199 protein-coding genes, 2 tRNA genes, 2 pseudogenes and 1 riboswitch (2 of these 204 running past the window's edge) are annotated in these 230686 nt (G+C 62.8%); of the genes and pseudogenes, 94 read left to right on the top strand and 109 right to left on the bottom strand.

Annotated elements, in window-relative coordinates; translation table 11 throughout:
* The 7 genes from ACQKRQ_RS14315 to ACQKRQ_RS14345 form a co-directional block, all read left to right on the top strand.
* Positions 1-355, top strand: partial view of a DUF1810 domain-containing protein gene (locus ACQKRQ_RS14315; RefSeq protein WP_427477685.1) — the 3' portion only. Its footprint begins 65 nt before the window's first position; only the last 355 of its 420 coding nucleotides appear in the window; its start codon lies beyond the left edge, outside the window; its stop codon occupies positions 353-355.
* Between the two features lie 198 nt (positions 356-553).
* A complete protein-coding gene (locus ACQKRQ_RS14320) occupies positions 554-1948 on the top strand; it encodes a short-chain fatty acid transporter (protein WP_427477687.1) in 1395 nt (464 codons plus the stop codon).
* Positions 1949-2316: 368 nt separating this feature from the next.
* Positions 2317-2511: a hypothetical protein gene (locus ACQKRQ_RS14325; RefSeq protein ID WP_132374561.1), complete on the top strand. Its 195-nt coding sequence runs from the start codon at positions 2317-2319 to the stop codon at positions 2509-2511.
* 106 nt (positions 2512-2617) lie between these two features.
* Complete coding sequence (locus tag ACQKRQ_RS14330) at positions 2618-3154, top strand: hemerythrin domain-containing protein (protein ID WP_427477689.1); 537 nt, start codon at positions 2618-2620, stop codon at positions 3152-3154.
* Between the two features lie 319 nt (positions 3155-3473).
* Complete coding sequence (locus ACQKRQ_RS14335; RefSeq protein WP_427477691.1) at positions 3474-3878, top strand: GFA family protein; 405 nt, start codon at positions 3474-3476, stop codon at positions 3876-3878.
* Positions 3879-4151: 273 nt separating this feature from the next.
* On the top strand, positions 4152-4664 hold the full coding sequence (locus ACQKRQ_RS14340) for a low affinity iron permease family protein (protein WP_427477692.1): 513 nt from the start codon (positions 4152-4154) through the stop codon (positions 4662-4664).
* A gap of 149 nt (positions 4665-4813) precedes the next feature.
* Positions 4814-5065: a hypothetical protein gene (locus tag ACQKRQ_RS14345; RefSeq protein WP_427477694.1), complete on the top strand. Its 252-nt coding sequence runs from the start codon at positions 4814-4816 to the stop codon at positions 5063-5065.
* 147 nt (positions 5066-5212) lie between these two features.
* Here ACQKRQ_RS14345 and ACQKRQ_RS14350 read toward each other — a convergent pair whose 3' ends face one another.
* Together ACQKRQ_RS14350 and ACQKRQ_RS14355 are read right to left on the bottom strand one after the other, a co-directional pair.
* Complete coding sequence (locus ACQKRQ_RS14350) at positions 5213-5446, bottom strand: hypothetical protein (protein ID WP_427477696.1); 234 nt, start codon at positions 5444-5446, stop codon at positions 5213-5215.
* Positions 5447-5820: 374 nt separating this feature from the next.
* On the bottom strand, positions 5821-6012 hold the full coding sequence (locus ACQKRQ_RS14355) for a hypothetical protein (RefSeq protein ID WP_427477698.1): 192 nt from the start codon (positions 6010-6012) through the stop codon (positions 5821-5823).
* On the opposite strand from ACQKRQ_RS14355, the gene ACQKRQ_RS14360 reads away from it, so the two are divergent.
* The gene (locus ACQKRQ_RS14360) at positions 6011-6238 is read left to right on the top strand and encodes a hypothetical protein (RefSeq protein ID WP_427477700.1); all 228 of its coding nucleotides are present in this window, start codon (positions 6011-6013) and stop codon (positions 6236-6238) included. The two genes, ACQKRQ_RS14355 and ACQKRQ_RS14360, sit on opposite strands and share 2 nt — an antisense overlap.
* Before the next feature lie 158 nt (positions 6239-6396).
* Here ACQKRQ_RS14360 and ACQKRQ_RS14365 read toward each other — a convergent pair whose 3' ends face one another.
* Positions 6397-6987, bottom strand: coding sequence for a TMEM165/GDT1 family protein (locus tag ACQKRQ_RS14365; RefSeq protein WP_132374566.1), 591 nt, complete (start codon positions 6985-6987; stop codon positions 6397-6399).
* A gap of 9 nt (positions 6988-6996) precedes the next feature.
* A riboswitch (yybP-ykoY riboswitch) is annotated at positions 6997-7179 on the bottom strand.
* 532 nt (positions 7180-7711) lie between these two features.
* Between ACQKRQ_RS14365 and ACQKRQ_RS14370 the strand changes: the two genes are divergently transcribed.
* Positions 7712-9901, top strand: a complete 2190-nt coding sequence (locus ACQKRQ_RS14370; protein ID WP_427477702.1) for a TonB-dependent receptor — start codon at positions 7712-7714, stop codon at positions 9899-9901.
* A gap of 238 nt (positions 9902-10139) precedes the next feature.
* Here the strand turns inward: ACQKRQ_RS14370 and andR are convergent, their stop codons facing one another.
* Complete coding sequence (gene andR / locus ACQKRQ_RS14375; protein WP_427477703.1) at positions 10140-11105, bottom strand: anthranilate 1,2-dioxygenase regulatory protein AndR; 966 nt, start codon at positions 11103-11105, stop codon at positions 10140-10142.
* A gap of 203 nt (positions 11106-11308) precedes the next feature.
* Between andR and andAc the strand changes: the two genes are divergently transcribed.
* Genes andAc through ACQKRQ_RS14395 form a run of 4 tightly spaced genes read left to right on the top strand, consistent with a single transcriptional unit; the run spans position 11309 to position 14653 of the window.
* On the top strand, positions 11309-12580 hold the full coding sequence (andAc, locus tag ACQKRQ_RS14380; RefSeq protein WP_427478337.1) for an anthranilate 1,2-dioxygenase large subunit AndAc: 1272 nt from the start codon (positions 11309-11311) through the stop codon (positions 12578-12580).
* 18 nt (positions 12581-12598) lie between these two features.
* Positions 12599-13075: an anthranilate 1,2-dioxygenase small subunit AndAd gene (andAd, locus tag ACQKRQ_RS14385; protein WP_427477705.1), complete on the top strand. Its 477-nt coding sequence runs from the start codon at positions 12599-12601 to the stop codon at positions 13073-13075.
* A 12-nt stretch (positions 13076-13087) separates the two neighbouring features.
* Complete coding sequence (gene andAb / locus ACQKRQ_RS14390) at positions 13088-13417, top strand: anthranilate 1,2-dioxygenase ferredoxin subunit AndAb (RefSeq protein WP_408282472.1); 330 nt, start codon at positions 13088-13090, stop codon at positions 13415-13417.
* A gap of 27 nt (positions 13418-13444) precedes the next feature.
* Positions 13445-14653, top strand: a complete 1209-nt coding sequence (locus ACQKRQ_RS14395; protein ID WP_427477707.1) for an NAD(P)/FAD-dependent oxidoreductase — start codon at positions 13445-13447, stop codon at positions 14651-14653.
* 268 nt (positions 14654-14921) lie between these two features.
* On the opposite strand, the gene ACQKRQ_RS14400 is transcribed toward ACQKRQ_RS14395, so the two are convergent.
* The 3 genes from ACQKRQ_RS14400 to ACQKRQ_RS14410 are packed head-to-tail and all read right to left on the bottom strand — an operon-like array spanning position 14922 to position 16023.
* Positions 14922-15311, bottom strand: a complete 390-nt coding sequence (locus ACQKRQ_RS14400; protein WP_427478339.1) for a CDGSH iron-sulfur domain-containing protein — start codon at positions 15309-15311, stop codon at positions 14922-14924.
* A complete protein-coding gene (locus ACQKRQ_RS14405; protein WP_427477709.1) occupies positions 15211-15459 on the bottom strand; it encodes a CDGSH iron-sulfur domain-containing protein in 249 nt (82 codons plus the stop codon). Before ACQKRQ_RS14405 ends, ACQKRQ_RS14400 begins: the two co-directional genes overlap by 101 nt.
* Positions 15460-15504: 45 nt before the next feature.
* A complete protein-coding gene (locus tag ACQKRQ_RS14410; RefSeq protein WP_427477710.1) occupies positions 15505-16023 on the bottom strand; it encodes a flavin reductase family protein in 519 nt (172 codons plus the stop codon).
* 192 nt (positions 16024-16215) lie between these two features.
* Between ACQKRQ_RS14410 and ACQKRQ_RS14415 the strand changes: the two genes are divergently transcribed.
* Both ACQKRQ_RS14415 and ACQKRQ_RS14420 read left to right on the top strand, forming a co-directional pair.
* Positions 16216-17229 (top strand): LysR substrate-binding domain-containing protein, encoded by a 1014-nt coding sequence (locus ACQKRQ_RS14415; RefSeq protein ID WP_427477712.1) that lies wholly within the window; start codon positions 16216-16218, stop codon positions 17227-17229.
* Positions 17230-17584: 355 nt separating this feature from the next.
* Positions 17585-18664: a porin gene (locus tag ACQKRQ_RS14420; RefSeq protein WP_427477713.1), complete on the top strand. Its 1080-nt coding sequence runs from the start codon at positions 17585-17587 to the stop codon at positions 18662-18664.
* Positions 18665-18747: 83 nt separating this feature from the next.
* On the opposite strand, the gene ACQKRQ_RS14425 is transcribed toward ACQKRQ_RS14420, so the two are convergent.
* Positions 18748-19122 (bottom strand): cupin domain-containing protein, encoded by a 375-nt coding sequence (locus tag ACQKRQ_RS14425; protein ID WP_427477715.1) that lies wholly within the window; start codon positions 19120-19122, stop codon positions 18748-18750.
* A gap of 129 nt (positions 19123-19251) precedes the next feature.
* A complete protein-coding gene (locus tag ACQKRQ_RS14430; RefSeq protein ID WP_427477717.1) occupies positions 19252-20481 on the bottom strand; it encodes an MFS transporter in 1230 nt (409 codons plus the stop codon).
* Positions 20482-20849: 368 nt separating this feature from the next.
* Here ACQKRQ_RS14430 and ACQKRQ_RS14435 point away from each other — a divergent pair, with 368 nt between their 5' ends.
* Positions 20850-23309 carry a putative bifunctional diguanylate cyclase/phosphodiesterase gene (locus tag ACQKRQ_RS14435; RefSeq protein ID WP_427477719.1) on the top strand — a complete coding sequence of 820 codons (2460 nt, stop codon included), beginning with the start codon at positions 20850-20852 and terminating at the stop codon, positions 23307-23309.
* 32 nt (positions 23310-23341) lie between these two features.
* Here the strand turns inward: ACQKRQ_RS14435 and ACQKRQ_RS14440 are convergent, their stop codons facing one another.
* Positions 23342-24082 (bottom strand): hypothetical protein, encoded by a 741-nt coding sequence (locus ACQKRQ_RS14440; RefSeq protein ID WP_427477720.1) that lies wholly within the window; start codon positions 24080-24082, stop codon positions 23342-23344.
* 382 nt (positions 24083-24464) lie between these two features.
* Between ACQKRQ_RS14440 and ACQKRQ_RS14445 the strand changes: the two genes are divergently transcribed.
* From ACQKRQ_RS14445 to ilvD, 3 genes are all read left to right on the top strand, one after another.
* Positions 24465-25247, top strand: a complete 783-nt coding sequence (locus ACQKRQ_RS14445) for an anti-sigma factor family protein (protein ID WP_427477722.1) — start codon at positions 24465-24467, stop codon at positions 25245-25247.
* A gap of 293 nt (positions 25248-25540) precedes the next feature.
* On the top strand, positions 25541-26275 hold the full coding sequence (locus ACQKRQ_RS14450; RefSeq protein WP_427477724.1) for a DUF1571 domain-containing protein: 735 nt from the start codon (positions 25541-25543) through the stop codon (positions 26273-26275).
* 272 nt (positions 26276-26547) lie between these two features.
* Entirely contained in the window at positions 26548-28410 is a 1863-nt protein-coding gene (gene ilvD, locus ACQKRQ_RS14455; RefSeq protein ID WP_132374572.1) for a dihydroxy-acid dehydratase, read from the top strand.
* A 50-nt stretch (positions 28411-28460) separates the two neighbouring features.
* Here the strand turns inward: ilvD and ACQKRQ_RS14460 are convergent, their stop codons facing one another.
* Entirely contained in the window at positions 28461-29666 is a 1206-nt protein-coding gene (locus ACQKRQ_RS14460) for a tyrosine-type recombinase/integrase (RefSeq protein WP_427477726.1), read from the bottom strand.
* A 165-nt stretch (positions 29667-29831) separates the two neighbouring features.
* Between ACQKRQ_RS14460 and ACQKRQ_RS14465 the strand changes: the two genes are divergently transcribed.
* On the top strand, positions 29832-30896 hold the full coding sequence (locus ACQKRQ_RS14465; protein WP_427477728.1) for a DNA-binding protein: 1065 nt from the start codon (positions 29832-29834) through the stop codon (positions 30894-30896).
* Positions 30897-30930: 34 nt separating this feature from the next.
* Here the strand turns inward: ACQKRQ_RS14465 and ACQKRQ_RS14470 are convergent, their stop codons facing one another.
* Positions 30931-31797, bottom strand: coding sequence for an SDR family oxidoreductase (locus ACQKRQ_RS14470; RefSeq protein WP_132374575.1), 867 nt, complete (start codon positions 31795-31797; stop codon positions 30931-30933).
* A gap of 324 nt (positions 31798-32121) precedes the next feature.
* Here ACQKRQ_RS14470 and ACQKRQ_RS14475 point away from each other — a divergent pair.
* Positions 32122-32325 (top strand): annotated as a pseudogene (locus ACQKRQ_RS14475) (ABC transporter substrate-binding protein); the annotation flags it as partial.
* A gap of 303 nt (positions 32326-32628) precedes the next feature.
* Here ACQKRQ_RS14475 and ACQKRQ_RS14480 read toward each other — a convergent pair.
* The 4 genes from ACQKRQ_RS14480 to ACQKRQ_RS14495 all read right to left on the bottom strand — a co-directional run bounded on the left by ACQKRQ_RS14480 (position 32629) and on the right by ACQKRQ_RS14495 (position 36537).
* Positions 32629-33381: an amino acid ABC transporter permease gene (locus tag ACQKRQ_RS14480; protein ID WP_427477731.1), complete on the bottom strand. Its 753-nt coding sequence runs from the start codon at positions 33379-33381 to the stop codon at positions 32629-32631.
* On the bottom strand, positions 33378-34118 hold the full coding sequence (locus ACQKRQ_RS14485; RefSeq protein ID WP_427477733.1) for an amino acid ABC transporter permease: 741 nt from the start codon (positions 34116-34118) through the stop codon (positions 33378-33380). The genes ACQKRQ_RS14480 and ACQKRQ_RS14485 overlap by 4 nt, the downstream gene beginning before the upstream one ends.
* A 94-nt stretch (positions 34119-34212) precedes the next feature.
* Positions 34213-35031 (bottom strand): ABC transporter substrate-binding protein, encoded by an 819-nt coding sequence (locus tag ACQKRQ_RS14490; RefSeq protein ID WP_427477735.1) that lies wholly within the window; start codon positions 35029-35031, stop codon positions 34213-34215.
* A gap of 183 nt (positions 35032-35214) precedes the next feature.
* Entirely contained in the window at positions 35215-36537 is a 1323-nt protein-coding gene (locus tag ACQKRQ_RS14495) for an LLM class flavin-dependent oxidoreductase (protein WP_427477737.1), read from the bottom strand.
* A gap of 241 nt (positions 36538-36778) precedes the next feature.
* Here ACQKRQ_RS14495 and ACQKRQ_RS14500 point away from each other — a divergent pair, with 241 nt between their 5' ends.
* The 9 genes from ACQKRQ_RS14500 (at position 36779) to ACQKRQ_RS14540 (ending at position 45169) form a co-directional block, all read left to right on the top strand.
* On the top strand, positions 36779-37558 hold the full coding sequence (locus ACQKRQ_RS14500) for a GntR family transcriptional regulator (RefSeq protein ID WP_427477739.1): 780 nt from the start codon (positions 36779-36781) through the stop codon (positions 37556-37558).
* Positions 37555-39288, top strand: coding sequence for a fumarate reductase/succinate dehydrogenase flavoprotein subunit (locus tag ACQKRQ_RS14505; RefSeq protein ID WP_427477741.1), 1734 nt, complete (start codon positions 37555-37557; stop codon positions 39286-39288). The genes ACQKRQ_RS14500 and ACQKRQ_RS14505 overlap by 4 nt, the downstream gene beginning before the upstream one ends.
* Before the next feature lie 9 nt (positions 39289-39297).
* The gene (locus ACQKRQ_RS14510) at positions 39298-39543 is read left to right on the top strand and encodes a 4Fe-4S dicluster domain-containing protein (RefSeq protein WP_132374582.1); all 246 of its coding nucleotides are present in this window, start codon (positions 39298-39300) and stop codon (positions 39541-39543) included.
* 65 nt (positions 39544-39608) lie between these two features.
* A complete protein-coding gene (locus tag ACQKRQ_RS14515) occupies positions 39609-41039 on the top strand; it encodes an ABC transporter substrate-binding protein (protein WP_427477743.1) in 1431 nt (476 codons plus the stop codon).
* A gap of 141 nt (positions 41040-41180) precedes the next feature.
* Positions 41181-41933 (top strand): ABC transporter permease, encoded by a 753-nt coding sequence (locus ACQKRQ_RS14520; protein ID WP_427478341.1) that lies wholly within the window; start codon positions 41181-41183, stop codon positions 41931-41933.
* Positions 41930-42718, top strand: coding sequence for an ABC transporter ATP-binding protein (locus tag ACQKRQ_RS14525; RefSeq protein WP_427477745.1), 789 nt, complete (start codon positions 41930-41932; stop codon positions 42716-42718). Before ACQKRQ_RS14520 ends, ACQKRQ_RS14525 begins: the two co-directional genes overlap by 4 nt.
* A 63-nt stretch (positions 42719-42781) precedes the next feature.
* Positions 42782-43777 carry a HEAT repeat domain-containing protein gene (locus ACQKRQ_RS14530; RefSeq protein WP_427477747.1) on the top strand — a complete coding sequence of 332 codons (996 nt, stop codon included), beginning with the start codon at positions 42782-42784 and terminating at the stop codon, positions 43775-43777.
* Positions 43777-44055, top strand: coding sequence for a DUF971 domain-containing protein (locus tag ACQKRQ_RS14535; RefSeq protein WP_427477748.1), 279 nt, complete (start codon positions 43777-43779; stop codon positions 44053-44055). The genes ACQKRQ_RS14530 and ACQKRQ_RS14535 overlap by 1 nt, the downstream gene beginning before the upstream one ends.
* 418 nt (positions 44056-44473) lie before the next feature.
* Positions 44474-45169, top strand: a complete 696-nt coding sequence (locus ACQKRQ_RS14540) for an HD domain-containing protein (RefSeq protein ID WP_427477750.1) — start codon at positions 44474-44476, stop codon at positions 45167-45169.
* A 132-nt stretch (positions 45170-45301) separates the two neighbouring features.
* On the opposite strand, the gene ACQKRQ_RS14545 is transcribed toward ACQKRQ_RS14540, so the two are convergent.
* The 5 genes from ACQKRQ_RS14545 to ACQKRQ_RS14565 all read right to left on the bottom strand — a co-directional run bounded on the left by ACQKRQ_RS14545 (position 45302) and on the right by ACQKRQ_RS14565 (position 50799).
* Positions 45302-45493: a DUF2964 family protein gene (locus ACQKRQ_RS14545; RefSeq protein WP_427477752.1), complete on the bottom strand. Its 192-nt coding sequence runs from the start codon at positions 45491-45493 to the stop codon at positions 45302-45304.
* Between the two features lie 350 nt (positions 45494-45843).
* Positions 45844-47406 (bottom strand): DHA2 family efflux MFS transporter permease subunit, encoded by a 1563-nt coding sequence (locus tag ACQKRQ_RS14550; protein WP_427477754.1) that lies wholly within the window; start codon positions 47404-47406, stop codon positions 45844-45846.
* Between the two features lie 83 nt (positions 47407-47489).
* Positions 47490-48731 carry an HlyD family efflux transporter periplasmic adaptor subunit gene (locus tag ACQKRQ_RS14555; protein ID WP_427477756.1) on the bottom strand — a complete coding sequence of 414 codons (1242 nt, stop codon included), beginning with the start codon at positions 48729-48731 and terminating at the stop codon, positions 47490-47492.
* A 42-nt stretch (positions 48732-48773) separates the two neighbouring features.
* Positions 48774-50291, bottom strand: coding sequence for an efflux transporter outer membrane subunit (locus ACQKRQ_RS14560; protein WP_427477758.1), 1518 nt, complete (start codon positions 50289-50291; stop codon positions 48774-48776).
* Positions 50292-50361: 70 nt separating this feature from the next.
* Complete coding sequence (locus ACQKRQ_RS14565) at positions 50362-50799, bottom strand: MarR family winged helix-turn-helix transcriptional regulator (RefSeq protein ID WP_408176879.1); 438 nt, start codon at positions 50797-50799, stop codon at positions 50362-50364.
* A 226-nt stretch (positions 50800-51025) separates the two neighbouring features.
* Here ACQKRQ_RS14565 and ACQKRQ_RS14570 point away from each other — a divergent pair, with 226 nt between their 5' ends.
* From ACQKRQ_RS14570 to ACQKRQ_RS14580, 3 genes and pseudogenes are all read left to right on the top strand, one after another.
* Complete coding sequence (locus tag ACQKRQ_RS14570; protein ID WP_427477760.1) at positions 51026-51703, top strand: FMN-dependent NADH-azoreductase; 678 nt, start codon at positions 51026-51028, stop codon at positions 51701-51703.
* Positions 51700-52131, top strand: coding sequence for a cupin domain-containing protein (locus tag ACQKRQ_RS14575; protein WP_427477762.1), 432 nt, complete (start codon positions 51700-51702; stop codon positions 52129-52131). The genes ACQKRQ_RS14570 and ACQKRQ_RS14575 overlap by 4 nt, the downstream gene beginning before the upstream one ends.
* A 119-nt stretch (positions 52132-52250) precedes the next feature.
* A pseudogene (locus tag ACQKRQ_RS14580) lies at positions 52251-52468 on the top strand (phosphatidate cytidylyltransferase); the annotation flags it as partial.
* Between the two features lie 63 nt (positions 52469-52531).
* On the opposite strand, the gene ACQKRQ_RS14585 reads toward ACQKRQ_RS14580, so the two are convergent.
* From ACQKRQ_RS14585 to ACQKRQ_RS14595, 3 genes are all read right to left on the bottom strand, one after another.
* Positions 52532-53347, bottom strand: coding sequence for an N-acetylmuramoyl-L-alanine amidase family protein (locus ACQKRQ_RS14585; protein WP_427477764.1), 816 nt, complete (start codon positions 53345-53347; stop codon positions 52532-52534).
* Between the two features lie 289 nt (positions 53348-53636).
* Positions 53637-54008: a hypothetical protein gene (locus tag ACQKRQ_RS14590; protein WP_427477766.1), complete on the bottom strand. Its 372-nt coding sequence runs from the start codon at positions 54006-54008 to the stop codon at positions 53637-53639.
* Positions 54009-54119: 111 nt separating this feature from the next.
* Complete coding sequence (locus tag ACQKRQ_RS14595; RefSeq protein ID WP_132374598.1) at positions 54120-54692, bottom strand: TetR/AcrR family transcriptional regulator; 573 nt, start codon at positions 54690-54692, stop codon at positions 54120-54122.
* 144 nt (positions 54693-54836) lie between these two features.
* Between ACQKRQ_RS14595 and ACQKRQ_RS14600 the strand changes: the two genes are divergently transcribed.
* Positions 54837-56708 (top strand): glycoside hydrolase family 15 protein, encoded by a 1872-nt coding sequence (locus tag ACQKRQ_RS14600; protein WP_427477768.1) that lies wholly within the window; start codon positions 54837-54839, stop codon positions 56706-56708.
* A 117-nt stretch (positions 56709-56825) separates the two neighbouring features.
* Positions 56826-58178 (top strand): MFS transporter, encoded by a 1353-nt coding sequence (locus ACQKRQ_RS14605; RefSeq protein WP_132374600.1) that lies wholly within the window; start codon positions 56826-56828, stop codon positions 58176-58178.
* A gap of 224 nt (positions 58179-58402) precedes the next feature.
* Here ACQKRQ_RS14605 and ACQKRQ_RS14610 read toward each other — a convergent pair whose 3' ends face one another.
* On the bottom strand, positions 58403-60907 hold the full coding sequence (locus ACQKRQ_RS14610; RefSeq protein WP_427477770.1) for a transglycosylase domain-containing protein: 2505 nt from the start codon (positions 60905-60907) through the stop codon (positions 58403-58405).
* Between the two features lie 170 nt (positions 60908-61077).
* Between ACQKRQ_RS14610 and fabV the strand changes: the two genes are divergently transcribed.
* A complete protein-coding gene (fabV, locus tag ACQKRQ_RS14615; RefSeq protein WP_427477772.1) occupies positions 61078-62274 on the top strand; it encodes an enoyl-ACP reductase FabV in 1197 nt (398 codons plus the stop codon).
* A 45-nt stretch (positions 62275-62319) separates the two neighbouring features.
* Here fabV and ACQKRQ_RS14620 read toward each other — a convergent pair whose 3' ends face one another.
* Positions 62320-62958 carry a TetR/AcrR family transcriptional regulator gene (locus tag ACQKRQ_RS14620; protein ID WP_427477774.1) on the bottom strand — a complete coding sequence of 213 codons (639 nt, stop codon included), beginning with the start codon at positions 62956-62958 and terminating at the stop codon, positions 62320-62322.
* Positions 62959-63059: 101 nt separating this feature from the next.
* On the opposite strand from ACQKRQ_RS14620, the gene ACQKRQ_RS14625 reads away from it, so the two are divergent.
* The gene (locus ACQKRQ_RS14625; RefSeq protein ID WP_427477776.1) at positions 63060-63419 is read left to right on the top strand and encodes a darcynin family protein; all 360 of its coding nucleotides are present in this window, start codon (positions 63060-63062) and stop codon (positions 63417-63419) included.
* Positions 63420-63449: 30 nt separating this feature from the next.
* Here ACQKRQ_RS14625 and ACQKRQ_RS14630 read toward each other — a convergent pair whose 3' ends face one another.
* From ACQKRQ_RS14630 to ACQKRQ_RS14640, 3 genes are all read right to left on the bottom strand, one after another.
* Positions 63450-63797, bottom strand: coding sequence for a hypothetical protein (locus tag ACQKRQ_RS14630; RefSeq protein WP_408246832.1), 348 nt, complete (start codon positions 63795-63797; stop codon positions 63450-63452).
* A gap of 137 nt (positions 63798-63934) precedes the next feature.
* Positions 63935-64558 carry a glutathione S-transferase family protein gene (locus ACQKRQ_RS14635; protein ID WP_408429640.1) on the bottom strand — a complete coding sequence of 208 codons (624 nt, stop codon included), beginning with the start codon at positions 64556-64558 and terminating at the stop codon, positions 63935-63937.
* A gap of 74 nt (positions 64559-64632) precedes the next feature.
* Complete coding sequence (locus tag ACQKRQ_RS14640; protein ID WP_408291340.1) at positions 64633-65580, bottom strand: AraC family transcriptional regulator; 948 nt, start codon at positions 65578-65580, stop codon at positions 64633-64635.
* 219 nt (positions 65581-65799) lie between these two features.
* On the opposite strand from ACQKRQ_RS14640, the gene ACQKRQ_RS14645 reads away from it, so the two are divergent.
* Positions 65800-66630, top strand: a complete 831-nt coding sequence (locus tag ACQKRQ_RS14645; protein ID WP_427477779.1) for an oxidoreductase — start codon at positions 65800-65802, stop codon at positions 66628-66630.
* Between the two features lie 10 nt (positions 66631-66640).
* Here the strand turns inward: ACQKRQ_RS14645 and ACQKRQ_RS14650 are convergent, their stop codons facing one another.
* Positions 66641-67072 carry a hypothetical protein gene (locus tag ACQKRQ_RS14650; RefSeq protein WP_427477781.1) on the bottom strand — a complete coding sequence of 144 codons (432 nt, stop codon included), beginning with the start codon at positions 67070-67072 and terminating at the stop codon, positions 66641-66643.
* A 320-nt stretch (positions 67073-67392) separates the two neighbouring features.
* Here ACQKRQ_RS14650 and ACQKRQ_RS14655 point away from each other — a divergent pair, with 320 nt between their 5' ends.
* From ACQKRQ_RS14655 to ACQKRQ_RS14665, 3 genes are read left to right on the top strand one after another with little or no spacing between them, the layout of a single operon-like run.
* Positions 67393-68742: a glutamine synthetase family protein gene (locus tag ACQKRQ_RS14655; RefSeq protein ID WP_408429648.1), complete on the top strand. Its 1350-nt coding sequence runs from the start codon at positions 67393-67395 to the stop codon at positions 68740-68742.
* Positions 68743-68788: 46 nt separating this feature from the next.
* Entirely contained in the window at positions 68789-70147 is a 1359-nt protein-coding gene (locus ACQKRQ_RS14660) for an aspartate aminotransferase family protein (protein WP_427478343.1), read from the top strand.
* A gap of 52 nt (positions 70148-70199) precedes the next feature.
* On the top strand, positions 70200-70847 hold the full coding sequence (locus ACQKRQ_RS14665; RefSeq protein ID WP_132374610.1) for a GntR family transcriptional regulator: 648 nt from the start codon (positions 70200-70202) through the stop codon (positions 70845-70847).
* Positions 70848-71037: 190 nt separating this feature from the next.
* Here the strand turns inward: ACQKRQ_RS14665 and ACQKRQ_RS14670 are convergent, their stop codons facing one another.
* Positions 71038-71934, bottom strand: a complete 897-nt coding sequence (locus tag ACQKRQ_RS14670; protein ID WP_408176901.1) for a LysR family transcriptional regulator — start codon at positions 71932-71934, stop codon at positions 71038-71040.
* A 146-nt stretch (positions 71935-72080) separates the two neighbouring features.
* Between ACQKRQ_RS14670 and tam the strand changes: the two genes are divergently transcribed.
* Both tam and ACQKRQ_RS14680 read left to right on the top strand, forming a co-directional pair.
* Positions 72081-72857 (top strand): trans-aconitate 2-methyltransferase, encoded by a 777-nt coding sequence (gene tam, locus ACQKRQ_RS14675; protein ID WP_132374612.1) that lies wholly within the window; start codon positions 72081-72083, stop codon positions 72855-72857.
* A 162-nt stretch (positions 72858-73019) separates the two neighbouring features.
* Positions 73020-73385 carry a hypothetical protein gene (locus tag ACQKRQ_RS14680; RefSeq protein WP_132374613.1) on the top strand — a complete coding sequence of 122 codons (366 nt, stop codon included), beginning with the start codon at positions 73020-73022 and terminating at the stop codon, positions 73383-73385.
* Between the two features lie 876 nt (positions 73386-74261).
* On the opposite strand, the gene ACQKRQ_RS14685 is transcribed toward ACQKRQ_RS14680, so the two are convergent.
* The 3 genes from ACQKRQ_RS14685 to ACQKRQ_RS14695 all read right to left on the bottom strand — a co-directional run bounded on the left by ACQKRQ_RS14685 (position 74262) and on the right by ACQKRQ_RS14695 (position 78269).
* A complete protein-coding gene (locus ACQKRQ_RS14685; protein WP_427477785.1) occupies positions 74262-75476 on the bottom strand; it encodes a porin in 1215 nt (404 codons plus the stop codon).
* Between the two features lie 55 nt (positions 75477-75531).
* Positions 75532-76983: an APC family permease gene (locus tag ACQKRQ_RS14690; RefSeq protein ID WP_207915634.1), complete on the bottom strand. Its 1452-nt coding sequence runs from the start codon at positions 76981-76983 to the stop codon at positions 75532-75534.
* A 281-nt stretch (positions 76984-77264) separates the two neighbouring features.
* Positions 77265-78269, bottom strand: a complete 1005-nt coding sequence (locus tag ACQKRQ_RS14695; RefSeq protein WP_132374615.1) for an AraC family transcriptional regulator — start codon at positions 78267-78269, stop codon at positions 77265-77267.
* Positions 78270-78467: 198 nt separating this feature from the next.
* On the opposite strand from ACQKRQ_RS14695, the gene ACQKRQ_RS14700 reads away from it, so the two are divergent.
* The 4 genes from ACQKRQ_RS14700 to ACQKRQ_RS14715 all read left to right on the top strand — a co-directional run bounded on the left by ACQKRQ_RS14700 (position 78468) and on the right by ACQKRQ_RS14715 (position 84016).
* Positions 78468-80453, top strand: coding sequence for a primary-amine oxidase (locus tag ACQKRQ_RS14700; protein ID WP_427477788.1), 1986 nt, complete (start codon positions 78468-78470; stop codon positions 80451-80453).
* Positions 80454-80547: 94 nt separating this feature from the next.
* Positions 80548-81444, top strand: a complete 897-nt coding sequence (locus ACQKRQ_RS14705; protein WP_427477789.1) for a hypothetical protein — start codon at positions 80548-80550, stop codon at positions 81442-81444.
* Positions 81445-81481: 37 nt separating this feature from the next.
* A complete protein-coding gene (gene styD / locus ACQKRQ_RS14710) occupies positions 81482-82960 on the top strand; it encodes a phenylacetaldehyde dehydrogenase StyD (RefSeq protein WP_427477791.1) in 1479 nt (492 codons plus the stop codon).
* Positions 82961-83080: 120 nt separating this feature from the next.
* Positions 83081-84016: a LysR substrate-binding domain-containing protein gene (locus ACQKRQ_RS14715; RefSeq protein ID WP_427477792.1), complete on the top strand. Its 936-nt coding sequence runs from the start codon at positions 83081-83083 to the stop codon at positions 84014-84016.
* Positions 84017-84145: 129 nt separating this feature from the next.
* On the opposite strand, the gene ACQKRQ_RS14720 is transcribed toward ACQKRQ_RS14715, so the two are convergent.
* The 4 genes from ACQKRQ_RS14720 to aldA all read right to left on the bottom strand — a co-directional run bounded on the left by ACQKRQ_RS14720 (position 84146) and on the right by aldA (position 90006).
* A complete protein-coding gene (locus tag ACQKRQ_RS14720; RefSeq protein WP_427477794.1) occupies positions 84146-85807 on the bottom strand; it encodes a GMC family oxidoreductase in 1662 nt (553 codons plus the stop codon).
* 70 nt (positions 85808-85877) lie between these two features.
* Positions 85878-87095 carry a mandelate racemase/muconate lactonizing enzyme family protein gene (locus ACQKRQ_RS14725; RefSeq protein ID WP_427477796.1) on the bottom strand — a complete coding sequence of 406 codons (1218 nt, stop codon included), beginning with the start codon at positions 87093-87095 and terminating at the stop codon, positions 85878-85880.
* Positions 87096-88418, bottom strand: a complete 1323-nt coding sequence (locus ACQKRQ_RS14730; RefSeq protein ID WP_427477798.1) for an MFS transporter — start codon at positions 88416-88418, stop codon at positions 87096-87098. It lies immediately after the preceding gene.
* 151 nt (positions 88419-88569) lie between these two features.
* Positions 88570-90006, bottom strand: coding sequence for an aldehyde dehydrogenase (aldA, locus tag ACQKRQ_RS14735; RefSeq protein ID WP_408175400.1), 1437 nt, complete (start codon positions 90004-90006; stop codon positions 88570-88572).
* Between the two features lie 282 nt (positions 90007-90288).
* Between aldA and ACQKRQ_RS14740 the strand changes: the two genes are divergently transcribed.
* Positions 90289-91455, top strand: a complete 1167-nt coding sequence (locus ACQKRQ_RS14740; protein ID WP_427477799.1) for a porin — start codon at positions 90289-90291, stop codon at positions 91453-91455.
* Between the two features lie 118 nt (positions 91456-91573).
* Here the strand turns inward: ACQKRQ_RS14740 and ACQKRQ_RS14745 are convergent, their stop codons facing one another.
* The 8 genes from ACQKRQ_RS14745 to nirB form a co-directional block, all read right to left on the bottom strand.
* Positions 91574-91939, bottom strand: a complete 366-nt coding sequence (locus tag ACQKRQ_RS14745) for an ArsR/SmtB family transcription factor (protein ID WP_132374625.1) — start codon at positions 91937-91939, stop codon at positions 91574-91576.
* Positions 91923-92384 carry an SRPBCC family protein gene (locus tag ACQKRQ_RS14750; RefSeq protein ID WP_132374626.1) on the bottom strand — a complete coding sequence of 154 codons (462 nt, stop codon included), beginning with the start codon at positions 92382-92384 and terminating at the stop codon, positions 91923-91925. The genes ACQKRQ_RS14745 and ACQKRQ_RS14750 overlap by 17 nt, the downstream gene beginning before the upstream one ends.
* Before the next feature lie 105 nt (positions 92385-92489).
* Positions 92490-92978, bottom strand: coding sequence for an MgtC/SapB family protein (locus tag ACQKRQ_RS14755; RefSeq protein ID WP_132374627.1), 489 nt, complete (start codon positions 92976-92978; stop codon positions 92490-92492).
* Positions 92979-93039: 61 nt separating this feature from the next.
* On the bottom strand, positions 93040-93714 hold the full coding sequence (locus ACQKRQ_RS14760) for a type IV pili methyl-accepting chemotaxis transducer N-terminal domain-containing protein (RefSeq protein WP_427477801.1): 675 nt from the start codon (positions 93712-93714) through the stop codon (positions 93040-93042).
* 94 nt (positions 93715-93808) lie between these two features.
* Positions 93809-95176 (bottom strand): MFS transporter, encoded by a 1368-nt coding sequence (locus tag ACQKRQ_RS14765; RefSeq protein WP_408175406.1) that lies wholly within the window; start codon positions 95174-95176, stop codon positions 93809-93811.
* Between the two features lie 200 nt (positions 95177-95376).
* On the bottom strand, positions 95377-99573 hold the full coding sequence (locus tag ACQKRQ_RS14770) for a molybdopterin-dependent oxidoreductase (RefSeq protein ID WP_427477803.1): 4197 nt from the start codon (positions 99571-99573) through the stop codon (positions 95377-95379).
* Positions 99574-99616: 43 nt separating this feature from the next.
* Positions 99617-99970, bottom strand: a complete 354-nt coding sequence (gene nirD, locus ACQKRQ_RS14775; RefSeq protein ID WP_132374631.1) for a nitrite reductase small subunit NirD — start codon at positions 99968-99970, stop codon at positions 99617-99619.
* A gap of 32 nt (positions 99971-100002) precedes the next feature.
* Complete coding sequence (gene nirB / locus ACQKRQ_RS14780) at positions 100003-102543, bottom strand: nitrite reductase large subunit NirB (RefSeq protein WP_427477805.1); 2541 nt, start codon at positions 102541-102543, stop codon at positions 100003-100005.
* Positions 102544-103247: 704 nt separating this feature from the next.
* Between nirB and cobA the strand changes: the two genes are divergently transcribed.
* On the top strand, positions 103248-104063 hold the full coding sequence (gene cobA, locus ACQKRQ_RS14785; protein WP_408313067.1) for a uroporphyrinogen-III C-methyltransferase: 816 nt from the start codon (positions 103248-103250) through the stop codon (positions 104061-104063).
* 32 nt (positions 104064-104095) lie between these two features.
* Here cobA and ACQKRQ_RS14790 read toward each other — a convergent pair whose 3' ends face one another.
* Positions 104096-105304, bottom strand: coding sequence for a GAF domain-containing sensor histidine kinase (locus ACQKRQ_RS14790; protein ID WP_427477807.1), 1209 nt, complete (start codon positions 105302-105304; stop codon positions 104096-104098).
* 116 nt (positions 105305-105420) lie between these two features.
* Between ACQKRQ_RS14790 and ACQKRQ_RS14795 the strand changes: the two genes are divergently transcribed.
* A complete protein-coding gene (locus tag ACQKRQ_RS14795) occupies positions 105421-105801 on the top strand; it encodes a response regulator (protein WP_132374635.1) in 381 nt (126 codons plus the stop codon).
* An 83-nt stretch (positions 105802-105884) separates the two neighbouring features.
* On the opposite strand, the gene ACQKRQ_RS14800 is transcribed toward ACQKRQ_RS14795, so the two are convergent.
* Positions 105885-106766 carry an MOSC domain-containing protein gene (locus tag ACQKRQ_RS14800; RefSeq protein ID WP_427477809.1) on the bottom strand — a complete coding sequence of 294 codons (882 nt, stop codon included), beginning with the start codon at positions 106764-106766 and terminating at the stop codon, positions 105885-105887.
* Between the two features lie 343 nt (positions 106767-107109).
* Here ACQKRQ_RS14800 and ACQKRQ_RS14805 point away from each other — a divergent pair, with 343 nt between their 5' ends.
* Complete coding sequence (locus ACQKRQ_RS14805; RefSeq protein ID WP_132374637.1) at positions 107110-107514, top strand: heme-binding protein; 405 nt, start codon at positions 107110-107112, stop codon at positions 107512-107514.
* A 117-nt stretch (positions 107515-107631) separates the two neighbouring features.
* Positions 107632-109806: a malate synthase G gene (locus ACQKRQ_RS14810; protein WP_427477811.1), complete on the top strand. Its 2175-nt coding sequence runs from the start codon at positions 107632-107634 to the stop codon at positions 109804-109806.
* A 145-nt stretch (positions 109807-109951) separates the two neighbouring features.
* On the opposite strand, the gene galU is transcribed toward ACQKRQ_RS14810, so the two are convergent.
* Together galU and ACQKRQ_RS14820 are read right to left on the bottom strand one after the other, a co-directional pair.
* Positions 109952-110869 carry a UTP--glucose-1-phosphate uridylyltransferase GalU gene (galU, locus tag ACQKRQ_RS14815; RefSeq protein WP_427477813.1) on the bottom strand — a complete coding sequence of 306 codons (918 nt, stop codon included), beginning with the start codon at positions 110867-110869 and terminating at the stop codon, positions 109952-109954.
* A 307-nt stretch (positions 110870-111176) separates the two neighbouring features.
* Entirely contained in the window at positions 111177-111320 is a 144-nt protein-coding gene (locus tag ACQKRQ_RS14820) for a hypothetical protein (RefSeq protein ID WP_165923841.1), read from the bottom strand.
* Between the two features lie 240 nt (positions 111321-111560).
* Here ACQKRQ_RS14820 and ACQKRQ_RS14825 point away from each other — a divergent pair, with 240 nt between their 5' ends.
* Positions 111561-112772: an acyltransferase family protein gene (locus ACQKRQ_RS14825; RefSeq protein WP_427477815.1), complete on the top strand. Its 1212-nt coding sequence runs from the start codon at positions 111561-111563 to the stop codon at positions 112770-112772.
* Positions 112773-112889: 117 nt separating this feature from the next.
* Here ACQKRQ_RS14825 and ACQKRQ_RS14830 read toward each other — a convergent pair whose 3' ends face one another.
* From ACQKRQ_RS14830 to ACQKRQ_RS14840, 3 genes are all read right to left on the bottom strand, one after another.
* Positions 112890-115346 (bottom strand): glycosyltransferase family 4 protein, encoded by a 2457-nt coding sequence (locus ACQKRQ_RS14830; RefSeq protein WP_427477817.1) that lies wholly within the window; start codon positions 115344-115346, stop codon positions 112890-112892.
* A complete protein-coding gene (locus ACQKRQ_RS14835; RefSeq protein ID WP_132374642.1) occupies positions 115343-116809 on the bottom strand; it encodes a flippase in 1467 nt (488 codons plus the stop codon). Before ACQKRQ_RS14835 ends, ACQKRQ_RS14830 begins: the two co-directional genes overlap by 4 nt.
* Before the next feature lie 63 nt (positions 116810-116872).
* Positions 116873-119074, bottom strand: a complete 2202-nt coding sequence (locus tag ACQKRQ_RS14840; protein ID WP_427477819.1) for a hypothetical protein — start codon at positions 119072-119074, stop codon at positions 116873-116875.
* 670 nt (positions 119075-119744) lie between these two features.
* Between ACQKRQ_RS14840 and ACQKRQ_RS14845 the strand changes: the two genes are divergently transcribed.
* The 3 genes from ACQKRQ_RS14845 (at position 119745) to gmd (ending at position 122784) form a co-directional block, all read left to right on the top strand.
* Positions 119745-120845, top strand: a complete 1101-nt coding sequence (locus ACQKRQ_RS14845) for an acyltransferase family protein (protein ID WP_427477820.1) — start codon at positions 119745-119747, stop codon at positions 120843-120845.
* Positions 120846-120850: 5 nt separating this feature from the next.
* Entirely contained in the window at positions 120851-121579 is a 729-nt protein-coding gene (locus ACQKRQ_RS14850; protein ID WP_427478345.1) for an SGNH/GDSL hydrolase family protein, read from the top strand.
* 161 nt (positions 121580-121740) lie between these two features.
* The gene (gene gmd / locus ACQKRQ_RS14855) at positions 121741-122784 is read left to right on the top strand and encodes a GDP-mannose 4,6-dehydratase (RefSeq protein ID WP_427477822.1); all 1044 of its coding nucleotides are present in this window, start codon (positions 121741-121743) and stop codon (positions 122782-122784) included.
* Positions 122785-122913: 129 nt separating this feature from the next.
* Here the strand turns inward: gmd and ACQKRQ_RS14860 are convergent, their stop codons facing one another.
* The 10 genes from ACQKRQ_RS14860 to ACQKRQ_RS14905 all read right to left on the bottom strand — a co-directional run bounded on the left by ACQKRQ_RS14860 (position 122914) and on the right by ACQKRQ_RS14905 (position 136068).
* On the bottom strand, positions 122914-124080 hold the full coding sequence (locus ACQKRQ_RS14860) for a glycosyltransferase family 4 protein (protein WP_427477824.1): 1167 nt from the start codon (positions 124078-124080) through the stop codon (positions 122914-122916).
* Positions 124081-124159: 79 nt separating this feature from the next.
* Complete coding sequence (locus ACQKRQ_RS14865) at positions 124160-125389, bottom strand: glycosyltransferase family 4 protein (protein ID WP_132374646.1); 1230 nt, start codon at positions 125387-125389, stop codon at positions 124160-124162.
* Positions 125386-126855 (bottom strand): glucose-6-phosphate isomerase, encoded by a 1470-nt coding sequence (locus ACQKRQ_RS14870; protein ID WP_427477826.1) that lies wholly within the window; start codon positions 126853-126855, stop codon positions 125386-125388. The genes ACQKRQ_RS14865 and ACQKRQ_RS14870 overlap by 4 nt, the downstream gene beginning before the upstream one ends.
* 3 nt (positions 126856-126858) lie before the next feature.
* Positions 126859-128034 (bottom strand): glycosyltransferase, encoded by a 1176-nt coding sequence (locus ACQKRQ_RS14875; protein ID WP_427477828.1) that lies wholly within the window; start codon positions 128032-128034, stop codon positions 126859-126861.
* 100 nt (positions 128035-128134) lie between these two features.
* A complete protein-coding gene (locus tag ACQKRQ_RS14880; RefSeq protein ID WP_427477830.1) occupies positions 128135-129067 on the bottom strand; it encodes a glycosyltransferase family 2 protein in 933 nt (310 codons plus the stop codon).
* A 61-nt stretch (positions 129068-129128) separates the two neighbouring features.
* Complete coding sequence (locus ACQKRQ_RS14885; protein WP_132376906.1) at positions 129129-131327, bottom strand: polysaccharide biosynthesis tyrosine autokinase; 2199 nt, start codon at positions 131325-131327, stop codon at positions 129129-129131.
* Positions 131328-131459: 132 nt separating this feature from the next.
* Complete coding sequence (locus tag ACQKRQ_RS14890) at positions 131460-132689, bottom strand: polysaccharide biosynthesis/export family protein (RefSeq protein ID WP_408175787.1); 1230 nt, start codon at positions 132687-132689, stop codon at positions 131460-131462.
* Complete coding sequence (locus ACQKRQ_RS14895) at positions 132683-133138, bottom strand: low molecular weight phosphotyrosine protein phosphatase (RefSeq protein ID WP_132374651.1); 456 nt, start codon at positions 133136-133138, stop codon at positions 132683-132685. The genes ACQKRQ_RS14890 and ACQKRQ_RS14895 overlap by 7 nt, the downstream gene beginning before the upstream one ends.
* Before the next feature lie 43 nt (positions 133139-133181).
* Positions 133182-134630, bottom strand: a complete 1449-nt coding sequence (locus tag ACQKRQ_RS14900) for a UDP-glucose dehydrogenase family protein (RefSeq protein ID WP_427477832.1) — start codon at positions 134628-134630, stop codon at positions 133182-133184.
* A 40-nt stretch (positions 134631-134670) separates the two neighbouring features.
* Positions 134671-136068 (bottom strand): undecaprenyl-phosphate glucose phosphotransferase, encoded by a 1398-nt coding sequence (locus tag ACQKRQ_RS14905; RefSeq protein WP_132374653.1) that lies wholly within the window; start codon positions 136066-136068, stop codon positions 134671-134673.
* Positions 136069-136703: 635 nt separating this feature from the next.
* Between ACQKRQ_RS14905 and ACQKRQ_RS14910 the strand changes: the two genes are divergently transcribed.
* Complete coding sequence (locus ACQKRQ_RS14910; RefSeq protein ID WP_427477834.1) at positions 136704-138257, top strand: mannose-1-phosphate guanylyltransferase/mannose-6-phosphate isomerase; 1554 nt, start codon at positions 136704-136706, stop codon at positions 138255-138257.
* A gap of 129 nt (positions 138258-138386) precedes the next feature.
* Here ACQKRQ_RS14910 and ACQKRQ_RS14915 read toward each other — a convergent pair whose 3' ends face one another.
* A complete protein-coding gene (locus tag ACQKRQ_RS14915; RefSeq protein ID WP_427477836.1) occupies positions 138387-139580 on the bottom strand; it encodes a transposase in 1194 nt (397 codons plus the stop codon).
* 234 nt (positions 139581-139814) lie between these two features.
* Between ACQKRQ_RS14915 and ACQKRQ_RS14920 the strand changes: the two genes are divergently transcribed.
* Positions 139815-140099, top strand: a complete 285-nt coding sequence (locus ACQKRQ_RS14920; protein ID WP_427477838.1) for a hypothetical protein — start codon at positions 139815-139817, stop codon at positions 140097-140099.
* A 74-nt stretch (positions 140100-140173) separates the two neighbouring features.
* Here the strand turns inward: ACQKRQ_RS14920 and ACQKRQ_RS14925 are convergent, their stop codons facing one another.
* Positions 140174-140470, bottom strand: a complete 297-nt coding sequence (locus tag ACQKRQ_RS14925; RefSeq protein ID WP_132374657.1) for a YciI-like protein — start codon at positions 140468-140470, stop codon at positions 140174-140176.
* 447 nt (positions 140471-140917) lie between these two features.
* Between ACQKRQ_RS14925 and ACQKRQ_RS14930 the strand changes: the two genes are divergently transcribed.
* The 3 genes from ACQKRQ_RS14930 to ACQKRQ_RS14940 all read left to right on the top strand — a co-directional run bounded on the left by ACQKRQ_RS14930 (position 140918) and on the right by ACQKRQ_RS14940 (position 142889).
* A complete protein-coding gene (locus tag ACQKRQ_RS14930; RefSeq protein ID WP_427477840.1) occupies positions 140918-141214 on the top strand; it encodes a PsiF family protein in 297 nt (98 codons plus the stop codon).
* Between the two features lie 236 nt (positions 141215-141450).
* On the top strand, positions 141451-141900 hold the full coding sequence (locus ACQKRQ_RS14935) for a hypothetical protein (RefSeq protein WP_132374659.1): 450 nt from the start codon (positions 141451-141453) through the stop codon (positions 141898-141900).
* A gap of 401 nt (positions 141901-142301) precedes the next feature.
* On the top strand, positions 142302-142889 hold the full coding sequence (locus tag ACQKRQ_RS14940) for a BPSL1445 family SYLF domain-containing lipoprotein (protein ID WP_132374660.1): 588 nt from the start codon (positions 142302-142304) through the stop codon (positions 142887-142889).
* 286 nt (positions 142890-143175) lie between these two features.
* On the opposite strand, the gene ACQKRQ_RS14945 is transcribed toward ACQKRQ_RS14940, so the two are convergent.
* The 11 genes from ACQKRQ_RS14945 to mltG form a co-directional block, all read right to left on the bottom strand.
* A complete protein-coding gene (locus ACQKRQ_RS14945; protein ID WP_427477841.1) occupies positions 143176-144243 on the bottom strand; it encodes a glycosyltransferase family 4 protein in 1068 nt (355 codons plus the stop codon).
* Positions 144244-144474: 231 nt separating this feature from the next.
* Positions 144475-145641 carry an AAA family ATPase gene (locus tag ACQKRQ_RS14950; RefSeq protein ID WP_427477842.1) on the bottom strand — a complete coding sequence of 389 codons (1167 nt, stop codon included), beginning with the start codon at positions 145639-145641 and terminating at the stop codon, positions 144475-144477.
* Positions 145642-145756: 115 nt separating this feature from the next.
* Positions 145757-147169: an alpha,alpha-trehalose-phosphate synthase (UDP-forming) gene (otsA, locus tag ACQKRQ_RS14955; protein WP_132374663.1), complete on the bottom strand. Its 1413-nt coding sequence runs from the start codon at positions 147167-147169 to the stop codon at positions 145757-145759.
* 212 nt (positions 147170-147381) lie between these two features.
* Complete coding sequence (locus ACQKRQ_RS14960; RefSeq protein WP_427477845.1) at positions 147382-148605, bottom strand: mechanosensitive ion channel family protein; 1224 nt, start codon at positions 148603-148605, stop codon at positions 147382-147384.
* Positions 148606-149005: 400 nt separating this feature from the next.
* Positions 149006-149362, bottom strand: coding sequence for a Rap1a/Tai family immunity protein (locus ACQKRQ_RS14965; protein WP_132374665.1), 357 nt, complete (start codon positions 149360-149362; stop codon positions 149006-149008).
* A gap of 317 nt (positions 149363-149679) precedes the next feature.
* A complete protein-coding gene (locus ACQKRQ_RS14970) occupies positions 149680-150405 on the bottom strand; it encodes an ankyrin repeat domain-containing protein (RefSeq protein ID WP_408286647.1) in 726 nt (241 codons plus the stop codon).
* A 67-nt stretch (positions 150406-150472) separates the two neighbouring features.
* Positions 150473-151264 (bottom strand): TatD family hydrolase, encoded by a 792-nt coding sequence (locus tag ACQKRQ_RS14975; protein ID WP_132374667.1) that lies wholly within the window; start codon positions 151262-151264, stop codon positions 150473-150475.
* Between the two features lie 33 nt (positions 151265-151297).
* The gene (locus ACQKRQ_RS14980) at positions 151298-151822 is read right to left on the bottom strand and encodes a GNAT family N-acetyltransferase (protein WP_408286650.1); all 525 of its coding nucleotides are present in this window, start codon (positions 151820-151822) and stop codon (positions 151298-151300) included.
* Between the two features lie 101 nt (positions 151823-151923).
* The gene (locus tag ACQKRQ_RS14985) at positions 151924-152958 is read right to left on the bottom strand and encodes a DNA polymerase III subunit delta' (protein ID WP_132374669.1); all 1035 of its coding nucleotides are present in this window, start codon (positions 152956-152958) and stop codon (positions 151924-151926) included.
* 94 nt (positions 152959-153052) lie between these two features.
* Positions 153053-153673, bottom strand: a complete 621-nt coding sequence (gene tmk / locus ACQKRQ_RS14990) for a dTMP kinase (protein ID WP_408175446.1) — start codon at positions 153671-153673, stop codon at positions 153053-153055.
* A complete protein-coding gene (mltG, locus tag ACQKRQ_RS14995; RefSeq protein ID WP_408430245.1) occupies positions 153673-154683 on the bottom strand; it encodes an endolytic transglycosylase MltG in 1011 nt (336 codons plus the stop codon). The genes tmk and mltG overlap by 1 nt, the downstream gene beginning before the upstream one ends.
* 78 nt (positions 154684-154761) lie before the next feature.
* On the opposite strand from mltG, the gene ACQKRQ_RS15000 reads away from it, so the two are divergent.
* Both ACQKRQ_RS15000 and ACQKRQ_RS15005 read left to right on the top strand, forming a co-directional pair.
* On the top strand, positions 154762-155835 hold the full coding sequence (locus ACQKRQ_RS15000; protein WP_408286653.1) for a YgfZ/GcvT domain-containing protein: 1074 nt from the start codon (positions 154762-154764) through the stop codon (positions 155833-155835).
* A gap of 89 nt (positions 155836-155924) precedes the next feature.
* Positions 155925-156770 (top strand): NRDE family protein, encoded by an 846-nt coding sequence (locus tag ACQKRQ_RS15005; RefSeq protein WP_427477849.1) that lies wholly within the window; start codon positions 155925-155927, stop codon positions 156768-156770.
* Between the two features lie 44 nt (positions 156771-156814).
* Here the strand turns inward: ACQKRQ_RS15005 and ACQKRQ_RS15010 are convergent, their stop codons facing one another.
* From ACQKRQ_RS15010 to ACQKRQ_RS15035, 6 genes are all read right to left on the bottom strand, one after another.
* Entirely contained in the window at positions 156815-157774 is a 960-nt protein-coding gene (locus tag ACQKRQ_RS15010; protein WP_427477851.1) for an alpha/beta hydrolase, read from the bottom strand.
* A gap of 81 nt (positions 157775-157855) precedes the next feature.
* Complete coding sequence (locus tag ACQKRQ_RS15015) at positions 157856-158746, bottom strand: SDR family oxidoreductase (protein ID WP_427478348.1); 891 nt, start codon at positions 158744-158746, stop codon at positions 157856-157858.
* Positions 158747-158804: 58 nt separating this feature from the next.
* Positions 158805-159803 (bottom strand): NADP-dependent oxidoreductase, encoded by a 999-nt coding sequence (locus ACQKRQ_RS15020; RefSeq protein WP_427477853.1) that lies wholly within the window; start codon positions 159801-159803, stop codon positions 158805-158807.
* Between the two features lie 114 nt (positions 159804-159917).
* On the bottom strand, positions 159918-160403 hold the full coding sequence (locus tag ACQKRQ_RS15025) for a PaaI family thioesterase (RefSeq protein WP_132374675.1): 486 nt from the start codon (positions 160401-160403) through the stop codon (positions 159918-159920).
* A gap of 409 nt (positions 160404-160812) precedes the next feature.
* Entirely contained in the window at positions 160813-161202 is a 390-nt protein-coding gene (locus ACQKRQ_RS15030) for a hypothetical protein (RefSeq protein ID WP_132374676.1), read from the bottom strand.
* 250 nt (positions 161203-161452) lie between these two features.
* Positions 161453-162949 carry a PLP-dependent aminotransferase family protein gene (locus ACQKRQ_RS15035; RefSeq protein WP_427477856.1) on the bottom strand — a complete coding sequence of 499 codons (1497 nt, stop codon included), beginning with the start codon at positions 162947-162949 and terminating at the stop codon, positions 161453-161455.
* A 178-nt stretch (positions 162950-163127) separates the two neighbouring features.
* Here ACQKRQ_RS15035 and ACQKRQ_RS15040 point away from each other — a divergent pair, with 178 nt between their 5' ends.
* Entirely contained in the window at positions 163128-163502 is a 375-nt protein-coding gene (locus ACQKRQ_RS15040; protein ID WP_132374678.1) for a hypothetical protein, read from the top strand.
* A gap of 70 nt (positions 163503-163572) precedes the next feature.
* The gene (locus ACQKRQ_RS15045; RefSeq protein ID WP_132374679.1) at positions 163573-164076 is read left to right on the top strand and encodes an LEA type 2 family protein; all 504 of its coding nucleotides are present in this window, start codon (positions 163573-163575) and stop codon (positions 164074-164076) included.
* A gap of 108 nt (positions 164077-164184) precedes the next feature.
* On the opposite strand, the gene ACQKRQ_RS15050 is transcribed toward ACQKRQ_RS15045, so the two are convergent.
* The 3 genes from ACQKRQ_RS15050 to ACQKRQ_RS15060 all read right to left on the bottom strand — a co-directional run bounded on the left by ACQKRQ_RS15050 (position 164185) and on the right by ACQKRQ_RS15060 (position 169385).
* Positions 164185-165363, bottom strand: a complete 1179-nt coding sequence (locus ACQKRQ_RS15050; RefSeq protein WP_427477858.1) for an acetyl-CoA C-acyltransferase — start codon at positions 165361-165363, stop codon at positions 164185-164187.
* 87 nt (positions 165364-165450) lie between these two features.
* Entirely contained in the window at positions 165451-167535 is a 2085-nt protein-coding gene (locus ACQKRQ_RS15055; RefSeq protein WP_427477860.1) for a 3-hydroxyacyl-CoA dehydrogenase NAD-binding domain-containing protein, read from the bottom strand.
* A gap of 158 nt (positions 167536-167693) precedes the next feature.
* On the bottom strand, positions 167694-169385 hold the full coding sequence (locus ACQKRQ_RS15060; RefSeq protein WP_427477862.1) for a 3-(methylthio)propionyl-CoA ligase: 1692 nt from the start codon (positions 169383-169385) through the stop codon (positions 167694-167696).
* 191 nt (positions 169386-169576) lie between these two features.
* Between ACQKRQ_RS15060 and ACQKRQ_RS15065 the strand changes: the two genes are divergently transcribed.
* From ACQKRQ_RS15065 to ACQKRQ_RS15085, 5 genes are all read left to right on the top strand, one after another.
* Entirely contained in the window at positions 169577-171133 is a 1557-nt protein-coding gene (locus ACQKRQ_RS15065; protein ID WP_427477864.1) for a protein adenylyltransferase SelO, read from the top strand.
* 93 nt (positions 171134-171226) lie between these two features.
* Entirely contained in the window at positions 171227-171649 is a 423-nt protein-coding gene (msrB, locus tag ACQKRQ_RS15070; RefSeq protein WP_132374684.1) for a peptide-methionine (R)-S-oxide reductase MsrB, read from the top strand.
* Between the two features lie 167 nt (positions 171650-171816).
* Positions 171817-172347: a septation protein A gene (locus ACQKRQ_RS15075; RefSeq protein ID WP_095419421.1), complete on the top strand. Its 531-nt coding sequence runs from the start codon at positions 171817-171819 to the stop codon at positions 172345-172347.
* A gap of 1 nt (position 172348) precedes the next feature.
* Positions 172349-172663: a BolA family protein gene (locus tag ACQKRQ_RS15080; RefSeq protein WP_408175464.1), complete on the top strand. Its 315-nt coding sequence runs from the start codon at positions 172349-172351 to the stop codon at positions 172661-172663.
* An 11-nt stretch (positions 172664-172674) separates the two neighbouring features.
* The gene (locus tag ACQKRQ_RS15085) at positions 172675-173454 is read left to right on the top strand and encodes a peptidylprolyl isomerase (protein WP_408206452.1); all 780 of its coding nucleotides are present in this window, start codon (positions 172675-172677) and stop codon (positions 173452-173454) included.
* A 163-nt stretch (positions 173455-173617) separates the two neighbouring features.
* Here the strand turns inward: ACQKRQ_RS15085 and ACQKRQ_RS15090 are convergent, their stop codons facing one another.
* From ACQKRQ_RS15090 to purL, 3 genes are all read right to left on the bottom strand, one after another.
* A complete protein-coding gene (locus ACQKRQ_RS15090) occupies positions 173618-174910 on the bottom strand; it encodes a HipA domain-containing protein (protein ID WP_427477867.1) in 1293 nt (430 codons plus the stop codon).
* Complete coding sequence (locus ACQKRQ_RS15095; RefSeq protein ID WP_132376909.1) at positions 174900-175157, bottom strand: helix-turn-helix domain-containing protein; 258 nt, start codon at positions 175155-175157, stop codon at positions 174900-174902. Before ACQKRQ_RS15095 ends, ACQKRQ_RS15090 begins: the two co-directional genes overlap by 11 nt.
* 354 nt (positions 175158-175511) lie before the next feature.
* Positions 175512-179597 carry a phosphoribosylformylglycinamidine synthase gene (gene purL, locus ACQKRQ_RS15100; protein WP_427477869.1) on the bottom strand — a complete coding sequence of 1362 codons (4086 nt, stop codon included), beginning with the start codon at positions 179595-179597 and terminating at the stop codon, positions 175512-175514.
* Positions 179598-179979: 382 nt separating this feature from the next.
* Here purL and ACQKRQ_RS15105 point away from each other — a divergent pair, with 382 nt between their 5' ends.
* From ACQKRQ_RS15105 to pgi, 3 genes are all read left to right on the top strand, one after another.
* Positions 179980-181278, top strand: a complete 1299-nt coding sequence (locus ACQKRQ_RS15105) for an FAD-dependent oxidoreductase (RefSeq protein WP_427477870.1) — start codon at positions 179980-179982, stop codon at positions 181276-181278.
* 117 nt (positions 181279-181395) lie between these two features.
* Positions 181396-182985, top strand: coding sequence for an NAD(P)H-hydrate dehydratase (locus ACQKRQ_RS15110; protein WP_427477872.1), 1590 nt, complete (start codon positions 181396-181398; stop codon positions 182983-182985).
* 247 nt (positions 182986-183232) lie between these two features.
* Positions 183233-184855, top strand: a complete 1623-nt coding sequence (gene pgi, locus ACQKRQ_RS15115; protein ID WP_427477873.1) for a glucose-6-phosphate isomerase — start codon at positions 183233-183235, stop codon at positions 184853-184855.
* A gap of 137 nt (positions 184856-184992) precedes the next feature.
* Here the strand turns inward: pgi and ACQKRQ_RS15120 are convergent, their stop codons facing one another.
* Positions 184993-185679, bottom strand: coding sequence for an ABC transporter ATP-binding protein (locus tag ACQKRQ_RS15120; RefSeq protein WP_106307454.1), 687 nt, complete (start codon positions 185677-185679; stop codon positions 184993-184995).
* A 28-nt stretch (positions 185680-185707) separates the two neighbouring features.
* Between ACQKRQ_RS15120 and ACQKRQ_RS15125 the strand changes: the two genes are divergently transcribed.
* Together ACQKRQ_RS15125 and ACQKRQ_RS15130 are read left to right on the top strand one after the other, a co-directional pair.
* Positions 185708-186379 carry an arylesterase gene (locus ACQKRQ_RS15125; protein WP_207915635.1) on the top strand — a complete coding sequence of 224 codons (672 nt, stop codon included), beginning with the start codon at positions 185708-185710 and terminating at the stop codon, positions 186377-186379.
* A gap of 118 nt (positions 186380-186497) precedes the next feature.
* On the top strand, positions 186498-186839 hold the full coding sequence (locus tag ACQKRQ_RS15130; RefSeq protein WP_132374693.1) for a hypothetical protein: 342 nt from the start codon (positions 186498-186500) through the stop codon (positions 186837-186839).
* A 93-nt stretch (positions 186840-186932) separates the two neighbouring features.
* Here ACQKRQ_RS15130 and ACQKRQ_RS15135 read toward each other — a convergent pair whose 3' ends face one another.
* The 8 genes from ACQKRQ_RS15135 to tig all read right to left on the bottom strand — a co-directional run bounded on the left by ACQKRQ_RS15135 (position 186933) and on the right by tig (position 196120).
* A complete protein-coding gene (locus tag ACQKRQ_RS15135) occupies positions 186933-188870 on the bottom strand; it encodes a SurA N-terminal domain-containing protein (RefSeq protein ID WP_427477876.1) in 1938 nt (645 codons plus the stop codon).
* Positions 188871-188956: 86 nt separating this feature from the next.
* Positions 188957-189033: transfer RNA gene (locus tag ACQKRQ_RS15140), tRNA-Asp, on the bottom strand.
* 49 nt (positions 189034-189082) lie between these two features.
* A tRNA-Val gene (locus ACQKRQ_RS15145) sits at positions 189083-189158 on the bottom strand.
* Positions 189159-189231: 73 nt separating this feature from the next.
* Entirely contained in the window at positions 189232-189504 is a 273-nt protein-coding gene (locus ACQKRQ_RS15150) for an HU family DNA-binding protein (RefSeq protein ID WP_012432917.1), read from the bottom strand.
* 342 nt (positions 189505-189846) lie between these two features.
* Positions 189847-192270 (bottom strand): endopeptidase La, encoded by a 2424-nt coding sequence (lon, locus tag ACQKRQ_RS15155; RefSeq protein ID WP_132374695.1) that lies wholly within the window; start codon positions 192268-192270, stop codon positions 189847-189849.
* Positions 192271-192472: 202 nt separating this feature from the next.
* Complete coding sequence (gene clpX / locus ACQKRQ_RS15160; protein WP_006048928.1) at positions 192473-193744, bottom strand: ATP-dependent Clp protease ATP-binding subunit ClpX; 1272 nt, start codon at positions 193742-193744, stop codon at positions 192473-192475.
* Between the two features lie 183 nt (positions 193745-193927).
* The gene (gene clpP, locus ACQKRQ_RS15165; RefSeq protein WP_007182010.1) at positions 193928-194581 is read right to left on the bottom strand and encodes an ATP-dependent Clp endopeptidase proteolytic subunit ClpP; all 654 of its coding nucleotides are present in this window, start codon (positions 194579-194581) and stop codon (positions 193928-193930) included.
* A 192-nt stretch (positions 194582-194773) separates the two neighbouring features.
* Positions 194774-196120 carry a trigger factor gene (tig, locus tag ACQKRQ_RS15170; RefSeq protein WP_132374696.1) on the bottom strand — a complete coding sequence of 449 codons (1347 nt, stop codon included), beginning with the start codon at positions 196118-196120 and terminating at the stop codon, positions 194774-194776.
* Positions 196121-196688: 568 nt separating this feature from the next.
* Here tig and ACQKRQ_RS15175 point away from each other — a divergent pair.
* Positions 196689-197834 (top strand): glycerate kinase, encoded by a 1146-nt coding sequence (locus ACQKRQ_RS15175; protein WP_427477881.1) that lies wholly within the window; start codon positions 196689-196691, stop codon positions 197832-197834.
* Positions 197835-197896: 62 nt separating this feature from the next.
* Complete coding sequence (locus ACQKRQ_RS15180) at positions 197897-198346, top strand: MarR family winged helix-turn-helix transcriptional regulator (protein WP_132374698.1); 450 nt, start codon at positions 197897-197899, stop codon at positions 198344-198346.
* A gap of 27 nt (positions 198347-198373) precedes the next feature.
* Here ACQKRQ_RS15180 and ACQKRQ_RS15185 read toward each other — a convergent pair whose 3' ends face one another.
* Both ACQKRQ_RS15185 and ACQKRQ_RS15190 read right to left on the bottom strand, forming a co-directional pair.
* A complete protein-coding gene (locus ACQKRQ_RS15185) occupies positions 198374-199834 on the bottom strand; it encodes a DUF3999 domain-containing protein (RefSeq protein WP_427477883.1) in 1461 nt (486 codons plus the stop codon).
* Positions 199831-203250, bottom strand: a complete 3420-nt coding sequence (locus ACQKRQ_RS15190; RefSeq protein WP_427477885.1) for a DUF2339 domain-containing protein — start codon at positions 203248-203250, stop codon at positions 199831-199833. The genes ACQKRQ_RS15185 and ACQKRQ_RS15190 overlap by 4 nt, the downstream gene beginning before the upstream one ends.
* Before the next feature lie 451 nt (positions 203251-203701).
* Between ACQKRQ_RS15190 and ACQKRQ_RS15195 the strand changes: the two genes are divergently transcribed.
* On the top strand, positions 203702-203989 hold the full coding sequence (locus tag ACQKRQ_RS15195) for a hypothetical protein (protein ID WP_106283485.1): 288 nt from the start codon (positions 203702-203704) through the stop codon (positions 203987-203989).
* Between the two features lie 120 nt (positions 203990-204109).
* Here ACQKRQ_RS15195 and ACQKRQ_RS15200 read toward each other — a convergent pair whose 3' ends face one another.
* Both ACQKRQ_RS15200 and ACQKRQ_RS15205 read right to left on the bottom strand, forming a co-directional pair.
* On the bottom strand, positions 204110-204790 hold the full coding sequence (locus ACQKRQ_RS15200; protein WP_427477887.1) for an alpha/beta hydrolase: 681 nt from the start codon (positions 204788-204790) through the stop codon (positions 204110-204112).
* A 201-nt stretch (positions 204791-204991) separates the two neighbouring features.
* On the bottom strand, positions 204992-205966 hold the full coding sequence (locus ACQKRQ_RS15205) for a LysR substrate-binding domain-containing protein (RefSeq protein ID WP_427477889.1): 975 nt from the start codon (positions 205964-205966) through the stop codon (positions 204992-204994).
* A gap of 157 nt (positions 205967-206123) precedes the next feature.
* Between ACQKRQ_RS15205 and ACQKRQ_RS15210 the strand changes: the two genes are divergently transcribed.
* The 9 genes from ACQKRQ_RS15210 (at position 206124) to ACQKRQ_RS15250 (ending at position 214541) form a co-directional block, all read left to right on the top strand.
* Complete coding sequence (locus ACQKRQ_RS15210; RefSeq protein ID WP_427477891.1) at positions 206124-207191, top strand: ABC transporter substrate-binding protein; 1068 nt, start codon at positions 206124-206126, stop codon at positions 207189-207191.
* A 57-nt stretch (positions 207192-207248) separates the two neighbouring features.
* Positions 207249-208328, top strand: coding sequence for an ABC transporter ATP-binding protein (locus ACQKRQ_RS15215; RefSeq protein WP_427477893.1), 1080 nt, complete (start codon positions 207249-207251; stop codon positions 208326-208328).
* Positions 208315-209187, top strand: coding sequence for an ABC transporter permease (locus ACQKRQ_RS15220; protein ID WP_427477895.1), 873 nt, complete (start codon positions 208315-208317; stop codon positions 209185-209187). The genes ACQKRQ_RS15215 and ACQKRQ_RS15220 overlap by 14 nt, the downstream gene beginning before the upstream one ends.
* A gap of 16 nt (positions 209188-209203) precedes the next feature.
* The gene (locus tag ACQKRQ_RS15225) at positions 209204-210001 is read left to right on the top strand and encodes an ABC transporter permease (protein ID WP_427477897.1); all 798 of its coding nucleotides are present in this window, start codon (positions 209204-209206) and stop codon (positions 209999-210001) included.
* On the top strand, positions 209998-211146 hold the full coding sequence (locus ACQKRQ_RS15230) for an NAD(P)/FAD-dependent oxidoreductase (protein WP_427477898.1): 1149 nt from the start codon (positions 209998-210000) through the stop codon (positions 211144-211146). Before ACQKRQ_RS15225 ends, ACQKRQ_RS15230 begins: the two co-directional genes overlap by 4 nt.
* Positions 211147-211153: 7 nt before the next feature.
* Positions 211154-211534, top strand: coding sequence for a (2Fe-2S)-binding protein (locus tag ACQKRQ_RS15235; protein WP_427477899.1), 381 nt, complete (start codon positions 211154-211156; stop codon positions 211532-211534).
* On the top strand, positions 211524-212942 hold the full coding sequence (locus ACQKRQ_RS15240) for an FAD-dependent oxidoreductase (protein ID WP_427477901.1): 1419 nt from the start codon (positions 211524-211526) through the stop codon (positions 212940-212942). Before ACQKRQ_RS15235 ends, ACQKRQ_RS15240 begins: the two co-directional genes overlap by 11 nt.
* The gene (locus ACQKRQ_RS15245) at positions 212935-214107 is read left to right on the top strand and encodes an NAD(P)/FAD-dependent oxidoreductase (protein ID WP_427477903.1); all 1173 of its coding nucleotides are present in this window, start codon (positions 212935-212937) and stop codon (positions 214105-214107) included. The genes ACQKRQ_RS15240 and ACQKRQ_RS15245 overlap by 8 nt, the downstream gene beginning before the upstream one ends.
* A gap of 80 nt (positions 214108-214187) precedes the next feature.
* Entirely contained in the window at positions 214188-214541 is a 354-nt protein-coding gene (locus ACQKRQ_RS15250; protein ID WP_408175489.1) for a RidA family protein, read from the top strand.
* 80 nt (positions 214542-214621) lie between these two features.
* Here ACQKRQ_RS15250 and ACQKRQ_RS15255 read toward each other — a convergent pair whose 3' ends face one another.
* Positions 214622-215326 carry an SDR family NAD(P)-dependent oxidoreductase gene (locus ACQKRQ_RS15255; protein ID WP_427477905.1) on the bottom strand — a complete coding sequence of 235 codons (705 nt, stop codon included), beginning with the start codon at positions 215324-215326 and terminating at the stop codon, positions 214622-214624.
* 173 nt (positions 215327-215499) lie between these two features.
* Between ACQKRQ_RS15255 and ACQKRQ_RS15260 the strand changes: the two genes are divergently transcribed.
* Positions 215500-216408 (top strand): LysR family transcriptional regulator, encoded by a 909-nt coding sequence (locus ACQKRQ_RS15260; protein WP_427477907.1) that lies wholly within the window; start codon positions 215500-215502, stop codon positions 216406-216408.
* A 451-nt stretch (positions 216409-216859) separates the two neighbouring features.
* On the opposite strand, the gene ACQKRQ_RS15265 is transcribed toward ACQKRQ_RS15260, so the two are convergent.
* The gene (locus tag ACQKRQ_RS15265; protein ID WP_427477909.1) at positions 216860-217990 is read right to left on the bottom strand and encodes an MBL fold metallo-hydrolase; all 1131 of its coding nucleotides are present in this window, start codon (positions 217988-217990) and stop codon (positions 216860-216862) included.
* An 85-nt stretch (positions 217991-218075) separates the two neighbouring features.
* Here ACQKRQ_RS15265 and ACQKRQ_RS15270 point away from each other — a divergent pair, with 85 nt between their 5' ends.
* The 5 genes from ACQKRQ_RS15270 to ACQKRQ_RS15290 all read left to right on the top strand — a co-directional run bounded on the left by ACQKRQ_RS15270 (position 218076) and on the right by ACQKRQ_RS15290 (position 223079).
* Complete coding sequence (locus tag ACQKRQ_RS15270; RefSeq protein WP_427477911.1) at positions 218076-218690, top strand: TetR/AcrR family transcriptional regulator; 615 nt, start codon at positions 218076-218078, stop codon at positions 218688-218690.
* A 96-nt stretch (positions 218691-218786) separates the two neighbouring features.
* On the top strand, positions 218787-219452 hold the full coding sequence (locus tag ACQKRQ_RS15275) for an ureidoglycolate lyase (protein WP_427477913.1): 666 nt from the start codon (positions 218787-218789) through the stop codon (positions 219450-219452).
* Between the two features lie 248 nt (positions 219453-219700).
* Entirely contained in the window at positions 219701-221239 is a 1539-nt protein-coding gene (gene hpnR, locus ACQKRQ_RS15280; RefSeq protein ID WP_427477914.1) for a hopanoid C-3 methylase HpnR, read from the top strand.
* A gap of 102 nt (positions 221240-221341) precedes the next feature.
* Positions 221342-222598 carry an aconitase X gene (locus tag ACQKRQ_RS15285; protein ID WP_427477916.1) on the top strand — a complete coding sequence of 419 codons (1257 nt, stop codon included), beginning with the start codon at positions 221342-221344 and terminating at the stop codon, positions 222596-222598.
* Between the two features lie 10 nt (positions 222599-222608).
* Complete coding sequence (locus ACQKRQ_RS15290) at positions 222609-223079, top strand: aconitase X swivel domain-containing protein (protein ID WP_427477918.1); 471 nt, start codon at positions 222609-222611, stop codon at positions 223077-223079.
* A gap of 259 nt (positions 223080-223338) precedes the next feature.
* Here the strand turns inward: ACQKRQ_RS15290 and ACQKRQ_RS15295 are convergent, their stop codons facing one another.
* Positions 223339-223890: a cupin domain-containing protein gene (locus ACQKRQ_RS15295; RefSeq protein WP_427477920.1), complete on the bottom strand. Its 552-nt coding sequence runs from the start codon at positions 223888-223890 to the stop codon at positions 223339-223341.
* Positions 223891-224019: 129 nt separating this feature from the next.
* On the opposite strand from ACQKRQ_RS15295, the gene ACQKRQ_RS15300 reads away from it, so the two are divergent.
* Complete coding sequence (locus ACQKRQ_RS15300) at positions 224020-224793, top strand: pyrroline-5-carboxylate reductase (RefSeq protein ID WP_427477922.1); 774 nt, start codon at positions 224020-224022, stop codon at positions 224791-224793.
* A gap of 76 nt (positions 224794-224869) precedes the next feature.
* Here ACQKRQ_RS15300 and ACQKRQ_RS15305 read toward each other — a convergent pair whose 3' ends face one another.
* The 5 genes from ACQKRQ_RS15305 to ACQKRQ_RS15325 all read right to left on the bottom strand — a co-directional run.
* Positions 224870-226486, bottom strand: a complete 1617-nt coding sequence (locus ACQKRQ_RS15305) for an aldehyde dehydrogenase (NADP(+)) (protein ID WP_427478349.1) — start codon at positions 226484-226486, stop codon at positions 224870-224872.
* Between the two features lie 371 nt (positions 226487-226857).
* Positions 226858-227535 carry a GntR family transcriptional regulator gene (locus ACQKRQ_RS15310; RefSeq protein ID WP_243658260.1) on the bottom strand — a complete coding sequence of 226 codons (678 nt, stop codon included), beginning with the start codon at positions 227533-227535 and terminating at the stop codon, positions 226858-226860.
* Positions 227536-227668: 133 nt separating this feature from the next.
* Positions 227669-228904 (bottom strand): amidohydrolase family protein, encoded by a 1236-nt coding sequence (locus ACQKRQ_RS15315; protein WP_427477924.1) that lies wholly within the window; start codon positions 228902-228904, stop codon positions 227669-227671.
* Positions 228905-228950: 46 nt separating this feature from the next.
* Positions 228951-229949 carry a 4-hydroxyproline epimerase gene (locus tag ACQKRQ_RS15320; protein ID WP_427477926.1) on the bottom strand — a complete coding sequence of 333 codons (999 nt, stop codon included), beginning with the start codon at positions 229947-229949 and terminating at the stop codon, positions 228951-228953.
* A gap of 57 nt (positions 229950-230006) precedes the next feature.
* Positions 230007-230686 carry the 3' portion of a dihydrodipicolinate synthase family protein gene (locus tag ACQKRQ_RS15325; protein ID WP_132374723.1) on the bottom strand. Its footprint extends 223 nt past the window's final position, so only the last 680 of its 903 coding nucleotides appear in the window; its start codon lies beyond the right edge, outside the window; its stop codon occupies positions 230007-230009.

Below are 230686 nucleotides of genomic sequence, written 5' to 3' on the forward strand. Positions count from 1 at the left end.
TGACGAACTGCGCAACGGGCGTAAGCGCAGCCATTGGATGTGGTTCGTGTTTCCGCAGATCCAGGGGCTTGGAACGAGTGCGATGGCGCAGCGGTTCGCGATTTCGTCGTTGGCCGAGGCCGATGCTTATCTGCGCCACCCGCTTCTGGGCGAACGGCTGAGGCAATCGACGCAACTGGTCAACGTTGTCGATGGTCGTTCAATCGAGGAAATTTTCGGGTATCCGGATTACCTGAAGTTTCACTCGTCGATGACGCTGTTCGAGCGCGCGGCGATCGATAAAGAGCCCTTTGCGCAAGCGCTCAGCAAGTATTTCCATGGCCGAGGCGATCCTCTAACGTTAGAGCGCCTCTAGCGGGCACCTGCCGGCGCAGCGCAATTGCTGCGCCCTGCATTGATTCAACTTACCCCCCATCGACCACCTTTCAGGCGAACAGTAAGCCTTGTCCAGGACGCTTCGCGAGCGTACAAAGTAGCGAACGCATCTGCGAGCGGCCCGTCATCGATTGCCGGTGCTGTAAGCGATGTAATGTCAATAACGCTTTGGACAATCATGAACGAGAAAGACATTCACTCAGCCAGCACAACTCGCAGCGCGCGCCGCCGGAACGTCGTCGCGGGTCTCGTCTACGTGTTCGAACAGGTCATGCCAGACCCATTCGTCCTTGCAATTGGCTTGACCCTCGTGGTGGTTCTGCTGGCCATGGCCTTCGCACCGCATGCGTCGCTCGCCGTCATCCTGAGCGCGTGGTACGGCGGCACGTTCAACATTCTAGGCTTCGCGCTGCAGATGATCCTGATTCTCGCGACCGGCTATGCAATCGCCGACGCACCGCTCGTCCAGCGCGGACTGCGGGCGATGGCTGCGGGCGTGCGCACGCCGATGCGCGCCGCGCTGTTGGTCTTTCCGATCGTCGCGGTGGCCGCGTGGCTCAACTGGGGGCTCGGCCTGGTTGTCGGCGCGCTCCTGTCGCGCGAAATCGCGAGGCGCGTAAAGGTGGATTTCGCATGGCTCGTCGCGGGTAGCTACTCCGCGTGGTCGGTCTGCAATAGCGGCTTGTCCAGTTCGATCGCGTTGTCACAGGCATCGCACGACAATGCATTGAACCTGGTCGAAAAAGCCACCGGACAAGTGATTCCGTTGAGTGAGACCGTGTTTGCGCCTTTCGTCTTCATCCCGACCGTCCTCGTCGTTGTCGTCATGACGGCGATCTTCATCTGGATGCACCCGAAGCAGGAGAATGTGGTCGCTTTCAATGAAACGCAGCCGGCGCCTGAAGCACAGACAGAGGCCGATCCGCATGCGAGGGACGCGAAGACATCATCGTTCGCTGCCCGCGCCGAGCGGTCCATGCTCGGCACGCTGCTCCTGCTGGCGCTGGGCGTGGGCTATCTCGTGCTGACGTGGTCCAGCAAAGGCTTCGAGTTGGACATCAACACGACGATCCTGATCTTCCTGCTGGCAGGGCTGGCGCTGCAGCGCACACCGATCGCCTATGCCGATGCAATTCGCCGCGCCGCGCGGCAGACCGGCTCGATGTTGCTCCAATATCCGATGTACGGCGGCATCATGGGCATCATGACGGGGACCGGATTGGCGTCGACGATCGCCAAGACGTTTGTGGCCATTGCCACGCCGGTGACGCTTCCCGTCCTGAGTTACTTCAGCTCGCTGATCATCACGCTGCTCATTCCCAGCGCTGGCGGACACTGGGCCGTTCAGGGGCCTTTCGTTCTTCCGGCCGCATTGAGCCTGCATGCTTCGGTTCCGCGCACGGCGATGGGCGTCGCCATGGCCGAGAACGTCTCGAACATGCTGCAACCTTTCTGGGCGGTGCCCGTTGTTGCAATCGCTGGCATTCGCATCCAGCGCGTTATGGGCTACACGGCGATCACTTTTGTTGTATCGCTCGTGATCTATGCAGCGGCGCTTTGGCTGATTCCGTGATTCGATTACACATGCGCCGGGCAGAAGAAGCTGCTGGCGCGCCGCTGCGGCTGTTGATAGGCTTGGTTTACGCGCGTCGCTCGCTCGGAAGCGGGTGGGCATGGTCTGATGAATCGCACGCTCCATCGAGCTCGACACGCCGCACGCGACCAGGGTCAGCGACGCGTTCGTTTTTTCTTTTTGGGTTTCGGCGGCGCGAGCGCAGCGGTCCAGAAAGCGGTGGTCCCGCGCTTCGCCGCCGCCGTCGCGTGACCGCGCGCTGAACCCGCCACTGCATTTGCGCCGCTCAACCACATGCTGAGGAAGGGATTCTTTTTCATCCACGGATTTTTCATGTCAGGCCCGGTCGAATAGGGGTTGTCCAGTTCATGCCGAACGAAGATCGCAACGGGCATACCTATCGGACCGCGATCGGCGCGCCGGTGCAAATCGAGCGCGGAATCGATCCTGCCGAACGTAAATCGGCAGATCGCGCGCGCGAGACGGCGACTACCGGCGGAAATCGCTTCTCCGACCGACGGCGAATTGAACACACCAGTTGTACATTCGCGCAGTCGGGCTGACGCGAACACGTCCGGCCGATCACTTCGGCAGAACCCACCGTGACTGGGCATGATGCTTGCGCGATTAAGCGTTCAACCGTTAAACCCGATCACCGAGGAGAGCAGCATGGAAGCGACAAAGCAGGACAACAAGGCGACTGAATCCGGCGCGCATGATGCATTAGCCTTTCTCGAGGCGGAACATCGCGCGGTCGAAAAATTATTCACGGCGTTCGAGAAAGCCGAGGACGATGATCTTGAAGCGAAGTCGGCGCTCGTGCAGCGCGCCTGCGAAGAGCTATCCATTCATGCGATGCTCGAAGAGGAACTGCTTTATCCTGCGGCGCAGGAAGCTCTGCCTGGCAGCGACAAGGTCGACGTCGAAGAAGCGTACGTCGAGCACTTCCTCGTCAAGACGCTGATCGCGAAGTTTGAAACGATGAAAGCGGGCGATAAAGGCTTCGATGCGACCTTCAAGGTGATGAGCGAGATGGTGGGGCATCACGTCGAGGAAGAGGAGGGGGAACTCTTTCCGGAACTGCGCAAGTCGAATTGTAATCTGCGCTCGCTGGGCGAGAAGATGGCGAAACGCAAGGCCGAACTGCAGAGCAAGCTCGATGCGGTGGGGAGCCGATCGGTGGGCGATAAGACGGCGGCGCTTTAAGCTTAGCAAAGCGATAGTGGGTCGCGAACGCCTGGCAAATACGCGAAAACATATAACGCTGGAGCAGCCTGCCGCGAGAAAGGCACGCTGTATGCTGCCGTCGTTTTACCCGGCAGCCGCTTCGTTGAGCGGTTGCCTCTTCAACGTCGGAGGACACTGTGTCGCACAGTAGCAAGGCCAAGACGAACAGGGTAAGCCTGTACAAACAGGCTGCAGCGATTGCGTCGAGCCGGGGGCGCAAGTCGGGCGCGACGATTTCGATGAAGCGCGACAAGTAAAGGCTGGTGCGCGGTCCTCGGAGTCCGCGAAGGAGGGCGTGGTGATTACGAGTGAATCAGTCGAAGAAACCGGCGGATGTGCGTGCGGCGCGGTGCGATTCCGCGTCAGCGCCCGGCCCCGGCGAGTGTCGATATGTCACTGCATGACGTGTCGGCGAATACATGGCAACGTGTTCGGCGGTTATGCCATGTTCGAGCGTGGCGCTGTGGAGTTTTCCGGCGCTACGCAGGCGTGGCAGAGTTCGCCTGAGGCGCGAAGACATTTTTGCCCGACATGTGGTTCGGTCGCGTTCATGGAATACCTCGGCAGCGACGAGCTGGATCTCCCGCTGGGAGGCTTCGACCGCGTCGGCCTGTATGAGCCGAGCTACGAGCTTTGGTGCTGCCATAAAGAGCCGTGGCTGCCCGGCGGAGTGCGCGCCGAATATAACGAGAACGGACCATGACGCTTGTTCGATGAAAGCAGGGGAAGTTTGATGGCGTGGATGCTACGGTCGCACTCCCAGTGCCGAACGCGGTTTGCTTGCTGGATCTGGATGTGCTCTCACCAGGCAAGAAGTACAAAGCCGGTATCAGTTGCCATAGCGCAATCCACGCGGGCGCCGCTGTGAGCGATCAATCGATGTCAGCCGCGGCTCTATCCTTGCAGACCGAATCCAACCGGCCGCCGCGGCATAAAGTTTGCAAAAGATGAGACGCGCAACCTTCTGGAGCCGGTCATGACCACCCAACCTGTCGCCCCTTCGCCAACTGACGAACTCGACACCGTTCCAGACACATCGAGTCCTGCCTACGCCGGCCGTCACCCGCTAACGCGTGTATTCGACCGGTTTGCAAGCCTCGTCACGCGATGGGCCGGATCACCCGCTGCGTTCTCTCTCGCCGTGCTGACAGTCGTTGCCTGGGTGGTTACGGGGCCTATCTTTCACTACTCGGACGGATGGCAACTTGTCATCAACACCGGGACCACCATCGTTACGTTTCTGATGGTCTTTCTGATCCAGCAGAGCCAGAACAAAGACAGCGTCGCGTTGCATCTGAAGCTGAATGAGCTGCTTTCCTCGCATCGAGCCGCAAACAACAATCTGATCGGCATCGAGGACGCGTCTGAGGAAGAACTCCGAAGGCTGGCAGCAGCTTACCTACGTTTGTCCACTCAGTGTGATGCTCAAGGTTCGCCCGGAAAGGGCGGCGTAGTAGAGGGACTTGCCGGGCATCCCGTCGAGAGTTGACTTCAGTGCTGGCGAACAGTGTCGCGCGAAGCGTTGCATCAACGTTTCATGGCTCGCTTTTGTGAGCGGGCGTTCAGGGTGGAAGGCGAGTCGCTCGCCCGGTTTAGGCGATTGCGTGGGGCTGTGCCGGGAGCCTCGGAAAGGAGGGTGTGGAGATCGCCGACGAAGCGGCCGAAGCGCGCAGGCAACGAATTACCGCTTGGTATTCGATGATCACTCACCGTTTTTGGCGTTGGCCATTGCCGCGCATAGCCATGCCGAGCGCGTCACGGACCGTGCTCAAGCCTCTATACGCATACGCTGTCGGCCATCAACATCTGGATGTGGACATGCGACAGCGAAATTTTCGTTTCGCCCATATCGACACTATCCAAATGGAAATCACCACATGGACGCTTTAACGGCCATATGTGCGATTCGCGGTGCATCACTGCACCATTGCAATTGTCGTTTCCACTTTATCTGGCATGCGGGAGCATGTCCGTACGGTGCCGTACCGCGAAAGCCTTGTTTCTCGCGTGGAAATGGACAACGACGCTGCGAGGCATTCATACGTGGCGAATCAAGATCGAGTTCCGCCGCAGGCCCGTGAATATCCAGTTCCTACGGGCATTTCCCGTGTGCCTGATCCATCGTTTGGTCGTTACGAATTGAGCCGAGTCCGTGTCGCGCTCCTTTTCTTCCACAACCACTGGCATGCCATCATCCGTCGCATTTTCCGCGGCTTCTCTTCGCCTTCTGTTTTCTTCCAATTCCTCTGTATTGACCTGATCATCATTCATGATTCTCTCCTACCAAAAGAAAACGGCTTCACCAACGGGATGTCGGCATCCGTCCCATAGCGTCGGCGACGGGGCACATACGTAGTTCGGGGCACGCTCTTCTTTGCACGTCAGCGCGTACGATCTTTTTCGTACACGAAGTGCCGCCGGCATCGACGTCCGGAATAGTTGCGTTGCACCGACCGAAGCAACGAGTGAAAGCGGCGAGACACGATTCGGACAGGACGATACAGAAACGCGTTCGCTGAGCCAGTGGCAAGTGCCGCCGTTGACTCTTCAGGCCCTGCAGTCAGTGTGCGAATCCGAAACGGCCGCGTGCCGCATGCCAGTAGGCTTGCCGGTCAATCAAGTGGATGTGGTCAGAGACCTCGGCGTCAACGCTCTGCCGACGGCGCTGAATAGCGCCACTTGCTTGCGTTTGAATCGATGCGGGCATCATTGACGCGTCGTTTTTCCGCCCGTGCACGATCCGCCTGTTCGAGGGAGAGTGCTTGTGCCTGACGCGACAGAGCATATTCGCTCACGTTGCCAGACGTACGTGCTGCATTTTTGATTTGTGATCGCATGATGATTCCAGAACAAGGGACACTAAGTGCGACCCATGTACTGACTGTATACCCATCGCCCGATGCAAGCACGCTTTCCTTTACAAAGGTGAAAACCGGAACGGTAGGGCTGCTTTTTTCTCGAACGCGCAACGGCACGCTGGAAATCTTCGGCAACGCATCCTTTCGCGTGTTTGCAAAAGGTGTTCATCAAAACAGTGCCCGCGAGGCAGTGCGGGCACTTTGACTCTTTAGCGTTCGTCAGAGCGTGTTTATCAGCCGTGCTGAAGTAACTGGTCCAACATCGTAGGCAACAGATTTCGGGGCCGGCTCTGTGATCTTGGAGGGCATCTCAGGCGACCGCGGACGGCACGCGCCTCGATCATACAAAAGCAACCCTTCGACCTAGAACAGCGGGTGCTCGTGCGGATATAGCGCCGTCCTGAGGGCAAAGCCACCGAGGACAACGAAGATGACGGCGGCCAGAATGTGGACCGCCTTGGTTGGCAGACGGTCGGCGAACTTGTGCCCCAGGTAGATGACGGGCACGTTTGCCAGCATCATGCCGAGCGTGGTGCCGGCGACCACCCCGAAGAACTCGTGAAATCGCGCAGCCAGAGCGATCGTTACGATCTGCGTCTTGTCACCCATTTCGGCCAGAAAGAACGTTAGAGCCGTGGTGCCGAACACGCCCATCGGATGCCTGGTCGACACCGCCTCGGCACCGTCGAGCTTGTCGGGGATCAGAATCCAGACGGCCATGACGGCAAATGATGCGACGACCGCCCAGTTCAGGATCGTGGGGCTCAGAACGCTCGCGAGCCATGCCCCCAACGCGCCGGACGCCGCATGATTGACGAGCGTTGCGACAAAGACGCCGAGAATAATCGGAATGGGCTTGCGATATCTGGCAGCGAGCACCAAGGACAGCAGTTGGGTCTTGTCGCCGATTTCGGCTAGGCCGACCACGCTGGTCGAAACGAGGAACGATTGCATAGGTTGTGGGCCGGGCCGCGCAATAAGTACGCGATGACGCGCATTCCGGCGACCCGGTCAGGTCGGAATGCGAGTCATCGGTCTTGCCAGGCATAGTGCTGTGCACGCCATGGCGGTCTGTCGACCACCAAGTATGTTGACGGGCACCCTCGAACATTGCGCTCGAGGCGGCTACTCCCCAATGAGAGGGGCGATTCTACAGTGTCCTGGCCCGGTAACGCAAATCGTCAGCTTTCCGAAAGCCAGTGCGTCGAGACGGAACGGCGTGAGGTTACGAATGCGGAATCTGGCAGACGGAGGCAAGGGCGCCAGTTAAGGGCGAGCATTGGGGCCGTTGTAACCGACTGTAATTGGTGGCGCTCGTCCAGCGGGAATAAAAATCCTACCGATACCGTTCACAGGGAGCCGTCATGGTTCCCTTTCGCTTTGTCAGCCAGACGCGGGCAAGAGCGGGCGACGAGTTGCAACGGCACGAAGTGGACTTCCACGGCAGATTCCGTCGACGGGGGTCTCAACCTTGAATAACAGGAAGAAAAATCAGATTTCTTATGAATATAAATCGTAATGATTTGCATTCTGAAGAAGGATTTCTATGCGGACGCGCTTGCGTTGGCAGCCGCTACGTAGGGGCGCAAGCAGGGTCGCGAACCGGCAACAGACAAATGAGACAGGAGAATGAAACGTGAAGAAAGTGGATGTCCGAAGGTTTGGGAAAAGGGCGAGCGTGGGACTGACCACTTCACTTATTGCACTGACGCTGGCGCATTCGGCTGCGGCACAGGACTCACTGCCATCGGGCGGCGAACAGGACGGTGTCGCCGACGCGCCGACACTGCCGCCCGTACAGGTTCGCGCGGCAACACCCGGGCAAGTCATTCAGGACGATAACGTGAACGACCCAGACCAGGTTGCCGCCGTAAGCAAGACAGGAACCGCGCTCAAGGATTTGCCGGCAAGCGTGCAGGTGATCCCGCGCGCGCTGATGACCGAGCAGGGCGCGACGATGCTTCGGCAAGGCGTCAGCAACGCCAGCGGTGTGAATGTCGGTGGTCAGGATACGAAGGGCTATTACGACCATTTTCTGATTCGCGGCCTGAACGCGCAGATCTACAACGACGGATTCTCCGACGGAGACCTTTTGGGCGGCATCTCGCATTCGTTGAACGGTGTCGAGCACATCGAGATTCTGGAAGGCCCGGGGTCGGCGCTGTTCGGCAGTGGTCCGCCGGGAGGCACGATCAATATCGTCCACTACACGCCATCTTCCGACTTCCACTACGGCGGCAATATACAGTCGGGCTCGTTTGGCACGATCTCCGGTAGCGGCTACGTGACGGGACCAACAGGCATATCGGGGTTGAACTATCGGGTCGATGCAACCGTATCGCGTTCCGATGGATTTCGCGATCTGGCGAGCCGTGACGAGGAAATCAGACCCGCCTTCGAATGGAAGCTCGACAATCACAAGATCAATTTCTCACTCGATGCGCGCGACATTCACGAAACGCCTGACTCGTATGGTCTGATCTATTTTCATGGCTCACCCATCACGAACGTATCAATCGATTCGAAGTATTCGACGCCCTTTGCGTTCGCGCGCGGCGACTACGTCCGCCCGACGCTCACCGACGAGTGGAAGGTCAATGACTTTCTGACTATCAATAACCGCTTCTCGTATTTGCACCGAAGCCTCGATGTGCTCGGCAATGGCGATAGCACGAGTACGAAGGTGAGCGGCAATGAAGTGGTCGGCCGGCAGCTACGGCGGCAGGATGATTCGGATAACAGTTTCGACTATCAGCTGGAGCCGGTGTGGCGGTTTGGGACCGGCAGCGTCAAACACACGCTGCTCACGGGATTCGAATATCAGCATCAGACGATCGATACTGAGCGCACCACGGCGGATCTGCCGAACATACCGAACGCATTCGCTCCTGTGCCACCGGAGACGTCGCTCGCCGGGCTGGCGTTTCTTTGCGACGCGAAGCATTCGTGTGATAACGATCACCTGGTTGCAAATTACTACAGCGTTTATGCAACCGATCAGATCGACGTGACCGACAAGCTGAAAGTTCGCGCGGGCGTGCGCAAGGACTGGTGGGACACGTCGCTCACGCCGAATATCACGGTGCCTGGCCGCTTCGACACAGAAGGGCAGCCGCTGGTCGCCGGTGTGACCGACTCACGCAACGATGCGCCGGTGAGCTGGAACATTGGCGTGCTGTACAAGGCACTGCCGTGGATGTCGCCGTACTTTGGCGTGTCGAAGAGTCATCTCGCCAACTTCAACTCCGAAAACACGCAAAATGGAATCGGCGCGCCGGAATCCGCCTTGCAATACGAGGCGGGCATCAAGTTCTCGTTTCTCGACGACCGGTATGTCCTGAATACGGCGTTGTTCGACGTGGAGCGCGATAACGTGGCTGCGCTGACCACGATCAACAATGTGGAAAGCGTCGTCTTCGACAGTCAGAGGACGAAGGGCGCCGAGGCGTCTCTTGACGCAAGCATTACCTCGCAGTGGCACGTCGTCGCCAATTTCACGGCGCAAGACGCGAAGATCACCGACAATCCGCAAGGGGTGGCGTCGGTGGGCAATCGTCCGCAAGGCGCGCCTGCATACATTGCGAACCTCTGGACAACGTATGACTTTTCCATCGCGGGCCTGCCGGGTTTTCATGTCGGTGCAGGCGTCAACTATGTCAGCAAGACCTATAGCGACATCACGAACGCCAATTCCATTCCGTCGTATGTGATTGCGAATGCCGCGCTTGGCTATGAAACGCACCGGTGGGGCGTCGACCTCAACATTCACAATCTCACGGATCGGCGCTACTTCATTGCTGCAAATGCTGCCGGAGCGTATGTCGGTGAATCGTTGAGTGCGTTTGTGAACCTTCACGCCAATTTTTGAACCTCGGGACTTGTCGGCCGGTGAAGTCGCGGGCGCTCAACTGGATTCATGAATAGACGTTGAGACAGTGACGCGGTTTGCGTCACCAGTCACGTTCGCGGTCGCGAGCGGTCACCCGGATCAGCTCACGAGTGACCGCCGCAAGGACTCGAGAAAGCCTTCCTCGAGCCGAGTAGTCAGGCGAAACCTGGGGCGGCACTCATCCTTGCGACCGCCACGACCTTTATCATCCCTGGAGTTACATCCGCCGCGCGAGCGTATCGGACGGTGATTCGCCGAATCGTTTCCTGTACTCGATCGAAAATCGCCCTAAGTGCATGAAGCCGCAATCCAGAGCGACGTCTGAGACATAGACGCCGGCTGTCGCTTCACGAAGAATCTTGTGCGCCTTGTCGAGACGTATTTGTCGTAGATACTGCGTGGGGCTGATGCCCCGGAACTGCTGGAAGCCATCACGCAGTGTCCGCTCGGCCAACCCTAGCGCCATTGCCATATCCGGCAGTCTCAAGACCTCTCCGCAATGTTCGCGCATGTAATCCTCGGCCCGCTTAACGAAGCCTGGCGACGCCGTCCGACGATTCGGCTCAGGCGCCGCGGTTGTGTGGCCTGGCGTCAGCAACTCCAGCAGTAGTCGACCCATTTGCCTGCCAACGCCATCATTCTTTCGAGCCAGATCGAGCAGAGCCGAGGAATTGGCAATCAGATTGAGTTGCTGCATCCAGCCTCCAAGCGCCGGGCTGTCGACGTGAATGTGCGAGCCGAGGCCGAGGCCGAGGCGCGCGGACCACGCTTGACAGCCTGGCAGATCAGTGTCAATGCGCAGAATGAACTGCTCGCAATCCGGCGAAAGAACGGCGTCGAACGCCTCGCCCGCAGCACATAGCACCGCGTTCGACTGATCCACGCAGACAGTTCGCCCTCTTGTCCGTACTTTCGCCTGACCGGTGACGCAAAACATCAACAGGTGATAGCCGTCAACCGCTTCGACATCAACGCGCATTGCGGTTCCGAACGCAATGGTGCCGATCCCGACGCCGCCGAGCCTGACAAAGTCCATATGCGAGAGGCCAGCCTTTGCGCCAGAGGGCACGAGAAGGTGGGGCTGCATCACACGGGAGATGCGCTCACGCGTTTCATCGAGATCAGCGGATTCGAAGAGTCTGAATTCGCGCAAGGCCGGCGCGCTAAACGGAGACGTGAGCATGACTAACCGATAGGTAAGTGCTGCAATGATTCAACTGTGGAAGTGTGGCTTAAAAATGGCCACGGCGAAACACGATTCACCCTTCCCGACGAAACGTGCCGAAAATGGATAGCGCATCCAGTTCCCACCGGAAACGGATAGCGAATGCTTTTTGGCAGCGTCAGCATACCTCCATGGCGATATTCCAAACATGGAGAAGCATGATGCAAACGACTGAGATACTCCTGCGGCCAGCCGCCGAACTGGACGATGATTTCGTCAGATTTCCGCACACTGACGGCTCGCGTGTCCCGTACAAGGTGTTCAGCTCTCAAGCGGTATTCGAACGGGAGCAGGCACGGATTTTCCGCGGCCCGACATGGAACTTTGTGGCCCTCGATGCTGAGATTCCGAATATCGGCGACTTCAAGAGCACGTTCGTTGGCGATACGCCGGTTGTCGTTACCCGCATGGAAGACGGCGTGGTTGCTGCGTGGGTCAATCGCTGCGCGCATCGAGGTGCGATGGTTTGCCGGAAGGCGCGCGGCAACGCGACGTCGCACACCTGCGTCTATCACCAGTGGAGTTTCGACAACGGCGGCAATCTGCTCGGCGTTCCGTTTCGCCGCGGGCAAAAAGGCATGTCCGGGATGCCCGCGGACTTCGATCCGAAGGCGCACAGTCTGAAGCAACTGCGTGTCGAGACCTATCGCGGCCTCGTATTCGCCACGTTCAGCAGCGAAGTGGCTCCGTTGCCGGAATACCTTGGCAACGAAATGCGCCCGTGGATCGACCGCATCTTCCACAAGCCCATCGAATATCTCGGTTGCACGCGCCAGTTCTCCGGATCGAACTGGAAGCTCTACATGGAGAACGTGAAGGATCCGTACCACGCGAGCATGCTGCATCTCTTTCACACCACCTTCAACATCTTCCGCGTGGGCATGAAGGCGCGTTCGATCCCGGATGCGAATCATGGCCTGCACAGCATCATTACCGTGACGAAAACGGAGGACGACACGTCGAGCGCGTACAAGCAGCAAAACATCCGCTCGTTCGACGAGGGCTTCGCGCTGGAAGATGATTCGATTCTTGCGCTCGTTCCCGAATTCGAAGAAGACACAACCAATCACATCCAGCCGATTTTCCCGCAACTGGTGATCCAGCAGATTCACAACACGCTGGTTGCACGTCAATTGCTGGCGAAGGGGCCGGACAGCTTCGAGCTGATTTTCCACTTCTTCGGCTATACGGACGACACCCCGGAAATGCGTGCGCTGCGCATCAAGCAGGCCAACCTCGTCGGACCGGCAGGGTACATCTCGATGGAGGATACGGAGGCCACCGAACTCGTGCAGCAAGGTACGGTGCGCGACGCCGACGCGACCTCGGTCATCGAGATGTCGCGTGGAAATCCCGATCAGCAGGACACGGTCATTACGGAAAGCCTGATCCGCAAATTCTGGGTCGGCTATCAGAAGCTCATGGGTTATTGAATCAAGGGGTGTCGAGAGATGGAACAGGAAACACAACTTTGGATTGACCTCCATATGCTGCAAAGCCGCTACGTCAACGCGCTGGACAATGATCGGCTCGAAGCCTGGCCCGACTTCTTCGTCGAGGACTGCCTGTACGAGATCGTTCCCCGCGAGAATGACGACGCCGGCTTGCCAATCGGCATCATTCACTGCACGAATCAGCGCATGTTGCGCGATCGGGTCGTGTCGTTGCGTAACGCAAACATCTTCGAAGAACACTCCTACCGTCACATGACGTCCGGTTTGACGGTCCTCGAACATTCCGCAGATGAAGTACGCACGGAGAGCAGTTACGTCGTCGTTCAAACGCTGACAAACGGTGAGTCGTTCGTCTACCAGGCGGGTCGTTATCTTGACCGCGTGGTTCGGACGCCCGATGGCTGGCGCTACGCTGAAAAGCGTGTGATCTACGACACGTCGCGGGTACGGACGCTGCTCGCAACGCCGATCTGAATGGAGGTTTGAATGTCGGAAATTATGCAGTGGGTTGACGTGGGCGCGACGAGTGACTTTGCGGAGGACGAGCCGGCTCAGGTTGCCGTCGGCGCCCATCCGGTAGCGGTGTTCCGCGCTGATGGCGAATGGTTTGCGCTGCACGACCTGTGCTCTCACGGTCATGCGCGCCTGTCGGAGGGATTCGTCGAGAACGGCTGCGTCGAATGCCCGCTTCACCAGGGGCTGATTGACCTGCGTACGGGTGCACCGTGCTCTGCTCCGATTACCGAACCGGTTCGCACGTATCCGATTCGGGTGGTCAATGGTCGAGTGGAAATCGGCAGTAGCGGAACAGAGTGACGGTCGGGCAACTGCGGGAGCTGATCTATGCAGAATCAAAATCTTGTTATTGTCGGTGGCGGTCAAGCCGGCCGCAGGGCGGCGGAAGTGTTGCGCGAGCGCGCGCCCGACGCGCGCATCTGCATTATTGGTGATGAAACCCATCTGCCGTATGACCGGCCGTCGCTTTCGAAAGATGCGCTGCTCGACGCAGAGCGGGAGCGGCACGCGTTTATTCGAAACGTCGACTACTACCGCAGCCAGCGCATTGAAGTGCGGCTGGGACTGACAGTCACGGCGATCAATCGCACGGACCGTTTGCTCACCTTGAGCGATGGTTCGGAGATCGCTTACGACCGTCTTCTGCTGGCGACCGGATCGCGTGTCCGAAAATTGCAAGGTGGTCCCGTGCATTACCTGCGCACGCTCGACGATGCCCGGAATCTGAGAATGCGGCTCGCACAAGGGGCGCGAGTCGTGATCGTGGGAGGCGGATTCATTGGACTGGAGGTCGCGGCAACCGCCATCGGCCGAGGATGCGCAGTGACGCTCGTGGAACCGGCTGACCGGTTGCTCAAGCGCTCGATGCCGCCGGAAGTCAGCGAGTTCATGCGACAACTCCACGTCAGTCGCGGCGTGGAATTTCGCCTTGGAGCGCAGGTCACGGATATCCGGCAGGCGCTCGACGGTTCGGTGCGCGTTGCAACCAGCGAAGGCGAACTGTTCGCGGACGTAGTCGTGGCCGGCATTGGTGTAGTGCCGAACACGGAGCTGGCTCAGCAGGCCGGACTCGAGGTTAGAGATGGCATCGTGGTCAACGACGAATGCCGCACATCCGACCCGGACATTTTCGCTGCCGGCGAGGTCACGCAGCACTTCGTCACCTCGATCGGACGTCACTTGCGTGTCGAATCCTGGCAGGTTGCGGAGAAGCAGCCGGCAGTGGCGGCCGCCAACATGCTCGGTGCGACCGAGCGCTATGATGAAACGCCATGGCTTTGGTCGGATCAATACGACTGTAATGTGCAATCGCTTGGCACTTTCGAAGGTGCTCATACGGCGGTCCTGCGCGGTGCGATTTCCGATGGCACTTTCAGCATGATCGGCCTCAATGACGCCGGCAACGTACGGGCCGCGGTAACGGTCAACAATGGCAAGGACATGGCCATATTCGTAAGAATGGTCGCTGGTGGTCCGGTAGACGCGAATCAGTTGGCCGATACGTCCGTCTCGCTTCGCTCGCTACTCAAGCGATAGCTGCCTGCGGTGTTTCTCTAGAGGCCGATCTTGCGGAATGCAAGGTTGGCCTCTTTTCGCTCTCATTGTCCGCGAACGAAATTATTGTGTGTAGTCTGGGGGAATGCGGATCGTGTGCGGTAGGCGGCCAGTGCTGCGACCGGCTCTCCACTTGATGCAGGCTCGGTCATTTCGAGCGTGGCCGCCGCAGGCGGTGACAGCGAGTTCAAAGTTCGAGGCAGAATCTAGTCCACCGGATTGCCGTCAGTAAGCTCGAGAACGCCTTGGTTCAGCCAGGGTTCGATTCACCCACATGCCCGTTCGGAGCAGGCGGACTGGTTTCCGTTCGAACAGGTGCGGCGGCCGCGGCGCATCCCGACCACCGTTGCGCCCGATGCGCACCATCGCAATAGGGCTTGCTCTCCGAGTGCCCGCATCGACAGAGACTGAAGATGCCACTGTTCGGAAAGCGATTGCCCAACGCGTCGACGATTTCAAACTCGCCGACCAGATGAAGCGGGCCGGCGTCCATGATTTGACCTTTGACGATAGACATAGCAGTGCCAAGTGGAACCTGATTATTGCGGAGCGACGCTGGTATTCGACGTCGGAGCGGAGCCGGCTTCGCTTTGCGGTCCTCTCGGAGAACTCGCGAAGCCGGCAGTCTCGTGCGATGCATCACAGAACGGTAGCCGCGTTGACAGGCCGCATCGGCATAACGTGTAGACCTTGCGAGCGCGTACGATCTGCCCGTTGTCATCCACAAGTTCGAAGTCGCCCGTCAGTTGCATGGGACCGTTGTCTACTATTTGAACCCTGTTGGTCATGGAGAATGTCCGCTGTGTCGTAGTAAGTGACGTCGCTTGCCGCTATCAATCGGATTTACCAACGGCTTGCAGGTCCGGATGGACGGCGTCCACCGGCTGACCCAGCGAATAGAAAGTGCCGCGATTGCAAACTAGCGGTCGATCATCCGTGCGGTGAATCTGCAATGCTTCGCCAACCAGAATGGTGTGGTCACCGCCTTCATATGCGGCCCAGCGACGGCATAGAAACCAGCCCATCGTCCCGGTGAGAATAGGCGTGTCCGCGATCCATTCATGCGGAGGATCCCAGCGCTCGGGTATCCGGTTAGCGAAGTAGTGGCCGTGAAAGCCCTGGTTTTCAGCCAGAATGTTGATTGCGTAATAGTTGTCGCTCGACAGAAACGCATGCGACTTCGCAGTCTTCGCGATACTGACTGCTACCAGCTGAGGGTCGATTGAAACGGCTGCAAATGAACTCGCGGTCATCGCGTGCATGCCGCCCTGGCCGTCAGGCATGGAAACGACGGTGACGCCCGTCGTAAAGGCTCGGAGTCCTTTGCGGAACTCTTCGGGATCGATCTTCAACACTAGCCTCGTAGTTGGGGTTTGTGGGAGCGCGCGCCTGCATACGCTGGTCAAGTCCTATCGTTGCACTCGCCGGTCGCGATATCAAGACGGAACCGTGAAACGTCACGTTCCATGCGAGGAACAAGGTGGCGAGCGAATGCAAAGGCGAACGGTTGAGCAGCGCTCTCAAAGAGTGCTGGAAATCCCGGTTTGACAGATATTTTTGTCACCGCTACAAGTCGACAGATAAGGAATGAACTGCAGTTTGCCGAGTGGAAAGCATTTTGTTGCAATCGGGAACGGCGTCAGCTTCAACGGTTCGGCATCCAGAAACCTATGATTGAACTCATCGACATTCGCGTATTTTCGAAACTTTCCGAGTTGATGAGCTTCAGTGCGGTAGCGCGGGTGCTTGCGATGCCGAAATCTTCAGTCAGCCGGTCTCTGTCGCGGCTTGAGGAGCATCTGGGCGTGGCGCTGATTATCCGGTCCAATCGCAAGGTGGCGTTAACGGATACCGGTCTGCTATTCGCCGAGTCTGCAAGGAAGATACTCGACGACGTAGAAGAAGCGGAGGAGAAGGTCGGGCAGGTGCGACTGACGCCACGAGGACTTCTGCGGGTCAGCTCGCCAGTGACGCCCGGGCAGTTCATGATCGCGCCGCTGGTCCCCGCCTATCTCGCGGCCTATCCGGACGTCCAGGTGTCCCTGGAGCTCACCAGCAATAAGATGGAGCCGCTGACGGACGAAATGGATGTCGTCATTCGGACAGGCACACTGGAAGACTCCAGACTGATTGCAAGAAGACTGGGGAGTGCCCGGCTGGTCCTGGTTTCAACTCCTGCTTATCTCCGTAAGAGCGGCACACCTGAGTCGCCGGAAGATCTTCCGGCCCATTTTCTCCTCGACATTGCCGACGGCCCGTCCGAGTGGCGCTTGCGCCGAGCCGAGGAGTTGTCGACCGTCGGCGTCCATCCGCGCTTCTTTGCCAATGACACGAGCACACTCCGGACAGTCCTGTTGTCTGGATCGGGATTGGCCTGGTTGCCTGACTATCTGTGTCGTCAAGACATAGCAGATGGCAGATTGGTGCGCGTGATGCCGGATTGGGAAAGAGGCGAGCGGGAGATCAACGCGGTCTTTCCACGGCACCGAACGCTGTCGCCAAAAGTACGGTCATTCGTGGACTTTCTGGCCACTCATTTCAGCAGCGAAACGCGGTAGATCTCGCTGCGCTGACCTCCTTCCCCGAGAGGGGAATCCATTCGCTTCGGCGCTCCACGAGTGAAACGTGGCGCCGCGTCTCCACGCCAAATCTGAACGCTGGCTGATCCGCGCACTGGCGTCCTGCGGTGCAAGAAATCTTTTACCGAATCCCATAGGCACGTTCTCGCTAAAACCGTGAAAACCCGGATGACCAGATTCGGAATGTGGTGTTCCAGTCCGGAGCCTTGTGCGCTGAATAATGGCTGGGCACTTTTGAGTCATGCACGGAGCATGGTACGGCCAACTCAATCAATAGAACGTGCCGTCACGCAAGCAGCGATTTTGTAAAATTCATCGGTACAAGGGGACAAAAGTGAAGTCATGGTTCTATCCAGGCGTTGCAGTTGTTGTTGCAACGGCCACATCCATCGCGCACGCGCAGAGTTCCGTTACATTGTACGGAATCCTTGACGTTGGGATTCAATACACCACGAATCAAGGTGGTCACCATAGTGTGCAGGAGGCCAGCAGCATGATGCGTGGAGATCGATGGGGTCTTCAAGGCCGTGAGGATCTTGGCGGGGGGCTCAGGGCGGTATTCAGGCTCGAAAGCGGGTTTTCCTTGAATAACGGCGTGCTGGGTCAGAGCACAGCGACTGCTCAGAGAATATTCGGTCGCTACGCCTATGTCGGACTGGCAAACGACAAGGTGCAGGTGCTATTCGGACGACAGCCCGATTTCATGCTGGACTACCTGCAGACCACGGCGAACTCCTGGTACGGCACATCGCTGGAATTTCACCCCGCAATCAACGCCAACTTCTTTGGGAACAACGGCAGCAATCCTTCGCTTGATCGCATTGGTGGAGGTGAAGTCGACAGCTCAGTGAAGGCGACGTGGAGCCCTGTGGAGTCGCTCCACTTCGGCGCGATGTACGGGTTCGGCGATGCGCCCGGAATCGGATCGCCCAATAGCACGCAAAGCTATGGAGCGACATGGACGACGACCGGTGCGCTCTTGGGCGCCGTCTACACGACACGGAAGGACAATCTGACGCCGAGCACGCTCCGTACGCTAGGTGTCGGCGGCACGGCATCTTTCGGCGATTTCATCTTCAATGCGCTCTACACCAATTCGAGGTGGACGCTTACCGGCGACGTGGCCGACATCTTCGATGTCGGTGTCCGGTACAACATCACGCCGTTCCAGGTTGTCGGAGCGGAATACACATTCCTCGACAAGAACAATGGTCCGAAAAATGTCTTCTACGCAAGTATTCGCAGCACGTACGGCGTGATCTACGACTACAAATTCAGCAAGGCCACGGACATCTACGTGACCTACGTCTTCCAGCATGCGACGGGCGGCCGTCAGGCTCAGCTATTCGGAATGTCACTTAGCTCGAGTTCCGCGCAGGGCGTCGCGGCAATCGGCCTGCGCCACTACTTCTAGAGACGGTGGCCGCTGCCGACTGAAGACCGCAGCGGCCAGTCTGGGCGCCACGCTCAATCGCCGGCCCCTTCAAACGATCGACCTCAGGTGGTTTCCACCGTCTGCTGCTTGCGGATGCGTGGCGGGTCATAAATGCTGAGCAACATCAACCAGTCCTCGCCAATATTTCGGATCGCATGCACCACGCCGCGCGGAATCCGCACGACTGATCCTGGTTTGACCTGAAAACACTTATCGGCGATGTCAATTTCGCCTTCGCCGTCGAGGATGTAAAACGCGTGGTTATCCTGATCAATATGCAATGGCGAATATCCGCCTGGAGCCACCTTCGCAATATCGATGTTGTAGGCATCGGTGTATTCGGTGCCCAGAATGTTGAAGATGAATTCGTAGCCGCGTGATCCTTCAATCTGATGCGATCTCCACGGCGTATCGAAAGTATGGGTAATGTGGTTCATTCCAGTCCTCTCTTGATGATGGTGGCGCTCTTGCCCAGGCGTGCTGGTCGGAAGTCGAAACATGGCTATTGCAACTTGAAGCGCCATGCGGGCGATGTTTGTCGCCGCATGGCGCAGGTCGCCGGATGATTATTGGCTGACGTGCTCTTTCACAAACAGCATGCACATCGCGCCCAGGAGCGGGCCCACTGCGAGCGCGGCAAAGGCCATCTGAAATGAGTGACTAGCCTGAAACACAAGACCTACGACAGCCGGCGACATCGCCGAGCCCGACTGCCAGACAGCATTCGCGATGCCGGCGGCAGAGCCAGCCCGATTGATGCCGCTCTGTTCGGCGACGAGCGTCACCAGCAGCGGGCTATAGACGAATGCGCCGATACCGACGAACGGAGCCGCGAGACGAAATGCATCGATATCTGAAAGCTGGCCGAACGCCAGCAGAACCACACAGAAGAAGAGAAACGACGCGACCGTCAATGCTTTGCGGCGTCCGCCCAGTTTGTCGGAGAGCCAGCCGATCGACGGTTTGCTGACGAGCCCTGCAACCCCTGCGATCGCCACAATGAACCCCGCTTGCACCGGAACGAGGTGATGTCCTTTGACCATGAGCGAAATCGCCCATGACGCAAAGCCAAGTGTGCCCCAGAACCCGCCGCAGCCGGCGAGCGCAAGCAAAACGAAGTTGCGCGTTAGGAGGGTCCTCAAACGCAACTTTTCCGAGGTGCGTCCCGACAGATGGACGTCGGAATGGATGGAATGGTTGCGGACGATCACCGCAGTCAGGATTGCCAGTATCAGCGCGCAAATACCGAGTCCGTGATAGGTGTTGCGCCAGCCAAGCTGGGTGACGACGCCAGGCAGAACCGCGTTGGTCACGATGACCGCGATGGACGACGCGCTCATCAGCAGACCGACGGCTCTGCCGCGTTCGTGCCGGGCAAACCAGGTCGAAACGAGTTTCACGCCGGCCGCGTAGTCGGCGCCCGCGGTGAGCCCCATGATGCATTGCAATACGAGCCCCACAGCTAATGAGGGGGTGTAACCGAAGCAGAACGTCGCGACTGCGAGGCCGAAAAGGGAGACCGACAGGGTTATGCGGCCACCGATCCGATCGGTCGTGACACCACCCACGACATTGGAGAGAACGTAGCCCGCGTAGAACGCCGTGACAAACACACCGAGGGCGGCAATGGGAAGCCCGAGCGACTGTCCGGCGGGAAGTGCCAGCGTTCCCCAGGCGAGGCGGCAGACCGTGCTCAGCATGAGCCCGGCCCACGCGAAAAATAGAATCACCCAGCGGAATCGGGCGGCTTCTGCTTGCTCACTACAGCCCGTTGGCGTCGGAATGGCCGCTTGCATACTGTCTCCTCGCTACGATTGTCGGCTCGCTTTCGCGAGCGGGAATGGTGTCTATGATCGTGCGAAAAGCCGGCGAACAAAATCCGTCTACGGCAAAACCATGTTCCCGGCGTGGAACGACAGCGCGAGACCTCCAGAAAATCCGGCGTGTGCCGTAAACAAGCGGTGGTCCGATAAAACGCGGGCCGGAATCGGCGTCGTTCGTCATCGACGCGATTCGGAGTCAAGGAATGAATTGAGTCACGCTCAGGGCCACGACTTCAGGATGCGCGCGTCTTCTCCCAGAAGACCGGCACCTCTGATGGCCTTCCGCCCAGCCTGCTCGAACAGATCAACCCGTCGACGTGACGTTCCACATTGGAGCAATCGTGACCAGAAAGAAAGATACCCAAAGGCGTCGTTACCTGTGGCGAGGCAATTCAGGGGCGGACCCATTGGAGCAGCCGGCGTTGAATGTACCGCCGGCGCGGCGCACCGCAGTATTTGGACTGATCCTCGTTCTGCTGAGCGTGCCGCTTCTGGCCTTCTGGGGAGCCTATGAAAGCTTGAGCGCCGGTTTCGCCGCGCAAGCCGCCAACGAGGCGGATAACGCTTTCGAGGAAGCCCGCTATAGCGTCGCATGGGAGGAGTCGGCCGAACGCAAGTACTTCCTCGACCCGCGTCCGGAAGTTCTGCGTGAGCACAGCGAAGCCGGCGCGGCACTGGATGCTTCGCTGAAGAAGGCGATGGTGCTTGAACCCGGCAGCAGCACGATGCTGCTCGGCCTGCTGGAGAAGCACGCGAAGTATCGATCGTTCGCGAAGCCGATGTTCAAGGCCGTCGACGATCACGACATCGCCAAAGCCAATGAGATCGACGAGGATTCGGCCGATCCGCTCTTCGACGATATCGAGCACCAGGTCCTTGCAGCAGCGGCACAGCATCGCGACGATGCGACGACGCAACTCAACCGGCTCGTCGCCGTGCAACGGATCGTTCTGATATCGACCCCTGTGGTTCTGGCGATCGGGGTGGGGCTGACGCTGCTGTTTCTGCGGATGCTGCGGCGTATTCGCAAGAACGCGGACGCGGCGGCCCAGGATGCACTGCGCACGAGCGAACAGCGGCTGCAGGCGCTTGTCGCGAACACGTCGGACGCGATACTCGTTTCCGACATCAATGGGACGGTGACTTACGAGGCGCCGACGCGAAGACCGGATCCGTTGCGGAACATGGGTCAACTCGTCGGCACCAGTCTGCTCGGTCCGATTCATCCCACTGATCGTCCCGCGCTGGCGGATCTGTTGCAAACCGTGGCGTCGACGGCTCGATCCACGAAGTCCATCGAGATTCGCACGCGAGGCGAGGGCGATAACTGGCGCTATATTCAGCTTACTTTGACGAATCTGCTCGACGAACCGGCGGTCGGTGCGATCGTGGCGACAGCGAGCGACATCACCGAAAGAAAGAACTTCGAGGAGCAACTCGCGCGAAGGGCGTTCTACGATACGCTCACCGCGTTACCGAACCGCGCACTGCTGCTCGATCGGATTGGCCAGGCCGAAGTTCGCGCGCGTCGACGCAATGCGATGATCGGCGTCGTTTTCATCGACCTGGATAACTTCAAGCGCGTCAATGACAGCCTTGGGCATCACGTGGGAGACCGGCTGCTGATCGCAGCGGCCAAGCGCCTCGAAGGCTGCGTTCGTCCCTCCGATACCGTCGCGCGATTGGGCGGAGACGAGTTCGTCATCCTGCTGGAACACCTCGGCAGTGAAGCAACCAGCGAAGGCACTCTGGTCGCGGACAACATCCTTGCTCAATTCAGTCAACCATTCGATCTCGACAACAAGCAGTACATCGTCAGCGCGAGCGTCGGGCTCGCATTTGCACGCGCCGGCGGTGGCCGCGGCGATGCTGAAACGTTGTTGCGGGACGCCGACGTTGCGATGTACCGGGCCAAGAACGGCGGCAAGGGCCGCTATGTGGTTTTCGAAGAAGACATGCACACCGAAGCCGTCAAGAAGCTGGAGATCGAGACGGACCTGCGTTACGCGATCGAGCATCGTGAACTACGCGTGTATTTTCAGCCCATCATGCAGCTTCAGGCAGCAGGGTTCAGTGAAATGGAAGCGCTCGTGAGGTGGCAGCACCCCACGCGAGGTTTGTTGCCGCCATCCGAGTTCATTGCGATTGCAGAAGAAAGCGGCCTGATCATTCCGCTCGGACGATACGTACTCGAAGAGGCTTGCCAGCAAGTCGCCCGCTGGCAGCAGGAGTTCCCAACCGAGCCGCCCCTGCAGATCAGCGTCAATCTCTCGCCCCGGCAGTTCGATGATCCCAACCTCGTTGCCGACGTGGCGGCGGCGCTGTCCAGTGCTCAGATCGGCGCAGCGGCGCTGAAACTGGAGGTGACGGAAGGTCTGATCATGCGGGATACGGCAAAGAGCATCGAGACGCTCCGTAAGCTGAAAGAGTTTGGCGTAACGATCGCAATCGACGACTTCGGTACGGGTTACTCGTCGCTAAGCTATCTTCGCAAGCTGCCGCTCGATGTGCTGAAGATCGACCGTTCCTTCGTTCAGGGCATCGGCACGAGTGCCGAAGACGACGCCATCGTTCGAGCCGTCATCTCCATGGCGCAGTCTCTTGGCTTGTCCGTCACGGCCGAGGGGATTGAAACGGATGAGCAGGCACGGCTCCTTCGGGAATGGTCTTGCCAGGCGGGACAGGGCTATCTTTTTTCGCGGCCTCTGCCTGCGGAAGAGTTCACGACTCTGTTTCGCGCGCGTTCTTCCCGCTCCAGCCGCAGCCATTTAGCGGGGGACGTCACCATGGAATTGCTCTGACTCGCGGGCGTCATGTGGCTCGACCTGTCGGGTCACATCATGCCGCCCGAGCTTCCAATGCCGCCGACCCCGGTCCCACCCGTGCTGTTATTCGGTGATACCGCAATCGGATGTGCCGCTCCCGCCGTGGCCATCAGCGCGACGGCAGCGGCGGCCGGTTCGCCGTTGGCGTCGATGGCGCCGCGAGCGAGGAGGGCTTCGAGATCACTGTCCTCGCCAGGCTGACCGGCAGCGAACGTGGTGGTCAGGAAGTTGGGTGTGGACAGCGTAACACCATACGTTTGCTGTAGATTCTGGACGACCGCGGCCTGCGCGGTCAGCACGTCGGTCTGATTCGCGAGCGTCTGTTGGAACTGTGTGTTCACCCCGAAGCCGGCGATCAGTCCGGTTTCATTCGTGCCGAGTTGCGCCGCCAGATACGACACCAGCAGATCTGTCTCCGGCGTGACGTTGTACGTGCCGCCGGCGAATGCAACGGAATGCAGCATCGTCACGCCCGAGGTTGCGGCGATCAGGCAGGGCATCACTGCGCCGAGCGTCGCGTGGTAGTTTCCGTTCGCATCCGCCGCAACCGACATCGAGCCCCGCACGCAGTCGATGTTGATCGTCGCGTTCGCAAGTGCCTTGCCGGTTGCCGCGGTGCCGGCGATCGAAACCATCGACGTGCTGCTGCCGCTACCACCACCGCCTCCGCAGCCGGCGACCAACGCCATGGATGCCATCAGCAGCGTTGTGCCGACAGGCCGAATGAAGTGCTGCTGTCGAATGTTCATCGAAGTCTGCCGTTGGTTCGGACATGCTGTCTAAACGATCCGGTGCGACCGCCTATTCCATCTTTCGCGTAAACCTTCATGCTGAGTAGGCTCGGCGAAATTGACTCGCCTGAGCGGCGGGCGGACCTTTGCGCGATAAACAGATACGCAATGGCAAACGCTCACTTCATACGATTGGAATAGAGCGCACCATGCGGACGTTTACTCACGGTATGGCGCCGGATATTTCGAGCCCGTTCTGTGCCGGAACGTCATTCCCGGCTAGAAAGAAGGGGTTATGCCGCGGGCTCCGATTCACCGCGCGTGTGCGTGGATCTGCGACGGACGGCATTCCGTCATCAAGAGGCATCAGGGCAGGGTCGTTGCAACCTGCAAACTAGCCATGAACGACGACCGTGACCGGAGGACTCAAGGCTTGGGTGGTACCGATCTGCGGCCGCTATCGGCGTTTGCCGACAATGAACTCTCCGCGTCGGAGCGCGCAGCCGCGCTCCATTGGCTGGCAACCGACCTGGGAGCGGCCGAACGCGTGGGCGACTACCGCGCGCAAAAAGCCGCGCTGGCAGCATTGTTCAGGGATCCGCGAGACGACGCGCGCTGCATCGTCGTGCGCCGCCGCTTCACGCCGTGGTGGCGGCAGGCTGGCCTCGCAGCCTCCTGCATGGCGATAGGCGTGGCGCTCGGCTCGTCATCCGGTTGGGTGTCGGCGAATTTCGCGGCCGCTCCACCCGTGTTCGCGGAGCGCGCCGACATCGCTTTCGCGGTGTACGCGCCCGAGCAACGCCACCCCGTGGAGGTCGCGGCGCTGCAACGCGATCAACTGGTCAACTGGTTGTCACGGCGCCTCGATCGACAGTTGACGGTGGCTTCGCTTCGGGAATATGGGTATTCGCTGATGGGCGGCCGCCTGCTGCCCGGCGAGTCCGGGCCTGCCGCGCAATTCATGTATCAGAACACGGCAGGCGCCCGGCTTACGATGTACGTCGCAGCGGTTCCAAAGGATGCGACAGCATTCCGCCTGTTTCGTGACGGCAATCGCAGCACGTTCTACTGGGGGAGCCAGGGAACGGGCTGCGCGCTGACCGGTCAACTCTCTGAGGCGCAATTGCGACCCATGGCGATCGACGCATGCAGCATGCTAGGGCAACCCTTCAAACGCCGGTAAACCAGCCACGGATTAAACCCATGACGTTTTGCGGATTTGGCATCTCCAATCATCCGGTACGCCGGCGCACGCTGCCTGCTGCGGGATGGCGGACAATCGCGCGGACGTTGTTGCATGGGCTCGCCTTGACGTGCCTGATCGTCTCAATGGGCGCGTTCGCCCAATCGACCAGCCCGATTGCGCCGGCTTCATCCGGGACAGCGGCGGAATGCGCGAATGCTGTCGCGTCGGATACCGTGAATGCGGATATCGAGCAGTTCCGGTGTCTCCCGGCTCGCGAACAGGCAGCGTCATTGCGCACGCGGATCGAAAACCACTCGATACTGTCCCTGACCGACGATCAGATCCTCGCCCTGATGGACGCGATGAAGCCTGAGGCCTTCGTCGAGTACGCGAAGTCCGACATGATTGCCGAAGACGCCTACGAATACAGCATGTTCCGTCAGGAGCGCATATCCGGAAGATGGCCGGAGCGCCCCGATCACATGCTTATCCGCTACCAGCACAGCCCTCGAAAAGTCTACGCAAAATGGCTGCCTGATGGCGCTCATGCGGGCCAGGAGATCCTTTACGACGAAACCACGGACCCGAAAAGCATGTTCGGCCATCTAGGCGGCCGGCTGCGTCTCGTGTCGGGCAAGGTCGCCGTCGACGGCCCGTTCGCGCACGCCCAGTCCCGCCATAGCGTCCGGGATCTCGGCTTGCAGTTCATCGCGCGCACTGTCGAGCACGATGCGCGCAGCTTTCGTGAAGAGGGCCTCAGCGAAAAGCCGGGCCGCATCGAACTCATGAACGCGCACGGCACGCGATTGCTAGCGTGGACATGGACCGCTCCGTCAGGACCGCCCGCGCATTACGCACCGCGCGTCAGACTGCTGTTCGATCTTCAGCACACCTGGCCCTGTGGCGAAGCCGCGTGGGACGAACAGGGCGGCCTGCTGGAGCTGATCCGCTTCGAAGATGTCGTGCCTCGTCAGTGGAGCGAATCCATTTTCGATCGTGGTAACCCTGAATACGGTTTCCGCTGATGCACCGCCCGGCGGAACGTTCACGCAACCGCCACTTCCTCGCCTGCGCCGACCGTCTATTAATATCTTTTCCGACTTAATTGCACCGGAAAAATATATTGGACGTCTTAAGCGTCCTCTCGCACTATTCGTACCTTCCCAGCCGCACGCGCACGCGCGCGCCTTTGCGGGCCACCCTGCGGCAATCGCCGCGCCGGTCCCCGTTCGCGATGGTGCATGTGGCGGCCTGGGCACAATTCCAATGTCGACGACCCCAATACCTGAGGACACAGATGCCTGACTATCGATCGAAAACTTCGACCCATGGCCGCAACATGGCCGGCGCACGCGCCTTGTGGCGCGCCACCGGAATGAAGGACGGTGATTTCGGCAAGCCCATTATTGCGGTGGTGAACTCGTTCACGCAGTTCGTGCCGGGCCATGTGCATCTGCGCGACCTCGGCGCGTTGGTCGCGAAGGAAATCGAAGCGGCCGGCGGCGTCGCCAAGGAATTCAACACCATTGCCGTGGACGACGGCATCGCGATGGGTCACGGCGGCATGCTGTATTCGCTGCCCTCGCGCGAACTGATCGCCGACTCGGTGGAGTACATGGTCAACGCGCACTGCGCCGACGCCATGGTCTGCATCTCCAATTGCGACAAGATCACGCCGGGCATGCTGATGGCCGCCATGCGTCTGAACATCCCCGTCGTGTTCGTTTCCGGCGGTCCGATGGAAGCGGGCAAGGTCAAATCGCCGACGGACGGCCAGGTGATCGCCAAGATCGACCTGATCGACGCGATGATCAAGGCGGCCGACCCGAAGATCAGCGACGCCGAAGTGGCCGAGGTCGAGCGCAGCGCCTGCCCGACGTGCGGTTCCTGCTCGGGCATGTTCACCGCGAACTCGATGAACTGCCTGACCGAAGCGATCGGTCTGGCGCTGCCCGGCAACGGCACGATCGTCGCCACGCATGCCTGGCGCAAGGGCCTGTTCGAGCAGGCCGGCCGCCTGGTGGTGGACCTGTGCCGCCGCTACTATCAGGAAGAAGACGTGTCGGTCCTGCCGCGCAGCATCGCGAGCAAGCAGGCGTTCGAGAACGCCATGGCACTCGACGTGGCCATGGGCGGTTCGACCAATACCGTGCTGCACCTGCTGGCAGCGGCGCAGGAAGCCGGCGTCGATTTCACGATGTCCGACATCGATCGCATCTCGCGCAAGGTGCCGTGCCTGTGCAAAGCGGCGCCCGCCACCGACAAATACCATATCGAAGACGTGCATCGTGCCGGCGGCATTCTCGGCATTCTCGGCGAGCTGGCCCGCGCGGAGCTGCTCGACCTGTCGTGCGGCAACGTGCATAGCGGCACGCTGGGCAACGCCATCGCCAAGTGGGACGTGGCCGGCGACGCGGGCGAAGAAGCGCAGAAATTCTTCCGCGCGGCGCCGGGCGGCATTCCGACCACCGTCGCGTTCAGCCAGGAAGCCACGTTCGCATCGCTTGATACCGACCGCAAGACCGGCTGCATCCGTAGCAAGCAGAACGCGTATTCGAAAGACGGCGGCCTCGCCGTGCTTTACGGCAACCTCGCGGACAAGGGCTGCATCGTCAAGACCGCCGGTGTCGACGAATCGCAGTGGATCTTCTCCGGACGCGCTCGCGTCTTCGAAAGCCAGGACGACGCCGTCGAAGCCATTCTGGGCGACAAGGTCGTGGCGGGCGACGTGGTCGTGATCCGTTACGAAGGTCCCAAGGGCGGCCCCGGCATGCAGGAAATGCTTTACCCCACGTCGTATCTGAAGTCCAAGGGATTGGGTAAGACCTGCGCGCTGTTTACCGACGGCCGCTTCTCGGGCGGTTCGTCGGGGCTGGTGATCGGGCACGCGTCGCCGGAAGCTGCGGAAGGGGGCACGATCGGCCTGGTGGAAGAGGGCGATGTGATCGAGATCGACATTCCCAACCGCAAGATGCACCTGGTGGTGTCGGACGCGGAACTGGCGCGCCGTCGCGAAGCCATGGAGGCACGCGGCGACAAGGCCTGGCTGCCGGTGAATCGTGAACGCGTGGTGTCGCAAGCGTTGCAGGCCTACGCCGCGCTGGCGACCTCGGCTGATCGCGGCGCGGTGCGGGATATTTCGCAACTTAAGCGCAAATGAGATGGGGACGGCTCTGGCGCCCGCAGCAGGGCGGTCAGGGCCGGCCGGATTCACTTCCCTTCAGGTTTGGAATCGTCCCAGTTCATGCGGTGGTGATCGACTGTCTCGCGATGGCGCGCATCGTCTTCGGTATGGAGGTAAAGACTGGTCGTGTTGAGTGACACGTGGCCCAGATTGTCACGGATCGTCCGCAGATCCACGCCGCCGTCTGCTTGATGCGAACCCGCGGTATGTCGAAGCCAGTGCGCCGATGCTCTTTCCAGTTCGTCCGCTCGATCGGCGAACTCGGCGCCTTTGGAGCGCAACCAACTGGCGGCATTGCCAAAAATGCCCTTGATCGCGTCGTGAATGGCGGACCGGGACAGATTTCGGTTCCGGCCTCTGAACGGAATGACCAACGGCGTTTCTTCGCTCCGGGTCGGCAGAGGCGCCAAACCATTTTCAGTTCGGTAAAGCCGCATTTCCTGAATCAGCTCAGGCGAGGCGGGGACGATGCGCTCCTTGTTCCCTTTGCCGAGCGTTTCAAGCCACCACTGATCTTTGCCGTCAGCGCCTAGCCGGCGGGAAAAGTCGCCCATTTTCCCGCCGGCGACTTCAGATATCCGCATGCCCTGAAGATAAAAAAGCGTCGTCAGCCAGCGGCTACGGGCGTAATACGCCCGCTCATCGGCAGACTCGCGCGGCAGTTGCTCGACAAACACCTTCACTTCGTCCCATAGCGACGTCGACAGATAGCGCGTCACTCGGGGCGCGGAGCGTTTGGCGCGCTGTCGAAGCAGCGCCATGGGATTGCCCCGCAGATAACCGGCGTTGACCAGCCACGTGAACATCGCATTCAGGATGATCAGCGCCTGACGCTGGCTGGCCGGCGACAGCGGCCCATTGAACGGACGCCAGCGCTCGTCACCGCGGGGAAATTTGCCGCCGGTGGCCGAAACCCAGCGCGCCGCCGGCTGCGGATCGACGAGAAACCCCTTGAACCGCAGCAGATCCTCGTGCGTCAGCGACGACAGCGGTTTGCCGAGTTGCACGACGGCCCACAGCAGCAGCCGCTCGGCTTCCTTGCGGTAGTTGTCGAACGTCGTCTTGGTGTCGGCGTAGTTCGACAGCCACGCGCGGACGGCGTCCAGATCGTTGGTGGCCGACAGCTGTGAGCCACCGGCTGCGCCACGGTTGGTGCCGTCACGACCGTCGAGAATTTCGGGAACGACTAGCGATTCGACAGGCTGAACGGTGACGAGTTGAGCATCAGGCACGGTTTTGAAGGTCCCAAAGACGAGATTCTTACGCGAAAAGCATCCGGTACATCGTACACGACATTATAGTACTAATGTCGTGTAGTGAACAAGAACAAATTGTATATTTAACGTTATACGTTGTATTATCAACACATTCGGATGATACAACGCCCAAGGATTCCTATGACTCTCGAAGCCGACATCGAAGCGTTGCGTGAACGCGTCCCGGACACGCAGGAGCTTTATCGTGAGGTTTGCGCGCTGATGTTCTTCCGTTACGGAGAAACGCCGACAGCGAACAAGCTCTATCAACTTGTTCGCAAAGGCAGCATGAGCGCTCCGGCGAAAGCCTTGCGGGATTTCTGGACGGAAGTCAGGGACAAGACGCGGGTCGACGTCGGGCAACCAGATTTGCCGGTAGAGGTCGCGAGCGCCGCTGGCGAACTGGCGGCGACGCTTTGGCGGCTATCGGGCGACGCGGCCAATGCGGCGCTGGAAGTCTTCAGGCAAGACGCGCAGCGCGAAATAGCCGAGGCACGCGAGCATGCACGAGGATTGGCTGCGGAACGCGACACTGCGATCGCCGCCGCCGAGCAGACGTCCCGCGACGCCGCAAACGTTCGCATTGAAAACGCAAAGCTGCTCGCGCGCCTCGTCGAACTGGAAACCGCCAAAACCATGCTCGCTGATCAGCTCGCGCAGTCCAGAAACGAAAGCGCGGTGGCCGCCACGGCGCTGTCGGAAGCCAGACGGGAATTCGCCGAGGAGTTGAGCAAGCTACGCGTCATGCACAATCAGAGCGAACAGCGCCTCGCCGCGACTGAAAAGCGGGCGCTCCTGGAGATCGACAGCGAGCGGACGGCCGCGCGCCAGACGCGCCAGGAACTGCAGGCCGCTATCGATCGGATGGCCGAGGCGCAGGCCACGCATCAGGCAGAACGAGATGAGCTGCGCGATGCGCTCGCTGCGGCGAAAACCCAGTTGGCGACGTCGATGACACGTTGCGCGAGCGTCGAAGGAGAACTCGCATCACGGGACATTGCGCTCGACGAACAAATCGCGGCGAGCGAACTCCTTCGCAAAAAGCTTGAAGCGCTGTCTCGTCAACTGGTGGAAAGCGGGCGCCCTGCTGCTACGTCCTCACCCTCTTCTCGCCGCCCGTCATCAGCCAGGAGACGGGACGTGCGCCGCGATTTGAAGTTCACGGAAACAGCGGCGGTTCGCAGGTCAACCTCGGAAAGCCAGTGAAATAGCTGACGCAACGTGGTACGCGCGTGTGATTTTAGATAATGGGCGCTCCGCCCGTCACCGCGATCGTTGCGCCCGAGATATAGCTCGCTTCATCGGAGGCGAGCATCACATAGGCGGCGGCCAGTTCGGCCGGCTGCCCTGGGCGTTTCATCGGCACCTGCTCGCCGAACTTCTCTACTTTTTCGCGCGGCATGGTCGACGGAATCAACGGCGTCCAGATCGGCCCGGGCGCGACACAATTCGCCCGTATGCCCTTCTCCGCCAGCAATTGAGCAAGACCGCCGGTGAAATTCTGAATCGCACCTTTGGTGGTCGCGTAGGCGATCAACCCCGGATTGGGATGATCCGCATTGATCGACGACGTATTCACGATCGACGCCCCTGGCTTCATATACTTCACCGCCGCCCGCGTAATCCTGAACATCGCGCCGATGTTGGTATCGAAAGTCTTGTCCCATTCTTCATCGCTGATGTCTTCGAGCGACGGATAGCTCATCTGATAGGCCGCATTGTTGACCAGCACGTCGAGGCGCCCGAACGCCTCGACGGCTCGCTCGACGATCTCCTTGCAGTGCGCCGGGTTCGTGATGTCGCCACGCAGCAGCAACGCCTTGCGGCCGGCCTCCTCCACCCAGCGCGCGGTTTCGCGCGCATCGTCGTCTTCGTTGAGGTAGGAGATCAACACGTCCGCGCCCTCACGCGCGAACGCAATCGCGACAGCGCGGCCGATTCCACTGTCGCCGCCCGTAATGATGGCGGCCTTGCCGGCAAGACGCCCTGAGCCCTTATACGATTGCTCGCCGTGATCCGGTTGCGGCTTCATGGGCGCGGTTTGCCCCGGCGTCTGGTCCTGCTGCTGGTTTGGAAACGGTGGCGTGGGACGTTGCGGGTCGGTCATGGCGATCTCCAGAGCGCGAATGAACATACGCGGCGCGCTAAAAGCACGCGGCGGCTGCCGTAGACGCAGCAACGTTCGGGCCCGCGCGCATCGCCGTACCGAATCCGCGTCAGGCATGCGTGCTGCTCAACGGCGTGGTCGGCACGGCATGCGCGGTTAGCTCCCGCAGACGCGCCAGCCCCGGCGCAGCCAGATAGGCGATTTCATAGCCGACGACACCCTCGATCGCGCGCAGCGGCGCAGAGCTCAGCGTAAAACGCGCGAGCTTCCAGTTGAATGCACGAGGCCCACGAGCGAGACGACGACATCGTCGCGCGTGGCAAGCCGGTGACGAAACTGCAGTTGAGCCGCAACGACTTCAGCCAGCCGCAACCGGGCGTCAAACAACTCGCCGCGCTCAAGGCCGCTGCGCCTATTCTCACGCAGGAGCAACTGGTTAAACCGGATAAGAACCTGAACCAGATCATCGACGCGTTGATCGATGCAAAGCCCGCGCAGCCAATTATCGCGGCCGACGCAGGCAAGTAAGCCGACCACACCGCCATGGCTACCGACGATTCACTGTCGCTCGAGGACTCCGCATCAACCGGTCGATGGCATCGCGAAGCGCCACCACGACGCGATCCACTGAAGACCTGGCGCGTGGCGGGACTTGCGTTGCCGCCATCGACACAGCGAGGCCGCGCGACAGGCGCGACTTGTTGTTGACGGAACTGCGTGCGCAGTTACTGGACGGATTGAACGGGACTGTCGGGCAGCACTGAACGTCCCGGATCGGCGCACAGGTCACGCCAACGAGCCGTGCCCCGGTCCATGCACAAACACAGCGCGTTAGGGCATCGCCACGCCACGCTCTCTGCTGCGCGCCGTGCCGGCCTCGGTTTCCGTGTCGGTGCCAGTGACGTGAACCGCTGGCGCGCGCAACAACACACGAGACGCAATCCATTGCAGCGCAGAGCACAAAACCAGATACACGATCCCGACGAACACGAAAATCTGCGCGGGGTAAATCATCAGACGGCTGTTGACCTGATTGGCGAGAAAGGTGAATTCCGGCACCCCAACGATATACGCGAGCGAAGTATCTTTAATGAGCGACACCCACTGATTGACGAACGACGGCATCATCACGCGTACCGCCTGCGGCAGCACCACATAGCGTAACGCTTGCCAACGCGTCAGCCCGAGTGACAGCGCCGCGTTCTGCTGGCCCGCTCCGATCGAGACGATGCCCGCATGTACCGAATGCGACAGATACGCGCCACCGATCAACGACAGCGCGCACACCACCGCCGCCAGACCCGGCACGTCGACATGCAGCAGAATCGGCATCAGGAAGAACGTCCAGAAAATCAGCATCAGCACCGGAATCGCCCGGAAAAACGCGACGATTCCGAGCAGAAGCAGATGCGTGACGCCGCGCGTCATCGAGAGCGCCACACCGCCTGCCAGACCTACCGCAGCGGACAGCAGCGCCGACACCACCGACAGCACCACAGTCAACGCCGTGCCACCCAGCGGCCCATTGGGGAACGCACCTAGCAGCAGATATCGCAGCGTCGGCAGCCATTCGAGCGCACTCATGCATGCCCCCTTTGCAACGCACGGACACCTGTGCGTTGCCAGATCACCAGCGCCGTTTCGATCAACGCGATGGTGACGACATACAGCACGGTTGCCGTACCGAAGGCCTGAAAAGTCCGGAAGCTCTCCGTGTCGACCTGACGCGACATATACGACAGCTCGGCCACGCCGATCGCCATTGTCAGCGACGAGTTCTTCACGATATTCATGTATTGCCCCGCGAGCGGCGGCGTGGCGATACGCACCGCTTGCGGCAAGATCACATGACGTAAGGCGGCGTAACGCGTCATGCCCAAGGCGGCGCCGGCCTGATATTGCGCGACGCCCACGCCGCGAATGCCGGCGCGAAACTCTTCGGCGATAAAGGCGGTGCTGTAGCAGGTCAAGCCGAGCCAGCCCGCGAACAGCTCGAAGCTCGGCCAGCGCAGAACAATAGGCCCAACGTTCAACAGATGCGGCGCGTTCAGCCACGTCATCCACAGCTGGGGCAGCAGCGTCGCCGCGCCGAAGTACCAGAATAGCAACTGCACCAGCAGCGGCGAATTGCGAAACACGAGCACATAGAGCCGTGCCGCAGTGGCGACCGTGCGATGTTGGGAGATTTGAGCCATGGCCAGCCCGAAGCCTAGCAACGTGGCGCATACGCTTACGCAAGCCGACAGAACCAGGGTGATGACAAAGCCATGTGCGAGCCAGTCGAGATAGCGAGGCTCCAGCCAGAGATTCATGAAATGCATTCGAAAAACCGCGGTCCTCTATCAGCAAGACGGCCCGGCCGCGCGTTTCGAGTCATGACCGGGCCGTATTCAGGCGCTTAGAAAGCGACGTACGTCAGCTCTTTTGCGCGTCGCCGATCTTGAACAAACGTGGCAACGGCGCGGCACTTGTCGGGCCGAACCAGGTGTCGTAAATCTTGCCGGCCGTGCCTTTGGCCTCGAGATCCTTCAACGTCTCGTTGACGACATTCAGCAGTCGCGTCTCGCCCTTCGGCACACCCACGCCTTCGTAGTCGTTGGAGATGGTGAACGGCGGGATCTCGTAGTTCGCCTTATCCGGCACTTTAGCCAGCAACGCGACGAGCTTCGGCCCGTCTTGCGTAATCGCCTGCACATTGCCCGTGCGCAGCGCGGCGAAAGCGAACGGCGTGTCGTCGTATGCGACGATCGTGGCGCCCGGGAATTGCGCGCGCACCTGCTGCTCATTGGTCGTGCCTTTGTCCGCGCCGATACGCAAGCTGTTCAATTGCTGCGGCGACGTGAGCGTGCCCTTCTTCGCGATGAACTGCGTGCCGGACGCAAAATACGGGGTGCTGAAATCCACCTCCTTCTTGCGATCGTCGGTAATCGTGAAGTTGGCGAACACCAGATCCACCTTGCCCGACTTCAGGAAGGCGATGCGGTTGGCCGGATTGGTCGGCTGGATCTCGAGCTTGACGCCGAGCCGGGTCGCAAGAGCACGCGCATAGTCGATGTCGAGCCCGACGATCTGGTTGTTCTTCGGATCGACAAAGCCGAACGGCGGATTGCTGTCGAACGCGGCAACCCGCAACACGCCCGCTTTCCTGATGTCGTCGAGGCGATCCGCGTGCGCGGCGGTAGACAAGACGAGCAGACTTCCGGCAAGCACTGCCCCAAGCACTCTGAAATTCATAGCGGTGGTTTCCTGTTGTTCTTGATGATCCGCGCAAGACGTCGATCGACGTTCTTTCTTGCGCGTGAGCCACTCACTCTACCAACGCTGCCGGACAGAACAAACGAAGCAATTCTCAGGTGCTAAGCGGCGAAAGTCATATCGCCGGCGCTGGAATGCCCGCGTCGCCAAGAGCGGCTCACATCACGCGGGGAAAAACCGGTTTTCAGGCCGCGGCAAACCGAGATTCTCGCGCAGCGTCACGCCTTCATACTCGCGCCGGAACAGCCCTCGCTTCTGCAATTCAGGAATGACTTTATCGACGAAGTCATCGAGGCCGGCGGGAAGGTGCGAGAACATCACATTGAACCCGTCCGAGCCCTCCTCCACCAACCACTGCTCCATCTGATCCGCGATCATCGCAGCCGTGCCGACCATCTCAAGTCCCGAGTAGCCGCCAATGCGCTGCGCGAGTTGACGAATCGTCAGGCCATCACGCTGCGCCCATTCGACCACTCTTTGCCGTGCCGTACGGCTCGCATTGGTTTCGGGGATGTCAGGCAGCGCGCCGTCGGGATCGAAGCCGGACACGTCGTGCCCCAATGCAATCGACAACGAAGCGAGGCCGCTCTCGTAGTGAACGAACGTGTCGAGTCGCGCGCGCGTCTCCTGCGCCTCGTCCAGCGTATCGCCCACCACGACGAAGGCGGCCGGCAAGATCTTCATGTGATCGCGCTGCCGACCGAGTTTCTCCATGCGGCCTTTCACATCGGCGTAGAAGCGCTTTCCGTCAGCCAGATTGCTTTGCGCGGTGAACACCACCTCGGCGGTTTCGGCCGCGATCTGCCGCCCCGCTTCGGATGAACCGGCCTGCACGATGACCGGCCAGCCCTGAATGGGGCGCGCGATATTCAACGGTCCGCGCACGGAGAAGTTGTCGCTCTTGTAGTTCAGCACATGCAGTTTCTGCGGATCGAAGTAGGTACCGGTTGCCGTATCGCGGACAAAGGCGTCGTCGGCCCAACTGTCCCACAGGCCGGTGACCACATCGAAGAACTCGCGGGCACGCCGATAGCGTTCGTCATGCTCGACATGCTCGTCGAGGCCGAAATTGAGCGCGGCGTCCGGGTTCGACGTCGTCACGAGATTCCATCCCGCGCGGCCGCCGCTGATGTGATCGAGCGAGGCGAAACGCCGGGCGACGTGATAAGGCGCGTCGAACGTGGTGGACGCGGTGGCGACCAGCCCTAGCCTTTCGGTTACCGCCGCCAGCGCGGGCAACAGCGTCAGCGGCTCGAACGACGTGACCGTGTGGCTATGCTTGAGCGCATCCAGCGGCATATTGAGCACCGCGAGATGGTCGGCCATGAAGAACGCGTCGAAGCGGCCGCGTTCGAGCGTCTGCGCAAAACGCTTCAGATGGCCGAAATTGAAGTTGGCGTCCGGATAGGCGCCGGGATAGCGCCATGCGCCGGTATGAATCGTCGTGGGACGCATGAAGGCGCCGAGGCGAAGCTGACGTGACATGTGCCGCTCTCCATTGCGAATAGGTCGGGCCAGTTTAATCGCGCTTCGCCACGGCTGCTTGCGGCCGATTCGCGGGTCATTCCCACTCCCGGCCGCCGTGCCGCGCGGATGCGCGCCGGCATCCATCCCAAATGCGTCCCTGAAGAAATACAAAGCACAAAATCTTCGTTCGCCCGGCACGACTCCATCACTAGACTGTGATTCAACTTGTCATAACAAGTACGGACAACCCCGCAAAACCATGACGAAACCCGACCTCGCCAACGTGCTGCCGCTTGCCGCTGCTCCGCTCTACGAGCAGATCAAGACGGAGTTGCGCGCGCGCATTCTCAACGGCACGTATGCGGCCCATTCGCAGATGCCCTCCGAAAACGATCTGTGCGCGATGTTCGACGTCAGCCGCATCACCGTGCGGCAAGCACTCGGCGATCTGCAGAAGGAAGGCCTCGTTTTCAAGCTGCACGGCAAGGGCACCTTCGTTTCCAAGCCGAAAGCATTCCAGAACGTCAGCGCGCTGCAGGGCTTCGCCGAAGCGATGTCGTCGATGGGTTATGAAATCGTCAACCAGCTCAAGCACATCCGTTTCATGCCGGCCACCGCCCAGATCGCTCAGCGCCTGCAGTTGCCCGAAGGCGCGAAAGTAACCGAGATCCACCGCGTGCGCCTGCTCAATCGCGAACCGGTGTCGCTGGAAATCACATGGGTGCCCGAAGCTTTGGGCAAGCGCCTCGCCAATGCGGACCTCGTCACGCGCGACATCTTTCTGATTCTCGAGAACGATTGCGCCGTGCCGCTCGGCCACGCGGACGTCTCCATCGACGCCATTCTCGCCGACGAAGACATCGTCGAAGCATTGAACGTCGAGGAAGGCAGCCCGGTGCTGCGGATCGAACGTCTCACCCATAGCGCGGACGGCACGCCGATCGACTACGAATACCTCTATTTCCGCGGCGATGCATTCCAGTACCGCTTTCGCATCGATCGTCAGAAAGAGAAGAAGAGCACAAGGATGACGAAATGAATACACATGTGATCGAGTACGACCTGGTCGTCGTGGGCGGCGGCACGGCCGGCCCTATGGCTGCCGTCAAGGCCAAGGAACAGAACCCGAACCTCAAGGTACTGCTGCTGGAAAAAGCCAACGTCAAGCGCAGCGGCGCGATTTCGATGGGGATGGATGGTCTGAACAATGCCATCATCCCCGGTCACGCGACACCCGAGCAATACACGCGCGAAATCACCATCGCAAACGACGGCATCGTCGATCAGTCGGCCGTCTACGCTTACGCGCGGCACAGCTTCAAGACCATCGAGGAACTGGACCGCTGGGGCGTGAAGTTCGAAAAAGACGGCACCGGCGACTATGCCGTCAAGAAAGTGCATCACATGGGCTCTTATGTCCTGCCGATGCCGGAAGGCCACGACATCAAGAAAGTGCTGTACCGGCAGCTCAAACGCGCGCGCATTGCGATCACCAATCGGATCGTTGTCACTCGCGTGTTGACCGATGCGCAAGGGCGCGCCTGCGGCGTGCTGGGCTTCGATTGCCGCACGGCCGATTTCTACGTGGTGCGCGCCAAGGCGGTGATCCTCTGCTGCGGCGCGGCGGGCCGGCTCGGCTTGCCGTCGTCGGGATATCTGATGGGCACTTACGAGAACCCCACCAACGCCGGCGACGGCTACGCGATGGCCTATCACGCCGGCGCCGCGCTGGCGAATCTCGAGTGCTTCCAGATCAACCCGCTGATCAAGGACTACAACGGCCCGGCCTGCGCCTACGTGACGGGACCGCTCGGCGGTTTTACTGCCAACGGCAAGGGTGAACGCTTTATCGAATGCGATTACTGGAGCGGGCAGATGATGTGGGAGTTCTATCAGGAACTGCAGAGCGGCAATGGCCCGGTGTTTCTGAAGCTCGACCACCTCGCCGAGGAAACCATTCGGACCATCGAGCAGATTCTGCATACGAACGAGCGCCCGAGCCGCGGACGTTTTCATGCGGGACGCGGCACGGACTATCGCGAGCAGATGATCGAGATGCACATCTCCGAGATCGGCTTTTGCAGCGGTCATAGCGCATCCGGCGTGTACGTGAACGAACGCGCGGAAACCACGGTTGCGGGTCTCTATGCTGCCGGCGACATGGCGGCCGTGCCGCACAACTACATGCTCGGCGCGTTTACCTATGGCTGGTTCGCCGGCCACAACGCCGCGCAATACATCGAGGGCCGCGAGCATGCCGCGCTGGACGACGAGCAGATCGAAGCTGAGCGCTCACGCATCTACGCCCCGCTCGAACGGGACACCGGGCTCGCGCCGGCGCAGGTCGAATACAAGCTGCGCCGCATGGTGAACGACTATCTGCAACCGCCGAAAGTCACGCGCAAGATGGAAATCGGCCAGCAGCGCTTTGCCGAAATCGCCGACGACATCGGCCGGATCAAGGCCGACAATCCGCACGAACTGATGCGCGCCGCCGAAGTGCGGGCGATTCGCGATTGCGCCGAAATGGCCGCGCACGCATCGCTGTATCGCACGGAGAGCCGCTGGGGGCTGTACCACCATCGGGTCGACTATCCGCAGCGCAACGACGCGGACTGGTTTTGCCACACGCATCTGCGCAAGGACGCAACGGGTCGCATGAGCAGCGAAAAACGCGCCGTCGAACCCTACGTGGTGCCACTCGACGCTCACGACAGTCACGCCTATCAGAACTTGCGCATCGGCGAACCCGCGCTTGCCAACGCCTGAGGAGCCACCATGCCGACGACACCGCACAACATTTTCCAGCGCAGCGCCGCACCCGTCACGATCGACGAGGACAAGTGCATTGCCGACAAAGGCTGCACGGTCTGCGTGGATGTCTGCCCGCTCGACCTGCTCGCGATCGATCTGAGCAAAGGCAAGGCCTATATGAAGTTCGACGAATGCTGGTACTGCATGCCTTGCGAAAAAGATTGCCCGACCGATGCGGTCAGGGTCGAGATTCCCTATCTGCTGCGGTAACGACGAAGCATCGCGACGAACCATCCACTTTGAAACACGGCCGCTTATCAACCGGGGTTTAACTCATGAATATCCGTCATCTGCTTGCCACGACGCTCCTCGCGAGCGGCCTGCTGGCGCTCACCGCCGGCGCGGCGCGCGCCGAGACCATCCGCATTGCGATCGGCACTCAGGACACGACGATCAATTGCGCCACCGGCGGCCTGCTGATCCGCGAACTGAATCTGCTCGACAAGTATCTGCCGCACGACGGCAAGTACAAGGACGTCAAATACGACGTGCAATGGAAAGACTTCACGTCCGGCGCGCCGATCACCAATGAGATGGTCGCGGGCAAGCTCGATTTCGGATCGATGGCGGACTTTCCCGGTTCATTGAACGGCACGGCCTTCCAGAAGGCGGGTAAGAAGAGCGTGTTCATTACCGTGCTCTCAGGCAGCATCGAGGGCAGCGGCAACGGCATTGTCGTGCCGGACGACTCGCCGATCCGCTCGGTCGCCGACCTGAAAGGCAAGACGATCTCGGTGCCGTTCGCCTCGGCAGCGCACGGCATGCTGTTGCGGGCCGTGAAGGCACAAGGCTGGAATCCCGACACCGACGTGAACATCATCACGCAGTCGCCGGAAGTGGCAGGCAGCGCGCTAAAGGCGCATAAGATCGACGCCCATGCCGACTTCGTGCCGTTCGCCGAACTGTTCCCGTTCCGCGGCTTTGCGCGCAAGATTTACGACGGCGCGCAGACGCATGCGCCGACCTTCCACGGCACGCTGGTCGATGCGGACTACGCGAAGCGCTATCCGGAGGTGGTGGTCGCGTATCTGCGCGCGGTGATCGAAGCCAACCAGCTGTTCGCGCAAGATCCGGAGAAGTACAGTCAGCTGATCCAGAAAGTGACCGGCATCGACGCCGAAGTCAATTATCTGTTCCACGGGCCGCTCGGTCTGCAAACGCGTGATCTGACGTGGAAGCCCGAATACCGCCAGGCGACGGTCACGGCCATCAGCACGCTCAAGCTGCTGAAGAAGACCGACGTCGATCTGGATGTGAACACCTTCATCGACGATCGCTATATCCGCGAAGCGTTCAAGCAATCCGGCCTGAACTACGACGCGGCGCTCAAGAACTACGCGAAGCAACCGCTCGTCGCCGATGACGCGCAAACCGGCAAGCGCATCACCGATCTGCGCAGCGTCACGCAGGTCTGGGTCGATGGCGAAGGCAAGGTGCGCAACTACGCGTCGGCCCAGGAAGCGTTTGCCGCGGTCAATACGTTCGAACGAGGCGGCAAAAAAGTGCGCGTCGTCTACATCCAGGATCATTCGAGCGGACTGAAGCTCTTTGCCAATCAGGCCTGGTACGTGAAGGATGCCAAGGGCAACCTCGCCGGATTCCTTCTGAAAGAAAACGCGGATAGCTACGCGAAACAGGTGAACGGCAATGTCGTGGATTTCGCCGCCGCCAAAACCGACGCGACACAAGCCGTCGCGGCGCGCTGAGCGCCGAGCCGCGGCCTGCCTCACTCAGGAGAGTCCTCGATGTCAGCCATTCTTGAAGCAGCGCAAACCGCAAGCATCCGGCGCGCCGCAGCCGATCAGCAGATCTGGAGACCAGCGCGCCTTATCCGCGCGTTGGCCAGGATGGCCGCCGTCCTGGCGTGCGTGGGGATCTGGCAAGTGCTCGCCGAACATCATGTCTCGTTCGGCTTCGTGACCTTCGCCAATGTGCCGGCGCCGAGCGATGTCGTGCCGGCGGCGTGGGCCCTGCTCCACTCGCCGAAGCTGCCGATGCATCTGCTGTCGAGCCTCACGCGCGTGCTGGTTGGCTTTGTTGCGGCGAGCGTCGTCGGCATTGGACTCGGGCTCGCTATCGGCCGCTATCGCGCGTTCGAAGACACCTTGCTGCCGCCGCTCGAAGTATTGCGGCCGATTCCCGCGGTCGCGTGGATCCCGCTCGCCATCCTGATGTTTCCTTCATCGGAGATGAGCATGATGTTCATCACTTTTATCGGCGCGCTCTTTCCGATCCTGCTCAACACGATTCACGGCGTGGAAGGCGTCGATCCGCGGCTGGTCGCGACGGCGCGTTCGCTCGGCACGCGAGGCGGCGCACTGTTCAGCGAAGTGATCCTGCCCGGCGCCGCACCCGCCATCGTCACGGGCCTGTCGATCGGCATGGGCACCGCGTGGTTCTGTCTGGTGAGCGCCGAGATGATCGCGGGTCAATACGGGATCGGCTATTTCACATGGGAGTCGTACACGTTGCAGAACTACGCGGACATCGTCGTCGGCATGCTGCTGATCGGCGCGTTGGGCATGGGCAGCAGTCTGCTGGTGAGGCGTGCCGGCCTCGCGCTGATACCGTGGTACCGCATGGAGGCGTCGCAGCGATGAGTACGCCATTGCAATCGAAACCGGCGGGCCGCATCGACGTGCGGGCTCTGAGCGTCGAAGTGGGCTTGCGTGAGCAGCGTTTCACCGCGCTCGATCGCCTGGACTTCAGCGTCGAACCGGGCGAATTCGTCTGCGTGCTGGGACCGTCGGGATGCGGAAAATCCACCCTGCTGGCCGCGCTCGCCGGTCATGTGTCGGCCAGCGCGGGAGAGATCGCCGTCGACGGCGAACAAGTGCTGCGTCCGCATCCGGAACGCGGCCTCGTGTTTCAGCAGCACACACTGTTTCCATGGAAGCGCGTGATCGACAACGTCGCGTTCGGCCTGAAGATGAAGGGCCTCGCCGCCGACGAGCGGCGCCGCCAAGCGAGCGACCTGCTCGATCTGGTCGGCTTGAGCGGATTTGGCACACGCTATCCGGCACAGTTGTCGGGCGGCATGCAGCAGCGCGTGGAAATCGCACGCGCGCTGATCAACCGGCCGCGGGTGCTGCTGATGGACGAGCCGTTCGGCGCGCTCGACGCGCAAACGCGCCGCATGATGCAGGCCTTGCTGCTCGACGTGTGGACGCAGGTCCCCACGACCGTGCTGTTCGTCACGCACGATATCGACGAAGCGCTGTTTCTCGCCGACCGCATTCTCGTGCTCTCGCAGCGGCCCGCGCGCATCGTCGCCGATCTGCGCGTGACGTTGCCGCGTCCACGCGACGACGAGACCACGACCGAAGCGCGATTCGTCGAGATCAAGCGGCGCTGCCTCGCATTGCTGCGCGAAGCGGCGGCATGACGACTTCGCCTGCCCGAGCGGCGTAATGGCCAGATCCGTTCCACTCCAGACATCACTCCTTTCATGACCGATATTTCGCTTCCGCTGACCTTCGACCCCGCCTCTCTCGATCCGGAAGCCGCCGAACTGCTGCCGCGTTTGACATCCGCGGACGCCGCGGTGCGCCGCATCGCCCTGCTCGCGCTTGCCGATCTCGAGGACGAAGCCGTGCTCGAACCGATCGTCGCCGCGTTGCGTCGAGACACGTCGTCGGAAGTTCGCGCGCAGGCCGCTCAGGTGCTCGGTGCGTGGGAACGCGCCGATGCGGTAGCGGCGCTCTGCGAGGCGCTGGCGGATCCTGATGATGAAGTCCGCGAAGCGGCCGCGCAGAGTCTGTCCGGTTTGAAGGACTCGCAATCGGGTCCCCTGCTCGTAGCCTGGACCACGCACCATGATCCGTTCGTGCGCCAGGCGGTGCTTCGCGGGCTACGCGAGTTGCGCTATGCCGGCGCACTCGACCCCGCGCTGGACGCGCTGACAGCGAGCGAAGACCTCGTGCGGCTCGAAGCCGTGAGCGTGCTCGGCTGGCTGAAAAGCGAGCGCGCGCTTGGACCCCTCACCAGCATCGCCGCGCAGGATCCGAATGCCGCCGTGCGGCGCGCGGCGATCGGTGCATTGGGGATCGGCGCTGCGTCGACCGAAGACACCGTTGTCGCGTTGCTCGGCGCCTTACGCGATGCCGCGTGGCAGGTCCGTGAAGAAGCGGCGGCCACGCTCGGCAAACTGCGCGCGACGGCCGCAAGAGATGCGCTAATCGACGCTCTTGCCGACGACTACTGGCAAGTCCGGCTGCAAGCGGTCCGCGCTTTGGGCAAGCTACGCGACGCACGCACGAGCACGGCGGTCGCGTCGCTGCTGACGCATGCGATCAGCAATTTGCGCAAGGAAGCGGCCTTGTCGCTGGGCGAACTGGGCGACGCAGCGTCGCTACCGGCCTTGCAGGCAGCCGCGACGGATCCCGATCCGGAAGTCCGCAAGGCGGCGCGGATCGCCTCGACTCAAATCGAAAGCGTGCGGTGATGAGCGCCCCTCGGCAGATCACGGTCCACGCCGCGAGCGGGCGATTGTCCCTCACGTGGGATGACGGACGCACGCAATCGATCGACAACACAACGTTGAGAGAACGCTGCCCTTGCTCGACATGCCGTCGCCTCGCGCATGCGGGCGAGGCGCGACTCGATTCGTCGCGCGTCGCGATCGTCGATATGCAGCCGATGGGCTACGGCATGCAGATCGTGTTCAGCGATGGCCACGCGCAGGGGATTTACCCGTGGGAATACCTGAAGAGACTGGATTGAATACAGCCATCAGGGCCGATGCTCATCTTCTGCGTCAGCAAGCCTTTAGTCTGTGCCGACATATCGATACCAGAATTCTCGCGCGGCTCACTGGATTCTCGGCGCCTCTCTCGCATGTCGCCACGAACAAATCCATCGATCCATATTCGCCAGTGAACTAGCGAAATCAAACCCGGCGGTTGCGCCACAAGCGCCTCGTCAGGCACCGGCCAACGCGCAACGGGCGCGGATGGCAGAAAACGGCGTATCACTGGCACGCTTTACCGGTCGATTGCGCCTCACCCAGAGGCGACTCCGACGGATACTTGGACATCACCGGGCGGTGCTCACAGCGAATCGATAACGCTGTCCGGGCATTGCCCGAACGACACGAAGTCCATCGCCTCACGAGGCACTATCTTTGTCCAGGAGAAATTCGATGAGTACGACCATTGCCGGCATTCACATTCCAGACAGCCGTCTCGCGAGGGCAGCAACCGATCTGGTCCGCGACACCGAGAACGATCTGCTTTTCAATCACTCGCGCCGCGTGTTCCTGTGGGGTGCGTTGACGGGAGCGCGCCGCAACCTCGCGTACGACCCCGAGTTGCTGTACATCGGCGCGATGTTTCATGACATGGGCCTCACGCCGGGCTACAGCAGCAAAACAGATCGCTTCGAAGTCGACGGCGCCAATGCCGCGCGCGACTTTCTCAAGAGCCACGGCGTCAACGAGTACGACATCGAACAGGTCTGGTTGTCGATCGCGCTTCACACCACGCCGGGTGTGCCCGAGCATCTGAAGCCGGTCGTCTCGCTGGTGACCGCGGGCGTGGAAATGGACGTGCTCGGCATGCGGTATCACGAGTTCGACGACGCGCAACGCGTCAGCGTGGTGGCCGCGCATCCGCGCGAGCAGGACTTCAAGAACAAGATCATCGATGCGTTTGCGCAAGGCACGATCAGCAAACCCGAAACCACGTTCGGCAACGTCAAAGCCGATGTCCTCGAGATGAAAGATCCCAATTACAAGCGGCTGAATTTCTGCAAGATCATTCTCGGCTCGGCATGGGACGACAGCAAGGCAGGTCACGTTCATCACGCTGGATGCAGTCACGGCGCAGCGGCGGAATAACTGCTTGCGCAACACGGCCGGCGCTTTGCGTGCCGGCCGCTGCAGGACTCAGGGCGCGCCGAACCGGAAAGCCGATGGCGCGCCACAGCTGTTGGCGCGGCCATATTTCAATCGGCCGTTGCGAGCCTTACTTCACGATTTATCCGTTGGTCGCGGCGTCAGCATCAGCGCCAGCGCTGCGACGCCGAGCACCAGCAACACTCCGCCATAGAGCGTGGAATTGCGCGTGTCGAACAGCACACCGTGAATGACCATCGCCATGCCGCCCAGCGCGACGAACACCGCGATGGCCGCGAATACGATCCGACGTTCGGCGCGAATCATGGCGCTCTCCCGCAAGATGTTGGTGCCGTAAGACGCACAGGAACAACGGAAGACCTCGAACCGCGCAGTATTTTTTCTGGCAACCAGCGTTGCGCGCTGCAGCCGGGTCTTCCGCTCGGGTCATCGCGATGAGCCGGTGCGCTCATGCTTCGACGATGCCTGTCGGAAAGCTTGCGTCGGTTCGCCTTGAAGCCGTTGCAAGTCAGTTTATAAGCCGGTCTGTCAGCCGGTCATCGAATCTCGGTTACGGCGATCACGTGCGTCGTCAGCCGGAAACCTCAATCTATCGTAGGCGGCGAACGGGCAATAGTAAATACGGGTAACCATGCCGCTCGCCGCCTGCGCCGCCCTCAATGACCGCCCGCTCCCGCCGCCGCAGCCGAACTGGCGCGATCCGGCTTCGTCACCCAGATCAGCGGGATGATCAGTACGAAGAGCACCGCCGACAGCCAGAAAATATCGTTCAGTCCCAGCATGGCCGCCTGGGCATTCATCGAACGTTCGAAGAACGCCATCGCCTGGGCGTGACTGCCTCCCAGCGAACTTTGCAGCGCATCCAGTGCCGACGTGTACGTCGGATTGTTCACGCTCGTCTGCTCGGCCAGTTGCGAATGATGCAGGATCGTCCGGTCGTTCCATCCGGTCGAAGCCAGCGACGTTCCCACCGCGCCGGCGAACACCCGCGCGAAATTCGACAGGCCCGCTGCGGCCGGAATCCGGTCGGGCGTAAGGCCGGACAAAATGATGGCGGTCAGCGGCACAAAGAAAAGGGCCGTCGGGATACCTTGCAACAGCGTCGGCAAAACCAGCGTCCATGTATCCACGCCCGTGGTGTAGTTCGAGCGCATGAAGAACACGCCGGCAAAACCGACGAAAGCCAGCGTCGCCAGGACGCGCGCATCCGACTTCGGCATGATCTTCGCCATGACCGGCGCGAGAATCACGGCGAAGATGCCTAGCGGCGCGGTGGCCAGACCGGCATCGACGGAACGGTAGTTCAGATACTCTTGCATCCACTGCGGCAACAGCACGAGGTTGGAGAAAAACACCGCGTACGCCACCGAAATCGCAACCGTGCCGCCGAGGAAGTTGCGCTTTCCGAACAACCGCAAGTCGACGATCGGGTTCTTTTCAGTCAACTCCCAAATCACGAAGAACGCGAAGCTGATCGCCGCGAACACAGTCAGGGCGACGATCACCGGCGAGTTGAACCAGTCGAGATCCTTGCCCTTGTCGAGCATGATCTGCAACGAGCCAACCCATGCGATCAGCGAGAGCAGGCCGACCTTGTCAATCGGCAAACGCTTCGTCGGGGTTTCGCGGGTGCGATAGATCGCCCACGTCACGCCGGCCGCGAACAGGCCCACCGGGATGTTGATGTAGAAGATCCATGACCATGAGTAGCTGTCGGTGATCCAGCCGCCGAGCGCCGGACCCGCAATCGGACCGACCGTCGCGGTCATCGCCCACAAGGCGAGCGCGGTCGAAGATTTTTCCTTCGGATACGAGCCGAGCAGAATCGCTTGCGACAGCGGAATCAACGGACCGGCCACCGCGCCCTGCAGAATCCGCGCGGCGAGCAACACCGGCAGATTGGGTGCAATCCCGCACAACCATGACGACAGCACGAACAACAGAATCGCCCACACGAACAACTTGATCTGCCCGACGCGCTGCACGAGCCAACCGGTCAACGGAATAGCGATGGCGTTGGCGGCGGCGAACAGCGTGATCACCCACGTGCCCTCGTCCACCGAGACGCCGAGATTGCCGGCGATGGTCGGAATCGCCACGTTCGCAATCGATGAATCCAGCACGTTCATAAACGTGGCGAGCGCCACGGCAAGCGTCGCCAGCACCAGCTTGCCGCCAGTCAGCGGCGGCAGCGTGGCCGGCTTCGTCGATCCATTCATTTCATCACCTGTCGGGAACGGTAAAACAATCTGACTTATCAGTTAAACGCGCGAAAAAAAAACGGCGCTCGGTGGCCGCGGGTTCAGCCTGCCTTGCGTGCGGCGTTTTTCTGCGCGGTGCTCGCGGCCATCTCGTGCTTCGCCGGCATGTTCTGCGCGATGATCCGCGCGATCTCCGCGTCGGCTTCGTCGCCGTATTGCGCGAATACGTCCGTGTGGTACGAGGTGTTGACCGCCGCGCCGAGTTGAGCGCCGGTTTCCTCGTGAGTGTCGACGTCGACCTGCATCGACAGGCCGATCCGCAACGGATGCGCATTCAATTCATTTTGATCGAGCTGGATCCGCGCCGGCAGACGCTGCACGACCTTGATCCAGTTGCCGGTGGCGTTCTGCGCGGGCAGCGTGGCGAACGCCGCGCCCGTGCCCGCCGAAAAGCCCACCACCCGGCCGTGATACTTGACGCTGGAGCCGTACACATCCGCTGTGAGCGTGACGGGTTGGCCAATGCGCATGTGCCTCAGTTGGCCTTCCTTGAAGTTCGCGTCGACCCACACGCCGTCGAGCGGCACGATCGCCATCAACGGGTTGCCCGGCGCGACGCGCTGGCCGACCTGCACCGAACGGCGCGCGACATAGCCGGTCACCGGTGCGGGCAAGGTGTTGCGCGCGTAACTCAGGTAGGCGTCGCGCACTTTCGAGGCGGCGGCCTGCACGTTCGGATGCTGTTCGATCGACGTGCGGTCGGTCAGCGCGTGGTTGGCCTCGGCCTGCTGACGGGCGGCGTCGAGCGCGGCCTGCGCGGAGCTGACGGCGTCGCGAGCGTGGGCGATGTCCTCGCCCGACACCGCGCCTGTTTCGGCCACCGCCTGACGACGTTTCAGGTCGTCGTTGGCGCGGGCGAGATCCGATTGACGTTGCGCGATGGTCGCCGCATAGAAATCGTTGTTCACGTACAGGCCGCTCACCTGCCGCACGGTCTGGCCGAGCGTCGCTTCCGCGTTCGACAGTGCGACCTTCGCGTCGGCGTTATCCAGGGTGACGATGGGGGCGCCCTGCTTGACGATCTGCGTGTCGTCCGCGTTGACCGCGACCACCGTGCCGCTCACTTGCGGTGTCAGTTGCACGAGGTTGCCGCTCACGTATGCGTCGTCGGTGGACTGATAGTAGCGGCCGGTCGTGAAGTAGTACGCGCCGTAGCCCGCACCGGCCAGCACGACGCTGGCCGCGAGCAGGGAGAGCAGTAGTTTGCGCGTCGTGGGCGTCTGCGCTTGCACGGGTTGGTCCGCGTCCGTCGTCGCGCGCTTGGTGTCGATCGTATCGCTCATGATGGGAGTCCTGACTGATTGGGAAAGGGTCGCGATGGCGCTTTAGCGAGCGGCGGCGACGATGGGGTTGGCGGATGCTGCTGGAACGACGGCGCCGCTGCTGGCGACAGAATCGGCGTTGTCGACATAACCGCCGCCGAGCGCCGCGGCCAACGCGATCTGCTGGTCGCGCCGGTTCATCTTCAGATTCGCGACCTGCTGGTCCGCGGCGAGCGCGGTAGTGTCGGCGTTCAGCACGGTCAACTGATTCGTGAGGCCGGCCTTGTATTGCGTGAGCGCCAGTTGATCGGCGCCGCGGGCGGCTTCCTGGGCGGCTTGCGCGTCGGTGAGCTGCTCGTCCGTCGAACGGATTTGCGCGAGTTGCGTCGCCACTTCGGACAAGGCGGTGACGAGCGTCTGGTTATACGTGGCGACGGCGTAGTCGAAATCGGCGTAACGCCCTTTCAATTGCGCGCGCAATTGACCGCCGTCGAAAATCGGCAGATGGATCGCTGGGCCGACCGACGCCGTGCGGCTCGCCGCCGTCAGGAAACGGCCGAAACCGAATGCGTCGAGACCGATCGCGGCGCTCAGGTTGATGTCGGGATAGAACTCGGCCTTGGCCTCTTTCACGTCGTGCGTGAGCGCGTCGACGCGCCATTTCGCCGCGACCAGGTCCGGGCGGCGGCTCACCAGATCGGCCGGCAGGTTGTCGGGCAGACGCACTTCGTCGCCTACGCCGAGCGTCGGCCGAGCGATGGCGAGACCGCGGTCCGGTCCGGCGCCGAGCAAGGCGGCCAACTGATAGCGCGTCGTGAGGATGCTGCCGTCGATCGACGCGAGCGTCGCGCGGCTCGTGGCGAGATTCGCCTGCGCCGTCTTGCGTTCGACTTGCGTGTCGAGGCCCGTTGCAATGCGGCCGGCCGTAATGCGGTCGATCTGTTCGCGCTGCGTGATTTCTTCCTGCGCGATGTCGCGCAACGCATAGAGCCGCGCAAGCTGGTTGTAGTCACGCGCGGTAGCCGACGTGAGGGACAGCTTGACGACTTCCGCGTCCGCCTGGGTCGCCTGCAACTGCGACAGCGAGGCCTCCAGGGCTTCGCGATTCTTGCCCCACAGATCGAGATCGTAGGACGCGGACAGCAAGCCCTTGTTCTCCGTTTGCCACGAACCGCCGTACGGCGGCGGCACGAGCGCCGTGCCCGAATACTGCTGGCGCGTCAACGAATAGTCCGCGCCGACTTTCGGCAGGGTGCTCGCCTTCGCCGTGTCGCTGTACGCGGCGGCCGCTGCGACGCGGGCGCGGGCCTGCTCGACCGACGGATTGCCTTTCAGTGCTTCGGCAAGCAAGGCCTTCAGCTGCGCGTCGCCGAACTGGTCGGCCCAATCGGCGGCGGGCCAATGACCGTTGTCCTGCGGAATGCTTTGTTGAGTCGCGTAAGTCTGCGGCTGCGCCATCTGCTTGTCGCTCGAGATACCGGCGTAATTCGCGCAAGCGGAGAGCACGGCCGCGACGATCACCGTCACACCAGCCTTCGCGACCCGCGAGCCGGCTATCCGTGGAATTAACTGTGGTTTCATTTTCTGACTTGTCAGATATATGGTTGAAAAAAACGCCGCGAGCGTCCGCAGCATGATTGGCTGGCCTCGCCTACTCGGCGAGAAACTTGTTCAGCAGACGGCGAAACTCCTCGAACTCGGCTTTCGTAAACCTCTTCAGGCGCCGGTTCAGCACCACCGGAGCGATCGAAGGAAGCTGCACGGCGATCGCGTTGCCCTCTTTTGTCAACTCGAGGTTGACGACGCGGCGGTCTTCGATGCTGCGTGAGCGTTCCAGCAACCCCCTGGCTTCCAGCTTGTCGAGCATGCGCGTCATCAGGCCGGTGTCGATGCCGAGCAGCCGCGACAGTTCGAACGGCGTGGTCGCGACGTTCCAGTGCACGGACAGCAGAATGCCCATCTGCTGACTGGTGATGTCCAGATCCTTCAGCGCAGTGTCCATTTCAGTAATCAGCAAGTTACGTGCTTTGTTGATCGAGAAACCCACGCTCTGCGTCAGGCTGAAATTTTCCGGCGTGTAGTGGTTCATTCATGCCTCCTGTTCGATGGCTTGAACTTTATCTGCAAAGTCAGATATTGTCAAAGATCGATTTCGGCATATGACTGTTTCAGTCACGTGCACAATCGCGCCTCTTCGCGGCTACCGAAAGCGTGAAAAGTGGTCACCTTGATTTAGCCAAAACCGGTCATTTCACAAAGCCACTCGAGCGTTTAATCTGCCCTCACGCTAAATCACCAATGGAAGGACGGAAACCATGAAGATCATGCACGTCGACGCCAGCGCCAAACGCGAGCGGTCCAACTCCCGCGCGTTGAGCCGCTATTTTCTGGAACGCCTGCGCGAAGAAGGCGGCCAGTTCGAAGTCGATTATCTGGATGTGACGATCGACACGCCGCCGCACGTCACCGACGCTTTCGCCATTGCCACCTACACGGCCGCGCCGGATCGCACGCCTGCCATGAAGGCGACGCTGGCCGGCTCGGATGCGCTGTGCCAACGCCTGCTCGCCGCCGACGCGTTCGTCTTCGCCATGCCCATGTACAACTGGTCGATGCCCTCCGCGTTCAAGGCGTTTATCGATAGCGTCACGCGTACGGGCCTGACCTATGTGAACGCGGACGACGGCCGCGTGGTTGGTCAGCTTTCACGTCAGAAGGTGCTCTTCATCACGAGCCGCGGCGCGGATTTGCGTCCGGGCTCGCCTTACGCAGGCATGGATGCGCTCACGCCCTCACTGAAGGCTGCGTTCGGCTTTCTCGGCGTCGCTGATCCGACCTTTGTCGATGCCCAGCCGCTGCAGTTTGCCGATTCCGAAGCGCGCACCGAAGCGCTTCGGCGCGCCCGTGCCGAACTCGACGCGGTGGCGTCGGGCTGGGCGTCGTCGGATTCGAGCAAGGAAAACCAGGATCTCTTGTCAGGAGTCACAGCATGAAAATTCGCACAGTGATCGCGGCGGCCACACTCGCCAGCCTTTCTATTTTGGGGACCTCGCAGTCCGCATTCGCCGCTGACACAACTGCGCAGCACGAGACGATCACGCCTGCGTTCGCCGAGGCGATCGCCAACGTGCCCGGCAAGACAATCACGGCGCTCGTCGTCGACTATGCGCCTGGCGCCAGGTCGCCGTCGCATCGGCACGGTCAGGCGTTCGTGGTCGGCTATGTGCTGTCGGGCGCGATCCGCAGCCGCGTGAACAACGGCGAAGAGCGCGTCTACCATGCCGGCGAGCACTGGACCGAGAAGCCCGGCGTGCATCACACGGTCAGCGAAAACGCGAGCGATACCGAACCGGCGAAGCTGCTGGCGATCTTCGTGGCTGATACGAAAGACAAGAATCTTGTTACGTTCGACAAGAAGTGAATCTGCATTGACACGGACGCGTGAGCGGCGTGCAGGTGAGCACGGGGCTTTTCAAGCCCGAGTGGCCTGCTTGCCGGCTCCGCCGCATTGGCGCTCACACCGGCTGCCGCCAGCCGCCGCCGTTCAGTTTCGGTGCGGCGTTTCTGATGTCGCTTGCGATCGTGCTGGCGGGTTTTTTGTCGGCGGACTGATGCTCTCGGCCGTCAAGCGCTCGCTCGGTGCGAAAGACTGGGGCGTGATGATCGCGGGGCACGGCGGCGCGCTCGACCGCGTCGACTCGATCTGTTTTGCCGCGCCGGTGTTTTTCTACCTCGTGCGTTATCTGTACGTGCCGTAACCGAAAGCCGTTCTGGACTTTTACGCGTTTCGTCCTCGCCGCCGCGCGCGGACTCGACGCGCGTCAGCGGCAAGCCTCGATGCCCTTGCTGATTGCTTGCGCGATACGCGCGATGGTCGCCGGATTGCGCAGCCGGGTTTCCTCGTCGGGGTTCGCGATCACGCCGGCTTCGACGAGCACGGCGGGCATCGGCGCGGTTTTCAGCACAATCAGATCGTCGAAACGATGAATGCCAAGGCGCTGATCCAGCAATGGCCGGTTCTCCCCTTTGATCGGCGTGGCGTGATACAGCGAGGGCTTTTCCCCTGCGGCCAGCATCTGTTCGCCGATGGCCTTCGCGCAGCGCAGGCTCTCTTCGTAATGCGGATTCAGTTGCGACACGAAGATCGCGTAGCCGCGATAGTCGCGGCGACGCCCCGCATCGATCCATGCCTGCTGGAGCGAGTCATGGTGAATCGACACGAACAGATCGGCGCCGGGCGAATGCGTCGAGCGATCCTGCAGCGCGATCTCCTTGCCGTCGGCGGAGGTGCGCGCGACGTGATCGCCATACGCTTGCAGGTCTTGCGCGACAGCCGCGCTCAGATCCAGGTTGTAGAGATATTCGACACGACCGCTTGCGCCGGTCGCGCCCGGCCGCTGCGGCGTGTGCCCGGTGTCGACGACGATATAAGCCGCCTCGCACGGAACGGCGCCCAGCGCCGCGACGGTAAAGCTGGCGAGCAGCGCGCGCCGTGTCCATGCGGCGTAACGCGAGGCGATAACCGCATGTTTCTGTCGTTTCGACGCCGTGATCACAATCGAGTCCTTTTTATTGAGCTTCGGCACGCGGACTTTTGAAATGCCGGATTGCCTGCGAGTGCTTGCGATTGCCTTCATTCAGCGCGCCGGCATTCATAAACGATGATATTCGCGGCGGTCTTAAACTAGAAATGTGCGATACGTTTTTTTTCGGCGGAAATGATCAGCGGGATTTTAATCGAGCGAGTTGCTCTGCGGTTGATTTTCACTCGCACTGTATCGGGTCAGTGCGCCGCAATTGTTAATTTTTACTGTGGCAATGGGTCGCGAATAACGCAGCCGCGAATCTTTCTTTCCTTTTTCAAAGTTTGAAAATCAAAAGGCGATCCAGAATTTACCGTACTCGGCTGGCCGATCAGGCTCGGCGCTAGAACTTCGGATGACATTCGAAACTCATGGACGACCCGTGCTCCGTCAGCCCCTGGACGCCGCTGACGGTTTCCGTCGTCACGCTGGTCTGCATGCCGCGACGCTCGCAGTAATCGCGCGCCTCGTTCATGGCGTGCTCGTGCGCGCGGGCCCAGGCGAGGCGTCCGCCGGTCGCGCTTGCCGCGACCGTATAACTATTGGCTTTGCTGGTGGCGACCACGTCGCTGGAGCTGGCGCAGCCCACGAGGCTCGCGCACGCCGCCACGGCCGTAATGAAGGCACGCGCCCGTCTCGACAAAGCGTTTCGCGCCGCGGGCGCGCCGGTTGCGCCATCCCGTTCGGGCATGCGGCCTGAGACAGTATTGAACATGTATCACCTGCACATTTTTGCGGATTAACCAATCATGAAATTATCCGCAATCACGCGTAAGAGATCAGCCTCACCACCTGAAAACACTGTTGCTGGCGCCTAAACAATCGCTCAGGACGACGCCACCTTGCTCCGGCTCAGCATCAATTCGACCGCCTGCCAGGCGCGCTTGGCTGAAGACGGATCGTTGAACGCGCGCGCTTCGACCGTCGCGCCGTCGAGCAGCATCATGCACACGCTGGCGAAATGCCGCGCCGTGTCGGGCGGCACGATGTCGCGCAGGATCTCGTCGATCCAGTCCACCATTTTTTCGCGGTAACGGATCGCGACTTCGGAGACCTTCGGGTAGGACGTGCCGAATTCGGCGAGAGCGCGCTCGAACAGACAACCGGCGAACTCCGGCGTGCGGAACCAGGCTTCGTACCAGTCGAATATCGCTTTCACGCGCGCAAGCGGTTCGCCCACACTTTGAACACGCTGTCCCACGCTTTCGATGATGTAGTCGTAGCGCTGTTCCAGCACTTCCCTGACGAGATCGTCCTTGCCCGCGAAGTGCCGGTACAAGGTCATTCTGGCGACGCCCGAATCGTCGATGATCCAGTCCACGCCGACAGGGTGAAAGCCGTGCTTCGAGAAGAGTTCGGTGGCCTTGTCCACGACCTGCTGGCGCTTGCTTTCGCGCATCGATAGCTCCATGAATTCCGCCCGCATCTTAACATTCGGCGGCGTTCTTCATGCGCCGTACGGCCCGCACGAACGGCGCGGCACAGTCGTTGCTAAAGGGTTTCGTGTGAGCGCATCGCGGCTCGCTTCACGGAGTGTGCAGACATGCCCGATCACCGACCTATCCCACCGAGACCGGCACTGCCGACCGACGCGCGCGGCATGATCGGCAACATGAAAACTACGGCGCTCGTTTCGCTGCGCGGCTCGATCGACTTCATGTGCTTTCCGCGTATCGACTCGCCGGCCATTTTCGCCGGACTGCTCGAGCCGTCGCGCGGCGGCGCTTTCTCGATCGAACCCACGTTCGACACCGCCAACGTCAAGCAGATGTATCTGCCCGACACCAACGTTTTGCTGACGCGTTTCATGACGCCCGAAGGCGTGTGCGAACTGATGGACTTCATGCCGGTGCCCGAGGACGGCAGCGGCGCCAGCGCCGACGCGCCGCTGCCCAACTGCGTGATCCGCGTCGTGCGGGTCGTGCATGGGCGCATGGCGTTCAGGATGCATTGCGAGCCGCGCTTCGACTATGCGCGCGGCGCGCACACGGCTCACATCGATAAGGAAGGCGCGGTGGAATTCCACGCCGCCGCAGACGCTGGCATTGAAGGCGGCATGCAATTGCGCCTGAACAGCACCCTGCCGCTCACGCTCGACGACGGCGCGGCGCACGCCGAATTCGAACTGCGCAATGGCGAGTCGGCCGGCTTCGCTTTCGGCGATGCCGAAGGCTTGCGCGAAAAGTCGTTCGATTGCGAAGCGGCGCTGACCGATACGATCCGCTTCTGGAGAAGCTGGTCAGCGCAATCCACGTATCGCGGCCGCTACCGCGAAGTCGTGATGCGCTCGGCGTTGACCTTGAAGCTGCTCAGTTCCAGCGAGCATGGCGCGATCGTCGCCGCGCCGACTTTCGGCCTCGCCGAAGCGCTCGACGGTTCGCGCCGCTGGGACTACCGCTTCACCTGGATTCGCGACGCCGCGTTCTCCGTGTACGCGCTGCTGCGCCTCGGCTATACCGGCGAAGCGCGGCATTTCATGACGTGGATTGCCGGGCGCAGCCGTCATTGCGACTCGGACGGCTCGCTGAGCGTCATGTACGCCGTCGACGGCAAGGTGCCGCCTGAAGAAACCGAAATCGCGGCGCTGTCGAACGAAAACGGCGTGGCGGGCGTGCCGCTCATCGGCAACGCCGCGCGCGATCAGATCCAGCTCGACGTGTACGGCGCACTGCTCGACGCGATCTATCTGTACAACAAGTACGGCGCCGCGATCTCGCACGACGGCTGGCACGACGTCACGCGTACCGTCGACTATGTGGTCGAGCACTGGCGCGAACCGGACCACGGCATCTGGGAGTTCCGCAACGGCCTGCGGCCCCTGCTCCATTCGCGGCTGATGTGCTGGGTCACCGTGGACCGCGCGCTGCGTCTCGCGGAAAAGCGTTCGCTGCCCGCGCCGCTCAAGCGCTGGTTCGACACGCGCGACGCGATCCACGCCGATATCCACGAGCACTTCTGGAACGAGGAACTGAACGCGTTCGTGCAGACGCCGGATTCGCAGCGGCTCGATGCATCCGCGCTGATGATGCCGCTCGTGCGCTTCATCGGCCCAACCGATCCGCGCTGGCTCGGCACGCTCGACGCGATCGGCAGCGAACTGAAAGTGGACCCGCTAATCTTCCGCTACACGCGCGGCACGAAACTCGACGGACTGCCCGGCATCGAAGGCGGCTTCAGCGCCTGTTCGTTCTGGTATGCGGAAGCGCTGGCGCGGGCCGGACGCGTCGATGAAGGCCGCCTCGTGTTCGAGAAGATGCTCGCGTATGCGAATCACGTCGGCCTGTTTTCCGAGGAAGTGGCCACCAGCGGCGAGGCGCTCGGCAATTTTCCGCAGGCCCTCACGCATCTCGCGCTGATCAGCGCGGCTTATCAGCTCGACCGCAACCTGGGCAAGGTTCACGTTCCGTGGACCTGAGCACGCAGCATCGCTCGCATCGCCGACAGCGCAAAAATCTTCCGGAATCGGATTTCAGCGTCTAGTCTGTAACAACACCATTTAAACCAGCCGGACGCTGAACCGGAGGAGACATCGATGGAGCTCGAAGCACGCACTATGAAACGCGTAACGGTTCGGCTCGTGCCGTTCCTGATCCTGTGTTATTTCATTGCCTATCTCGACCGCGTCAACGTCGGCTTTGCTGCACTGCAGATGAACAAGGCGCTCGGCCTGTCCGCGAGTGCTTTCGGTTTTGGCGCCGGGATTTTCTTCATCGCCTATTTTTTCTTTGAAGTCCCCTCCAATCTGCTGCTGGAGAAATTCGGCGCGCGCCGCTGGATCGCGCGGATCATGTTCACGTGGGGCATTCTCGCGGGCGCGATGGCGTATATCCCAGATATTGCGCGCTTCACGGGACTCTCCGCCGCGCACGTGTTTTACGGACTGCGCATTCTGCTCGGCGTGGCCGAGGCGGGCTTCTTTCCCGGCATCATCTTCCTGCTCACGCTGTGGTTTCCAGCGGCGTATCGCGGTCGCGTGGTCGGCTATTTCATGGCGGCGATTCCGCTGTCCACCGTGATCGGCGGCCCGATCTCCGGCGCCTTGCTGTCGATGGACGGCTTCGGCGGACTGGCCGGCTGGCAATGGGTCTATCTGATCGAAGCCGCGCCCGCGCTGGTGCTCGCGTTCGTCGTGCTCTACTACCTCACAGACAAGCCCGCCGACGCCACCTGGCTCGCCGCCGAGGAACGCGGCTGGCTGGTCGCGCGCCAGAAGCAGGAGCGCGCGCATCGCGAAGCGGTGCATGCTTTCAGCGTGAAAGAAGCACTTTTCAATCCGCGCGTGCTGGCCGTCGCATTGATCTACTTCGGTGCGAACGCAACCAACTACGGACTGAGTTTCTTCCTGCCGCAGATCGTCAAATCGTTCGGGCTCACCAATCTGCAGACGGGCTTCGTGACGTCGCTGCCATATATCGTCGGCGTGATCAGCATGGTGTTCTGGGGACGTCACTCGGACCGCAAGCTCGAACGCAAACGGCACGTGGCGATTGCACTGCTGGTGGCGGCGGCCGGCATCGCGGCGGCGGCCGGGCTCGACAATCCGGTGCAGAAGATGATCGCGCTGTCGATCGCCGGGTTCGGCATCTTCGGCTGCCTGCCGGTGATCTGGACCTTGCCGGCCGCGTTCCTGTCAGGCGCGGCGGCGGCGGGCGGTATTGCAGCGGTCAACTCGCTCGGCAATCTGGCGGGCTTCTTCGGACCGTACGCGATGGGCTGGATCAAGGACAGCACCGGCGGCTTCGGCGCCGGTCTGCTGTGTCTGTCGGGCGCCGGTCTGGTTGGAGTCGCGGCCGTGCTACTGCTGCATCACGATGCTTCGCTCGAAGCGGGCGCGGGTTTTTCGGACCCTGACGTGGCGAGCGGGAGCGAGGCGGTGAGGTCGTAGGGGCCTGGTGCCGCGGCTAATGCGGATTGCCTGGAACGCCGCGTCCGTGGGAAAGCGCGGCGCGCGCATCCGTGCCTCTGGAAAGAGATGCGTGGCTCAGACGCATTTGTGGAAAATGCCGCGCGAGTTGAGCCGTGCTTTTGGAAAGAAACCACACGAGCGCAGCCACGCCTGGGAAAAGCGCCGACCCGGCTCAACCGCGCAGCGCGGCCAGACCACACCGCTCACGGCGAGCCGCGTCCGCCCGCCGGCGTTTCCGGCAGCGCGTTAGCCGGACTGCCGGCATCCGGCGGCACCACATCGTCCGGCGTGGGCGTCGGCGCCAAGGCCGGCTCACCGCCGCCGCGCGCTTCACCGTCGACCGCCCCGCTCGCCGCCACCGGCGCGGAACCCGGCGCCGGCAGCATCGGCGGTTGCGGCAAGGTTCGCGGCTCCGCCACCGCGGCCGACGCCGACGGCGCAACTGACGGCTCGACCGGCGTAGCAGCCGGCGCACGACGCGTCGTGCTGCGCGGCACAACCGGCGCCTCCTGCTTCGTCGGCGACTTCGCGAAGAGGTTCTGGAACCAGCCGCGCAAGCGCTCCGAGCGTTCGGCGAACCAGCCCGGCTCCTGGTCGGTCGCGAATTTGACGCGGCTGTCGACCAGTCTCGAACGCTGCGCGCGCTGGAAGAAATCGCCCACGATCGGCAGCGCGCTGTGCGCCCCCTGGCCCCAATAGTCGCTGCGCAAGGTCACGCGGCTGTCGTTGAACCCGACCCACGCGCCCGCCACGAGTTGCGGATGAATCAGAATGAACCAGCCGTCCGCGTTGCCCTGCGTCGTGCCGGTCTTGCCCGCGACGTCGCCACGCACGCCGAAGCGGCTGCGAATGCTCGAGCCCGTGCCGCGGTTCACCACGTCGCGCATGACGTCGATCAGCACGCGGTCGGCGTCGGCGGACAGTTCCTGCTTGGACGGCGCAGGCGCGAACTCGGCCAGCACTTCGCCTTTGCGGTTCTCGATGCGCGTCACCATCACCGGCTCCACATAGCCGCCGAGGTTGGCGATCGTGCCGTAGGCCGAGACCATTTCCTTTAGCGTGACCGGGCTCGTGCCGAGCGCGAGCGACGGCACCGGGTCCAGTTCGCTATCGCGCACGCCCATCGCGCGAGCGAGGCGCGCGACCTTGTTCGGGCCGACCGTTTCCATCAGTTGCGCAGTGATCCGGTTGCGCGAATACGCGAGGCCGTCGCGTAGGCTGATCTTGCGCTCGCTCGGCTCGTCCTCGTCGCTCGGACGCCAGACTTCACCGCCTGCCAGCGGAATCTCCACGGGCTTGTCGACGAAGGTGTCGGCGGGTTTCGCGCCCGATTCGAAGGCCGCCGCGTAGACGAACGGCTTGAAGGTCGAACCCGGCTGGCGCCGCGCCTGCTGCACGTGGTCGAACGGGTCCTGGCTGAAGTCGCGGCTGCCCACCCACGCCCGGATCTGGCCGTTGCGCGGGTCCATTGCGAGAAAGTCCGCCTGCACGCGCGTCTTGGACTCACAAACCGACTTGACCAGATCGCGGTCGGACGAGACGCGTTTGAGCGCGTCGTCATCGCTCAGGCCGGCGTCTTTCGCGGCGCGGTAGTCGGGTGTTTCGCGCAGGAAGGTCTGCAGGAGATCCTTGCCGTTCGAGCAGCCCGCGCGGGTGCCCCACGCGGAATTGGCGATGCCCTGCAACTGATTGCCCTGCAAAGTCACGGCCTGGGTCGCCATGGTCTGCAGACGCGAATCGATGGTGGTGCGCACCACCAGGCCGTCGGCATACATGTTGTAGTCGTTGCGATCCGCCCACGACGCCAGCCACTTGCGCAGTTGCTGCGCGAAATGCGGCGCGGGTCCGGGCGGCTCGGTCTGACGCTCGAAATCGATCCGCAGCGACCGGCGGCTCAAGGTCGCGTAGGCCGCCGGCGTCAGCTTGCCGTACTTGACCATCTGCCCGAGCACGGTATTGCGCCGCTGCAACGCGCGTTCGGGATTGAGCACCGGGTTGTAGTAGCTGTTGCCCTTGAGCATGCCGGTGAGCGTGGCGCTTTCCAGCACAGTCAGATCGGAAGCCGATTTGTCGAAATAGGTGCGCGCGGCCATCTCGATGCCGTAGGCGTTGTAGAGGAACGGCACCGTATTCAGGTAGGTTTCGAGAATCTCGTCCTTGGTGTAGAGCGCCTCGATCTTGAAGGCCGTGATCGCTTCCTTGAGCTTGCGCGTGAGCGTCGGCGCGCGGCCGATCTCGTCGGGATACAGATTGCGGGCGAGCTGCTGGGTAATGGTCGAGCCGCCCTGCCGGTCGCCGGAAAACGTATGCAGCGCGGCCGACGCCGTACGCCGCCAGTCGAGGCCCCAATGCTCGTAGAAGCGGTGATCTTCGGTGGCGATCAGCGCGTTCACCACGTTGGGCGAGATGTCCTTGAGCTTGACCCACTCGCGGTTGGAGGGCTTGAATTCGGCCAGCAGCTTGCCGTCCGCCGACAGAATCTGCGCCGGCTGCTCGATCTTGGCCTTGCGGATATCGCCGATGCTCGGTGTGAACGGAATCAGGATCAGCACATACAGCACGAACAGCAGCGGAAGCGCCGCGCAAGCCTTCAGGACGCCGCGGCGCGTAGGATGGCGCAAGTGCCACAGGGCCTGCGCGACGAGCGGGTTCGCGAGAGTCAGCCCTTTTTCAAGGGCCGCCAGAAATGAGGGGATGAAGCGCTTCACACTAGCTTACCGTCGGCTTGGAAAGGCGCAATCCTACCAAGATGCGCGGCGGCGGCCGATTTTTTGCCGCGAACGCGCTGCAAGCGCCTCGCAATCCGCCAAACCGCCGCGGCGCGCCCGCAACAATCGCGGCCCACTATAATGTCGCCAATTCCGACAAGAGGTGCTTCATGATCATCAAACCGCGCGTGCGTGGCTTCATCTGCGTTTCCACCCATCCGACCGGCTGCGAGGCCAACGTCCGCGAACAGATCGACTACGTCAAGGCACGCGGCCCCATCGCCAACGGCCCGAAGAAGGTGCTCGTGATCGGCGCATCCACGGGCTACGGCCTTGCCGCCCGCATCAGCGCGGCGTTCGGCTCGGACGCCGCCACGCTCGGCGTGTTCTTCGAACGCGCCGGCAGTGAAACCAAGGCGGGCACGGCTGGCTGGTACAACACCGCCGCCTTCGAGAAATTCGCCACGGAAAAAGGCCTGTACGCGACCAGCATCAACGGCGACGCCTTCTCCGACGCAGTCAAGCATCGCGCCATCGAAGTCATCAAGCGCGATCTGGGTCAGGTCGATCTGGTCGTCTACAGCCTCGCCGCGCCCAAGCGCACGCATCCGAAAAGCGGTGAAGTGTTCAGCTCGACGCTCAAGCCGGTCGGCCGTGCCGTGAATCTGCGCGGCATCGACACGGACAAGGAAGTCATCAAGGAGACCGTGCTCGAACCCGCCACCCAGCAAGAAATCGACGACACCGTCGCGGTGATGGGCGGCGAAGACTGGCAAATGTGGATCGACGCCCTGCTCGAAGCCGGCGTGCTCGCGGACGGCGCGAAGACCACCGCGTTCACCTACCTCGGCGAGAAGATCACTCACGACATCTACTGGAACGGCTCGATCGGCGCGGCCAAGAAGGATCTCGACCAGAAGGTGCTGGGCATTCGCGAGAAGCTGGCGGCCAAGGGCGGCGACGCGCGCGTCTCCGTGCTCAAGGCGGTCGTCACCCAGGCCAGCTCCGCGATCCCGATGATGCCGCTGTATCTGTCGCTGCTTTTCAAGGTGATGAAGGAGAAAGGCACACACGAAGGCTGTATCGAACAGGTCTATGGCCTGTACAAGGACAGCATGTACGGCGCGGCGCCGCATCTCGACGACGAAGGACGTCTGCGCGCGGACTACAAGGAGCTCGATCCTGAAGTCCAGAACCGCGTGCAGGAACTCTGGACTCAGGTGACCAACGACAATATCTACGAACTCACTGATTTCAGCGGCTACAAGACGGATTTCCTGCGTCTGTTCGGCTTCGAAATCGCGGGCGTGGATTATGAAGCGGATGTCAATCCGGACGTGCAGATTCCGAAGCTCGTGCAGGTTTGATGAAGCGCGGGGCCTTGGGCGGCCCCGCTTCAGTCTCTTGCGCCGCTAAATCGCGTCGCCGTCCACCCTCCTCGACTGCGCCACGTACCCGTCCACCGCGCGCATCACACGCACTTCCAGCGCGGCCGCGTCACGCTCGTCGCGCTCACCCGCCTGGTCGACCATGCCGCGCACGATCGCCAGCAGATCGCGCGCGACCAGATCCACATCGTCCAGTTCGGGCACCTGCGCCTTTTCCGTCAGCGCGCTGACCAGCGCCGTATGAATGGTGTCGGCGATGCGTTGATTGCGCTCGTCGACCGGCAAGCGGCGCTCCTCGGCATCGATGATGCGCGCCAGCACCGGCCTGCGCATCTGATGCGCGACGGACGCGCGCACCATCGCCTGCACGCTGTCACGCGAGTTCTCCAGTAACGACGCCGCCTCCACGTCCACCACCAGTTGCGCGGTTTCGCGCTCGATCAACGCAACGGTCAACGCGTCGCGATTCGGAAAGTATTGATAAAGCGAGCCGATGCTGACGCCGGCCCGCTCCGCGACCGCGTTGGTGGTGTAGCCGTCGAGTCCGCGTGTCTCCAGAATGCGAGCCGCCGCTTCGAGCACGGTCTCGACGGTTTGCGCCGAACGCCGCTGAAGCGGCGCTTTACGGGGCTTCAGACGCTGCGTGGAAGCTGATCTGGCCATGTCCGGAATGCGAGTTTCAAATGTGAGTATTCGCTCGTATTCTAATCCTGTTTTCGCGAAAACCCCATTAGCCCTTCGACATTCAACAGGACTCGAGCCTCATGACTTCATCTGCCAAAGCCCCCGTACTGACCGTATTCATGCTCGTCAAAACGACGCCCGAATGGCTCGGCTTTTCCGTCGACGAACGCTTCCGTCTGCTGGCCGAACACGTCGAGCCGATCCTCGAGCGTCACGCCGACGAAGTCAGCATGCGCTTTTACGACATCGAATTTTATTCGGCGCGCGTCACCGATATCTGGGTGTGGAATGCGACGAGCCATCACGCGTATGAAATGGTGGTCGAAGCCTTGCGCGAGACGCCGTTCTGGGACCGCTACTTCGACATCGTGGAGATTCTGCCGGGCGTGGAGAACGCCTACGCGAAGAACTACGACCGCGACACGCTGACGGCGGCCTGAGCCGCGTCGGCCGCGCCGTCACGATCCACTTCAGCAGGGAAACGCGGCCTGGAGCGAACGAAGAATCGCCAGGCCGATCGGAAAGTCGTCCGAAATGCCCGGGTGATTGTTGAAGAACTCGTCGAGCAGCGGATAGACGTTCTGGTTGCCAATGGCGAGATTTTGCGGCGGGCAGAAGAGCGGCGGCTTCTTCTTCGATACCAGCTCGCCGTTGGCCCAGCCGAACGCGTTGATCGTGCCGGTAATGTACGCGGCGTAGACCGAGTTGTTATCGGCATGCGCCCATTTCTTGTACTGGGCGGCCGTCATCTCGGCGCTCGCATTCAGAGTGAAACACGCGGCCACAAACGCCAGCGCAACTTTCGATACCCGCATCATGGAACCTTCAATCGGTGTCGCAAAAGCGGCCATTGTAGGCGAGTCGGGGCGTACCACGCAGAAGCGCTTGCATGAGCAGGAAATCCGTAAGCATCGCATACGGATTCTTGTAAGCGTCCCGGCTATGCGCGAACGCGCTACGGCGTGCCATTGCGGCAATAGGTTCGGTAGGCTTCGCGCGTGGAGAGACGCGCCATATACGCCGCGACCGCGGGCAATTCGCCGTGCTGCAACGGCGTTTCCAGCCAGCGGTTGATGGACAGCGCGATCGGAATGTCCGCGAGCGAAAATGCGTCCCCCGCGATGAACGCGCCGGTTTTCCGCAACTGGTCTTCGATCATGGCCATATGCCTCGCCCAGTTCGCGCACGACAGCTCGATCTGCTGCGGATCCTGGTGGGCCGGCGAATGCCGGACCAGCGCCAGAAACGCGTAGCTCCATGAACGGTTCAATTCACTCGCCTGCCAGTCGATCCACTGATCGCAGCGGGCGCGCTCGCCAGGTTCGACGGGATATAACGACTCGCCGTGATAGCGGCCCGCCAGGTAGCGGATGATCGAATTCGACTCCCACAACACGAACTCGCCGTCCTTGATAACGGGGACCATTGCGTTGGGATTCAGCGCGAGAAATTCCGGCACGTTGGTCGCGCGAAAACCGGAGCCCCAGTCTTCCTGTTCGAATGGAAGCGCGAGCTCCGCGCACGTCCACAACACTTTGCGGACGTTGATGGATGAGGTCTTGCCGAGTATCTGTAGCATGGGTTCAAAGCGTATCGACGGCTCGATGAAACGGACAGGCACAGTTTGCGCCATGCGCACCGGGCCAGCGCCGTTCAGTGCGACGCGACGAAGATCGACCCCGGCGCGGGCGGTGGCACGGCAAAGGATTTGCGCATCCGGTCGGCCTCCTCGACCGGACTGCGACCGAACAGGCGCTTGAATTCGCGGCTGAATTGCGAGGCGCTCTCATAACCCACCTGCACACACGCGAGCGCCGCCGTCACCTCGTTTCTCACCATCAGCAGGCGCGCCTGATGAAGCCGCGTCGACTTCAGATATTGCATCGGCGAGGTGCGCGTCACGGCCTTGAAATGGGAGTGGAAGCTCGGCACGCTCATGTTCGCTTCCAGCGCGAGTTGCTCGATGTCGAGCGGCTCGCGATAGCATGCGTGAATCTTGCGGATCACCTTGGCGATTCGGGCGAACTGGCCTTGCGCGGTCAGCGCGGCGCGCATCGATCCGCCCTGCTCGCCGGTCAGCACGTGGAAGTAGATTTCGCGCACCAATGCCGGGCCGAGCAACTCGGCCTCGAGCGGCACGCTCATTGCCTCAAGAAAGCGCAATACCGAAGCGCTCAGCTTCGCGTCAAGCGGCGTCGACATCATGCCGCGCGGCTCGGCCGGCACGCCGGCCTCCCGCTCGTCGAGTTGCAGCATCAGATCGGCGGCCAGCTTGAAGTCGAGGCGGAAATAGATGGCGAGCAAGGGCTCCGCCTCGCTTGCTTCGGTTTCCATGGAGAACGGCACCGGCACCGAGACGGCCAGGTAGTGCTGCGCGTCGTACACATAGACCGTCTCGCCGAGAAAGCCCCGCTTGCGCCCCTGGCACACGATCACCACGCCGGGGTCGTACAGCACCGGTGTGCGGCTGAGCGGCCGGTTCGAGCGCAGAAAGCGCACATCGGGCAGCGCGGTGAGGTTGTAGCCTTCCAGCGGCGCGAGATTTTCGAGCAAGGCCACCATGCGTTGCCGCGCGCTCGGATCATGGTGTTTGTGCTTCACTACGGGCCCCGTCGACATGGCTAAGCAGATTGCACTGTGCCATCGTTGCATCGGAAAATCCATCCGCTCATAGAATTAGGCAATCACCGCAGACGAACCGGCATTTGCGCCCAGCCCTGCCGCTCCTACCATTCAGTCCTATGCTGGTTTCCGTCGATGCCACGCGTTTTCGCCCGAAAGCGCCATGTGATGACGGACAAAACAAAGGAGTGGATCACCATGAGCAAAACGTTTCTGATCACCGGCGTCAGTTCCGGTTTTGGCCGCGCATTCGCGCAGGCGGCACTCGACGCGGGCCATACCGTCGTCGGCACGGTGCGCAATGCAGCGGCGCGCGATGCGTTCACGGCGTCGGCGGCCGAACGGGCGCATGCCGTCGTGCTCGACGTCACGGATTTCGAGGCGATCGCGCCTGCTGTCGCCGCGATCACGCAAACGGTCGGCCCGATCGACGTCCTCGTCAACAACGCCGGCTACGGACACGAAGGCACGCTGGAGGAATCGCCGCTCGACGATCTGCGCCGTCAATTCGATGTCAACGTGTTCGGCGCGGTCGCGATGATCAAGGCCGTGCTACCCGCCATGCGCGAGCGCCGCTCGGGTCACATCATCAACATCACGTCGATGGGCGGCTTCATCACGATGCCCGGCATTGCGTATTACTGTGGCAGCAAGTTCGCGCTCGAAGGCATCACCGACGCGCTGGCGAAAGAAGTGGCGGGTTTCGGCATCAAGGTCACGGCCGTCGCACCCGGCTCGTTCCGTACGGATTGGGCGGGCCGCTCGATGGTCCGGGCAAGCCGCAGCGTCGCCGACTACGACACCTTGTTCGACCCGATCCGCGAGGCGCGCGAAGCAAAAAGCGGCAAGCAGGCGGGTGATCCGCACAAAGCGGCGCAGGCGCTGCTGGAAATCGTTGCGGCAAAGAATCCGCCGGTGCATCTGCTGCTCGGCAACGATGCGCTCGACCTGGTGAAGACGAAGCTGGCGGCGCTGAACGAGGAGATCGAACAGTGGGAACCACTGTCGCGCTCCACGGACTTCGCTTGAAGCACGCCCCTCATGCGCCGCCATGGGCGCGTGAGGGGCACGTGAAAAGCGGCACCCGGGCTAACTCGACCGCTTGCTGATTGCGAACCCGAGTCGGGCCGCCGATGCTGTTGCACAACAAGTCGCCGTTCGGGAAAAGTTGCGGCTGCGCGTGGCCACCGTTACCCCGGTTGGACGTGCCGCTCATTGTCGGCATCATGCTGATCGACACCGCGGTAGCGTTGGTCCACGCCGACTTCCATTGATGTTTCACCGGCTCCCAATCGATCCGTTCGACGCCGCGCGCCGGCTTGTTGATCGGGCCAAGCGAAAGAACGTCGACCAGCTTGTCCTTCTCGCCGTGTTCAGCAATGTTGTTGACCACGAACTCGCTATAGCCCTTGCCGACCACGGATTGCTCGGACTGGATATATTTCGTGCTCAGCGGCAAGCCCGCGGTCACCGGGAACTGTCCTGCGATGCGATTGGAAGTCGTGCCCGGCTGCTACGTGAAAAGGTGCCATGCGATCGATTGTTCCGCATACCTCGACGCCACGAGAGTGGCACCGCGTGGCATAAAGCCTGCGGCAAAGCAACCCAGGGAACGGCGGAACCGGGCGCCGCGCGCACGGGTTTCATCCCATTTCACGAAGGCAGAATTCGTGGCATGATTTGATCAAATCCCACAATGCAAAAAAATCCAGCTTTTCCGAACAGGCGGCTCATCGCGCTCCGTTGTCGAAAGCGCCTCGCGCCGCTGTCATCAACCGACTGGAGTCAACCTTGCAAAGCGACCTACACGGCGGCTTGCGCGAATTCCTCGAACATCACCGGATCCATGAAGTGGAGTGCGTGATACCGGACATGACCGGCGTCGCGCGCGGCAAGATCGTGCCTAAGAACCTGTTTCTCTCAGAAGGCAAGATGCATATGTCGAATGCGCTGCTGATGATCACCGTCAACGGCGAATTCGCGAATTTCGAGCGCTTTGTCGGGCCGAGCGATCCCGACATGGTCTGCATTCCCGATCCGAACACGGTGCGCCTCGTGCCGTGGGCCATCGAACAGGTGGCCGTGGTGATTCACGACTGCGTCGGGCTGGACGGCAAACCGATCGGCATCTCGCCGCGCGCGGTATTGCGCCGCGTGCTGCAGCTTTACGAAGAGCGCGGCTGGCGCCCGGTGGTCGCGCCGGAGATGGAGTTCTATCTGATCGCGCAGAACAAGAATCCGCATGAACCGCTGCGCCCGCCGCTCGGCCGCGCGGGGCGCCACGAAGCCGGCCGCCAGTCGTTTTCGATAGACGCGGTCAACGAATTCGATCCGTTCTTCCAGGACCTGTCGCGTTTCTGCGAGATGACGCAGCTCGGCGTCGAGACGCTCGTGCATGAAGTCGGCGCCGGGCAGATGGAGATCAATTTTTCACACGGCGACGCGCTCGATCTCGCCGACCGCGTGTTCCTGTTCAAACGCGCGGTGCGCGAAACGGCCTTCCGTCACGGCATTTTCGCCACCTTCATGGCCAAGCCGATGGAGCACGAACCGGGCAGCGCGATGCATATTCATCAAAGCATCGTCGATCGGGAAAGTGGCCAGAACATTTTTTCGCTGCCGGACGGCTCGGCGAGCCCGCTGTTTTTCAACTATATCGGCGGCTTGCAGAAGTACATGCCGCAAGCCATGCCCATGTTCGCGCCGTACGTGAACTCCTACCGGCGCCTGTCGCGCTTCACCGCCGCGCCGATCAACGTGCGCTGGGGTTACGACAACCGCACCTGCGGAATCCGCGTGCCGAACTCCGGGCCGGACGGCCGGCGACTCGAAAACCGCGTGCCGGGCGTCGACGTGAACCCGTATCTCGCCATGGCGGCCACCCTCGCCTGCGGTTATCTCGGCATGGTGGAGCAGCAGGAAGCGTCGACGCCGATGATCGAAAGCGCCTACGACCTCGAGTACGAATTGCCGCGCGGTCTCGAAGACGCGCTCAAGGCGCTGTCGAAATGCGGCGAACTCGCCGAGGTGCTCGGCGACAGCTTCGTGCAGGCGTATTGCGCGGTGAAGGAAAAGGAATTCGAGACCTTCTCGCAAGGCATTACCGCGTGGGAACGCGAGCATCTGCAACTGCTCGTCTGAGCGTGGACCGCCGCCGACAATCTGATTGGAGAGCGTGCAATTGCAATTGAATACCCGTCACGGCATCAACTGGGAGCGTGCGCAAGCGCTCGTCGAACGCGAACGCCGCGCGTTCGTCGAGGCCATGCCGAAGTCGCGCGCGTTGTCCGAACGCGCGGCGCGTCACCTGCTGTTCGGCGTGCCGCTGCATTGGATGAACGACTGGTCGACACCCTTCTCGCTTTACGTCGAAGAGGCACGCGGCGCAGCGTTCACAGATGTGGACGGTCACCGCTATGCGGACTTCTGCCTCGGCGACACCGGCGCGATGTTCGGCCATTCGCCGGCGCCCGTCGCGCGAGCGCTCGCCGCGCAGGCGCAACGCGGTTTGACGACCATGTTGCCGGGCGAAGACGCCGCCTGGGTCGGCGAAGAACTCGCGCGCCGTTTCGGGCTGCCGTACTGGCAGTTCGCGATGACCGCGAGCGACGCCAACCGCTTCGTGCTGCGCTGGGCGCGAGCGGCGACCGGGCGCAAGCAGATCGTGATTTTCAACGGCTGCTATCACGGCACCGTGGACGACGTCTTCGTCGATCTGGTCGACGGCAAGCCGCAACAGCGCGACAGTTTGATCGGCCAGGTTCACGACCTGCTCGGCAGCACGCGCGTGATCGAATTCAACGACCTGGCCGCCTTGGAAAACGCGCTAAAAGATGGCGACGTGGCCTGCGTGCTCGCCGAACCCGCGCTGACCAACATCGGCATGGTGCTGCCCGAGGCGGACTACTGGCGCGAGGCGCAAGCGCTGATGCGCCGCTACGGCACGCTGCTCGCCATCGACGAAACGCACACGATCAGTTGCGGCCCCGGCGGTTATACGACGGCGCACGGGCTCGAACCCGATCTGTTCGTGCTGGGCAAACCGGTCGGTGGCGGCTTTCCGTGCGCTGTATATGGCTTTAGCGCCGAATTCGCCGCGCGGGCCCAGCAGGCCAAGCGCGGTGCGCCGCCGGGACACTCCGGCATCGGCACGACGCTCACCGCGAACATGCTGGCCATGAGCGCGATCCGTGCCACGCTCGCCGAGGTGATGACCGACGCGGCATACGAGCATATGTTCACGCTGGCGGAGCGCATCGAGAGCGGACTGCGGGACGCGATTGGGCGGCACGGACTTGCGTGGTGCGTGACGCGTGTCGGCGCCCGCAACGAATTCCAGTTCATGCCGACGCCGCCGCGCAACGGCAGCGAAGCCGGACGCCAGCTCGATCCCGAACTGGAACACGTCTTGCACCTTTATTTGCTGAACCGTGGCGTGTTGATCACGCCGTTTCACAACATGATCCTGGTCTGCCCGGAAACGTCGATAGAAGACGTGGACAAGCTGGTCGCCGCGTTCGACGCCTGTCTTGGCGAACTGACCTAATGTCGCGTCGACTTTTTTGCACCCTTTTTGAAGGGGTTTTGCATCGAGCATCATGAAAACTTCGCGCCATCACACGCTGCAGGACCAGACCTACGACACGCTGCGGCAGTGGCTGACGATCGGACGCTTCGTGCCCGGCGAGCGCATCAAGATCCGCCACGTCGCCGCCGAACTCGGTGTGGGCGAAATGCCGGTGCGCTCCGCCTTGCAGCGCCTCGCGGCCGAATCGGCGCTCGTCAACGTGCCCAATTGCGGCGTGACGGTGCCGCATCTGTCGAAACAACAGTTCGACGATGTGCTGCGCGTGCGCCTGATTCTCGAAGGCCAGGCCGCCGAACTCGGCGTGCCGCATCTCACGGCGCACGACCTCGGCACGCTGGAAAAACTGAATGTGCAGATGGCGCAGGCGTTGCGCAGTGCCGACACTAAAGGTTATCTCGACGCCAACGAGGCATTCCATCTGATTCTGTACCGGGCGGCCGGCTCGCCGCTGCTGCTGGAGTTGATCGAAACCGTGTGGCTGCAGGTCGGGCCGATTTCGAATTTGCTGTTCGGCGAGGCGCTATTTGCCGATTCGCTCAATGATGCGCACGACGATCTGTTGAGCGCTGCCAGAGCGCGCGACGCTGCCGGCGTGCGGCGGGCGATTGAGCGTGACCTGAATCATGCTGCGACGTGCTTGCGGGCGCAGTGCTTGTAGGCATGCGATGGGTGATCGGGCGCAATCTTCCGAGTCTTGCAGCGATGTGTGTGCGGGCGCATTGCCCAAGATGCTCACTCTGAACCGTGCGACGGTGACTGAACGCGACCTGCGCCACGCGACAACATATTTTGCGCTTGCCGAGCCTGAGGACGTTCCGACCTGAAGCACCGGAGTGACCTGGCCGCGCTCAGCCTTTTAGCGTCGCCTGCTCGAGAATCATGTCGTAAAGCGCCTGCGCCGCCGGCGACAACTGCGCGGTCTTGCGCGCCACGAGAACGAGCGTGCGCGACACGGCGGGATGCGTGAGCTCGACGGTACGCACCGTCGGATACGCGCCCTTCTGAAGCGCGAGCGCCGGCACCACGGCCGCGCCCACGCCCTGCGCGACCAGCCCGACCGCCGTCGAACTGCGCTGCACCTCGTAAAAGGAGCGCAGCGCCAGTTCGCTCGTTTCCAGCGCGACGTCCAGTAACGCGCGGTTGCCGCTCACCTCGCCCGCAAAGATCAGCGGATAAGCCTGCAGCTGCTGCCACGCGATGCGGCGCCGCTTGGCCAGCGGATGATCCTCGTGGCAGATCAGCACATAGCGGTCCTCCGTGAGCGGCACGCTGGCCAGATCCGGATGATGCTCGCGCGCGATATTGATGCCGAACTCGACCTCCCGGCGCAAAACCGCCGCCTCCACCGCTGACGACGCGTGATCGAGAATCCTGATGCGGTTATGCGGATACCGCGCCGAATACGCTTGCAGAATGCGCGGCAAATATTGCACGCCCACCGTCGGCACGCAGGCGATCGACACATCGCCGCGGCGCGCCACGCCGGTCTCGCGGATTTCGACCAGCGCGTCGGCCAGTTCACCGAGCAAGCGGCGCGCTTGAGGCAGAAAACTGCGCCCGATTTCGGTGAGCGCCATGGAGCGTGTGGTCCGCTCGATCAGCGTGACGCCGAGGTAGGTTTCGAGCTTGCGCAGACGCTGCGTGATGGCCGTTTGCGTGACGTGCAATGAATCGGCGGCGCTCTGGAAGCTGCCGCGATCCGCGATGGCGACGAACGCCTGAACGCCGAGCGTGTCGATTTTCATTAGAAAAATGAAAGAATCGGAATGATAAATTCATTTTACTCCGCCCTTGGGGGCGCTGAGAATGAGCGGATTGGATCGGTTCGAACCGCCGAAGAGACGCAATCGTCGTCCACCGATCCGGCCACCACGGACACAAGGAGCATCAGATGACGTCGAAGAAGGATTGGCACGCGAAGCAGTACGTGTTGTTCGAAAACGAGCGCACACGCCCGGTCAGGGATCTGCTGGCGGCCGTGCCGCCGACGGAGGTCAAGAGCGCGGTGGACATCGGCTGCGGACCCGGCAACTCGACCGAGACGCTCGCCGCGCGCCTGCCGGGGGCGGCGGTCAGCGGCATGGACAGTTCGCCCGACATGATCGAGGCGGCCCGCAAGCGTCTGCCGCAATTGCAGTTCGACGTGAGCGACATTTCCACGTGGGACGCGCCGGGACCGTACGACCTGATCCTCGCCAATGCGGTGCTGCAATGGGTACCCGACCACGAGCGGCTGTTTCCGTCGCTCGTGACGAAGCTCGCGCCGGGCGGCAGCCTCGCCGTGCAGATGCCGGACAATCTGGACGAACCCGCGCACCGTCTGCTGCGCGAAATCGCTGCGGACGGCCCTTGGGCCCACCAGCTCAAGGGCGTCGAGCGCACCATGCGCTATGGCGCCGGCTGGTACTACGCGTTGCTCGAACCGCTGTGTGCGCGGGTCGACGTGTGGCGCACCGTCTACCACCACCCGCTCGCGGGCGGCGCGGACGCGGTGGTCGAATGGTTCAAGGGCAGCGCGCTGCGGCCGTTCCTCGCCGAGCTCGACGACGCCGGGCAAGCCGCGTTCTTGCAGCGTTACCGGGACGCGATCGCCGCGGCTTATCCTGCGCTCGCCGACGGCACGGTGCTGCTGCCGTTTCCGCGGCTGTTCATCGTCGCCACCCGCTAGCGGCGGCGCCCCGCGAGCGGGTGGCCGCGCCGGCTGTGCCGGCGCGCGCCAGGGTACTCAGGAATTGCCCTGCTTGAATTCTGCGTGATATTGTTCAATGAAAGTGGGGAACGGCGACTCGCCGTTCTCACCGGAACGCAATTTTCAGCAGCGAGCGTCGCCATGAGTGATGTACGCCATCATCTGAGTCCACGAGACCGTTTGGAGCTGTTGTGCTGGCTCACATGCGGGAGTCTTGGCGCCTATTACCTGAATGAGGACTGGCCGGACGCGGCGTTTCATGTGCAGGCCGCGCATAAGTGGCTCGACCGGCGGGCGCGCGAGGCTGATTGGCTCACGATCGCCAAGTTGAGCGCTACCGCGGTGGAGATTGCGCGGCGGCATGCGCAGTTTGTCGAAGCGGATTGGGCGAGAGATGCGGTTGAGGAGATTCTTGATACTGATGAGCTCGATCCTCAAGCGAGGCTTGTGAGGCAGGTTATTGCGGATTGTCAGAGTGCTTTGGCGGATAAGAGGTTGGCGGATTGATTTTGGGTTTTGGCCTTTTTCCTTGAAATCATGTCGGTCTATTGGCGTTGCCCCTGTGCGGGGCGGCACCTACTTTCTTTGCATGCCGCAAAGAAAGTAGGCAAAGAAAGCGGCTTCACACCGCTAATTCTTAAGCGGGTCCCTCGCACAGTCGCGGTAGTGGTGCATCTGGAATCCGTGCCCCCGCACATTCAGCCCCAGTGACAAGGCCGTCATTCTTCCGGCGGCGCTGCGCGCACCGTCGCGGTACTTCAAGTATTGCCCATCGTTTTTTGCGTCAGCGGCACTTTCCAACTGCCGACCGTTTCTCGCGGCGCGGCTGCGCGTCGTGACCGTCCCAAGTCTTCGCGCCAACGGGAGTTTCCAAAGCCAGCGCTTTTCGCGCTCGCGGGTACTTCTCACGCTGCCAATCGTTTCGCGCGCTATCCGGCATTTTGCTAACGTTTCGTGCGCTACCAAGCATTTCTGAAACGACGGTCTCTTGCGCCGAGGGGCAGTTCTCGCATCCCCCACCGTGTTCCGACGCTTCGCCGAGGCGAAGCAGATGGCCCCCACCAAACCCAAACGAAGCCACTGGTTTCAGTGCATACCCTTCCGACGCGCACGCAGTGCGAGGCGGGAAGTATGACAGCCTGGTCACGAACGCGGAGTGTGCGGGGGCACGGATTCCAGATGGACCACTACCGTGGCTGCGCGGGGGACCCGCTTACAAGCTGGCGGTGTGAAGCCGCTTTCTTTGCCTACTTTCTTTGCGGCGGCAAAGAAAGTAGGTGCCGCCCCGCACAGGGGCAACGCCAATAGACCGACAAGATTCCAAGGAAAGGCCCAAAACCCCAAAAAGACCACATCCAATTCAACCACCCAAAAAAACCAACCTCAAAAATTATGCCGCAGCCCCACAATCACGGAAACCTGCTTATCCGTATCCGAATTAACGATATTCGGAATCTGCGCCAGGTTCTCCGTCGCGCCGGTTGCCGGGTCAATCCCTAATCCAGCCCCCGAGGACTTCTGCCCAATCGCCACCGCATAAACAGCAGTGCGCTTGGACAAGCTATACACAGCACCAAGGTTGATCTGATGCACGCGAGTAGAAGCACTGCCGCTCGGCTTGGCGTCATTGAAAATATAAGCAAACCCTAGCTGCAAATCCGGTGCGAGCGCATAAGTCGTATTCAACTCGGCAATATCGAACGACACATCAGTCCCGGCAGGCCGCGCCGCACTCGAAAAGTACTGACTCTGCGACAACCGCGTATGCGTATACGTCACCGCCACATTCGCCTTGCCGAACGAATACGAACCCCCTGCCCCAAAAATCCGTATCTTGCTCGCATCCTGCAACAGACAATACGACGCGTCCGCATTCGCACAGCTGAAGTCGCCGATATAGCCACTCGTGCCCCCCAACGCCGCCTGCAATGGCTGATTCAACTCCAGATACCCCGCGCTCAGCGACAACGGTCCCTGCGCATAATTCGCCGCCAGCGCCCACCCCTTGTTCTGCGAAAAATTCCCCGCCACGCCACCAAGGCTGAACAATCCCCCAACGGTCAACCCGCCAAAACCCGGACTGATGTACTTGATCGAATTGTTGAAGTTGAACGCCTCGTTCAGATTGTCGACGTCGCCGAAATGCGAACCGTACAGCGTGGCCCAGTTATTACTCGATGCATACGCGCCCATGTAGTCCGAGAACGGATCGTATTGCCGGCCGAACGTCAGTGCACCATATGTCGAGTTGTTCACACCGACCCACGCATTGCGATTGAACAGCGTATTCGATTGCAGCATCGCGCCGCTGCCGATCAGAAAGCTGTTCTCCAACGCGAAATTGACCGTCGTGCCGCCGCCGATATCCTCCGTGCCCATCAAGCCCCAGCGCGACGGCACCAGATTGCCGCCCGCCAGTTGATAGTTCGCGTGTCCGTTGGTGTTGCCGTCGGCGAGCGTCGTCTGCTGGTTGTTCGTGTAGACGAGGCCGGCGTCGACCGTGCCGTAAAGCGTCACCGAAGATTGCGCATGCGCGCCCATCGAAAGGCCGAACGCGGCCAACGCAAGCGCCGAGCGCTTGACGAAAGTGTCTGCCATGATTGTCTTGTCGAGAAGTGAGGTAGGTGGTTGTCGCGCGATTCGCGCGTTTCCCTTACTGGCCGAAGCGCGCGTAGATATCCGGGCGCTTTTTGCGCAGGATGAGACCGATCACCACGCCGACCAGCGCCACCGTGAACACGATCCAGGGGAAGGATTTGACGATCGGACTATCGGAGCCGCTGAGCGCATCGAGGTTGCGCACCAGAATCACGCCGATATACAACAGGCCGAAGCCACCCACCAGCGGTGCGACGAACGAGTGCCATACGCGTGTGTCCTTGCGCGTCTTGCGGAAGAACGCGATCACCGAAAAACTCGTCACCGCCTGCAACATCACAATGCCGATCGTGCCGAGCGCCGAACTCCAGCTGAACACGATGTTGAACACGTCGCTGCCCGCCGCGATAAAAAGTCCGAGCAGCACGCACACGGAGAGTGTCTGCAGATAGCTCGCCACATACGGCGAACGATATTTTTCGTGCACGCGATTGAGTGCTTGCGGCAGGATGCCTTCGAGACTCAGCGCATGGATATAACGCACCAGCGTGTTATGAAACGACAGCAGGCTCGCAAAGATGCTGCTGAGCAAAAGGAAACTCATCACCGTCGTCACCGCGCCGCCCAGATATTTGCCGGACTGGATGAACCAGAAATCGCCGGGCTCTTTGGTCGCGACCGTGACCACATCGGCAAGGCCGTACGCGCAGACGATCGTCCACGTGACGAACGCGAAGAACACGAGAATCAACATCACGGATACGTACGTGGCGCGCGGCACCGTCACCTTCGGATCGCGACATTCTTTGCCGTATATCGCGGTCGCTTCGAAACCGATGAACGAGGCAAAGGCGAACATCACCGCAATGCCGAGGTGACCGCTGAACACATGCTGCGGTGTGAACGGCGCAAGCGTGAGGCCGTCAGGTCCGCCGCCATGCACGACGATCGCAATTGCGAGCACCAGCAGAATGCCCAGTTCGAGACACATCAGCACGCCGAGCAGGCGGCTATTCAGATCGATGCCGCGGATGCCGGTGAATTGCACCACGGCCACGCAGATCAGCGAATACCCGTACCAGGGCAACGCGGTATGCAAAAGCGGCGAGAGGATCACCGTGCAGAAGAAGCCAAACAATCCGTACAGCGCGATCTGGATGAACGTGTACGACATCAGCGCGACGAGCGCTCCGGCCATGCCCAGCGGCCGCCCGAGTCCGGCGGTGATATACGCGTAAAACGCGCCGGCGCGCACCACGTGCCGGCTCATCGACGCAAAGCCCACGCTGAAAATCAGCAGCACCGCGCCGGCAATCACGAACGCGCCCGGAATGCCCGCGCCATTGCCCAGACTGATCGCGGGCGGCACCGCGCCGAGCATGCCGGTCAGCGGCGCGGCCGCCGAAATCACGAGGAACACGATCTGCCATAAGCCCAGCGTATTGCCTTTCAATTCCACGGGGTTCTCCGCGTCGACCGCTCGGGTCGGAGAATAGGGTTCACTCATCGCTGCCTCTTGTGTGTTGGCTAGTCTGGGACTCGCCTGAACCCCGTACTGCTGATCCAGGCGCTCACTTGACCGATCTCCGATGCTTCGGTGTGAGCGCATGGTAGGTAGCTAAAAAATAAAGCGACTTCGCGAACCGCGCCAAATTTTCGATAATTTGCGCCAATGCGGGGAAGCCCGAGTGCGGTGGTTTGCAGCGAATACTTAGGAACCTGAATTATTCTCGCGCGGCAATGGCAAAACCGCGAGATGCTTTCAGAGTGAAAAAAAATGCACCGACGTCACGCGCTATTCTTTTTCCAGTTGCGTGTGGCGCGCCACAAGACCGTGGCATCGGCATAACCAACGGCGCGTGCAATCGCCGCATTGGTAAGCTCTTCTCGCTCGAGCAACCCTTCGACGCTACGCTGCCGTTCCTCGCGCACGATCTGCCGCACTGATGTGCCCTCCTGCGCGAGGTGCCGTTGCAACGAGCGATGCGAGAGACCGAGATCCTTCGCGATGTCGGCGACGATCAGCTTTTCGTGCGCGAGCCGCCGCGTCACCAGATCCCGAACCTGCTCGACGATGCTGTGCGGCATCGCATCGCGCGCGATCAGATCGGTGGCGTGGCGCTCCATCATGCGCGCCATTTGCGTGTCGGCGCTTTTGAGCGAAGCGTCGAGATCCTGGGGCCGCAGAATCAAGCCGTTGAAAGGCTGCTGAAAGCGCACCGGCACGCGAAAGATACGCGCATACGGTTTGAGATCGGCCGGCGCAGCGTGTTCGAAATGCACTTCTACCGGATTCCACGCGGCGCCGCGCACGAGCCGAACCATGTGGCACATCGTCGAAAGACTGTATTCCGCATCCTGCCGGCGCGGCCAGATTTGCGGACTGGCGATCTGGTAGGTCCAGATCGGCCATTCGTCGTCGCGCAGCAATTCGCAGGTGGTGGTGTTCTGCCACGAGGCGAGCGCGAGCGAGAACTTGCGCATGGCCGCATTCAAGGTCGGCGACGAAAGAAACACCAGACCCGCCGGCCCCAGCTCCGTCAATTGCAACTCACTGCCAAGGCGCAGGCCGAGCGCGGCCTCGCCGAGCACCTCGGCGGCGCGCTCGAACGCCGTCACATAGCGCGTGAGCGGCAGAATTTCATAGGGATTCGACAGGAGCTTGCGGCTCATGCCGAACTCCTCCAGCAGCGCGTCGCATTGCGCGCCCGATGCATCGAGTGCGCGCACAACCGGCCCCATGACCGCGGCGCGGATCATCGGGAAACTGCCGTTGAGCGTGACTTTTTTCATGCTGAGCGTCTCCTCTCCAGTCTTCGCTGATGGTGGCTCGTGTCATTCCTCTTGGCGCACTTTATCGTTCATTTGGCGCGATAGGCAAGCGCGAAAATATTATTGGGTTCCTACGATTTGCCATCGACTCAGCGTTCGCCGCGCCTCATTCGCCTCGCGAGCACGCTGTCCGGTCCAGCAACTTCTTACGGGAATCTTATGAACACGAATGCCACGAAAGCCGCTCATGCCCCCGCTCATCCGCTCGACCCACTGAGCGGCGCAGAAATGCAGCTCGCGTGCGACCTCGTGAAAGCCGCCGAAAAACTCGATTCGCACGCGCGTTTTCCGATGGTCGAATTGCGCGAGCCGCCAAAAGCCGAAGTGGTGGCATTCAAGACCGGCGAATATTTTTCGCGCACGGCCTTCGTGCTCGCAATCGATCGGTCGAATGGCGCGACGATCGAATTCGAGGTGGACCTGAGAGAAAAGAAAATTGCCGCGCGCCGTGTCATGCCGTTTGGCGAGGCGCCTTACGGCCAGCCGCCCATCATGATCGACGACTTCACGAACGCGGAACAGATCGTCAAGAGCGATGAAGCATGGCGCGTGGCTGTCATGAAGCGCGGCCTCAGCGAAAAAGATCTGGAACGCGTGCAGGTCGATCCGTTCTCGGCGGGCTGTTTCGATCGCGAGAACGAAAACGGCCGGCGTTTGGTGCGTTGCGTGAGCTACTACCGCGAGACGTTGACCGATAACGGCTACGCACACCCAATTGAAGGCGTGATGGCCGTGGTCGATCTGCTCGAAAAGAAAGTGATCGAACTGGTGGACGACGGCCGCATCATTCCGATTCCGCGCGCCAAGCATAACTACGACACGCCGAGTCTCGGCGAGCCGCGCAGCACGCTCAAACCGCTGTCGATCAATCAACCCGACGGCCCGAGCTTTACGATCGAGGGCTGGCATGTGAACTGGCAGAACTGGAACTTCCGTGTCGGCTTCACGCCACGCGAAGGGCTGGTGCTGCATCAACTGTCGTGGGACGACGGCAGGAGCACGCGCCCGATCATCTACCGTGCGAGCGTCACGGAAATGTGCGTGCCCTACTCCGACCCGAGCACCAACCACTACTGGAAAAGCGCGTTCGACGCGGGCGAATACGGTCTTGGCAAACTGGCGAATCAACTCGAACTCGGTTGTGATTGCCTCGGCACGATCCGCTATTTCGACATTCCGTCCGCAGACGATTTCGGCAACGCATTCGTGATGAAGAACGCCGTCTGCATGCACGAAGAAGACTACGGCACGCTCTGGAAGCACTACGAATTCCGCACCGGCGTGTTCGAAATGCGCCGCTCGCGACGCCTTGTGATTTCCTTCTTCGCCACCGTCGGCAATTACGACTACGGCTTCTACTGGTATCTGTATCAGGACGGCACGATTCAGCTCGAATGCAAGCTGACCGGCATCGTGCAGACCTCGGCGGTGGCTGATGGCGACACTTATCCTTGGGGCGGCATGATCACGGAAAACCTCGGCGGCCCGACGCATCAGCACTTCTTCAACGCGCGCATGCACATGATGGTGGACGGCGAGCGCAACACGGTGACCGAACACGAATTCGTGCCGCGTCCTATGGGCGAGAACAACCCGTACGGCAACGTGTTCGACACGACCAAACGCGTGTTGAAAACGGAAAACGAAGCCGCACGTGTGGCGAACGGCAGCACGGGTCGCTACTGGAAGGTCAGCAACCCCAACGTGAAGAATGCCGTGGGCGCAAATCCGGGCTACAAGCTGGTCGTCAACGACTCGCCGCTGATGCTGGCCGACGAGCGTTCGAAGGTGCGTCAGCGCGGCGGCTTTGCCACGCGTCACGTGTGGGTCACGCCGTTCGATCCGGCTGAGCGCTATGCGAGCGGCGACTATCCGAATCAGCATTCGGGGGGCGACGGCCTGCCGCGCTATATCGAGGCGAATCGCAACATCGAGAACGAAGACGTCGTGCTGTGGCATAGCTTCGGCCACACGCATGTGTGCAAACCCGAGGATTTCCCGGTGATGCCGGTGGAGTACGCCGGTTTCATGCTCAAGCCGAACAACTTCTTCTCCGGCAACCCGACCATGGACTTGCCGGCCGAACGTGATCTGAACAGCGTCGAAGACGGCAAGTCCACGGATCATGGCTGCTGCAAGCACTGATCCGGTCGTGCCTCGCGCACGGCACGCCGCTCTCGCATGCATGCTGTGCGCGAGTGCGGCATGCGTGTGCCTCGCGGGAGGCGGCGCTGCGCTGTTGACGCAGGCCGCTCTCGGTCGCCACGCCACCGCGCTGTGGATGAGCGCGCTGATGCTGGCGGCCATGATGAGCGTGCCATTGCTGATGTCGCGCTCATCGGGCCGCTACACGATGCTGGCTAGTGCGGCGACGCTGATCGTGACGGTCAGCGCGATGAATAGCGTACCGGCGTATCTGAATGGTTCAGCGCATGGCATCGCCATTGCCTTGCTGATGATCGTGACGGGCTTCCTCGGCATGTTGTTCTACCGTTTGCTCGCCAACGCCGAATCGCGTCACGACGTGGATCGCAGCAGCGCACATGACTCCGACTCGGTCAAGGCGGCGACTCCTTCAGGCGCAACGGCTCTGCTCGCGTTGCTTGCGGGACTGTCGAGCGGCAGTCTCGCCCGCTTCCAGCTCTTTGCGATTTGCGGCCTAAGCGGTGCACAGCCGTTCTGGCATGTTGCGCTTTCACTTGCCGCAGTCTGCGCGCTGGCATTCATCGCCGAACGCTCGCGCGGCCATCGCATGCTGATGGGGTTGTACATCGCGCGTGCGGTGCTGATCGGCACGCTCGCGGCAAGCGACAATCCCGCGCTCGCACCGCTTGCGGCAGCGATCTTCCTGATTCTTGACTGCCTGACGATTCCCGCACTAGTGAACTTGCGCGGCAACTCGACCAGCGTATTGCGCGCGAGCTGCCCCGGCGTCGCGCATCACATCGGCATGGTGCTCGGCGCGGCATTGTCGACCACACCCTACTTTTTCGGCGACGGATTCGTTGTGCTGTACACATTGAGCGCGACGGCGAACGTGATCTGTGCCGCGTCGTTAGCAACACACTGGCGTGCAAGGCAACACATCCACCTTCGCCCAGGTCCATACCGCCGTCAGGCGAACCCTTCCGGCTAGCGCCACGGCCACTCAACCCCAACGGAGACGAACCACCATGAACGAACACAAGCTAGCGGCCACGTTGCCGCGCACCATGTTCATCAACGGCGAAAAAACTGGTAGTGCCGCGGGCAAAACTTTTCCGGTCTTCAACCCGGCCACCGCCGAAGAAATCGCGCAGATCCCCGACGCATCCGAAGCGGATATCGATCACGCGGTCAGAACCTCGAAGGCGGCCTTCGAATCCGACGCCTGGCGCAGAATGCCGCCGGTCGTTCGCGAGGGCCTGCTGCTCAAACTGGCCGACCTCGTCGAGCGGCACAGCGACGAACTCGCCACGCTGGAAACGCTGAATCAAGGCAAGCTGATCGGCTTCTCCAAGATGCTGGAAGTGGCGGGCAGCGTCCAGTGGTTGCGTTATATGGCCGGCTGGGCGACCAAGATCGAAGGCACCACCTTCGATCTGTCGATTCCCTTCCCGCCTGGCACGCGTTACAACGCGTCGACCAAACGCGTGCCGGCCGGTGTGGTCGCGGCGATCGTCCCGTGGAATTTCCCACTGCTGATGGCAGTGTGGAAGATCGCCCCGGCGCTGGCCTGCGGTTGCACCGTCGTGCTCAAACCCGCCGAAGAGACTCCGTTGACCGCCATCCGCCTCGCCGAACTCGCGCACGAAGCGGGTTTCCCTGCCGGCGTATTCAACGTGGTCACTGGCCGTGGCGAAACCGCCGGTGCGGCGCTCGTGCGGCATCCACTGGTGAACAAGGTCACGTTCACCGGATCGACCGAGGTCGGGCGCATCATCGGTCGTCAATGCGCGGACGATCTGAAGCGTGCGTCGCTCGAATTGGGCGGCAAGAGCCCGGTGATCGTGCTCGACGACTGCGACCCGCGCAAGGCGATCGAAGGCGCGGCCGGCGCGATCTTCTTCAACCACGGCCAGGTTTGCACGGCGGGCTCGCGCCTGTATGTCGCGCGCTCGATCTATGACGAAGTCGTGCAAGGCATTGCCGCCGTCGCGGACGGCATCACGCTCGGCTCCGGTTTCGACGCGGCGACGCAGATGGGCCCGATGGTCTCCGCGCGGCACCGCGACAAGGTGGCCGGCATGATTGCCCAAGGCAAGGACGAAGGTGGCGAGATCCTCTCGCGCGATGCCCACGTGGACCGCGACGGCTACTTCGTGCGTCCGACGGTGATCGCCAATCGCGCCTGCAAGCCGCTTTCCGTCATCAAGGAAGAGGTGTTCGGCCCTGTGCTGGTCGCCATGCCCTATGACGACCTGGACGAAGTGCTCGCTCAGGCAAACGCCTCAGAGTATGGACTCGGCGCGAGCGTGTGGACCAACCAGCTCGACAAGGCGCTGCGGCTCGTGGACGGCATCGAGGCCGGAACGGTATGGGTCAACACGCACAATATGGTCGACCCGGCCATGCCGTTCGGCGGCTTCAAGGCATCCGGCATCGGCCGTGAACATGGCAAGGCGATCATCGACTCGTATACGGAGAGCAAGTCGATCTGCATCGCTTACTAATGATGCGGTGCCTGCGCGGCGCGGCGCGAGGAAGGCAACGCGCCGCGCAGGCAAACCAGTAAAATACCGGGACATCGCGCTACCGCGCCTTACCTCCGGTCGAACATCTTGAAACGCAAAATGCCCGCGCTGAATGCGCTGAAAGCCTTCGAAGTCGCCGGCCGCACGGGCAGCTTCACCCGCGCCGCGGAACTGCTCAACGTCACGCAAAGCGCGGTTAGCCGCCAGGTCCGGCAGCTCGAGGCGCAACTGGGCGAGACGCTCCTGCAGCGTCACCATCACCATCTGGAACTGTCGGCTGCCGGCCGCATTCTTCTGCAAGCGCTGCAGCAATCCTTTGACCGCATCGAACTCACGGTTCGCGGCCTGCAAGAAAAAACCCACCGCAACCGCCTGCGCATCAATGCGCCGCCCACCTTCACGAGCCGTTGGCTGATGCCGCGCCTCGGCCGCCTGCGTGATGCGCATCCGCACCTCGAACTGAGTCTGTCGACCCGTGTCGACGATAACCTCGCGGAATCCGGTGTGCTCGACTGCGCGATCCGCTTCGGCAATGGCGAGTGGGAAGGCGTCGACAACCGTCTGTTGATGAGCGAGCGGCATATCGCCGTCTGCTCGCCCGCGTTGCTCGCACGTCAGGCGGGCCGCGCGGCGATCGACCTGAATCAGTTCACGCTATTGCACGTGCTGGCGAGCGCCGATCAGCGCTACCTCACCTGGCAGCATTGGCTGAAGGCGGCGGGGATTGAAAACGTGGATACTCGTGGCGGTTATGAATTCGATCTGCTCGATCACGCCATTCGCGCCGCGACCGACGGGCTCGGCGTGACCATCGCCGACCGTCATATGATCGCGCGCGAACTGGCCGAAGGCCAACTCGTGCAAGTGCTGAATGTGCATGTGGACGGGCATCAGTCGTACTGGTTCGTCACGCGCGCGGAACAGGATGAACTACCGCACGTCGCGTTGTTCCGCGACTGGCTGCAACAGGAAATCTGGTTGAGCGGGCGGGCGCTCGATGCGTCGGAGTCGGCGCCGTTGAGCGACGCGGGTTGAGGCGCTGAGTGGCATCGCGGTGCGCCCTATGCACCGCTTCGAACGAAAAAAAACGCGCCGATGCGATGCCATCGGCGCGGTTTCACACTACGTGGCCACTAGCCCAACACGGCCAGGCCAAGCGAGCCATTAAGCCGCCGCGGCCATCTCCGCCGCCGCGGGCCGGTACGCAATTTCGCGCGCCGCATCCTCGAGAATCATGTCGGCGCCCTTCTCCGCCACCATCATGGTCGGCGCATTGATATTGCCCGACGTGATATTCGGAAAGATCGACGCATCCACCACGCGCAAGCCGTCAATGCCGTGCGCACGCAAACGTGCATCCACCACCGACGTGCGTGGATCGTCGCCCATCGCGCACGAACCGCACAGGTGATAGATCGACCCCGACTGCTCGCGGAAGTACCGCAGGAAACCTTCGCGCGTATTCACCTGCGGTCCCGGCGAGATTTCCTCGACCGTGATCGCTTTCAGCGCCGGCGACGCCATCACCTTGCGCACCAGTTCGCAACCCTGGATCACTTCGTCGATGTCCTTCTCCGTGGTTAGCGCGTTGATACGGATCTTCGCGGCATCCTCGGCGCGATTCGATGCGATCTCGATCGAACCGCGGCTCGTCGGCCGGCACGGATTGAACGCCAGCAGAAAGCCCGAGTACGGTTCAGGTTCGAGATTCGCCTTGTTGCTCTTCGGAATGCGGTACGACAACGGATTGAAGTACAACTGCAGATTCGGCTGCGCTTGCTGATCGTTGCCTTTGAAGAACCCGCCCGACTGATTCACGCTCATCGCGAGCGGCCCCTTGCGCGTCAGCAGATATTGCAGACCGAGCTTGAGCTTGCCGAGCAGCGGCCGCATCTCGTCGTTCAGCGTCTTCATGTTCGCGCGATAGTAGAAGCTCACGCACAGATGATCCTGCAGATTCTGGCCCACGGCGGGCAGTTCCTTGACCATCGCGATGCGATGCTTCGCCAGCAGTGCGCTGTCGCCCACGCCGGAGAGTTGCAGCAGCTTCGGCGAATCGACCGCGCCCGCCGACAGAATCACTTCGCGCGTCGCCATGAATTGCCGCGTGACGCCGTTCTGCGTGACGCTCACGCCGATCGCGCGTTGGTTGCCGTCGAATAGAACGCGGCTTGCCAGCACGTCGCGCTCGACGGTCAGATTCTTGCGCGACAACACCGGGTGCAGATACTCGAAGCTGCTCGACGAGCGCTGGCCGTTACGTGTATTCACGTCGTAGATGCCGGCGCCTTCGAATTGCGCGCCATTGAAGTCGTCGCTGCTCTGATAGCCGGCCTGATCGCAGCCTTTCAGAAACACGTGGCAAATCGGATGCACCGCATCTTTCATCGGCGAGATGCGGATCGGGCCGTCGGCACCGTGATATTCCGTGTTGCCGAGCGGATGCGATTCGAGCTTGCGGAAGTACGGCAACACGTCGCGAAACGCCCAGCCCGTGTTGCCGGCGGCGGCCCAATCGTCGAAATCGTGCGGCTGGCCGCGCACGTAGATCATCGCGTTGATCGAGCCCGAGCCGCCCTGCACTTTGCCGCGCGGACAATAGATCGGCCGGTTGTCGAGTTCTTTTTCCGGCTCGCTGTAGTACATCCAGTTATAGGTTTCGTTGTAGTACGTCTTGGTGAAACCCACCGGAATCTTGAACCAGAACGAGCTGTCCTTGCCACCCGCTTCGAGCAGCAGCACCGAATATTGGCCCGACGCCGACAGGCGATTGGCGAGAATGCAGCCCGCCGAACCCGCGCCGACGATGATGTAATCGTAGTTCATGCTCTATGTCGCCAGACGGCGCTCAATCCATTGAAACGTAGTGGTGAAACCCGCCAGACTCAAACCGCGCTCAACCCTCGGCCGGCGCGAGGTCTTTCACATCGGCCGGTTGCGCCGCCATCTGCAGATGCAGACGCTCCCCGGTGTAGGGCGTGTGCTGCCTGACGACCTCCATGTTCAGTTCGACGCCGAGACCCGGTTCCTGCGACGGAATGATGTAGCCGTCTTCCCATTGAATCGGCTTCTTCAGCACGGCCGCATGAAAACCGTCCCACGTGCCGATGCTTTCCTGAATCAGGAAGTTCGGCGTGCACGTCGCGAGCTGAATGCTGGCCGCCGCGCCGATCGGCCCGTTGTACAGGTGCGGCGCAATCTGCGCGTAGTACACCTCGGCCAGCGCCGCGACTTTCTTCGCTTCGAGCAGGCCGCCCACGCGCGCCACATTCAGTTGCAGAATCGACGCGGCGCCGGCTTCCAGCAGCTTGAAGAACTCGTACTTGGTGGTGAGGCGCTCGCCGGCCGCAATCGGAATGCTGGTGTGCTGCGCGACCTGCGCCATCGCGCCTTCCTGACCCGGCGGCACCGGCTCTTCGAACCACAGCGGATCGTATTTTTCCAGTCGCTTCGCCAGCCGGATCGCCGACGAGGGCACCATCTGCCCATGCGTGCCGAACAGCAGATCCGCCTTGCTGCCCACCGCTTCGCGCACACGGCGGCAGAAGGTTTCGCAACGGTCCAGCACTTCCATCGACAACTGATGACCCGAGTACGCCGTGTACGGTCCAGCCGGATCGAACTTCACCGCAGTGAAGCCGCGCTTGACGTTTTCAAGCGCGCATTCGGCCGCCAGATCGGGATCATCGTAGTCGTATTCGCCGCGGCTGTTCTTCGGGTACAGATAGGTATATGAACGCAGGCGCTGATTCACCATGCCGCCCAGCAACTCATACACCGGCTTGTTAGCCGCCTTGCCGATAATGTCCCAGCACGCCATTTCCAGGCCGCTGACCACGCCCATCATCGTCAGATCGGGGCGTTGCGTGAAACCGCTCGAATACGCCTCGCGCCAGAGCCGCTCGATGTGATGCGGGTCCTTGTCGAGCAGATAGCGGCCGAATACATCGTCGATGATGTGGGTCATCGCTTTCGGATGGAACGTCGCCGAATAGATTTCGCCGACACCTTCAATCCCGCAATCGGTCTTGAGCTTGACGAAGATCCAGTACATGCCGCCCACGTGCGGCGGCGGTACGGCAACGATATGCGTTTCGAGCGAGACAACTTTCATTTACGCACCTTCTTTTCTGTTGAGCATGTTTCTCAGCGCGAGCCCGGCAAAGCCGCCGAGCGCCGCCATGACGGCCACATAGCCGAAGTAGAGCTGGTAGCCGAAGACGCCTGGGAACGTCTGCGTCAGATAGCCGTTGATGAGCGGCAGGAACACGTCCGGCGAATAACCCAGCACGGAGATCAAGCCGATCGCGAGGCCCATCGTGGTCACCGGAATATTGCAGCGATCCAGCAGCGACCAGTACAGGCCGCGAATCGCGTAAGTCAGAATGCCGATGAACAGCACGAGGAACACCAGCAGCGCGTGGCTCGAAATACGCGGCGCCGCCATCAGGCCCACCAGCGACAGCGCGGCGAGAAAGAGCGCGATCACGAGCACCGAGACCTTCGAATAGCGGTCGCCGAGAAAGCCGCCGCCAATGCCGCCGATCGGCCGCATCCACAGCTTGAGCGTAGTGATCGTGCCGGCCATCACGACCGTCAGGCCGATCTCGCCTTCATGCAGATAGGCGGAGAAACTGTAGGTGGCCCAGAACACCTGGTAGCCGCAGAACACGATGGCGGCGACCAGCCACAGTTCTGGAATCTTCGCGAGCGTCTTCAGATCGACCAGCACGTTGTTGCGTTGGCGCGCGGCGCGATTGGCGGCTGCATCTTCGGTGCCTTGCGGGTCTTTGACGAGTGCGAGCACGACGCCGAGCGCAATGCAAAGAAACGCGTACATGTAGACCACCAGCTTGAAACCGGCCGCGACCGGTTCGCCTTTGGTCTGCGTCACCCATGCGAACAGCGTGATCGCGATGGTAGCGAGCATGGCTTCGATCAGGCCGCGTCCGCCGTCGAGCAAGCCGAAGAAACGGCCCTGCTCATGCGTGCCGGCAATCATGGTCACGCGCTTGATGACCGCGGCCCAGAACGTCAAGCCGGTCGACAAACCCCAGCCGCCGAAGATCATCATCAGCATCGGGAACGACGGTGCGGTCGAATACCACAGCCCGAGCACACCGGTGGCGATCAGCGAAAAACAGATCAGCAAACGCGGCGCGATCCGGTCCGCAAGCCAGCCGCTCGGCAGATAACTCAACAGAAAAATCGTGCCCAGCGACGAATACAGGTAGCCGAGCTGGCTATCGGTGATGTGGAACACTTCGAGCATCGTTGGCTGATACACCTGCCGCAGATATAGAATCGGGTAGATCGCGCCGGCTGCGATCACCAGCAGGATGAGCTGGATATAGCGTTGCGCCTTACTGTTTTGCAGGGCGGCCTCTTCGTCGCTTAAAGCGAGCGAAGCGTCGGTTCGGACGGGTTGAGATGACACGTGAGCGCTCCTCAGAGACACAGCGCCAGCCCATCGGGCCGCCCGGTCTCCAATATGTTTTGTTATGGACTGGCAGCAGATTCGCCGCGCTTTCAGGTTGCAATGGAGACACGCGCCGTCGTTTCAACGTGCGGCGTGTGCCGGTTCAACTTCAGTACTTCATGACCACGAGACGGGTCTGGGTGAATTCGAGCATGCCGTGCTTGCCGTCGTCGCCGCCGAGGCCCGAACGTTTCCAGCCGGCGTGAAAGCCCTGATACGGATCGGCCGGCGTGCGGTTCACATACAGCTCGCCGGCTTCGATGCCGTTGGCGATCTTCATCGCACCGCGATAGTTCTCCGTATACAGCACCGACGAGAGACCGAATTGATGATCGTTGGCCATTTCCAGCGCTTCGTCGAGCGTGCGGTATTTGACGACCGGCATGATCGGACCGAAGGTTTCTTCCTGGATGATTTCCATGTCCTGACGGCAATTCGACAGCAACGTGGCCGGATAGAAGAAGCCTTTGCCTTGCGGCAGCTTGCCACCGGTTTCGAGCGTGGCGCCCGCCGCGATGGCGCGTTGAACCATCGCGTGAATCGACTGGCGCGACGCCTCGTTGACGAGCGGGCCCATCAGCGACGGCTGCTCGCTGCGATCGCCGCTCTCCACCGCGCTCATGTGCTTTTTCAGCAGCGCGACGAAGCGGTCATGCACGCTTTCCTGCACATAGACCCGTTCGATCGCCGTGCACAACTGGCCGCAATGCGTGGTCTTGGAGGCGACCAGGTCGCGCGCGGCCTTCTCGAGATCGGCATCGGCCTCGATGATCGCGGGCGTCTTACCGCCCAGTTCGAGCGACGGCTTGGCGATGTTCGCCTTGCAATATTCGAGCACCTTGCGGCCCGCGCCGACGCTGCCCGTCAGCGTGATCATGCCGACCTTGGGATGCGTGCAAAGCGCTTCGGCGGTGGCATGGTTCATCGCGAGAATGTTCACCACGCCCGCCGGCAAACCGGCCTTCTCCACCGCCTTGGCGATTTCGAATGCGGACGTCGGCGTGTTGTTGCTCGGGCGCACGACGACCGTGTTGCCGGCGATCAGCGCCGGCGCCACTTTACGCATGAACGTATAGACGGGGTAGTTGAACGGGATCAGGCACGCAACCACGCCGATCGGCTCGCGATGCAACACGAGGTTTTCGTCGGGCGTATCGCTCGGAATCACTTCGCCTTCGATGCGGCGCGCCCACTCCGCGTGATAGCGCGTGATCTGGCCGGCGTAGATCGCTTCGTTGGTGGCGTCGGCCACGCTCTTGCCCGACTCCAGCGCGAGCGCCGCGCCGATGGCCGGCGCGCATTCGGTCAGCGCATCGGCAAGCTTGTGCAGATACACCGCGCGCTCGGCTGAAGGCAGCTTGCGCCAGCCCTTTTGCGCGACAGCGGCGGCGTCGACCGCGGCGATGGCTTCGGCCTCGGTGGCACCCGTTACATGAGCGATCACGGTCTCGGTGGCCGGATTGCAGACGGCGATGAGCTCGCTGCTAGCGGTGTCAGTCGCGGGTTCGATAAACCGGCCGTTAGCAAAATTCCGATCGAGTCGCATGGTCGTCTCCTGAAAGCATGGTGCGAAAAACGCATTGCCCTCGGCTATGGCTTGCATGCCAAAGGTGCATGAACGGAATTTTTCTCCGGGGCACTGCCGGCCACAAGCGAATAATTCGCGGGACAAACATTCGAAAAAATCATGTTTATCCAGGGATGTGCCTCATACGCGTTTGCTATCGCAAATAGCAGAATCCGGGCTTTGCCAAAAAGCAGCGGGCGTCGAACGCCTTCGGGTCTGCCCGAAATTCGGCCCGCTCACTACCAAGGTCTGGAGCTCACGATGAAAAAGAACCGCATTGCCACCGCCGCATTCACGGCGCTCACGTCACTCATTGCGCTGGCGGCGTCGCCGGCCTTCGCTCAAAGCAGCGTGACGCTGTATGGCGTGCTCGACGAAGGCATCGACTACACCAACAACGCGGGGCACGGCGCGGTCTGGGAAATGGCGAGCGGCTATGCGCAAGGCAGCCGTTGGGGCATGAAGGGTTCGGAGGATCTGGGCGGCGGGCTGAAGGCCGTGTTTCAACTGGAAAATGGCTTCGACGTGAGTTCGGGACGGCTCGGCCAGGGCGGCCGCATGTTCGGCCGCCAGGCGTACGTTGGGCTGAGCGACGGCCGTTTCGGCACGGTCACGCTCGGTCGCCAGTACGATTCGGTGGTCGATTACCTCGCGCAGACCACGGCCAACGGCAACTGGGCCGGCTACCTGTTCGCGCATCCGTATGACAACGACAACACCGACAACTCGTTCCGCCTCGGCAATAGCGTGAAGTACGCGAGCCCGGAGATGGCGGGCTTCCAGTTCGGCGGCGCTTACGCGTTCAGCAACGACACCAACTTTGCGAACAACCGCGCGTATAGCTTCGGCGGACAGTATGCGAACGGCGGCCTGCTGGTCGCCGCGGCCTATATGCAAGCGGACAATCCCGGCGCGGGTTCGACTGGCGCGATTACCGCGAACGACGCGAGTTTTATCGCCGGACGCATGCGGGTGTTCGGCGGCGGCATCAACTACACGTTCGGTTCGGCGACCGCCGGTTTTGCCTACACCAATTCGAACTACAAGAATCCGACCGGCAACGGCTATATCGGCATGCCGCTGGCCGCGCCGGGCGTGACGTTGAATACGCTGAAGTATCAGAACTTCGAAGTGAACGGCAAATACCAGTTCACGCCCGCGTTCTTCGTCGGCGCTCAGTACGTGTACACGATGGAGACCTACGATGCGTCGTCAGGCAGCGTGAAGCCGAAGATCCACTCGGTGGGCTTGATGGCGGACTACAACCTGTCGAAGCGTACCGACGTGTATGTGCAGGGCGAGTATCAGAAGGTCGCGGGCGATTCGACTAACTCGATTCTCGACAATGCGTTCATTCCGGGTGTGCAGGCGCCGTCGTCGACGGGCACGCAGGTCGCTGTTCGGGTTGCGCTGCGGCATAAGTTTTAAGGGGGCTGGCGCAGGTGGGTTGTGGGGGCGGCGGTAGCCTTTCTGGGGTGTTCAAATTTTTTCTTTGTTCACGTTCCGTATACAACGCGGGTTTTCTGAACGCGTACGTCGGCATCCCTCACTCCTCCACCGCCGCCTTCAACCTCGACAGCGCGTGATCCCACTGCCGCGAGATCGCGTCGAGCGCGCGGCGCGCTTCGTCGAGATGGGTGGGCTCGAATTCCCACAAGCGTTCACGGCCCACCTTGACGTCGCGCACGAGACCCGCATTGGCGAGCACCTGCAAATGCTGCGTGACGGACTGCCGCGTAATGTCCGTTCCCGCAGTGAGTTGCGCGATCGACATCGCGCTGCCCGCGCACAACACGGCGACCAGACGTAGACGTGTCTCATCGCCGAGCGCGGCGAAAATCGGCGCGGAACTGCGCAGCACCGACGCCTTCAGATCCGCTGCGCCAAACGCCTTCTTAACCCTTGGTGACATGCTGTTCGATGTTGGCCATCTGCTCTTCCCACCCACCGTTATTCATGCGGAACGCTTCTTCGCGGCGGCCGGCGGGAAGCTGATCGAAGCCCGACTCGACTACGCGCAACAACGTGCCCGATGCGACCTCGGTCAACTCGAAGACGACCAGGGTAGTCGGCTCCGGCGAATAGTCCACCGTGATGTCGACCGCGGCCGGATGCCAGCGCCACGACAGGTGATGCTCCGGCTCGACGCGCTCGACATGCACGTCCATGACGAGATACTCGTAACCCGGATAGGTAATATTGCCCTTCACGGACTGGCCGGCCACGAACTGCTTGCCGGTAAGATTCACGCCGAACCAGTTGCCGAATTCCTCGGCATTGGACAACGCGCGCCAGACCCGCGAGCGCGGCGCCTTCAGCAGAATCTGTTTTTCAATGCGATCGGTCGATGTGTTCATATGCAGCCTCCTGACTGCATATTAGGAGCAACGTGGTCAACATGCAAGTGATTGCCTGCATGTTTCGATGGCGTTTTTTCGTAGGAACGAGGGCCTGCCACGTCCCTACTTCTCTTCCTGTTCGCGACTTTTGAACAGGCGCGCACTCGACAGAATGGCGAGCGCGATCGCTACGCTGAGAATCGCCGTGGCCTCGCGCCCGAGCCCCGCCGCCACGCCGACGCCCGCGCTCAGCCACAGGCTTGCCGCCGTCGTCAGGCCGCGCACCTCGCGCTCGGCACTGAGCTTGATGATGGCGCCCGCGCCCAGAAAACCGACACCGGACACGAGTCCTTGCAACACCCGGCTCATGTTGTCCTGCGAGAACCCGGCCTGCAGCGGAACGACCACGAACAAGGCCGCGCCGACCGACACCATCATGTGCGTGCGCATGCCGGCGTCGCGCCGTGACATCTCGCGCTCGAAACCGAGTATGCCGCCGAGTATCAACGCGAGTCCGAGGCGCATCAGGACCTGCAAGACGTCGGCCATGCTGCCGAGGTCGGAGAATTCTGCCCGGGCGACTGCCCACACCGCGTGCCACCAGTTGTCCATTACATTTGCCCGACAGTCCGGAAAACGCCAAGCATACGACAATAACGCCGCACTGCGTGGCTCATCCCGCCGTCGTCTTCTTCACGAACGCGCTCACCACAGCCTCCAGTTCCTTCGTGATCGATGTCATCACGCCGGCCACCACGGCGAACTCGCGGCCGGTCACATGCGCGCGGCTCGCCACGATCTGACCGTTGAACGAGACGATATGCGCTTCTTTCGCGATCGCCTTGATCCGCTCGATCAACTGCTGTTGCTCTTTTTTCTGCAAACGCGCTATACGCCGGCTTTCCTGTTCATAGACAGCCGTGACGCCGTGCAGATGCGTCAACAACGGATCGACGGAATCGATCAGCGCATTCAACGCATCGTCCGCGCGCGGTGAAGCGCGCCCGATCGCGTCCAACGCCGCCGAAGCCAGCGCGATGAAGTCCGCGATCTTCCTCGCGACATTTTCGCGGCCGTGAAATGCTTCGCGCAACGCTGGGGAAAACAGGCCGGGCAGACCATCGCGGCCCTGGGTCAGCACCGTGTGGCTGTCGGTAAATGTGTTCAGAGTATCGCGTGCGATCGCCAGCGCGCCGTCGAACTGTTGAAATGCCAGCATCGCCTTCAACACGATGCGCTGCGAGAGCATCCGCTGACGCCCCGCCAGATTGATCAACGAGCTCAACACCTCGCTGGAGACGTCCGCTTCGGACGGTGGTGCGTGAACCCGTTCTGTCGTGATGCTCATGTCGACTTCTTATGATTTTGATCGGCCCCGTCGCGCGATCCGCGCCTCCACTCAGCGTGGAGGCGCGGATTGCTCGCGTTACTGCGTTACTGCATTACTCCGTCGCGTGCGCGTGCATCACACCGGAGTGCATCGACCACGCCATCCACGGACGGCGCAGCGCGACGATCGCGACGAACGCGCATGCCGCCAGCGCGCCGAACGTCGCAAAGCCCATCTGATAGCTGCCCGTGCTTTCCTTCGCGATACCCATCACGACCGGCAGATAGAATCCGCCGATACCGCCCGCGGCGCCGACGATGCCCGACATCAAGCCCGTGCGGCCCGCCCAGCGATGCGGCACCAGCTGGAACGTCGCGCCGTTGCCGAGACCGAAGGCCACATACAGGCACAGCAGCAGCGTGATGCCACCGGCCATCGCCGGCATGGCCGCGGCGAACACGAAGTCGCACAGCGAGATGATGGCGAGCAGGAAGGTCAGCGCGCGCACCCCAGACACCTTGTCGGCGATCAGGCCGCCGAGCGGACGCACCATTGCGCCGGTCGCGGCGAGCAATGCCATGAAGAGGCCCGCGTCGATCTTCGAGAGCTGATAGAGGTTGGTCAGGAGCAGCGACACATACGAGGACATGCCGACGAAACCGCCGAACGTAATGCTGTACACCAGCATGATCGCCCACGTGTCACGCTCGGCCAGCACCGCGCGATAGCGCTTGGGCAACACCGCGATCGCGAGCAGTGCACCGATCACCGGCAACAGCAGCACACCCGTCTTGCCGGAGCCGAACATGCCGGCTTCGACCAGCAGCACCAGCACGATCAATCCGACCAGCGTCACCGCGAAACTGCCGAATGCGCGCAGCACGCTGCCGGTTTTCACGCCGGAATCGTTGGCCCAGAAATACAGCGTGATCGCGGCAATCGCGAGCAACGGCAGTGCGCCGCCGGCCGCCATCTGCCAGCCGTAGTGCGTGGCCAGTTGCGGGAACAGGAAGCCGTCGAGCACCGCGCCGATATTGCCGGCCGCGGCGAGACCCAACACGAGGCCCTGCACCTTCGGCGGATAGTTGCTGCCCGCCATCGGCAGCGCCACGGCGAAACTGGCACCGCCGACGCCGAGAAATACGCCGAGCACCAGCAGCACCGTGTACGACGGCACGGACGGCATCAACGGCAACACGATCGTCGGCACCGCCGACAGCAGCACGCCCATCAGCGCAATGCGCTTGCCGTGCGCGGATTGATACAGGTTGCCGAGCGTCACGCGCAGAATCGCGGCCGAGAGCACCGGCACCGCAACCAGCAAACCTTGTTGCGCGGGCGTCATCGCGATGCTCTTGCTGATGAATGGCGCGAGCGGTCCATACAGGACCCAGACGGTAAAGCCAGTGTCGAAATAGAGGAAACACGCCACTAGCGCGCGCCAGTCCCCACTCTTTAGGGAGCTCATCACGTTTTTCATCAGATATCCTCACAAAACTGATTTTTCGACTATCCGGCAGATCGCGCTACGCGCCACGCACCGGAATGATCACGATGTTGAAAACCGGCATAAACATGCAACCTCCATGCCATGTGGCTCCGTCTTTTGAAGCTGTACTGCGTACTCTTTGAAACCTTGAAGCGGCGAGCGTGTTCGTCGCGCTGACAACCCCGCGGCCATCAATAAACGTCGCGTGCGTAGCGCTTTTCCTGCGCGAGACGGTTCACGTAGTCGAGGGCTTTTTCATCGCTCATGCCGCCGTGCCGCGCCACCACTTCCTTGAGCGCCGCGTCGACATCCTTCGCCATCCGGTTGGCGTCGCCGCATACGTAGAAATGCGCACCGTCTTCGAGCCATGACCACAATTGCGCACCCTGCTCGCGCATACGGTCCTGCACATAGACCTTGTCCGCCTGATCGCGCGAGAACGCGACATCGAGCCGGTTCAGCACGCCGCTGTCGCGCATCGATTCGAGTTCGTCGCGATAGTAGAAATCCGAGGCAGCGTGCTGCTCGCCGAAGAAGAGCCAGTTGCGCCCCGTGTCGCCGCGTGCACGCCGCTCGTGCAGAAAGCCGCGAAACGGTGCAACGCCGGTGCCGGGACCGACCATGATCATCGGCGTGTCCGAACCATGAGGAGGACGAAAGTGTGCGGACTTCTGCACGAACACGGGCACGTTGACATCGCCCGCACGGTCGGCGAGAAACGTCGACGACACGCCTTTGCGATGACGCCGGCCATTGCTGTAGCGCACCGCGGCAACCGTCAGATGAACTTCGCCCGCGTGCGCCTTCGGGCTCGACGCAATCGAATACAGACGCGGCTGCAAACGCTTGAGCAGGCCGGTCAATTCGGCTGCCGTGAGGCTCACTGGAAATTCATGCAAAACGTCGGCGATCTGCTGGCCCCACAACCATTGCTTGAGATCGGCTTTGCGCTCGGGCGACAGCAGATCCCGCAGCGCCCCGTTGTTGCTGCGCGCAGCGACGAACGCGAGCAGATCCGGATTCGGGCGCGCGATCTCGTAGTGCTTGCCGAGTGCGTCGGCAAGACGCATCTCGCCGACGCCTGACACGTTCACCGCCGCATCCGCGTTCACGCCGCTCAGCGCGATCAATTCGTCGACCAGTTCCGGGCAGTTGCTCGGCCATACGCCGAGCGCATCGCCTGCTTCGTATTCGAGTCCCGAATCGCGCGTGCTCAGCGAAAAGTAGCGCGTGTCTTTCGCCGCGCCCGGCTTGTTCAGGCGCAGATTGCTAACGAGCCGCGACGCGGCCGGCCGCGTTTTGGTCGGCACCGTGCCCGGCACCACCGCGTTGATCATGCCGCCCGGCGGCACGGCATATAGCGCGGCATCCTCTTCCTTGATACGCACGACGATGCGTTCGAGCCACGCGTCCGCGCTCTGCTGATACTCGCCATCGCAATCGACGCGCTCCATCAAACGCAGCGCGCCCCGCTCGGCGAGCCGCTCATCGAGGCGGCGGCCGTGGCCGCAGAACTGGTCATAATTGCGATCGCCCAGAGCGAGCACCGCGAAGCGCACGCCGTCGAGCCGCGGCGCGCTTTCGCCGCTCAATTGCGTCCATAGACTTTGTGCGTTGTCGGGTGGATCGCCGTCGCCGAACGTGCTCGTCATCAGCAACACGTATTGAGCTTTGGCAAGCGTCGAAGCTTGATAGTCCGCCATGCACGACGTGCGGATTTCAAAGCCCGACTCCATTAGCCGCGTGGCATAGGCTTCGGTCAACGACTCGGTGTTGCCGGTTTGCGAGGCCCACAGTAACGTCACCTTCGGCCGCGCTCGCACGATGCGCACACCGGATGCGTGCGAAGCTTCGGCATGCGACGCCGCACGTGCAGTGGCGGGCATTGTCGCGCTGCGGCTATAGAGACCGGCCAACAAACCATCCACGTAAAGACGGCTCGTCGTATCGAACGGCGCGTTACCCGGCAGAACCGGCGTGCGGTCGATGCCTTGCGCTTCCGCCGAGCGCAGTCCATTCACGAAGCCGGCCAGATAGACACGCTCCTGATCGGTGAACGAAGGCGCGGGTGTCGACGGCACCTGCAACAGGCTGGTGAGTGCATCGATACGGGGCATATCCAGATCCTCGGCGCTTGCCGATGCGGTGTTGGCCGGCGCCACGCTCGCGGCAACCGCAACGGATGCATCGGTCAACAATGCATCGTCGTCACTCAGGAAAGGCGCGACGCGCTCGGGCGCCACCGGGCTCAGCGCGACCGCGCAAAACTTGAGTTCGGGCTGCTGCGAGACCGGGTCGATGGCGTCGCTCGTCACCGCGTTGATGCACAGGTCGTCGCCGAATACGTCGTTCCAGTGCATCGGTGCAAAACAGTTGCCTGCGCTCACGCGTTCGGTCACGACAGCCGGCAAGACCGCGCGGCCGCGGCGCGAACGAATCTCCACCGGGTCTTTTGCCTTGATGCCGAGCGTGGCGGCATCTTCGGGATGGATCTCGACGAACGGGCCGGGGTTCAGCTTGTTGAGCATCGCGACCTTGCCGGTCTTGGTCATCGTGTGCCATTGATGCTGCAAGCGGCCCGTATTCAGCACGATCGGGAATTCACGATCCGGCAGTTCAGCCGGCGCCGCGTAGGCGCGCGCGAAGAACGCCGCCTTGCCGCTCGCGGTTGGAAACACGAACTGCGGACGGCTGCCGTCCGGCCGTTCCTTGAGCGTTTGACTCACGCCGTCGTTGATATAGCGAACCGGATTGCGATCGGCCGAATCATCCGATGCAAGCGGCCATTGCAACGGCGCTTCTTTCAGGCGGCGATGGCTCGCGCCGCGCAGGTCGTAGCCGGTCTTCGGATTCGACGCGCGGGTGATTTCCGCAAACACTTCCTCGGCGCTCGCATAAGTGAAGGCATCGGCAAACCCCATTTCACACGCGACGCGCGCGATGATCTGCCAATCCGGCAACGCGGCGCCCGGCGGCTCGATGCCCTTTTGCATCAGCGTGAGATTGCGCTCGGAGTTGATCATCACGCCTTCGGCCTCGGCCCACAGCGCGCCAGGAAGAAGCACGTCGGCGTAGCGGTTGGTCTCGGTATCGAGGAACGCGTCCTGCGCAATCACGAGTTGCGCCGCGCTCAATCCGTCGATCACGTTCTGACGATTCGCCACGCTCGCCACCGGATTCGTGCAGATGATCCAGCACGCCTTGATCTCACCCGCCGCCATGCGCGCGAACATATCGATCGTGCCGTTGCCGACCTGCGGCTTGAGCGAGCCCGTCGGAATGCGCCACAGGTCTTCGATAAACGCGCGGTCTTCTTCGACCAGCACCGAACGCTGCCCCGGCAAGCCCGCCCCCATGTAACCCATCTCGCGGCCGCCCATCGCATTGGGCTGGCCCGTCAGCGAAAACGGGCCGCTGCCGCGCCGGCAAATCTTGCCCGTCGCCAGATGCAGGTTGCAGATCGCGTTGGTGTGCCACGTGCCGTGCGTGCTTTGATTCAGACCCATGGTCCAGCAACTGATCCACTCTTTGGCGCTGCCGATCATGCGTGCGGCCTCGCGGATATCCTCGACGGCGAGGCCGGTGATCCGCGCGACGTGCTCCGGCGTGTAGTCGGCGAGAAACGCGGGCATCACGTCCCAGCCTTCGGTCGCCTCGGCGATGAATGCGGCATCCGTATGGCCGTTTTCGTGCAGCAGATGCAGCAGGCCGTTGAGCAACGCGAGATCGGTGCCCGGCTTGATCTGCATGAAGAGATCGGCCTTCTCCGCGGTCGTGTTGCGGCGCGGATCGACGACGATCAGCTTGGCGCCGGCCTTCACGCGATCCATCATGCGCAGGAACAGAATCGGGTGACAGTCGGCCATGTTCGCGCCGATCACGAAGAACAGGTCGGCGTGGTCGATGTCTTCGTACGATCCCGGCGGGCCGTCCGCGCCGAGCGACAGTTTGTAGCCGCTGCCCGCGCTCGCCATGCACAGGCGCGAATTCGATTCGATGTTATTGGTGCCGACAAAGCCCTTGGCGAGCTTGTTGACGAGGTACTGCGCTTCGATCGACATCTGCCCGGAAACGTAGAACGACAGCGCGTCCGGCCCGTGCTCATCGAGCAGGCCGCGCAGACGCGCCGCCGTGGTGCTGATCGCCTGCGCCATCGGCAGCGGCGCCGGGTCCTGGCCGCGCGCGTGACGCACGAATGCGTCTTCGAGACGTCCCGACTTGCGCAACGCGACATGCGCAGACTGCCCTTTCGTGCACAGCCGTCCGAAGTTGGCCGGATGCTCCTTGTCGCCGGAGATTTTCACGACCTGGCCGTCCTCGACGTGCAGCACCATGCCGCAGCCAACGCCGCAGTAAGGGCACACGGTTTTTACGCTAGTGGAGGACATGGCGGGCAACGTCGTTTGAAAAGGTTTCAGACAAATCAGCGGCTCAAACCGCGACCCACACGTGGCCGTCTTCCACGCGCGCGGCGAACGCACCGACGGAATGCGCCGGTGTTTCGAGGCACTCGCCAGTGCGCAGATCGAAGTGATGCTTGTAGATCGGCGAGGCCACCACGATCCGCTCGCCGAGGCTGCCGATCAATCCGCGCGAGAGCACCGCCGCCTGCGAGCCCGGATCGAAGTTCTCGATCGCGTACACGATGCTGTCCGCGTCGCCCTTGTTTACGTGAAAAACCGCGACCTGTTCGCCGTTGACGAGCGCGCAAACACCCGTGTTGGGCACGATGTCGTCGAGCGGGCAAACCGGCGTCCAGGCGCGTGGCAGGCGATCGTTGTTCATGACGGAAGTCCTCGGTGAATGGTGCGGTTCAATCAAACGGTTTCAACGACAACAGGAATCGCGGCGAGCTTCGAGCGCCGCTCGGCGAGCGTGGCCGGCCGGATCTGGCCACGCTCCTCGACGAAGGCGACGTTGCTGTCCGACTCGCCGCTGTTGACGAAATGACGGAAGCGCTTGCGCGTTTCGGGATCGGTGACGGCCTTCTTCCATTCGCATTCGTAGGTGTCGACCACGTGCTGCATCTCCGACTCGAGTTCACCGGCCACGCCAAGCCGATCGTTGACGACCACGTCGATCAGATAGTCGAGGCCGCCTTTGAGGTTCTCGCGCCACACGCTGGTGCGTTGCAGACGGTCGGCGGTGCGCACGTAGAACATCAGGAAACGGTCGATGTAGCGCATCAGCGTCTCCTTATCGAGGTCCGACGCAAGCAGTTCGGCGTGGCGCGGTTTCATGCCGCCGTTGCCGCATACATAGAGATTCCAGCCCTTCTCGGTCGCGATGATGCCGACGTCCTTGCCCTGCGCTTCCGCGCATTCGCGGGTGCAGCCCGACACGCCGAATTTGATCTTGTGTGGGGTACGCAGGCCCTTGTAGCGGTTTTCGATCTCGACCGCGAGACCCACCGAATCGCCGACGCCGTAGCGGCACCACGTCGAACCGACACACGACTTCACGGTGCGCAGCGACTTGCCGTAGGCGTGGCCAGATTCGAAACCGGCGGCGATCAGTTCTTCCCAGATGAGCGGCAATTGCTCGACGCGCGCACCGAACAGATCGACGCGCTGACCGCCGGTGATCTTCGTGTAGAGGCCGTATTTCTTGGCGACCTGGCCGACCGCGATCAAGCCGTCGGGCGTGACTTCGCCGCCCGCCATGCGCGGCACGACCGAATAGGTGCCGTCACGCTGAATGTTGGCGAGGTAGTAGTCGTTGGTGTCCTGCAGCGAGGCATGCTCCTTCTTCAGCACGAACTCGTTCCAGCAAGACGCGAGCACGCTCGCCACCACCGGCTTGCAGATATCGCAGCCGAGGCCGTGGCCGTGCTTCGCGAGCAATTCGCCGAAGCTGCGCACGCCTTCCACGCGCACGATGTGATACAGCTCCTGGCGCGAGTACGCGAAGTGTTCGCAGACGTGGTTGTTGACCGCGAGCCCCTGCTTCTTCATCTCGGCCTTCATCACCTGCGTGACGAGCGGCACGCAACCGCCGCACGACGTGCCGGCGCTGGTCGCGCACTTGAGCGCGCCGATGTCGGTGGCGCCCGCGCACACGGCGGCGCACAGGTCGGCCTTCGAGACGTTGTTGCACGAACAGATCTGCGCTGAAGCGGGTAAGGCATCGACGCCGAGCGCGGGCTTCGCGTTGCCGTCTGCTTGCGGCAGGATCAGGAATTCAGGCGACGCCGGCAATTCGACGCGGTTCAACATCATCTGCAATAGCGTCCCGTATTCGCCGGCGTCGCCTACCATCACGCCGCCGAGCAGATATTTGCCGCACTCGGACACCACCAGCTTCTTGTAGACCTGCTTGCGTTCGTCGCTGAACTGATAGGCGCGGCTGCCTGGCGTGTTGCCGTGCGCGTCGCCGATGCTCGCCACGTCCACGCCCATCAGCTTGAGCTTGGTGCTCATGTCGGCGCCGGCGAATTCGGCCGTATCACCGAGCAATTGCTTCGCCACCGTGCGGGCCATGTCGTAGCCCGGCGCCACGAGGCCGAACAGTTGACCGTTCCACAGCGCGCACTCGCCGATCGCATAGATGTGCGGATCGCTGGTGCGGCACGCGTTGTCGATCACGATGCCGCCGCGCGGGCCGAGCGCCAGGCCGCTGTCGCGAGCCAGATCGTCACGCGGACGGATGCCCGCGGAGAACACGATCATGTCGGTGTCGAGGTGGCTGCCGTCCGCGAATTGCATGCGGTGCGTGCCCGCTTCGCCGTCGACGATCGCCGTGGTGTTCTTCTGCGTGTGCACCGTGACGCCCAGTTCTTCGATCTTGGTACGCAGCACGCGGCCGCCGCCATCGTCCACCTGTACGGCCATCAGACGCGGCGCGAATTCGACCACGTGCGTTTGCAGACCCATGTCGCGCAGCGCCTTCGCGCATTCGAGACCGAGCAGTCCGCCGCCGACCACCGTGCCTGTCTTCGAACGCGCGCCGCATTCGCGCATCGCTTCGAGGTCGTCGATGGTTCGGTACACGAAGCAATCGGCGCGCTCACGGCCTTGCACCGGCGGCACGAACGGATAGGAGCCGGTCGCGAAGACCAGCTTGTCGTAAGCCAACGTTTCGCCCGTCGATACCGTCACGGTGCGCGCATCGCGATCGATCGCCACGGCCTTCGCGTTCAGCTTGAGCAAAACGTTCTGGCGTTCGAAGAAACCCGGCTCGACCAGCGACAGATCGTCCGCCGTCTTGCCCGCGAAAAACTCGGACAGGTGCACGCGGTCGTAGGCCGGACGCGATTCTTCGCACAGCACCGTGATGTCGAGACCGTGCGCGGCGTCTTGTGCGAGGCACTCGATCAGTTTGTGACCGACCATCCCGTGACCGATAACGATGATTTTCATGACCGCGGTTTCCTCAATGTGCTGGGTTGCGTGCAACGCCGTATGGCATGGGGCGAAAACGAATTCCGGAAATAAAAAACGGCGTCCCGCGAACCCAGTCGATGACTGAATTCGGGGGACGCCGTTGTCCTGACCTGTCCTGCAGCGAGTACTTTGTGTTGCACGCGCGCCGGATCCACGTTGATCCGATGGCAAGGCTTAATGCAAAGCCTGTGCCAGTTACGTGAAATGCTCGCAAAGAGGCCGTGGCGCGGGGCTTTGCGGCCGATGGCACAGCTGCGCGGCGCAGCGCACGCGCGACGCGTTTTGATGCAGCGAGGCACATGGATGGTGCGACGCAGCACCCCGCACGTGCGAGGTGCGGGCCCGCGAACGGTGCGTGGCGCGACTGTTCAAGGCGTTATTCGCGAGGTGTGGCAAGGCGTGAAGCGCACTTCGTTGATGGATGGCGTAGTCCTTGCGTAAGCCGTGGCGAGTTCATGGCGGCAACGCAGCCGCCATGACATGTCGCACACACCGATGCAGACGAAACACAACGTTGTGTTTCGCCGCGCTTGAAGCGAAACAGCAGCACACCAGGCAGTAAACGGACAACGGCGTCCCCTCGTGACCATCACGAGCGGACGCCGTTTTTTTATTTGGCGTCGGCGAAACAGCGATCGCCGGCCGACACTGAAGCGAAGGACACCGTGATAGATACCGCGATGAACACGAATACCGGCAAGGTCACCTTGTTGAGCGCCGGCCCCGGCGAGCTCGATCTGCTCACGCTGAAGGCCGCCAAAGCGCTGGCCGCCGCCGATGTCGTTCTGCTCGACGACCTCGCGAACCCCGAGATCGTGACGCTGGCGCCGCAAGCACGCGTGATTCGTGTGGGCAAGCGCGGCGGCTGCCGGTCGACGCCGCAAGCGTTTATCGAACGCCTGATGCAGCGCTATGCGCTCAAGGGCTTGCACGTGGTGCGGGTGAAAGGCGGCGAAGCGCTGCTGTTCGGACGCGCTGGCGAAGAGCTCGCGGTCTTGCGCGGCGCCGGCATTCCGGTGGAGATCGTCAACGGCATCTCGTCGGGGTTCGCGGCCGCCGCGGGGCTCGGCATCTCGCTCACGCATCGCCGCCATTGCCACGGCGTGAGCTTCGTCACCGCGCACACGGAAGATCACGGCGAGCCGGACTGGGCCGCTTTGGCCGCGACGCGCACCACGTTGGCAATCTATATGGGGATGCGGCGCATCGACAGCATTGCAACCGCGTTGCTCGCGAGTCTGCCGGCCGATACGCCCGCAGCCGTCGTGCAATGGGCCGGTGGCAGCAACGAACGGCGTCTCGTGAGCCGCCTCGATCGGCTCGCCGCGGATGCGACGCGCGCGGGCTTCGGCAGCCCGGCGGTGATTCTGGTCGGCAGCGCGATCGGCGAGAGCGTCGAGCATGCGTGGGCGGGAGATAACGCATGGCGCGACGAAGCAGCCGCGATGCAGGCGGACATGCAGAACGCGCGAGAGGCAATCGCACAGGCCGCCTGATGAGCCGTCTGCGCGCATCTCAACCGCTCAGTTCAAACGCCGGTCGGCAGTCTTGCGACGAAGCACGTGCCCTCTTGCGCGGACGATCTGACTTCGAGCGTGCCGCCATGCGCGCTCACGATCTGCTTGCAGATATAGAGGCCGAGTCCGAGGCCGCCGCCGGGCTTGCTGGTCGCCGGACGCCAGTAGGGTTCGAAAACCTTGCTCAAGCTCTCCGGTGCAATCACGTTGCCGCCGTTCAGGACGCTCAGCACGAGCTCATCGTCTTCGATGCGTGCCCGCACCCGCACCGGAAACTCCGCCGCGCCATGCGTCACCGCGTTGCCGAGCAGGTTCGAAAGCAACTGCTGCACACGGGTGCGGTCGCAGCGCACGCGCGCGGAGATGGCGAGATCGTCGGCGAGCAGCCGATCCGGATTGGCCTCGCGCACTTCGGCGACGACCACCCGCAGCGCCATCGCCAGATCGTCGACGTCGTCGATCGACACGCCGATGCCCGAACCGAGCCGGCCACGCGCGAAATCCATCACGTCGTCGATCAGGCGAGCCATGCGCAAGGTGGTGGACTTCAGGCGCTGGCCGATCTTCACGAGATCGGGCTCGTTCTTGCGCAACGACAGCAGTTCGGCCGTCGCGCTCACCGCCGACAAGGGATTGCGCAGGTCGTGCCCCAGCACGGCGATGAACTGCTCGCGCAGGCTGGAGTTTTCCCGCTCATGGCGCAGCGCGGCCTCGGTGGCCTGGTGGCGGCCTTCGTTGGCGAGCTGGATCGCGATCAGGTCGGCAAATACCTCGAACATGCGCAAGGTGCGCGGATTCGAAACCTCGGCGGGATTCGGGTCGATCGCGCAGAGATTACCGAAATAGCTGCCGTCGGGAAGAATGATCGGCACGGAAATATAACTGCCCAGCTTGTAGATTTGCGCCGTGTGATGGCCGTGATAAACCGGATCCGTGTGGAAATTGTCGATGACGATCGAGGCCCGCGCGGCGCGCGACTCGAAACACAGTGTGGTGTGCAGGTCCAGATCGCCGCCCGCCGCCAGACCGAAGTTCACTTCGTCCTGCACCGCGCACGCCGTCCAGCGCTGCTCCGTGACGCGGGCCACCGCGGCAAAGCCCATGCCGGTGTTCTTGCAGATCATGCGCAGGATGGAAGGCACGGCATCGATACGCTGAACCGCTTCGATATCGCGCGCGATGTCGGCGTCTTCGTCGTTGCCGATCGGTAAATTATTCATAAGAAGCGGGACTGCGCATCCTTGCCGATCTGGCCTGAAAAAACACTTTATCGAGTATCGATTCTATCGGGACTTCAAATTGCTCACTATCAGGAACACAACCTGAGGGAAATCAGATGGCCCATCACCCAGCCGCACGCCTTCTGATCGCTGACGACGACGCGAATTTGCTGGCCGCTTACGTACTCTACTTCAGCGCGCACGGTTTCGAAGTCCGGACCGCGCGCAACGGCCTCGACGCGCTGGCTCAGTATTGCGCATGGCATCCACAGGCCGCGCTGCTGGACGTCGAAATGCCGCGTCTGGACGGGCGCGCGGTGGCACGGCGAATCCGCTACGTGGGCGATGTCCCTGCGCCCACCCTGGTCGCGGTCAGCGGGCTCGAGCGCGCCGAGGAAAAGAGCGAATCGCTGCGCTCGGGCTTCAACCATCACTTCGTCAAGCCGGTGCCGATGCCGGTGATTCTCGCGGCATTGACCGGGCGTGTCCGGCATTAGCCGGTGTTGTCCAGGCAGGTGCCCTGGTTTTGCGCGCAGCTCCCGTGCCCGAGGTTTAACCGGGTTTTACCCCGTCACCGCCCTCAATCGCCGAAGCCCAGTTCCGCTTCCACCGCCTGCCCCACGCGCAGCCACGTCCCGGCCCCGCTCGCGACGAGCGCATTGTTGCCGAACGTGATCGCCCCGTTTCGCTGCGGATTCGCGCGGTAGACGCTCATCGTGTCGGTCGGCTCGTTCGGCCAGTCCGGATCGGGCGCGCCTTTCGCCTGGTCGATGGTCGGCATTGGGCAGCGCGAGCACGGTTTGACCAGTTGCAACTGCACGGCCGCGCCCTCGCCCCCGTCTCCGTCGACGCTCAGCGTCTCCACATAGTCCTCTTCGTACGCATCGAGCCCCGTCAGCACCACGTTGGGACGGAACCGGTCGATCGGAATCGACGGCGCGCCCTTGCCATTCAGGCGCGTGTTCAGATCGTCGAGCGACGCCTGGCCGATCACCAGCAGCGGGAAACCATCGGCGAAATGGGTGGTCGCGCCGCCCACGCTCCCCGTGTAGTCCGGATCGACAATGCGCTCGCGGTCGGGATTGAAGCGCAAGAGCCGCGCGGGCACGCCGAGAAACGTCGAGAACCACGCGGCACACGCCTCGCCGGTGTCGAGCCCGTAAGCGGCGTCGCGCCAGACCTTGGTCTCTACCGCGTGCGACGCCTCGAGCCGCGCGCTTTCCAGCGGCGTGCGCAACTCGCTCATGCCGGGCGCGCGGATCATGAGGTCCTCGGCGCCGATTTCGGCCTTGATCAGCGCCATGCGCGGATACGCGCGCTGCGTGAGCATGGCGCCGGCCGGGTCGGTGACCATCCAGTAGCGGTCGTATTCGAGGCCGGTGGCAAAGAGGCGTGCCTCAGGCAGCGCAATGCCCGCGCAGGATTTGATCGGATAGACGAATAGCTCGCTGATGGTCGGCATGGCGTGGGTATGCACGTGGGGAGCGTGCGCATTCTTGTGTTTGATGCTTGATTGTAAAGCCCTCCGCGCTCATCGTTCCAGCCGGAATGGCGGCCAAACGAGCCGCCAAAGACCGGTCGGGGCGATGCCGCCGTTTCTTCCGGCCGCGCTTGGACGTAAAATCCCCAAGCAAAGCGCTTGGGCAATGACAAGGCCGGCGCCGCGGCATCCGCGCACAATGTGGATCCTGGAAGGCTGCGTGCAATCCGCGCTGTCACCGAACATCAACGCGGCCGCACTCCCGCGCGCCACTGGATAGAACGTGTAGAAGCATCCTTACCATAACCAAACCAGGAAATTCATTATGCTGAGCAAACCCGTGTTGACCGTCGCCGAAACGACCCGCATTCTCGAAGCCGCCCGCGCGGAAGCCGAGAAACACCAGTGGGCCGTCGCCATCGTGGTGGTCGACGATGGCGGCCATCAGCTCGGCATGCTGCGTCTGGACGGCAGCGCGCCGGCCAGCTCGTACATCGCGACCGAAAAGGCGCGCACGTCGGCGATCGGCCGCCGTGAAACCAAGGTATACGAAGACATGATCAACAACGGCCGCACCGCTTTCCTGAGCGCGCCGCTGCAAGGCACGCTGGAAGGCGGCGTGCCGGTGATCGTCGACGGCCAGGTGGTCGGCGCGGTCGGCGTGTCGGGCGTCAAGTCGGATCAGGACGCGCAGATCGCCAAGGCGGGTATTCAGGCCATCGCCGCTTGAGTTTGCGGGTGGTTCGCAAACCGACCAAAGCGGCCGCCATGAAACAAACAAGCTAACCGTTGCACAACGCGGGCCGATGCCCCCTCATCGGCCCCATTCAGATAGATGGAGCAGTCGATGACTCAGATGAACACGCGCGGCGGACTGCAAGTCGCCGCCAACCTCGACCAGTTCGTCGAAACCGAAGCCCTGCCCGGCACCGGAATCGACAGCGCCGCATTCTGGTCGGGTTTCGACGCCCTCGTGCACGAGCTGGCGCCCAAGAACCGTGCGTTGCTCGCCGAGCGCGACCGCCTGCAAACCGAGCTGGACAAGTGGCATCGCGCCAATCCGGGTCCGGTGCGCGATCTGCGAGCGTACCGTGCGTTTCTCGAAGGCATCGGCTATATCGTGCCCGTGCCTGCCAGCGTCAAAGCCACGACCGACAACGTGGACACCGAAATCGCGGAACAGGCCGGCCCGCAACTCGTGGTGCCGCTGTCGAATCAGCGCTATGCGCTGAACGCGGCGAACGCGCGCTGGGGCAGCCTGTACGACGCGCTGTACGGCACCGACGCGATCCCCGAGACGGGCGGCGCGGAAAAGCAGAAGTCTTTCAATCCGGTGCGCGGCGCCGCGGTGATCGCCTATGCCCGCAAATTCCTCGACCAGGCCGCGCCGCTCGCGAACGGCTCGCATGCCGACGCCACGCGCTATAGCGTCGAGGGCGGCAAGCTGATCGTCACGCTGAAGAACGGCACGAGCGAACTGAAGACGCCGGCGCAATTCATCGGCTATCAGGGCGAGGAAAGCGCGCCGTCCGCCGTGCTGCTCAAGCACAACGGCCTGCACTTCGAAATCCAGATCGATGCGAACGATTCGATCGGCAAGACCGATGCGGCGCATGTGAAGGACGTCGTGGTCGAAGCGGCGGTGAGCACGATCATCGACTGTGAAGACTCGGTCGCGGCCGTGGATGCGGACGACAAGGTCCTGCTCTACCGCAACTGGCTTGGCCTGATGACCGGCGACCTGACCGAAGAGGTCACGAAGAATGGCAAGACCTTCACGCGCCGGCTGAACGCCGACCGCGTGTACACCGCCGCGAACGGCACCGCGCCGGTCGTGCTGCATGGCCGCTCGCTGCTGTTCATTCGCAACGTCGGTCATTTGATGACCAATCCGGCGGTGCTGACCAAAGACGGCCACGAGATTCCGGAAGGCATTCTCGACGCGGTCATCACCACGCTGTGCGCGTTGCACGACCGCAAGCACCAGTTGAATTCGCGCACCGGCTCGATCTATATCGTCAAGCCGAAGATGCACGGGCCGGCCGAAGTCGCCTTCGCGAGCGAACTGTTCGCGCGCGTGGAAGACCTGCTGAAGCTGCCGCGCAATACGATCAAGATGGGCATCATGGACGAGGAGCGCCGCACCAGCGTGAACCTGCTCGCCTGTATCGCCGAAGCGTCGGAGCGTGTCGCGTTCATCAACACGGGTTTCCTCGACCGCACCGGCGACGAAATGCACTCGGCCATGGAAGCCGGTCCGATGATGCGCAAGGGCGACATGAAGTCGAGCGCCTGGATCGCCGCTTATGAGCGCAGCAACGTGCTGGTCGGTTTGAGCGCGGGCCTGCGCGGCCGCTCGCAGATCGGCAAGGGCATGTGGGCGATGCCCGATCTGATGCACGCCATGCTCGAACAGAAGATCGCGCATCCGACGGCCGGTGCGAACACCGCATGGGTGCCCTCGCCGACCGCCGCCACGCTGCATGCGCTGCATTACCATCAAGTCGACGTGCAGAAGGTTCAGCGGGAACTGGAACGCACGGAATACGTGACGGTGCGCGACGAACTGCTCGACGGCTTGCTGACGATTCCGGTCGTCGCCGAGGCGAAGTGGAGCGACGACGAGATCCGCAGTGAGATCGACAACAACGCGCAGGGCATCCTTGGCTACGTGGTGCGCTGGATCGATCAGGGCGTAGGCTGCTCGAAGGTGCCGGACATTCACAACGTCGGCCTGATGGAAGACCGTGCCACGCTGCGTATTTCCAGCCAGCACATCGCCAACTGGCTGTATCACGGCGTGGTGAAGCGCGAGCTCGTCGAAGAGACGTTCAAGCGTATGGCGAAGGTGGTCGACGAGCAGAACGCGGGCGACCCGCTCTACAAACCGATGGCGCCGGGCTTCGATACGATCGCGTTCAAGGCCGCGCAGGCGCTGGTGTTCGAAGGACGCCAGCAGCCGAGCGGTTACACGGAACCGCTGCTGCATAAGTTCCGGCTGGAAGTGAAGAAGGAAGTCTGACAGCGGGTTTGCCGGGCCGCGCGTGATGCGCGGGTCGGGTGAAAAAAAGACGGGCGCCGCATGGTTTGCGGCGCCCGTTTTAATGCGCGCGGTGCTGCTGCGCGTTACCTCTGCGTGGTAAGTTCGCAGCGACTAGTGACGCCGCTTAAGCCGCTTCTGCTGCATACTGCGCCGGCACGCCTTCCTGCATATTGGTCTGCATATACGCCTGCAGATAGGCCTCGAATTCCGCCTTCACTTCCGGATGGCGCAGCGCGAATTCCACCGTCGCCTTCAGATAACCAAGCTTGCTGCCGCAATCGAAGCGCGTGCCGAAATAACGATACGCGAGCACCTGCTCCTCGGTCAGCAGCGATTGCACCGCGTCGGTCAATTGCAGTTCACCACCCGCGCCCGGCTTCAATGCGCGGATATGCTTGAAGATGGTCGGCATCAGCACATAACGGCCCACCACGCCGAGATTCGACGGCGCCTTGTCCGGTGCCGGCTTCTCGACGATGCCCGACAGCTTGATCACGTTGTCTTCCCACTCGCGGCCATCCACCACGCCGTACGAGCGGCTGTCTTCGCGCGCGATGGTTTCCACGCCGATCACCGAGCTGTGATAGTGATTGAACGTATCGACGAGCTGGCTCATCACCGGCTTCGAGCTGTGCAGCAGGTCGTCGGCCAGAATCACCGCGAACGGGCTCTCACCCACCAGTTTCTCCGCGCACAGCACCGCGTGGCCGAGGCCGAGCGCTTCGGCCTGACGCACATAGAAACAGTCGACGTTGGCCGGCTTGATGCTGCGCACCAGATCGAGCAGCTTCTGTTTGTTACGCGCCTCGAGTTCGGCTTCGATCTCGTAGGACTTGTCGAAGTGATCTTCGATGGCGCGCTTGCTGCGGCCCGTCACGAAGATCATCTCGGTGATGCCGGCAGCAATCGCTTCTTCGACCGCGTATTGAATCAGCGGCTTGTCGACGATCGGCAGCATTTCCTTAGGACTTGCTTTGGTTGCCGGCAGGAATCGTGTCCCGAGGCCCGCTACGGGAAACACGGCTTTGGTGACTTTCAGCATGGTAGGCATTCCCACATCGGTTAGAAATTGGTGTGTTCGCGGGCCTGGCGGCCAATCGATGTCGCCGGACAGACTAGCAAAAAAATGACGCCAGTCCGTATGTGAAATTTCCTCAATTGGAATAAATAAATCTATTCTTCTTCAATATGCCGCAGCGTGACAAACGTCGGGCAACAATTACGCATTGAAATCGATTTATTTTCCGGCAATTCCGAAAATTTTACATATCCTGACAACTGGCCTTCAGATGCGCCAGGCGCGCCGGCGGATGGATCACGGGCGCGCCTCGCGGCTCTTCAGGCCCGCGTTATTCGTTCTCGTCGAGCTGCGGCAGCTTGCCCGGATTCATCCGAAAACGGCGGATGGGCTCGTTGCGCAGCGCCTCCCGATAGGCGGAGGCAGCGACAAGGATCAGCAGCACGGCAATGCCGGCGAGTAAATGCAGGTTCATGACTTCACCTCGGGTCAAGAGAATCCGTGGCTTAAAGTAGCACGACAAAAGCGGTAAATAATTCGCTGCTGCATCTGCTTATGCTCAATTACAATTCGTCACAAATCGTCAATTAATTCAATTCACCACGCAATTTTTTATCGATTTTTTACCCGCGCTGTGCACTAGCATGTCATGCACCGCAGGCGCGTATGGCGCCCGCGCGAATTCGTTTTTCCTCCGTCAGAATAAGGACCGCGCATGAGCGACTCAGCACTGGATGCCGCCGGCTCATCCCTGCCCCTCCCCCCGCCTCGCACGGCCGCCACGCCGCGCGCCCAGAGCGAAGCGCGCGCCGACAGCGCCGGCAAGGAGCATGTCATCGACGCCATGCGGGGCTTCGCCGCGCTGCTGGTGGCGTATTTTCATTGCCGCCAGGTGGAATGGGTCGGCATGCAGGCGTTTCACCAGAGCGTGGGCCACGCATTCAGTCTGAATTCGATTGCCGCGTATTTGACGTTCCCGATTGCCTGGGGCTCCGCGGGCGTGCCGATTTTCTTCGTGATCAGCGGCTATTGCATTCACCGCGGCGGCGCGCTGCGCCTGGCCGGCAATCCCGCTTACCGGCTCGATACGGGCAATTTCTGGGTGCGCCGCTTTGCGCGCATTTATCCCGTGCTGCTCGCCGCACTGGTGCTGACCTTCGCGCTCGACTGGTTCAGCCTGCAACTGCCGCCCGTCAGTCACAAGATCCGCGAGATCGGCCTGCAGGCTTTCCTCGTCAATCTGTTTTCGCTGCAAGGCGTGGCCGGCAAGACGTTCGGCTCGAACGGCGCGCTCTGGACGCTCTCGCTCGAAGTGCAGTTCTACGCGATCTATCCGCTACTGTTCGCACTGCGCCGGCGCATCGGCATGACCTCCGTGCTGGCGATCGTCGCGGTCATCAACGTGGTGTCCGCCTACGTGCTAGAACGCCACGACATTCAGTTCTTCACGTCGTACTGGTTTTCGTGGACGCTCGGCGCGTGGATCGCCGACGCCCGGGCCCGTCGCGCGCCGCAGGCCCGCTCCTCGGTGTGGCTCTACGCGCTCGCTGCGGGGTTCGTCGCGCTCGGCTGCGCCGCGTTCCATTTCGGCCAGTACGGTGCGTTCCAACTCTGGGCCATCGGCTTCGCGTTCTACCTGTACAAGGCGCTGGAGCGCGGCAACGCGGACCGCGGCCCTGCGTTCGGCACGCGTCTGCTCGGGCGGTTCGGCGATTTCAGCTTCTCGCTCTATCTGATCCATTTGCCGATCTTCGTGCTGCTGTCGTCGCTGCTGTTCCGCTCGTCGCTGCAAATGTCGATCTGGCCGTCGTTCGGCTACATGCTGGTGGCCGTGCCGGTGGCCTATGTGTTCTACCGGCTGGTCGAACTGCCGGCCATGAAATGGTCGGCCAGCTTCAAGCCGAAAGCGGCTTTGAAAAAGGCTTGAACCAAGGCCTCAAAACCACGTGATAAAAAAACGGAGCGAACGTCGTGAGACTTTCGCTCCGCTGCGCCAACGGCAGGGACTGGCCATGTCCCTGCCTACCCCCGCGTAAAAACCTTCCTAAGCCGTTTTCGGCCCCGCCACGCGCTTCAGAATCCGCTCGACACCCTCGACATAGGTTGCGGTGCCGAACCGGCTCAGCGCCGTCTGATAGCCGTTCCTGACCAGCCGGTTGCGCAGTTCGTCGTTCGAGCGCAATTCAGCGAGCGCGTCGGCAAGGCCGTGCGCGTCCCCCGGCGTGCACAGCACGCCGTTCTCGTAATCGTCGATGATCTCCAGCACGCCGCCCGCGCGTGCCGCCACCACCGGCCGCTGCGCCAGCATGCCTTCGACGATCACGCGGCCGAACGGCTCCGGCGTGATCGACGTATGCACGACCGCATCGACCGCGCACATGCAGGCCGCGATATCGTGCTGGAAGCCGAGAAAATGCACACGGCCGCCGAGGTTGTGTGCGGCGACGAACGCGTGCAGTTCGATCTCGTACTGGTCCTCGCCAAAGAGCGGCGCGCCCACCAGCACCGCATGCATCTGCGGGTTGAGCACCATCGCTTCGAGCAGCACGTGCTGCCCCTTCCAGCGTGCGAGGCGGCTGAACGAGCCGACCAGAAACGCATCCTCAGGCAAGCCGAGGCGCTTGCGCAGCGTCGCTTGGGGCACCGGGCGCAAGGCGTCGAACGGCGCGGCGGAAATGCCGTTGAACACCACGTCGATGCGTTTTTTGTCGAACTGCGTGAGCTCGGCGAATGCGCGCGCCGACGCGGCAGAATTGGCGATCACATGCGTGAGGCCCAGACGCGCGCACCATTTGATGATCGCCAGTTGCTTGCCGCCGAAATGCTCGGGGCTCACGATATCGCGCAGATGCCAGACCACCGGGCGCCGCGCCAGCTTGCCTGCGATCGCGCCGATCACCATCGCGCGCTGGGTGTTCGCGTAGATCACGTCGGCCTTGCGCGCGCGTTTGGCCGTGGCGCGCACGAGCGACAGCAGGCCCTTGAGCGCCTGACCCTTCGGCAATGAACCGCCCTGCTTGCGAACATGGCGCAGCGCGCCCGCATCCAGCACGTCGACGGCCACGCCCGCTTTGGCGAGCGCGGTGCGGAACGGGCCGTCGTCGAACAGCACGACCTCGATGCGCGAGCGCAACGCCTTGACGATTTCCAGCAGCGACAGTTCGGCGCCGCCGAGCACGCCGCTTTGATCGACGGCCAGAATGCGCGGACCGTTCGCAACGGTTGGCGCTTTGTATGGCACGTACGGCGGCAGCGTCGCCGTGCGCAACGCCGGCACGGCCGCCCGCACATGCGCGAAGAAGCGTTCGCGGAAATGGGCGGCGGAGAACTGCTCGGCGTTCGCGCGGCAATCCACCGGCGAAAAACGCTTCACGTGGCCGTCGAAACGCTCGACCGCCGCGATGATCGACTCGGCGTTCTGTTCGTCGAAGAACATGCCGGTGGGCCGCGGCTCGGACAGATCACGCACGGTTTCGAGCGCGCCGCCCTTGCCGTAGGCGATCACCGGCGTGCCGCACGCCTGCGCTTCGACCACCGAAATGCCGAAGTCTTCTTCCGCGGCGAACACGAAGGCCTTGGCGCGGCTCATCCGGTCCTTGAGCACCTTGAACGGCTGATAGCCCATGATCTCCACGTTCGGCCCCGCTTTCGCGCGGATCTTCTGCATGTCGGGACCGTCGCCGATCACGACGAGCTTGCGCTGCGGCATGCGCGCGAACGCCTCGACGATCAGATCGATCTTCTTGTACGGCACCATGCGCGAGGCGGTCAGATAAAAGTCGTCCTTCTCGGTGCAGAGCGCGAAGGCTTCGACATCGACCGGCGGAAAGATCACCTGCGCATCGCGCTGATAGACCTTCTTGATGCGCCGCGCGATGAACTCGGAATTGGCGACGAAGCCATCCACCGCATTCGAGGTGCGGATATCCCAGTTGCGCATGTAGTGCAGAATCAGCCGCGCCATGGCCGACTTCGGGCCGCTGGTCAGCTTCGACTGCTTGAGATATTGATGCTGCAAGTCCCACGCATAGCGGATCGGCGAATGCACGTAGCTGATATGCACCTGGTCGGGGCCGGTCAGAATGCCCTTGGCGACCGCGTGGCTGCTCGAAATCACCACGTCGTACGCGGACACGTCGAGCTGTTCGATCGCGAGCGGCATCAACGGCAGATACGAGCGGTACTTGGTGCGCGCGAGCGGCAGCTTCTGGATGAACGAGGTCGTGACGGACTTGCCGCGCAGAAAGCTGCGGTCGTCGAGAAAATCGACGAGACTGAACAGATCCGCGTCTGGAAAGCACGCGACGATCTGTTCGAGCACCTTCTCCGCCCCTGCATAGGTGACGAGCCAGTCGTGCACGATCGCAACGCGCACTGTTTTATCGGCGCGCAACGCGGCGCGCCGCGGTGGCGCCTGAACGCCGGGAACGGTGGTGAGTTCGGCCAGTGCGCTGCGCGTCGCGGGTTGCAGCACGGCTTCTTCAAGGACTTCGTGGTTCATGCGCTTTTCCTCGGATTCAGTCGCAACAGCAGTGAACGCGCAAGATCGCGCAAGGCGGGTGTCATCGTGATCGACCAGGCGACATTCGCGCCTACCATCAATACGCCGGCAACAATCGCCATTGCGAGACTCGGCAGGAAGCTGGCGAGCCACAGGCTGGCCAGCAGAAAGGCAAGGTGGGCGAGCATGTCGAGCGCGATCTGCTTCGCGCGAATCGCCGACAGGCGCAGCAACACGGCGTAGTCGAACAGCGCCCGGCCGGCCACGGCCACCGCCGCGCCGGTCAGGCCGAAATGCGTGATGCCGAACCACAATGCCCCTGCAAACAGGGGCAATTCGAACAAACCGACGCGCGCGGCCGTGGCCGGATTGACCTGCGACTGGATCAGAATCCGCGTGACGTTCGCCTGGCCGACGAGCCACACGGCGACGATCATGATGCGGCCCACCGGCGCCGCCACGGTGGCGATCTCGTTGCCGACCCACAGGTGCAGGAACGGCTCGAGCACCAGCATCGCGACCAGCGCGACGGGTGTGAACACACCGTTGAGAAATTCGAGCGACTGCTGGGTGATGGTGTCGGCGTCGGCGCGTCCGACTGCGGAGAGCCTTGGAAACAGCGTGCGCACCAGCGCCGTCGGTACGATGTTCAGACGCGTCACGAGGTTTTGCGGCACCGTGTAATACGTGACGAAACGCGCGCCGAGACTGGTGCCGAGCATCACGCGATCGAGCGAGTCGGCGATCATGGTGGTGACGCTCGCAATCAGCATCCAGCCACCGAAATTGAAAAGCCCCTTCGCCACGCCGAATTGCGGCGGCAGAATGCGGCGTATCTCCAGCACTTTCACCGCGGAGCGGCCCAGCAGCAGCGCGGCCACGATCCGCGCGAACACCGCTGCGGCCAGCACGTTCTGCAAGGTCGCGCCCATCCACAGCGCGGCGCCGAGCGGCAGCAACTGGAACAGAAACGTGCCGATGGTCTGATTGGTGTTATAGACGCCGAAGCGTTCCGCGCCGTTGATCGCGCCCGCGAACACCCACGACACGTTGGCGATCGGAATCGCCACCGCGAGCCACGGCAGCGCCATATACACCTCGTGCTGCAATTCGGGCGACACCTTGGTGAAATACGCGGTGTAGAGAAACGCGCCGAAATAGATGATCAATCCGCCGATCACGCCGGTCGCGAGATTGAGCCAAGTCGCGCTCCAGAACACACGTGCGCTCTCGTCCTTGTCGCCGCTTGCGCGCGCCTTCGAGATGTGATTCTGCGCGGCCATGCTCATGCCGAGATCGAGAATCCCGAAGTAGCCGATCAGCGTCCACACGAGGCTGATCACGCCGTAGCGCTCGACGCCGAGCAGCTTGATATACGACGGCACGGTCACGAGCGAGACGAAAGTCGGCAGCACCAGCCCGAAAAAGTTGATCGCTACGTTCTTGAGAATGCCTTTGTCCATCGGATGCCTTGAGTTGACTGCATTACCTGGGATGGCTGATTACCTGCGAAGCGCTGAGCGCCGTCACGGTTTCCAGCGGTACATCATCACTTTGCCGCGCGCGTCTTCCTCGACGAACACGAGGTACTCGCCGTTGGCGCGCTTCGCGGCGCTGATGCCGTTCGGCACATCGACCCAGCCCGACGCGCCGCCCACTTCCGGGCCCGGCCGGATCACGCCGATCTCCTTGCCGCTGTCCTTGTCCCACACGTGCACCGCGCCAACCGGCTCGACGCCGAAAATGTATTGGCCTTCGACCGTGAGGCCGATGATGGTGGCGATGGGTTTGCTCTGCGTCTGCCACGGCAGCGTGATCGCATAGCGCTGCACCGGATTGCCGCTCGACCATTTGTCGTAGCGCACCAGCACGCGGCCCACTTCTTTCCAGAAGCCGCGATCGACCGGCGTGTCGGGCGTGTAGCCCGTCACGTACATCGTGTCGGTGTCGGGGTCGTAAATCGCACGGTGCAATTCCGTGAACGGTTGCGGCACCGGGTACTGCGTCATGTTCGAATACGAGTAGACCGGATTGCCCTTCGCATCCAGCCCGCCGAAGCGGAAGCGATAGATGCCCTTGGTATCGCGCGTGCGCCAGATGTCGCCGGCGGTGTCGACCCACCAGCCCCAGCCGCCCGCGAGTTTCGTGCCGCTCGTATTGAGCGTGAATTCGTCGGTGTTGAACTTGCCGTCGCCGTTCGCATCGCGCCAGATCCAGTCGCCGCCCGGCGGCGCATTCGGCACCTTGGCCACCGCGCGCTCGCGTCCCGCGATAAAGCCGGAAGGAATCGCCGTTTCGCCGTCGTGCTGCGGGTCGAAGCGATAGATCTTCAGATGGTCCGCGTACATGTCCGTGAGATACAGGAAAGTGCGGCCCTTCAGTTTGCGGGCGATCGGCAGACCCGGATACTGATCGGTGTGAAACACCGGATCGTCCGGATACCTGAAGCGGTTCGACAGAAAGCCCGCGTATTTCCAGTCCTGTCCCGCGGGCTTCGACAGATCGAGTTCGAAGCGCTTATTACCCGTATAGACGCTGTCCGGCCGCGACGGATCGATCCACGCGCTGTCGACGAACAGCAGCCCCTGCACCTGCCAGTTCTGCTTGCCGTCGGGCGCATAGCTTTCGAGCGTCGCTCCGAGACCCGCGCCGATCGGCTCGTAACGCGGACCAATCCCGTTGGTCGACACGTACACGTTGCCGCGCGCATCCACGCCCACGCCGGTCAGGCCGTTGAAACGCTGCGGGCCCGGCTTGCCGGCGACGCCGCTGAAAATGCCGCCGCGCTCGCCTAGCGAACCCGACTCGGCATAACGGCCGTTGTTCTTGCTGAAATACAGCACCTGCTGACGCGGACCGTTATCCGCGATCAGGATGCGGCCTTGTGCATCGACCGCGATATCCACCGCGATCGTTCCGGCAGGCAGCGTGAAGTTTTCGTCGATGCGTTTGCCCGCGGCCGTGTAGTGCTCGACATGCGGCTCACGGTCGTTGCGCGTGCCGCTCAACACCCACAGCGTGCCGTCCGGCGCCAGCGCGAGTCGGCCCGGCTCATGCACGCTCCAGGTGGTTTTCTGCTGCATCGATTCCGCGTCGTACACCTCGATACGATCGCGCGCGGTGTTCGCCGCGAACAACGTGGTGTCGTTCGCCGCGAGGCCGCCGATCTCCGCGCTCGTGCCGGTCGGCACTTCGTTCATCATCAGGAAGCCGGCCGCCAGTTGCGCGTGCGGGTCGGCGCTTTTCGCGGCGGGCTGGAACGGCGCGGCGCGTTTCGGATCGGCGATCTGCCGGCGCGAGATGCCGAACCATTGCTTGCCCTTTTCGGGCCACACGCCCTGCTCGACGAGGCGCCCCTTCTCGTTGCCGACCGCGATCGCAACGAACGCGTACTTGCGATTCACCGCGACCGCGTTGCCGCCGCCGTTGCCCCAGCCATGCGTGCCGCCCGCGAAGCCGAGCATCTTGCCGTTCTGATAGACGCTCGCTTCAGCGCCGCTTTCGTCCCACGGCGCGTTCGTATAGACCTTGCCGTCCGGCGCCACCGCAATCGCGGTGATGTTGATCTGCGCCCAGGTGCCGTCGCCGAAACCGAAGGTATTGCCGATCCACGACGTTTTCGCGTTCAACGCGGTTTCCGCATGAGCCGTGAAACTGGCCGATCCCGCAGCCAGTCCGACGGCACACGCAAAGACAGCGAGCCAGCTTTTGAACGTGAAACGGGGCAAAGGTATTTCCTCCAATCAGCGCCGCGCGCGGGCAATAAGGCTCGCGCGGAAACACAACTCAATGAAATGACGCTACGAATCGCGGCCGATCTCGTGATGCAAACCGCTAGAAGCCGTGCAAGGACATGAGACAGATTCGTGCGGAACGGGGCACGGACCGAGCGTCGTCGACGGGACGGCCAACCCAAGTCCGGGGGCCCGGCGGCAAGCAACGCGCGCAGCCCACGCGCCCTCCTTGGCCACCCAATCCGCACGGCTCACATTACGCGGAAAAAACACCGCGACGAAAATCGAAAATAATTCAAAAATATTCGACGCCTTAAGCGTTGTGAAAGAAAACCATTAAAAATGGATTAAAACGAAATCAAGTACGGCGCACATCCGCACGCTCCCCTCGGCACCCATCCTTACCGATGCGCAGCAACGCGATCCGCACTTATTACATATCCCGTCATCCGTCCGGCACAAGCATAAAAATCCATTGCGAATGGATAACGAAACACCCTGTTGCAATCTGATTCATTTATCCAATTCATTCCCGTTTTTTCACGATTTTATTTTCCCTAGAATCGATTGCACTTCCGTTGCGATGCGAAGCGAGCGCGCCTGTTCCCCGGAACCCTCGCGCGATCCTTCGCCCGGCCCATCTGCTTCACACCATGGACGGTTCATGACTGCCAGCGCACTGCCCTTAGCGCCTTCCCACTCCCGCCGCATCGTGCAGCTCGACGGCTTGCGCGCCATCGCCGTGCTTGCCGTGTTCGCGCAGCACGCGTTAAAAGCGCCGCTGTGGATGGGCGTCGATCTGTTTTTTGTTTTGAGCGGCTTTCTGATTACCGGCATCCTGCTCGAGCGCAAAGCGCGTCAGCAGTCGTATTTCGGCTATTTCTACGCACGCCGCGCGCGCCGCATCCTGCCGCCGTACGTGCTGCTGATGTTGGTGTCGTCGATTCTGTTCGGCCTCGGCTGGGCGCAGCACTGGCAGTGGTACGCGTTCTTCGCGACCAATATCGGCGACGCGCTCAATCAGAGCGGTCACGACAGTCTGAACGTGCTGTGGTCGCTCGCCGTCGAAGAGCAGTTCTACATTGTCTGGCCGTTCGTGATCCTGCTCGTGCCCGAGCGCGTGCTCGGCTACGTGGCCGCCGCGTTGATCCTGCTGGTGCCCGTGCTGCGCGCGGTGGCCACGCCCTGGTTCGATTCGTTCTGGCCGATCTATTACCTGACGCCGTTCCGCATGGACCTGCTCGCAGCCGGCGCGCTGCTGGCGGTGGCCGTGCGGCGTGACCGTCATGCGCTCGAGCCTTACAAAGGCGTCGCCGTGCTGGGATTGGTCGCGGCGCTGGCGGTACTCGCGTGGCTGCATCTGCACTTTCCCCGCTTTCGCGCGGCCAATACGCCGCTCTCAAACGCCGGGCTCTACAGCGTTTCGTTGGTTCTTTGTACTTCCGTCGTGGTCATCGCCCTGCAAAGCAAGGGCATCGTCAAACGGCTGCTGTGCAATCCCGTGCTGGTTTATATCGGCACCATCAGCTACACGATTTATCTGATTCACCTGAGCGTGCTGTACGCGCTGTGGCCGCTGCATCTGAACCGCTTCGTGACCGCCGCGCTCGCGCTCGCGATCACGCTCGTCTACGCCACCGTCACGTGGTTCGCGTTCGAGAAGCGCCTGATTTTCGGCTCGGCGGGCAACGCGCATGCGCCGACGCAGGCCGCCAACGGCGGCGGTGTCAGCACCGCGCCGCAAGCGCCGCAAAGCCGCGCATGAAGTGGATGAAGCGCCGTGCACGGCTCGCTGCAAGCGCATGCGCCGCGGCATCACTCATCGCATCCGCCGTGTTCGCCGCGGCGCCGGGCCCGCGATCGCAAGTGCTGATCGAGGCCTACGGCGACTCGACGACGCTCGGCATTACCTGCAGCGGCGGCCATTGCGGTCCGCAGGCGCAAAACGCCGTGGCGTACCTGCAGGATGAATTGCAGGCGCGGCACGGCGAACGGGTGCTGGTCACGAACTACGGCGTGGGCAACACGATGGCGACGCAGCTGCGCGACGGCACGGGCAATCGCCGCGCCGGCCCGACGGCCGGCTTGCCGTGGCAGGAACGGCTCGCCGCCTCGCCCGCGCAGATCGTACTGATCAACTACGGCATCAACGAAGTGATGCAGAACCAGACGCCCGAGCAGTTCTACACGGCCGAAACGACGCTCGTGAAAACCGCTCGCGCGCTCGGCAAGCAGCCGGTTCTGCAGACCGCGAACCCGATGCCCGACAACCGGCTCAACGCGCGGCTCGCGACGATGGTCGCCATGACGCGCCGCGTGGCCGCCGAGCAGCAGGTGCCGCTCGTCGACCAGTTCGCCTACATCGGCAGTCTGCCGGACTGGAAGACGCTGATGTCCGACGGCGCGCATCCCAAGCCGGATTTGTACCGGCTGAAGGCCGAACAGGATTTTCAGGTCGTCGAACCGTTGGTGCGGCGGCTGTTGGACGGCACGCCCTGAAACGCTTTTTCAAGTGCGTTTCGTGCATTGGGTGCATTGGATGCTTTTTGATGCTTGCGAAACGTGCTTCTGAGATGCGCTTCCGAGTGTGCCGATGAAATGCGCCCTAGCCGGCGCGACTGCTTTTTCTTTTTCTCTTTTAACAATCTCGAAGGCAAGCTATGAGCCAACCACGCAAAGCGATCATCACCGGCGTATCCGGACAGGACGGCGCCTATCTGACCAAACTGCTGCTCGACAAGGGCTATATCGTGACCGGCACTTACCGGCGCACGAGCTCCGTCAATTTCTGGCGCATGCGTGAGCTCGGCGTGCTCGATCATCCGAATCTGCGTCTGGTCGAACACGATCTGACCGACCTCGGCTCGACGCTGCGCCTGCTCGAAGGCGCGCAAGCCGATGAGCTGTACAACCTCGCCGCGCAAAGCTTCGTGGGTGTGTCGTTCGACCAGCCGGTGACCACCGCCGAAGTGACCGGCATCGGCGCGCTGAATCTGCTGGAAGGCATCCGTATCCTCAATCCGAAGACGCGTTACTACCAGGCGTCGACGTCGGAAATGTTCGGCCTCGTGCAGGCCGTTCCGCAACGCGAAGACACGCCCTTCTATCCGCGCAGCCCGTATGGCGTCGCCAAGCTGTTCGCGCACTGGTCGACCATCAACTATCGCGAGTCGTATGGCCTCTTTGCGAGCAGTGGGATTCTGTTCAATCACGAATCGCCGCTGCGTGGCCGCGAATTCGTCACCCGCAAGATCACCGACACCGTCGCCAAGATCAAGCTCGGCAAGCAGGACGTGCTCGAACTCGGCAACCTGAGCGCCAAGCGCGACTGGGGCTTCGCGCTCGAATATGTGGAAGGCATGTGGCGCATGCTGCAAGCCGACGAACCGGACACCTTCGTGCTCGCCACCGGCCGCACCGAAACGGTCCGCGATTTCGTGCGCATGGCGTTTGCGGCAGCGGGCTATCAGCTCGAATGGTCGGGCAAGGAAGAGCGCGAATCCGGTATCGACGTCGCCACCGGCAAGACGCTGGTGCGCGTGAATCCGAAGTTCTATCGCCCGGCCGAAGTGGACCTGCTGATCGGCTGCGCTGACAAGGCTCACGAAAAACTCGGCTGGAAGCCGGAAACCACGCTGGAGCAGTTGTGCCACATGATGTTTCATGCGGATCTCGGACGTAACGAGCATCACGAGACGTTCTGATCCCCTACGAAGATGCGCGGCCGCGGTCGCGTATCTTCCATGCAAAAAAAGACGCGGAGCCTGATCCTGATGATCGAGGCTCCGCGTCTTTTTTATTTCATCGTGCCACGAGCGTAGTTCACGTCTGGCTCAGTGCACCCCGCCCGCCGCAATCGCCTCGCTATACACCGAAGCCACCCGCTTCGCGATCACCGAGTTATCGAAGTTCTCGCGCGCATAGCGGCGGCATGCATCGGCATCGGGCAATTTCAGCGTGCCGTTGAGCGCGCCCGCGAGTCCATCCGCGATGGCTTTAGCGCCCGTCTCCGCCAGCACCAGATTCGGCGACAAACCCGCCACCGCCTCAGGCAAGCCGCCCACGGGCGTGACCAGTACCGGCGTACCCGAGGCCAGCGACTCGACGGTGATGAGGCCAAAGCCTTCCAGCGCCACCGTCGGCACGACGCTGATATTCGCCGCGCGGTACAGCGCCGCCAGATGCTGGTCGGGCACGAAACCCAGCAGCTTCACGTTGTCCTCCAGACCCGCCTCGGTGATGCGCGCCTGCAGTTCGCCCTCGAGCCGCCCTTTGCCGGCGATCAGCAGCAACACATCCGGCGAGCTGCGCTTGAGCAGCTTCACCGCATCGATCAGATCCTCGAGACCCATGCGGCGCACCAGCCGCCGCACCGCCAGCACGATCGGCCGGTCTTGCGGCAATTGCAGCTTCAGACGCGCCTCGGCGGGCGAGATCGGCAGATTGAACTGCTCGACATCGACGCACCCGGGCACCACGCGCACACGGTCCGGCGCGATGCGATAGCGCGAGGTCAGAATCTTGCCGAACGCCTCGGACAACACGATCAGCCGCGACGAGCGCGCATAGACCGATTGTTCCAGATAGCGCTTGGCGCGCTGGCCGAGCGAATCGGCGCCTTCCACGTGACTCTCGTCGGCCCACGGCCCCTGAAAGTGCGAGACCTGCGGTATGCCGCGCGTCACGTCGAGACCCGGAAAGGTATAGAGCGCGAAGTGCGAGGAAATCACGTCGGGGCGCGACGTGCTGATTTCCTGGCGCAGTGCGCGGCGCGCCGCCATCAGCCGCAAAGGCAGCGATTGCGCGGCGGAGCCGAAGCCGTTGATCGCGCCGCCGGTGTCGGCGGCCACTTTGGGCGAGCCGGCCACTACGCCGCGCACCGCGACGCCCGCGCCAGGCAACGCGCCGACCAGCGAGTAGTACATGCGGTCGAGGCCGCCCGCGCGCTCGGGGAACCAGTGCATCCCGATCTGCAGCGATTTGATAGAACTCGTCGTCATGGTTGTGACCCCTGTGCGTTTTGAGAGTTGTGATGGTTGAGCGATGAACGCGCCAGCCGGGTTGATGAACCCCGCAACGTCATTCCGCGCTCTTCTGGCCGGCCAGCGTGTTCAGCGTCAACGCGTCGGTCTTGGCGACCGCTGCCGCTTCCGCCTCGCTTTGCCGGCGATGCTTCTGCTGTCCCGCGAGTTGGCGATACAGCGCGATGTATTGCGCGGCCATGCGCGCCCAGCCGAAGCCGGTCGCGAGTTCGTTGGCGGCGACGCCCATCGCGCGGCGCTCGACGTGGTTGTCGGCGAGGCGTGCGACCGCGCGCGCCAGCGCCTTGGGATCGTCCGGATCGTCGAGCACGATGCCGCATTCCGGCGTGATGATTTCAGCGCCGCCCGCGGTGCGCGCCGTGACCACCGGCAAGCCCGCCGCCATCGCTTCGAGCAGCGACAGGCTCATTGCTTCATAGCGCGACGGAAACACGAAGGCGTCGACGGAATGCATCAGCACCGGCATCTCCTTCACGAGACCGAGAAAATGCACGCGATGCGCAATGCCGAGCGCCTTCGCCTGTTCCGGATACGGACTGCCCGGCAGGAAGCCCGCCACCGCGATCTGCACGTGCTCGGGCAGATACTTGAGCGCGGCGAGCACCGTTCCGAGGTTCTTGCGCGGTGTGCGCAGGTCGCCCACGAACAGCAGCAAAAACGCGTCCTTCGGCAGGCCGAATTTCTCGCGGTCGCCCGTAGCCGCGGCGAAGCCTTGCGTATCCACGCCGTTGTAGATCACATCGACACGGTTGTCGGGCGTGAGACCGATCGCGTGAATCTCGTCGGCGACCTTTTGCGACACCGCCGTGATCACCTTCGAACGCCGGTAGGCCCAGCGTTCGAGCAGCGCATTGCAGCGCGTATAGACCGACTGATAGGCGGACCACACGCCCTTGGTGAGCCCGAACGGATAGTACTTGCTGCCGAACCAGCCGCTATGCACGAAGTGCGAGGTGTTGACGTCGGCGGGCATCCACGTGATGAAGCCGTTCACGTGCAGCACGTCGTATTCGCGGCGATGCGCGCGCAGCCACATCGCGCTCTTGAACGCGAACACCTGCTGGCGCAGCAGATTGGTCGGCCACCAGCGGCCGATTTTCATCGGCACCCAGCGGACGTTCGGATGCGCGAGCAGATCCGGCGCGACGTGCGAGGCGACCAGCGTGACGCCGATGTTCTCGTCGAGGGCCGCGCGCGCGATCTCGTGGTTGACGCGCCCCTGGCCGTCGTTATGGCGCACAACGTGCGTGACAATGGCGACTCTCAATCAGTGCCTCCGTGGAGAAATAGCGTGCGTCTGCGGTTTATCTTTTCGTAATGAACCGCGGAAAGGATCGAAAAAACACCCATGAAAAGCAGCAGTCCGCCCGTGCCGACCAGCGAATTGGTGAACACCAGCATCGCGAAAGTCGCGAGGCTCAGGCTCATACAGGCGGACACGAATTTGTCGTTGCGCAGCTTGAACGACGCGAGCACCGCGCGCGTCACGAGCCAGATGATTCCGGACATATAGAGCAGCGTGCCGGGCCAGCCGAGCACGAACGGAATGTTCATCACGCCGCTGTCGAAGTTGCCGTACTGGCCGAGCTGGCCGCCGTCGTTCGAGAGCTTGGTGGAGGTTCCGGTGGCGCCCATGCCTTCGCCCGACACGTCGGTAAAGGCCGTTTTAGCGAAGGTCGCGTAAAACTCGTTACGCGCGGCGTAGCTCTGGTCGTCGTTCAGGTTGACGATGGTCGTGAGACGCGCCTGCATCCGTTCGGCCACCGGACCGACCGCCAGCAACGGCACGCACAGCCCCGCCAACAGCACCGCGCTGGCGACGATGCGCACCCGCACCTTGTTGTTCGATTTGACGAGCTGAATCAGCAACGCGATGACCCAGCCTCCCCACGTCGAACGCACGAGGCTCAGCGCGAATGCGAAAAAACCCAGCGCCGCGGCGACCCAGCGCACCCGGTGCGTGGCCGCCATGACGAACACCATCGCGCCCATCATCGCGAAGGCGAACGGTCCCGACGAGTTCATCGTGCTGAACACGCGCACGCCCATCGGCACCGGGTCGCCTTGCGAGTTCATCTGCGAGCCGAGCATCCACAGCGCGTCCCACTGCGGCATGATGAAGAACTGCACCAGGCCGTAGCCGCCCATCACCAGCATGCCCCAGATGAACGTGTTGACGATGGTGTCGCGGTACTCCGGATACTGGCGCGTGTTCGCCATGATGTGAAAGCCGATCAGGATCGGATACAGCCAGTTCGCCAGGTCGTAAGTGGCCGCGAGCGGCCCGCTCGACATCACGCCCACGAGGAACGCATAGATGAGCCCGAGCAGGATCAGCAGCACCGGCAGGCCGCGCCGTTGCGCCAGCAGTTTGTAGTAGCGCAGGAGCGACAGCGCGCTGATCATCGTGACCGCGAGCGGCGCGACCTGGATCAGGCTGGTCGGCGTGAACGAACCCTTGGACCAGTCGGCCAGACGCCGCACTTCCGGGCTCAGGAACCACAGCCACCACATGAAGCCGATATAGCGCGCCGGGCTCTTGAAGTACAGCCACAGGCCCGTGAGGATCGCGAGCATCGGAAACGCGAGCGTGAGCACCGTGCCCTGATGCGCGCCGATCAGCAGCGTCGTGACGAACCACAGCAAAGCCTCCGGCAGCCATTCCTTGCGGCCGCGGGACGGCGCCCGTCCGGTGCCGTTCACGCTATCGGCGCTTCGCGCAATCGTCGACATCGTTCAGAGACCTCCGCGCGACTGCCGCGCCGGCCGCTCAGCGTCGGACACGCCCGCCGCCGTCGCCATGCCGGCCGCCGAGCGCACGCGTGACGAGGCGCGCGCGCGCAGCATCTCCTGCGTGATCCGCACGTGCTGCATCGCGTAGTGCTGCGTGGTCAGGTCGCGCGACAGCAGGCCGGCGGCGGCCGCTTGCGCCTGGCGCAGCGCGTCCAGCGGCGCGGCAGCGAGCTGGTCGACCGCTTCACGCAATGCCTGCGGATTGAACGGCGGGATATAGGACGCCTCGCCCGCCGGAAAATAATCCTGCAACGCGCCGACATTCGTGACCACCATCGGCTTGCCGACCGCCGCTGCTTCGAGCATCACGGTGATGCCCGAGGCGTGCGAATTCGGCCGCAGGGGCACGACGATCACGTCGGCCCAGTCGTACAGTTCGTGTTGCTTCTTGATGCCGGAGAACAGTGCGATTTCGACATTCGGCGCGCGCAGCGACGCGGGAATCCGGCGCCGGGTCGCGAGCTTTACCGTGTAGCGGGCGTCGTTGCCGAACGCCTTGATGAGCGTCTCCCAATCGCGGTCGCGGTCGTTGCCGATCGCGGCGATGCGGATCGGCGTGTGCGGCGCCCATTCGGCCGGTGTCTTGACCGGAAAGTCGCGCGTGTTCAGGCCATAGAGCAGCGGTTTGGCGTCGCGATCGAAATAGCGCCGGCACAGCTCGGCGTTTTCGCTGGCGAGGGTGGTGAGCTGATCGGCGCGTGTGATCAGCTTGCGATACAACCAGCTGCGCAGAATGCCGTAGGAAGGCCATTTATCGAGCAGCCACACGCTTTGCGCGAGCAGCAAGGGCGACGCGTCGGCGCCCGCCTTGCGGCCGCTCAGCAGCAGCATGAGGGCCGCCGAGAGCCATTCCTGTTCCGTGTGCGTCCAGATCACGTCCGAGCGCAGCATCTCGGCGCGGTTGCGCCACGTATGGATGAAGTCGAATCCGAGCGCCGCCTTCAGCGCGCGGCGCAGCAGGCGCACCGGCTTGCCTTCGCGGGCATCTTGCGAATAGGTGAGCTTGAACGCGTCGGATTCCGCGTGGTGATAGCCATACAGACAACCAATGTCGTCGCCCTGTCGATAAAAGCGCGGGTCGGCGCCGTAAAACAGATGAACGTGAACTTTCGTACTCATGCAGACACTCCGCTCTGCCGGTGGAAAGGGGCATCGGCGGCCCTGACGCGGGCCGTGCGCCGATGCGCGAACGTGCGGGACGTGGTGCGAGCCAGAGCGATCACGCGGCGCGTGACAGCGCGCGACGCGCCTCGTGCGCGCCGCTGCGCACGGCGCGCCAGCGCGTCAGCTTCAGGCCGGCCTGCTTCGAGAGCAGCGCGAGCGCCGCGTGCGTGAGCCCCGGATAAACGCGCGTACCGACCAGCGTCCACCACCACCAGGCGGTTTCGCGGTGCAGCGGCGGCAACTGGTCACGCAGGATCAGATGGAAGTTGAAGGCTGCGTTGCGCAAGGCCGCCATGGTTTGCGCGTCACGCCGGTCGTCGTCGAAACGCTCGGCGGGAAAGTGATCGACCGCAACGCGCGGGTCGTACATCAGCTTCCAGCCGGCGTTTCTCACGGCGAGGCTGAACGCCATGTCGTTGTGGACCTGCGCGCCGGTGCCGCGCAGGCGCGCGTCGAAGCGGATGGTGCGCACCGCCTCGCGGCGGTAGCTCATATTCGCGCCCTTCAGAATGTCGACTTCGCGCGCACCGCCAACGCCCAGATGATGATTGCCGATGATCTTGCCGTGCGCCGTGACCTTGCCCACCAGCGGCCGCTCGCCGTCCAGCACGCGGCCTTTCTCGTGCACCCAGTCGCGTCCGCCGAGCGCGCCGAGGCGCGCGTCGCCGGCGAACGCGGCAGCGATGCGTTCGACCCAGTCGGCGTGCGGCGCGGCGTCGTCGTCGGTGATCGCGATCACGTCGCCGCGCGCGGCGTCCAGACCGCGATTCAGAGCCGCGACCTGGCCGGGCGCTTCGACCAGCGCCACCGAGAGCGGCAGCGCGCCCGGCACGGCCGGATCGCGCAGGCACGCATGGGTCGCTTCGTCGTCGGCGCGCGCCACCACCACCACTTCGTCAGGCAGCCGCGACTGCCGTTGCAGCGCCGCGAGGCAGCGCGCCAGATCGGCCGGGCGGCGGTAAGTCGGAACCAGTACCGTCACTTTCATCGTGATGTCCTTTTTAATCGTCGTTGCGCGAGGTTCGGAATGCATCCGCAAACCTGCGGGCTCAGGTGCTCAGGTATTCCTGAACCGCCGCGTAGCCACGGTCGTAGCCGCCGCGCGAGCGGGCCGGCATGCCGTTGAAAATGCCGCCCTGCACGTGCACGCCGGCCGCGCGCAGACGCTTCAACGCATCGTTGATTTCGCCTTCGCTGTGCACGCCCGAGCGCATCACGAAGAAGGTCGATCCGGCATACGCGCCGATGATCGACGCATCGGTCACGGCCAGCACCGGCGGCGTGTCGATCATGATCACGTCGTAGCGCTTGGCGAGGCCTTCGAGGTACTGCGGCAGACGCGGCGACATCAGCAGTTCCGACGGATTCGGCGGACGGCGGCCGCACGAGATGAAGCTCAGGCCGTCGACCTGCGAGCTGCGGATCGCTTCTTCCAGCGAGATCTGGCCGCTCAGCAATTCGGACAGGCCGTTATCCGGCGCACCGCCCAGATAGCGTTCGAGCACACCGCGGCGCATGTCGCCGTCGATCATCAGCACACGCTTGCCCGAGTTCGCGAGCAGCACCGCCAGATTGACCGTCAGGAAGCTCTTGCCGACGCCCGCCATCGGGCCGGTCAGCATGACGATGCGGTTCTTCGCGTCCAGCAGCGTGAACTGCATGGAGGTGCGCAGGCTGCGCAGGCTTTCAACCGTGACGTCCTTGGGCCGCGCATTCGCCAGCACCGAGCGCAGACGCTCGCCGCCGCGCAGGAAGCTGGCTTCGAGCACGCCCTGTTCGGCGGAGAGCGGCACGAGGCCGAACACCGGCAGATGGAACGCGCGCTCGATGTGATCGGGGTCGTCGATGCCCTTGAACATATTGCGGCGCAGGAACACGAAGCCGGTGCCCGCGATCAGCCCGAGAATCACCGCCGCCGACAGGATCAGCGCCTTCTTCGGCTTGACCGGCACGCCCGGACGCAGCGCGGCGTCGACGATATGCACGTTGCCGCCGGTGCCGGCCTTCTGCACCGACAACTCCTGCACGCGGTTAAGCAGCAGCACGTAGATGTCTTCCGCCACCTTGGCGTCGCGCTGCAACTGCACGGCCTTCACTTCGGTGGCCGGCAGATCGCGGAAGCGGTCGGCGTATTTGGTGCGCTGCGCCTGTAATTCGGCCATCTGCTCACGCGCGGCCACCAGCATCGGATGGTCGTCGCCATAGCGCTCGGTGAGCTGCGCCATCTGCAGACGCAAGCCGGCGATCTGCTGCTCGTACTGCACGCTGCCTTCGAGGTAGACCTTGGCCTCGTCGCTCGCATTGATCGAGCCGGACTGGCGCTGATACGCGGTCAGGGCGGCTTCGGCGCGTTCGAGATCGGACTTCAGGCGCGGCTCCTCGCTCTTCAGGAAGTCGAGCATCTTGCTCGCGTCGGCCTGCTTGTTCAGCACGTGCTGGCGCACATACGACTGCGCGAGCGCGTTGGCGACCAGCGCGGCATGCTCGGGGCTCTTGTCTTCCAGCGAGATCTGGATCACGCCGGTCTGCTTGCCTTGCTCCTGCACCGTGATGGCCGACTGGAACGCGGAGATCGCGTCGAGGTCGTTGGCACGCATCACCGTGAATTCCTCGCCCGGCCGCGCCACCAGTTTATTGACCATGATGGTCACGCCGCCGCCCTGCTCCTGCTGGCCGACGAGACCGCGCAGCAGCAGCGAACCGTTCTGCGCATACAGGCTGTAGTGCTGGTCGTCGATCACCTTCATGGTCAGCTTCTGACCTTCCAGCGCGGGGATCACGTCGATCGAATCGACGTCGGCCTCTTCACCGCCCCATGCGTACGACGACAGACCCAGCCACGGACGCGCCGGCTGACCCGGCGTCGCCATGCGCGCGGCGATGCTGCCCAGAAGCGGCAGCGTCTTCGGCGTGACGCTGAAGTTCAGCTTCAGTTGCTGCACGACCGGGCCGACCACGCCGCGGCTCTTGATGATTTCGATTTCGGCGTCGGTCGGCAGCGAGGTCGAGCCGGTGGTGATCGCCGCACCGGTCTGCGTCTGCGTGAGCGCCTGCGACGTGTTGTCGGATTGCTCGACCCGCACATGCGCATCCGCCGAATAGATCGGCTTGGCGAGAAAACAATAGGCGCCGGCGATCCCGACGATCACCGCGGCGATGGCGATGAGCCACCAGATGTCGTCGAGGATCACCTGCACCAGTTGTCCGAGGACGACGTCCTCTTCTTCGGTCTTGATCGGACCGGCCATGTGTGGAGAGATTTGGTTGCTCACAATTCGATCCCGTATCGGTTACAGCGGTGTTTGCTTCGGTCCCGCGCCGCGTCCTTTACGGACGGCGCGGCGCGGGCCTGACGACGGCTCAGACTGCGGTTCAGATGATCAACGCGTCAGCTGCTTCAGGTAGAACAACGTCTGCACACTCGGCAACACCTGCTGCAACACACGGTTGAAGGTGGTCGACGCGGCGGTGCCCACATACACGACATCCAGCGGCTGCAACTGGAACTGCGAGGACAGCATGATGGCGTCCGGCTGCGTCATGTCGAGGCGGTACACGTCCGGCGTGGTCGGGTGATCCTTCATGCCGCGCATCACGAAGATCTGGCGCGGATTGGCGTCGGTGTCGAGAATGCCGCCGCCTTGCGTCAGCGCGTCGGCGATCGTCATGCGGCCCTTGATGATCGGCAACTGGATCGGCGTTTTCACTTCACCCATCACGAAGACGCGGCTGTCGGTGCGGTCCGGCACGTTGATCACGTCGCCGTTTTGCAGCATCACGTTCTGCGTGGTGTCGCCGCGATCGAGCATGCGGTCGGCGTCGAGCACGTAGAGTTTGTTGTTGCGCGTGAGACGTACGCGCTGAATGTCGGCGTCCGCGTTTGTGCCGCCCGAGCGCGTGATCGCGTCGACCAGCGTGAGCGGCACGTCGCTCACCGCGAGCGGGCCCGGCGTCTTCACTTCGCCGGTCACCTGCACCTTCTGGCCGCGGTACGACAGCACGCGCACGTCGACCTGCGGATTGCGGATATAGCGCACGAGGCCGGAGCTCAATTGATCGCGCAACTCGCCGACGGTTTTGCCGGCGGCCCGAATACGGCCGACGAACGGGAAAAAGATCGTGCCGTCGGCCGCGATGGTCTGGCCGTACGGATCGGCCTGGCCCGGCAGCGCGGCCGTGTACGGCTGCTGCAAGGCGCCGCCGATCGACTGCGTGGTGTTGCCGCCCGCCGACAGCGTGCTGCCCTGCGGCGTGGTCAATTCAGGGTGGTCCCACACGGTGATGCCGAGAATGTCCTGCGGCGAGAGCCGGTACACGTACTGCGACGGGTCGCTCAGGGTCGAGGTCGGCAGCACCTGGGTCTTCGCGGCGGCGGCTTGCGCCTGCGCGGTCACGACGGCGGCATCGATCACATGGACCGGATAGGTTTCCGCGGGCTGGCTGTCGTGCTGGCCGTCGTCTTTCAGACGGGATGTATCGAGGTAGTTGCCAGGTGCGGTGGCGCAGGCCGACAGAAAGGACGTCAGCAAAAGCGTGGCGGCAAGTTTCGAGTTGAAATGCGTCGACTTGCCGTTCGCGAATGAGTGTGCAGTGAGTTTTTTCATCAGCATATTTTCTTCAGCCATCCCATGACCAGATGTTCGATGAGCACGAGACTCTCCCTATAAGCGGTTTCCGCACCGCCATGCGGATCGGCGACGTCGGAATCCGCTTCCCACTTGCCGAGCGGATAGACCTTGCCGCGCGAGGCCGGATCGAGCGCTTCGACGTCGCTCACCTGCGCGCGCTCGGTGACCAGCACCAGATCGGCGTCGCGCACGAGCTGCCGGTCAAGACGCCGCGAGTAGTGGATGCCCGAGGCAACGCCCTGCTCGGCGAGCAGGCGTTGCATGACCGGGTCCATGCCGTGGCCGTTCACTGCCCGGATGCCCGCCGAATGAAACGCGATCGGCGCCGCCTGCGAACGCGACGCCGCGCCCTGCCGGGCCTTGAACAGCATTTCGGCGGCGGGCGAACGGCAGACGTTTGCGTGGCAGACGATCAGAACGTTGGCGAACATGGCGGGCTCCGTGATAACGGCTTGTCGATGCGGTGGCAGCGGATCAGCGGCCGGCTTCGGCTGCGTCCGCCGTTTCTTCCTGCGCGAGCGGCAAGCCGTTCGAGCCGACCTTCGCAGGCGCGATGCGCAGCGCGTGCTGACGGCCGATCGCGTGATACTCGATACCGAGCTCGAGCAGCGCGTCCGGTTCGTACAGGTTGCGGCCGTCGAAAATCAGCGGCGTCTTCAGGATCCGCTTGAGCGAGTCGAAGTCCGGGCTCTTGAACGCCTTCCACTCGGTGAGGATCACCAACGCGTCGGCGCCTTCGGCGGCTTCCATCTCTTCCTTCACGAACTCGAGGCGCGCGTGCTGTTGCGGCACGTCCTTCAGGTCCAGCGCGAACACGCGCTTCGATTCGTCGATCGCGACCGGGTCGTACGCTTTCACGCGCGCGCCGCGGCGCAGCAGCTCGGCGATCAGCGGACGGCTCGGCGCTTCGCGCATGTCGTCGGTGTTCGGCTTGAAGGCAAGGCCCCACACGCCGAAGGTGCGGTCCGACAGGTCTTCGCCGAGCCGCGCGACGATCTTGTTCGCGAGCACTTTCTTCTGCGTGTCGTTGACCGCTTCGACCGCTTCGAGAATGCGCAGATTCGCCTTGTGATCGGCGGCCGTGCGGATCAGCGCCTGCACGTCCTTCGGGAAGCACGAGCCGCCGTAGCCGCAACCGGCATACAGAAAGTCGTAGCCGATGCGCGGATCGGAACCGATGCCGCGACGCACGGCCTCGATATCCGCGCCGACGCGGTCGGCGAGATTCGCGAGTTCGTTCATGTACGAAATGCGCGTGGCGAGCATCGCGTTGGCCGCGTACTTGGTGAATTCGGCCGAGCGCACGTCCATATACAGCGTGCGTTCGCGATTGCGGTTGAACGGCGCGTAGAGGCGCTTCATCAGGTCGCGCGCTTTCTCGCCCGGCACGTCCTCGTCGCAACCAAGCACGATGCGATCGGGCCGCGTGAAGTCTTCCACCGCCGCGCCTTCTTTCAGGAACTCGGGATTCGACACCACCGAGAACATGTGCGCGGCATTGCGTTCGGCGAGTTCGGCGGCGATCACTTCGCGCACGCGCGAGGCCGTGCCGACCGGCACCGTCGATTTGTCGACGATCACCTTGAAGCCCGTCATATGGCGGCCGATGTTGCGCGCGGCGGCGAGCACGTATTGCAGGTCGGCGGAACCGTCCTCGTCGGACGGGGTGCCGACCGCGATGAACTGGATTTCGCCATGCGCGACCGCGGCTTCGACGTCGGTCGAGAACTTCAGGCGGCCGGCCTTGCGATTGCGCGCGATGATCTCCTGCAGACCCGGTTCATGGATCGGCACGCCGCCGTTGTTGAGCACGTCGATCTTGCGCTGATCGACGTCGAGACAGAACACATCGTGGCCGATGTCGGCCAGACATGCGCCCGTCACGAGGCCTACGTAGCCACTACCGATGATCGTCAGGTTCATGTATTACACCTCGCAGAATTGAGTTGATTGGGAAAGGAGCTTAGTAAGCGTTGCTGCCCACGAAACCCTTCCACAGCGTCAGCACGACGATCTTGATGTCGAGCCAGAAGGTCCAGTGCTGCATGTAGTACAGATCGAGCTTGACGCGGCCCATCATCTTTTCGATGCGGTCGGTTTCGCCGCGATAGCCGTTGATCTGCGCCCACCCGGTGATGCCCGGCTTGATCCGGTAACGGTGCATGTAGCCCTTCACCAGATCCTTGTAGATGTCGTCGTGTTCGAGCGCATGCGGACGCGGGCCGACCACCGACATCTCGCCGCGCAACACGTTGATGAACTGCGGCAGCTCGTCGAGACTGGTGCGCCGCAGGAACGCGCCGACCGCGGTGATGCGCGGATCGCGCCGCGTAGCCTGGGTGATCTTGCCGTGCTCTTCCTTGTGCATCTTCATCGAGCGGAACTTGTAGATCTCGAACTGATTGCCGTCGATGCCTTTGCGCTTTTGCCGGAAGAACACGGGGCCCGGCGAGTTCAGCTTCACCGCGGCGGCGATCACCAGCATCACCGGTGCGAGCGCGGTCAACGCGGCCAGCGCGAACAGACGATCGAACACGCGCTTGGGCAGCACGCGCAGATCCGTGATCGGCGAAGCGGCCAGGTTGATCGCCGGCACGCCGAGCAGATCGACCATCGGCTGATTGAAGAGCGTCAGGCTGCGCACGTCTGGAATGAAGCGGATGTTCACGAAGTCGTTGCGCAGATCCATCACGAAGCGATGGATGGCTTTCTCCTTCGAGATCGGCAGCGCCAGCCACAGCTCGCGGATCGCACGCTGGCGCACGAGATGCAGCATGCGCTGATAGTCGCGCTCGACCGGCACGCCTTCGATCACCTCGCCCGCATCCGGGTCTTCGTAGTGATTGATCGTGCTGTCTTCATCGAACACCACGACCGGCGAGAAGCCCGCGTCCGGACGGCTGCGCATCTGCTGGATCAGAAAGCGCCCATACGGCGCGCCGCCGACGATCGCCACCGCGCGCTGATTGAAGCCTTCGCGGCGCAGTCCGCGCAGAATCGAATAGACGATCACCTTGGTGACGATCAGCAGCACGATCGTGGCCACGGCCCAATAGACGAGCCACAGCCGCGACAGGCTGTCCGAGCGGTGCAGGCTGAAGCTGATCAGCACGCCGGTGACTTCCACCAGCAGCCAGCCGCCCGCCACGCGGCACAGCAGGTCGTACAGCGGCTTGCCGCGCCACGACTGATAGATCCCGAGCGCAGGGAAAAACACCACCACCAGCAGACAGTCGAATGCGAGCGAGACGCTTTGCATATCGTCCAGCCACACGACTTTCCCGCTGTGCACGGCCGTCGCGATGGCGGCGCCGAGCGCGACCATGGCGATGTCGATGATTCTCGATAGAACGCTCAGCATGCGCTGCCCCTCAGTTCGTCAGTCAAGTGCCATCCGTTGGTTGGTTGAAATCCAGTCCGGCGATGGGACGCACAACGCCGGTAACCGCGTCATGCAATTCCATGCGCGACGCGTAACTGTTTGAACCGGTGCTAATTGCCCTTCTGTTTCCCGCCCAAAAAAACTGCCTGAACAGCCGGATTGGGAAACCTGTGTCGGAATGAGTGAATACCCTTGTACAGGTATAGATAAAGCGATATTAAAATTCCCACTGCAAGACCGCAAAAAATCTCAAATTGTATCGGTCAATGTTTCGGCATTTTTTCTGAATTTTGTTCGGCAATTGTTACCGGATTCTGTGTTTGACAGGCATCCTGCAAGCCTTGATGTAAGCCAATCTCGTACTTTCCGAGTGTTTTCCTACGAAGCTTACGCCGCGCCTTCCGTCATCATTCTGCGGCATGAATGGCGATAAAAAAATAGCCGGCGATTTTTTTCGCGTAATTTTTCTTTTTAAAAAATTATCGGGACATTTTTTCTTCACGAAATGGAGAAATTTATTAGGCGTTTTATATAGTTTCTATTTAACGCGCTTTTATTGATTCCAGAGTTCGTGATAAAACTCGACGCATTCACCCAGCCTCGAGGAGTCCATCATGACAGCTCCGGTCACGGCCACGCCCGCCGACACCCGGTCCACGCAAGTCAAGTCCCTGAACGTCAAGCTCAAGGTTCATCCCGTGATTCTGGCGGGCGGCTCCGGCACGCGGTTGTGGCCGATGTCGCGCGAACAGCATCCGAAACAGTTGATCGGCCTGCTCGGCGACGATTCGCTGCTGCAATCCACCACGCGCCGTCTCGAGGGACTCGAGGCCGGCTATCCGCTCACCGAGCAACTCGTCGTGGTGGCCAATGAAGAACAACGCTTCACCACCGCCGAGCAATTGCGCACGAGCGGCAAGCCGACCCGGCTGATTCTCGAACCCGCCGGCCGCGACACGGCGCCGGCACTCACGGTGGCCGCCCTCTCGGTCGCCGCGCAGGACGAAGACGGCATCATGGTCGTGATGCCCGCCGATCACGCGGTCACCGACATCGACGGCTTTCACGCGGCCGTGGCCGCCGGCGTGCAGCATGCGGCGGCCGGTCATATCGTCACGATGGGTATCGTGCCGACGCGCGCGGAAACGGGGTACGGCTACATTCGCATTGGCGCGGCGCTTGGCACGACTAACGACACGCAAACCGCCGACGCGGAAGTGACCGGCAAGGTCGGCGCGCACAAACTCGATCGCTTCGTCGAGAAGCCGCATCTGGAGCTCGCGCAGCGATATATCGAATCGAAGGAGTACTGGTGGAATAGCGGCATCTTCATCATGCGCGCGTCGACCTGGCTGAAGGCGATCCGCCATTTCCAGCCGGCCATTTACGAAGCCTGCGATGCGGCCTTCGCGGGCGGCAAGGCGGACGGCGACTTCTTCCGGCTGCAACGCGACGCGTTCAGCGCATCGCCGTCGAATTCGATCGACTACGCGGTGATGGAGCAACTCGGCAATGATCAAAGCGCCGCCTCGGGCGTGGTCGTGCCGTTGCAGGCCGGCTGGTCCGACGTCGGTTCGTGGGACGCGATCTGGGACATCTCGGATAAGGACGCCGATCAGAACGTGGGCCGTGGGCGCGTGATGTTCGAAGGCGCGGCCTCGACCTTCGCGCATTCGGAAGGACGCCTGATCGCCTGCGTGGGCACGCAGGATCTCGTGGTGGTGGAAACGGCCGACGCCATTCTGGTCGCCGACAAGTCGCGCGTGCAGGACGTCAAGAAGATCGTGGGCCGGATTCGCAACGACGGCGGGCTGGAGGCGGCCAACCATCGCAAGGTGCATCGCCCGTGGGGCAACTACGATTCCGTCGACACCGGCGAACGCTTCCAGGTCAAACGGATCGTGGTGAAACCGGGTGCGCGGCTCTCGCTGCAAATGCATCATCACCGCGCCGAACATTGGATCGTCGTGCGCGGCACGGCGCTCGTCACGCGCGGTGAAGAGCGCTTTATCGTCTCCGAAAACGAATCGGCCTATATTCCGCTGGGTGTCACCCACCGTCTCGAGAATCCGGGCAAGATGCCGCTCGAAATGATCGAGGTCCAGTCCGGTTCGTATCTCGGCGAAGACGACATCGTGCGTTTCGACGACACCTACGGACGTCAGTAACGCGCGTGGACGAGGGGCGTCGGTGAACGGCGTCCTTCTGATAACACCAGTGAATCACAGCGAATGTCACAACGAATGAAACGGGAACCTGCGGCGGTTGCTCCTACCGGCCGCGGGGAACTGCTGTGCTCACCCCGCGTGGGAGATGAGTTCTGTGTACGACGGATAACGATCGGATGCACTGTTCTCGGTCGCCGCCGTGGCAGCGGCCGGTTCGCCGGGATAACGGCGCAACGGACCACGGAACGCGTTGAGCGGTCCATGCAACGGCGCGCCGTGATTGGCCGCGACTGGCTCGGGCACATGGCGCAAGGCAGGCAACGGACGAGCCGCCGTGGGCGCAGGGTTCGCTGAGACATGAGCCGGCGCTTGAGCGGACGCTTGTGCCGCAGCCGCGGATTGCGCCGCTGCCGTCAGCGTGAGGCATTCGCGGTCGATCCACTGCCGCGCCCAGTCGAGCGCATATTGCTCCGCCGCCTCGGCTTGCTCAAAGCGCGGGCCGACGAGGCCGGAACGCTCGACGCGTTTGCCGTCCTTCATGATTTCCGCCCACGCGCGATACATGGCGTTCGGCACCTGCTCAGCCGCGACGTAAATCACATAGCCACGCCGGTCGATGATTTCCGTGCCGCGGGGCGCGAGGCTCATCGACAACGGACTGCGCCGATCGTCAGGCACAGGCGTGCCGCGCGCCGAAGCGACGGCCGAATTCAAACCATGCATGGCCGCGCCTACCGCGCGCGCTTCATCCGGGCGCGGCAAGCCGGCCCGCACGACATGCCGTGCGGGCGCAGCGACGGGTGCCGCTGGCGCACGAGACACCGGCGGCACATTCGCGACGCCGGACAACTGGCGCGTGATATCGGCGATCGGATCGGCCGAACGCCAACTGCTCAGGCTATTCGACATGCCGCCGGGCGCTTGCCACGACTCGGGGCTTCTCCAGGACACGCCACGCGGATGCTCGTCGCGCACGCTGGGGGTTTCCGCTACCGGTGCCGCGGGTTTGGCCGCGACGGGCGGCGCCGGTTGGGGGACGTACGCAAAGGTGCGCCCGGTTTGCGACAACAGCCGAACCATCTCCAGCAGCGTGCCGTTCAACTGCCACTCTTCAAAACGGCGCCGGCAAGTCGGACCCGACGGATAGCGCCCTGGCAGTTTCGACCAGGGTTCACCGGTTGTCAGAATCCACAGGACGGCATTCGCCACGATGCGTGGTTCGGCGCGGGGCCGGCCGCGTCGGTTTAGACGGACGGCCGGCTCATCTGAAACAAGCGCTGCCAGCAGCGCCCATTCGTCATTGCTTAGCTCATCGAAAAACATTGGGTTTTCTCCACGCAGCCTGGCCGGGCTGCGGCTTTGGACTGCCACGGATTCAACTGTCACGACCCGTGTGCAGGCCTCGGTTGCACAAATATGTTTTGTACGTTCTGTTGGCTGGTCAATACCGCCCCGACTTAGTGCGGTTTGTCCCTATTGCGAAGCACAAAACGTGGTCTCACTCGTGCATGGGAGAATTTGTGCACGAAGCATACCATCCCCAGGGTTTCCGTGAATATGAATGAGACAAGTGTTACGGATGGAAACAAACTTGTCCTTTTTGCTGCGTCTTTTCTCGCAATGCCGTCACAAAAGTCCGGTCGCTTTCGGCGGCGAAATGAGGCTATTGCACCGCACAATCAAAATGCATCACGGGCGAATAACTTTTATGAATCCGTCGTCCGTCTGAGACAGGATTTCGATGCATTTTGGCTCGGCTTTGGCCAATCGACCAAAGCGCGGGAAGCAGCGCTGAACACGCTATGTGCAGTGCATCAACGCGGTGAAAACAGCGCGGCCTGAACGACGCGGGAGCATTGAGTGAGCGACCGGTTTCGCCGCTCGGCACTCCACCGATACAACCGATAGACCAGGTTTCAGCGCACCGGGTTCGCCGCGCCCTCGCCCACCACTGTCGTCCATTGACGCACGCGCCAGCGTGTCACGAGACCGGCGAGCACATACGGATCGGCCTTGGCAAAGGCTTCGGCGGCAGCGGCAGAGTCGCCTTGAAAGAGTAGCATGGCGGTGTCGGTGGGCTCGGCCAGCGCGCCGGCCAGCAGCAGCTCGCCGCGCTCCGTGGCGGCCCACGCGAGCTTCAGATGCTCATCGCGATACGCGGCGCGCCGTTCGAGATAGTCGGACACCAGGTCGTACATCAACAGATAGTGCATGGCGAGCCTCCTTGGCCGGCGTGAGAGCAGACCAGCGACGCAATGGGCGGCACGCATCCTGGTCAATATTACCCATATGTTGGGCGGTGGAATTTCCTGCCGAATTACAATTCAATTGCGTGTGCAGCAATACGCAAAGTTTGTGTTAATTTTTCATCAATCTTATGGAATAGCTTGGTGCTAATTCGTTTGAATTTGCTTCATGCGTTTAATCTGGAATGCATAACATCATTCCACGCTCGCGCCATTCGCCACTGGATACTCCAATCCGCCGTCAATCCCCGCCACGTAAGGGAAAACCAGCGTGAGCGCCTGTCAACCGGAATGCGCTTTTAGCCGTTCTGGCAGACAGCATTTGCCATAATGGACGTGCCGAGGGTCCTGGATACGGTTGACGCCCGCGCGCATGAACGACCAAAAACGTTTTCACCACCGATGGAGTGTCACATGAAAATCCAATCCGCTATCGCCACGCTGGTGCTGGGCGCTGTCCTCGTTTCGCCGGTGTTCGCAGAGAACAGCCAGCAAACCAAAATGGCCGACTGTAACAAGCAGGCCGGTGACAAGAAGGGCGACGACCGTAAGGCGTTCATGAAGACCTGTCTGTCCGCCAAGCCAGCCGCCGCTGCGCCGATGAGCCAGCAGGACAAGATGAAGGCGTGCAACGCGCAAGCCACCGGCAAGAAGGGTGATGACCGCAAGGCGTTCATGAAGACCTGCCTGTCGTCCGCATCGGCTAATTAAACACAACGAATCGGCGTCGCGCGACATGCGCGGCGCCTGAGCGCGCGCCGCTCGAACACAGCGGCGCTGCCATCCGGCACTCGCGCCCCGCGTCCCGCCCCGCCCTTCACAGTCCATCTGCCCGAACCCGCCATTTTTCTTCTATGATGGCTGCGGAGACGGCCCACCCCCCTATACAACATTAGACGGGCCGCCATCTTGTCGTTGGTGCTGCAGAGCATCCATCGGAGGCAAGGATGGTATCGAAGCATAAAAACCGCTGGTTAAGGCGGTGGCTGGTCGTCATCATATTTTGGGCGGTGCCCGTGGCGATCGTGGCGGTGAGCGAGATCCGGGAGGAAATGGCGTACAACGCCGTCGACCTCGACCGTGCGCTGACCACCTGGAATTTCACCGACGCGCAGCGCGCCGCCGGCGCCCCTGCGCGCTGCCACGGCAAGCCCGACGAAGCGCAAGCCGCCGGCTGTCCGGCCGAGGTGCTGGCCGCCAACGCGCCGCGTCAGCAGGACGCCCGCAACGAATACAGCGTGCGCCGCTCCACTTTGATGGCCTATCTCTGGCATGCATTCGTCGGCTACTGGATCGTGCCGGCCGTGGTGCTGTTTCTGCTCGGCGTGCTGATCGGCATGGTGCGCCGCGCGCTGCGGCGTCCGCCGGCGGTCAAGAGTCCGGCGAACCACGGCTGAGCGCGCGTCCGGATCAGAAGGCCGATTTGCGGGCCGCTACGTCGGCCGATCTGCAGCGTCGAGGCAACACTTTCAATTTGATTTCAACGCACATTTGCGCGGCGTAAAATCGGTAAAAACGAATGGTCGACACCGTCGCTGCCTTGCTCCTATTGGCTGCGGGCAAACCCGGCGCGAATCGCCGGAGCCCATTTGAAAGCGCGCTGCGCGTAGCTTCCACGCGCGCTGCGGTGCCGGTCAAAATTACGGCACGGCGCCTTACGATTAGCCCGAAACCCCCGCCCCACAAGGCTTTTCGCCTAGCGACGAACTGCGCCTTTTGTGCTTGCGTGTGATATAACTCAAAGGCAACCCGGCAAATCAGATGAGGTTGCGCCCCGGAACCATGACGGAGAAAAACGATGCAAAGACGAAACTTCATGTTGAAGACTACCGCTGCGCTCGCTTTCGGAGGCCTTGCACTGGCTGGTTGTACGACCAACAAAGGCAACCCGGATACACCCGCCACCGATTCAGCCAAGCGCCAGTCGATCGACGCTAGCGTCGACGGCACCATGTCGCGGCTCTTCACGACGGTGAAGGGATCGCGCGAACTGGTCTCGAAGGCGCGTGGCGTTCTCGTGTTCCCGTCGGTGCTGCAGGTGGGCTTCGTCGTCGGCGGACAGTATGGCGAAGGTTCGCTGCGCGTAGGCGGCGGCACGGTCGGTTACTACAGCACGATTTCCGGCTCATTCGGCCTGCAGGCGGGTGCGCAGTCGAAGGCGATCATCTTCCTGTTCATGACGCAGGACGCACTGGACAAATTCCGCAATGCCGACGGCTGGTCGGCGGGCGGCGACGCGTCCGTCGCGCTGATCAAGATGGGCGCCAATGGCGCGATCGACACCACCACGGCCACCGCCCCGGTCGAAGTGTTCGTGCTGACCAATGCCGGCCTGATGGCCGATGTATCGCTGCAAGGCACCAAGGTCACGCGTCTGAAGATCTAGGCACGCCTTCTGGTTGCCGGTCTGCGGGGTGTGCGTCTGATCCGCCGGGTTCCGTGAGCAGCGGTGGCCGGGTCAGACGCAATCCTGCGCAGCCTGCCTTTGCAGTGGGAGCAACGTGGCATGCGGCCGCGACGGCGAGCTTTTGTGGGCCGCAGCCGCAGATCACCGCCCGTTGCCGGATGCAAAAGCCTCATTCGTCTCAAGTCGTGCGCCAATAAAAAACGGCGATGCGCACCACGCATCGCCGCTCTTTTTCACTCTGCCGCGTGAGCCGAATCTCTTCAGCTCAACTGCCCGACGTATCGATCACCTTGAAGCGCGAACGCTTTTGCGCGCGAATCACCAACTGATACGCATCCACATACTGTTGCGCCATGCGGTGCGAAGTGAAGCGCTCCTCGAAGCGCTGCCGCACACCCGCGCGCGGCATCTTATGCAGCCGATTGACCGCCGCCACCGCGCCGATTTCGTCTTCGACGATAAAACCCGTCAGGCCGTCTTCCAGCACTTCCGGCACCGAGCCGCGGTTGAACGCGATCACCGGCGTGCCGCATGCCATCGCTTCGATCATCACGAGGCCGAAAGGCTCCGGCCAGTCGATCGGAAACAGCAGCGCGTGAGCGCCGGACAGGAATTCGGCCTTCTGGTTATCCGCGATCTCGCCGATGAACTCGACATAAGGCAAATCCAGTAACGGCCGGATGTCGCGCTCGAAATACTCGCGATCGGCGGCATCCACTTTCGCGGCGATGCGAATCGGCATGCCGCAGCGGCCGGCAATCCGGATCGCGGTGTCGACTCGTTTTTCCGGCGAGATCCGGCCGAGAAACGCGAGGTACTTCTGCTCGACCGGCTGCGGCGTGTAGAGCTGTTCCGGCAAGCCGTGATAGACGGTGGTCAGCCACTTGGCCTGCGGCAGCGGATGCCGCTGCGAATTCGAAATCGAGATCACCGGCGCGGTGTTGAACGTGTCGAACACCGGCTGTTGCTCGGGCAAGTCGAGGCGGCCGTGCATTGTCGTGACAAACGGCGTGTCCTGGCGCTTGAAGACCGAGAACGAGTAGTAGTCGAGGTGAAAGTGCAGGACGTCGAAATTTTCGGCCTGGCGGCGCACCAGTTCCATCAGCAGCATATGGGGCGCCACGCGGTCGCGAATGCCCGGATCGAGACGCAGCGCGCGTGGCCAGACGGGTTCGAGCTTCGCGCTGGTGACGGAGTCGCCGCTCGCGAACAGCGTCACGTCATGGCCGAGATCGACCAGCGCCTCGGTGATGTACGACACGACGCGCTCCGTGCCGCCATACAGCTTCGGCGGCACCGATTCGGTCAAAGGGGCGATCTGCGCAATCTTCATATTATGTCTCCGTGAGCTGGCGGCTTGCGCCCTGAGGGCGGTGCGCGTCAGCGGCGCTGAGTATGACAGCGCCAATACCTCCGATCAATGCAACGGCCGAATCCGGCCGCGTGCACCACCGGCATCGAAGCATTATTCACTACAGGACAACAAAAAGCCTCTGGTCTTGCATTTCCTCGGTGCTGTTACATTCAGCTTACATACGGCTCCACACGTGAACAGCGGCACGTGTCAGCGTGTGGGCCATTTCCAGGCCGGCAAATCGCGGTCGTCGGCGTCGGCGATACGGGTCGCGCCGAACTGCTTTTCCAGCACGATCGACTGGCTCGCCTCCTCACGTTCGAGCGCCGCGATCAGACGCGCCGCATGCGACACCACCAGCACCTGCGAATGCGCGGCGGCCCGCGCGATCAGGCGGGCAAGCGCCGGCAGCAGGTCCGGATGCAGGCTCGTCTCGGGTTCGTTCAACACGAGGAGCTCAGGCGGACGCGGCGTCAGCAAGGCCGCGACCAGCAGCAGATAGCGCAAGGTGCCGTCCGACAGCTCCGCGCCTTTCAGCGGCCGCAGCAGGCCGTGCTGCTGCATCACCACTTCGAAGCGGCCGTCCTGTGTCGTGACGTCGAGGCGCGAGCCGGGAAAGGCGTCGTCGATGGCGGCGTCGAGCGCGGCCGGTTCGCCGATTTCGCGGATGGTTTGTAACGCGGCGGCAAGGTCCGCGCCGTCGTTGGCGAGCACGGGCGTGTGCGTGCCGATCTGCGGCAGACGCGCGGGCGCGTCGGCGTCGGTGCGGAAATGGTCGTAGAAGCGCCACGAGCGGATCTGCTCACGCACCGTGATCATCTCGGGTGCGCTCCGCGGGTCGGAGAACTCCGTCATCATGCTGTCGAAGCTGGCGACGGGTCGTGGAATGGTCTGCCAGTCGCCGCGCTCGTCGCGCGTGCGCAGCGCCGGGCCGTGGCGGTCCACCAGCAAGGCCGACGGCCGCAGCACGGGGCCGTTCCAGATGCATTCGCGCTTGATGGTCGGATCGAGCGGAAAGCGCGTGGCGTCATTGACGAGCGGTAAGCCGAGATCGATCGCGTAGCCGAACTGATCGCCGGAAAAACCGAGCCGCAGACTAACCGGATCTTTGCGGCGCAGCGGTTCAACCGCGAACTCGCCCGCCAGCACGGCGCGCGAAAAGCGCTCAGGTCCGGCCCATAGCGTGGACGGCAAGCCGCCTTCGCGCGCGAGCGAGGTAATCAACCCGCCGCGCGCCGCTTCGGCCAGCAGCCGCAGCGAGCGATACACACTCGACTTGCCGCTGCCGTTTGGACCTGTGATCAAGTTCAGCCTGCCGAGCGGGACGATCAACTCGCGCAACGAGCGATAGCCCGCAATTGCCAAAGTGGTCAGCATGCGCTGGCCCGACATTCAGCCGCGCACGCGCGCGCGTTCCTTAACTCTGCCGTACCTGGACACGCGCTCACGCGGCCGCGCCCGACGCCGGACAAACACTGGTCGACACGCCCCATCACTTATGCCCGCCGCCCTTGCCCGGTTTCTGTGCCGGCACGCTGCGCAGATCGCGCAGGAAGGTATCGCGCCACACGCCGAGATCGTTCTCGCGCAGCGCCGCCATATTGATCTCATGACGCCGCTGACGCGCGTCGAGCGGCATCTGCAACGCGCGCTGCAAGGCTTCGCACATGCCGATCGCATCATGCGGATTGACCAGCAACGCGCCGGTCAACTCCGCCGCCGCTCCAGCGAAAATCGACAGCACCAGCACGCCGGGATCGTCGGGATTCTGCGCGGCGACGTATTCCTTCGCGACCAGATTCATGCCGTCGTGCAACGGCGTGACGAAACCAATCTGCGATTCGCGAAACAGCGACATCAGCTTCCAGCGGTCGTACTGCTGGTTCAGATAGCGGATCGGCGTGTAGTCGAGCCCCGAGTAGCGGCCGTTGATGCGCCCTGCTTCGTACTCCAGGTCCTGGCGAATCTTCTGATAGGTGGCGACGTCCGAGCGGGTCGGCGGCGCGATCTGCACCAGCGTGACATTGCCGCGCCATTCCGGCGAGCGCTCCAGCAGATGCTCGAACGCCCGGAACCGCTCGACGAGACCCTTCGAATAATCGAGTCGGTCGACGCTCATGATCAGCTTGCGGCCTTCCAGGCTTTGCTTCAGGTCGAGCACGTGCTGACGGCTTTCGTAGCGCTTCGCCTGTTCGGCGATTTCGTCGGGGAACACGCCGATGCGGTAGACGCCCGTGCGCAGCTTGCGGCCGAATGCCTCGACGAGGCCGTCCGCGCCCACCGTGCCGCGCGCGTGGCGCGTGACGTAATCCTTGAAGGCGAGCTCGTCGGTGGCGGTCTGGAAACCCAGCAGGTCGTAGCACGACAACGACTTCACCAGCTCTTCATGCGGTGGAATGTTCAGCAGGATCTGCGGCGCGGGAAACGGAATGTGCAGGAAGAAGCCGATGCGGTTCGTAATGCCCTCGTTGCGCAGCGCCTCGGCGAACGGGATCAGATGGTAGTCGTGAATCCAGATCACGTCGTCGGGTTCGAGCAGCTTGATGAGCTTGTGCGCGAGCCACGCGTTGACACGCCGGTAGCCCGCGTACTCCTCGCGCTCGTAGCGTGCGAGGTCGTTGCGGTAGTGGAACACCGGCCACAGCGTCGCGTTGGAAAAGCCGCGATAGTACTGGTCGTAATCCTTGCGCGTCAGACCGACGGTCGCGAAGGTGACCGCGCCGTCCTGTTCCAGCGTCGGACCGGCGTTGGCGACGGTCTCGCTGACCACGTCGCCGCTCCAGCCGAACCACACCCCTCCGGCATCCTTCAGCGCGCCGAATACGCCGACCGCGAGGCCGCCGGCCGATCCCTTGGTTTCCGTCGGCGTTGCGACGCGATTCGACACGACGATCAGTCGGCCCATGTTGCATGTCCTCCTTGGTTCGCGCGGCGCGCTCGGGTGGGTTGTCACGTGTTCGCGGTGTCTCGCGCGCAATGGCGCAGCGAGAACCGGAAGCACGATGAAGCACGCGATGCCGCGCCAGGTTGGTGAGTGCGTGGACGGTTCGACCGCTTGGGTGCCGGATCAGTTGCATTCATCGGCACCGCCATGCCAGAGTACGCTGCTTTCCGGTGTCAAACCTTTTCCTTCACCTGCCGCGGCGCATCGGCCGCCGACGGCCGTCCGGCGCGGCTCGCCACCGGATCGGCCTCGGTATGCGCTGCGGTGCTGCCGGCCGGCGTCTGCGTGCTGCGCGGCACCCAGTCGAGCGGTTCGCCGTTGCCGGTTTCGAGTTCGGCCGACACTTCCGCACGGGCCCGCGGCAAATACTGCGGGTAATGCTGCTGGATGAAATCGAGCAGCCCCTCGCGCACCCGGCAGCGCAAATCCCAGTTCAGGCCGGAATCGAGCGAACTGACCAGCGCGCGCAATTGCATGGAGCGTTCGGTGCCGTCCGTGACCTGCAGCACCTGCACGCGACGGTCCCACTCGGGCGCGTCCTCGACGATGCGCGCCAGCTCCTCGCGCAACGGCGCGAGCGGCATGTGGTAGTCGACGTAAAGAAACACCGTGCCGATGATCTGCGAACTGCTGCGGGTCCAATTGGAAAACGGGTTTTCGATGAACCATTGCAGCGGCACGATCAACCGTCGCTGATCCCACAGACGCACCGACACATACGTGCCGGTGATTTCCTCGATACGCCCCCACTCGCCCTGAATCACGACGACGTCATCGAGGCGGATCGGCTGCGACAGCGCGATCTGCAAGCCGGCGATCAGATTGCCGAGCACCGGCCGCGCCGCGATACCGGCGACCAGGCCCGCCACCCCCGCCGACGCCAGCAGGCTCGCGCCGATCTGCCGGACGTTGGGAAACGTCATCAACGCCCCGCCCACGCCGACGATCACGATCACGAACATCACCGAGCGCGCCAGCACGCGTGCTTGCGTATGGATGCGGCGCGCCTGCAGGTTGTCGGCGGTATCGAGCGGATGGGCCTGAATGATCGCCTCGCCGATCGCCGCCGCCGAGCGCACCGAGAGCCACGTGATCGCGCCGATCAGCGTAATCGCGACGGCGTCGCGCAACGGCGTAATGAAGGTCAGCGTGTCCGGCGCTTCCCACCACACCGCCTCCAGCGCGAGGATCACGAGCACGCACAGCGACGGCTTGTCGATATAGCGCAGCACCACACTGGTGAGCGGATAAGGCCGCGCGAGCCGCGTCACGATGCGCGCGCCGATCCGATGAATGCCCACCGCCAGCACCATCGCGATGACCGAGACGATCAACGCGCCGAGCCACGTATGCAGCGGCGCTTCGGCCATGCGGCTGAGTTCGTCGAGAGTTGGCATGAAGGGGCTTTTCCTCCTGGCTTGAGCGGTGAACAGGACCAGCGCAGAGCGGGCGCGGAACCGGCAAGCATCGAACGTGGCTGCGGTGGTGCGTGATGCGCCGTTGCGCCGAACGGCGCCGGTGGCGAAGCATCCGCCAAAGAAGCGGGCGCGGGCCGCACGACTGCGCGCCGTCGCGGACTGCCTACAACCATCTTAGGCCGTTCGTCAGCGCGATCCTGGAAAGGTGCCGAGGCGAGCCGCTTCTGCAAACGGACGGCCGGGGTTCAAACCGGTTTTCAGGCGGGGTTTCGAAAAAGCCCCGGCGGGGTTCCGGCGGCTGAAAACCCGAAACACACCCGCTAGCTAGAACGCCCAACGCACCCGATGCGGGCACGCGAGGCATCAGCCGTGATTCAATTCAACTACCGCTCCTGCAGGGAAACGCCTTGCCGAGCCCCAGCGAGATCGCCGTGCTGGCGTTGTAGCCCGCGACGTTCGGATTCTCCGCAATATATTTGCGCACCGCGTCGGTCAGCTGCGCCGAACGCGCGTCCTGCGGCAAGCAGAAGTACTGGCCGACGCGCGGACCGGTCGTGCCGCCGATCGCGTCGATGGTGTTGAAGATGCCGTCGGCGGCGCCTTCGATATAAGCGGCACACGCGCTACGCGATGCCACGTCCGTCTTGGTGCACAGCTTGTTGAGGTCGCCTCCCGTAAACGCGGCTGCCGATAGCGGTACGGCAAGCGCGCTGGCGAAAATCAAAGCCCGCAGCATGGTGTTCCTTTCCAGGGTCGTTTATCAGGCGGTCTTTCGCCGCGTCCAAACGGCGCGCCCAGGCGGCGCGCCAAAGTCGTCATTCTGCACTGTTTTGCGAAGCTCAAGCGTGCGCGGCGCCGCTATCTTCAGGCACTTTTTACTGCCTTGCCAGGCGGCGGCCGCTGCACCGGTACTTTCGCGCTTCGACGCTGGCACGCCTGAAGCTCGGATAGCGCGCCAGGCGGCCGGCTGATCAGGCTGGCCTTTGAGCACAGCGTTTGGGCGACGCGCGTCGGCTGCCCATGAACCGCCGCCGACTCGCGCCGTCGCGCGCATCACTTCTGTTGCATCTGCTGCAGGCGCGCGGTCAGCCCTTCGACCACATCCGGCTCTTTGTAGGTCTTGGCGAAATCGAGCGCCGTCATGCCGATCTGGTTCTTCACCGTCAGGTCCGCGCCGTTGTCGAGCAGCAGCTTCACCGTCGACACATGGCCGCCGCGCGCGGCCATCATCAGCGGCGTGGTGCCGTTCGGCGAACCGGCGTCGACGTAGGCCGAATGATCGAGCAGCACCTTGACGACGTCGTCATGGCCGTTCGCCGCCGCGTAGTGCAACGGCGCCCAGCCCTTCTTGTTGACCTCGGCGTCTTTCGCGATCAGCAGGTTGACGAAGTCGAGGTCGCCGTTGAGCGACGCCATCATCATCGCGTTCTCGCCGGCTTTGTCCTGAATCTCGATGTTGGTCTTCGGATTGGCGACCAGCGCGGCGCCGACCTTGTCCGATTTTTCGCGCGCGGCCAGCACCAGCAGCGGCATGCCCTGGTTGTCCACGCTGTTCGGGTCCATGCCCTTGGCGAGCAGTTTGTTGACGCCGTCGACGTCGTCGAACTTGACCGATTTGATCAGCGAATCGATCGGCGCAGCCTGAGCCGGCGACACCATCAGCGAAGTCAGCGCCGCACAGGCCAGCGTTGCCGCAAATGCGACGCGCGAGGCGCGGCGCCGTGCCGAAGCCAGCGCGCCACGCGCCGCCAAAGTGTCCTGGGATGCTGCGATCGACATCGAAATTTCTCTCATATTTAACTTTAGGAAACGTCCCTATCCTTTTGATATTGATCGACTTTACGTCTCACACGCCAGTGGGCGCGGGGATCTTGAAAAGGCGGAAAAAGTTCTGCGTGGTCGCGGCGGCCAGCGCCGTTTCCTGCATCTCGCGTTGCTGCGCGATGAAGCGTCCGACATAACTGACGTACGCAGGTTCATTAGGCTTGCCGCGATACGGCACGGGCGCGAGGTACGGCGAGTCGGTTTCGATCAGCAAGCGCTCGAGCGGCACGCGGCGCGCGACGTCCTGCACATCCGTCGCGCTCTTGAACGTGACGATGCCCGACAGCGAGATGTAAAAATTCTGCGCCAGCGCCTGTTCGGCGACGGCCCACGGCTCCGTGAAGCAATGCATCACGCCGCCTGGCTCGCCCGCGCGCTCCTCGGCCATGATGCGCAGCGTGTCTTCCGACGACGAGCGCGTATGGATGATCAGCGGCTTTCCAGTGGCATGCGCCGCGCGGATATGGGTGCGAAAGCGCTCGCGCTGCCATTCCATGTCGGCGATCGTGCGGCCTTCCAGACGGTAGTAGTCGAGACCCGTCTCGCCGATCGCGACCACCTTCGGATGCCCGGCAAGCTCGACCAGTTCGGCGACGCTCGGCTCGCGCATGTCCTCGTGATCCGGATGCACGCCGACCGAGGCGTACACGTTCTCATATCTGCTGGCGATATCGAGCACGGACGGCAGCGTTTCGAGATCGACGGACACGCACAGCGCATGCGTGACCGAGTGGCTGCGCATATTCTCGAGCACTTGCGGCAGGCGGTCGGCGAGTCCTTCGAAATTGATATGGCAGTGCGAGTCGACAAACATGGTGATGTCCTGCGTAGGAGTGCTCGGGGTGAATCAGGCGGCGGCCGCGGCGGCGTCAAGGCGTTTGCCGAGAATCACGAGATCGCGCTCAACGCCGTCCAGCACGGCCACGCGCGGCAACGAGCCCCACGTGTCGAACCCGAACGCGCGGAACAGGCGCAAGCTCGCCTCATTGTGGCCGAAGATAAAGCCGAGCACGGAGTCGATGCCGAGCGCCGGCGCCGCCGCCAGCGAAGCCGCCAGCATTTGCTTGCCGAGGCCGCGGCCACGCGCGCTTTCGTCGAGATAGATGCTGACCTCGGCGGTGCGCTGATAGGCCGGACGGCCGTAGAAGTCCGAAAAGCTCAACCAGGCGATCACGCGGCCGGGCTGTTGCGCATCTTCCACCACCCACAACGGGCGCTTTTGCGGACCGTGCGCGTGAAACCAGCCCAGCCGGCTTTCGACGCTGACCGGCTCGAGATCGGCCGTGACTTGCCGGGACGGCACAGTCGAGTTGTAGATGGCGACGATGGCGGGCAGATCGTCGAGCGTGGCATCGCGGTAGGAAAGGCTCATGGTGCGTTGAACGTGAGATGAAAGGCCAATGCAGGAACAGGACGAAAGATGGACCGGAGCGCCAGCCGCGCGCCGCTGCCGGCCTGTCCCGCGGACAGGGCTTACGCGAACAGCTCGCGGTAGCCGATAAACAGTTCTTCGAACACCAGCCGCGCATTCAGCGGATGGTTCTCGACGGCGCGCTGGCGCGTCACGTTGCGCATGAAGCGCGCGAACGCGCTGGCATCGGCCTGCGACGCGCAGCGCGTCAGCGCCGCCGACGCTTGTGGAAAGTACCGTGGCGCGCCTGCCGTGCGCTGCGCCAGCAAATCGTACATCCAGCGTTGCAGCCAGCCTAGCACCAGCGGCACGGGCAGTTTTTGCAGCGCCTCGCCGCAGGCGAAGGCGTCGCAATCGGGGCCGGCAGCGAGTTGCTTGAGTGTCCAGTCGCGCAGTGCGCGGTTCTCGTCGCTGGCGAGCGCGAGTGCGGTGAGCGGCGCACCACCGGCTTCGGCGAGCAGCGCGGGCGCTTCGGCCACGCCTTGCGCCGCGAGCCATTTCGTCGCCACCTCGGGCGCGGGAATGGTCATCGGCCATTGGCGACAGCGGCTGATGATGGTGGGCAGCAGGCGGTCGATACGCGCCGACACCATCAGGAACACGACGCCCGCCGGCGGTTCTTCCAACGTTTTCAGGAGCGCGTTGGCCGCGGCGATATTCAACCCTTCCGCCGGGTACAGCACGACCACGCGCGCGCCGCCGCGGTGCGAACCCACGCCGACGAAGTCGAGCAAGCCGCGAATCTGCTCGATCTTGATTTCCTTGCTCGGCGTGCGGGTCTTCTTGCTTTCATCGGCCTCGGCCTTGTCGGCTTTCTCGTCCGCGGCATTGTTCAGGCCCGCTTCGGCGGCCAGCGCCTCGGGCACGACGATCCGGTAGTCCGGATGATTGCCTTGCGCGAACCAGGTGCAGGCCACACACGCGCCGCACGGCTCGCCGTTGGGCTGTTGCGCTTCGCACAGCAGGCCTTGCGCGAGATGCTGCGCGAAGCGCAGCTTGCCGATTCCGGCCTGTCCATGCAGCAACAGGGCGTGCGGCCAGTGGCCGCGCAGCTGCTGCAGGCGGTTCCAGTCATCGGCTTGCCACGGATAAATCATCGTTTCTCTTTGAAATCAAACTGTTGCAGGAGTTTTATGAGACATAACACGAACTCTGCATAGCGTTATAAAACGAAGTTATATTCTTTTAAAATCAAAGAACTGCGATCAACTCTTCAAGTTTTCTCTGAATCTGCACAATGCTCTGCGCGGAGTCAATGATAGCGAACCGGTATGGCGCTTCCTCGGCACGGCGCAGATATTCGGCGCGGGTACGGTTGAAAAACGCCACCGACTCGCTTTCGAAGCGATCCGGATCGCGCACCGCGCTGCGCCGTTCGTTGGCGACCTCCGGCGCGAGGTCGAACAGCACCGTCAGGTCCGGTTGGAAACCGCCCTGCACCCAGCGCTCCAGCGTTTCGAGCTTGTCGCGCGGCAGACCGCGGCCGCCGCCCTGGTAAGCGAAGGTCGCGTCGGTGAAACGGTCCGATAGCACCCAGTCGCCGCGCGCGAGCGCCGGCTCGATCACCTCGGCCAGATGCTGGCGGCGCAGCGCGAACATCAGCAGCGCCTCGGTTTCGAGGTCCATTTTCTGATGCAGCACGATCTCGCGGATCTGCTCGCCGAGCGGCGTGCCGCCCGGTTCGCGCGTCATGACGACCGCGCGGCCGGTACTTGCGACTTTCTGTTCGAGGCGCTCCCGAAACCAGCCGAGGTGGGTGGTCTTGCCCGCCCCGTCGATGCCCTCAAACGTAATGAATTTACCCCGCGCCATCATTGCCCTCGAATGTATTTGTCCACGGCCTTGTTGTGATCGCCGAGGGTGTCAGAAAAGATACTGCTGCCGTCGCCGCGCGACACGAAATACAGCGCGGTGGTTTGCGCCGGGTTCAGCGCCGCTTGCAGCGACGCCACCCCGGGCAGCGAGATGGGCGTCGGCGGCAGACCCATCCGGGTGTAGGTATTGTAGGGAGTGTCGGTCTGCAGGTCTTTTTTCCTGATGTGGCCGGTGTAGCCGTCGCCCATGCCGTAGATCACGGTCGGGTCGGTTTGCAGCGGCATACCCACGCGCAGACGGTTCGCGAACACCGCCGCCACCATCGGCCGGTCGGACTTCTTGCCGGTTTCCTTTTCGATGATCGACGCCATGGTCAGCGCGTCGTACGGCGTCTTGTACGGCAGGTTCGGCGCGCGCGCGGTCCACGCCTCGTCCAGACGCAGGCGCATCAGGCGGTAAGCGCGGCGGTACACGTCGAGATCGCTGGTGTTCTTGTCGAACAGATACGTATCCGGGAAAAACAGTCCTTCACCATTGCCGATCGGCGCTTCCGGCGCATTGATCGCGTTCATCAGATCGCTGTCGCTCATGCCGATCGTGTCGTGCTTGAGCGCCGGATTGGCGTCCAGCTCGGCGCGCATGCGCTTGAAGGTCCAGCCTTCGATGATGGTCGCCACATACTCGTTGACGTCGCCGCGGGCGATTTTCTGCAGCACCTCATAGGGCGTCACGCCCGTCTTGAACTCGTAGTTGCCCGATTTCAGCTCGCTTTGCAGCCCCAGCAGCCGCGTCATGATGACGAACAGTTCAGGCTCGACCGGCACGCCGCCGCGATTGAGCTGCAGCGTGACGCTACGCAAGCTGCTGTGCGGCTTGACGGTGACATCGAGTTGCGCAGGGTTCAGATCGAGCGGGCTGTTGGCCCAGTGATACCCACCGGCAATTGCGGCTGCGGCCAGCACAACGACGATTGCGCCGGCGACGAAACATTTCTTCAGAAGGGACATGCGAAACGTGGCAGGGTTGGACTGCATATAATACTTGTTTGCCTTAGCTAAAGTCAGAATTGACTGTTCTCGGAATCCATGAACACACCGCTCGCTACCGCTTCAGGCACTCTCTCTGGCACCGCCGTCACGGCAGCTTCCACGGCGCCCGCCGGCCTGCCCACGCTGCCGCGCCCTTCTGCCGATGAATTCGACGCCGTGATTCACCACGGCGCATACATGCCGCTCACGCAGTTCGGCGTGATCGACGCCACCGGCGACGACGCAGCGAGCTTCCTGCACGGCCAGTTGACCAACGACACCCAGCACCTCGACGCCGCCAATGCGCGTCTGGCCGGCTATTGTTCAGCCAAAGGACGTCTGCTGGCGTCGTTCCTGACTTGGCGCAGCGGCGATACGATCCGCCTGCTGGCGTCGAAAGACGTGCAGGCCGCCGTGCAGAAGCGGCTCTCCATGTTCGTGCTGCGCGCCAAGGCCAAGCTCGTCGACGCGAGCGGCGAACTGGCCGTAATCGGCCTCGCCGGCGACGTGCGCAAGGCGCTCTCCGGCGTATTCGACGCGTTGCCGGACGGTGTGCACGTGAAGGTGGACGGCGCGGCGGGCTCGCTGATTCGCGTGCCGGATGCGCTCGAGCATCTGCGTTTTCTGTGGATCGGCCCGAAAGCGCAGGTCGAGTCGCTCCTGCCCTTGCTCGACGAAAAACTCAAACGCGTCTCGCCCGCCGTGTGGGACTGGCTCGACATTCGCGCAGGCGAGCCGCGCATCACCCAGCCGGTGGTCGAGCAGTTCGTGCCGCAAATGGTCAATTTCGACGTGCTCGGCGCGGTGAATTTCCGCAAAGGCTGCTATCCCGGCCAGGAAGTGGTGGCGCGCAGCCAGTATCGCGGCACGATCAAGCGGCGCACTTCGCTGGCCAATGTGGCCGGCGAACTCGACACGGTGCACGCCGGCGCGGAACTGTTCCATTCGGACGATCCGGGCCAGCCGTGCGGCATGGTCGTGAACGCGGCGTCGGCGCCGGACGGCGGCGTCGATGTGCTGGTCGAAATCAAGCTCGCGGCGCTGGAAAACGGCTCGGTGCATCTGGGCGCGGCGGACGGCCCGGCGCTTCGGTTTCTCGCGCTGCCCTACGGGTTGCCGACCGAAATTTGAACTTCTCGCACGGTACGAAGCGGCGCAATCAGGCGCCGCTTTTTACTGGCCTATTCAACTGCAACGCCCCCACCGGGAGATGCTCCCCGATGTGCCTGATCGTCTTCGATTGGCGACCCGACGCGGTCGACGGCCCGCTTTTCACGCTCGCCGCGAATCGCGACGAATTCTTTCGCCGCACGGCCGAACCGATCAGTTGGTGGCATGACGAGCCGGGCGTGCTGGCCGGCCGCGATCTGGTGGGCGGCGGGACGTGGCTCGGCATGTCGCGCGACGGCCGGTTCGCCGCGCTGACCAATTACCGCGCGCCGCACGAAATGCGCGCCGATGCGCCGACCCGCGGCACGCTCGTCAGCGACTGGCTGAGCGGCGCCGCGCGCGACGCGGCGGGAAACCCGCACGACACCCCGCTCGCGTACCTGCAACACGTTGCACAAACCGGCGGCATCTACAACGGTTTCAATCTGCTGGTGGGCGACTGGACGCGCCGCGAACTCGCCTGGTACTGCAACCGGGGCGATCTCGCGCCCGCGCTGCTCGCTCCGGGCACGCACGGCATCTCGAACGCGGTGCTCGATACCGCGTGGCCGAAGCTGGTGAAAAAGCGCGCGGAACTGGGCACGCTGCTCGCGCGCGACGCCATGCCGCCGCTCGAACGCCTGATCGATCTGATGCGCGATCCGCGCCTCGCGCGCGACGACGAATTGCCGTCCACCGGCCTTCCGCTCGAACGCGAGCGGGCGTTGTCGGCGGCCTTCATCGAAACGCCGGAGTACGGCACACGCGGCACGACCGCGTTGCGCGTGGCCGCGCATGGCGAAGTGGTCAGCGTGGCCGTCGCCGAGCGTAGCGACGACAACGGCTCGCACCGGATCGCGCGGCCCGGCGACTTCGAGCGCAGCTTCGCTTTCAATATCGAACGCGAGATTGTCTGAAGGTCATTCCATCGGCCGTAGATCGACCAGCCACACAACCGCGTTCACTCGATGCCGAATGCCGCACGCAATGCCGCGGCGGCATCCGCGTGCGCCTCTGCGACCTCGGGTACGAAGCCGCCCATTTTGAAGAACTCGTGGATCATGCCCGGATAGCGCTTGAGCGTGACCGCATTGCCCGCGGCGCGCAATTTCTCCGCGTAGGCATCGCCTTCGTCGCTCAAGGGATCGTATTCGGCGGTGGCGATCCATGCCGGCGCAACGCCGCTGAAATCGGGTGCGCCGCGTTGGCCGTCGAGCGGCGCGAAACGCCAGTCGTCGCGGTCGCCCGTATCGCGCACGTAGTGCTCGAAGAACCATTGAATCGTGTCGCCCGACAGCAGAAAGCCGTCCGCGAGGCGCGAGTGCGAATCGGTTTGCTGATAGCCGGTCGTGCCCGGATAGATCAGCATTTGCAACGCGAGCTTGATCCGGGCGTCGCGTGCGAGCACTGCGCAGACCGTCGCCAATGTGCCGCCCGCGCTGTCGCCGCCTACCGCGAGCCGGCCGGTATCCAATCCGTATTCCGCGGCGTGCGTATGCAGCCAGATCAAAGCGTCGAACGCGTCGTCGACGGCTGTGGGAAATTTATGCTCCGGCGCAAGCCGGTAATCGACCGACATCACCGTGCACCGGCCGTCGCGCGCGAACATGCGGCACAGCGCATCGTGCGTATCGACGCTGCCCACCGTGAAGCCGCCGCCGTGGTAGTACACCAGCGCCGGCGCGGGCTCGGCCCAGCTCGGCTCGACTGGCTGATAAAGGCGCGCGCGAATCGTCGCGCCGTCGCGTGTCGGGATTCGCAGATCTTCGAGCGCGAACATCGGCGCGCTGGCGATCTCCAGAATCGGTGCGCTTTTTTCGTACGAGGCCCGCGCGTCTTGCGCGGTCATTTCGTGAAGCTTCGGGCGCTTCGCCCGCGCGATCATGTCGAGCACCTGCTCGATCTTCGGATTCAGCGGCATGGTGCGTCTGTTGGCGCATGAGCGCCGAAGGTTCAAAAAAACCGGCGCGATAGCGCGCCGGCGATGCGATGAAAGTCGCGCCTAACCGGCGTTCTTCACTTCCGGCTTGAGCGACATCGGATCGGTTGGATTGCGCAACTGCTCGATGTCCTCGTGACGCAGCTTCACCGTCGCCATGATGCCTGGATGCGTGATGATGTAGAAACGCCGCGCGGCGATCGCCTCGAAGGTGATGTCGGCGACATCGTCGGCACTCAGCTTGCCCGATTGCACCGCACGCTGCAGTTGCTTGCCCGCGGCGATCTGCGAGCGCGTCGGGCCGCTGTCGTTGCGCAGGTCCGCGGGGCGCGCGCGTTCCGCATCGGCGATGCCGGTCGGCACGAAGGCCGGACACAGCAGCGAACAGCCGACGAGCCCACCCGCTGCCGCCTCTCCTCCCTGGGCCAACTGCAGGTCGTGATACAGCGTTTCGGTGAGCGACACCACGGCATGCTTGGACGCGTTGTAGATGCCCATCGCGGGCGGCGACAGCAGCCCGGCCACCGACGCCGTGTTGATGATATGCGCCGGCTCGTTCTGCGCCAGCATGATCGGCGTGAAGACCCGCACGCCATGCGCGACACCCATCACGTTCACACCGAACACCCACGACCAGTCGTTCGCCGAGCTTTCCCAGAGGAAGCCGCCCGAGCCCACACCCGCGTTATTGAAGAGCAGATGCACACGGCCGTAGGCGTCGAGCGCCGCTTGCGCGAGCGCTTCGACTTGCGCGGCGCTCGCGACATCCGTCGGCACGCCGATCGCCTCGGCGCCGTCGGCGCGCAAGGCATCGACGGTTTGCGCGAGCGCGTCGGGATCGACGTCGGCCAGCACGAGCTTCATGCCGAGCGCCGCGCCCTTCTGCGCGAACGCGCGGCCGAAACCGCTCGCCGCACCGGTGATCACCGCCACCTTGCCTGCGAATTCGAACATCATGTGACTCCCCTGGGTTGATCGGCGTGTTGTGTGATTCGCTTGACCGCCGTCGCCATCAGATCAGCTTGACGAGTTGCTTGCCGAAGTTCTTGCCTTTGAGCAGGCCGATGAACGCGTCGGGTGCCGAATCGAGTCCTTGCGCGATGGTCTCGCGATATTCCAGCTTCTTTTGCGCGACCAGCGTGCCGAGTTGCTTGAGCGCTTCCGGCCACACGTCCATGTGCTCGCTGACGATGAAGCCTTGCACGAGCAAACGCTGCGTGAGCATCAGCGAAGGATGCTTGAGCGGCAGCGGCTGGCCGTCGTAGCCCGCGATGAATCCGCACAGCGCGATCCGGCCGAACGCGTTCATGCGAGCGAGCGTCGCATCGAGCACTTCGCCGCCGACGTTCTCGAAGTAACCGTCCACGCCATTCGGCGTCACGGCCTTGAGGTCCTGATAGAGATTGCCGGCCTTGTAGTCGACGCAAGCGTCGAAGCCGAGCGTTTCGGTCACGTAGCGGCACTTGTCCGCGCCGCCGGCGATGCCGACCGCACGCGCGCCAGCCAGCTTGGCCAATTGGCCGACCACGCTGCCCACCGCGCCGCTCGCCGCGCTGACCACCACGGTCTCGCCCGCTTTCGGCGCGATGATGCGGTTCAGCCCGTACCACGCCGTGACACCCGGCATGCCGACCGGGCCGAGATAGGCCGACAAGGGCACATGCGTATCATCGACTTTCTGCACGCCGGTTCCGTTCGAGGTGCCGTATTCCTGCCAGCCGAACATCGCGACGACCTTGTCGCCGACCGCGAACTTCGGATTCTTCGACTCCACCACTTCACCCACCGTGCCGCCGATCATCACTTCGTTCAACGGCTGCGGCGCCGCGTACGACTTGCTGTCGTTCATGCGGCCGCGCATGTACGGATCGAGTGACAGGAAATGATTGCGCACGCGCAATTCTCCTTCGGCCAGCGGGGCGAGCGGCGTTTCGACGAGACGGAAATTGTCGGGCGTCACGGCGCCTTGCGGGCGCGACGCCAGCACGAGTTGACGGTTGATCTGGGGCATGACGATCGTCTCCATGAGTTGCCGATGAATTCGGCGAATGATTCGAACGGCGTTTTGTGAGGGCAGGAACCAGCGCGCGGCTCTCGGACACGCGCGCGGTTCGCACGGTGGCATTCAGCCGTCGCTAGGACCGGGCTTTGCCGACGGGTCGCTGCGCAGGCGCTGCTGCGTGATGTCGCGGCCCACGGCGAGACGCCGCATGTACTTGAAGGTGCCGAGCGCCTTGGCGACGAAGTGGCCTTCGCTGTCGCGGATCTCGCCTTCGCAGTAGGCCATGGTGGTCGAGCGGTGCAGCACGCGGCCGCTCGCACGCAATTCGCCGCGGCCCGGCTGCATGAAGTTGACCTTCATCTCGACCGTGACGACGCCGACGCCGTCGCCGGCGAGACTGCGCGCGGCCATCGCAAGCGCGACGTCGGCGAGCGTCATCGTGACGCCGCCGTGGGCGACGTCCCACGTGTTCATATGATCTTGCCGCAGCGGCAGCACGACTTCGCTGGCGCCGTCCGCGGCCGAGAGGAGCTGCGCGCCGAGGCGGTCGACGAACGGGCTCTCGGGCATCGACGCCGTGCTCGCGTTAGATGAAGGCGAATCGGTCATGGCTGTTTGCAGATTGTGTAGTCGGTACGTTCATGAGATTGATGCGGGGCGCGTGAGGAGGCTTTGGCATTTTGTTCGAGCTTCCTCATCGGCCAAGGCAAAGAGCAAGCCTATCAAACTTACGCGACGGGTGGAGTTTTATCGGGCGGTTTGGGCGGGCAGAAATGGGCCCTGGCGATGCGGTTGACGGCTCGCTCGCGAACGTTGCGCACTGCGGCGAAATCACGCCCGTGGGGTCGAACGGAAAGGCATTGCGACGACTGGCAGGGCTGCTGCCCGATTGGAGTCGGCGATTGACTCCAATCGGGTACAGGCTAAGTCGGCGGCGAATTAGAAGGAGCCTACGAGACGTTCACAGACAAACCGTCGAGATCGGTGCGCGAGCGCGGCACCGAACCGTCCGGCGTTTTTAATGTCTGAAGTCAGCCCCCAGCCAATCGGCTGCGGTGGTCTTCGCATAGCTGACGGCATCTTGTGGGTCGGGGAAAATGCCAAGCTGATCCCAACGTTCCTCCGCAGCAAAAGGCCCCTTGATTCCAAGCGCTTTCTGGATGCATAACTGCGCCGCGTATCTTCCGTCCTCCAGAGGCCGGGCCGTTGCGACCACCTTGTGCGGAAGCCCTTGCCGGACGGGCTGAATCAGTTCCAGGGGACCGCCGGCGGCGCCGACGTCGATCAGCTCGTTGCGCGTATTGCAGTCGGGGCAATAGAAGTAAAACGAATTGTTGTCCCGATTCGGTTTGACCTGTTTGCGGGCAAGCACAGCTCGGCACTCGACATTTTCACAAATGAATGGCATATCGTCTCCGTGGTGATCTTCGAGTGGTAACGCGGGGCAGATCGGCATTGCCTTCAAGAAACGATCTGCCAGAAGCAGTCAGGGAGCAATCAGCACATGACCGGATTGCTAATGATAGGAAGATGCCATTCGGAGTGCTTTCCAGCTCTTTCGTGACTCCTTGCAACGAACCGCTGCGCTGGCAGACGATCCGCCGATGATCAAAGTAATGTGGTTCTTCAAGCACTTATACATCGGCGCCGCATCCGCATCAACCTGAATGCGCCGCCATGCGCGCGGCCAGCCGCCCTAACCTGCGCACGGCTTCGTCGGCCAGATCGAGATCCGTGCTCGGTGAACTGAGCCGGATGAAATGGTCGAAGCTCCCGGCATTCGAAAACACCGTCCCCGGCATCACGCGAATGCCGTCGTCCAGCGCGGCCTCGAAGAACGCCGTCGACGATATTTCCCGCGGCAGTTCGATCCAGAAAAACATCCCGCCGCCCGGCGGCGTGAAGCGCGTGCCGTCGGGAAACGAGGTCGCGATCGCGGCCGCCATCCGTTCGCGCTGAAGCCGTAGCCGGTCACGCAAGCGCCGCAAATGCCGCTCATACGCGTTCGTTTCCAGAAATTCGGCGAGCACCACTTGCGACAGTTGTTCGTTGTGCCGCGACTGCGCGAACTTCAGCATGCCGATACGCGGATGCCAGCGGCCGCCGTTGATCCAGCCGACCCGCATGCCGGGCGCCAGCACCTTGTTGAACGACGTGCAGTGAATCACGGTGCCGTCGGTGTCCCAAGCCTTTAGCGATTTGGGCGGCTGGGGAGTGTCCGCCAGTTCGCGGTACGGATCGTCTTCGATCAGCGGAATGCCCGCTCGCGCGCATAGTTCGACGAGCCGCGCCTTGTGCGCGTCGGGCATCACGCTGCCGAGCGGGTTCTGCAAGTTCGGCACCGCGACCACGGCCTTGATGTCCGGATGCGTTTGCAGCGCGAAGGCCAGCGCTTCGATGGCGAGGCCGGTGGTTGGACTGGCCGGAATTTCGAGCGCGCGCAAGCCGAGGCTTTCGAGCGCCTGCAGCAGTCCGAAAAAACACGGCGACTCGACCGCGACGGTGTCGCCGGGCTGGGTCACCGCCCGCAACGCGAGATTCACGGCCTCGATGCCACCGTGCGTCATGATGATGTCGTCGGCGCCGATCTGGATGCCGGCGTCGAGCGCGCGGCGCGCAATGATCGCGCGCAGGGCTGGATCGCCCTGGTCGTGCCCGGCGGCGGTCAGCAAGGTGGGCCGCTTGCGCAACGCGCGCAGCGCGGCTTTCTGCAACGCATCCGTCGGATACAGATCGGGCGACGCCGTCGCGCCGCCGAGATTCAGCGCGTCCGGATAGCGCTGGAACCTCGACACGATCGCGGAAATCGTCGAGTGAATGCCGACGAACTGCGCGGCGCCCGGTAGCACCCCCAGATCGGGCTCGGACGCGCCCGGCAGCGCAGCCGTGGGCGGCACGCGCACGAAGTAGCCGGCGCGCGGCCGGGCATCGATCAGCGCGTCGCGTTCCAGCACGCGGTAGCTTTCGGTCGCCGTGGCGAGGCTCACACCGTGCCGCTGCATGAAGGCGCGCATCGACGGCATGCGGTCGCCCGGACGCAGCACACCGCTGCCGATCGCACGACGGTATTGATCGGCCAATTGCCGATAGAGAGGCTGGCTATCCGGCAACCGGTCCGCTGGCGCTGCCTGCCGGGTCACGATGGATTGGGTCATGAACCGATAGTGCGCACAGTTCGCGCGTCGCGACAGATACACATCCGTTCGATTCCGACCAATACAGCGCACCGAAACGCGCTGCTGTACCGGTTCACATTGCCGGTGGCTGCGGCTGTTTTCACGCGAACGGACTCAATAAGCTGAGTGGCATGGAAACGCTTTAAAGGAATCGGCCATGTCAGTCTGTCAATCCCGCTTTGGTCCGGCATGCGGCGCTGCTTCTCGCCTCACGGCCGGCCAGTTGGCCGTGCGCGACCTGCGCGCCCGGACCTCGATCGTCGCTGTGGAAGGCGACTTGCAACTCGAATTCCGCGATCACTCGCTCGCATGGCTGGGCGACGCCGTGCCGCTCACGTCGATCACCTTGCACGAAGGCGAGTGCTTCGTGACGCCGCAGCGCGGCGTCGTGTCGATCAGTGCCGCGCATGTGAACGCGGCTGCGTTTGTCGTACAACCTCCGGGCGCGCGGAAGGACGATCGCAGTCTGATAGGTCAAGCTTTGCACCATCTGGCCAGCCTCGTCAAAACACGGCTGCGGCGCGCGGCCTGAAACACCGCTTGGCGCAAGGCACGGCCCGGTACAATGCATGACACAAGTCGCTTCTTGCGAGGTGCAGGTCATGTCCTTCTTCCGCGCGCTGCTGTCCGGACGTTCCGTTCGTCTGACCACGATCCTCGCCCTCGTCACGCTGACGCTCAACGGTTGCGCCGGCTTCTTCGGCGGCGACCCGATGCGCGTCAACGTGGCGGGCATCGAACCGATCGACGGTCAAGGCCTCGAGATGCGCTTCAACGTGAAACTGCGCGTGCAGAATCCGAACGATTCCGCAGTCAACTTCAACGGCGTGTCGCTCGATCTCGAACTGAACGGCAAGCCGTTCGCGAGCGGTGTGAGCGACCAGGCGGGCACCGTGCCGCGCTACGGAGAAACGGTCGTCAATGTGCCGTTGACGGTGCCGGCTTTCGCCGCGATCCGGCAGGCGTTCGCCTTCGCGGGGGCCACGGAGTCGGGACAAATTCCGTACATTCTGCGCGGCAAGCTCGCAGGCGGACTGACGGGCACGACACGCTTCATCGACCAGGGAACTCTGAGCCTGCCGTCGTCCAGCATGGCTTTGCCCTGAGACGGCTCATGACGGTGGACACCATGCCCGAATAAAAACGGGTGCCGCGGTTTCGCCGCTCTCGCGCTGAACCACATGGCACCCGCTGTCCGCTACCGCTCCTGCCGGTCAAACCACTTCGAACAACCCCGCCGCACCCTGCCCGCCGCCGATGCACATGGTCACGACGACCAGCTTCGCGCCGCGCCGCTTGCCTTCGATCAATGCATGGCCGGTCAGCCGCGCGCCCGACACGCCATACGGATGGCCGACCGCGATCGCGCCGCCGTTCACGTTCAGACGGTCCTGCGGAATGCCGAGCTTATCGGCGCAATAGAGCACCTGCACCGCGAACGCTTCGTTGAGTTCCCACAGGTCGATGTCCTCGACCTTCAGACCCGCCTGCTTGAGCAGTTTGGGCACCGCGAACACCGGCCCGATGCCCATCTCGTCCGGCTCGCAACCGGCCACCGCGAAGCCGCGGAAAATGCCGAGCGGCTGCAGGCCTTCGCGCTCCGCCACCTTCGCGTTCATCACCACGCAAGCCGACGCGCCATCCGAGAACTGGCTCGCATTGCCCGCGGTGATGACCCCGCCCGGCAGCGCGGTGCGAATCTTCGACACGCCTTCGAGCGTGGTGTCGGCGCGAATGCCTTCGTCGCCGCTGACGGTCACTTCCTTCGTGAAGAGACGACCGGTAGCTTTGTCCGCGACACCGGCGAGCACCGTCAACGGCACGATCTCGTCCTTGAACTTGCCGGCTTCGAGCGCGGCCGCGGCGCGCTGTTGCGAACGCACGCCGTATTCGTCCTGACGTTCCTTCGAAATCGAATAGCGTTTCGCGACGTTCTCCGCGGTCTGTAGCATCGACCAGTAGATTTCCGGCTTGTTCTGGCTGAGCCAGCCTTCGGTCAGCATGTGTTGGTTCATCTCGTTCTGCACGCACGAGATCGATTCGACGCCGCCTGCCACATACACGTCGCCTTCTCCGGCGATCACGCGTTGCGCGGCCAGCGCAATAGTTTGCAATCCCGATGAACAGAAACGGTTCACCGTCATGCCCGGCACGCTGACCGGCAAACCGGCGCGCAGCACGATCTGCCGCGCGATGTTCATGCCTGTCGCGCCTTCCGGATTGGCGCAGCCCATGATCACGTCTTCGACGCGCGCCGGGTCGAGCTTCGCGCGCTCGACGGCGGCCTGCGTCACGTGGCCGCCGAGCGTCGCGCCGTGCGTCATGTTGAAACCACCACGCCATGATTTGGCGAGACCCGTACGGGCGGTCGATACGATTACGGCATCAGTCATGCATATCTCCTACTTCCAGATATCGATGGTGGCGCGCCGGCGAATCGTCGCGCGGCGCCACCTCAGTCAGTTCACTAGAGCGCCGGCTCAGCCGGCGAACCCGCGGCCCTTCGCCGCCAGTTCCGCGATGCTCGGCGCCAGTTCCCAGGCGTCGCCGTTCGGCCGCGCCGCATAGCGGCGAATCGCGCGCTCGACGTTGTAGAGGCCGACCGTATCCGCGTACAGCATCGGGCCGCCGCGATAGAGCGGAAAGCCGTAGCCGGTCAGATAGACCATGTCGATGTCCGACGCCTTCGACGCAATGCCTTCTTCGAGAATCTTCGCGCCTTCGTTCACGAGCGCGAATACGAGTCGCTCGACGATTTCCTCGTCGGAGATCTTGCGGCGCTCGCTATTGGTTTCCTTCGAGAACGCGACGATCATGTCATCGACCACTTTCGACGGATATGCGGTGCGGTCGCCCGCCTTGTAGTCGTACCAGCCGCCGCCGGTCTTCTGGCCGAAGCGCCCGGTCTCGCACAGACGGTCGGCGATCTTCGAGTAGTGCATGTCAGGATGTTCCTGATAGCGCCGCTTGCGGATCGCCCAGCCGATGTCGTTGCCGGCCAGGTCGCTCATGCGGAACGGACCCATCGCGAAGCCGAACTTCTCGATCGCGCGATCGACCTGCGCGGGCAGCGCGCCTTCTTCGAGCATGAAGAGCGCCTGGCGGATGTACTGCTCGATCATGCGATTGCCGATGAAGCCGTCGCACACACCCGAGACCACCGCGGTCTTCCTGATCTTCCTGGCGAGCTTCATGACGGTGGCGAGCACGTCTTTCGCCGTCTCCTTGCCGCGCACCACTTCGAGCAGCTTCATCACGTTGGCCGGGCTGAAGAAGTGCATGCCGACCACGTCCTGCGGACGCTTCGTGAATGCGGCGATCTTGTCGACGTCGAGTGTCGACGTGTTCGAGGCGAGGATCGCGCCTTTCTTTGCCACTTCGTCCAGACGCTTGAACACCTGCTCTTTCACGCCGAGTTCTTCGAACACCGCTTCGACGATCAGGTCGGCGTTTTTCAGGTCATCGTACGAAAGCGTGGGCGTGATCAGCGCCATGCGCTGTTCGAGCGCCTCGGGCTTGAGCTTGCCCTTCTTGACGGTCGCTTCGTAGTTCTTGCGGATCGTGGCAAGGCCGCGGTCGAGCGCGTCCTGTTTAGTTTCCAGCAGCGTGACCGGAATGCCCGCGTTGATGAAGTTCATCGCGATGCCGCCGCCCATCGTGCCCGCGCCGATCACGGCCACCTGGCTGATGTCGCGCACGGGCGTGTCCGACGGCACATCGGGAATCTTGCTCGCCGCACGTTCGCCGAAGAACGCGTGACGCAGCGCATGGCTTTCCGGCGTCTGCACGAGCGCCATGAAGCATTCGCGTTCGAACGCGAGGCCCTTGTCGAAGCCGTTCTGCACGCCCGCTTCCACCGCGTCGATACATTTCTGCGGCGCGGGGAAATTCTTCGCGACGGCCGCGACGGTATTGCGCGCGAACTGAATGAACCCGGCGGCGTTCGGATGCTCGATCTTACGGTCGCGCACCTTCGGATGCGGGCCTTCTTTCGCACCGACCTTGCGCGCGAACGCCAGCGCTGCTTCGGCCAGATCGCCATGCGCGAGTTCATCGAACAGACCGGAGTCGGCGAGCTTCTCCGACATGACGGGCGCGCCGGAGACGATCATATTGAGCGCCGCTTCGAGACCGATGGCGCGCGGCAGACGCTGCGTGCCGCCCGCGCCCGGCAGAATGCCGAGCTTCACTTCCGGCAGCGCGATTTGCGCGCCGGGCGCGGCCACGCGGTAATGCGCGCCGAGCGCCAGTTCCAGACCGCCGCCCATCGCGACGCTGTGAATCGCGGCGATCACCGGCTTCGCGCTGCCTTCCACGATCTTGATGACCGTGGCGAGCGTCGGCTCCTGGGTCGCTTTCGGCGTATTGAATTCGGTGATGTCGGCGCCGCCCGAGAAGGCCTTGCCCGCGCCCGTCAGCACGATGGCCTTGATGGCCGGATCGTTCTGCGCGCGCTCGATCCCCTCGACGATACCCGCTCGCGTCGACAGGCCGAGGCCGTTCACGGGAGGATTGTTCAGCGTGATGACGGCCACGCCGTCATGAGTTGTGTAGTCCACTGCCATCTGCCTGCCTCCATGCGATCCATGCAATACGGCGACGCGTGGGCGCGCCGCCCTTCCGGTTCATCGAGCCGGATCCGCGATCCGACCCATTGTCTGATTTTCCCGAGGTCAGCAGGCAGAATACACAAAAAAGCACGCTCGTTCAATTCTCGTTCGTTTTATTTCCAGGCGGGGTTTCCCCTGGCAAGCGGCGTCAGAGGACAATCCTTTTCGTCTTCGAGCGCGGACGGCAGGACATGGTCGCGGAAAATGTCGCGCAGCTTGAGTTTCTGCAGCTTGCCGGTCGCCGTGTGCGGCAGTTCGTCGACGAAGGCCACGTCGTCGGGAATCCACCATTTGGCGACCTTGCCGTCGTAGAAGGCGATCAGTTCTTCGCGCGTGACTTCGAAGCCGGGCCGCTTGACGACCACCAGCAGCGGCCGCTCGGTCCATTTCGGATGCGCGCAGGCAATGCACGCCGCTTCGGCCACGGCCGGATGCGCGATTGCCACGTTCTCGACGTCGATCGAACTGATCCATTCGCCGCCTGACTTGATCACGTCTTTTGAGCGGTCCGTGATGTGCAGAAAGCTGTCGCGGTCGATGGTGGCGACGTCGCCGGTGGGAAACCAGCCGTCCACGAGCGGCGAGTCGTCCTTGCGAAAATACTGGTTGATCACCCACGGTCCGCGCACGTGCAGATCGCCGAATGCCACGCCGTCCCACGGCAGCTCACGCCCGTCTTCGCCGACGATTTTCATGTCGACGCCATAGAGCACGTGCCCCTGCTTCTCGAGCAATTTGCGCTGATCTTCCAGCGGACGCTGGCTCTGTTCCCACGTCAGTTTGGACAGCGTGCCGAGCGGCGACATTTCGGTCATGCCCCACGCATGGATCACCTGCACGCCGTAGTCGTCCTCGAATGTGCGCAGCATGGCCGGCGGACAGGCCGAGCCGCCGATCACCGTGCGATCGAGCGACGAAAACCGCACCTTCGCCTCGCGCAGGTAGTTGAGCAGGCCGAGCCACACGGTCGGCACGCCGGCCGAATAGGTAACGCGTTCGCTTTCCATCAATTCATACAGCGACTTGCCGTCGAGGTCCTTGCCGGGGAACACGAGCTTCGCCCCGGTCAGCGGCGCGGCGTGCGGAATGCCCCACGCGTTCACATGAAACATAGGTACGACGGGCAGCACGCAATCGCGCGCGGAAAGACTCATCGCGTCAGGCAGCGACGCGCCGAACGCATGCAGCACCGTCGAGCGATGCGAATACAGCGCGCCCTTCGGATTGCCGGTGGTGCCCGACGTATAGCACAGGTACGAGGCTTGCCGCTCGTCGAGCGGCGGCCACTCGAAGTCGCCGTCCTGCGCGGTGACGAGCGTTTCGTAGCTGAGCGCCGGCGTCTGCATGGCGGGCCGATGCGCTTCGTCGGCGAGCGCGATCCAGCCGCGCACTTTCGGGCATTGCGGCGCGAGGACATCGACGAGCGGCGCGAACGTGGTGTCGAACAGCACGTAGGCGTCGTCGGCGTGATTGATGATGTAAGCGATCTGATCGGGAAAGAGACGCGGGTTGATCGTGTGGCAAACGGCGCCGAAACCGGTTGTGCCGTAATACGCTTCCAGATGGCGGTAGCCGTTCCATGCAAGCGTCGCGACCCGTTCGCCGGGTTCGACGCCAAGCGCGATCAAAGCCTGCGCGAGCTGCTTCGCGCGCTTTTCGCAATCACGATAGGTATAGCGATGCAGGTCGCCTTCGATACGCCGCGACACGATTTCGGTGCTGCCGAAATGCCGCGCGGCGTGTGCGAGCAACGAAGGCACTGTAAGCGGCACGTCCATCATCTGGCCAAGCAGCGGCGTCGTCATAAAGAGTGGTCTCCTCGGCTTGATCGTTTCAATTGGTTTTGCAGCTCGGGGGGCGCGCCTCGTCGCGCCATCGGCGAAAAGCGCGAAGCCGGCAAACGATCTGGACAGGATCGGTACGTGACAGACGTACGGCCGGCCAGCAGCTCCGCGGGCGCGGACTTACAATATCGGTTAATCCAGAGGCGCTCAACATGTCGTTTTCCCCAAGCATTGCAGGGTTATCCGGGCCTTTGACGGCCCTTTCCGACGCGCTCACCACGTTGCACGAGAGCGCGTTCGCACGGCTCGGCAGCGTGTTTCTGACGCGTCTGCCCGCGGCGCCGCTCAGCGCGCCGTACCTCGTCGGGTTCTCGGCCGAAACCGCCGCGCTGCTCGGTCTAGAGCCGGGCCTCGAGAACGATCCGGGCTTTGCCGAACTGTTCTCGGGCAACGTCACGCGCGAGTGGCCGGCCGAGACGCTGCCTTATGCGTCGGTGTATTCTGGGCATCAGTTCGGCGTGTGGGCCGGCCAGCTCGGCGACGGCCGCGCGCTCGGCCTCGGCGAAGTCGAACACGACGGCCAGCGCTTCGAGTTGCAGCTCAAAGGCGCGGGGCGCACGCCCTATTCGCGCATGGGCGATGGCCGCGCGGTGTTGCGTTCGTCGATCCGCGAGTATCTGTGTTCGGAGGCGATGCATCACCTCGGCATTCCGACCACGCGCGCGCTGTGCGTGATCGGCTCCGATCAGCCGGTGCGGCGCGAGACGATCGAAACGGCGGCGGTGGTCACGCGCGTGGCGCCGAGCTTCGTGCGCTTCGGCCACTTCGAGCACTTCTATTCGAACGATCGCACCGACGCGCTGCGCGCGCTCGCCGATCACGTGATCGAGCGTTTCTATCCACATTGCCGCGAAGCCGACGATCCGTATCTCGCGCTGCTCGACGAAGCGGTCATGTCGACCGCTGACCTGATGGTCGAGTGGCAGGCGGTCGGCTTTTGCCACGGCGTGATGAACACCGACAACATGTCGATACTCGGCCTCACCATCGACTACGGTCCGTTCGGTTTCATGGACGGCTTCGACGCCGGCTACATCTGCAATCACTCCGATTCGCAAGGCCGTTACGCGTACAAGATGCAGCCGCAGATCGCTTACTGGAATCTCTTCTGCCTCGCGCAGGGGCTGTTGCCGCTGCTGGGCGAAAAGCATGAGGAAAGCGTGCGCGGCGACAAGGCGATCGAAGACGCGCAGCGCGTGCTCGGCGGCTTCAAGGATCGTTTCGCCCCGGCGCTGGAGCGGCGCATGCGCGCCAAGCTCGGCCTCGAAACCGAACGTGACGGTGACGCTTCGCTCGTGAATGGTCTGTTCGAAGTGATGCATGCCAATCGTGCGGATTTCACGCTGACTTTCCGCAACCTGGCGCGCATGTCGAAGCACGACGCGAGCGCCGACGCGCCGGTGCGCGACCTGTTTCTCGACCGCGCCGCGTTCGACGCCTGGGCGAACGACTATCGCGCGCGGCTGTCCGAAGAAACACGCGACGACGCCGAGCGCGCCATTGCAATGAACCGTGTGAACCCCAAATTCGTACTTCGCAATCATCTGGCGGAGACGGCAATCCGCCACGCGAAAGAGAAGGATTTTTCCGAAGTGGAACGACTGGCGGCCGTGCTGCGCCGTCCGTTCGACGAACAGCCCGAGCACGAAGCGTATGCGGGGCTGCCGCCGGACTGGGCGAGTTCGCTGGAAGTGAGCTGCTCGTCGTGACGTGCTGAACGCCGTGTGATCGCGCGTGATGAGCCGAATCTGCATGATCATCATGCGTCCCCTCAAAACAAGCCCGAGACAGGAACCCCGACCATGAACAAGCCCGACGAACTCAAGACCGACGCCCCCGCCGTGCAGAAAGACGACGCCGAGTGGCGCAAGCAGCTCTCCGACATCGAATATCAGGTGACGCGCCACGCGGCCACCGAGCGCCCGTTCACCGGCCGCTATCACGATCACTGGGACCGCGGCATCTATGACTGCGTCTGTTGCGGCACGCCGCTGTTCGAATCGGACACCAAGTTCGACGCCGGTTGCGGCTGGCCGAGCTACTTCAAGCCGATCGACGGCGAAGTGATCACCGAGAAGACCGACCGCTCGCACGGCATGCTGCGTATCGAGGTGGAGTGCAAGAACTGCGGCGCGCATCTGGGCCACGTGTTCGAAGACGGACCCGCGCCGACCGGCCTGCGGTACTGCATCAATTCAGCTGCGTTACAATTCGAGCCCAAGTAACGCAGCGCGGAGTCCGGCGCGTTGCCGGCCGGCGTCTGCGACCATTCAGACGCGCGCCGGCCGCGACACCCTTCATCCAGTTTGCGAACCGGCTGCCCCGACGCTTCGCACCGCGCCCTTATTCTTCGACTCGCTTTCCGCTCACTTTCCGATTCCCCGACCAGATAATGAAATTCCTGTTCGATCTGTTCCCGATCATCCTGTTCTTCGTCGCCTTCAAGATTTGGGGCATTTTCACGGCGACGGCAGTGGCGATCGTCGCCACGCTGGTGCAGATCGCGTGGGTGGCCTTCCGCCACCGCAAGGTCGATCCGATGCTGTGGGTGAGCCTCGGCGTCGTCACCGTGTTCGGCGGCGCCACGCTCGTGCTGCACAACGACACGTTCATCAAATGGAAGCCGACCGTGCTCTACTGGGCGTTTTCGGTCGCGCTGATCGTCTCGCAACTGGCCTTCAACAAGAACCTGATTGAAGCGATGATGGGCAAGCAGATCACGCTGCCGCACGCGATCTGGGGCAAGCTGAATGTCGTGTGGGCGGTGTTTTTCGTGCTGCTCGGGCTGGTCAATCTGTTCGTCGCGTACAACTACACGACCGACCAGTGGGTCAATTTCAAGCTGTTCGGTGCCACCGGGTGCCTGGTGGTGTTCATCGTCGGGCAGAGTTTGTGGTTGTCGAAGTATATGAAGGAAGAATGACATGACGAGCGATGTATTCATGCACGCCACCACCGCCGAGCGCGCCGCGTTGATCGAGGCGCGCCTCGCCGCCGCGCTGGCGCCGGTCACTTCGATCCAGATCACCGACGACAGCGCGCAGCACGCCGGTCACGCCGGCGCCTCCGCCGGCGGTCATTTCAGTGTCACGATCGTGGCCGCCGCATTCGCCGGCAAGGCCCGCGTGGCGCGGCATCGCATGGTGTATGATGCGCTGGCCGATGCCATGCAGCGCGGCATTCACGCCCTTGCCATCACGGCGTATACGCCCGAAGAATTCGCTTTGTTGCCCCGCTAGGAAAATTTTCGATGACCTTGAAGAAAACCCGCCTCTGGGTATTGCTGGCTGCATTTGCAGCCGCACCTGCATTCGCACAGAACATCGCCGTCGTGAACGGCACGCCGATTCCCAAAGCACGCGCCGACGCGCTGATCGACCAACTGGTTCATCAAGGCCAGCAAAATACGCCGCAACTGCAAACGGCCGTGCGCGAAGAACTGGTGAACCGCGAGATCCTGATGCAGGAAGCGCTGCGCCGCGGCCTGCCGAATCGTCCGGACATCAAGGCGCAAATCGCCGTGGCACAGCAAACCGTCGTGCTGCGCGCGCTGATCGAAGACTTCGTGAAGAACAACACGCCGAGCGACGCCGAAGTCACCGCGCGTTACAACGCGCTGATCAAGGACGCGGGCGGCAAGGAATATCACCTGCACCACATTCTCGTGGATAACGAACAGCAGGCGAAGGACCTGATCGCGAAGATCAAGGCCGGCGCAAGCTTCGAGGATCTCGCCAAGCAATTCTCGAAGGACCCGGGGTCGGGCAAGAACGGCGGCGATCTGGACTGGTCGGACCCGAAGGCCTACGTGCCTGAATTCGCGGACGCGGCCACGCATCTGCAGAAAGGCCAGATGACCGACACGCCGGTGCATACGCAATTCGGCTGGCACATCATCCGTGTCGACGACGTGCGCGACGTCACGCCGCCGCCGCTGGAGCAAGTGCGCCCGCAGATCGTGCAGCAGATCCAGCAGGAAAAGCTGCAAGCGTTCGAAGAAGGTCTGCGTAAGAACGCCAAGATTCAGTAAGCAGGTTTGCCGCTGAAGAGCGAGCGGCTCGCTTCGAGCGGGTACTTCGGTTCTTTTCGGTTCTTTTCGGTTCTTATTTGTCAGCGGTCCCGGCTTCTGTTCATGGCCCCGTTCAGTCAATGACTGAACGGGGCTTTTTCATGTCTGGTCAGGCCGGCGGCAATCACTTGCGCAGGGCCCGGCTCATCTCCGCAAGCGGCATCGCGACAATCGAGTCGAGCAGCCGGACCTCACCGGCATTCGGCTGCGCGATCTTCTCGACGCTGCGCCGGGTGTCCGCCACGCGGGCGTCGAGCGTGGCCAGCATGTCATCCAGCAATTTTTCCGAGCCTTTCGGCGCGAGACGAAGCGCTTCGCCGAATGCGAGCATGTTCTTCCTGGAAATCTGCGCGAACTGCATGGCGTCTCCGACTGGCATGGTGAGGTCGCAGTGTGGCCAACGATCCCGCTGCTGCGGCTGATAGGTCGGCGTATGGTAGACGACCGTGCTGACCAGGTCGTAAAACGGAGCCAGCATGTAGCCGCGCGGGGTGACGAAGAACGAGAGGTTTTTCAGATGTGAGTCGGCGTTGCCGATGAGCACATTGAAGATCGCCCATCGGAATACATCGAGACGCGCCACTGCCCGCGTGCTCGTTTTCTCGATGGCGTCCCTGAGCACCTGCGCCGTGGCATTCTGATATTTGAAGCTGCGGTCGTAGTTCAACAGTTGCATGGCGTCGACGGTATGCAGCCGCCGCGCCGGCTCGCTGCTCGTGTCACGGTCGAAGCGATCGATCACGTAGCAGGCCGAAGGCACGCGCATAAAATGCGTAGGCGGTACGCGCACACCCATCGCATGCGCGAGTTGCATGCAGAAAAATTCGTTGATCGCCGAATGCGGATAGCCCGTGCTTCGCATGTCGGGCTTGAGCAGATGCATGGACGGTTCACTGCCCACGGGTTCAAAGAGCGCGTAATCCGGCGCGTCGCCGCGCAAGGTCAACAGCAGCTTCTGTTGGGCGCCCGCCGCGGACATGCGTTTGGGCGCCGTGGCGGTGAGCGCATGCTGCGGCATCGCCTGAATGCGTGCCTCCAGATTCGCGTACGACAACGGTTGCAAACCGCTCGGTGCCTCCTGTTCGCCCTCGGCAAGCAGCGTCAAGGCGCCAGCCGACTCCCGGCCGTAATAGGCAAGCAGACCCCACGCATCGCTCGCATCGACCCTGGCCTCACGAGCGAGCGCGCTGCGCATTTCCTCTTCAGGCAAAAGGTTGTCGAAGAACCATTGCACCGGCCGCTGGCTCGAGCCGTCGACGAAAGGCCGGGCTTCCAGTGGGAAAGCGGGTGAAAGCGCAAACGCGTCCTGACGACTCAGCCAATCCTCGTCGTAGGTAAATGACCAGACGCCGCTGTCATCGCTCACGATGCCCACGCGTTGGCCATTCGCATAGGCGACGAGCGTTCTAGCGGCCATGAGGATTCCGTCGGCGATGGGACGCCTTGGTCGAGACGTCTGCGGGGATGTCTACGGAAACCTGGGCGCGCAGCGTGATACCCAGTTCGCCGAGCAGGTGCAGCACCTTGCCGATCTGCGCTGTCGGCTTACCTGCCTCGATATGCGTGATGAACTTGGGAGACAGGCCGGTCGCGGTGGCGACGTCGTCGCGCGTCAGCCCTTGTGCGAGCCGCGATGCCCGCACAAGATCGCCTAAGGCCGTCATATCGCCAATGAAAGTCTCGGATTGCACCACTTTCCGCCCCTGTATGTTCGTACCCGCTCGGGAACATTATGCCACGGGGCGAAGGGGCAGGCTTGATTTCGTACCCGGTCGGGTACCAAATGATGTTTTGGAGGCTTATACACCTGTTTCGTACCCGAACGGATACGAAACATAACAATCTGGAGTGTATCGCTCTTCCCGTACCAGATCGGATACGGACCAAGGCGTCGACAATCTGCTCACTGCTGCGAGGGCCGGCGCATGTGCCGCCCGCCTTGCCGGCGCCAAGCGGACTAGACAGCCGTCGGGCCAGCAGGCTGCCGTGCCAACTACACGGCAGCCTGTCTTACATCATCAGCCCAACCAGCGGCGCGCGTTCTGGAACACGCGCATCCACGGGCTTGCGTCCGTGGCGCCCTCGCCCCAGCCTTCCGGATGCCAGCTCATCTGCACAGCGCGATGCACGCGCTCCGTATGTGGCATCAGCACCGTGAAGCGACCGTCCGGCGTCGTTACCGACGTGATGCCGTTCGGCGAACCGTTCGGGTTGAACGGATACTGCTCGGTCGCCTGACCACGGTGATCGACATAACGCATTGCCACCGCGACCTTCGACGCATCGCCTTGCTGCGAGAAGTCCGCGTAGCCTTCGCCGTGCGCGATCGCCACTGGAATGCGCGAGCCTTCCATGCCGTTGAAAAAGATCGACGGCGAAGCCTGCACTTCGACCAGCGAGAAGCGCGCTTCGAATTTCTCCGACTTGTTGCGCGTGAACTTCGGCCACGCTTCGGCGCCCGGAATCATCGAGGCGAGGCTGCTCATCATCTGGCAACCGTTGCAGATACCGAGTGCGAACGTGTCTTCGCGGCCGAAGAACGCGGCGAACATATCGGCCAGTTGCGCGTTGAAGCGGATCGCCTTCGCCCAGCCTTCACCAGCGCCCAGCGTGTCGCCATAAGAGAAGCCGCCGCACGCCACCGCGCCGGCGAAATCGGCGAGATTCGCGCGGCCGGCCAGCAGGTCGCTCATGTGCACGTCGTGCGCGTCGAAGCCGGCGCGGTCGAATGCATAGGCCGTTTCGAGGTGCGAATTCACGCCCTGCTCGCGCAGGATCGCGACGCGCGGACGCGCGCTCTTGCCAATGAACGGCGCGGCGACGTCTTCAGCCGGATCAAAGCTCAGCACCGGCGTGATGCCCGGATCGGCCGCGTCGGAGAGCGCGTCGTATTCGGCGTCGGCGCAAGCGGGGTTGTCGCGCAGACGCGCGATACGCCAGCTCACTTCGCTCCACGTACGATGCAATTCAGTGCGCGGCGCTTCATAAATCTTCTTGGCGTCGCGATAGATTTCGATCGTGTCGCGCTCGTTGAGCTTGCCGATCACATGCGCGCACGCCGACAGCCCATGTTCGCGCAACGCAGCCAGCACCGCGTCGCGCTCAGACGCACGCACCTGAACGACGGCGCCGAGTTCTTCGTTGAAGAGCGCGCGGATTGTACGGTCTTCACGGCGGCCGCTGGTCTGCTTCGCCCAATCTTTGGCGTCGCCGTAATCGGATTCATGGTTCGGATCGAGCACCAGCATGTCGACGTTCAACGACACACCCACGTGCCCCGCGAACGCCATTTCGCACACCGTCGCCCACAGGCCGCCGTCGGAACGGTCGTGGTAAGCGAGCAGTTTGCCGTCCTGGTTCAGCGCCTGGATCGCGGCGAAGAAACGCTTGAGGTCTTCCGGATCGTCCACGTCCGGCACCGTGTCGCCGACCTGCTGCGTGACCTGCGCGAGAATACTGCCGCCCAGGCGATGCTTGCCGCGGCCGAGGTCGATCGCGATCAGCACGGACTCGCCCACGTCGCTCGCGCGGCGCAGTTGCGGTGTGAGATGGCGGCGCACGTCTTCGACCGGCGCGAACGCCGAGATGATCAGCGAGACCGGCGCGACCACTTCCTTCGCGACGCCGCGGTCTTCCCACTTGGTGCGCATGGACAGCGAATCCTTGCCGACCGGAATGCTGATGCCGAGTGCCGGGCACAACTCCATGCCGATCGCCTTGACCGTGTCGTAGAGCGCGGCGTCTTCGCCCGCTGCGCCGCACGCGGCCATCCAGTTGGCCGACAGCTTGAGCTTGTCGAGCGACGCGATCGGCGCCGCCGCGATGTTCGTGACCGCCTCGCCCACCGCCATACGGCCCGAAGCCGGCGCGTCGATCACGGCAAGCGGCGTGCGCTCGGCCATCGTCATGGCTTCGCCGGTAAAGCCCGCGTAGTCCATGGTGGTAATCGCGACGTCGGCCACCGGCACTTGCCACGGGCCGACCATCTGGTCACGCGCGGTCGTGCCGCCCACCGAGCGGTCGCCGATCGTGATCAGGAACGACTTGCTCGCCACCGTGGGATGACGCAGCACGCTGACCGCCACATCCGACAGCGCGAGACCGGTGACATCCACCGGTTCGAGCTTCTGCTCGACTCGTTTGACGTCGCGGTGCATGCGCGGCGCTTTGCCGAGCAGCACTTCCATTGGCATGTCGACCGGCTCATGTGCGGTGTCGTCGTTCAGTTCGGAGTCGATCAGCTTGAGTTGACGCTCGGCCGTGGCCGTGCCGATCACCGCGAACGGGCAGCGCTCGCGCTCGCACATGGCGGCGAACGCCGGCAGATCGGCCGGCGCGATGGCGAGCACGTAGCGTTCTTGCGCTTCGTTCGACCAGATTTCGCGCGGCGACAGACCGCTCTCTTCCAATTGAATCTTGCGCAGATCGAAGCGCGCGCCCTTGCCGGCGCCGTCGACCACTTCCGGGAAGGCGTTCGAGAGACCGCCCGCGCCGACGTCATGGATGCTCAGAATCGGGTTCTTCTCGCCGAGTTGCCAGCACGCGTTGATCACTTCCTGCGCACGGCGTTCGATTTCCGGGTTGCCGCGCTGAACCGAATCGAAGTCGAGTTCAGCGGTGTTGGTGCCGGTCGCCATCGAGCTCGCGGCGCCGCCGCCCATGCCGATGCGCATGCCCGGACCGCCGATCTGGATCAAGAGCGACCCTTCCGGCAGATCGTGCTTATGCGTATGTTGGTCCGAGATATTGCCGATACCGCCGGCGATCATGATCGGCTTGTGATAACCACGCACGAGACCCGCGACGTTCTGCTCGTAAGCCCGGAAATAGCCGCCCAGGTTGGGCCGGCCGAATTCGTTGTTGAACGCGGCGCCGCCGAGCGGCCCGTCGATCATGATTTGCAGCGGCGAGGCGATGCGATCAGGCCGGCCGTACGCTTCGTGCTTGTCGTCCGGATTGCGGTGCGCGAGCGGCTGCGCGGCGTCGCGCGCGTTTTCCCATGCCTCGACACCGTCCGGCAGTTCCAGGTTCGACACCGTGAAGCCCGCCAGACCCGCTTTCGGACGCGCACCGCGCCCGGTCGCGCCTTCGTCGCGGATTTCGCCGCCCGCGCCGGTCGCGGCGCCCGGGAACGGCGAGATCGCGGTCGGGTGGTTATGCGTTTCCACCTTCATCAAGGTGTGCGTGAGTTCGTTGCTGCGGCGGTAGTGCTCCGGCAGCTCACTCGCGCCCAGATCGGCCGGCGTGCGCGGGAACCAGCGCTCGGCCATGCCGCCCGCCATGATCGCCGAGTTGTCCGAATACGCGACGATCGTGCCCTGCGGATTCAGCTTCTCGGTGTTGCGGATCATGTTGAAGAGCGAGATGTCCTGCTTCTCGCCGTCGATGGTCCAGTCCGCGTTGAAAATCTTGTGACGGCAGTGTTCGCTGTTGGCCTGCGCGAACATCATCAGTTCGACGTCGGTCGGGTTGCGGCCGAGTTTCGTGAAGGCGTCGACCAGGTAGTCGATTTCGTCGTCGGCGAGCGCGAGGCCCAGTTCCGTGTTCGCCGTTTCCAGCGCGCCACGGCCGTTGCTCAACACGTCGACGGTTTGCAGCGGCTTGGCCGGCAGTTCGTCGAACAGATGCAGCGCGTGGTCGCGCGACGGTGACACGCTTTCCGTCATACGGTCGTGCAAGGCCGCCGCGACGGCCGCGCGGGCTTCGTCGGTGAGCGCCTTCTTGCCGCCCAGCAGGCCGCTTTTCAGCGTGACCGTGTACTCGACGCCGCGCTCGATGCGGCGCACCTGCGTGAGGCCGCACAGATGCGCGATATCCGTTGCCTTGCTGGCCCATGGCGACACCGTGCCGAAACGCGGCACCACGAGGAAGGTCTCGGCCGTGCCGCGCTCCTTGGTTTCTTCGAGCGGATCGCCGTAGTGCATCAGCGCTTCGATCTTCGCGTTGTCTTCAGCGGAGAGCGGTGTCTGGGCGTTGACGAAGTGCAGATATTGCCCGCGCACACCGGTGATGTTCGGATCGATGCGCGTAAGCGTTTCGAGCAGGCGGGTTTGACGGAAATCGGAAAGGGCCGAAGCGCCGGGGAAACACGAGAAGTGGGCCATGGACTTGACGTTGCGTCGCTCAATGATGCCGATGAGTCGCGCGTGAAGGCGACGTGAGGCGGAAAGGAAGTCCGAGATTATACCCCGGGAAGAGGCTTCCAGCGGGCTTGGCGGTGCGGCTTCGGGCGGGTTTCGAGATGGTTCCGCGGCGCTTCGGTGCGGATCCCGGCCACGTTTCGGCCCGACTCGGGCTCGCCCGCGGCACGCACGGCGGCGGCGCTCCGGCGTTGCACCCGCGTGGCCGCGCCAGCGGTTTGACTGCTATCATTCGCCCTTTCACCAGATCGGCGCGAGCGGCCTGAGCAGGCCGGGCAGCGCGCCGCATGTCACGCTCAACGGGAATGCGCCGCTTCGGCGTCCCGTCGGCAACTCGAATCAGAACATGGATGTCATCGTCATCGGCGGCGGGATTGTGGGCGTCGCCACCGCTTATCAACTGCGCGCGGCCGGCCATCGGGTATGCGTCGTCGAGCGCCACGCCACGGTCGCGCAGGGCGCAACCTATGGACACGGCGGCACCGTCCTGCCGACCCCGCTCGACGTCTGGTTCGGCCCGACTTTCATGGCGAGCCGTCAAAACGCCAAAAATGGCGTCGTCAACAAGACCGGCTTCAACGGATCGGCGCGCCAGTTCGTCAAGCAGCTCGCCGAGTTGCAGGAACCCGACGCGTTCGGCCATCAATACGGACTGCTGCGACCGCTGATCGAGCTGTCGCGCGAAACCATGGCGGACATGGAGGCGCGCTTCGGCCTCGAGTTCGAACAGACCAGCGGCGTGCTCTATCTGGTGCGCTCCGAACAGGAGTGGCAGCAGATGCGGCCCGCGCGCGACCTGCTCCAGCTTTTCGAAGTGCCGCACCACGAGTTCACACCCGAACAATGCGCCGCGTTCGAGCAATCCGTGCGCACCGAGCCGGAATTCGCGGGCGGCGTGCTGTTCGACCAGGAGCGCACGGCCAATGCGCCGCTCTTCACCAAGCTGATCAAGCAGACGCTGGATACGCAAGGCGGCGTCCAATTCATGCTGGGCTGCGAAGTCTCGTCGATCCGCCTGGAAGGCCAGCGCGCCTCGGTGGAACTGGCGCCGCAGCCGGGCGCGACCTCCCGTTCGCGCGAAGTGGATGTGATCCACGCCGACGCGGTGGTCGTGGCGGCCGGCCACGGCAGCCTGCCGCTGCTCGAGCGACTCGGCTTGCGGCTGCCATTGCATCCGCTGCGCCTGCACACGCTGGTCGCACCGATCGCGCATGAGGAATGCGCGCCGCACGTCGCGATCGTCGACGCGGTGAAGCGGATCGCGATCAGCCGCATGAACCATCGGCTGCGGATCGCGGGCGGCGCGGTCTTGCAAAGCGCCGGCCAGATCGACAAGCCATTGGGCGAAGCGGTGACGAAAGAAGCCCTCGCCCTGCTCGGCCAGGCCACGCACGACTGGATTCCAGGCGCCGCGCGAATCTCGGTGGCCTTGCCTTGGGAAGGCGTCAAACTGCTATCGCCGGACGGCTTGCCGGTGATCGGCAACGCACTGCATCCGCGGCTTTTCGTCAATGTGGGTCACGGCCCCGCCGGCTGGGGCCTCGCCTGCGGGTCGGGCAAACTGGTTGCCGACCTGATTTCGGGCGGCACGCCGGACGTCCCCGCGGACACGCTGGCCGCCCTACGTCCGGATCGGTTCAGGTAAATCGCCGGCCCGCGCGCGAGCGGGCCGCAAGAGGCGCCCGCCGCGCGCCCATCGGCACTACCATAGCGATTCCCCAAGCTTTTTCGCCTGCCACCAGGCGAACCGCCAAGCCTCGCTATGACAGAAGTTGACAACACGCCGCCGACGCTCATCAGCCCCCTCAATCGGGCGCTGCCGCTCCTGACGCTCACCGACCTGCGGATCGCCGAATCCCAGGCGGCGGCCGCCCTGCCGAAACACACGCTGATGTCGCGCGCCGGGAAAGCCGCCGCGAGCTTCCTGCGCGAGCAGATCACCCGCGATACCTCGATCGAGAAATCGAGGCAGAAGGTGTGGCTCATCGCTGGACCGGGCAACAACGGCGGTGACGCGCTGATTCTCGCGACGGAACTGCACCAAGCCGGCATCGCGGTCGAACTGTGCATGCCGGTCGAAGTGAAACCGGAAGACGCGCGCTGGGCTCTCGACACGGCCCGCGCGGCCGGCGTCGCGATCAGCAGCACGCCGCCCGCGTCGCTGGACGGCTACCGGTGGCTGGTGGACGGCATGTTCGGCATCGGCCTCACGCGTCCGCTCGAAGGCGTGTTCGCGGCCGTCGCCCGGCAGCTTTCGCAACGGGCCAAAACGCGGCCGCGCAAAGGCGGCGTGCTGGCCCTCGACGTGCCGAGCGGACTCGACAGCGACACCGGCACGGTTGTGGGCAACGGCGACGGCGCCGCCGTCCATGCCACCCATACGGTCACCTTCATCGGCGCCAAACCCGGGCTCTTCACCGCGCAAGGGCGTGATCTTGCTGGCGCGGTCACGCTCGCGCCGATCGGCGTCGACACTAGCGGCCGCACCGCAGTGCAACTGAACGCGCCCGAACTCTTCGCCGCGTTCCTGCCGCCGCGCGATTTCGCGACCAACAAGGGCAGCTTCGGCAGCCTCGCCGTGGTCGGCGGCGACACCGGCATGTGCGGCGCGCCGATCCTCGCCTCGCGCGCGGCACTGTACACCGGCGCGGGCAAGGTGCATGTCGCGTTGCTGGGCGAAGGCGCACCGCCCTACGACCCGCCGCATCCCGAACTCATGCTGCATGCCATCGACGATCTGCCGCTCGACCAGATGGACGCGCTCGCTGTCGGCTGCGGCATGGGTCATCGCGAACGCGCCACGCGCGTGATGCACGACGTGCTGCAACTCGACGTGCCCAAGCTGTTCGACGCGGACGCGTTGAACCTGATCTCGAAGAACTCCGCGCTCGCCGCCGACGTCACCGCGCGCGGCGTGCAAGGCGATCCGTGCATCCTCACGCCGCACCCGCTCGAAGCCGCGCGTTTGCTCGGCACCGACGCGCCGGGCGTGCAGCGAGACCGCCTCACCGCGGCGCGCTCGCTCGCCGCGCGCTATGCCGCCGTGGTGGTGCTCAAAGGCACCGGCACCGTCATCGCGGCGCCGGACGGCCGCCTCGCGATCAATCCGACCGGCAATGCCGCGCTCGCGACGGGCGGCACCGGCGACGTGCTCGGCGGCATCATCGGCGCGCTGCTCGCGCAGCATCTGCCGCGTTACGAAGCGGCGCTCGCGGGCGTCTATCTGCACGGTCTCGCGGCCGACACGCTGAGCGCGCAAGGCCACGGCCCCGCCGGCCTGACGGCGGGCGAACTGGCGCCGATGGTGCGAACCTTGCTGAACCGTTTGTTCTACCCGGCGGCGGAGTGCTGAGGCGGTGTCCTGAAACTGTCCGTCCCAACCTATGGATGGACGCCCCAAACCGCTGCCGCCCGTCACGCAACGCCGTTATACTGACTGACTGCGCCGCGCGTCGGAGCCACCACGGGTTACGGCGAACTTTCCCCGCCACCCATGGCGAACCCGGCCGCGCGGCATCGTTCTAACAGCATCGTTGCATCATCCTCGGCGGCGCTTCACGCGCGCGCCTTTCTTCGTGCCACTTGGTTAGACGGACGCTATGACCCAGAACTCGCTCCCCTCCTGGTCCTCGCTGCAAACGCATTACGAAAAGATTCGCGATGCACATATGCGCGACTGGTTCGCCCCCGAGAACGATCCCGCCCCTACCCGTGCTGAGCGCTTCGCGTTCGCGGGCGGCGGTCTCGCGGCCGATTTCTCGAAGAACCGCATCACCGAAGAGACGCTGAAACTGCTCGTGCAACTCGCGCGCGAAGCCGGCGTCGAGAAACGCCGCGACGCCATGTTCGCGGGTGAAATCGTCAACCCGACGGAAGGCCGCGCCGTGCTGCACACCGCCCTGCGCGCCACCGATCCGAAAGCGCCGTTCTACGCTCAGGTGCAGGCCGAGCGCGCCAAGATGGCTGCGTTCGCCGACCAGGTGCGCAGCGGCGAGTGGAAAGGCTATACCGGCAAGCGGATCCGCTATGTCGTGAACATCGGCATCGGCGGCTCGGATCTCGGGCCGAAGATGGTCGTGCATGCGCTGCATCATCTGGCCACGCCGGAGATCACCACGCACTTCGTGTCGAACGTCGACGGCGCCGATCTGTACAACGTGATGCAGCAGATCGATCCCGAAGAGACGCTCGCGATCATCGTCTCCAAGACCTTCACCACGCTCGAAACCATGACCAACGCGCGCTCGCTGCGCGACTGGTTCGTCGAGAAAGGCTGCCCGGAAAGCGCGCTGGCGAAGCACTTCGTCGGCGTGTCGGCCAATCCTGCGGAAGTGGTCAAGTTCGGCATCGCGAAAGAAAACGTGTTCGAGATGTGGGACTGGGTCGGCGGCCGCTATTCGCTGTGGTCGGCAGTCGGTCTGTCGATCATGATTGCGATCGGGCCGAAGCAGTTCGACGAACTGCTCGCCGGCGCCAACGAGATGGACCAGCATTTCCGCGACGCACCGCTCGAAAAAAATCTGCCGGTTCTGCTCGGCATGATCGGCATCTGGTATCGCAACTTCTTCGGCTCGCAAAGCTACCTGGTCGCGCCGTATTCCGAAGCACTACATTTCCTGCCCTCGTATCTGCAACAGCTCGAGATGGAAAGCAACGGCAAGTCCGCGCGTCTGGACGGCGCGATGGTCGACTACCCGACCGCCGCAGTGACGTGGGGCGAACCGGGCACGAACGGTCAGCACGCTTTCTTCCAGATGCTGCATCAGGGTCCGACGATCGTGCCGATCGACTTCATCGCTGTGTTGACGCCGGAGCATCCGCTCGTCAGCCATCATCCGAAGCTGCTCGCCAATTGCTTCGCGCAAAGTGAAGCGCTGATGCTCGGCCGCACGCTCGAAGAAGCGAAGAAAGTGGCCGGTGCGGACAAGCCTGAACTCGCACCGCACCTGGTATTTCCGGGCAACCGTCCGACCAGCACGCTGCTGGTCGACGCGCTCACCGCACGTTCCCTCGGCGCATTGATCGCGCTGTACGAGCACAAGGTGCTGGTGCAGGGGTCGGTGTGGAACATCAATTCCTTCGATCAGTGGGGCGTTGAGTTGGGCAAGATTCTCGGCAAGGTGGTCGAGGCCGACCTGACGGCGCCGAGCGTCGATGAGAAGAAGCACGACTCGTCGACGTCCGCATTGATCGCACGGGCGCGCGCGGCGTTGAAGAAGTAATGCTGAGCGGCGCGGTACGTCGCCGCGCCGCTGAAGTTTTATGCTGAGGTGGTTGGCGAATTCGCCTGCTGACGAAGTGAGCCGGAATGAAAAAAGCGGGCCCTTGCGGCCCGCTTTTGCTTTGTATCGACGCCCGCTCAGGCGAGACGTCCTGCCTCGATCGTCACCGTCGTATCGCAACGGCGCGCCAGTTCGATGTCGTGCGTGACGAGAATCAACGTAGCGCCGTTCGCGCGGTTCATCTCGAACATCAGATCGATCACCGCGTGACCGGTGGCGGCATCGAGACTGCCGGTCGGCTCGTCGGCGAAGAGGATCGCCGGGTGTGTGACGAACGCGCGCGCGAGCGCCACACGTTGCTGCTCGCCGCCCGACAGCAGCTTCGGATAATGACTGGTGCGCTTGCCGAGACCCACCTGCTCCAGCAAGCCGCGCGCACGCGTTGCGGCTTCGCGGGTGCCGATGCCGCCTTGCAGTTCCAGCGGCAAGGTGACGTTCTCGAGCGCTGTCAAATGAGGCATCAATTGAAACGACTGGAACACGAAGCCGACGGAGCCGCTGCGCAATGCGGCGCGCTCGTCTTCGTTCAGTTCACCGAGTTCGCGGCCGAGCAACCGAACCGAGCCCGAGCTTGCGCTGTCCAATCCTGCGAGCAAGCCGAGCAGCGTAGACTTGCCCGACCCGGATGCACCGACGATTGCCACACTGCTGCCGGCATCGATAGCAAGATCGATGTCGTCGAGAATCGTCAGTTCGCCCGTTGCATCCTTAACCTTCTTGCACAAACCCCGCACTTCAATGACTGGATCAGTTTTGTTTAGCATGGTGAAGCGTAGGTTGAAAGTGCGTGCCATGACGTCTCGCGCCACGGCGCTGACAACGGCATGCGGCGTTGCCGTGGCCGCTACCCTGTTTTCAGTGAGCCTCGCGGCCCGGGCCGCCAACGCGCCCGAACCGGCCAAGCCGGTGATCGTCGTGCTCGGCGACAGCATCTCCGCCGAATACGGCCTGCCCCGCGACACGGGCTGGGTTGCCTTGATGCGCCAGCGCCTCACCGACGAGCGAATCGATTATAGCGTCGCCAATGCAAGCATCAGCGGCGACACCACGAGCGGCGGACGAGCCCGCCTGCCCGCGCTCATGCAGCGTCTGAAGCCGAGCATCGTGATCGTCGAACTCGGCGCCAATGACGCATTGCGCGGCGTGCCGCTCTCCACCACCGAAGACAACCTGCGCACGATCATCGAGCAGGCTCAGCAAGGTCATGCGAAGGTCGTACTGGTGGGCATGTATGTGCCGCCTAATTACGGCCCGGACTACACGCAAAAGTTCCACGGCTTGTACGGCGAACTGTCCAGGCAGTTGCGTGTGCCGCTCGTGCCGTTTCTGCTCGCCGGCATCGCCGACAAACCGGACATGTTCCAGGCCGATCAGATTCATCCGACCCAGCAGGCACAGCCAGTGCTACTCAACAACGTGTGGCCCGCAGTCAAGCCACTCCTTCGCACAAGTTCGCCGCACTGAAAAAGCCTGCTAACAACTTGTTTCCAGAACTGCGGGAACGCGGATCGGTAAGTTCTCTCTGACACTTTCGTAATCCCGCGTAACCGGCTCGATTTTGAGCGACTTTTGAGGAGATAACGTGAAATATTTACCGTTAATCGCTTTGACCGTGGCAATTTCTGCCTGCGCCGCTCAACCACCCGCTGGCGTTCAGTCCGTTGGTCAAAGCCAGCAACCGCCGAAGGCTGTCGCTACCTGTATCGCGCAGAAGTGGGCAGACAGCTCGCAACAACAAGTCGTGTCGCAAGACACGCTGGCTAACGATCAAGCCATGGACGTCTATGTTCCGGGTCAGCAGCCGCCTAATGGCGCAGCCGCTGTCGTACGCCCGTCGTACACCGGCAAAGGTACGTGGGTCGGCTTCCGCGCGAATGGCGCTGCGGGCAGCGACGCCACGGGTGCAATCAGCGGCTGCCTGTAATACCGCAGCGTGCCGCAGCAAACCGTTTGACGAGCTTGCACTCGTCAAATGAAAAGCCCCGCAATTGCGGGGCTTTTTTGTGTTTGCGCGGTGTTATTCGCCGCTCGCCTGGGCATTGCTGCTGTCGAGCGAGCCGTAGAATTTCACCTTCGAACGCGCACGCAGCGCTTCGACGTAGGCCTCTGCTTCGGACTGCGCATCGACCTGTGCGATCTGTTGCTGCGCTGCGGCCAGACGTTGCGGATCGACCGTGTTACCGGCCACCACCGCGTTCACGCGATAGATTGCATAGCCGTCGTCGCCGAGATCCACGCCGACATAGGCGGGCAATTTTTGCGCGTCCGCCTTGTAGATTGCACTCAATGCGGCCGGCGGCACGCCTTGCGCGTCGTTGCGCGACACCTTCAACGGCGACGAGAAGCCCGTGGTCGCCTTCGACTTTTCGAACTCGGCCAGTTTGGCCACGCCGTCCTTGTGAGCCGCTTCATCCGACTGAACGGCGATCACCTTCTGACGCACGGCGTCCTTGACGGCGTCGAGCGCCGGCACCGCCGCGGCCTTGTAGTCGGTCACGCGCGCCGCGATCAACGTGTTGCCGCCGACGTCGATGGCCTGCGTGTTGTTGCGTGCCGTCGTGGCGTCGCTAGCGAACACCGCGGCGAGGAACTTCGCGTTGTTCAGCGGACTGTCAGGCGCGAGCTTCGGATCCGGCTGCGGCGTGACCGTGGCGGTCTGCAATTGCAGCTTGTACTTGTCGGCAGCCGGCTGCAGGCTCTTCGCCTTTTCGTAGACGATCGACGTGAAGCCTTCCGAATCGTCGGTGAACGCCTTGCTGGCCAACTGCGTCTTCAGGTCTTTCGAAATCTGATCCTTCACTTCGTCGAACGGCTTCGTGACCGCCGGCTTCACATCCGTCACCTTGACGATGTGATAGCCGAAGTCGGTTTGCACGATGCCGCTGACTTCGTCTTTCTTCAGCGCGAACACGGCGTCGTCGAACGCCTGGCCGCCCGCGATCATGCCGCGGCCGAAGTAACCCAGATCGCCGCCCTTCGACGCCGAACCCGGATCCTGCGAATTCTGCTGCGCAATCTGCGCGAATTGGTCCGGATGCGCCTTGATCTGCGCGAGCAACTCTTCGGCCTTCTGCTTGGCCTTGGCCTTGTCAGCCGCGCTCGCGTCTTTCGGCGCCGCGATCAGGATGTGGCTTGCACGCACCTGGCCGTCGGTGCGGTAGTGCGCGATGTTGTCGTCGTAGTACTTCTTCAGATCGGCATCACTTGGCTGCGCGGAAGCGGCGAGCGTGGCCGGCGACATCACGAGATACTGGATCGTGGCCGTCGCGGGCGTAGCGAATTCGTTGCGATGCGCGTCGTAATACGCTTGCAGCTGCGCGTCGGTGGGCTGCACCTTCGCGGCGTAGTCGCGCGGATGGAACGCAATGCCCTGCACTTCGCGCTGTTGTTCCGCGAGTTCAGTCAGATGCTGAGCCAGCGTTTTAGATGTGAACGCGCTGCCCTGAATGCTGGCCGGCAACTGCTGCGTGGCAATGCTGTAGCGCACTCGTTCGTCGTACTGGTCGGGCGTCATGCCCTGCATGGCGAGCAACTGCTTGTAGCGTTCGACATCGACCGTGCCGTCAGGATTCTTCAGCGACGAGATCACCGGATCGTTCATCAACACACGGCGCACGGCGTCGTCAGACGCGGTCAGATGCAGGCGCTGTGTTTCATCGGCCAGCACGCGTTGCTCGATCAAACCATCGAGCATCTGAGCGCGGCGTTCCGGCGTGTCGAACGACTTCATGTCGAACTGCGCGCCGAGCATCTGACGGGCGCGGTCGAGCTGCTGACGCATCGCGTCGTCGTATTCAGCGCGCGTGATCTTGTGACCGTTGACGCTCGCGACGTTTGCACTTTCGTCAAAGAAGCCGCGGAAGCCCTGAATACCCACAAAACCCAACCCCGGCACAATGACGAGGATGAGCATGAACATCATCAGGCGTTTGTGATTGCGGAAAAAATCGAGCATGCGTGAGGAGTGCCAAAAACAGAACGCCCGATCTTACAACAGCGGGCAATAAAAAAGGCGAACCGGAGTTCGCCTTTCGAGGATACTGGCGGAGTGGACGGGACTCGAACCCGCGACCCCCGGCGTGACAGGCCGGTATTCTAACCGACTGAACTACCACTCCTTATGCAGCACAACTGCGCTGCGCTGAAACACTTAAACGAATCTGAAACTGGTGGGTGCTGAGAGGCTCGAACTCCCGACCTACGCCTTGTAAGGGCGCCGCTCTACCAACTGAGCTAAGCACCCGTTTCTCGATTCAGTGCTTCTTCTGTCCGCCGCCCGATTCTCGTCAACCGACGTTCCTCAAGCAGCGAGCCCATTAGTTTAGCGCATCCTTCAGAGCTTTGCCAGGCCTAAATTTAGGAACCTTGGCCGCCTTGATTTTGATGGCAGCGCCGGTGCGCGGGTTGCGCCCGGTGCGCGCGGTACGCTTGCCAACCGCGAAGGTGCCAAAACCGACCAGCGTCACCGAACCACCTTTCTTCAACGTACCTTTGACACCATCGATCACAGCGTCGAGTGCACGGCCTGCCGCTGCCTTCGAAATGTCGGCTTGCTGTGCAACGTGATCGATCAATTCCGTCTTGTTCATTCCAACCCCCGAGAATGTTTATGGCAATCGTGACGGCGCTCTGTTAGCGCCTGGCATCACGCGGCCGGCGGGCAACGCCGGGCGCAATCATTAGAATTGGCCGAAACCCCTGTGTCAAGCGGGGTTGAGCCTGATTTGGGTGGTTTTCGAGGGGGCTTCCTATAACAAGATGTTGCCGCAAATCGATGCACATACAACCAGTTGGCAAGCGCACCGCAGCTTTGCTCAATAGGTGGGAAAACGCGCCACGCGCGACGCCTGACGCAAGTCGCGCGGCCATAAAAAAACCCGCGGCCGTGACCGCGGGTTTTCTTCAAGCAAACAGCTTCGTTACTGACTGTCTTAGTGCTTCACGACTTCCGTTGCTGCGGCGTCTTTGCCCGGCTCCGCTGCGACCGGCGCAGCAGGCTTCGGCTCTTCTTCCGGCAACGCCGCCGGCACACGTTCGAGCGCCAGTTCGAGCACCTTGTCGATCCAACGGACCGGCACGATTTCGATTGCGTTCTTCACGTTGTCCGGAATCTCCGTCAAGTCCTTGACGTTCTCTTCCGGAATCAGCACCAGCTTGATACCGCCGCGATGCGCCGCCAGCAGTTTTTCCTTCAAGCCGCCGATCGGCAGAACTTCGCCACGCAACGTGATTTCGCCCGTCATCGCGACATCGGCGCGTACCGGAATTCCGGTCAACACCGACACCAGCGCGGTCGTCATCGCGATACCGGCAGACGGACCGTCTTTCGGCGTCGCACCTTCCGGCACGTGAATGTGAATGTCCTGCTTCTCGAACGCTTCGTCCTTGACACCGAGACGGCGCGAACGCGAACGAACCACCGAGCGTGCTGCCTCGACCGATTCCTTCATCACGTCGCCGAGCGAACCCGTGCGGATCACATTGCCCTTGCCCGGCATCACCGCAGCTTCGATGGTCAGCAGATCGCCGCCCACTTCCGTCCATGCGAGACCCGTAACCTGGCCAACCTGATTTTCCTTCGCAGCCAGACCGAAGTCGTACTTGCGCACGCCGAGGAACGTATCGAGGTTGCTGCCGTCGACCTTCACCGCGCCTTCCGCCTTCTTCAGCAGAAGCATCTTCACGACCTTGCGGCAGATCTTCGAAATTTCACGCTCGAGCGAACGCACGCCCGCTTCACGCGTGTAGTAACGAATGATGTCGCGGATCGCGGTTTCCGTCACATCGACCTCGCCTTCCTTGAGGCCGTTGTTCTTCTTCTGCTTGGGCAAAAGATAACGTTGCGCGATGCTGACCTTCTCGTCTTCCGTGTAACCCGACAGACGGATCACTTCCATCCGGTCGAGCAACGGCGGCGGAATGTTCAGCGAGTTCGACGTCGCGACGAACATCACGTCCGACAGATCGAAGTCGACCTCGACGTAGTGATCGGCGAACGTATGGTTCTGTTCCGGATCGAGCACTTCCAGCAAAGCCGACGACGGATCGCCGCGGAAGTCCTGACCCATCTTGTCGACTTCGTCGAGCAGGAAGAGCGGATTGCGCACGCCGACCTTGGTCAGGCTTTGCAGAATCTTGCCGGGCATCGACCCGATGTACGTACGACGGTGACCGCGAATCTCGGCTTCGTCGCGCACGCCGCCGAGCGCCATACGCACGAACTTGCGGTTCGTGGCGCGAGCGATCGACTGACCCAGCGACGTCTTACCGACACCCGGAGGCCCAACGAGGCACAGGATCGGCGCTTTGACCTTGTCGACACGTTGCTGGACCGCGAGATACTCGAGAATGCGTTCCTTCACTTTCTCGAGACCGAAGTGGTCCTCGTCGAGCACGCGTTCCGCATTCGAGAGGTCGTTGTTGACCTTGCTCTTCTTGCGCCATGGCAAGCCGATCAGCGTGTCGATGTAGTTGCGCACGACGGTCGCTTCAGCCGACATCGGCGACATCAGCTTGAGCTTTTTCAGCTCGGCGTCGGCCTTCTTCTTGGCTTCCTTCGGCATGCGGGCAGCCGTGATGCGCTTCTCGAGTTCTTCGAGGTCCGCACCTTCTTCGCCTTCGCCGAGTTCCTTCTGGATCGCCTTGACCTGTTCGTTCAGGTAGTACTCGCGCTGGCTCTTCTCCATCTGGCGTTTCACACGCCCACGGATGCGCTTTTCGACCTGCAGGATGTCGATCTCGGCTTCGAGTTGCGCGAGCAGATGCTCGAGTCGCTCGATGACCGGGAACATTTCGAGGATGTGCTGCTTCTGGTCGAGCTTGAGCGGCAAGTGCGCCGCGATCGTGTCGGCCAGACGCCCGGCTTCGTCGATACCCGACAGCGACGTCAGGATCTCCGGCGGGATCTTCTTGTTCAGCTTCACATACTGGTCGAACTGCGACACGATCGCGCGGCGCAGCGCTTCAGTTTCAGCGCTGTCGGCGTGGTCGGGTTCGAGCGGCATGACTTCGCACGAGAACTGCGTTTCCTGTTCTTCGATGGAAAGCGTTTTCGCGCGCTGCAAGCCTTCGACGAGCACCTTCACGGTGCCATCGGGCAGCTTCAGCATTTGCAGGATGTTGGCGACACACCCTACTTCGTACATGTCCTTTTCGGTCGGCTCATCTTTCGCAGCCGTCTTCTGGGCGACGAGCATGATGTGCTTGCCGCCTTCCATCGCTGCTTCGAGAGCCTTGATCGACTTCGGGCGGCCTACGAAGAGCGGAATCACCATGTGCGGGAAGACGACTACGTCACGCAGCGGGAGCAGCGGGAGCGTAATGCGTTCCGGCGGAAGGAGTTGGGTTCCTGACATTTCATTTCCCCATGAGTGGAATCAGTTCGTTCGATAGGTGAGGCCAGCAGAAAAGATTGCAAGCCTCCGCGTGTGGGAAAAGTTCAGTGACTCCGAAGGTTCAGTGACTCCATAGTGAAAACAACCAGCCTGACCACACGATAAACGAAAAAAGCCGTTCACGTTGCCATGAACGGCTTTTTTTGCAGAACCCGAAAGCCGATCAGTTCGAACCCGCCACTTTGGGCGCGTCTTCGTAGATCAGTAGCGGTTTGCCGTCGCCGTCAATCACGTTGTCGTCGATGATGACCTTGCTAACGCCTTTCATTTGCGGCAGGTCGTACATCACATCAAGCAACGCCTGTTCCAGGATGGAGCGCAGACCACGCGCACCCGTCTTGCGACGAATTGCCTTACGCGCGACAGCTTGCAACGCGGCCGGGCGAATTTCGAGCTCGACGCGTTCCATGTTGAACAGCTTGTGGTACTGCTTCACCAGTGCATTCTTCGGTTCGACGAGAATTTTCATCAACGCCGCTTCGTCGAGCTTGCCGAGCGTGGCGACCACCGGCAGACGGCCGATCAGTTCCGGAATGAGGCCGAATTTGATCAGATCTTCCGGTTCCACTTCGCGCAGCACTTCGCCGGCGTCGCGATCCTGCTTGCTCTTCACGCTTGCGCCGAAGCCAATACCGGTCTTCTCGGTACGATCGACGATGACCTTTTCGAGGCCGTCAAACGCGCCACCGCAAATGAACAGAATGTTGGTGGTGTCGACCTGGATGAAGTCCTGATTCGGGTGCTTACGGCCGCCTTGCGGCGGCACCGACGCCATCGTACCCTCGACCAGCTTCAGCAAGGCCTGTTGCACGCCTTCGCCCGACACATCGCGGGTGATCGACGGGTTGTCGGACTTGCGGCTGATCTTGTCGATTTCGTCGATGTAGACAATGCCGCGCTGGGCCTTGTCGACTTCGTAATTGCAGTTTTGCAGCAGCTTCTGAATGATGTTCTCGACGTCTTCACCGACATAGCCGGCTTCCGTCAGCGTGGTTGCATCGGCAATCACGAACGGCACGTTCAGAAGGCGCGCAAGCGTCTGCGCGAGCAGCGTCTTGCCGGAACCGGTCGGGCCGATCAGCAGGATGTTGCTCTTGGACAGCTCGATCTCATCCTTCTTGTCGAGATGCTTGAGACGCTTGTAGTGGTTGTACACCGCGACCGCGAGAATTTTCTTCGCGCGTTCCTGACCGATCACATACTGGTCGAGGATTTCACGGATTTCCTGTGGACTCGGCAGGTCGGACTTCGACAAGCCCGCCTCGATGCCCGCACCTGCAGCCTCATCACGGATGATTTCGTTGCACAGGTCGATACATTCATCACAGATGAACACCGACGGGCCGGCAATCAGTTTTTTGACCTCATGCTGGCTCTTGCCGCAAAACGAGCAATACAACAGCTTTTCGCTGTTAGAACCTTTCTTGTCCGCCATAGATGTGTGAGCCTCCGGACACTCGATTACATGATACGCCGTTTGCCCTGGCCTCGCAGTTTGGGCGGGGCCGGGCTTGAGCCAAGGTGACGGCGTTTGCCGCAGGCACTCGGACGAAATTTGATTATTTCACAACCGATCCGGCGACGTTTTTGCCCCAATTCGGGGCAAAAACGCACCATCTCAAGGACGCTTGTGCGCCACCTGGTCGACGAGGCCGTAAGCTTGCGCGTCGTCGCCGGACATGAAGTTGTCACGGTCGGTGTCGCGTGCGATACGCTCGACCGGCTGGCCGGTGTGATGCGCGAGCAGATGATTTAGCCGTTCCTTCAAATACAGGATTTCGCGCGCCTGAATTTCGATGTCCGACGCCTGACCACGCGCGCCGCCGAGCGGCTGGTGAATCATCACGCGCGAATTCGGCAGAGCAAAACGCTTGCCTTTCGCGCCGGCCGCCAGCAGGAATGCGCCCATGCTGGCCGCGAGACCCATGCACAGCGTGGAGACGTCCGGCTTGATGAACTGCATCGTGTCATAAATCGCCATGCCGGCGGAAACCGAGCCGCCCGGGCTGTTGATGTAGAAACTGATGTCCTTGTCCGGATTCTCGCTTTCGAGGAACAGCATCTGCGCGACGACGAGATTGGCCGTCTGGTCGTTCACTTCACCGACCAGGAAGACAATGCGTTCCTTGAGCAGACGGGAATAGATGTCGTACGAGCGCTCGCCCCGGCCGCTCGTTTCCACGACGATCGGCACCAGTCCGAGCGCCTGCGCTTCGAGATCCCGCGACGACTGGGAGGTCAACGTGTCCAGCATTTGAGCGCGAAAGGTCATGCAGTGGATCCTTGTCTGAAATATTCTAACTATTAGATGCTGGACAGGTGTGGTCGACAACCCCGTATTCAAGTGCGCGATCAGTGCATGTGCGCCGCGCAACACGAAGCAAAAACGCAATACACATTCACAGCACAAAAAAACGGCGTGCGGGCCGTCGCTCCGACAGCCGGCACGCCGTTGCAGCGACGCTTACGCTTGCGCCGTTGCGCTTGCCAGTTCTTCGAAGCTCACTTCCTTGTCCGTCACCTTGGCCTTGCTGAGGACGAAATCGACGACGTTGGCTTCAACGACGTACGCTTCCATTTCGGCAAGACGTTGCTGGTTCGAATAATACCAGCGGACGACTTCCTTCGGGTCTTCGTAGCTTTTCGCGAACTCGTCCACTTCGGCGCGAATCTGCTCCGGCTTGGCTTGCAGTTCGTTGGCCTTGACCAGCTCGGCCAGCACGAGGCCCAGCTTGACGCGGCGCTCAGCCTGTTCCTTGAACATGGCAGCCGGGATCGGCGCATCTTTGGCGTTCGGCACGCCACGTTGCTCCAGATCCTGACGCGCCATCGCGACGAGGCGTTCCTGATCCTGTTCGATCAGTGCATTCGGCACGTCCAGTTCGGAAATCTTCAGCAGCGCGTCCATCACCTGGTTCTTGACGATGGCTTGCGTGCGGCGCTTCGCTTCGCGCTCGAGATTGTCTTTGATCTCGGCGCGCATCTTGGTCAGATCACCGTCTTCGATGCCGAGCGACTTCGCGAATTCAGCGTCGATTTCTGGCAGATGCGGCCACTCGATCTTCTTCATCGCGATCGTGAATTGCGCGGTCTTGCCGGCAACGTCCTTGCCGTGATAGTCCTCAGGGAACGCCAGATCGAATTCCTTCGACTCGCCGACCTTCAGGCCCGTGGCTGCCTTTTCGAATTCCGGCAGCATGCGGCCTTCGCCCAGCACGAACGCGAAGTCGTCTGCGCTGCCGCCCTGGAACACTTCACCTTCGATCTTGCCGACGAAGTCGACCGTCACGCGATCGCCTTCTTTCGCTGCCGTGTCGCCGCCGCCATCACCGTGCTCGCCGGCTTCGCCGCGAGCGTGGAAGTGCACGCGCTGCTTGCGCAGGATGTCCAGCGTGCGGTCGATTTCCGCCTCGCTGATGCTGGTCGTGGTGCGCTCGATTTCAGCCGTGGCGACGTCGCCCAGCTTCACTTCCGGATACACCTCGAACGTCGCGTCGAACGCGTAGTCGCCTTCAGTGGCCTCGGCCTTCGGCGCGAAGCTCGGCTGACCGGCGACGCGCAGGTTTTCGGCGCGGCTGATGTCGAAAAATTCCTTGCCGACCTTGTCGCTCAGCACTTCGGCTTCCACCTGGCCCGAATACTGTTGCGTCACCATCTTGAGCGGCACCTTGCCCGGGCGGAAACCCGGCATGCGCACGTTCTTCGCGAGTTGACGGATACGCGAGTCCACTTCCTTCTGCACGGCGTCCTTCGGCAGGGAAATCGTTACGCGGCGTTCGAGCTTGCCGAGGTTTTCAACAACGTTAGCCATGGCTTCAATCGTCCTAAAATTATTCGAGCGAATCAGTTATCTTCTCCGTGCCGCTTGTCGATGTCGCGCGATCTCGCGTTTTTGGTCGCGTGTTGATCGCTTCGCCTCGATTGCGCGCCTGCGCCGCGGGCTTGCAGGCCGCCGGCAGCACGGTTGGGTCCAAAGAGCCGAATATTTTAGCAAACTATTTGCGCGCCTAGCCGGGATTCGATGAATGGGCGCGTTTTAATCGCGATTTTGCTCGGATTCCGGCCGCTTTCCGCGCTGTTTCAGGCCCGTTTGCGCACTGTTCCAGTGCGGCCGGGGTGTCGCGCCGCTATGACGCCGCGCCTGTCTGCACGAATTTTTCCCGACAGCTTCGCTTCCATCACCCGGCGCGGACGAAAGCAAGAGCAAAGCTAAAGCACGCGCCGCGCGTGCGCGCGCTGACGCTGTCAATGCTGGCTATGCCATTCGACATATTCAGTCGGCGCGCCCATGCTGATAAGCTAATGGACGCGCTCGGGGCTGAGCGCGCATCCCGACATTTCACCCGCCCTCGCAACGATTCCAACCATTCAGAGACACCATGCCGAATTCGCCGTCCTCGCCCGTCGTCGTCATTGCTCCCGATTCCTTTAAAGGCTCGCTCAGCGCGGAACAGGTCGCGCAAGCGATCGCAGCGGGCATCCAGCGCGCCCGTCCTGACGCGGACGTGCGCATCTGCCCGATGGCCGACGGCGGCGAAGGCACGCTCGACGCCATGCTCACGGGCGGCGGCGAACGCCGCACCCTGAGCGTGCGCGGCGCGGCCGGTCCGGTGCGCGACGCGCTCACGGGTCTGCTCGCCGACGGCAGCGCGATCATCGAAACGGCGGAGGTCGTCGGCATTACGGACCCGGTGGGAATGGGCGTGCCCGTCGAGGCGCGCAGCACGCGCGGCATGGGCGAAGCGATTCGCGCGCTGATGGACGCCGGCGTGCGGCGCTTTTTCGTCGCGCTTGGCGGCAGCAGCACGAACGACGGTGGCGCGGGCCTTCTGGCCGGCCTCGGCCTCAAGCTGTTCGACGCCCAGGACAATGAACTCGACGCCACGCCGGAACAGCTCGCCCGTCTCGCGCGAGTGGACGTGTCGCAACTCGACGCGCGTCTCGCCGACACGCAGTTCGTCGGCATGTCGGATGTGGACAATCCGCTTACCGGCGATCACGGCGCCACCGCGGTGTTCGGTCCGCAAAAGGGCGTGAAACCGGACCAGGTGGCCGCGATCGACGCAGCGCTGGCCCGTTTCGCCGATCTGCTCGAACCGGCGCTCGGCCGCACGGCGCGCGAACTGCCCGGCGCGGGCGCGGCCGGTGGCCTCGGCTTCGCGCTGCATATGCTTGCCGCGCAGTTCGAACCGGGCGCGGAAACCGTCGCGCGACAAATCGGGCTGGACGCCGCGCTCGAAGGCGCGGACTGGCTGATCACCGGCGAAGGCCGTTCCGATGTGCAAACGCTGCACGGCAAGGCACCCTTCATCGCCTGCCGTCACGCACAGGCTGCCGGCGTGCCGGCCACCCTCCTCTCGGGTGGCGTCGACTCCGCCGCCTTGCCGCGCCTCGCCGAATATTTCAGCGGCTGCTTCTCGCCGGCGCCTGGACCGATCACGCTCGAAGTCGCGATCCGCGACGCGGCACGCCTGTTGGCGGACGAAGCCGAACAGTTGACGCGCCTGAAATACGGCACGCGTTGACCGGCAAGACGGTTGCGGCAACAATCACAGCGCCGCGACCGCTCACACACTACGGGAAGACCATGAAGGACGCCAAAGCCGGGCTCGAACAGTTCCTGACGTACCGTCTGCATGTCCTCAACAAACTCGCCGAACGCGGCATCAGCGAACGCTATCAGAACAAGCTCGGCGTGACCTTGCCTGAAGCGCGCGTGATTGCGTCGGTGGGATCGTTCGGGCCGTTCTCGATCATGGAACTGGCAAGGCATGCCAATCTCGACAAAAGCCAGGCAAGCCGCGCCGCCGAGGCGTTGATCAAGCAGGGACTCGTGAAACGCGAGGCGAGCGCCGAAGACGGCCGCGTCGTGCTGGTGTCGCTCACTCCCGAGGGCCGCGCGCTGTATCGGAAGGTGATGCCGATCGCGCGCAAATGGAACGGCGATATGTTCGACTGTCTCGACGAGCAGGAGAAGCTCGCCTTCGGCGACGCGCTCGACAAGATCATCGGCACGATGACGGCGCGCGAGGAGTGACCTGCGCGCCGCATGCGGGCGCTGAATTCAGCCTTTGCGCTCGCCCTGCCCGTTCGCGTCGCCCGCGCCGGGATCGCTAGCCGCCGCGCCCGCTACCCCGGACCCTTTCGACGCGCCAGGTGCGCCAACGGGCGTAACGCCCGCCTGCGCATGAGCACCACGCGCGAGCCGCCACGCGATCGCCGCGAGCGAACCGACTGCCAGTAGCAGCGCCGCCCACAACAGGTAGCGGCGCATCGCATCGGGATCCTTCGCGGACTGCGCCCTCGCGGCCTGCTCCGGTGACAGCGCATCACCCAGGCGCGCCGTCGCAGGGACTGCTGAGGCACCCATCAACAGCTCGTCGCGGGTCACCGCCGAGGACACCGTCGTCGCGCTACCCACCGCCAACGTGAACGGCGCGGTCCCACGCGCGACGAACGTCAGCGTCGCCGGACGCCAGCCCGCGGCAATGGTCAGTGTGCCGCTGCCGAGTCCACCGTTGCGCGGGTCGACCACCACGCGCCATTGACGATCCGTGTCGGGCGTCAATTCAAGCGAAGGATTGCTTTGCTCCACGTCGCCGTTGTGCAGGCGGAACAATGTCGCGCCCGCGACTTCGCGCCACGGCGTATCCAGCCCCGCTCGCGAATAGACGACCGCAGGCGCAACCGTATTCGGCTGAGGCAGATTCAGGCGCAACCGGTCGATGGGATACGGGCCGCCGGTGCTGAAGAAATACTCGCCGGGTTTCGGCCCCGCGTGCGCGACGATGCCTTCGCGCCACGTCCGCTCGGCGCGTTGCGCGGCGTCGGCGGCCAGCGCCTGTATCTCCATGTCCAACGACTCGACATACGGCGCGCCGTCGAGCCAGCGCAAACGCAGGTAACGCGCCCGCATGCCGTCCAGTTCGATCCGGTCCTGACTCAGCGTGCTGCCGTTGTAGCTGACCTTGAGAAGTTGCGCATCGCCGGCGGGTTGCCAGTGCCGCAAGTCGTCGCTCGCTTCGACCGTGACGCGCCCCTGGTAATTGTCGTCGCGCAGGTGCACGAGCAACGCGCTCACGCGGCTGGTACGCGACGCGCGTCCGAGGTCGATCAGGTCGGTGTCGTGTTGCGCGCGGGAGGGCGGAGCCGAGGTCGCGCGCAGCGAACCGTCGGCGGCGATCGTCACGCCGAGCGGCGCGCCGGAACTGCCGGAGGCCGCGGGCGGCAACGGAAACCAGCGCACCGGACGCAGCGTGGGCGGCGTGCGGGCAGGCTCGCGTGGCGCATCGAGTGAGTACGGCACGGGTTCGCCGGTGCCATTGAAGACGCGCACGTCGCCGAGATCGTGACGTTGGCTTGCCGCGTAGACAGTTGCCGGCAGCGTCACGCTGTAGTACGCGGCGCCCTCGTCGAGTTGCAGCGCAAAATGCTGCGCGAAGTCGTCGGCCGCGACCGCGGGCGCGGACGCCCACGTCGCCACGATCGCAAAACACCAGCCGGTCAATGTAAAGACACGCTTCATTGCTTAGTTTCCACGACCAGAGCCTTAGGCGGTAACGGCGAGAAGTAGCCGATCAGCAACAACATCAACCCGATGCCGATAAACGAAACGATCCGCTCGATTCCGGTCACGTGAGACAGGTCGAACAGGAACAGCTTGACCACGGTCACCGCCAGCAGCGCGCCGCCGATGAACCAGAAGATCCGGCTCGCGCGGCGCGTCGCCCAGATCATCATGGCAAGCGCGCACACGGTCCAGAATACCGATATTGACGCCTGCACGAGCATCGAGTGTGACATGGTCTCGAGCTGGTACGGCACTCCCGTCCAATGATGCAGCGTACGCAGCAGCATGGCGTTCAGCCAGAAGAATCCGGTCGCGCCGGCCGCCACCTGCAACGGCACGCGATATTCGCCGATCGGCACGCCTAGCCGGTGAATCCGCACGAGCCAGAACGCCGCCAGCGCGAATATCAGCGCCTGCACCAGGTCGAGCGGATTGAGCAACGGCAGACGCGCCCATGTGCCGCCGTCCTGCGTCAGGTTCGCAAAGAACGTCCATATCCACATCACCAGCACGAGCGGCGTCGAGGCGATCGCGCACAGCCGCACGATACTGTCGCGGCGCGCGAGCCACAACCCGGCAAAAGCAAACGCGCTCCAGCCGACCAGAAACACCTGCTGCAGACTGAACGACGCGAGCACCGCATCGACATCGTACGCCGCGTGAAAGTGATGATGCAGCGTGCGCAAAAGCAGCGCGTTGAACCATAGAAACAGCGTGGCGAGCACCAGGTAATCGAAGGCGCGCGGATGCCATTGCACACCCAATGCGCGTAGTCTGCGCAGCCATACCGCGCGGGCGACGAACACGAGGATCTGCGCGACGTCGAGCGGATTGAGGATCGGCAACCACACGAGCGGCGCGGCGCTGCCGTCGCTCGTCACGCTCGTGATACTCCACGCCCACAGCAGGACGGCGAGCGGCGCCGCGGCCCACACCTGATACGCCTGCATGAAGCGCGCGACCGGCCAGCGCAGACGATGGCCGGCGCCCGCCAGCAACAGCAGCAGCACACCGAAGCCATACGCCCACGCGCTCCAGCTCCACGCGCCTTCGGGCACGTAGGCCCGCAATGCCCAGTAGCCTTCGAGCGCGGCGAGCGCGCCGGCCGTCCAGAACATCAGCGTATGCAGCGGCGCGAGCAGGATATCGCTGACGTCGCGCTGCTGACGCCACAACAACGCATACGCCGAGAGCGCTGCGAGCGCGCAGACCAGCCAGCCGTAGCCGCTCACGGGCGCCATGCCCAACGTGAAAAGCTCCGCGGTCAGCAGCGCGAGGACCGGCACGAGCGCCAGCGCCGGCAATCCGGCAAGCGGCCAGCGCAGCGTGCGGCGCGCGCCGTGAGCGAGCCACGCCGTCAGCACGGCGAAGAGTGCGACGGCCGCGGTGTCGAAGCGGGCGTGGCCGTAGCCAGGATGAGCGCTCGTGTACGCATGGATTTCGTACAGGCCACCGAAGGTCCACCACAACAAACCCCACACGCTGGCGACGAGACCGATCTGCGGCATCCACAGGTGCCACTCGCCTGCTTCGCTGCGGCCGTGCAAACGCCATCCCGTGAAGATGCCCGCGAGCGCGATCAGCACGGACGCGATATAGGCGCCGTTCAGGACCGGCCAGACGCTCGCGTCGGAGCTCTGCGTGATCGTGCCGATCGCGTAGGCGCCCGCCGCCGCCAGTTGCAACAGCAGGCCGAAGCCAAACGCGCTCAGGCGCCGCTGACGCACGGCGAGCCAGGTGATCGCCGCGCCTTCGATGGCCCAGGTCGCGCTCGTCGTCGGTCCGGTGAATGCGAGCGGCACGGCGAGCGTGGCGAAGATCACCGCCAGCGCGAGCATCGCCTCGAACATCATGCCGAGGCGTTCGCGGCGCCGCGAGAGCCAGCCCGCGATCGCAAGATAGAACGCGGCCAGCGCCACCGCGCTCCACGCCAGGCCGAATTCGGTGTTCTTCATCAGCGCGGCTTGCAGGCCGATCGCCACCAGCGGCGTGCCGAACACCAGCGTGCCGTCGACGTAATGCTTGAGCGCGATTTCGCGCCGTACCGCGTAGAGCAGCGCGATGCCGACGTACATCAGGAAAAACAGAATCAGGAACGGCCCGGTGCTCGCGAGCAGCTCGGGGCGGTAGGCCATCACGCCCCACGCGGCGCCGATCGAAAACGTGAATACGAAGCCGAGCAGATTCAACGGGCGCCACGCCTTGAACCAGGCGATCGCGAAGATGCCCGCGTTGAGCAGCGCGTAGTAGCTGAACAGCATCACATGACTGCCGCCGCCCGTCGACAGCAACACCGGCGCGAGAAAACCGCCCGCGCTGCCCATGAAGGCCAGCGACGAAGCGTTCTGCCGCACCGCCAGAAACGCGCTGAGCGCGCAGATCGCGACCATCAGCGGCAAGGCTGCGCCCGCCGGTAGCAAGTGGTAAAGCCTCGTGGCCGCGAACACGGTCAGATACAGCGCGCCGACGCCGCCGCCTTGCAGGATCAGACCGTACGCACCGCGTCGCACGCCGATACGCCAGCCGAGCACGAGCAAGGCCGTCGCGGCGAGCGCTACACCGGCGAGGCGGAATTCGATCGGCAGCAGGCTGTTGTCGGCCGCGTATTTGAGCAGGAAGGCAATGCCGAAAAACAGCACGATGATGCCGACGCGCACGACCGTGTTGCCACCTAGAAGCCAGTCGCGGCCCGCTTTGAAGAGACGTTCGGCGAGACCGGGGCCACGCGGGGGCGCGGGTGGTGAAGGTGGTACGGGAGGCAGCGGCGCTGACGTTGTCGGCTGGTCTGAAACCAGCGGTGCGGTCGACGTGGCCGGTGTGGCGCCTGGTGCGCCTGGTGCCCCTCGCGTGCTTGGAGTGCCGGGTGCGCCGGCTGTGCGCGCCGCACTCTGGGAGCCCGGCACGCTGGCTTCGGCGCTTGTCGGTGAGCGCGCGGCAGCGAGTTGCATCGTCAGCACCGCAGGCTGCGAACGTGCCGTCTGCTCATTTGCAGGCGGGATCGCGTAAGGACTCGACGCGGCGTCCGCCGGCCGCGGCTTGAACGCCGCACTATCGGCGGCCTGCGTAGTGGTATCCGTAGCGCCCTCGACGCCGCCCGCACGCAACTGACGAATCTCGCCGCGCAACACGACGATCTCGCGTTCGAGCCGCTCGACGCGCGCCGCCAGTTCACCCGGAGAATTCCAGCTATCACTCGCGGCCGCTTTGGCAGCAGATTCCGTCGCGGCACCCGACGACTTCTTTTGCAGCAAACGCGAAAACGCGAAACCGGCCACGGCGCCCAGCAGTGCACCGAGGCTGATCGAAAAATCGTTCGATAAGGCGGCCAGCATGCCGACCACCGCGCCAAGCACGGTCAATATCACGCTCATCGCACCCCCACCTTTTTATTGTGTTCTGTAGCGAGATCTGTTTGGTCACGCACGGATCAATCCGCGAGTACTACGTCAACGATACGGCGAAAATCGGCGCGCAGAATACCATGCAAATCGCGCTTTCGAGCCAACAACGCGGTGAATAGCGAATATGCAACGATGCTTAATGATTTTTCCTACGACATTCCGCCATTGATACCCAGCGAATTGATTCCCGCAGCCGCGCAAGCCGCGCTAGCGAATACCCCGATTAATTCAGCGGGCGAATTAGCAAACTGTGGCAATGGCCATTACCGGAAAGCATCTCATACGGGTAACGCTCGGCCTGCGTGAGGTCGTCAATATAGACTCGCACCGCCGGCTGCTCACGACGAGCGGCCAACCATGTCAAAATTCGGCACCGGCCATCGGGCCATCCATCTCTCACATTTCATCCAAGGAAGTTGCAGTGGACATCAACAAACAGGTCGCGGCCCTCACCGCTTCGGAACTCCAGACGGCCGGCGCGAGCCAGGCCACGGCGATTGCGGTTAGCGTGCTGCTGCGTCATCTGCGCTCGCCTGAGCTGGCGAAGCTGTTGTCGTCGGCGTTCGAAAACCATCAGGCGGTCATGCTGCAAACGCCGTGGCCCGAGCCGATGCTGCAGGCGTTCGAATCGACCCGCCGCTTTCTCGAAGGCGCCGCGCAAGCGGACCTGCCGGGCACGCAAGCGCCTGCGCAAACGCCGGACGCCTGAGCCCGGCCAGACCGCGCCGCCGGTAGCGCCGAAAAACGGAACCCTGTCAGTCCACGGATTCAACGGGGTTTTCTTCTGCGAATAGACGGTGCGAAGGAGAAGGTCGAACGCCTACACCCTTCAGGACGACGCTGCGAGAATTGTGCCGAACCACGTGCGCAGCGCCGATATCTCCTCCCCGCACACTGAATGCGGCATCGGATACGCGCTCCAGTCGACCTTGCAACCTCGCGTGATCGCAAAGTCGCGCGCGGCCTCGCCTAACTGGATCGGCAACACGTCGTCGTACATGCCATGCGCGGCAAAGATCGGCGTGCCACGGTTCGCAGCGCTCAAGCGGCTGTCGATAAAGCCCGGCGACGGCACATAACCCGACAGCACGATCAAGCCGGCAAGTGTCTCAGCGTGCGTCAGCCCCGCTGAATAGGTCATCGCCGCGCCTTGCGAAAAACCCGCGAGAAAGATGTTCGAAGTCGGAATGCCGCGCCGGTTCTGCGCTTCGATCAATTGCCGCACGGTTGCGCAAGACAATTCGATACCCGCTTCGTCGACTTGCTCATTGATGCTCTGAAACGACCGGATGTCATACCACGCGCGCATCACATAGCCGTTATTTGCGGTAACGGCAATCTCCGGCGCATTGGGAAACACGAAGCGTACGGCGGGCGCATCGGCGAGACGCAGTTCGGGCACGAGCGACACGAAGTCGTTGGCGTCGGCGCCGAGACCGTGCATCAGGATCACGGCGAACCTGGGATTCGGCGCACTTTCAATTTCGATGGTGGACGGTTGCTCGTTCATGTATCGCGATTACTCGGTTTCAGAAAACGTTCAGAGGATCGGAATGAGTACAGGGAGGATATACCGCCAAGTTAGACAAGGTACACCAGTCATCTCGATTGTCATCGGGCCCAGTCATCAAAGTACGGCGCGAGCACGGCTCGCCTCCTGTTTCTTCCAAAGCGCCGTGATCCTCCGGTTGTCAATTGCAGGCCGTTCGATTCAAAGCCTGTCTCCTCCCGCCTCCGCCCGCGACCGCGACCGCGCCCGCCCGCGTCCCGCCGCGCTCCGCGCCGGCGCCACGACCTCAGCGAGCAGTTCCTCGTGCAGCGCTCGCAAGACCTCGACGAACGCCGACGCCAGCCGCTCTCGCGGCCTGTGCGGAGGAAACAGCAGATAGGTCTGAAAGCGCGTGGCCGGCAGGAATGGGCGAATCGCGATTTCCGGCCCGGCGAAGTCGCGCGCGACGATCGGATGCGCGAGCGTTACGCCCATGCCGTGACGAACCATCTCGCAGCACATCGCGGTGTATTGCGCCTCGATCGCCATGACACGCTGCACGCCCGCGCGCTGGAACACCTCGTCCATCAAGGCGCGCGTGCCGTCGCCATGACACAGCGAGATGAACGACTCGCCCTCCAGATCCTCCGGCTTGATGCTGCGCTTCGCCGCCAGCCGATGCGCCGCCGGCATCACGCACACGGCAGCCACGTCCGCCAGTTGTTCGACCTCGCAATCGGACGCCTCGCTGACATACACCGCGACGCCGAGATCGCAAAACTGCGACGCCGTCCAATGATTGACCGTGCCCGACGTATTCACGTGCAGCGACACGGTGACATCCGGAAACAGTTCAACAAACCGCTTGATGGCATGCGGCACCAGCGTCATGCCCGCGGAGGGCATCGCCGCGATGCGCAGACGCCCGCTGCCGAGATTGCGAATCTGCGCCGCGGCGTTCGCCAACCCCTGCAAGCCGACAAACGCGCGTTCGACTTCGCGAAAGAACGCTTCGCCCTCGCTCGTCGGAATCAGCCGCACGCCGCTGCGCTGAAAAAGTTGCAGCCCCGTGTCGCGTTCGAGTTGCGCGATCAGACGGCTCACGTTCGGCTGCGACGTGAAGAGCGCCTTGGCCGCGGCGGTCATCGACCCCGACACCATCACCGCGCGGAACGCCTCGATGTGCTTGAGATTCATCCGTATTCTCCCTTAGACGACGTCCTGCAACCCATATCATCCATGCATAGATAGGTATTTTATTCGTATTGGACGACATGACCAGCCGGCGCGACACTGCATTCCAACGACGGGCAGCGAAGCCCGCCTCCCCACACCGGAACTGGAGATCGTCGTCATGAGAAGAGCGTTGCATCGCCGCCTGTCCGCCCCGTCCCACCCTGCCTTCGCGGCGCTTTTATGCGCTTGCGCCCTTGCCGCTCCGCTCTTCGCGCAGGCCGAAACGACGCTCTATGTCGCCAACGTCGGCGGCTCGAACGAGCAGCTCTACCGGCAGAAAATCATTCCACCGTTCGAGAAGGCGCATAACGTCAAGATCGTCTACGTGGCGGGCAATTCGAGCGATACGCTCGCCAAGCTGCAAGCGCAGAAAGGCCATCAGCAGATCAACGTCGCGGTCATGGACGATGGTCCCATGTACCAGGCGATGCAGCTGAACCTGTGCGCGAAGCTCGACGACGCGCCCGTGATGAAAGACGTGTACCCGCTCGCGAAGCTGGGGCCGAGCGCGATCGGCGTCGGCATGGTGGCGACGGGCATCGGCTATAACGAGGAGGCCTTCAAAAAGGCCGGCCTGCCGCCGCCCGACTCGTGGAAGGCGCTCACCGACAGCCGCATCAAGGGCAAACTCGGCGTGCCGCCGATCACCAATACCTATGGTCTGCATACGCTCGTGATGCTCGCGCGTCTGTCCGGCGGCGGCGAGAAGAACATCGATCCCGGCTTCACCGCGATGACCCAAAAAGTCGCGCCGAACGTGCTGTCCTGGGCGCCGACGCCCGGCGAGATGGACGGCCAGATGCAGTCCGGCGACGTGATCCTCGCGCCCTACGGCAGCGGCCGCGCGGTCGCCTTGCAGAACACCGGCTTCCCGCTCAAGTTCATCTACCCGAAGGAAGGCGCGGTCGCGTTGCAGGTGGCGGCCTGCGCGATCGCGGAGAACGCGCAGCCGCAGTTGTCGCAGCAGTTCGTGCAGTACCTGTTGAGCCCGGAAGTGCAGGCACTGCAGGCGCAAGGCATCGGTCTGGGTCCGGTCAACAGGACCGTCAAGCTCACGCCTGAGATCGCCGCGCGCGTGCCCTACGGTCCCGAGCAGATCTCGAAGCTGACCGCAATGGACTGGGCCACGATCAACCAGCATCGGACCGAATGGACCGAGCGCTGGAACCGTTCGGTCGAACGCTGAAGTGCGGCACCAGCAGGTTCCTCGCGCGGCGCGCGATCTGATGAAGGAGCGAGGCGCATGGCCTTCCTGACTCTGCAAGGCATCTCGAAACGCTATGGCGATTTCACGGCGGTCGATCGACTCGATCTGGCCGTCGAACGCGGCGAACTGCTGTCGCTGCTCGGCCCCTCCGGCTGCGGCAAGACCACCACGCTGCAAATGGTCGCGGGCTTCATCACGCCGACGACGGGCCGCATTCTGCTCGATGGCCGCGACATCACCAACGAGCGTCCCGAGAAGCGCGGCATCGGCGTGGTCTTTCAGAGCTATGCGCTGTTTCCGCACATGACGGTGGCGGGCAACGTCGGCTTCGGACTGGAGATGCGCAAGGTCAGGCGCAAGGAGCGCGATGAGCGCGTCGCCGAAGCGCTCTCGCTCGTGCGTCTGAAGGGCCTCGGCCACCGCTATCCGAAGGAACTGTCGGGCGGCCAGCGTCAGCGTGTGGCGATTGCGCGCGCCATCGCGATGCAGCCGGAACTGCTGCTGCTCGACGAACCGATGTCCAACCTCGACGCCAAGCTGCGCGAGGAGATGCACATCGAATTGCGCGCGATCCAGAAGCGCCTCGGCATCACGACGATTCTCGTCACGCACGATCAGGTTGAAGCGATGACCATGAGCGACCGCATCGCGGTGATGCATCGCGGCGCCATTGCGCAGCTCAGCACGCCGTATGACGCGTACGAGCGTCCCGCCACGCCGTTTGCATCGACGTTTCTCGGGCGCACCAACGCGTTTTCTGGCGAAGTGCTGCGCCGCAACCCGCGCTGCGCGGAAATCGACGTGGCGGGCACGACGCTGCATGTGCCGCACGAAGGCCGTCACGTCGACGGCACGGTGAACGTCTATATCCGCCCGGAAAAGGTTCATCTGGCCAATGGCGATGCGCGCGTGCGCGGCCGCATCGCGACGCGTGTCTTCGTCGGCAATCAATGGCTGCTCGAAGTCGACACCGAACTCGGCAAGTTGCGCGTCGCGCAACCGAACCATGGCGCGCCGCCGCCCGGGGAAGGCCACGAAGTCGGTCTCGCGTGGACCGACGACGACCTGCGCGTGCTCACGCAAGACAATCCGGAGAGCGCTCATGGCCACGCTTGACGACGCCCGTCCCGGCGCCGCGCCGTGGCTGCTGTCGGGGCCCGCGCTGCTGCTGTTCGTCGGCTTGTTGCTGGTGCCGCTGCTGCTCACGCTGATGCTGTCGTTCCGCGTCTTCAGCGATACGGCGGGCGTCACCGCCGGCTATACGCTCGCGAACTACTGGGAAGTCGTCAGCGACCCGTACTACGGCACGATTTTTTTGCGCACCGCCGGCCTCGCCTTCGCCGTCACGCTGCTGTCCATCGTGCTCGGCGTGCCGGAGACCATCGTGCTCGCGCGCATGAAGCGTCCGTGGCAGTCGCTGTGTCTGCTGATCGTGCTCGGCCCGCTGCTCATCTCCGTAGTGGTGCGCACGCTCGGCTGGCAGATTCTGCTCGGCAACAACGGCGTGCTGAACAACCTGCTCCAGACCCTGCACGTCACCGACGAACCCATCCGCCTCGTCTTCACGATGACCGGCATGATCATCGCGCTCACGCACGTGCTGGTGCCCTTCATGGTGATGTCGGTCTGGGCGACCATGCAGAAGCTCGATCCGCAAGTCGAATGGGCCGGCCGCTCGCTCGGCGGCTCGCCGTTCGCGGTGTTCCGCCGCGTGGTGCTGCCGCAGATCATGCCGGGGGTGCTGTCGGGCTCGATCATCGTGTTCGCGTTGTCGGCATCGGCGTTCGCCACGCCGGCATTGATCGGCGGCCGGCGCCTCAAGGTGGTCGCCACCGCCGCCTACGACGAGTTCCTCGGCACGCTCAACTGGCCGCTCGGCGCAAGCATCGCCGTGCTGCTGCTGATCGCCAACGTGGCGATCGTGATGGGCTGCAGCCGCCTCGCCGAGCGCCGCTTCCAGCACATCTTCGATTGAGCGGGAGACAGCGATCATGAAACAGAACGGCATTCTCGGGCTCCTCTACAACGCGTTCTTTCTGACCTTCATCCTCGCGCCGCTCGCGGTGGTGATGCTGGTGGCTTTCACCGACAAGGGCTTCATCTCGATGCCGTTCGATGGCGCGTCGCTGCGCTGGTTCCGCGCGATCATCGAGAACGGCGACATCGTGGCGGCCTTCTGGCTGTCGGTGCGGCTCGCGTTCGCGGCGGCGAGCATCGGCGTGCTGCTCGCGGTGCCCGCCGCGCTGGCGATCGCGCGCTATCGCTTCCCGGGCCGCGCCGCGCTCACGAGCTTCTTCCTTTCGCCGATGATGATTCCCGCAGTCGTGCTCGGCATCGCGTTCCTGCGCTTTCTCTCGCTGCTGCATCTGTCGGGATCGTTCTGGTCGCTGGTCTGCGCGCACGTCATCATCGTGCTGCCGTATGCGTTGCGGCTCGCGCTGTCGTCGGCCGTCGGGCTCGACCGCGATGCCGAACGCGCCGCGCTCTCCTGTGGCGCGAGCCGCTTCACCGCGTTTCGCCGCGTGGTCCTGCCGATGATCCGCACCGGCGTGGCGGGCGGCTGGGTGCTCTCGTTCATCCAGAGTTTCGACGAACTGACCATGACCATCTTCGTCGCGACGCCCGGCACGACCACGCTGCCCGTTGCCATGTACAACCAGATCGCGCAGACGATCGATCCGCTGGTCGCTTCGGTGTCGGCGGTGCTGATCGTCGGCACGGTCCTTCTGATGATCCTGCTCGACCGCATGGTCGGACTGGATCGCATTCTGATCGGAGAAACCCGATGACATTGACTAGTAGCGCCCGCCCCGGCGTCCCTGCGGATGTGGTGGTTGTGGGCGGCGGCCTCGTCGGTTCGGCCGTGGCCTACGGCCTTGCCCGCGAAGGCGCGCGCGTGACCGTGCTCGACGAGGACGACGGCGGCTTTCGCGCGTCGCGCGGCAATTTCGGCCTCGTCTGGATTCAGGGCAAGGGCTATGGCCTGTCGCCTTATGCACGCTGGTCGCGCAGTTCGGCCACGCGCTGGCCGGGACTCGCCGAAGCGCTGCTGAAGGAAACGGGCGTGGACGTGGCGTTGCGTCAACCCGGCGGCTTTCACTTCTGCTTCAACGACAACGAACTCGCTGAACGCGACAAGCGCCTCTCGACGCTGCAAGCCGAACTGGGCGATTACCCGTATCAGATGCTCGACGCCGCCGAAGTCCGCGCGCGCATTCCGCAAATCGGGCCCGCGGTGATCGGCGCGAGCTATTCGCCGATGGACGGTCACGTGAATCCGCTCAAGCTCCTGCGCGGCCTGCATACCGCCATGCAGGCGCGAGGCGTGCGGCTCGTGTCGGGCGAACGCGCGGAGCGCATCGAACCGCAAGCGCAGGGCTTCGTCGTGCACGGAAAGCGCGGGACCTATCGCGCGGCGCGGGTCGTGCTCGCCGCGGGCCTCGGCAATCGCGCGCTCGCGCCGTTCGTCGGGCTCGACGCGCCGGTCGCGCCCAATCGCGGACAGGTGCTGGTGAGCGAGCGTGTCGCGCGGTTTCTCGACTATCCGACGCTCAACGTGCGCCAGACAGACGAGGGCAGCGTGCAGTTCGGCGATTCAATGGAAGAAGTCGGCTTCAACGATTTCACCACCACGCACGTGCTTGCCGACATCGCCCGGCGCGGCGTTCGTGCGTTCCCGATGTTGCAGCACGTGCGGCTCGTGCGCATGTGGGCCGCGTTGCGTGTCTATAGCCCCGACGGTTTTCCGATCTACGACCACTCCGAGGCGCACCCCGGCGCGTTCGTCGTCACCTGCCATAGCGGCGTGACGCTGGCGGCCGCGCATGCGCTGCGCGTCGCGCCGTGGATCATGGGCGCGCCGATGCCCGAGGAACTGCCCCACTTCTCCGCGCGCCGCTTCGAGCACGCCGGAGAACTGACTCCCGCTCATTGAATTCGACATGACTACTCAATCGACTCACACGCTTTTCAAGCCGCTGCCGGGCGTGCAAGGCGCGGCCGCCACGAACGTCGCCATCTGGTTCAACGATCAGCCGCTGTCCGTGCCGGGCGGCTGCTCGGTAGCGGCGGCCCTGCTCGCCGCAGGCGTGTCGCGGTTTCGTGCGACGCCTGTATCCGGCGCACCGCGCGGGCCTTTCTGCATGATGGGCGCGTGCTTCGAATGCCTCGTCGAGATCGACGGCATGCCGAGCCGCCAGGCCTGCATGGTCGAAGTCAAAGCCGGCATGCAAATCCGCTCGCAGGAAGGCGCGCGCGATCTGCCGCACTTCGGCGCGAGTGCCACGACCGACGCACCGCTGGAGAACGCCCATGACCGCTGATTTCGCATCCGATTTCGCTTCCGAAGCCGTCGACGTCGTCGTGGTCGGCGCCGGTCCCGCCGGCATGAGCGCGGCGACGCGCGCGGCGCGCGCCGGCCTCACGACCGTGCTGATCGACGAACAGGACGCCGTGGGCGGCCAGATCTATCGCGCCATCGGCCGCGCCGATGCGCGCCGCAAGGAGATTCTCGGGCCGGACTACGCGGCGGGTGCGGCTGTCGCCGAAGCGTTCGCCGCCTCCGGTGCGCGCCACCTGACGAACGCGAGCGTGTGGCAGGTTACTCGCGAGCGCGGCGTCAATTATCTGCAGGGCGGCAAGATCGGCAGCTTCGACGCGCAACGCGTGATTCTCGCCAGCGGCGCGCTGGAGCGGCCCTTTCCGATTCCCGGCTGGACGCTGCCCGGCGTGCTGACAGCGGGCGCGGCGCAGATCCTGTTGAAGAGCGCGGGCGAAGTGCCCGCCGCGCCGCCGGTGCTCGCGGGCTGCGGACCGCTGCTGTATCTGCTCGGCTGGCAATACGTGCGCGCCGGCGTGCCGATCCGCGCGCTGGTCGACACCACGCGCCACGAAGACCGCTGGCGCGCCAAGCGTCACATGCTGGCGGCGCTGCGCGCGTGGCCGTTCCTCAGCAAAGGCTTGCAACTGATCCGCACACTGCGCGAAGCGAACGTGCCGATCTTCGAGGCAGCCGACGATCTGCGCGTGGAAGCACGGATCGGCACGGATCATATCGAGCGCGCCGCCGCGCTTCACTTCACTACCCAAGGCACGGCGCATCGTCTCGAAGCCGATGTGATCCTGCTGCATCAGGGCGTCGTGCCGAACACGCAATTCACGCAAGCGCTGCGCGCCTCGCACCGCTGGGACGACGCACAACTGTGCTTCACGCCGAAAGTCGATGCGTGGGGCGAACTGGAGGTGCCCGGCATCTTTGTCGCGGGCGATGGCGCGGGCATCGGCGGCGCGCAGGCGGCAGCGTTGCAGGGCACGCTCGCGGGTCTCGCGGCGGCTGCGCAGCTCGGCGCGATCACGTCCGGGTCGCGCGATGCCGAAGCTCTCGCGCATCGCCGCGCGCTCGCGGGCGTCATGCGCATCCGGCCTTTTCTCGACAGCCTGTATCGTCCGCGCGACATCAACCGCATTCCGCGCGACGAGACCGTCGTCTGCCGTTGCGAGGAAGTCACCGCGGGCGAGTTGCGCAAGTTCGTCGAGCTCGGCTGCGTCGGACCGAATCAGGCAAAGTCGTTCGGACGCTGCGGCATGGGTCCGTGTCAGGGACGCATGTGCGGCCTCACGGTGACGGAAGTGATCGCCGATGCGCGCCGCGTCTCGCCCGCCGAAGTCGGCTATTACCGCATCCGTCCGCCGATCAAGCCGCTCACGCTCGGAGAACTCGCCGGTGAGTGACCCGACCGACATCCAGGAAGCCGATGTGCTCGTGGTCGGCGGCGGCCTGCATGGCACGAGCAGCGCGTTCCACCTGGCGCGGTGCGGCGTGAAGGTGATCGTGCTCGAAGCCGATTATGTCGCGCGTCATTCGTCGGGCGTGAACGCGGGCGGCGTGCGCACGCTGGGCCGTCCGTTGCCTGAAATTCCGCTCGCGCTGATGTCGCGGGAAATCTGGCACGGCATGAGCGAGCTGCTCGGCGAGAATGGCGGCTTCGTTGCTTCCGGTCAGTTGAAGATCGCCGAAACGGATGACGAACTCGAAGCGTGCCGCCAGCGGGTCGCGCTGCTCGAATCGCATGGATTCACGCACGAGAAGGTGATCGACCGCGAAACCGTGCTCGAACTCGAACCGGCGCTGGCGCGGCATGTCACGGGCGGCATCTGGGTCGAGCGCGACGGTTACGCGCTGCCTTATCGAACCACGACGGCGTTCCGGCTCGCCGCGCAGCGGCTCGGCGCGCGTTTTCTGGAAGGTACGCCGGTGCGTCGTATCGAGCAGCGCGGCACCAGATGGTTCGCCGTCACGCCGCATGGCACGTTCAGCGCGAACCAGCTGCTCGTCACCGCGGGCGCATGGTCCGGCGAATTGGCGAAACAGGTCGGCGAGCCGGTGCCGGTGCATGCCGAAGGTTTGATGCTGATGGTCACGCAGCGCGTCGCGCCCTTCTGCCACGCGACGCTCGGCGCAACGGGCCGGCCGTTGTCCTTCAAGCAGTTCGACAACGGCACCGTAGTAATCGGCGGCAAACTGATCGGCATCGCGGATCTGGCGAACCGTCACGGCGAAGTCGACTTCGCCCGCCTCGTGCGCAGTGCACGGACCGTGACCGATCTGTTTCCTCATCTGCGCAATCTCGGCGTGAACCGCGCTTGGGCCGGTGTCGAAGCTTTTACGGAAGATGAGCTGCCGGTGATTTCAGCGAGCCGCCAGGCGTCGAATCTGTATTACTCGTTCGGCTATTGCGGCAGCGGCTTTCAGCTCGGGCCGGGTTGCGGCAAGCTCGTGTCCGAACTGATGCTGGACGGCGCGCCGTCCATTTCGCTCGATGCGTTTGCCGTCGATCGCTTTGGCCGCGACGCGGCGGCTTCCCGCACGGGCGCTTCGCATCTCGTGACGCACTAACCGGTTTTATTTTTTTGCTCCGTCGCGCCTTCGGTCGAAGCGCGCGGCGGTCTCATTCGCCTTCAAGTGGAGAGATTGTCATGACCGATATCGTTCGCATCGAAACCAACCAACGCATGAGCCGCGTCGTCAAAGCCGGCGGCCTCGTGTTCGTCGGCGGCCAGACTTCCGCCGATCACACCGCTGACGTGAAACTCCAGACCGCGAAGGTGCTGGAAAAGATCGACGGCTATCTGGAGAAGGCTGGCATCGACAAGACGCGCCTCGTTTCCGCGCAAGTCTGGCTCGCGGACATTGCCCGCGATTTCGCAGGCATGAACGAGGTGTGGGACGCGTGGGTTCCGCAAGGCCACGCACCGGCGCGCGCGACGGTGCAAGCGAAGCTTGCCGCGCCCGAGTTGCTCGTCGAGATCGCGGTCGTGGCGCTTGGCTGAAAGATGCCGTTAGCGCGCCCGAGGTAATCACATCTGCACTGATGTACCGCGTGAGGCGGCGCAAGTTTGCAAGCGGCCCGTCACCAAGGCACGGGCCTTCCGAGATAGTCGAGGTAGTGCAAGCCGGAGCGCCCTTCATAAGCCTCGATCGTATTGACCAGGTTCGGAATGCTTTCTCCGATCGTCAGGCGCGCCGTCGGGCCGCCCATGTCTGTGCGGACCCATCCAGGCGCCATGATCAGGAGGCTGCGCGGATAACTCGCGCTGCGCGCCGCGAAGGTACGCATGAACATATTCAGCGCGGCCTTGCTCCCTCTGTAGACTTCATAATTCGCGTTAGTGGCATTGGTGATACTGCCCTGCCCCGACGACATGACACCGATCGTTCCAGTCGGCGGGACGAGGTCCTGAAGCACGTCAATGACCCTCATGGGACTCAGCGAGTTCGTTACCATCACCCGTATAAATTCTTCGGTCGAGACGTCCGCTATCGTTTCACCATCATCGTTTTTGACACCGGCATTCACAAAAAGCACATCGATACGCCGTCCTTCAAGGCGGGCGCGCAGAGCTGCGACCTGCTCGGGGAACGTGATATCGACAGTCTCTACATCGAGCGCGCCAGCGGACGCTTCCGCGGCATGCCGAAGCTTATCTGTGGAGGCCGCTCGCGCGGTGGCGATGACTCGGTAGCCGCGCTTCAGATACTCCTCAACCATCGCCAGGCCAAGGCCGCGCGAGGCGCCGATCAAGAGAACGGTTTTCTGCGAAAGTGTGTTTTGCATTGGCATCCTCGATAAACAAAGGCGCTCTCGAACCTGAACGTAACGGGAGCGATCCTCCTGGGTCAATCACGCAAACCAATGTAGCGGTTCATCGGGGATGGCGGAAGCCGCGCTGAATGCAACTAATATATGCATCGAACGCCCTATCTCACCTTGCTGACTACGATCAAGCGATGCCTGAACCGGACCTCAATCTACTTTTCGCGCTCGATGCGTTGCTGACCGAGAAAAACGTGACGCGCGCTGCCCGGTCGCTGCATCTGAGTGCCTCGGCAATGAGCCGCACGCTGACTCGCCTTCGTGCTGCGACCGGCGATCCATTGTTGGTCCGCGCCGGGCGCCACATGGTGCTGACGCCGTATGCCGAGGAGATTCGTGAGCAGACTCACACAACTGTTCTTGAGGCGCGCGCCTTGCTCCATCCGTCGCCGGTGGCGACAGATTTTTCAACGTTGCGCAGAACCTTTCGGATTCGTGCCAATGAAGCTTTCGTGGAAGCCCTCGGTGCACCCTTGATTGCTGAAGTGACTGCAGTGGCGCCACTTGTGCGTTTGCACTTCTCGTCCAAATCGGAAAAGAGTGCGGAGTATCTTCGAAATGGTTCGGCCGACCTCGAGATTGGTGTCCTAGAGGAAATGGGACCTGAAATACGCGTCCGGGCATTGTTTCGAGACCGCTACGTCGCTGTTGTCAGAAAGGGACATGCACTCGACATGAAACAGCAAGTGACTACCGAGCAATACGCAGCGTTTGGCCACGTAGTCGCTCCGCACGGTCGCCAGATAATTGATTGTCTCGACGCTGCGGTTGCCCTGTTAGGGTTGGAACGAACGACCGTAGCGGTCGTGCCCAGCTTTCCGGCCGCGTTGGCGGTGGCGCGCGCGTCCGATCTGGTTGCGCTCCTGCCTGCATCGTTCGCGAACGCTCAGCATGCCGCGTCCGTCTACGCTTTCGAGCTTCCTGTGGTGACTGATGGCTTTACGATTTCTCAGATGTGGCATCCTCGTTTAGAGAATGACCCTGTTCATCGTTGGTTTCGGCAGCTGGTGCTTAGCGTGTGTCGTCAGCACGTGCCGTTCTGAACGCAAGTCGAGCTTGCCTCAAACGGTTTCGCCAGGGTGTTTTGAAAGCTTCGCGCGGGGGCTAGGGGATTCAGCCTGATACGCCTGGTCGGGTAGCCGTGCCGCTCGTCAAAGCGCTCGAATCCGCAGCGAGGTTTGCTGCTAGCATCGCTGGGCGCAACGCCGCGGTTGCCGGCGTGCCTGGCGCATTTCCGTTACATGGGGTAGCCAGGCATCCTGCACCGCGCCGACGAGGCGCTCTACCGTTCGAAGCGGGAAGGCCGCAACCGTGTGCGCATCGCGACACTAAATACCGGGGACGACGAACCCCGGACGGGTTGATCTGGCTGCTGTTCGACGCAGCCGCCCGAAGATCACCCGGCGGTCGACAGCGCGCCGATGGTCATGCCCGCAATGCACTCCGTGTGGCCCCAGGTGAGCGTGCCTTCAGACAGGCGACGCTCACAAAAGATCACGAAGACTCCGCATCTCCGGCATTGCGCGCGGGACACAGACGCCATGCGGCCTTCGGTGCAGCGACGGTCTCGGCAACGTGGCGCCACCAGCGCTCGCCGCGATGCGGCGCGCTCAGATCCAGCCGCTCGCCCATGCGGGGCGTCGACAACACGACGCCGCGAGCGAGGGCCAGGCCCGTCACCCTTTCGAACGGCTCCTGCCAGCGATGCATCGCGAGGTCGAAGGTGCCGTTGTGAATCGGCACGAGCCAACGGCCGCGCAGATCGATGTGCGCCTGCACGGTTTCTTCGGGCTGCATGTGAACGTACGGCCACTGCGCGTCGTAGGCGCCCGTCTCGACCAGCGTGACGTCGAATGGCCCAAGGCGCTCGCCGATCGTCCTGAAGCCTTCGAAGTAGCCGGTGTCGCCGCTGAAGAACACACGCAGATCATCGTCGACGATCACCCACGACGCCCATAACGTGCTGTTGCCGTCGAACAGGCTGCGGCCGGAAAAATGCTGTGCGGGCGTAGCGGTGAACTGCACGCCATCGACCTCGGCGCCCTGCCACCAGTCGAACTGCCGCACCTTCGATGCGTCGATGCCCCATTCGATCAGCCGGTCGCCGACGCCGAGCGGCGTCAGAAACACGCCGGTGGTCTGCGCGAGCGCGAGCACGGTTTCGCGGTCCAGGTGGTCGTAGTGGTCGTGCGACAGGATCACGCCGCGCAACGGCGGTAAATCGGCGAGCGCGATCGGCGGCGCATGGAAGCGCTTCGGGCCGAGATGCCGGAACGGCGAGGCACGTTCGGCGAACACAGGATCGGTCAGCCAGAACTGGCCGCGCAGCTTCAGCAGCATCGTCGAATGACCGAGCCGGTAGAGGCTGCGGTCGGGCGCCGCATCGAGCTGCGCACGCGTCAGCGCATCGACGGGCAACGCGTCTGTCGGAACGGTGCCGTTCGGCTTGTTGAGCAACACGTTCCACACAATGCCGAGCGTCTTGCGCAGGCCCTCGACGGGACGCGGCTTGACGTTGCGAAAGCGTTCGCCGTCGTGCTGCGGCGAGGTGCTGGACAACGCGCGACCGCGTCGCGCGGCGGTAAAGCCAAGCATGCGGCTGACAACAGCGGGAAGCGACGTCATAAGTCAGGCCATCCGTAGATAAATGTACACTAGCCAGTGTAGTTTATTTTCGAGAAAAGTAAACTGCCCGGTGTAAAATCCTTTTATGGATCCCAGTGCCACCCATCAACGCCTGACTGACCGCAAGCGGGTCGCCATCGTCGGCGCCGCGATCGAGGAATTCCTCGCGGCCGGCTACGACGCGACCAGCATGGACCGCATCGCCGCCCGCGCGAACGTCTCCAAACGTACGGTCTATAACCATTTCCCAAGCAAGGAAGCCCTTTTCGCCGCGATTCTCCATCAGTTGTGGGACGCGAGCCAGAGCGGCGACGCGCCCGCCTACCGCGCCGACGAACCGTTGCGCGCGCAGTTGCTCGACCTTTTGGGCCGCAAGCTGCGGCTCTTGAACGACGAGTCCTTTCTGTCGCTGGCACGTGTGGCGATCGCGGCCGGCATCCATTCGCCGGAGCGGGCGCGGGACATGGTCGCGCGCCTCGGCGAACGCGAGGAAGACCTGACCGTGTGGATCCGGGCGGCCGTCGCCGACGGCCGTCTCAAGACCGACAATCCGCTCTTCGCGGCGCTGCAACTGCAGGCGCTGGTGAAGGCCTTCGCCTTCTGGCCGCAGGTGACGATGGGCCAGGCGCCGCTCGGCGAACGGGAGCAAAGGCAGGTCGCGGAATCGGCCGCCGACATGTTCCTCGCACGCTACGCATGAGCGGACCGCCGGAGCGTTTTCATGTGCATAAGGGTCGGCCAAACGTCTTGTTCGAGCGTCTACAATCTGGATTTTCGACTCGTTCAAACTGTGCCGATGTCCCAAAAGATCGACTACCTCAACCCCGCTCTTCCTCCTGGCCTCCGGCGCGTGTCGATGCCCGTGGTCGACGCGACCCCGACAACGCTTGACGGATTTGGCAGGCTCGTGGCGGATCCGAGCGAGTGCCCGATCGAGATCGTGCAGTGGCCTGCAATGGGGACACGGCCCATAGACGCCGGAACCGGTGACGAGGCCGGCACTACCGAAGGCACGTTTGTGAGCGAATGGCGCGGGGACATTCTGTACGGTTCAAACGAGGCCGTGGGCGGCGACTACATTCTTGCTTACGCGACAGAGCCTGAAGCTGCCCGTGACGACAACGCCCATGCACCGGAACGGATGTTGCTTTGGCACGCGAACTACCACCCGGATGGTGGGCAACTGTTCTTCCCTCTCGACCATCGCCCGTTCTACGTTCCCTTGGCATTGCCCGGCGACGACATTGCGCCGGAGAAGTTCGTGTGCTTTCGCTTCGATGGACAGCAGGGTCTCTACATCCATCCGAACATCTGGCATGAAGGGGTGTTCGCTCTTGGCGGGACCCAGCGGTTCTTTGACAAGCAGGGCGCCGTCCATGCACGGGTCTCTGTCGACTTTGCCCGCGAGTTCGGTTGTCTTCTCGAGGCGCCGATCGCCCGTGAGGCGCAACGGTCTGGTTGACGCGGCAACTTGCAGCGGTAGAGCGCGGATGGTTTTGTCGTCGCCCGTGCCAACAATGCGACGCAGTCACTGCGCCTCTGCCCTCATACGAGCAAGCCGCGACGACGGGCAGTAGAATCGCAAGAAGCCGCGCGCGTTGACATCGCCAGGACGCAAGGCGCGGCAGTCAACCGTACCAAGGATTTCTGCAGGAAGGTCCGGCGCGCACCGACAGGTCTCGGACGCGCCCTTTCTGCCAAGGAGATCTCATGAAGGTGCTCGCCGTACATCCCAGTGGCTTGATGTACACCCGCGTGTTCCTGCGACTCGAACCGCTCGGCCTGGAGACAGTCGCGGCCGTCCTCCGCGCGGCTGCGCACGAGGTCCGGTTGCTCGACCTGCAAGTCGAATCGCATCGCGATCTGGAGCGGTTGATCCGCAAATGGCGCCCTGATGCCGTGTGTTTCTCCGGCAACTACCTCGCCAATATTCCCGAAATCATCGATCTGTCGAAAGCGATCAAGGCGCAGTGGCCGGACTGCTTCGTGTTCGTGGGCGGACACAGCGCGTCGTTCACCGCAGCCGATATGCTCAAGCACGCCGACGGCGCAATCGACTGCGTGCTGAGAGGCGAAGGCGAAGCGAAGGTCGCCGAACTCCTCGACGCCGTCGCGCGCCACGCCGATCTACTGTCGATACCCGGCGTCGTGACCTGCCGCGGCGAAGGACCGCTGCCAGGCTTCGCCGAAAGCCTCGATCAGGTTCGCCCCGCGCGCGATCTGCTGCGACATCGGCGCAAATACTTCATCGGCGTGCTGGATCCGTGTGCATCGATCGAATTCGCGCGCGGCTGCCCGTGGGATTGCACGTTCTGCAGTGCGTGGACATTCTACGGACGCAGCTACCGCTCGCGCAGCCCCGAAGTGATCGCCGACGAACTGGCGTCGATTCGCGAGCCAGGCATCTTCATTGTCGACGACGTCGCCTTCGTGCATGCGGATCACGGCATGGCGATCGGCCGCGAAATCGAGCGCCGCGGCATACGTAAAAAGTACTACCTCGAGACACGCGGCGATGTGCTGTTGCGCAACAGGGAGGTTTTCGAATACTGGCGCGAGTTGGGCCTGCAATACATGTTTATCGGCATGGAGGCGATCGATGCAGAAGGCCTCAAGGCGTTTCGCAAGCGCGTCAATCTCGACAAGAACTTCGAGGCGCTCGCGTTCGCGCGCTCGCTCGGCATCACGGTCGCGATCAATCTGATCGCCGATCCCGACTGGGACCATGACCGCTTCGAAGCGATCAGGCAATGGTGTCTGGAGATTCCCGAGATCGTCAACATCAGCGTGAACACGCCTTATCCGGGTACCGAAATCTGGCTGCGCGAGCATCGCCAGTTGACGAGCCTCGACTACCGGCTCTATGACATCCAGCACGCCGTCCTGCCGACGAAGCTGCCCTTGCCCGAGTTCTACCGCGAACTGGTGCGCACGCAGCAGGTACTCAACCGGAAACACCTTGGCTGGAGCGCACTGCGCGGCGCGGCGAGCGAAGCGGCACATCTGCTGATGCACGGGCAAACGAACTTTGTGCGGATGCTGTGGCGCTTCAACTCGGTGTTCAATCCGAACCTGCAATTGAACGACCACGCGCGCGAAGTCCGGTATTCGATGACGCCGCCCGCCGCCTCGACCGAGCACGCCAATGTCAAGGTGCTGTATGTGCACGGGCCGGCGGGACGCAAGGGCCGCAAGCTCGACGATGCAACGGAAAGCTTCGTCGACGAAACCCGCACGGGTGCGGGCTGATGTTTTGATCTAGCCGTTCTTTACAGCGGTCATACAGTCGCCGATGCGGACTTCGGGTATCCTCATTCCTGATTTGAGAATGACCACAACGAAGAGGCGACAGTGCTTGAACTATCGGTTCGTGACAGAGCAATGCTGAGTGGTGAATTGGGTGAGGGTGCAGCGCTCGCGATGCGAATAGTTGCCGCCACGGCACATGTGATGAACGCCCAGGAACTCGTCGACATTTGCTCCGCCCACATCGACGGGTGTCTGTATCACGGATCCGTCAGTCTCGATTTCGTCGAACGGTTTGTCGCATCCGGAACGCGGGTCGCCGTGCCGACCACGCTCAATGTCGGATCGCTCGATCTTATTCATCCAGAGCTGTATCGCGGCAAAGCGGAAATTGCGAATGCTGCCAAACGCCTGATGGAAGCGCATCTGGAACTCGGCTGCGAAGCGACCTTCACATGCGCGCCGTATCAACTCAAGCACCGCCCGCGTCTGGGCGATCAGATCGCATGGGCTGAATCGAACGCGATCGTTTTCGCCAACTCCGTGTTGGGCGCCCGTACAAGTCGCTACGGCGATTTTCTCGATCTTGCGGCGGCCATTACCGGCCGCGTGCCAAACGCCGGACTGCACGTCACCGAAAACAGGGCCGCTCGCATCGTGCTCGAAGCGCCTGGCTTCGGTGATTCCCCACGACGCGACGCCTGCTTCGCGGCGCTCGGTTTTCTGCTTGGCCTCAATGCCGGCGCGACGGTGGCGGCAATCACGGGACTGCCTGTCGACACAACGGAGGACGAGCTTAAGGCTCTGGGCGCGGCAGCCGCTTCCAGTGGCTCTGTGGCGCTCTTTCACGCGGTAGGCATCACGCCGGAAGCGCCGACACTCGACGCCGCGCTGCAAGGCGGCGAACCGGAACGGACCATTGTTGTCACCGAGGCGGATCTCGTCGGCATCCATCGAAAGTGGAACGGTGCTCGATCTAGCGAGCCACTCGCCGCGATCAGTCTGGGAACCCCGCATTTTTCGGTTGATGAGTTCCACACGCTTGGCAAGCTGTTCGAAGAACACGATGGCTCGCCACGATGCGACTTCTATGTGAATACGAGTCGTTTCGTGCTGTGGCAGATCGAAGCTGAAGGGCTCGCCCAGCAACTCGCCTCCCGAGGCGTCCAGATTGTGGTGGACACCTGCACCTACATCACTCCCGTGATGAAACAGATCAGTGGACTCGTGATGACTAACTCAGGGAAGTGGGCCCACTACGCACCTGCGAACATCGGTGTCACCGTTGCGTTTGGAAGCATGGCCGAGTGTGTTCGCTCAGCCTTCGAAGGGAGAGTTTGCATCGATGAACTGGCCGGCTAAAGCGACAACCATGATTTCACCCACTACCGTCCTTGCCGGGCAAGTACTCGTTCCGGGCCGCGCAAGCGGCCTTGCAATCGCGCTGCCTCCCCTGAGCTTCTGGGGCGGCTACGATGCCGAAAGCGGAATGATCATCGACAAGACCCATTCCGGCTACGGTCAAAGCCTGAAAGGCCGGATACTCGTGATGGCGCGAGCGCGCGGATCGAGTTCCAGCAGCAGCGTGCTGGCTGAAGCGTTGCGCAACGGCACTGGCCCGAGCGGCATCATACTGGCGGAACGCGACCTGATTCTCGCCATCGGTGTGATTGCCGCCAATGAACTCTACGCCCTCGACGTGCCGGTGGTGAGCGTCGGCGAGAACGTGTTCGCGCAGATTGCGTCTTTCACCGCGACACTGGAGCTTGACGCGTGCGATGCCGCGCGGCCTGCGAGCATCTATGTCAAGGACAGTGAAGGCGAAGGACGCCGCGACGCGTAGCGGTTTCGCACAAACCCTAGTTGTAACCCAGGATAGCGACTGAAGCGACATCAGCCCGCTCGAGCGTATTGCCTGCTAGCCCCGAAAGCGGCGGCCTCAGAAGCGCCGCATAGGAAGAAACCATCGCGGCAGCGTTCGAGCGTTGGCCGTTGCGATGGCCAATGTTCCTGATCTGGTGATGGAATGAACGCGGTGATGCGATGTGTACCATGACAAACTCTGTCCTGAAACAGTAAAAGAAACGGCCGACGCAAGCGCCCTATTCTGCGCGCTTCGCTTCCAACGGTGCGAACCCTGTGCTCGCTTCGATTTCGCTGACGTTCTCGGGTCTCTTAAACGGGCCTGGAGCCTCTTCGTCAGGATTGCGCCGACGTCCGATAGCCTTGAAAAATGTCTCGAGGCCGGACGGTAGAAAGAACCACACCCAGTGCAGGTCTTCGGTCCCGTCGTTGATCAACGTATGCGACTGTCGAGGCCCGAGAAAGACCGTCACGCCGGGCTCGATTCGATACTCGCGCCCCTCCACTATTGCCGTTCCCTTTCCCCGAATGAAGTGAAGCACCTCTTCAGACTCTGCATGCGCGTGCAGGCGAACGAAGCCTCCGGGTGGAACTGTCTGCGTGCCTGCCGAAAAGGGTCGCTGCATCGACACGAGGTGGGGCGCAACGTGGACCGCGGCATACCCATTGGCGGGCACGGGCTGCCAGTAGCTCTCTTCCTCGCCCGGATACACGATCAGGAACCGGGATTTGCCGTCGCGGTCGTCAAAATTGACGTCCGAGGCCGGGCTATCGGATGCGTCATCCGTCATTTGCGCCTCACTTGTAAGCGGGATGCACAGCAAGCCCACTAGTGTGAAACAATATCCTGTATCCAAAGATGGTTCAACGCATATTTTCCCTACGCCGCGAATACGGGCGTTCAGGCAGGAGGTCTGGAGATGATTGAGCGAATAGGTTTCATCGGGACAGGCACCATTACGGAGGCGATCGTCACCGGCTTGGCGGCACAGCCGCGCGGTCTGTGCGAGATATGGGTCTCGCCTCGCAATCACGAAACCGCTGCAAGGCTTTCACACGAACACCCGCTAGTGCACGTCGGACGCGACAACCAGGACGTCGCGGATCGGTGCACCGTGCTCTGTCTGGCAATTCGACCTCAAATCGCACAACAGGTACTGTCGGAGCTTCGGCTTGGGCCAACACACCGCGTTCTCAGCTTCGTTGCTACGTGGAATCGCGAGCGGCTGGCCGCGTTGATGCCTGATGTCGCGCATATAGTGCGTCTGGCCCCCTTGCCGATGGTCGCCCAGGCAATGGGCCCGACCATCGTGTTTCCGGCCGATCCTGTCGCGATCGAGCTTTTCGCACCGCTCGGCGCAGCAATACCTGTCGACGACGAAGATGCGTTCGACAGCCTGTTCGCGTCGACCGCCTTGATGGGCAGTTTTTTCGCCATGCTCGAAAGACACGCAATCTGGCTGCAAGACAAAGGCATTCCCTACGCCGACGCGCGGACTTACCTCGCGTCGCTATTCAGCGGACTGGCGCGCACCGCCCAAACGCGGCTTGAAACCTTTGCCGATCTGTCGAAGGAATTTTCAACGCCGGGCGGTTTGAATGAGCAGATGACAGCCGATCTTGAACGCGCGGGAGCACTGGACGCTCAGCACCTCGCCCTCGATCGCGTTCTCGAACGCATCAAGAATCGCTGAACACCTGCTCGAGCGCAAAGTCCGCCGCCTTTGCAGGTCGCCGGTGCTGCATTGGCGACCCGCACTTTCCAGGACGTCAGCTTTTGGCCGCTGAACTCGCGGCTTGCTCCGGTGCGCTCAGCTCGCCGTCAACCAGACGCCAAACGGCCAGTGGATTGGCTTCCTTTACCGCTGCCGGCAGCAATGCATCGGGCAGATCCTGATAGCACACAGGCCGCAGGAATCGGTCGATCGCTGTCGCGCCCACCGAGGTGAACATCGAATTCGACGTGGACGGGAAGGGACCGCCGTGAACCATCGCGTGGCAGACTTCCACCCCCGTCGGGAAACCATTGGCGAGGATACGTCCGGCCTTGCGCTCGAGCACCGGCAGCAGGCGCTGGGCGTCTGCATAATCGACAGCGTCGATCTGCAGAGTGACGGTAAGCTGCCCTTCCACATGTTCCGCAACCGATAGCAATTCCTCGAAGTCGCGGGCACGAATCACCACAGAAGCCGGGCCAAACATCTCTGCTTCAAGCTCGGGCGTAGCCAGCAGGCGACGTGCATCGGTCACATACAGGGCAGCCTGCGCGGCATTCGGAAGTTCGCCCGCCGACCTGCCTTCTGCCACCTTTGTCACGCCCTGCACCGCGTCGACTTTTTGCGCTCCGTTGCGGAAGGCATCGAAGATTCCGGGTGTCAACATCGTCTGGGCCGGCTTGCTTGCCAGCGCTTCGCCCGCCGCCTTGACGAAACGCTCGAGGTCCGGACTGTCGATCGCAAGCACCAACCCCGGGTTCGTGCAGAACTGTCCGGCACCTAACGTCAGCGAGTCCGCGAAAGCCTTGCCGATCGCTTCAGCACGGCTCGCGAGCGCGCCCGGGAACAGAAACACCGGGTTGATACTGCTCATTTCGGCATAGACGGGAATCGGCTCGGGTCGAGCGTTCGCGATCCGCACCAGCGCGAGACCGCCTTGACGGGAACCCGTGAAGCCAACCGCCTTGATGGCAGGATGCGCGACTAACGCTTCGCCGAGCTTGCGGCCGGCGCCGAAAAGCAGCGAAAACACGCCTTCCGGCAAGCCCTGCTCCTTGACTGCTTTCTGGATTGCGCGACCTACCAGCTCCGAGGTTCCAAGATGCGCGCCGTGTGCCTTCACGATAACCGGTGCGCCCGCCGCGAGTGCCGAAGCGGTGTCGCCTCCCGCAACCGAGAAGGCTAGCGGAAAGTTACTCGCGCCAAACACAGCGACGGGACCAACCGGTACTTTTGCGAGGCGCAGATCCGCACGCGGCAGCGGCTGCCGTTCCGGCTGGGCATGATCGATCGTGGCGTCGAGGAAGTGCCCGTCCCGCACGACCTTCGCAAAAAGACGCAACTGACCGACGGTGCGGCCACGCTCGCCCTGCAGACGCGGAACGGGAAGACCCGTCTCGGCATGGGCCCGCTCGATCAGTTCATCTCCGACACCGAGGAGGTTGTCGGCGATTGCATCGAGAAACGCGGCGCGTTTCGCAAGGGAGACGTTCCGGAACACGTCGAAGGCTTGCGCGGCCAGAGAGGCCGCGCGCTCGACTTCCGCCGCGCCGCCCATACCAAAGGATGGCTCCGGGATCTCGGCGTCGGTGGCAGGATTGAACGCGCGCTGGCTGCCTTCGGTGCCACGCACCGCGGAAAAGCCGATAAGCATTTCGCCAGTAAGAGTCATGTCGATATCCTCAAAAGGTTCAATGGGATGGCGTGGACTACGGCGGAGTCGTGGTTCGTACAGGGACCGAAGGCCACTCCGTGCATGCCGTTGACTAGACTCGACCGCGTTATGCAAGTCACCGCACGCAGTGCAAACACCGCCGAGGTCTTGGGTTCGCCGGGCAGATAGGACAGGTTCGTTTCTGCGATGTAGTGGAACGCAATCAGTGTTGAGAAAGCAGCGCGTGGAAAAGTAGCAGCGCGCGGACGCGCACTATCAGCACTACGGATGCGCGGCGAGCTTACCGAAACGCGTTGCGGACTTGATCTGCGCTCTCAGCGTGCCAAGGGTAGACAGCACGAAGCATTACACGCGCTGGACCAGCGGAATCAACGCGTCACCACCGCCTCGACAACCGACATGATCTGCTGTGCGGCCGTCTTGACGTGCTGCTCCAGGAGTTTGGCTCCAAGCTTCGCGTCGCGCTTCCTGCACGCCTCGACCAACGCCATGTGCTCATCATGCGACTGTTCGCGGATCGGCACCTGCACGGCCTGAAAGCGGAAATACCGATCGCAGCGGTCATGCAGTACCCGCAACAACTGAAGCGTGATATCCCGCTGCGCAGGCAGATAGAGCGTTTCGTGCAAACGCCAGTTCAGTTGCCCCCACACGCCCGAGTCCGCCTTGTCCATTTCCTTGATAAGCCGCTCCGCCTTGCCCATCTCGGCTTCGGTGATGCGCGGGATTGCTTCCGAAAATATCCATGGTTCAAGACGAAGCCGGATGTCGAACGTCTCCTTCACCTCGCCTATCGACAGCTCGGCGACATAGGCGCCCTTGTGCGGCACATTGATCAGCAACCCCTCTGCCGTCAGACGGGTGATTGCCTCGCGGATAGGAACACGGCTGACGCCGAGCTCTTCGGCGAGCGCCTCCTGCCGCAATACCTCACCCGGCGCCAAATCGCCGCTCAGGATTCGCTGTCGAACCGCCGTGGTGACGAGTTCGACCGTAGTTGGCCGGACGATTTTTCGCGTGCTTTCGTCCGCGATAACTTCGCTCATCGCGGACGCCTCTTTGGTACGACGTTTGGCGGCTACCGGGGGCATGGTCGGGTTCAAGTGGGGATTCAGGATACAGTGGACATGCTACCATGCTCCCGGCTTTCGGATACAAAATCCAATGACCGACGCTGCGTCACTGCAACGTTTGCCGGACCCACGCGCCGTTCTTCATCACGCCGGCGATGCGCTCACCCTGCCCGGCAAGCACGCTGATATCCGCTAGCGGATCACCATCGACGACCAGCAGATCAGCGAAGGCTCCCGCGGACACGACGCCCAGACGCCCCTGCTGCCCGACGATCTCGGCACCTACGGCGGTGGCCTGGCAGATCGTCTCGAAAGCACCGAGAATGGCTGAACGGATCGTCAGTTCATCGCTTTGATACTCGTGCATGTCGCCCAGCAGGTCGGTGCCAAGACCCATTTTCACGCCGTTGCGTTTGAGCAGTTCAAGCGCCTTCAGGCCCTGGATACGAACATTGTCGTTTTTCGCGAGCGCGCTTTCCGCCACACCCGCTTTTGCACCGACCTTGCTCATTGCGTCATAGGTCACGAGCGTGGGCACCGCAAACGCTCCAAACTCCGCCATGACCGCCGCCGCCTCGTCGTCGATCAGGTTGCCATGCTCGATCGTGCGCACACCGAGTTTCACGACGCGAGCAATCGCCTTCCCTGTGTAGGCATGCGCCATGACATAGGTCTGGTGCGACGCGGCTTCCTCGACAATGGCCTTGACCTCGTCGACGGAAAATTGCAGGTTGCCGATCGGATCCGTCGGCGACGCAACGCCACCCGAAGCCATGATCTTGATGTGATGCGCGCCGGCGCGCATCTCTTCCCGCACGGCCTTGCGAACGTCGTCCACGCCATCGACGATGCGTCCGATTGCCCCGAGATTGCGATGGCAGCCGCAAGGATCAGGATCGGAGTTGTCGAAGCGCTCGCGAAAGTCGCCGTGACCGCCCGTCTGCGAGAGCGCCTTGCCGGCCACGAACAACCGCGGCCCGGCGATCACGCCTTCCTCGATGGCACGCGAGAGCGCGTAGTCGGCGCCGCCGGCATCCCGCACCGTGGTGAAGCCCCGGTTGAGCATACCGCTCAGGATAGGTACCGCCCGCAACACGGCGAAGGTATTCGGCAAACGCCCGTTGTTACCAAGGTGCGCCACCGAGGCAATGACGTGCGCGTGGCAGTCGATCATGCCGGGCATGACTGTCTTGCCATCGACGTCAATGACCTGCGCGCCATTTATCGACACCGGCTCGCGGGTCACTTCCTTGATGACATCCCCGTCCACGACAATCGAATAGCGCGCCGTGTCGTTTTCGTGATTCACGTCCAGGACACGTGCGTTCTTCAGGATCAACATTTCGATTCCTCAACTGATAGTTGAGCGGCCCACGGGCCGCGGTAGATCATTTCAGCAAAAAGCCTTTGGCGAGCGGATCACGGTCATCGACAAAGATCGTGTTGTGTCCCGTCACCCGCGCCCACCCTTCGATGCTCGGAATAATCGCGTCGAGTTCACCGACCCTGGTCGCTTCTTCCGGCACACCAGTGAAGAGCGTGCCGATAATGCTTTCGTGAACAAAACGCTCGCCGATCTTGAGTTTGCCCTTGCCGACCAGTTGTGCCATACGGGCGGAAGTCCCGGTGCCGCAGGGTGACCGGTCGATCGCCTTGTCACCATAGAACACCGCATTGCGTGCGCTTGCCCCTTCGACCGTGGGTTCGCCTGTCCACATCACGTGGCTTAGACCACGGATTTCCGCCTTGTCTGGGTGAACGAACGGGTACTTCTCGTTCGCTGCCTGGCGCAAGATCGGACTCAGACGCTGGATATCCGAAGGCTTGAGTGTATGGAGGCCACCAAAGTTTTGCTGCGGTTCGACGATCGCGTAGAAATTTCCGCCGTAGGCGACATCGAAGCGGATTTCGCCGAGCCCCTCGACTTCAACTGTCAGGTCCGTCGAGTGAAGGAATGACGGAACATTGATGAGTTGCACCGAGTCGACGTTGTCTCCGTCCATCTTGTAGCGCGCAACCACGAGACCGGCCGGCGTGTCCAGACGCAGCACACCCGGTTCACGCGGACGCACCAGACCGTGCTCGATGGCCGTTGTCACCGTCCCGATGGTGCCGTGGCCACACATGGGCAGACAGCCGCTGACCTCGATAAACAGGATGGCGACGTCACAATCGGAACGGGTCGGCGGATAGAGGATACTGCCCGACATCACTTCATGGCCCCGAGGTTCGAACATGAGCGATGTCCGGATCCAGTCGAACTCGCGCTCAAAATGCGCGCGTCGCTCGATCATGTTCGCGCCTTCCAGCCGCGGTGCACCTCCTGCGACGACGCGGACCGGATTGCCGCACGTATGCCCGTCGATGCAAAAGAATGTCGATTTCATAGCCCTGCTCCATCCAGAATGACCTGCAAAAAGTGGCCCGGTCCAGGGCCGTGCGCATTACTTCGACAGGGCGCGCACGTCGGCGAGCGTCTTCTCCACGATTGCAACGACCCTCCGGCGTTCTTCGCCTTCGAGCTTCAGTCGCGGAGCCTTGACGGCTTCCGAGTAACCCGCCGTGATGTTCTCCGCGAGCTTGATGTACTGAACGAGTTTCACATGCGTGTCCAGGTGGAACAGGTCGATCAGTACACGGTACAGCTTGCGGGCCGATTCATAGTCGCCGGCAATCGCCAGATTCAGTAGCTCGACCGATTCCTTCGGAACCGCGTTGGCCATGCCCGAGACCCAGCACTTCGCGCCCAGGGCAGCCGACTCGAGCACCAGATCGTCGACACCGCACACGACTGCCAGCCGATCGCCGAAGCGGCCGATCAGATCGGTGACGCGCGTCGTGTCATACGATTCTTCCTTGATGGCTTCGATCGTCGGCTCTTCCAGCAACTGTGCCACCAGGTCCGGCGTGAGGTCCACGCCGTAGCCACGCGGGTTGTTATAGAGCAGGATGGACAGCGTCGACGCTTGCGCGATCGTCTTATAGAAGGCGACGGTTTCACGCGGGTCGGACTTGTACGTCAGTCCCGGAAAAACCATCAGGCCTTGAACGCCCAGCGCTTGCGCTTCTTTCGCGTATTGGACCGCGTTTGCCGTATTGGTTTCGGCGAGACCGGCGATCACCG

Source organism: Paraburkholderia sp. NPDC080076 (assembly GCF_050281145.1).
Lineage (GTDB): Bacteria > Pseudomonadota > Gammaproteobacteria > Burkholderiales > Burkholderiaceae > Paraburkholderia.

What these genes read in the sequence shown, in the direction of transcription:
- ACQKRQ_RS14320 (WP_427477687.1), top strand. Translation starts at nt 554, where the DNA reads ATGAACGAGAAAGACATTCACTCAGCCAGCACAACTCGCAGCGCGCGC.
- ACQKRQ_RS14325 (WP_132374561.1), top strand. Translation starts at nt 2,317, where the DNA reads ATGCCGAACGAAGATCGCAACGGGCATACCTATCGGACCGCGATCGGC.
- ACQKRQ_RS14330 (WP_427477689.1), top strand. Translation starts at nt 2,618, where the DNA reads ATGGAAGCGACAAAGCAGGACAACAAGGCGACTGAATCCGGCGCGCAT.
- ACQKRQ_RS14340 (WP_427477692.1), top strand. Translation starts at nt 4,152, where the DNA reads ATGACCACCCAACCTGTCGCCCCTTCGCCAACTGACGAACTCGACACC.
- ACQKRQ_RS14350 (WP_427477696.1), bottom strand. Translation starts at nt 5,446, where the DNA reads ATGAATGATGATCAGGTCAATACAGAGGAATTGGAAGAAAACAGAAGG.
- ACQKRQ_RS14360 (WP_427477700.1), top strand. Translation starts at nt 6,011, where the DNA reads ATGATGATTCCAGAACAAGGGACACTAAGTGCGACCCATGTACTGACT.
- ACQKRQ_RS14355 (WP_427477698.1), bottom strand. Translation starts at nt 6,012, where the DNA reads ATGCGATCACAAATCAAAAATGCAGCACGTACGTCTGGCAACGTGAGC.
- ACQKRQ_RS14365 (WP_132374566.1), bottom strand. Translation starts at nt 6,987, where the DNA reads ATGCAATCGTTCCTCGTTTCGACCAGCGTGGTCGGCCTAGCCGAAATC.
- andR (WP_427477703.1), bottom strand. Translation starts at nt 11,105, where the DNA reads ATGCTCACGTCTCCGTTTAGCGCGCCGGCCTTGCGCGAATTCAGACTC.
- andAc (WP_427478337.1), top strand. Translation starts at nt 11,309, where the DNA reads ATGCAAACGACTGAGATACTCCTGCGGCCAGCCGCCGAACTGGACGAT.
- andAd (WP_427477705.1), top strand. Translation starts at nt 12,599, where the DNA reads ATGGAACAGGAAACACAACTTTGGATTGACCTCCATATGCTGCAAAGC.
- andAb (WP_408282472.1), top strand. Translation starts at nt 13,088, where the DNA reads ATGTCGGAAATTATGCAGTGGGTTGACGTGGGCGCGACGAGTGACTTT.
- ACQKRQ_RS14395 (WP_427477707.1), top strand. Translation starts at nt 13,445, where the DNA reads ATGCAGAATCAAAATCTTGTTATTGTCGGTGGCGGTCAAGCCGGCCGC.
- ACQKRQ_RS14400 (WP_427478339.1), bottom strand. Translation starts at nt 15,311, where the DNA reads ATGCATCGCACGAGACTGCCGGCTTCGCGAGTTCTCCGAGAGGACCGC.
- ACQKRQ_RS14405 (WP_427477709.1), bottom strand. Translation starts at nt 15,459, where the DNA reads ATGACCAACAGGGTTCAAATAGTAGACAACGGTCCCATGCAACTGACG.
- ACQKRQ_RS14425 (WP_427477715.1), bottom strand. Translation starts at nt 19,122, where the DNA reads ATGAACCACATTACCCATACTTTCGATACGCCGTGGAGATCGCATCAG.
- ACQKRQ_RS14430 (WP_427477717.1), bottom strand. Translation starts at nt 20,481, where the DNA reads ATGCAAGCGGCCATTCCGACGCCAACGGGCTGTAGTGAGCAAGCAGAA.
- ACQKRQ_RS14440 (WP_427477720.1), bottom strand. Translation starts at nt 24,082, where the DNA reads ATGAACATTCGACAGCAGCACTTCATTCGGCCTGTCGGCACAACGCTG.
- ACQKRQ_RS14445 (WP_427477722.1), top strand. Translation starts at nt 24,465, where the DNA reads ATGAACGACGACCGTGACCGGAGGACTCAAGGCTTGGGTGGTACCGAT.
- ilvD (WP_132374572.1), top strand. Translation starts at nt 26,548, where the DNA reads ATGCCTGACTATCGATCGAAAACTTCGACCCATGGCCGCAACATGGCC.
- ACQKRQ_RS14465 (WP_427477728.1), top strand. Translation starts at nt 29,832, where the DNA reads ATGACTCTCGAAGCCGACATCGAAGCGTTGCGTGAACGCGTCCCGGAC.
- ACQKRQ_RS14470 (WP_132374575.1), bottom strand. Translation starts at nt 31,797, where the DNA reads ATGACCGACCCGCAACGTCCCACGCCACCGTTTCCAAACCAGCAGCAG.
- ACQKRQ_RS14480 (WP_427477731.1), bottom strand. Translation starts at nt 33,381, where the DNA reads ATGAGTGCGCTCGAATGGCTGCCGACGCTGCGATATCTGCTGCTAGGT.
- ACQKRQ_RS14485 (WP_427477733.1), bottom strand. Translation starts at nt 34,118, where the DNA reads ATGCATTTCATGAATCTCTGGCTGGAGCCTCGCTATCTCGACTGGCTC.
- ACQKRQ_RS14490 (WP_427477735.1), bottom strand. Translation starts at nt 35,031, where the DNA reads ATGAATTTCAGAGTGCTTGGGGCAGTGCTTGCCGGAAGTCTGCTCGTC.
- ACQKRQ_RS14495 (WP_427477737.1), bottom strand. Translation starts at nt 36,537, where the DNA reads ATGTCACGTCAGCTTCGCCTCGGCGCCTTCATGCGTCCCACGACGATT.
- ACQKRQ_RS14500 (WP_427477739.1), top strand. Translation starts at nt 36,779, where the DNA reads ATGACGAAACCCGACCTCGCCAACGTGCTGCCGCTTGCCGCTGCTCCG.
- ACQKRQ_RS14505 (WP_427477741.1), top strand. Translation starts at nt 37,555, where the DNA reads ATGAATACACATGTGATCGAGTACGACCTGGTCGTCGTGGGCGGCGGC.
- ACQKRQ_RS14510 (WP_132374582.1), top strand. Translation starts at nt 39,298, where the DNA reads ATGCCGACGACACCGCACAACATTTTCCAGCGCAGCGCCGCACCCGTC.
- ACQKRQ_RS14515 (WP_427477743.1), top strand. Translation starts at nt 39,609, where the DNA reads ATGAATATCCGTCATCTGCTTGCCACGACGCTCCTCGCGAGCGGCCTG.
- ACQKRQ_RS14520 (WP_427478341.1), top strand. Translation starts at nt 41,181, where the DNA reads ATGGCCGCCGTCCTGGCGTGCGTGGGGATCTGGCAAGTGCTCGCCGAA.
- ACQKRQ_RS14525 (WP_427477745.1), top strand. Translation starts at nt 41,930, where the DNA reads ATGAGTACGCCATTGCAATCGAAACCGGCGGGCCGCATCGACGTGCGG.
- ACQKRQ_RS14530 (WP_427477747.1), top strand. Translation starts at nt 42,782, where the DNA reads ATGACCGATATTTCGCTTCCGCTGACCTTCGACCCCGCCTCTCTCGAT.
- ACQKRQ_RS14535 (WP_427477748.1), top strand. Translation starts at nt 43,777, where the DNA reads ATGAGCGCCCCTCGGCAGATCACGGTCCACGCCGCGAGCGGGCGATTG.
- ACQKRQ_RS14540 (WP_427477750.1), top strand. Translation starts at nt 44,474, where the DNA reads ATGAGTACGACCATTGCCGGCATTCACATTCCAGACAGCCGTCTCGCG.
- ACQKRQ_RS14545 (WP_427477752.1), bottom strand. Translation starts at nt 45,493, where the DNA reads ATGATTCGCGCCGAACGTCGGATCGTATTCGCGGCCATCGCGGTGTTC.
- ACQKRQ_RS14550 (WP_427477754.1), bottom strand. Translation starts at nt 47,406, where the DNA reads ATGAATGGATCGACGAAGCCGGCCACGCTGCCGCCGCTGACTGGCGGC.
- ACQKRQ_RS14555 (WP_427477756.1), bottom strand. Translation starts at nt 48,731, where the DNA reads ATGAGCGATACGATCGACACCAAGCGCGCGACGACGGACGCGGACCAA.
- ACQKRQ_RS14560 (WP_427477758.1), bottom strand. Translation starts at nt 50,291, where the DNA reads ATGAAACCACAGTTAATTCCACGGATAGCCGGCTCGCGGGTCGCGAAG.
- ACQKRQ_RS14565 (WP_408176879.1), bottom strand. Translation starts at nt 50,799, where the DNA reads ATGAACCACTACACGCCGGAAAATTTCAGCCTGACGCAGAGCGTGGGT.
- ACQKRQ_RS14570 (WP_427477760.1), top strand. Translation starts at nt 51,026, where the DNA reads ATGAAGATCATGCACGTCGACGCCAGCGCCAAACGCGAGCGGTCCAAC.
- ACQKRQ_RS14575 (WP_427477762.1), top strand. Translation starts at nt 51,700, where the DNA reads ATGAAAATTCGCACAGTGATCGCGGCGGCCACACTCGCCAGCCTTTCT.
- ACQKRQ_RS14585 (WP_427477764.1), bottom strand. Translation starts at nt 53,347, where the DNA reads ATGAAGGCAATCGCAAGCACTCGCAGGCAATCCGGCATTTCAAAAGTC.
- ACQKRQ_RS14590 (WP_427477766.1), bottom strand. Translation starts at nt 54,008, where the DNA reads ATGTTCAATACTGTCTCAGGCCGCATGCCCGAACGGGATGGCGCAACC.
- ACQKRQ_RS14595 (WP_132374598.1), bottom strand. Translation starts at nt 54,692, where the DNA reads ATGCGCGAAAGCAAGCGCCAGCAGGTCGTGGACAAGGCCACCGAACTC.
- ACQKRQ_RS14600 (WP_427477768.1), top strand. Translation starts at nt 54,837, where the DNA reads ATGCCCGATCACCGACCTATCCCACCGAGACCGGCACTGCCGACCGAC.
- ACQKRQ_RS14605 (WP_132374600.1), top strand. Translation starts at nt 56,826, where the DNA reads ATGGAGCTCGAAGCACGCACTATGAAACGCGTAACGGTTCGGCTCGTG.
- fabV (WP_427477772.1), top strand. Translation starts at nt 61,078, where the DNA reads ATGATCATCAAACCGCGCGTGCGTGGCTTCATCTGCGTTTCCACCCAT.
- ACQKRQ_RS14620 (WP_427477774.1), bottom strand. Translation starts at nt 62,958, where the DNA reads ATGGCCAGATCAGCTTCCACGCAGCGTCTGAAGCCCCGTAAAGCGCCG.
- ACQKRQ_RS14625 (WP_427477776.1), top strand. Translation starts at nt 63,060, where the DNA reads ATGACTTCATCTGCCAAAGCCCCCGTACTGACCGTATTCATGCTCGTC.
- ACQKRQ_RS14630 (WP_408246832.1), bottom strand. Translation starts at nt 63,797, where the DNA reads ATGATGCGGGTATCGAAAGTTGCGCTGGCGTTTGTGGCCGCGTGTTTC.
- ACQKRQ_RS14635 (WP_408429640.1), bottom strand. Translation starts at nt 64,558, where the DNA reads ATGCTACAGATACTCGGCAAGACCTCATCCATCAACGTCCGCAAAGTG.
- ACQKRQ_RS14645 (WP_427477779.1), top strand. Translation starts at nt 65,800, where the DNA reads ATGAGCAAAACGTTTCTGATCACCGGCGTCAGTTCCGGTTTTGGCCGC.
- ACQKRQ_RS14665 (WP_132374610.1), top strand. Translation starts at nt 70,200, where the DNA reads ATGAAAACTTCGCGCCATCACACGCTGCAGGACCAGACCTACGACACG.
- ACQKRQ_RS14670 (WP_408176901.1), bottom strand. Translation starts at nt 71,934, where the DNA reads ATGAAAATCGACACGCTCGGCGTTCAGGCGTTCGTCGCCATCGCGGAT.
- tam (WP_132374612.1), top strand. Translation starts at nt 72,081, where the DNA reads ATGACGTCGAAGAAGGATTGGCACGCGAAGCAGTACGTGTTGTTCGAA.
- ACQKRQ_RS14680 (WP_132374613.1), top strand. Translation starts at nt 73,020, where the DNA reads ATGAGTGATGTACGCCATCATCTGAGTCCACGAGACCGTTTGGAGCTG.
- ACQKRQ_RS14685 (WP_427477785.1), bottom strand. Translation starts at nt 75,476, where the DNA reads ATGGCAGACACTTTCGTCAAGCGCTCGGCGCTTGCGTTGGCCGCGTTC.
- ACQKRQ_RS14690 (WP_207915634.1), bottom strand. Translation starts at nt 76,983, where the DNA reads ATGAGTGAACCCTATTCTCCGACCCGAGCGGTCGACGCGGAGAACCCC.
- ACQKRQ_RS14695 (WP_132374615.1), bottom strand. Translation starts at nt 78,269, where the DNA reads ATGAAAAAAGTCACGCTCAACGGCAGTTTCCCGATGATCCGCGCCGCG.
- ACQKRQ_RS14700 (WP_427477788.1), top strand. Translation starts at nt 78,468, where the DNA reads ATGAACACGAATGCCACGAAAGCCGCTCATGCCCCCGCTCATCCGCTC.
- styD (WP_427477791.1), top strand. Translation starts at nt 81,482, where the DNA reads ATGAACGAACACAAGCTAGCGGCCACGTTGCCGCGCACCATGTTCATC.
- ACQKRQ_RS14715 (WP_427477792.1), top strand. Translation starts at nt 83,081, where the DNA reads ATGCCCGCGCTGAATGCGCTGAAAGCCTTCGAAGTCGCCGGCCGCACG.
- ACQKRQ_RS14720 (WP_427477794.1), bottom strand. Translation starts at nt 85,807, where the DNA reads ATGAACTACGATTACATCATCGTCGGCGCGGGTTCGGCGGGCTGCATT.
- ACQKRQ_RS14725 (WP_427477796.1), bottom strand. Translation starts at nt 87,095, where the DNA reads ATGAAAGTTGTCTCGCTCGAAACGCATATCGTTGCCGTACCGCCGCCG.
- aldA (WP_408175400.1), bottom strand. Translation starts at nt 90,006, where the DNA reads ATGCGACTCGATCGGAATTTTGCTAACGGCCGGTTTATCGAACCCGCG.
- ACQKRQ_RS14740 (WP_427477799.1), top strand. Translation starts at nt 90,289, where the DNA reads ATGAAAAAGAACCGCATTGCCACCGCCGCATTCACGGCGCTCACGTCA.
- ACQKRQ_RS14745 (WP_132374625.1), bottom strand. Translation starts at nt 91,939, where the DNA reads ATGTCACCAAGGGTTAAGAAGGCGTTTGGCGCAGCGGATCTGAAGGCG.
- ACQKRQ_RS14750 (WP_132374626.1), bottom strand. Translation starts at nt 92,384, where the DNA reads ATGAACACATCGACCGATCGCATTGAAAAACAGATTCTGCTGAAGGCG.
- ACQKRQ_RS14755 (WP_132374627.1), bottom strand. Translation starts at nt 92,978, where the DNA reads ATGGACAACTGGTGGCACGCGGTGTGGGCAGTCGCCCGGGCAGAATTC.
- ACQKRQ_RS14760 (WP_427477801.1), bottom strand. Translation starts at nt 93,714, where the DNA reads ATGAGCATCACGACAGAACGGGTTCACGCACCACCGTCCGAAGCGGAC.
- ACQKRQ_RS14765 (WP_408175406.1), bottom strand. Translation starts at nt 95,176, where the DNA reads ATGAAAAACGTGATGAGCTCCCTAAAGAGTGGGGACTGGCGCGCGCTA.
- ACQKRQ_RS14770 (WP_427477803.1), bottom strand. Translation starts at nt 99,573, where the DNA reads ATGTCCTCCACTAGCGTAAAAACCGTGTGCCCTTACTGCGGCGTTGGC.
- nirD (WP_132374631.1), bottom strand. Translation starts at nt 99,970, where the DNA reads ATGAACAACGATCGCCTGCCACGCGCCTGGACGCCGGTTTGCCCGCTC.
- nirB (WP_427477805.1), bottom strand. Translation starts at nt 102,543, where the DNA reads ATGAAAATCATCGTTATCGGTCACGGGATGGTCGGTCACAAACTGATC.
- cobA (WP_408313067.1), top strand. Translation starts at nt 103,248, where the DNA reads ATGAACACGAATACCGGCAAGGTCACCTTGTTGAGCGCCGGCCCCGGC.
- ACQKRQ_RS14790 (WP_427477807.1), bottom strand. Translation starts at nt 105,304, where the DNA reads ATGAATAATTTACCGATCGGCAACGACGAAGACGCCGACATCGCGCGC.
- ACQKRQ_RS14795 (WP_132374635.1), top strand. Translation starts at nt 105,421, where the DNA reads ATGGCCCATCACCCAGCCGCACGCCTTCTGATCGCTGACGACGACGCG.
- ACQKRQ_RS14800 (WP_427477809.1), bottom strand. Translation starts at nt 106,766, where the DNA reads ATGCCGACCATCAGCGAGCTATTCGTCTATCCGATCAAATCCTGCGCG.
- ACQKRQ_RS14805 (WP_132374637.1), top strand. Translation starts at nt 107,110, where the DNA reads ATGCTGAGCAAACCCGTGTTGACCGTCGCCGAAACGACCCGCATTCTC.
- ACQKRQ_RS14810 (WP_427477811.1), top strand. Translation starts at nt 107,632, where the DNA reads ATGACTCAGATGAACACGCGCGGCGGACTGCAAGTCGCCGCCAACCTC.
- galU (WP_427477813.1), bottom strand. Translation starts at nt 110,869, where the DNA reads ATGCTGAAAGTCACCAAAGCCGTGTTTCCCGTAGCGGGCCTCGGGACA.
- ACQKRQ_RS14820 (WP_165923841.1), bottom strand. Translation starts at nt 111,320, where the DNA reads ATGAACCTGCATTTACTCGCCGGCATTGCCGTGCTGCTGATCCTTGTC.
- ACQKRQ_RS14825 (WP_427477815.1), top strand. Translation starts at nt 111,561, where the DNA reads ATGAGCGACTCAGCACTGGATGCCGCCGGCTCATCCCTGCCCCTCCCC.
- ACQKRQ_RS14830 (WP_427477817.1), bottom strand. Translation starts at nt 115,346, where the DNA reads ATGAACCACGAAGTCCTTGAAGAAGCCGTGCTGCAACCCGCGACGCGC.
- ACQKRQ_RS14835 (WP_132374642.1), bottom strand. Translation starts at nt 116,809, where the DNA reads ATGGACAAAGGCATTCTCAAGAACGTAGCGATCAACTTTTTCGGGCTG.
- ACQKRQ_RS14845 (WP_427477820.1), top strand. Translation starts at nt 119,745, where the DNA reads ATGACTGCCAGCGCACTGCCCTTAGCGCCTTCCCACTCCCGCCGCATC.
- ACQKRQ_RS14850 (WP_427478345.1), top strand. Translation starts at nt 120,851, where the DNA reads ATGAAGCGCCGTGCACGGCTCGCTGCAAGCGCATGCGCCGCGGCATCA.
- gmd (WP_427477822.1), top strand. Translation starts at nt 121,741, where the DNA reads ATGAGCCAACCACGCAAAGCGATCATCACCGGCGTATCCGGACAGGAC.
- ACQKRQ_RS14860 (WP_427477824.1), bottom strand. Translation starts at nt 124,080, where the DNA reads ATGACGACGAGTTCTATCAAATCGCTGCAGATCGGGATGCACTGGTTC.
- ACQKRQ_RS14870 (WP_427477826.1), bottom strand. Translation starts at nt 126,855, where the DNA reads ATGTCGACGATTGCGCGAAGCGCCGATAGCGTGAACGGCACCGGACGG.
- ACQKRQ_RS14875 (WP_427477828.1), bottom strand. Translation starts at nt 128,034, where the DNA reads ATGAGTACGAAAGTTCACGTTCATCTGTTTTACGGCGCCGACCCGCGC.
- ACQKRQ_RS14880 (WP_427477830.1), bottom strand. Translation starts at nt 129,067, where the DNA reads ATGAAAGTGACGGTACTGGTTCCGACTTACCGCCGCCCGGCCGATCTG.
- ACQKRQ_RS14885 (WP_132376906.1), bottom strand. Translation starts at nt 131,327, where the DNA reads ATGGCCGGTCCGATCAAGACCGAAGAAGAGGACGTCGTCCTCGGACAA.
- ACQKRQ_RS14890 (WP_408175787.1), bottom strand. Translation starts at nt 132,689, where the DNA reads ATGCTGATGAAAAAACTCACTGCACACTCATTCGCGAACGGCAAGTCG.
- ACQKRQ_RS14895 (WP_132374651.1), bottom strand. Translation starts at nt 133,138, where the DNA reads ATGTTCGCCAACGTTCTGATCGTCTGCCACGCAAACGTCTGCCGTTCG.
- ACQKRQ_RS14900 (WP_427477832.1), bottom strand. Translation starts at nt 134,630, where the DNA reads ATGAACCTGACGATCATCGGTAGTGGCTACGTAGGCCTCGTGACGGGC.
- ACQKRQ_RS14905 (WP_132374653.1), bottom strand. Translation starts at nt 136,068, where the DNA reads ATGCTGAGCGTTCTATCGAGAATCATCGACATCGCCATGGTCGCGCTC.
- ACQKRQ_RS14910 (WP_427477834.1), top strand. Translation starts at nt 136,704, where the DNA reads ATGACAGCTCCGGTCACGGCCACGCCCGCCGACACCCGGTCCACGCAA.
- ACQKRQ_RS14915 (WP_427477836.1), bottom strand. Translation starts at nt 139,580, where the DNA reads ATGTTTTTCGATGAGCTAAGCAATGACGAATGGGCGCTGCTGGCAGCG.
- ACQKRQ_RS14920 (WP_427477838.1), top strand. Translation starts at nt 139,815, where the DNA reads ATGAATGAGACAAGTGTTACGGATGGAAACAAACTTGTCCTTTTTGCT.
- ACQKRQ_RS14925 (WP_132374657.1), bottom strand. Translation starts at nt 140,470, where the DNA reads ATGCACTATCTGTTGATGTACGACCTGGTGTCCGACTATCTCGAACGG.
- ACQKRQ_RS14930 (WP_427477840.1), top strand. Translation starts at nt 140,918, where the DNA reads ATGAAAATCCAATCCGCTATCGCCACGCTGGTGCTGGGCGCTGTCCTC.
- ACQKRQ_RS14935 (WP_132374659.1), top strand. Translation starts at nt 141,451, where the DNA reads ATGGTATCGAAGCATAAAAACCGCTGGTTAAGGCGGTGGCTGGTCGTC.
- ACQKRQ_RS14940 (WP_132374660.1), top strand. Translation starts at nt 142,302, where the DNA reads ATGCAAAGACGAAACTTCATGTTGAAGACTACCGCTGCGCTCGCTTTC.
- ACQKRQ_RS14945 (WP_427477841.1), bottom strand. Translation starts at nt 144,243, where the DNA reads ATGAAGATTGCGCAGATCGCCCCTTTGACCGAATCGGTGCCGCCGAAG.
- ACQKRQ_RS14950 (WP_427477842.1), bottom strand. Translation starts at nt 145,641, where the DNA reads ATGCTGACCACTTTGGCAATTGCGGGCTATCGCTCGTTGCGCGAGTTG.
- otsA (WP_132374663.1), bottom strand. Translation starts at nt 147,169, where the DNA reads ATGGGCCGACTGATCGTCGTGTCGAATCGCGTCGCAACGCCGACGGAA.
- ACQKRQ_RS14960 (WP_427477845.1), bottom strand. Translation starts at nt 148,605, where the DNA reads ATGCCAACTCTCGACGAACTCAGCCGCATGGCCGAAGCGCCGCTGCAT.
- ACQKRQ_RS14965 (WP_132374665.1), bottom strand. Translation starts at nt 149,362, where the DNA reads ATGCTGCGGGCTTTGATTTTCGCCAGCGCGCTTGCCGTACCGCTATCG.
- ACQKRQ_RS14970 (WP_408286647.1), bottom strand. Translation starts at nt 150,405, where the DNA reads ATGTCGATCGCAGCATCCCAGGACACTTTGGCGGCGCGTGGCGCGCTG.
- ACQKRQ_RS14975 (WP_132374667.1), bottom strand. Translation starts at nt 151,264, where the DNA reads ATGTTTGTCGACTCGCACTGCCATATCAATTTCGAAGGACTCGCCGAC.
- ACQKRQ_RS14980 (WP_408286650.1), bottom strand. Translation starts at nt 151,822, where the DNA reads ATGAGCCTTTCCTACCGCGATGCCACGCTCGACGATCTGCCCGCCATC.
- ACQKRQ_RS14985 (WP_132374669.1), bottom strand. Translation starts at nt 152,958, where the DNA reads ATGATTTATCCGTGGCAAGCCGATGACTGGAACCGCCTGCAGCAGCTG.
- tmk (WP_408175446.1), bottom strand. Translation starts at nt 153,673, where the DNA reads ATGGCGCGGGGTAAATTCATTACGTTTGAGGGCATCGACGGGGCGGGC.
- mltG (WP_408430245.1), bottom strand. Translation starts at nt 154,683, where the DNA reads ATGTCCCTTCTGAAGAAATGTTTCGTCGCCGGCGCAATCGTCGTTGTG.
- ACQKRQ_RS15000 (WP_408286653.1), top strand. Translation starts at nt 154,762, where the DNA reads ATGAACACACCGCTCGCTACCGCTTCAGGCACTCTCTCTGGCACCGCC.
- ACQKRQ_RS15005 (WP_427477849.1), top strand. Translation starts at nt 155,925, where the DNA reads ATGTGCCTGATCGTCTTCGATTGGCGACCCGACGCGGTCGACGGCCCG.
- ACQKRQ_RS15010 (WP_427477851.1), bottom strand. Translation starts at nt 157,774, where the DNA reads ATGCCGCTGAATCCGAAGATCGAGCAGGTGCTCGACATGATCGCGCGG.
- ACQKRQ_RS15015 (WP_427478348.1), bottom strand. Translation starts at nt 158,746, where the DNA reads ATGTTCGAATTCGCAGGCAAGGTGGCGGTGATCACCGGTGCGGCGAGC.
- ACQKRQ_RS15020 (WP_427477853.1), bottom strand. Translation starts at nt 159,803, where the DNA reads ATGCCCCAGATCAACCGTCAACTCGTGCTGGCGTCGCGCCCGCAAGGC.
- ACQKRQ_RS15025 (WP_132374675.1), bottom strand. Translation starts at nt 160,403, where the DNA reads ATGACCGATTCGCCTTCATCTAACGCGAGCACGGCGTCGATGCCCGAG.
- ACQKRQ_RS15030 (WP_132374676.1), bottom strand. Translation starts at nt 161,202, where the DNA reads ATGCCATTCATTTGTGAAAATGTCGAGTGCCGAGCTGTGCTTGCCCGC.
- ACQKRQ_RS15035 (WP_427477856.1), bottom strand. Translation starts at nt 162,949, where the DNA reads ATGACCCAATCCATCGTGACCCGGCAGGCAGCGCCAGCGGACCGGTTG.
- ACQKRQ_RS15040 (WP_132374678.1), top strand. Translation starts at nt 163,128, where the DNA reads ATGTCAGTCTGTCAATCCCGCTTTGGTCCGGCATGCGGCGCTGCTTCT.
- ACQKRQ_RS15045 (WP_132374679.1), top strand. Translation starts at nt 163,573, where the DNA reads ATGTCCTTCTTCCGCGCGCTGCTGTCCGGACGTTCCGTTCGTCTGACC.
- ACQKRQ_RS15050 (WP_427477858.1), bottom strand. Translation starts at nt 165,363, where the DNA reads ATGACTGATGCCGTAATCGTATCGACCGCCCGTACGGGTCTCGCCAAA.
- ACQKRQ_RS15055 (WP_427477860.1), bottom strand. Translation starts at nt 167,535, where the DNA reads ATGGCAGTGGACTACACAACTCATGACGGCGTGGCCGTCATCACGCTG.
- ACQKRQ_RS15060 (WP_427477862.1), bottom strand. Translation starts at nt 169,385, where the DNA reads ATGACGACGCCGCTGCTTGGCCAGATGATGGACGTGCCGCTTACAGTG.
- ACQKRQ_RS15065 (WP_427477864.1), top strand. Translation starts at nt 169,577, where the DNA reads ATGTCGTTTTCCCCAAGCATTGCAGGGTTATCCGGGCCTTTGACGGCC.
- msrB (WP_132374684.1), top strand. Translation starts at nt 171,227, where the DNA reads ATGAACAAGCCCGACGAACTCAAGACCGACGCCCCCGCCGTGCAGAAA.
- ACQKRQ_RS15075 (WP_095419421.1), top strand. Translation starts at nt 171,817, where the DNA reads ATGAAATTCCTGTTCGATCTGTTCCCGATCATCCTGTTCTTCGTCGCC.
- ACQKRQ_RS15080 (WP_408175464.1), top strand. Translation starts at nt 172,349, where the DNA reads ATGACGAGCGATGTATTCATGCACGCCACCACCGCCGAGCGCGCCGCG.
- ACQKRQ_RS15085 (WP_408206452.1), top strand. Translation starts at nt 172,675, where the DNA reads ATGACCTTGAAGAAAACCCGCCTCTGGGTATTGCTGGCTGCATTTGCA.
- ACQKRQ_RS15090 (WP_427477867.1), bottom strand. Translation starts at nt 174,910, where the DNA reads ATGGCCGCTAGAACGCTCGTCGCCTATGCGAATGGCCAACGCGTGGGC.
- ACQKRQ_RS15095 (WP_132376909.1), bottom strand. Translation starts at nt 175,157, where the DNA reads ATGACGGCCTTAGGCGATCTTGTGCGGGCATCGCGGCTCGCACAAGGG.
- purL (WP_427477869.1), bottom strand. Translation starts at nt 179,597, where the DNA reads ATGGCCCACTTCTCGTGTTTCCCCGGCGCTTCGGCCCTTTCCGATTTC.
- ACQKRQ_RS15105 (WP_427477870.1), top strand. Translation starts at nt 179,980, where the DNA reads ATGGATGTCATCGTCATCGGCGGCGGGATTGTGGGCGTCGCCACCGCT.
- ACQKRQ_RS15110 (WP_427477872.1), top strand. Translation starts at nt 181,396, where the DNA reads ATGACAGAAGTTGACAACACGCCGCCGACGCTCATCAGCCCCCTCAAT.
- pgi (WP_427477873.1), top strand. Translation starts at nt 183,233, where the DNA reads ATGACCCAGAACTCGCTCCCCTCCTGGTCCTCGCTGCAAACGCATTAC.
- ACQKRQ_RS15120 (WP_106307454.1), bottom strand. Translation starts at nt 185,679, where the DNA reads ATGCTAAACAAAACTGATCCAGTCATTGAAGTGCGGGGTTTGTGCAAG.
- ACQKRQ_RS15125 (WP_207915635.1), top strand. Translation starts at nt 185,708, where the DNA reads ATGACGTCTCGCGCCACGGCGCTGACAACGGCATGCGGCGTTGCCGTG.
- ACQKRQ_RS15135 (WP_427477876.1), bottom strand. Translation starts at nt 188,870, where the DNA reads ATGCTCGATTTTTTCCGCAATCACAAACGCCTGATGATGTTCATGCTC.
- ACQKRQ_RS15150 (WP_012432917.1), bottom strand. Translation starts at nt 189,504, where the DNA reads ATGAACAAGACGGAATTGATCGATCACGTTGCACAGCAAGCCGACATT.
- lon (WP_132374695.1), bottom strand. Translation starts at nt 192,270, where the DNA reads ATGTCAGGAACCCAACTCCTTCCGCCGGAACGCATTACGCTCCCGCTG.
- clpX (WP_006048928.1), bottom strand. Translation starts at nt 193,744, where the DNA reads ATGGCGGACAAGAAAGGTTCTAACAGCGAAAAGCTGTTGTATTGCTCG.
- clpP (WP_007182010.1), bottom strand. Translation starts at nt 194,581, where the DNA reads ATGACCTTTCGCGCTCAAATGCTGGACACGTTGACCTCCCAGTCGTCG.
- tig (WP_132374696.1), bottom strand. Translation starts at nt 196,120, where the DNA reads ATGGCTAACGTTGTTGAAAACCTCGGCAAGCTCGAACGCCGCGTAACG.
- ACQKRQ_RS15175 (WP_427477881.1), top strand. Translation starts at nt 196,689, where the DNA reads ATGCCGAATTCGCCGTCCTCGCCCGTCGTCGTCATTGCTCCCGATTCC.
- ACQKRQ_RS15180 (WP_132374698.1), top strand. Translation starts at nt 197,897, where the DNA reads ATGAAGGACGCCAAAGCCGGGCTCGAACAGTTCCTGACGTACCGTCTG.
- ACQKRQ_RS15185 (WP_427477883.1), bottom strand. Translation starts at nt 199,834, where the DNA reads ATGAAGCGTGTCTTTACATTGACCGGCTGGTGTTTTGCGATCGTGGCG.
- ACQKRQ_RS15190 (WP_427477885.1), bottom strand. Translation starts at nt 203,250, where the DNA reads ATGAGCGTGATATTGACCGTGCTTGGCGCGGTGGTCGGCATGCTGGCC.
- ACQKRQ_RS15200 (WP_427477887.1), bottom strand. Translation starts at nt 204,790, where the DNA reads ATGAACGAGCAACCGTCCACCATCGAAATTGAAAGTGCGCCGAATCCC.
- ACQKRQ_RS15205 (WP_427477889.1), bottom strand. Translation starts at nt 205,966, where the DNA reads ATGAATCTCAAGCACATCGAGGCGTTCCGCGCGGTGATGGTGTCGGGG.
- ACQKRQ_RS15210 (WP_427477891.1), top strand. Translation starts at nt 206,124, where the DNA reads ATGAGAAGAGCGTTGCATCGCCGCCTGTCCGCCCCGTCCCACCCTGCC.
- ACQKRQ_RS15215 (WP_427477893.1), top strand. Translation starts at nt 207,249, where the DNA reads ATGGCCTTCCTGACTCTGCAAGGCATCTCGAAACGCTATGGCGATTTC.
- ACQKRQ_RS15220 (WP_427477895.1), top strand. Translation starts at nt 208,315, where the DNA reads ATGGCCACGCTTGACGACGCCCGTCCCGGCGCCGCGCCGTGGCTGCTG.
- ACQKRQ_RS15225 (WP_427477897.1), top strand. Translation starts at nt 209,204, where the DNA reads ATGAAACAGAACGGCATTCTCGGGCTCCTCTACAACGCGTTCTTTCTG.
- ACQKRQ_RS15230 (WP_427477898.1), top strand. Translation starts at nt 209,998, where the DNA reads ATGACATTGACTAGTAGCGCCCGCCCCGGCGTCCCTGCGGATGTGGTG.
- ACQKRQ_RS15235 (WP_427477899.1), top strand. Translation starts at nt 211,154, where the DNA reads ATGACTACTCAATCGACTCACACGCTTTTCAAGCCGCTGCCGGGCGTG.
- ACQKRQ_RS15240 (WP_427477901.1), top strand. Translation starts at nt 211,524, where the DNA reads ATGACCGCTGATTTCGCATCCGATTTCGCTTCCGAAGCCGTCGACGTC.
- ACQKRQ_RS15250 (WP_408175489.1), top strand. Translation starts at nt 214,188, where the DNA reads ATGACCGATATCGTTCGCATCGAAACCAACCAACGCATGAGCCGCGTC.
- ACQKRQ_RS15255 (WP_427477905.1), bottom strand. Translation starts at nt 215,326, where the DNA reads ATGCAAAACACACTTTCGCAGAAAACCGTTCTCTTGATCGGCGCCTCG.
- ACQKRQ_RS15260 (WP_427477907.1), top strand. Translation starts at nt 215,500, where the DNA reads ATGCCTGAACCGGACCTCAATCTACTTTTCGCGCTCGATGCGTTGCTG.
- ACQKRQ_RS15265 (WP_427477909.1), bottom strand. Translation starts at nt 217,990, where the DNA reads ATGACGTCGCTTCCCGCTGTTGTCAGCCGCATGCTTGGCTTTACCGCC.
- ACQKRQ_RS15270 (WP_427477911.1), top strand. Translation starts at nt 218,076, where the DNA reads ATGGATCCCAGTGCCACCCATCAACGCCTGACTGACCGCAAGCGGGTC.
- ACQKRQ_RS15275 (WP_427477913.1), top strand. Translation starts at nt 218,787, where the DNA reads ATGTCCCAAAAGATCGACTACCTCAACCCCGCTCTTCCTCCTGGCCTC.
- hpnR (WP_427477914.1), top strand. Translation starts at nt 219,701, where the DNA reads ATGAAGGTGCTCGCCGTACATCCCAGTGGCTTGATGTACACCCGCGTG.
- ACQKRQ_RS15290 (WP_427477918.1), top strand. Translation starts at nt 222,609, where the DNA reads ATGATTTCACCCACTACCGTCCTTGCCGGGCAAGTACTCGTTCCGGGC.
- ACQKRQ_RS15295 (WP_427477920.1), bottom strand. Translation starts at nt 223,890, where the DNA reads ATGACGGATGACGCATCCGATAGCCCGGCCTCGGACGTCAATTTTGAC.
- ACQKRQ_RS15300 (WP_427477922.1), top strand. Translation starts at nt 224,020, where the DNA reads ATGATTGAGCGAATAGGTTTCATCGGGACAGGCACCATTACGGAGGCG.
- ACQKRQ_RS15305 (WP_427478349.1), bottom strand. Translation starts at nt 226,486, where the DNA reads ATGACTCTTACTGGCGAAATGCTTATCGGCTTTTCCGCGGTGCGTGGC.
- ACQKRQ_RS15310 (WP_243658260.1), bottom strand. Translation starts at nt 227,535, where the DNA reads ATGAGCGAAGTTATCGCGGACGAAAGCACGCGAAAAATCGTCCGGCCA.
- ACQKRQ_RS15315 (WP_427477924.1), bottom strand. Translation starts at nt 228,904, where the DNA reads ATGTTGATCCTGAAGAACGCACGTGTCCTGGACGTGAATCACGAAAAC.
- ACQKRQ_RS15320 (WP_427477926.1), bottom strand. Translation starts at nt 229,949, where the DNA reads ATGAAATCGACATTCTTTTGCATCGACGGGCATACGTGCGGCAATCCG.